The sequence below is a fragment of the Streptomyces sp. NPDC031474 genome, assembly GCF_055581185.1.
This window is the reverse complement of record NZ_JBVIJX010000006.1, coordinates 227,832-455,268: the sequence shown is the minus strand read 5'-3', so window position 1 is coordinate 455,268 and position 227,437 is coordinate 227,832. Positions and strand designations below refer to the sequence as shown.

Annotated in this window: 204 protein-coding genes, 2 tRNA genes, 4 pseudogenes and 1 CRISPR repeat array (2 of these 211 only partly in view); of the genes and pseudogenes, 114 read left to right on the top strand and 96 right to left on the bottom strand. The window is 70.8% G+C overall.

Annotation, left to right across the window (positions count from 1 at the left end):
* The 4 genes from ACZ5SK_RS15115 to ACZ5SK_RS15100 all read right to left on the bottom strand — a co-directional run.
* On the bottom strand, positions 1-281 hold the 5' portion of the coding sequence (locus ACZ5SK_RS15115) for a hypothetical protein (RefSeq protein ID WP_361704902.1). It extends 25 nt beyond the left edge of the window; only the first 281 of its 306 coding nucleotides appear in the window; its start codon is at positions 279-281; its stop codon lies beyond the left edge, outside the window.
* 346 nt (positions 282-627) lie between these two features.
* Positions 628-1,371 carry a hypothetical protein gene (locus ACZ5SK_RS15110; RefSeq protein WP_468576097.1) on the bottom strand — a complete coding sequence of 248 codons (744 nt, stop codon included), beginning with the start codon at positions 1,369-1,371 and terminating at the stop codon, positions 628-630.
* A gap of 251 nt (positions 1,372-1,622) precedes the next feature.
* Positions 1,623-2,675 carry a Yip1 family protein gene (locus ACZ5SK_RS15105; RefSeq protein WP_361704898.1) on the bottom strand — a complete coding sequence of 351 codons (1,053 nt, stop codon included), beginning with the start codon at positions 2,673-2,675 and terminating at the stop codon, positions 1,623-1,625.
* A gap of 287 nt (positions 2,676-2,962) precedes the next feature.
* A complete protein-coding gene (locus ACZ5SK_RS15100) occupies positions 2,963-5,254 on the bottom strand; it encodes a (Fe-S)-binding protein (RefSeq protein WP_468576096.1) in 2,292 nt (763 codons plus the stop codon).
* Positions 5,255-5,472: 218 nt separating this feature from the next.
* Between ACZ5SK_RS15100 and ACZ5SK_RS15095 the strand changes: the two genes are divergently transcribed.
* The 5 genes from ACZ5SK_RS15095 to ACZ5SK_RS15075 all read left to right on the top strand — a co-directional run bounded on the left by ACZ5SK_RS15095 (position 5,473) and on the right by ACZ5SK_RS15075 (position 11,157).
* Positions 5,473-6,852, top strand: coding sequence for an MraY family glycosyltransferase (locus tag ACZ5SK_RS15095; protein ID WP_468576094.1), 1,380 nt, complete (start codon positions 5,473-5,475; stop codon positions 6,850-6,852).
* Between the two features lie 95 nt (positions 6,853-6,947).
* Positions 6,948-8,789, top strand: a complete 1,842-nt coding sequence (dnaK, locus tag ACZ5SK_RS15090; RefSeq protein ID WP_334578425.1) for a molecular chaperone DnaK — start codon at positions 6,948-6,950, stop codon at positions 8,787-8,789.
* Positions 8,786-9,448: a nucleotide exchange factor GrpE gene (gene grpE / locus ACZ5SK_RS15085; protein WP_079660945.1), complete on the top strand. Its 663-nt coding sequence runs from the start codon at positions 8,786-8,788 to the stop codon at positions 9,446-9,448. The genes dnaK and grpE overlap by 4 nt, the downstream gene beginning before the upstream one ends.
* Positions 9,449-9,505: 57 nt before the next feature.
* A complete protein-coding gene (dnaJ, locus tag ACZ5SK_RS15080; protein ID WP_079660944.1) occupies positions 9,506-10,684 on the top strand; it encodes a molecular chaperone DnaJ in 1,179 nt (392 codons plus the stop codon).
* 5 nt (positions 10,685-10,689) lie between these two features.
* A complete protein-coding gene (locus ACZ5SK_RS15075; protein WP_079664907.1) occupies positions 10,690-11,157 on the top strand; it encodes a heat shock protein transcriptional repressor HspR in 468 nt (155 codons plus the stop codon).
* 91 nt (positions 11,158-11,248) lie between these two features.
* Here ACZ5SK_RS15075 and ACZ5SK_RS15070 read toward each other — a convergent pair whose 3' ends face one another.
* A complete protein-coding gene (locus ACZ5SK_RS15070; RefSeq protein ID WP_334578424.1) occupies positions 11,249-13,885 on the bottom strand; it encodes a hypothetical protein in 2,637 nt (878 codons plus the stop codon).
* Positions 13,886-13,946: 61 nt separating this feature from the next.
* Here ACZ5SK_RS15070 and ACZ5SK_RS15065 point away from each other — a divergent pair, with 61 nt between their 5' ends.
* Positions 13,947-14,495: a hypothetical protein gene (locus tag ACZ5SK_RS15065; RefSeq protein WP_334578423.1), complete on the top strand. Its 549-nt coding sequence runs from the start codon at positions 13,947-13,949 to the stop codon at positions 14,493-14,495.
* On the opposite strand, the gene ACZ5SK_RS15060 is transcribed toward ACZ5SK_RS15065, so the two are convergent.
* From ACZ5SK_RS15060 to ACZ5SK_RS14995, 14 genes are all read right to left on the bottom strand, one after another.
* Positions 14,482-14,676 carry a DUF397 domain-containing protein gene (locus tag ACZ5SK_RS15060; RefSeq protein WP_334578422.1) on the bottom strand — a complete coding sequence of 65 codons (195 nt, stop codon included), beginning with the start codon at positions 14,674-14,676 and terminating at the stop codon, positions 14,482-14,484. The genes ACZ5SK_RS15065 and ACZ5SK_RS15060 overlap by 14 nt on opposite strands.
* Positions 14,677-14,758: 82 nt before the next feature.
* A complete protein-coding gene (locus ACZ5SK_RS15055) occupies positions 14,759-15,022 on the bottom strand; it encodes a hypothetical protein (protein WP_334578421.1) in 264 nt (87 codons plus the stop codon).
* A 45-nt stretch (positions 15,023-15,067) separates the two neighbouring features.
* The gene (locus tag ACZ5SK_RS15050) at positions 15,068-16,621 is read right to left on the bottom strand and encodes a WhiB family transcriptional regulator (RefSeq protein ID WP_468416836.1); all 1,554 of its coding nucleotides are present in this window, start codon (positions 16,619-16,621) and stop codon (positions 15,068-15,070) included.
* 133 nt (positions 16,622-16,754) lie between these two features.
* Entirely contained in the window at positions 16,755-17,456 is a 702-nt protein-coding gene (locus tag ACZ5SK_RS15045; RefSeq protein ID WP_468576092.1) for a hypothetical protein, read from the bottom strand.
* Positions 17,453-18,517 carry a hypothetical protein gene (locus tag ACZ5SK_RS15040; protein WP_468416840.1) on the bottom strand — a complete coding sequence of 355 codons (1,065 nt, stop codon included), beginning with the start codon at positions 18,515-18,517 and terminating at the stop codon, positions 17,453-17,455. Before ACZ5SK_RS15040 ends, ACZ5SK_RS15045 begins: the two co-directional genes overlap by 4 nt.
* Entirely contained in the window at positions 18,514-19,137 is a 624-nt protein-coding gene (locus tag ACZ5SK_RS15035; protein ID WP_468416842.1) for a hypothetical protein, read from the bottom strand. Before ACZ5SK_RS15035 ends, ACZ5SK_RS15040 begins: the two co-directional genes overlap by 4 nt.
* Before the next feature lie 34 nt (positions 19,138-19,171).
* Positions 19,172-19,801, bottom strand: a complete 630-nt coding sequence (locus ACZ5SK_RS15030) for a hypothetical protein (RefSeq protein WP_079660932.1) — start codon at positions 19,799-19,801, stop codon at positions 19,172-19,174.
* A gap of 40 nt (positions 19,802-19,841) precedes the next feature.
* Complete coding sequence (locus tag ACZ5SK_RS15025; RefSeq protein WP_468576090.1) at positions 19,842-22,076, bottom strand: hypothetical protein; 2,235 nt, start codon at positions 22,074-22,076, stop codon at positions 19,842-19,844.
* A gap of 52 nt (positions 22,077-22,128) precedes the next feature.
* Positions 22,129-22,722, bottom strand: a complete 594-nt coding sequence (locus tag ACZ5SK_RS15020; RefSeq protein ID WP_334578414.1) for a hypothetical protein — start codon at positions 22,720-22,722, stop codon at positions 22,129-22,131.
* 6 nt (positions 22,723-22,728) lie between these two features.
* Positions 22,729-23,427 (bottom strand): hypothetical protein, encoded by a 699-nt coding sequence (locus tag ACZ5SK_RS15015; protein ID WP_468576088.1) that lies wholly within the window; start codon positions 23,425-23,427, stop codon positions 22,729-22,731.
* A 41-nt stretch (positions 23,428-23,468) separates the two neighbouring features.
* Entirely contained in the window at positions 23,469-26,462 is a 2,994-nt protein-coding gene (locus ACZ5SK_RS15010; protein WP_334578412.1) for an ATP-binding protein, read from the bottom strand.
* 74 nt (positions 26,463-26,536) lie between these two features.
* A complete protein-coding gene (locus tag ACZ5SK_RS15005; protein WP_079660928.1) occupies positions 26,537-27,022 on the bottom strand; it encodes a hypothetical protein in 486 nt (161 codons plus the stop codon).
* 64 nt (positions 27,023-27,086) lie between these two features.
* On the bottom strand, positions 27,087-27,350 hold the full coding sequence (locus ACZ5SK_RS15000; protein WP_079660927.1) for a hypothetical protein: 264 nt from the start codon (positions 27,348-27,350) through the stop codon (positions 27,087-27,089).
* Positions 27,351-27,416: 66 nt separating this feature from the next.
* Positions 27,417-29,123: a conjugal transfer protein gene (locus tag ACZ5SK_RS14995; RefSeq protein WP_334578411.1), complete on the bottom strand. Its 1,707-nt coding sequence runs from the start codon at positions 29,121-29,123 to the stop codon at positions 27,417-27,419.
* Between the two features lie 329 nt (positions 29,124-29,452).
* Between ACZ5SK_RS14995 and ACZ5SK_RS14990 the strand changes: the two genes are divergently transcribed.
* From ACZ5SK_RS14990 to ACZ5SK_RS14970, 5 genes are all read left to right on the top strand, one after another.
* Positions 29,453-29,977 (top strand): hypothetical protein, encoded by a 525-nt coding sequence (locus ACZ5SK_RS14990; RefSeq protein WP_334578410.1) that lies wholly within the window; start codon positions 29,453-29,455, stop codon positions 29,975-29,977.
* Positions 29,978-30,029: 52 nt separating this feature from the next.
* Positions 30,030-30,401 (top strand): DUF4913 domain-containing protein, encoded by a 372-nt coding sequence (locus ACZ5SK_RS14985; protein WP_334578409.1) that lies wholly within the window; start codon positions 30,030-30,032, stop codon positions 30,399-30,401.
* A gap of 259 nt (positions 30,402-30,660) precedes the next feature.
* The gene (locus tag ACZ5SK_RS14980; protein ID WP_334578408.1) at positions 30,661-31,338 is read left to right on the top strand and encodes a hypothetical protein; all 678 of its coding nucleotides are present in this window, start codon (positions 30,661-30,663) and stop codon (positions 31,336-31,338) included.
* A 7-nt stretch (positions 31,339-31,345) separates the two neighbouring features.
* Positions 31,346-33,454 carry a peptidoglycan DD-metalloendopeptidase family protein gene (locus ACZ5SK_RS14975; protein WP_361704863.1) on the top strand — a complete coding sequence of 703 codons (2,109 nt, stop codon included), beginning with the start codon at positions 31,346-31,348 and terminating at the stop codon, positions 33,452-33,454.
* A 47-nt stretch (positions 33,455-33,501) separates the two neighbouring features.
* The gene (locus ACZ5SK_RS14970; RefSeq protein ID WP_334578406.1) at positions 33,502-35,232 is read left to right on the top strand and encodes a type IV secretory system conjugative DNA transfer family protein; all 1,731 of its coding nucleotides are present in this window, start codon (positions 33,502-33,504) and stop codon (positions 35,230-35,232) included.
* 479 nt (positions 35,233-35,711) lie between these two features.
* Here the strand turns inward: ACZ5SK_RS14970 and ACZ5SK_RS14965 are convergent, their stop codons facing one another.
* The gene (locus ACZ5SK_RS14965; RefSeq protein WP_334578405.1) at positions 35,712-35,846 is read right to left on the bottom strand and encodes a hypothetical protein; all 135 of its coding nucleotides are present in this window, start codon (positions 35,844-35,846) and stop codon (positions 35,712-35,714) included.
* Positions 35,847-36,332: 486 nt separating this feature from the next.
* On the opposite strand from ACZ5SK_RS14965, the gene ACZ5SK_RS14960 reads away from it, so the two are divergent.
* Positions 36,333-37,442: a sugar ABC transporter substrate-binding protein gene (locus tag ACZ5SK_RS14960; RefSeq protein ID WP_334578404.1), complete on the top strand. Its 1,110-nt coding sequence runs from the start codon at positions 36,333-36,335 to the stop codon at positions 37,440-37,442.
* Positions 37,443-37,505: 63 nt separating this feature from the next.
* On the opposite strand, the gene ACZ5SK_RS14955 is transcribed toward ACZ5SK_RS14960, so the two are convergent.
* The 4 genes from ACZ5SK_RS14955 to ACZ5SK_RS14940 are packed head-to-tail and all read right to left on the bottom strand — an operon-like array spanning position 37,506 to position 41,452.
* Positions 37,506-38,063, bottom strand: a complete 558-nt coding sequence (locus tag ACZ5SK_RS14955; protein WP_334578403.1) for a hypothetical protein — start codon at positions 38,061-38,063, stop codon at positions 37,506-37,508.
* Between the two features lie 55 nt (positions 38,064-38,118).
* Positions 38,119-38,973, bottom strand: a complete 855-nt coding sequence (locus tag ACZ5SK_RS14950; RefSeq protein WP_334578402.1) for a transglutaminase family protein — start codon at positions 38,971-38,973, stop codon at positions 38,119-38,121.
* 2 nt (positions 38,974-38,975) lie between these two features.
* Positions 38,976-39,908, bottom strand: a complete 933-nt coding sequence (locus ACZ5SK_RS14945) for an alpha-E domain-containing protein (RefSeq protein WP_334578401.1) — start codon at positions 39,906-39,908, stop codon at positions 38,976-38,978.
* Positions 39,905-41,452, bottom strand: a complete 1,548-nt coding sequence (locus ACZ5SK_RS14940; RefSeq protein ID WP_334578400.1) for a circularly permuted type 2 ATP-grasp protein — start codon at positions 41,450-41,452, stop codon at positions 39,905-39,907. The genes ACZ5SK_RS14945 and ACZ5SK_RS14940 overlap by 4 nt, the downstream gene beginning before the upstream one ends.
* 386 nt (positions 41,453-41,838) lie before the next feature.
* Between ACZ5SK_RS14940 and ACZ5SK_RS14935 the strand changes: the two genes are divergently transcribed.
* Positions 41,839-42,945 (top strand): helix-turn-helix transcriptional regulator, encoded by a 1,107-nt coding sequence (locus ACZ5SK_RS14935; RefSeq protein ID WP_334578399.1) that lies wholly within the window; start codon positions 41,839-41,841, stop codon positions 42,943-42,945.
* Here the strand turns inward: ACZ5SK_RS14935 and ACZ5SK_RS14930 are convergent.
* Together ACZ5SK_RS14930 and ACZ5SK_RS14925 are read right to left on the bottom strand one after the other, a co-directional pair.
* Positions 42,914-43,900: pseudogene (locus tag ACZ5SK_RS14930) on the bottom strand (helix-turn-helix transcriptional regulator); the annotation flags it as partial. The gene ACZ5SK_RS14935 and the pseudogene ACZ5SK_RS14930 overlap by 32 nt on opposite strands.
* A gap of 51 nt (positions 43,901-43,951) precedes the next feature.
* Complete coding sequence (locus ACZ5SK_RS14925; RefSeq protein WP_334578398.1) at positions 43,952-44,935, bottom strand: helix-turn-helix transcriptional regulator; 984 nt, start codon at positions 44,933-44,935, stop codon at positions 43,952-43,954.
* Between the two features lie 142 nt (positions 44,936-45,077).
* Between ACZ5SK_RS14925 and ACZ5SK_RS14920 the strand changes: the two genes are divergently transcribed.
* Together ACZ5SK_RS14920 and ACZ5SK_RS14915 are read left to right on the top strand one after the other, a co-directional pair.
* Positions 45,078-45,353, top strand: coding sequence for a hypothetical protein (locus ACZ5SK_RS14920; protein WP_334578397.1), 276 nt, complete (start codon positions 45,078-45,080; stop codon positions 45,351-45,353).
* On the top strand, positions 45,350-45,685 hold the full coding sequence (locus ACZ5SK_RS14915) for a hypothetical protein (protein ID WP_334578396.1): 336 nt from the start codon (positions 45,350-45,352) through the stop codon (positions 45,683-45,685). The genes ACZ5SK_RS14920 and ACZ5SK_RS14915 overlap by 4 nt, the downstream gene beginning before the upstream one ends.
* 198 nt (positions 45,686-45,883) lie before the next feature.
* Here the strand turns inward: ACZ5SK_RS14915 and ACZ5SK_RS14910 are convergent, their stop codons facing one another.
* Entirely contained in the window at positions 45,884-46,297 is a 414-nt protein-coding gene (locus ACZ5SK_RS14910) for a pyridoxamine 5'-phosphate oxidase family protein (protein WP_468576084.1), read from the bottom strand.
* Positions 46,298-46,452: 155 nt separating this feature from the next.
* Here ACZ5SK_RS14910 and clpB point away from each other — a divergent pair, with 155 nt between their 5' ends.
* Positions 46,453-49,050: an ATP-dependent chaperone ClpB gene (gene clpB, locus ACZ5SK_RS14905; RefSeq protein WP_334578394.1), complete on the top strand. Its 2,598-nt coding sequence runs from the start codon at positions 46,453-46,455 to the stop codon at positions 49,048-49,050.
* A gap of 21 nt (positions 49,051-49,071) precedes the next feature.
* On the opposite strand, the gene ACZ5SK_RS14900 is transcribed toward clpB, so the two are convergent.
* Complete coding sequence (locus tag ACZ5SK_RS14900; protein WP_334578393.1) at positions 49,072-49,563, bottom strand: hypothetical protein; 492 nt, start codon at positions 49,561-49,563, stop codon at positions 49,072-49,074.
* A 139-nt stretch (positions 49,564-49,702) separates the two neighbouring features.
* Between ACZ5SK_RS14900 and ACZ5SK_RS14895 the strand changes: the two genes are divergently transcribed.
* The 5 genes from ACZ5SK_RS14895 to ACZ5SK_RS14875 all read left to right on the top strand — a co-directional run bounded on the left by ACZ5SK_RS14895 (position 49,703) and on the right by ACZ5SK_RS14875 (position 52,689).
* Positions 49,703-50,257 carry a type III secretion system chaperone family protein gene (locus tag ACZ5SK_RS14895; protein WP_334578392.1) on the top strand — a complete coding sequence of 185 codons (555 nt, stop codon included), beginning with the start codon at positions 49,703-49,705 and terminating at the stop codon, positions 50,255-50,257.
* A gap of 477 nt (positions 50,258-50,734) precedes the next feature.
* A complete protein-coding gene (locus tag ACZ5SK_RS14890) occupies positions 50,735-51,688 on the top strand; it encodes a hypothetical protein (RefSeq protein ID WP_468576082.1) in 954 nt (317 codons plus the stop codon).
* A gap of 85 nt (positions 51,689-51,773) precedes the next feature.
* On the top strand, positions 51,774-51,959 hold the full coding sequence (locus ACZ5SK_RS14885; protein WP_468576081.1) for a hypothetical protein: 186 nt from the start codon (positions 51,774-51,776) through the stop codon (positions 51,957-51,959).
* A 159-nt stretch (positions 51,960-52,118) separates the two neighbouring features.
* Complete coding sequence (locus ACZ5SK_RS14880) at positions 52,119-52,391, top strand: DUF433 domain-containing protein (protein WP_468576080.1); 273 nt, start codon at positions 52,119-52,121, stop codon at positions 52,389-52,391.
* Positions 52,381-52,689 carry a PIN-like domain-containing protein gene (locus ACZ5SK_RS14875; protein ID WP_334578389.1) on the top strand — a complete coding sequence of 103 codons (309 nt, stop codon included), beginning with the start codon at positions 52,381-52,383 and terminating at the stop codon, positions 52,687-52,689. The genes ACZ5SK_RS14880 and ACZ5SK_RS14875 overlap by 11 nt, the downstream gene beginning before the upstream one ends.
* A gap of 185 nt (positions 52,690-52,874) precedes the next feature.
* Here ACZ5SK_RS14875 and ACZ5SK_RS14870 read toward each other — a convergent pair.
* Both ACZ5SK_RS14870 and ACZ5SK_RS14865 read right to left on the bottom strand, forming a co-directional pair.
* A pseudogene (locus ACZ5SK_RS14870) lies at positions 52,875-53,313 on the bottom strand (aminotransferase class I/II-fold pyridoxal phosphate-dependent enzyme); the annotation flags it as partial.
* Positions 53,314-53,427: 114 nt separating this feature from the next.
* Entirely contained in the window at positions 53,428-54,378 is a 951-nt protein-coding gene (locus ACZ5SK_RS14865) for an NADP-dependent oxidoreductase (protein ID WP_334578388.1), read from the bottom strand.
* A gap of 114 nt (positions 54,379-54,492) precedes the next feature.
* Here ACZ5SK_RS14865 and ACZ5SK_RS14860 point away from each other — a divergent pair, with 114 nt between their 5' ends.
* Complete coding sequence (locus ACZ5SK_RS14860; protein ID WP_334578387.1) at positions 54,493-55,365, top strand: helix-turn-helix transcriptional regulator; 873 nt, start codon at positions 54,493-54,495, stop codon at positions 55,363-55,365.
* A 268-nt stretch (positions 55,366-55,633) separates the two neighbouring features.
* On the opposite strand, the gene ACZ5SK_RS14855 is transcribed toward ACZ5SK_RS14860, so the two are convergent.
* The 3 genes and pseudogenes from ACZ5SK_RS14855 to ACZ5SK_RS14845 all read right to left on the bottom strand — a co-directional run.
* Positions 55,634-55,894, bottom strand: coding sequence for a Txe/YoeB family addiction module toxin (locus ACZ5SK_RS14855; RefSeq protein WP_334578385.1), 261 nt, complete (start codon positions 55,892-55,894; stop codon positions 55,634-55,636).
* A gap of 9 nt (positions 55,895-55,903) precedes the next feature.
* Complete coding sequence (locus ACZ5SK_RS14850; protein WP_334578384.1) at positions 55,904-56,131, bottom strand: type II toxin-antitoxin system Phd/YefM family antitoxin; 228 nt, start codon at positions 56,129-56,131, stop codon at positions 55,904-55,906.
* Between the two features lie 30 nt (positions 56,132-56,161).
* Positions 56,162-56,617 (bottom strand): annotated as a pseudogene (locus ACZ5SK_RS14845) (aminotransferase class I/II-fold pyridoxal phosphate-dependent enzyme); the annotation flags it as partial.
* Between the two features lie 383 nt (positions 56,618-57,000).
* Between ACZ5SK_RS14845 and ACZ5SK_RS14840 the strand changes: the two are divergent.
* The 3 genes from ACZ5SK_RS14840 (at position 57,001) to ACZ5SK_RS14830 (ending at position 59,853) form a co-directional block, all read left to right on the top strand.
* The gene (locus ACZ5SK_RS14840; protein WP_457495118.1) at positions 57,001-57,468 is read left to right on the top strand and encodes a hypothetical protein; all 468 of its coding nucleotides are present in this window, start codon (positions 57,001-57,003) and stop codon (positions 57,466-57,468) included.
* Positions 57,469-57,475: 7 nt separating this feature from the next.
* Complete coding sequence (locus tag ACZ5SK_RS14835) at positions 57,476-59,299, top strand: alpha/beta hydrolase (protein ID WP_457495119.1); 1,824 nt, start codon at positions 57,476-57,478, stop codon at positions 59,297-59,299.
* A 98-nt stretch (positions 59,300-59,397) separates the two neighbouring features.
* Complete coding sequence (locus ACZ5SK_RS14830) at positions 59,398-59,853, top strand: hypothetical protein (protein ID WP_457495120.1); 456 nt, start codon at positions 59,398-59,400, stop codon at positions 59,851-59,853.
* A 76-nt stretch (positions 59,854-59,929) separates the two neighbouring features.
* Here the strand turns inward: ACZ5SK_RS14830 and ACZ5SK_RS14825 are convergent, their stop codons facing one another.
* Positions 59,930-61,126, bottom strand: a complete 1,197-nt coding sequence (locus tag ACZ5SK_RS14825; RefSeq protein ID WP_468576077.1) for a pyridoxal phosphate-dependent aminotransferase — start codon at positions 61,124-61,126, stop codon at positions 59,930-59,932.
* Between the two features lie 140 nt (positions 61,127-61,266).
* Between ACZ5SK_RS14825 and ACZ5SK_RS14820 the strand changes: the two genes are divergently transcribed.
* The 14 genes from ACZ5SK_RS14820 (at position 61,267) to ACZ5SK_RS14755 (ending at position 75,576) form a co-directional block, all read left to right on the top strand.
* Complete coding sequence (locus ACZ5SK_RS14820) at positions 61,267-61,551, top strand: hypothetical protein (protein ID WP_468157698.1); 285 nt, start codon at positions 61,267-61,269, stop codon at positions 61,549-61,551.
* Positions 61,552-61,959: 408 nt separating this feature from the next.
* Positions 61,960-62,520 (top strand): DUF2617 family protein, encoded by a 561-nt coding sequence (locus ACZ5SK_RS14815; protein ID WP_334578344.1) that lies wholly within the window; start codon positions 61,960-61,962, stop codon positions 62,518-62,520.
* Positions 62,521-62,600: 80 nt separating this feature from the next.
* A complete protein-coding gene (locus ACZ5SK_RS14810) occupies positions 62,601-64,286 on the top strand; it encodes a polyamine aminopropyltransferase (protein WP_468576075.1) in 1,686 nt (561 codons plus the stop codon).
* A gap of 114 nt (positions 64,287-64,400) precedes the next feature.
* Positions 64,401-65,204: an SRPBCC domain-containing protein gene (locus tag ACZ5SK_RS14805; RefSeq protein WP_334578342.1), complete on the top strand. Its 804-nt coding sequence runs from the start codon at positions 64,401-64,403 to the stop codon at positions 65,202-65,204.
* A 49-nt stretch (positions 65,205-65,253) separates the two neighbouring features.
* Complete coding sequence (locus ACZ5SK_RS14800; RefSeq protein WP_468576073.1) at positions 65,254-66,078, top strand: aldose epimerase family protein; 825 nt, start codon at positions 65,254-65,256, stop codon at positions 66,076-66,078.
* 10 nt (positions 66,079-66,088) lie between these two features.
* A complete protein-coding gene (gene pyrE, locus ACZ5SK_RS14795) occupies positions 66,089-66,643 on the top strand; it encodes an orotate phosphoribosyltransferase (RefSeq protein ID WP_079660894.1) in 555 nt (184 codons plus the stop codon).
* 117 nt (positions 66,644-66,760) lie between these two features.
* Positions 66,761-67,792 (top strand): class II fructose-bisphosphate aldolase, encoded by a 1,032-nt coding sequence (gene fbaA / locus ACZ5SK_RS14790; protein ID WP_457495123.1) that lies wholly within the window; start codon positions 66,761-66,763, stop codon positions 67,790-67,792.
* A 62-nt stretch (positions 67,793-67,854) separates the two neighbouring features.
* Positions 67,855-69,324, top strand: a complete 1,470-nt coding sequence (locus tag ACZ5SK_RS14785) for an MFS transporter (RefSeq protein WP_334578339.1) — start codon at positions 67,855-67,857, stop codon at positions 69,322-69,324.
* Positions 69,325-69,467: 143 nt separating this feature from the next.
* The gene (locus ACZ5SK_RS14780; protein WP_334578338.1) at positions 69,468-69,881 is read left to right on the top strand and encodes a DUF3151 domain-containing protein; all 414 of its coding nucleotides are present in this window, start codon (positions 69,468-69,470) and stop codon (positions 69,879-69,881) included.
* Between the two features lie 175 nt (positions 69,882-70,056).
* Positions 70,057-70,902, top strand: a complete 846-nt coding sequence (locus ACZ5SK_RS14775; RefSeq protein ID WP_361704824.1) for a tryptophan 2,3-dioxygenase family protein — start codon at positions 70,057-70,059, stop codon at positions 70,900-70,902.
* Positions 70,895-72,175 (top strand): kynureninase, encoded by a 1,281-nt coding sequence (kynU, locus tag ACZ5SK_RS14770; RefSeq protein ID WP_468576071.1) that lies wholly within the window; start codon positions 70,895-70,897, stop codon positions 72,173-72,175. The genes ACZ5SK_RS14775 and kynU overlap by 8 nt, the downstream gene beginning before the upstream one ends.
* Before the next feature lie 331 nt (positions 72,176-72,506).
* Complete coding sequence (locus ACZ5SK_RS14765; RefSeq protein WP_361704818.1) at positions 72,507-73,391, top strand: alpha/beta hydrolase; 885 nt, start codon at positions 72,507-72,509, stop codon at positions 73,389-73,391.
* A gap of 119 nt (positions 73,392-73,510) precedes the next feature.
* Complete coding sequence (locus ACZ5SK_RS14760) at positions 73,511-74,914, top strand: sensor histidine kinase (RefSeq protein ID WP_468576069.1); 1,404 nt, start codon at positions 73,511-73,513, stop codon at positions 74,912-74,914.
* Positions 74,911-75,576, top strand: a complete 666-nt coding sequence (locus tag ACZ5SK_RS14755) for a response regulator transcription factor (RefSeq protein WP_334578333.1) — start codon at positions 74,911-74,913, stop codon at positions 75,574-75,576. The genes ACZ5SK_RS14760 and ACZ5SK_RS14755 overlap by 4 nt, the downstream gene beginning before the upstream one ends.
* Positions 75,577-75,621: 45 nt before the next feature.
* On the opposite strand, the gene ACZ5SK_RS14750 is transcribed toward ACZ5SK_RS14755, so the two are convergent.
* Positions 75,622-76,020 carry a VOC family protein gene (locus ACZ5SK_RS14750; RefSeq protein WP_334578332.1) on the bottom strand — a complete coding sequence of 133 codons (399 nt, stop codon included), beginning with the start codon at positions 76,018-76,020 and terminating at the stop codon, positions 75,622-75,624.
* A gap of 101 nt (positions 76,021-76,121) precedes the next feature.
* Here ACZ5SK_RS14750 and ACZ5SK_RS14745 point away from each other — a divergent pair, with 101 nt between their 5' ends.
* Positions 76,122-77,111 carry a helix-turn-helix transcriptional regulator gene (locus ACZ5SK_RS14745; protein WP_361704809.1) on the top strand — a complete coding sequence of 330 codons (990 nt, stop codon included), beginning with the start codon at positions 76,122-76,124 and terminating at the stop codon, positions 77,109-77,111.
* Between the two features lie 86 nt (positions 77,112-77,197).
* On the opposite strand, the gene ACZ5SK_RS14740 is transcribed toward ACZ5SK_RS14745, so the two are convergent.
* Positions 77,198-77,725, bottom strand: coding sequence for a DUF1062 domain-containing protein (locus ACZ5SK_RS14740; protein WP_334578330.1), 528 nt, complete (start codon positions 77,723-77,725; stop codon positions 77,198-77,200).
* Between the two features lie 462 nt (positions 77,726-78,187).
* Between ACZ5SK_RS14740 and ACZ5SK_RS14735 the strand changes: the two genes are divergently transcribed.
* On the top strand, positions 78,188-79,405 hold the full coding sequence (locus ACZ5SK_RS14735) for a cytochrome P450 (RefSeq protein ID WP_334578329.1): 1,218 nt from the start codon (positions 78,188-78,190) through the stop codon (positions 79,403-79,405).
* On the opposite strand, the gene ACZ5SK_RS14730 is transcribed toward ACZ5SK_RS14735, so the two are convergent.
* The 5 genes from ACZ5SK_RS14730 to ACZ5SK_RS14710 all read right to left on the bottom strand — a co-directional run bounded on the left by ACZ5SK_RS14730 (position 79,389) and on the right by ACZ5SK_RS14710 (position 83,502).
* Complete coding sequence (locus ACZ5SK_RS14730; protein ID WP_334578328.1) at positions 79,389-79,625, bottom strand: hypothetical protein; 237 nt, start codon at positions 79,623-79,625, stop codon at positions 79,389-79,391. The genes ACZ5SK_RS14735 and ACZ5SK_RS14730 overlap by 17 nt on opposite strands.
* A gap of 201 nt (positions 79,626-79,826) precedes the next feature.
* A complete protein-coding gene (locus tag ACZ5SK_RS14725) occupies positions 79,827-80,381 on the bottom strand; it encodes a TetR/AcrR family transcriptional regulator (RefSeq protein ID WP_334578327.1) in 555 nt (184 codons plus the stop codon).
* 25 nt (positions 80,382-80,406) lie between these two features.
* Complete coding sequence (locus ACZ5SK_RS14720) at positions 80,407-80,880, bottom strand: nuclear transport factor 2 family protein (protein ID WP_334578326.1); 474 nt, start codon at positions 80,878-80,880, stop codon at positions 80,407-80,409.
* Between the two features lie 79 nt (positions 80,881-80,959).
* Positions 80,960-82,558, bottom strand: coding sequence for an ABC transporter permease (locus ACZ5SK_RS14715; protein WP_468576067.1), 1,599 nt, complete (start codon positions 82,556-82,558; stop codon positions 80,960-80,962).
* Positions 82,555-83,502 carry an ABC transporter ATP-binding protein gene (locus ACZ5SK_RS14710; RefSeq protein WP_334578324.1) on the bottom strand — a complete coding sequence of 316 codons (948 nt, stop codon included), beginning with the start codon at positions 83,500-83,502 and terminating at the stop codon, positions 82,555-82,557. Before ACZ5SK_RS14710 ends, ACZ5SK_RS14715 begins: the two co-directional genes overlap by 4 nt.
* Before the next feature lie 74 nt (positions 83,503-83,576).
* On the opposite strand from ACZ5SK_RS14710, the gene ACZ5SK_RS14705 reads away from it, so the two are divergent.
* Positions 83,577-84,074 carry a GbsR/MarR family transcriptional regulator gene (locus tag ACZ5SK_RS14705; RefSeq protein WP_334578323.1) on the top strand — a complete coding sequence of 166 codons (498 nt, stop codon included), beginning with the start codon at positions 83,577-83,579 and terminating at the stop codon, positions 84,072-84,074.
* Here ACZ5SK_RS14705 and ACZ5SK_RS14700 read toward each other — a convergent pair whose 3' ends face one another.
* The 3 genes from ACZ5SK_RS14700 to ACZ5SK_RS14690 all read right to left on the bottom strand — a co-directional run bounded on the left by ACZ5SK_RS14700 (position 84,075) and on the right by ACZ5SK_RS14690 (position 87,306).
* Positions 84,075-85,583, bottom strand: coding sequence for an APC family permease (locus ACZ5SK_RS14700; RefSeq protein WP_334578322.1), 1,509 nt, complete (start codon positions 85,581-85,583; stop codon positions 84,075-84,077). It abuts the gene before it with no gap.
* A 175-nt stretch (positions 85,584-85,758) separates the two neighbouring features.
* Entirely contained in the window at positions 85,759-86,175 is a 417-nt protein-coding gene (locus ACZ5SK_RS14695; protein ID WP_334578321.1) for a DUF6086 family protein, read from the bottom strand.
* A 138-nt stretch (positions 86,176-86,313) separates the two neighbouring features.
* Positions 86,314-87,306, bottom strand: coding sequence for a diacylglycerol kinase (locus tag ACZ5SK_RS14690; protein ID WP_468576066.1), 993 nt, complete (start codon positions 87,304-87,306; stop codon positions 86,314-86,316).
* A 197-nt stretch (positions 87,307-87,503) separates the two neighbouring features.
* Between ACZ5SK_RS14690 and ACZ5SK_RS14685 the strand changes: the two genes are divergently transcribed.
* Positions 87,504-88,787: an adenylosuccinate synthase gene (locus tag ACZ5SK_RS14685; RefSeq protein ID WP_334578319.1), complete on the top strand. Its 1,284-nt coding sequence runs from the start codon at positions 87,504-87,506 to the stop codon at positions 88,785-88,787.
* A gap of 51 nt (positions 88,788-88,838) precedes the next feature.
* On the opposite strand, the gene ACZ5SK_RS14680 is transcribed toward ACZ5SK_RS14685, so the two are convergent.
* Positions 88,839-89,441: a Uma2 family endonuclease gene (locus tag ACZ5SK_RS14680; protein ID WP_334581241.1), complete on the bottom strand. Its 603-nt coding sequence runs from the start codon at positions 89,439-89,441 to the stop codon at positions 88,839-88,841.
* A gap of 202 nt (positions 89,442-89,643) precedes the next feature.
* On the opposite strand from ACZ5SK_RS14680, the gene ACZ5SK_RS14675 reads away from it, so the two are divergent.
* Positions 89,644-91,449: a bifunctional metallophosphatase/5'-nucleotidase gene (locus tag ACZ5SK_RS14675; RefSeq protein ID WP_334578318.1), complete on the top strand. Its 1,806-nt coding sequence runs from the start codon at positions 89,644-89,646 to the stop codon at positions 91,447-91,449.
* A gap of 7 nt (positions 91,450-91,456) precedes the next feature.
* Here ACZ5SK_RS14675 and ACZ5SK_RS14670 read toward each other — a convergent pair whose 3' ends face one another.
* Complete coding sequence (locus ACZ5SK_RS14670) at positions 91,457-92,323, bottom strand: SDR family oxidoreductase (protein WP_468576065.1); 867 nt, start codon at positions 92,321-92,323, stop codon at positions 91,457-91,459.
* Positions 92,324-92,423: 100 nt separating this feature from the next.
* Between ACZ5SK_RS14670 and ACZ5SK_RS14665 the strand changes: the two genes are divergently transcribed.
* Positions 92,424-93,029 carry a TetR/AcrR family transcriptional regulator gene (locus ACZ5SK_RS14665; RefSeq protein ID WP_443041255.1) on the top strand — a complete coding sequence of 202 codons (606 nt, stop codon included), beginning with the start codon at positions 92,424-92,426 and terminating at the stop codon, positions 93,027-93,029.
* A 52-nt stretch (positions 93,030-93,081) separates the two neighbouring features.
* Here ACZ5SK_RS14665 and ACZ5SK_RS14660 read toward each other — a convergent pair whose 3' ends face one another.
* From ACZ5SK_RS14660 to ACZ5SK_RS14645, 4 genes are all read right to left on the bottom strand, one after another.
* Positions 93,082-93,732: a hypothetical protein gene (locus ACZ5SK_RS14660; protein WP_079660870.1), complete on the bottom strand. Its 651-nt coding sequence runs from the start codon at positions 93,730-93,732 to the stop codon at positions 93,082-93,084.
* Positions 93,733-93,858: 126 nt separating this feature from the next.
* A complete protein-coding gene (locus ACZ5SK_RS14655; protein ID WP_361704797.1) occupies positions 93,859-96,330 on the bottom strand; it encodes a dolichyl-phosphate beta-glucosyltransferase in 2,472 nt (823 codons plus the stop codon).
* Positions 96,327-97,028, bottom strand: a complete 702-nt coding sequence (locus ACZ5SK_RS14650) for a GntR family transcriptional regulator (RefSeq protein ID WP_334578315.1) — start codon at positions 97,026-97,028, stop codon at positions 96,327-96,329. The genes ACZ5SK_RS14655 and ACZ5SK_RS14650 overlap by 4 nt, the downstream gene beginning before the upstream one ends.
* A gap of 136 nt (positions 97,029-97,164) precedes the next feature.
* Positions 97,165-98,520 carry an aspartate aminotransferase family protein gene (locus ACZ5SK_RS14645; RefSeq protein ID WP_334578314.1) on the bottom strand — a complete coding sequence of 452 codons (1,356 nt, stop codon included), beginning with the start codon at positions 98,518-98,520 and terminating at the stop codon, positions 97,165-97,167.
* Positions 98,521-98,685: 165 nt separating this feature from the next.
* Between ACZ5SK_RS14645 and ACZ5SK_RS14640 the strand changes: the two genes are divergently transcribed.
* From ACZ5SK_RS14640 to ACZ5SK_RS14625, 4 genes are all read left to right on the top strand, one after another.
* Positions 98,686-99,342, top strand: a complete 657-nt coding sequence (locus ACZ5SK_RS14640; protein ID WP_334578313.1) for a DJ-1/PfpI family protein — start codon at positions 98,686-98,688, stop codon at positions 99,340-99,342.
* Positions 99,339-99,845 (top strand): MarR family winged helix-turn-helix transcriptional regulator, encoded by a 507-nt coding sequence (locus tag ACZ5SK_RS14635; protein ID WP_334578312.1) that lies wholly within the window; start codon positions 99,339-99,341, stop codon positions 99,843-99,845. The genes ACZ5SK_RS14640 and ACZ5SK_RS14635 overlap by 4 nt, the downstream gene beginning before the upstream one ends.
* 89 nt (positions 99,846-99,934) lie before the next feature.
* Positions 99,935-101,794, top strand: a complete 1,860-nt coding sequence (locus tag ACZ5SK_RS14630) for a serine/threonine-protein kinase (protein WP_334581239.1) — start codon at positions 99,935-99,937, stop codon at positions 101,792-101,794.
* A 98-nt stretch (positions 101,795-101,892) separates the two neighbouring features.
* Positions 101,893-103,464 carry a substrate-binding domain-containing protein gene (locus ACZ5SK_RS14625; RefSeq protein ID WP_468157717.1) on the top strand — a complete coding sequence of 524 codons (1,572 nt, stop codon included), beginning with the start codon at positions 101,893-101,895 and terminating at the stop codon, positions 103,462-103,464.
* A 100-nt stretch (positions 103,465-103,564) separates the two neighbouring features.
* Here the strand turns inward: ACZ5SK_RS14625 and ACZ5SK_RS14620 are convergent, their stop codons facing one another.
* Positions 103,565-104,314, bottom strand: coding sequence for an SLATT domain-containing protein (locus ACZ5SK_RS14620; RefSeq protein ID WP_334578310.1), 750 nt, complete (start codon positions 104,312-104,314; stop codon positions 103,565-103,567).
* 235 nt (positions 104,315-104,549) lie between these two features.
* Between ACZ5SK_RS14620 and ACZ5SK_RS14615 the strand changes: the two genes are divergently transcribed.
* From ACZ5SK_RS14615 to ACZ5SK_RS14600, 4 genes are read left to right on the top strand one after another with little or no spacing between them, the layout of a single operon-like run.
* Positions 104,550-104,894, top strand: coding sequence for a YbaB/EbfC family nucleoid-associated protein (locus ACZ5SK_RS14615; RefSeq protein WP_079660861.1), 345 nt, complete (start codon positions 104,550-104,552; stop codon positions 104,892-104,894).
* Positions 104,895-104,953: 59 nt separating this feature from the next.
* Entirely contained in the window at positions 104,954-105,553 is a 600-nt protein-coding gene (gene recR, locus ACZ5SK_RS14610) for a recombination mediator RecR (protein ID WP_079660860.1), read from the top strand.
* Entirely contained in the window at positions 105,546-106,208 is a 663-nt protein-coding gene (locus ACZ5SK_RS14605; RefSeq protein WP_334578309.1) for a DUF5063 domain-containing protein, read from the top strand. Before recR ends, ACZ5SK_RS14605 begins: the two co-directional genes overlap by 8 nt.
* 60 nt (positions 106,209-106,268) lie before the next feature.
* A complete protein-coding gene (locus tag ACZ5SK_RS14600; protein WP_457495129.1) occupies positions 106,269-106,802 on the top strand; it encodes a RidA family protein in 534 nt (177 codons plus the stop codon).
* Between the two features lie 15 nt (positions 106,803-106,817).
* Here ACZ5SK_RS14600 and ACZ5SK_RS14595 read toward each other — a convergent pair whose 3' ends face one another.
* The 5 genes from ACZ5SK_RS14595 to ACZ5SK_RS14575 all read right to left on the bottom strand — a co-directional run bounded on the left by ACZ5SK_RS14595 (position 106,818) and on the right by ACZ5SK_RS14575 (position 112,714).
* Positions 106,818-107,654, bottom strand: coding sequence for a PhzF family phenazine biosynthesis protein (locus ACZ5SK_RS14595; RefSeq protein WP_334578307.1), 837 nt, complete (start codon positions 107,652-107,654; stop codon positions 106,818-106,820).
* A gap of 29 nt (positions 107,655-107,683) precedes the next feature.
* A complete protein-coding gene (locus ACZ5SK_RS14590; RefSeq protein WP_334578306.1) occupies positions 107,684-108,511 on the bottom strand; it encodes a 2OG-Fe(II)-dependent halogenase WelO5 family protein in 828 nt (275 codons plus the stop codon).
* Between the two features lie 47 nt (positions 108,512-108,558).
* On the bottom strand, positions 108,559-108,783 hold the full coding sequence (locus ACZ5SK_RS14585) for a hypothetical protein (RefSeq protein ID WP_334578305.1): 225 nt from the start codon (positions 108,781-108,783) through the stop codon (positions 108,559-108,561).
* A gap of 186 nt (positions 108,784-108,969) precedes the next feature.
* Positions 108,970-111,837 (bottom strand): alpha/beta hydrolase, encoded by a 2,868-nt coding sequence (locus tag ACZ5SK_RS14580; protein WP_334578304.1) that lies wholly within the window; start codon positions 111,835-111,837, stop codon positions 108,970-108,972.
* Between the two features lie 136 nt (positions 111,838-111,973).
* A complete protein-coding gene (locus tag ACZ5SK_RS14575; RefSeq protein ID WP_468576059.1) occupies positions 111,974-112,714 on the bottom strand; it encodes a TSUP family transporter in 741 nt (246 codons plus the stop codon).
* A gap of 133 nt (positions 112,715-112,847) precedes the next feature.
* Between ACZ5SK_RS14575 and ACZ5SK_RS14570 the strand changes: the two genes are divergently transcribed.
* Both ACZ5SK_RS14570 and ACZ5SK_RS14565 read left to right on the top strand, forming a co-directional pair.
* A complete protein-coding gene (locus ACZ5SK_RS14570; protein ID WP_334578302.1) occupies positions 112,848-113,036 on the top strand; it encodes a hypothetical protein in 189 nt (62 codons plus the stop codon).
* A 118-nt stretch (positions 113,037-113,154) separates the two neighbouring features.
* Positions 113,155-113,652 carry an SgcJ/EcaC family oxidoreductase gene (locus ACZ5SK_RS14565; protein WP_334578301.1) on the top strand — a complete coding sequence of 166 codons (498 nt, stop codon included), beginning with the start codon at positions 113,155-113,157 and terminating at the stop codon, positions 113,650-113,652.
* 11 nt (positions 113,653-113,663) lie between these two features.
* Here ACZ5SK_RS14565 and ACZ5SK_RS14560 read toward each other — a convergent pair whose 3' ends face one another.
* Both ACZ5SK_RS14560 and ACZ5SK_RS14555 read right to left on the bottom strand, forming a co-directional pair.
* Positions 113,664-115,016, bottom strand: coding sequence for a HAMP domain-containing sensor histidine kinase (locus ACZ5SK_RS14560; protein WP_334578300.1), 1,353 nt, complete (start codon positions 115,014-115,016; stop codon positions 113,664-113,666).
* Complete coding sequence (locus ACZ5SK_RS14555; protein WP_334578299.1) at positions 115,013-115,774, bottom strand: response regulator transcription factor; 762 nt, start codon at positions 115,772-115,774, stop codon at positions 115,013-115,015. The genes ACZ5SK_RS14560 and ACZ5SK_RS14555 overlap by 4 nt, the downstream gene beginning before the upstream one ends.
* Positions 115,775-115,979: 205 nt before the next feature.
* On the opposite strand from ACZ5SK_RS14555, the gene ACZ5SK_RS14550 reads away from it, so the two are divergent.
* The 4 genes from ACZ5SK_RS14550 to ACZ5SK_RS14535 all read left to right on the top strand — a co-directional run bounded on the left by ACZ5SK_RS14550 (position 115,980) and on the right by ACZ5SK_RS14535 (position 120,538).
* Entirely contained in the window at positions 115,980-117,257 is a 1,278-nt protein-coding gene (locus ACZ5SK_RS14550) for an aspartate kinase (RefSeq protein ID WP_079660855.1), read from the top strand.
* Positions 117,258-117,274: 17 nt separating this feature from the next.
* Positions 117,275-118,333 carry an aspartate-semialdehyde dehydrogenase gene (locus ACZ5SK_RS14545; RefSeq protein WP_334581238.1) on the top strand — a complete coding sequence of 353 codons (1,059 nt, stop codon included), beginning with the start codon at positions 117,275-117,277 and terminating at the stop codon, positions 118,331-118,333.
* Between the two features lie 412 nt (positions 118,334-118,745).
* Positions 118,746-119,321, top strand: a complete 576-nt coding sequence (locus tag ACZ5SK_RS14540) for a SigE family RNA polymerase sigma factor (RefSeq protein ID WP_334581237.1) — start codon at positions 118,746-118,748, stop codon at positions 119,319-119,321.
* Positions 119,322-119,500: 179 nt separating this feature from the next.
* Positions 119,501-120,538 (top strand): hypothetical protein, encoded by a 1,038-nt coding sequence (locus ACZ5SK_RS14535; RefSeq protein ID WP_334578298.1) that lies wholly within the window; start codon positions 119,501-119,503, stop codon positions 120,536-120,538.
* On the opposite strand, the gene ACZ5SK_RS14530 is transcribed toward ACZ5SK_RS14535, so the two are convergent.
* Positions 120,508-121,389: an SURF1 family protein gene (locus ACZ5SK_RS14530; protein WP_334578297.1), complete on the bottom strand. Its 882-nt coding sequence runs from the start codon at positions 121,387-121,389 to the stop codon at positions 120,508-120,510. The two genes, ACZ5SK_RS14535 and ACZ5SK_RS14530, sit on opposite strands and share 31 nt — an antisense overlap.
* 158 nt (positions 121,390-121,547) lie before the next feature.
* Between ACZ5SK_RS14530 and ACZ5SK_RS14525 the strand changes: the two genes are divergently transcribed.
* The gene (locus tag ACZ5SK_RS14525) at positions 121,548-123,374 is read left to right on the top strand and encodes a S9 family peptidase (RefSeq protein ID WP_468576056.1); all 1,827 of its coding nucleotides are present in this window, start codon (positions 121,548-121,550) and stop codon (positions 123,372-123,374) included.
* A 100-nt stretch (positions 123,375-123,474) separates the two neighbouring features.
* Here the strand turns inward: ACZ5SK_RS14525 and ACZ5SK_RS14520 are convergent, their stop codons facing one another.
* The 4 genes from ACZ5SK_RS14520 to ACZ5SK_RS14505 form a co-directional block, all read right to left on the bottom strand.
* The gene (locus ACZ5SK_RS14520; protein ID WP_334578295.1) at positions 123,475-123,648 is read right to left on the bottom strand and encodes a hypothetical protein; all 174 of its coding nucleotides are present in this window, start codon (positions 123,646-123,648) and stop codon (positions 123,475-123,477) included.
* Positions 123,645-124,022, bottom strand: a complete 378-nt coding sequence (locus tag ACZ5SK_RS14515) for a DUF6415 family natural product biosynthesis protein (RefSeq protein ID WP_334578294.1) — start codon at positions 124,020-124,022, stop codon at positions 123,645-123,647. Before ACZ5SK_RS14515 ends, ACZ5SK_RS14520 begins: the two co-directional genes overlap by 4 nt.
* On the bottom strand, positions 124,019-124,381 hold the full coding sequence (locus ACZ5SK_RS14510; protein ID WP_334578293.1) for a hypothetical protein: 363 nt from the start codon (positions 124,379-124,381) through the stop codon (positions 124,019-124,021). Before ACZ5SK_RS14510 ends, ACZ5SK_RS14515 begins: the two co-directional genes overlap by 4 nt.
* Before the next feature lie 95 nt (positions 124,382-124,476).
* Positions 124,477-125,664 carry a helix-turn-helix domain-containing protein gene (locus ACZ5SK_RS14505; RefSeq protein ID WP_334581235.1) on the bottom strand — a complete coding sequence of 396 codons (1,188 nt, stop codon included), beginning with the start codon at positions 125,662-125,664 and terminating at the stop codon, positions 124,477-124,479.
* Positions 125,665-125,829: 165 nt separating this feature from the next.
* Here ACZ5SK_RS14505 and ACZ5SK_RS14500 point away from each other — a divergent pair, with 165 nt between their 5' ends.
* From ACZ5SK_RS14500 to ACZ5SK_RS14490, 3 genes are all read left to right on the top strand, one after another.
* A complete protein-coding gene (locus tag ACZ5SK_RS14500; RefSeq protein WP_334578292.1) occupies positions 125,830-126,510 on the top strand; it encodes an HAD family hydrolase in 681 nt (226 codons plus the stop codon).
* Positions 126,511-126,560: 50 nt separating this feature from the next.
* Positions 126,561-127,424 carry an ROK family protein gene (locus ACZ5SK_RS14495; protein ID WP_334578291.1) on the top strand — a complete coding sequence of 288 codons (864 nt, stop codon included), beginning with the start codon at positions 126,561-126,563 and terminating at the stop codon, positions 127,422-127,424.
* Between the two features lie 231 nt (positions 127,425-127,655).
* The gene (locus ACZ5SK_RS14490) at positions 127,656-128,213 is read left to right on the top strand and encodes a hypothetical protein (protein WP_334578290.1); all 558 of its coding nucleotides are present in this window, start codon (positions 127,656-127,658) and stop codon (positions 128,211-128,213) included.
* A 181-nt stretch (positions 128,214-128,394) separates the two neighbouring features.
* On the opposite strand, the gene ACZ5SK_RS14485 is transcribed toward ACZ5SK_RS14490, so the two are convergent.
* Complete coding sequence (locus ACZ5SK_RS14485) at positions 128,395-130,293, bottom strand: NAD-binding protein (protein ID WP_361704917.1); 1,899 nt, start codon at positions 130,291-130,293, stop codon at positions 128,395-128,397.
* A gap of 210 nt (positions 130,294-130,503) precedes the next feature.
* On the opposite strand from ACZ5SK_RS14485, the gene ACZ5SK_RS14480 reads away from it, so the two are divergent.
* The 3 genes from ACZ5SK_RS14480 (at position 130,504) to ACZ5SK_RS14470 (ending at position 132,821) form a co-directional block, all read left to right on the top strand.
* On the top strand, positions 130,504-131,532 hold the full coding sequence (locus tag ACZ5SK_RS14480) for a permease (RefSeq protein ID WP_443041335.1): 1,029 nt from the start codon (positions 130,504-130,506) through the stop codon (positions 131,530-131,532).
* Positions 131,529-132,329, top strand: coding sequence for a TIGR03943 family putative permease subunit (locus ACZ5SK_RS14475; protein ID WP_468576053.1), 801 nt, complete (start codon positions 131,529-131,531; stop codon positions 132,327-132,329). The genes ACZ5SK_RS14480 and ACZ5SK_RS14475 overlap by 4 nt, the downstream gene beginning before the upstream one ends.
* A gap of 96 nt (positions 132,330-132,425) precedes the next feature.
* A complete protein-coding gene (locus ACZ5SK_RS14470; RefSeq protein WP_334578287.1) occupies positions 132,426-132,821 on the top strand; it encodes a luciferase domain-containing protein in 396 nt (131 codons plus the stop codon).
* 185 nt (positions 132,822-133,006) lie between these two features.
* On the opposite strand, the gene ACZ5SK_RS14465 is transcribed toward ACZ5SK_RS14470, so the two are convergent.
* Positions 133,007-133,681: an SDR family NAD(P)-dependent oxidoreductase gene (locus ACZ5SK_RS14465; protein WP_361704766.1), complete on the bottom strand. Its 675-nt coding sequence runs from the start codon at positions 133,679-133,681 to the stop codon at positions 133,007-133,009.
* A gap of 129 nt (positions 133,682-133,810) precedes the next feature.
* Between ACZ5SK_RS14465 and ACZ5SK_RS14460 the strand changes: the two genes are divergently transcribed.
* From ACZ5SK_RS14460 to ACZ5SK_RS14450, 3 genes are all read left to right on the top strand, one after another.
* On the top strand, positions 133,811-134,524 hold the full coding sequence (locus ACZ5SK_RS14460) for a TetR/AcrR family transcriptional regulator (protein ID WP_468576052.1): 714 nt from the start codon (positions 133,811-133,813) through the stop codon (positions 134,522-134,524).
* Between the two features lie 11 nt (positions 134,525-134,535).
* Positions 134,536-134,715, top strand: a complete 180-nt coding sequence (locus ACZ5SK_RS14455) for a hypothetical protein (protein ID WP_457495134.1) — start codon at positions 134,536-134,538, stop codon at positions 134,713-134,715.
* A gap of 103 nt (positions 134,716-134,818) precedes the next feature.
* The gene (locus tag ACZ5SK_RS14450; protein WP_468157726.1) at positions 134,819-135,340 is read left to right on the top strand and encodes a hypothetical protein; all 522 of its coding nucleotides are present in this window, start codon (positions 134,819-134,821) and stop codon (positions 135,338-135,340) included.
* Between the two features lie 7 nt (positions 135,341-135,347).
* Here the strand turns inward: ACZ5SK_RS14450 and ACZ5SK_RS14445 are convergent, their stop codons facing one another.
* The 3 genes and pseudogenes from ACZ5SK_RS14445 to ACZ5SK_RS14435 form a co-directional block, all read right to left on the bottom strand.
* The gene (locus ACZ5SK_RS14445) at positions 135,348-136,130 is read right to left on the bottom strand and encodes a glycosyltransferase family 2 protein (protein ID WP_457495136.1); all 783 of its coding nucleotides are present in this window, start codon (positions 136,128-136,130) and stop codon (positions 135,348-135,350) included.
* Positions 136,131-136,138: 8 nt separating this feature from the next.
* Positions 136,139-136,717: pseudogene (locus ACZ5SK_RS14440) on the bottom strand (UTRA domain-containing protein); the annotation flags it as partial.
* Between the two features lie 313 nt (positions 136,718-137,030).
* On the bottom strand, positions 137,031-141,137 hold the full coding sequence (locus ACZ5SK_RS14435) for an nSTAND1 domain-containing NTPase (protein WP_457495137.1): 4,107 nt from the start codon (positions 141,135-141,137) through the stop codon (positions 137,031-137,033).
* Between the two features lie 477 nt (positions 141,138-141,614).
* On the opposite strand from ACZ5SK_RS14435, the gene ACZ5SK_RS14430 reads away from it, so the two are divergent.
* The 5 genes from ACZ5SK_RS14430 to ACZ5SK_RS14410 all read left to right on the top strand — a co-directional run bounded on the left by ACZ5SK_RS14430 (position 141,615) and on the right by ACZ5SK_RS14410 (position 151,485).
* Positions 141,615-143,420 carry a TIGR02677 family protein gene (locus ACZ5SK_RS14430; protein WP_468576114.1) on the top strand — a complete coding sequence of 602 codons (1,806 nt, stop codon included), beginning with the start codon at positions 141,615-141,617 and terminating at the stop codon, positions 143,418-143,420.
* Positions 143,417-144,808, top strand: coding sequence for a TIGR02678 family protein (locus ACZ5SK_RS14425; protein ID WP_361704759.1), 1,392 nt, complete (start codon positions 143,417-143,419; stop codon positions 144,806-144,808). Before ACZ5SK_RS14430 ends, ACZ5SK_RS14425 begins: the two co-directional genes overlap by 4 nt.
* Positions 144,805-148,983: a TIGR02680 family protein gene (locus tag ACZ5SK_RS14420; RefSeq protein ID WP_468576050.1), complete on the top strand. Its 4,179-nt coding sequence runs from the start codon at positions 144,805-144,807 to the stop codon at positions 148,981-148,983. The genes ACZ5SK_RS14425 and ACZ5SK_RS14420 overlap by 4 nt, the downstream gene beginning before the upstream one ends.
* Complete coding sequence (locus ACZ5SK_RS14415) at positions 148,980-150,218, top strand: TIGR02679 family protein (protein WP_361704754.1); 1,239 nt, start codon at positions 148,980-148,982, stop codon at positions 150,216-150,218. The genes ACZ5SK_RS14420 and ACZ5SK_RS14415 overlap by 4 nt, the downstream gene beginning before the upstream one ends.
* Positions 150,219-150,285: 67 nt before the next feature.
* The gene (locus ACZ5SK_RS14410) at positions 150,286-151,485 is read left to right on the top strand and encodes a hypothetical protein (protein ID WP_361704751.1); all 1,200 of its coding nucleotides are present in this window, start codon (positions 150,286-150,288) and stop codon (positions 151,483-151,485) included.
* A 2-nt stretch (positions 151,486-151,487) separates the two neighbouring features.
* On the opposite strand, the gene ACZ5SK_RS14405 is transcribed toward ACZ5SK_RS14410, so the two are convergent.
* The 7 genes from ACZ5SK_RS14405 to ACZ5SK_RS14375 all read right to left on the bottom strand — a co-directional run bounded on the left by ACZ5SK_RS14405 (position 151,488) and on the right by ACZ5SK_RS14375 (position 156,547).
* Positions 151,488-152,189, bottom strand: a complete 702-nt coding sequence (locus tag ACZ5SK_RS14405; protein ID WP_334578276.1) for a 2-phosphosulfolactate phosphatase — start codon at positions 152,187-152,189, stop codon at positions 151,488-151,490.
* 251 nt (positions 152,190-152,440) lie between these two features.
* A complete protein-coding gene (locus ACZ5SK_RS14400) occupies positions 152,441-152,713 on the bottom strand; it encodes a hypothetical protein (protein WP_334578275.1) in 273 nt (90 codons plus the stop codon).
* Between the two features lie 269 nt (positions 152,714-152,982).
* Positions 152,983-153,189 (bottom strand): hypothetical protein, encoded by a 207-nt coding sequence (locus ACZ5SK_RS14395; protein WP_334578274.1) that lies wholly within the window; start codon positions 153,187-153,189, stop codon positions 152,983-152,985.
* A 568-nt stretch (positions 153,190-153,757) separates the two neighbouring features.
* Complete coding sequence (locus tag ACZ5SK_RS14390) at positions 153,758-153,961, bottom strand: hypothetical protein (RefSeq protein WP_334578273.1); 204 nt, start codon at positions 153,959-153,961, stop codon at positions 153,758-153,760.
* Positions 153,962-154,396: 435 nt separating this feature from the next.
* Positions 154,397-154,470: transfer RNA gene (locus tag ACZ5SK_RS14385), tRNA-Pro, on the bottom strand.
* Positions 154,471-154,512: 42 nt separating this feature from the next.
* Positions 154,513-155,298, bottom strand: coding sequence for a Pr6Pr family membrane protein (locus tag ACZ5SK_RS14380; protein ID WP_334578272.1), 786 nt, complete (start codon positions 155,296-155,298; stop codon positions 154,513-154,515).
* Positions 155,299-155,620: 322 nt separating this feature from the next.
* Entirely contained in the window at positions 155,621-156,547 is a 927-nt protein-coding gene (locus ACZ5SK_RS14375) for a metallophosphoesterase (protein ID WP_334578271.1), read from the bottom strand.
* Between the two features lie 161 nt (positions 156,548-156,708).
* Here ACZ5SK_RS14375 and ACZ5SK_RS14370 point away from each other — a divergent pair, with 161 nt between their 5' ends.
* Positions 156,709-157,173, top strand: coding sequence for a GatB/YqeY domain-containing protein (locus ACZ5SK_RS14370; RefSeq protein WP_334578270.1), 465 nt, complete (start codon positions 156,709-156,711; stop codon positions 157,171-157,173).
* A gap of 338 nt (positions 157,174-157,511) precedes the next feature.
* Here the strand turns inward: ACZ5SK_RS14370 and ACZ5SK_RS14365 are convergent, their stop codons facing one another.
* Positions 157,512-159,794, bottom strand: coding sequence for a transglycosylase domain-containing protein (locus tag ACZ5SK_RS14365; protein WP_468157731.1), 2,283 nt, complete (start codon positions 159,792-159,794; stop codon positions 157,512-157,514).
* 407 nt (positions 159,795-160,201) lie between these two features.
* Here ACZ5SK_RS14365 and wblA point away from each other — a divergent pair, with 407 nt between their 5' ends.
* Positions 160,202-160,540 (top strand): transcriptional regulator WblA, encoded by a 339-nt coding sequence (gene wblA / locus ACZ5SK_RS14360; protein ID WP_173877846.1) that lies wholly within the window; start codon positions 160,202-160,204, stop codon positions 160,538-160,540.
* A gap of 14 nt (positions 160,541-160,554) precedes the next feature.
* On the opposite strand, the gene bagB is transcribed toward wblA, so the two are convergent.
* Positions 160,555-161,934 (bottom strand): ATPase BagB, encoded by a 1,380-nt coding sequence (bagB, locus tag ACZ5SK_RS14355; protein ID WP_468157732.1) that lies wholly within the window; start codon positions 161,932-161,934, stop codon positions 160,555-160,557.
* Positions 161,931-162,908 carry an ATPase BagA gene (gene bagA, locus ACZ5SK_RS14350; protein WP_334578267.1) on the bottom strand — a complete coding sequence of 326 codons (978 nt, stop codon included), beginning with the start codon at positions 162,906-162,908 and terminating at the stop codon, positions 161,931-161,933. The genes bagB and bagA overlap by 4 nt, the downstream gene beginning before the upstream one ends.
* Before the next feature lie 120 nt (positions 162,909-163,028).
* Between bagA and ACZ5SK_RS14345 the strand changes: the two genes are divergently transcribed.
* The 4 genes from ACZ5SK_RS14345 (at position 163,029) to ACZ5SK_RS14330 (ending at position 165,530) form a co-directional block, all read left to right on the top strand.
* Positions 163,029-163,187, top strand: coding sequence for a DUF4177 domain-containing protein (locus ACZ5SK_RS14345; protein WP_020129281.1), 159 nt, complete (start codon positions 163,029-163,031; stop codon positions 163,185-163,187).
* A complete protein-coding gene (locus ACZ5SK_RS14340; RefSeq protein WP_079660795.1) occupies positions 163,184-163,648 on the top strand; it encodes a RidA family protein in 465 nt (154 codons plus the stop codon). The genes ACZ5SK_RS14345 and ACZ5SK_RS14340 overlap by 4 nt, the downstream gene beginning before the upstream one ends.
* 93 nt (positions 163,649-163,741) lie before the next feature.
* Complete coding sequence (locus tag ACZ5SK_RS14335; RefSeq protein WP_334578266.1) at positions 163,742-164,623, top strand: NUDIX hydrolase; 882 nt, start codon at positions 163,742-163,744, stop codon at positions 164,621-164,623.
* Positions 164,624-164,699: 76 nt separating this feature from the next.
* Positions 164,700-165,530, top strand: a complete 831-nt coding sequence (locus ACZ5SK_RS14330) for an MBL fold metallo-hydrolase (protein ID WP_334578265.1) — start codon at positions 164,700-164,702, stop codon at positions 165,528-165,530.
* A gap of 60 nt (positions 165,531-165,590) precedes the next feature.
* Here the strand turns inward: ACZ5SK_RS14330 and ACZ5SK_RS14325 are convergent, their stop codons facing one another.
* On the bottom strand, positions 165,591-166,409 hold the full coding sequence (locus ACZ5SK_RS14325) for a nucleotidyltransferase domain-containing protein (RefSeq protein ID WP_468576048.1): 819 nt from the start codon (positions 166,407-166,409) through the stop codon (positions 165,591-165,593).
* A gap of 213 nt (positions 166,410-166,622) precedes the next feature.
* The gene (locus ACZ5SK_RS14320; RefSeq protein WP_020129286.1) at positions 166,623-167,297 is read right to left on the bottom strand and encodes a Crp/Fnr family transcriptional regulator; all 675 of its coding nucleotides are present in this window, start codon (positions 167,295-167,297) and stop codon (positions 166,623-166,625) included.
* Between the two features lie 329 nt (positions 167,298-167,626).
* On the opposite strand from ACZ5SK_RS14320, the gene nth reads away from it, so the two are divergent.
* The 3 genes from nth to ACZ5SK_RS14305 all read left to right on the top strand — a co-directional run bounded on the left by nth (position 167,627) and on the right by ACZ5SK_RS14305 (position 170,648).
* Complete coding sequence (gene nth / locus ACZ5SK_RS14315; RefSeq protein ID WP_334578263.1) at positions 167,627-168,511, top strand: endonuclease III; 885 nt, start codon at positions 167,627-167,629, stop codon at positions 168,509-168,511.
* A gap of 121 nt (positions 168,512-168,632) precedes the next feature.
* Entirely contained in the window at positions 168,633-169,328 is a 696-nt protein-coding gene (locus tag ACZ5SK_RS14310) for an NUDIX hydrolase (protein WP_334578262.1), read from the top strand.
* A 120-nt stretch (positions 169,329-169,448) separates the two neighbouring features.
* Complete coding sequence (locus tag ACZ5SK_RS14305) at positions 169,449-170,648, top strand: MarP family serine protease (protein ID WP_334578261.1); 1,200 nt, start codon at positions 169,449-169,451, stop codon at positions 170,646-170,648.
* Positions 170,649-170,734: 86 nt separating this feature from the next.
* Here the strand turns inward: ACZ5SK_RS14305 and ACZ5SK_RS14300 are convergent, their stop codons facing one another.
* From ACZ5SK_RS14300 to ACZ5SK_RS14275, 6 genes are all read right to left on the bottom strand, one after another.
* Entirely contained in the window at positions 170,735-170,917 is a 183-nt protein-coding gene (locus ACZ5SK_RS14300; RefSeq protein WP_078890568.1) for a hypothetical protein, read from the bottom strand.
* A gap of 127 nt (positions 170,918-171,044) precedes the next feature.
* Entirely contained in the window at positions 171,045-171,995 is a 951-nt protein-coding gene (locus ACZ5SK_RS14295) for an alpha/beta fold hydrolase (protein ID WP_319674912.1), read from the bottom strand.
* Positions 171,992-172,480 (bottom strand): phage holin family protein, encoded by a 489-nt coding sequence (locus ACZ5SK_RS14290; protein ID WP_079660787.1) that lies wholly within the window; start codon positions 172,478-172,480, stop codon positions 171,992-171,994. The genes ACZ5SK_RS14295 and ACZ5SK_RS14290 overlap by 4 nt, the downstream gene beginning before the upstream one ends.
* A 76-nt stretch (positions 172,481-172,556) precedes the next feature.
* On the bottom strand, positions 172,557-174,017 hold the full coding sequence (gene nhaA / locus ACZ5SK_RS14285; RefSeq protein ID WP_334578260.1) for a Na+/H+ antiporter NhaA: 1,461 nt from the start codon (positions 174,015-174,017) through the stop codon (positions 172,557-172,559).
* A 194-nt stretch (positions 174,018-174,211) separates the two neighbouring features.
* Positions 174,212-176,170 carry an acetate--CoA ligase gene (acs, locus tag ACZ5SK_RS14280; protein ID WP_334578259.1) on the bottom strand — a complete coding sequence of 653 codons (1,959 nt, stop codon included), beginning with the start codon at positions 176,168-176,170 and terminating at the stop codon, positions 174,212-174,214.
* 376 nt (positions 176,171-176,546) lie between these two features.
* The gene (locus tag ACZ5SK_RS14275) at positions 176,547-179,303 is read right to left on the bottom strand and encodes a bifunctional SulP family inorganic anion transporter/carbonic anhydrase (RefSeq protein ID WP_468576045.1); all 2,757 of its coding nucleotides are present in this window, start codon (positions 179,301-179,303) and stop codon (positions 176,547-176,549) included.
* Between the two features lie 336 nt (positions 179,304-179,639).
* Between ACZ5SK_RS14275 and ACZ5SK_RS14270 the strand changes: the two genes are divergently transcribed.
* Positions 179,640-180,920 carry a polysaccharide deacetylase family protein gene (locus tag ACZ5SK_RS14270; protein ID WP_334578257.1) on the top strand — a complete coding sequence of 427 codons (1,281 nt, stop codon included), beginning with the start codon at positions 179,640-179,642 and terminating at the stop codon, positions 180,918-180,920.
* Here ACZ5SK_RS14270 and ACZ5SK_RS14265 read toward each other — a convergent pair.
* Positions 180,910-181,914: an ATP-binding protein gene (locus ACZ5SK_RS14265; protein WP_468576043.1), complete on the bottom strand. Its 1,005-nt coding sequence runs from the start codon at positions 181,912-181,914 to the stop codon at positions 180,910-180,912. The genes ACZ5SK_RS14270 and ACZ5SK_RS14265 overlap by 11 nt on opposite strands.
* A 101-nt stretch (positions 181,915-182,015) precedes the next feature.
* Between ACZ5SK_RS14265 and ACZ5SK_RS14260 the strand changes: the two genes are divergently transcribed.
* The gene (locus tag ACZ5SK_RS14260; RefSeq protein ID WP_361704730.1) at positions 182,016-182,840 is read left to right on the top strand and encodes a Fic family protein; all 825 of its coding nucleotides are present in this window, start codon (positions 182,016-182,018) and stop codon (positions 182,838-182,840) included.
* A gap of 386 nt (positions 182,841-183,226) precedes the next feature.
* Here the strand turns inward: ACZ5SK_RS14260 and ACZ5SK_RS14255 are convergent, their stop codons facing one another.
* Positions 183,227-184,066, bottom strand: coding sequence for an HAD family hydrolase (locus tag ACZ5SK_RS14255; RefSeq protein WP_319672377.1), 840 nt, complete (start codon positions 184,064-184,066; stop codon positions 183,227-183,229).
* 571 nt (positions 184,067-184,637) lie between these two features.
* Between ACZ5SK_RS14255 and ssd the strand changes: the two genes are divergently transcribed.
* The 7 genes from ssd (at position 184,638) to ACZ5SK_RS14220 (ending at position 189,975) form a co-directional block, all read left to right on the top strand.
* Positions 184,638-185,750, top strand: coding sequence for a septum site-determining protein Ssd (gene ssd, locus ACZ5SK_RS14250; RefSeq protein ID WP_334578254.1), 1,113 nt, complete (start codon positions 184,638-184,640; stop codon positions 185,748-185,750).
* Positions 185,747-186,955 (top strand): TadA family conjugal transfer-associated ATPase, encoded by a 1,209-nt coding sequence (locus ACZ5SK_RS14245; RefSeq protein WP_334578253.1) that lies wholly within the window; start codon positions 185,747-185,749, stop codon positions 186,953-186,955. Before ssd ends, ACZ5SK_RS14245 begins: the two co-directional genes overlap by 4 nt.
* On the top strand, positions 186,948-187,808 hold the full coding sequence (locus ACZ5SK_RS14240; protein ID WP_334578252.1) for a type II secretion system F family protein: 861 nt from the start codon (positions 186,948-186,950) through the stop codon (positions 187,806-187,808). Before ACZ5SK_RS14245 ends, ACZ5SK_RS14240 begins: the two co-directional genes overlap by 8 nt.
* Positions 187,809-187,865: 57 nt before the next feature.
* Positions 187,866-188,651: a type II secretion system F family protein gene (locus ACZ5SK_RS14235; protein WP_334578251.1), complete on the top strand. Its 786-nt coding sequence runs from the start codon at positions 187,866-187,868 to the stop codon at positions 188,649-188,651.
* Between the two features lie 190 nt (positions 188,652-188,841).
* Entirely contained in the window at positions 188,842-189,051 is a 210-nt protein-coding gene (locus ACZ5SK_RS14230; protein WP_334578250.1) for a DUF4244 domain-containing protein, read from the top strand.
* Positions 189,052-189,109: 58 nt separating this feature from the next.
* Positions 189,110-189,460, top strand: a complete 351-nt coding sequence (locus ACZ5SK_RS14225; protein WP_334578249.1) for a TadE family type IV pilus minor pilin — start codon at positions 189,110-189,112, stop codon at positions 189,458-189,460.
* Positions 189,457-189,975 carry an Rv3654c family TadE-like protein gene (locus ACZ5SK_RS14220; protein ID WP_334578248.1) on the top strand — a complete coding sequence of 173 codons (519 nt, stop codon included), beginning with the start codon at positions 189,457-189,459 and terminating at the stop codon, positions 189,973-189,975. The genes ACZ5SK_RS14225 and ACZ5SK_RS14220 overlap by 4 nt, the downstream gene beginning before the upstream one ends.
* On the opposite strand, the gene ACZ5SK_RS14215 is transcribed toward ACZ5SK_RS14220, so the two are convergent.
* Positions 189,887-192,394 (bottom strand): DEAD/DEAH box helicase, encoded by a 2,508-nt coding sequence (locus ACZ5SK_RS14215; RefSeq protein ID WP_334578247.1) that lies wholly within the window; start codon positions 192,392-192,394, stop codon positions 189,887-189,889. The two genes, ACZ5SK_RS14220 and ACZ5SK_RS14215, sit on opposite strands and share 89 nt — an antisense overlap.
* Positions 192,395-192,475: 81 nt before the next feature.
* On the opposite strand from ACZ5SK_RS14215, the gene bldG reads away from it, so the two are divergent.
* The 11 genes from bldG to ACZ5SK_RS14160 all read left to right on the top strand — a co-directional run bounded on the left by bldG (position 192,476) and on the right by ACZ5SK_RS14160 (position 208,838).
* Entirely contained in the window at positions 192,476-192,817 is a 342-nt protein-coding gene (gene bldG, locus ACZ5SK_RS14210; protein ID WP_009189842.1) for an anti-sigma factor antagonist BldG, read from the top strand.
* A gap of 116 nt (positions 192,818-192,933) precedes the next feature.
* Complete coding sequence (locus ACZ5SK_RS14205) at positions 192,934-193,368, top strand: ATP-binding protein (RefSeq protein ID WP_361704719.1); 435 nt, start codon at positions 192,934-192,936, stop codon at positions 193,366-193,368.
* A gap of 354 nt (positions 193,369-193,722) precedes the next feature.
* Positions 193,723-196,128 carry a sodium-translocating pyrophosphatase gene (locus tag ACZ5SK_RS14200; RefSeq protein WP_468576041.1) on the top strand — a complete coding sequence of 802 codons (2,406 nt, stop codon included), beginning with the start codon at positions 193,723-193,725 and terminating at the stop codon, positions 196,126-196,128.
* A gap of 194 nt (positions 196,129-196,322) precedes the next feature.
* Positions 196,323-196,922 (top strand): small secreted protein, encoded by a 600-nt coding sequence (locus tag ACZ5SK_RS14195; protein WP_334578244.1) that lies wholly within the window; start codon positions 196,323-196,325, stop codon positions 196,920-196,922.
* A 111-nt stretch (positions 196,923-197,033) separates the two neighbouring features.
* Positions 197,034-198,563, top strand: coding sequence for a DUF7059 domain-containing protein (locus ACZ5SK_RS14190; protein WP_468576040.1), 1,530 nt, complete (start codon positions 197,034-197,036; stop codon positions 198,561-198,563).
* Between the two features lie 257 nt (positions 198,564-198,820).
* Positions 198,821-199,018, top strand: a complete 198-nt coding sequence (locus ACZ5SK_RS14185) for a hypothetical protein (RefSeq protein WP_334578242.1) — start codon at positions 198,821-198,823, stop codon at positions 199,016-199,018.
* Positions 199,019-199,355: 337 nt separating this feature from the next.
* A complete protein-coding gene (topA, locus tag ACZ5SK_RS14180) occupies positions 199,356-202,199 on the top strand; it encodes a type I DNA topoisomerase (protein WP_457495149.1) in 2,844 nt (947 codons plus the stop codon).
* 220 nt (positions 202,200-202,419) lie between these two features.
* The gene (gene tmk, locus ACZ5SK_RS14175; RefSeq protein ID WP_334578240.1) at positions 202,420-205,650 is read left to right on the top strand and encodes a dTMP kinase; all 3,231 of its coding nucleotides are present in this window, start codon (positions 202,420-202,422) and stop codon (positions 205,648-205,650) included.
* An 88-nt stretch (positions 205,651-205,738) separates the two neighbouring features.
* Complete coding sequence (locus tag ACZ5SK_RS14170) at positions 205,739-206,944, top strand: DNA polymerase III subunit delta' (RefSeq protein ID WP_319672393.1); 1,206 nt, start codon at positions 205,739-205,741, stop codon at positions 206,942-206,944.
* 131 nt (positions 206,945-207,075) lie between these two features.
* Complete coding sequence (locus tag ACZ5SK_RS14165; protein ID WP_334578239.1) at positions 207,076-208,653, top strand: alpha/beta hydrolase; 1,578 nt, start codon at positions 207,076-207,078, stop codon at positions 208,651-208,653.
* Positions 208,654-208,761: 108 nt separating this feature from the next.
* A tRNA-Thr gene (locus ACZ5SK_RS14160) sits at positions 208,762-208,838 on the top strand.
* A 151-nt stretch (positions 208,839-208,989) separates the two neighbouring features.
* Here the strand turns inward: ACZ5SK_RS14160 and ACZ5SK_RS14155 are convergent.
* Entirely contained in the window at positions 208,990-210,510 is a 1,521-nt protein-coding gene (locus ACZ5SK_RS14155; RefSeq protein ID WP_361704411.1) for a tyrosine-type recombinase/integrase, read from the bottom strand.
* A 208-nt stretch (positions 210,511-210,718) separates the two neighbouring features.
* Here ACZ5SK_RS14155 and ACZ5SK_RS14150 point away from each other — a divergent pair, with 208 nt between their 5' ends.
* Both ACZ5SK_RS14150 and ACZ5SK_RS14145 read left to right on the top strand, forming a co-directional pair.
* Positions 210,719-210,943: a DNA-binding protein gene (locus ACZ5SK_RS14150; RefSeq protein ID WP_334578215.1), complete on the top strand. Its 225-nt coding sequence runs from the start codon at positions 210,719-210,721 to the stop codon at positions 210,941-210,943.
* Positions 210,944-210,955: 12 nt separating this feature from the next.
* Positions 210,956-211,918, top strand: a complete 963-nt coding sequence (locus ACZ5SK_RS14145) for a recombinase zinc beta ribbon domain-containing protein (protein WP_468576037.1) — start codon at positions 210,956-210,958, stop codon at positions 211,916-211,918.
* A gap of 18 nt (positions 211,919-211,936) precedes the next feature.
* Here the strand turns inward: ACZ5SK_RS14145 and ACZ5SK_RS14140 are convergent, their stop codons facing one another.
* Positions 211,937-212,977, bottom strand: coding sequence for a hypothetical protein (locus ACZ5SK_RS14140; RefSeq protein WP_334578213.1), 1,041 nt, complete (start codon positions 212,975-212,977; stop codon positions 211,937-211,939).
* 459 nt (positions 212,978-213,436) lie between these two features.
* Between ACZ5SK_RS14140 and ACZ5SK_RS14135 the strand changes: the two genes are divergently transcribed.
* The 4 genes from ACZ5SK_RS14135 to ACZ5SK_RS14120 all read left to right on the top strand — a co-directional run bounded on the left by ACZ5SK_RS14135 (position 213,437) and on the right by ACZ5SK_RS14120 (position 215,917).
* Positions 213,437-213,613, top strand: a complete 177-nt coding sequence (locus tag ACZ5SK_RS14135; RefSeq protein WP_334578212.1) for a hypothetical protein — start codon at positions 213,437-213,439, stop codon at positions 213,611-213,613.
* A gap of 170 nt (positions 213,614-213,783) precedes the next feature.
* Positions 213,784-214,890 carry a ParB/RepB/Spo0J family partition protein gene (locus tag ACZ5SK_RS14130; protein ID WP_334578211.1) on the top strand — a complete coding sequence of 369 codons (1,107 nt, stop codon included), beginning with the start codon at positions 213,784-213,786 and terminating at the stop codon, positions 214,888-214,890.
* Positions 214,891-214,949: 59 nt separating this feature from the next.
* The gene (locus ACZ5SK_RS14125) at positions 214,950-215,321 is read left to right on the top strand and encodes a hypothetical protein (RefSeq protein WP_334578210.1); all 372 of its coding nucleotides are present in this window, start codon (positions 214,950-214,952) and stop codon (positions 215,319-215,321) included.
* Positions 215,322-215,581: 260 nt separating this feature from the next.
* Positions 215,582-215,917, top strand: coding sequence for a hypothetical protein (locus tag ACZ5SK_RS14120; protein ID WP_334578209.1), 336 nt, complete (start codon positions 215,582-215,584; stop codon positions 215,915-215,917).
* 150 nt (positions 215,918-216,067) lie between these two features.
* On the opposite strand, the gene ACZ5SK_RS14115 is transcribed toward ACZ5SK_RS14120, so the two are convergent.
* Positions 216,068-217,294 carry a hypothetical protein gene (locus ACZ5SK_RS14115; RefSeq protein ID WP_468576036.1) on the bottom strand — a complete coding sequence of 409 codons (1,227 nt, stop codon included), beginning with the start codon at positions 217,292-217,294 and terminating at the stop codon, positions 216,068-216,070.
* Positions 217,295-217,744: 450 nt separating this feature from the next.
* On the opposite strand from ACZ5SK_RS14115, the gene ACZ5SK_RS14110 reads away from it, so the two are divergent.
* From ACZ5SK_RS14110 to ACZ5SK_RS14090, 5 genes are all read left to right on the top strand, one after another.
* Positions 217,745-218,524 carry a ParB/RepB/Spo0J family partition protein gene (locus tag ACZ5SK_RS14110; protein ID WP_468576035.1) on the top strand — a complete coding sequence of 260 codons (780 nt, stop codon included), beginning with the start codon at positions 217,745-217,747 and terminating at the stop codon, positions 218,522-218,524.
* A complete protein-coding gene (locus tag ACZ5SK_RS14105; RefSeq protein WP_468576034.1) occupies positions 218,521-219,957 on the top strand; it encodes a ParB N-terminal domain-containing protein in 1,437 nt (478 codons plus the stop codon). Before ACZ5SK_RS14110 ends, ACZ5SK_RS14105 begins: the two co-directional genes overlap by 4 nt.
* Positions 219,958-219,984: 27 nt before the next feature.
* A complete protein-coding gene (locus tag ACZ5SK_RS14100) occupies positions 219,985-220,503 on the top strand; it encodes a hypothetical protein (RefSeq protein ID WP_468576032.1) in 519 nt (172 codons plus the stop codon).
* A 93-nt stretch (positions 220,504-220,596) separates the two neighbouring features.
* A complete protein-coding gene (locus ACZ5SK_RS14095) occupies positions 220,597-221,142 on the top strand; it encodes a hypothetical protein (protein WP_468576031.1) in 546 nt (181 codons plus the stop codon).
* Positions 221,126-222,679, top strand: coding sequence for a terminase large subunit domain-containing protein (locus ACZ5SK_RS14090; protein WP_468576030.1), 1,554 nt, complete (start codon positions 221,126-221,128; stop codon positions 222,677-222,679). Before ACZ5SK_RS14095 ends, ACZ5SK_RS14090 begins: the two co-directional genes overlap by 17 nt.
* Positions 222,680-222,852: 173 nt before the next feature.
* A CRISPR array of direct repeats spans positions 222,853-224,960; the repeat unit is 29 nt; unit sequence GGGAACATCCCCGCGGGCGCGGGGAGCAG.
* Between the two features lie 92 nt (positions 224,961-225,052).
* On the opposite strand, the gene cas2e is transcribed toward ACZ5SK_RS14090, so the two are convergent.
* The 4 genes in view from cas2e to cas5e are tightly spaced (each overlapping or abutting the next) and all read right to left on the bottom strand, a layout consistent with a single transcriptional unit that may run on beyond the window.
* Positions 225,053-225,415, bottom strand: coding sequence for a type I-E CRISPR-associated endoribonuclease Cas2e (gene cas2e / locus ACZ5SK_RS14085; RefSeq protein WP_334578202.1), 363 nt, complete (start codon positions 225,413-225,415; stop codon positions 225,053-225,055).
* On the bottom strand, positions 225,412-226,377 hold the full coding sequence (gene cas1e / locus ACZ5SK_RS14080; RefSeq protein WP_334578201.1) for a type I-E CRISPR-associated endonuclease Cas1e: 966 nt from the start codon (positions 226,375-226,377) through the stop codon (positions 225,412-225,414). The genes cas2e and cas1e overlap by 4 nt, the downstream gene beginning before the upstream one ends.
* The gene (cas6e, locus tag ACZ5SK_RS14075; RefSeq protein WP_334578200.1) at positions 226,374-227,171 is read right to left on the bottom strand and encodes a type I-E CRISPR-associated protein Cas6/Cse3/CasE; all 798 of its coding nucleotides are present in this window, start codon (positions 227,169-227,171) and stop codon (positions 226,374-226,376) included. The genes cas1e and cas6e overlap by 4 nt, the downstream gene beginning before the upstream one ends.
* Positions 227,171-227,437, bottom strand: the end of a protein-coding gene (gene cas5e, locus ACZ5SK_RS14070; protein WP_334578199.1) for a type I-E CRISPR-associated protein Cas5/CasD. The gene runs 459 nt beyond the window's last position; only the last 267 of its 726 coding nucleotides appear in the window; its start codon lies off the right edge, out of view; its stop codon occupies positions 227,171-227,173. Before cas5e ends, cas6e begins: the two co-directional genes overlap by 1 nt.

The window sequence follows — 227,437 nt, the reverse complement described above, 5'->3', positions numbered from 1 at the left end:
GCCCAACGCGCCGCCTGTACGACCATGCCCACCACCGCCGTAAACGCCAGCACACCGTTCACCGAGTCAGCAATCATGACAACGGCGAAGGGCGCGCCCATCATTTTCGGCACCTTGCCGACGATCAGGCCAAGGCCCAAGAGCAAGGGGAGCCATCGCGAGTGGAAGGGCGCGCCCTGGCGGGGGCTCGTTCCTTTGCGCATCTTCGCCTGATCCCACCGGCGGAAGCCGAGACCGAGAAGAACCAGCAGGCAGCCCATCACCACCACGGACCAGTCCATGAACCTGAGCATCGGTACCCCTCGTCGGCACGGATCTGCCGTACGTGTCCTTGTGCGTGCTACCCACTGGTGCTTGGGCGCTCAGCCCAGGCCATGAGGCAAGGCGCCGGTGGCGACCAGGCAGGTAGCCGTGGTCACGGCAGCGCAGGAACGCCCATCCACCGGCACCCCATCCACCGGCACTTCACCGAGCTCGTTCCCGCAGCGCGCAGAGTCTGTCAGGCCAGGCATACGGCGGGAACAGATCAATAAGGTTCTTACCGCGATCTTTACCCCCTGACAGAAGCTGAGGGGTGTCCCGTTCGTTCGGCCGTCGCCCGGTCGGTCTCGACGTTGCCGCGCGGCGTCATGGCACTTTGCGCGCCGTGACGCCGCTGCGCTCGAAGTCGTAGACGTGGTCGTTGAGGCGGAGGCCGTCGACCGCGCCGATCCACATGAAGTCGCGGCCCTTGCCCACGGCGACCGTCAGGACGGTCGGCTTGGCGTTCGCGGTCCTGAACGCGGCCCTCAGCGCGGTGAAGGTGCACGGGGTGGCGAAAGCGCAGCCTGTCACGGTGGCCGCGTTGCCCGTGAGGGCCCAGCCGCCGGTCGTCGTGGCGTCGAGGAACGGGCTCCAGCTGTTCACGTTCGGAGACGCGGGCGGCAGCCACACCAGCGTGGAGTAGTCGGAGAGGGTGTTCAGGTTCGGGTCGATCTCGAACTTGATGTTCGGCATGTTCGTCGGGCCGCCGTAGTTGACGTTCTCCTGTGTCTGGAACACGTGGAAACCGACTCGGCGCAGCCCCAGCAGCGACTTCCCGAAGAAGTCCACCTCGTTGCCGAAGTCGACCTTCTCGCTAGGCGGAGTCAGCGTGGTGGATCTGTCCGCCACCTCGATGCCAAGGCTTCCCCGCCCGTACGGCGGCCTCGCGGCGGTGCCGGTCACGCCGAACGAGCCGTACGGCCCGTTGCGGAGTTCCGCGACGGGAGAGCCGATCGTGTTGCGGGTGATGATGCCCCAGTGGTCCGGGTGGTCTCGGTTGTCGTCCGTGCCGGCGGAGGCCGATCCCGGAAGGAACGCGGCGATGACGGCGACCAGCAGGGCGGTCACGAGCACCGTTCCCCGTCTCACGCCAAGGCGAGCTTTCACGCGTACTCCTCAGTACTCCTGAAGGGGGAGGTCGAAGGTGAGTCACATTATCTGACGCTCTGTAGTCAGCAAGGTCCGACATGCGGCATATGTGATGCATGACTTGGCATGACTCGTCACTTCGGGTGACTGGACGCGAAAGGACCCCCGGCGATCCGCCGAGGGTCCTTGGGCCTGTTCCAGTGCCCCTGCGTGTGGCCGCCGGGTGCGTGCTAGAACGTCCCCAGCTTCACGATCGACAGCAGGGCGATCAGCTGGATCGAGGACGCGCCGAGCGCCTTCGGCCACGGGAGGTCGTGCGAGCGGGCGACCATCATCGTCAGGAGGGCGCCGCCCGCCACCCATGTCGCCCAGCCCAGCAGCTGGACGAACGACGCGTTGCCGCCGAAGAACATCGCGACGACCAGGCGTGGGGCGTCCGTGAGCGACATGATCAGCATGGAGAGGCCGACCGTCGGCTGCCATGCGCCGTCGCCGCCGAGCTGACGGGCCAGCGTGTGGGTGACGACGCCCAGCACGAAGGAGCTCAGCACCATCGCCACGGCCGTGGTCAGGACGATCGGGATCGCGTTGGAGAGCGTCGCGTTGATCGCGTCCGTGCGCGCGCTGTCGAAGCCGAAGACCGCGAGCAGGCCGTAGAGGAAGGTGACGACGAGGGCGGGGCCCCACATCGTGTAGTCCCGCATCTGCAGGAAGGTCTGCTGGGGGGCGAGGACGACGCCCTTCAGCAGTTCCTTCCAGTGCAGGCGCGGACCGATGGGGCCGGCGGGAGCCGAGCCCGCGTGGTACGTACCACCCTGGTTGTACTGGTCGTACTGGTTGTGGTCGTCGACCGAGAAGGCCTGGGTGTGACCCGGGTTGTTCGCCGCGTACGGGTCGTACGGGGCGCCCGCCGGACGACCGGCGTTACCGGCGCCACCACCGGCAGGGCCGCCCGGACCGCCCGGCGCGCCGTACGGGGCGTCGCCGCCGAAGTACTCCGGCTCGTCGCCGCTCTGGCCGCCGTAGCCGCCGCCGTTCGCCTGCGGCCACTGGCCGCCGCCCGCGCCCTGGCCGCCGTACTGCGGCCGCTGCTGCGGGTACGGCTGCTGGGCCGACGGGTAGCCGTACGACGGCCCCGAGGGTCCCGCGGGTCCCGAGGGCGTCGACGGGCCCGAGGGCCGCGAGGGTCCCTGGGGCGCCTGCTGCCCGTACGGAGGGTGTTGCGGTCGCGCTTGCGGGGCCCGGTTGTCCCGGCCGCCGCGTCCGATCCTGAATCCAGCCACGCCTTCGAACGTACCTGGTCCCGCAGAGTGGCGTGCCCGGCCCACCGTTCGCACACGGCTTTGCTGCTGAGCTGTGACATCCCCTAAGGGGAGCAACGGGGTTGGGATCAGGGGTTCTTCAGGGCGCGGTTCTTCAGGGCGGCTCTTCAGGGCGGTTCTGCTTTCGTCGGGGGAGCGCGACGCCCCCGCGTCCGGGTGGGACACGGGGGCGTCGATACGGCCGTCGGGGTTGCCCCCGACCGGCTACGTCAACCGCTGCGCGGGTTGCTTCGCCGGCTGCGCGGGCGCTACTTCACCGGCTGCGGCTCGGGCTCGCTCTCGGCGTCGGTCTCGCCGGCCGGGGGCTCGTCGTCGACCGGGGTCTTGACCGACTCCAGGAGGAGCTGGGAGACGTCCACGACCTGGATGGACTCCTTGGCCTTGCCCTCGTTCTTCTTGCCGTTGACCGAGTCGGTCAGCATGACGAGGCAGAACGGGCAGGCGGTGGAGACGATGTCCGGGTTCAGCGAGAGAGCTTCGTCGACGCGCTCGTTGTTGATGCGCTTGCCGATCCGCTCCTCCATCCACATCCGCGCGCCGCCCGCGCCGCAGCAGAAGCCGCGCTCCTTGTGGCGGTGCATCTCCTCGTTCCGCAGGCCCGGGACGTTGGCGATGATCTCGCGCGGAGGCGAGTAGATCTTGTTGTGGCGGCCCAGGTAGCAGGGGTCGTGGTAGGTGATGATGCCCTCGACCGGGGTGACCGGGATCAGCTTGCCCTCGTCCACCAGGTGCTGGAGCAGTTGGGTGTGGTGGATGACCTCGTAGTCGCCGCCGAGCTGCGGGTATTCGTTGCCGATGGTGTTGAGGCAGTGCGGGCAGGTCGCGACGATCTTCTTTGCCGACTTCGGCTTCTTCGACTCGGGCGTGACGTTGCCCTCGTCGTCCGTCTCCTCGCCGAAGGCCATGTTCAGCGCGGCGACGTTCTCCATGCCGAGTTCCTGGAACAGCGGCTCGTTGCCGAGGCGGCGGGCGGAGTCACCCGTGCACTTCTCGTCGCCGCCCATGATCGCGAACTTGACGCCCGCGATGTGCAACAGCTCGGCGAACGCCTTTGTCGTTTTCTTCGCGCGGTCTTCCAGCGCGCCCGCGCAGCCGACCCAGTACAGGTACTCGACCTCGGTGAGGTCCTCGATGTCCTTGCCGACGACCGGGACCTCGAACTCGACCTCCTTGAGCCACTCCAGGCGCTGCTTCTTGGCCAGGCCCCAGGGGTTGCCCTTCTTCTCCAGGTTCTTGAGCATCGTGCCCGCCTCGGAGGGGAACGCGCTCTCGATCATCACCTGGTAGCGGCGCATGTCGACGATGTGGTCGACGTGCTCGATGTCCACCGGGCACTGCTCGACGCAGGCGCCGCAGGTGGTGCAGGACCACAGGACGTCCGGGTCGATGACGCCGTTCTCCTCGGCGGTGCCGATGAGGGGCCGTTCGGCCTCCGCGAGAGCGGACGCGGGCACACCGGCCAGCTGCTCCTCGGACGCCTTCTCCTCGCCCTCCGCCGTCTTGCCGCCGCCGGCCAGCAGGTAGGGGGCCTTGGCGTGGGCGTGGTCCCGCAGGGACATGATCAGCAGCTTGGGGGAGAGGGGCTTGCCGGTGTTCCAGGCCGGGCACTGCGACTGGCAGCGGCCGCACTCGGTGCACGTGGAGAAGTCCAGCAGGCCCTTCCAGGAGAACTGCTCGACCTGGGAGACGCCGAAGACGTCGTCGTCACCGGGGTCGGTGAAGTCGATCGGCTTGCCGCCGGACGTCATCGGCTGGAGGCCGCCCAGGGCGGTGGCGCCGTCCGCGTTGCGCTTGAACCAGATGTTCGGGAACGCCAGGAAACGGTGCCAGGCCACGCCCATGTTCGTGTTGAGCGAGACGACGATCATCCAGACGAACGAGGTGCCGATCTTGATCGTCGCGACCAGGTAGACCAGGTTCTGCAGCGCCGCGACGCTCAGCCCCTTGAAGGCCAGGACCAGCGGGTACGAGGCGAAGTACGCGGCCTCGTAGTGGTCCACGTGGTGCAGTGCGCCCTCCAGGCCCCGCAGTGTGTAGATCGCGAGGCCGATGGTGAGGATGACGTACTCGACGAAGTAGGCCTGGCCGGCCTTGGAGCCGGCGAAGCGGGACTTGCGGCCGGCCCGCGAGGGCAGGCTCAGCAGGCGGATCACCATGAGGACGGCGATGCCCAGGGTCGTCATCACGCCGATGAACTCGACGTAGAGCTCGAACGGCAGGAAGTCGCCGATGACCGGCAGCGTCCAGTCGGCCTTGAAGAGCTGGCCGAAGGCCTGGGCGAGGGTCGGCGGCAGCGTCAGGAAGCCGACCGCCACGAACCAGTGGGCGAAGCCCACGATGCCCCAGCGGTTCATCCGCGTGTGGCCGAGGAACTCCCGTACCAGCGTCACACTGCGCGCGTAGGGGTTGTCTGTCCGGGCTCCGGCCGGGACCGGCTGGCCCAGCTTGAAGTACCGGACGAACTGACCGATGGCGCGTGCGAGGAGCGCGACGCCGACCACGGTCAGGACCAGCGACACGATGATCGCGGCGAGTTGCATTTCGGGGCTCCTCGGGCCTGCGAGGGGACTTCGGTGGAGATTACTAAGCGGTAACTTATGCAGTCCGTCTGAGAGTACCCCTTATTGTGCGTCGCACTGTAGCGGGGTGCGGAGTGATCTGAGTCGCTGAGGGTTGCCTCAGGGGCGGGTCTGGATTCGGCCGTAAACCGGCCGTGTTATTCGTACCAAATTGGTACATTTATGACTAATTTATATCCGTGCTCTACGGGATCGTCGCTGCCGCCACCGCCCTGCTCCTCTCCGCCGTCCTCGCCGCGCTGCTGCGCGTGCCCGCTCTGCGCCTCGGGCTGCTCGACCGGCGGCAGCGGCAGCGACGGGTTCCGCTGTTCGGGGGCGCCGCCGTCGTGCTCGCCACCTGTCTCGTCGCGGTCGCCGGGGACTGGACGGGCATCGCGCCGCTCGGGGACGGCATCGAGGTGCTGCTCGTCGCCGGGGGCGCCGTCGCCGCGCTCGGGCTGATCGCCGACGTGTGGCGGCTCAAGGTGCCCTTCCTCGTCCTCGGGACGGCGGTCGCGGCGGCCTTCGTGGTGCCGTACGGCGACACCGGTGTGGTCTCCGGGATGGTGGGCGTCGGCTGGATCACCTTCGGCGCGCTGGCCTTCAGGGCGCTCGACCACGCCGACGGGGTGGCCGGGACCGTCGGGGTCGTCACCGCCTTCGGAGTCGCCGCGTGCGTCGCCGTCGAGGTGATGGACGGGCTTGTGGTGCTGCTGAGCGTGCTCGCCGCCGCGCTGACCGGGTTCCTCATGCACAACTGGCCTCCCGCGCGCGTGGCGCTCGGCGCGTGCGGGTCGCTCTTCACGGGGTTCCTGCTCGCCGCGGCGGCCGTCGTCGCCCGCGCGGGGCACGATCCGCTCGTCGGCACGGGGGTGCTGTTCGCGCTCACCGCGGTCGCCGGGGCCGACGTCGTCCTGGTGGCGGCGTCGCGACGGCTGGCCGGACGGCCCCTGCTGCGCGGCGCGCCCGACCATCTCGCCCACCGGCTGCGGCGGCTCGGGCTCACCGCCCAGGGGGTGACCGTGCTGCTCGGCCTCGCGGCCTTCTCGGCCGTGCTCGTCGGGGTGCTGGTGCACGCGGGGTGGGCGGACGTGCGGGCGGTGTGGTGGGTGGCGGGCGTGGCGCTCGTCGTCGTGATCGGGCTGCTGCGGGTCTCGGTGTACGGGCCGCCACGCGCGCGTGGCACTCGCCGACCCCGGCCCGGCTCCAGATCCGCTTCCCGGTCCGCTTCCCCGTCCGCATCCCGGCCCGGGTTCCGATCCGCCTCCTCGTCCGGCTCCCCGTCCGGTCCCGCGTCCGCCACCTCCGCCACCCGGGCCGGCGCCGGCATCCGTTCTTCCGTCCGCCTTTCCGCCCGGTCGGCCGCGCGGTCGGTCGCCCGGTCCGCGGGCCGGGCGACCGACCGGTCCGTCGCTCCTCCCAGCCCCTCCAGCGATCGCTTCGATGCCCGGCGGGCTCCGGTGTATGCGCCTCGGCGTCAACCCGAGTCCGATGACCGTCCCCCTCGGGCCGAGATTCGGCGGACCGGTGGTTCCGTGTCCTCGCAGGTCAACGCGGGATTGCGTGTAAGGAACGGATAAGAGTTGAGTGGGTACGACTCAGGTCTGTTGACCCAGTGGCGAGCCTCGTGCACACTTGAGTCCGTTCCACTCAAGTCAGCTGGAGGAAGATCACCATGGCACGTGCGGTCGGCATCGACCTGGGCACAACCAACTCCGTCGTCAGCGTTCTGGAGGGCGGCGAGCCCACCGTCATCACCAACGCCGAGGGTGCCAGGACCACGCCGTCCGTCGTCGCCTTCGCGAAGAACGGTGAGGTGCTCGTCGGCGAGGTCGCCAAGCGCCAGGCGGTGACCAACGTGGACCGGACCATCCGTTCCGTGAAGCGTCACATGGGCACCGACTGGAAGATCGAGCTCGACGGGAAGCCCTTCAACCCGCAGCAGATCTCCGCGTTCATCCTGCAGAAGCTCAAGCGGGATGCCGAGGCCTACCTGGGCGAGAAGGTGACCGACGCGGTCATCACCGTCCCGGCCTACTTCAACGACTCCGAGCGTCAGGCGACGAAGGAAGCCGGCGAGATCGCCGGTCTCAACGTCCTGCGCATCGTCAACGAGCCCACCGCCGCCGCCCTCGCGTACGGCCTCGACAAGGACGACCAGACGATCCTCGTCTTCGACCTCGGCGGCGGCACCTTCGACGTGTCCCTCCTGGAGATCGGTGACGGCGTCGTCGAGGTGAAGGCCACCAACGGCGACAACCACCTCGGTGGTGACGACTGGGACCAGCGTGTCGTCGACTACCTGGTGCAGCAGTTCAAGGCCGGCCACGGCGTGGACCTCGCCAAGGACAAGATGGCGCTGCAGCGTCTGCGCGAGGCCGCCGAGAAGGCGAAGATCGAGCTGTCCTCGTCCACCGAGACCTCGATCAACCTCCCCTACATCACGGCGTCCGCCGAGGGCCCGCTGCACCTGGACGAGAAGCTCACCCGCGCCCAGTTCCAGCAGCTGACGGCCGACCTGCTGGAGCGCTGCAAGACGCCGTTCCACAACGTCATCAAGGACGCCGGCATCAACCTCTCCGAGATCGACCACGTCGTTCTCGTCGGCGGTTCGACCCGGATGCCCGCCGTCGCCGAGCTCGTCAAGGAGCTGACCGGCGGTCAGGACGCCAACAAGGGCGTCAACCCGGACGAGGTCGTCGCCATCGGCGCGGCGCTCCAGGCCGGTGTCCTCAAGGGCGAGGTCAAGGACGTCCTGCTCCTCGACGTGACCCCGCTGTCCCTCGGCATCGAGACCAAGGGCGGCATCATGACCAAGCTGATCGAGCGCAACACGACGATCCCGACGAAGCGTTCGGAGATCTTCACGACGGCCGAGGACAACCAGCCGTCCGTTCAGATCCAGGTCTACCAGGGTGAGCGCGAGATCGCGGCCTACAACAAGAAGCTCGGCATGTTCGAGCTGACCGGTCTGCCGCCGGCCCCGCGTGGCGTCCCGCAGATCGAGGTCGCCTTCGACATCGACGCCAACGGCATCATGCACGTGACCGCGAAGGACCTGGGCACGGGCAAGGAGCAGAAGATGACCGTCACCGGCGGCTCCTCGCTGCCGAAGGACGAGGTCGACCGCATGCGCCAGGAGGCCGAGCAGTACGCGGACGAGGACCACCGCCGCCGCGAGGCCGCCGAGGCCCGCAACCAGGGCGAGCAGCTCGTCTACCAGACGGAGAAGTTCCTCAAGGACAACGAGGACAAGGTCCCCGGCGAGGTCAAGACCGAGGTCGAGGCCGCCGTCGAGGAGCTGAAGGCCGCGCTCAAGGGCGAGGACACCGCGGAGATCCGCACGGCCACCGAGAAGGTCGCCGCGGTCTCCCAGAAGGTCGGCCAGGCCATGTACGCCGACGCGGGCGCCCAGGCCGCCGGTGGCGCGTCCGCCGGCGCCGAGGCCCCCAAGGCCGACGACGACGTCGTGGACGCCGAGATCGTGGACGACGAGCGCAAGGACGGTGCCGCGTGACGGAGGAGACCCCGGGCTTCGAGGAGAAGCCCGACGTCCCCTCCGGCGCCACCCCTGAAGACGCCGAGCCGAAGGCCGCCCCCTCCTCCGCCTCGGCGGAGGGGGCGGCCCCGGCCGGGGACGCGAACCAGACAGCCGGTCTGGTGGCCCAGCTGGACCAGGTGCGCACCGCGCTCGGCGAGCGCACCGCGGACCTCCAGCGCCTCCAGGCCGAGTACCAGAACTACCGCCGTCGGGTCGAGCGCGACCGGATCGCGGTCAAGGAGATCGCCATCGCGAACCTCCTGACCGAGCTCCTGCCCGTGCTCGACGACATCGGCCGCGCGCGCGAACACGGCGAACTCCTCGGCGGCTTCAAGTCCGTCGCGGAATCGCTGGAGACCGTGGCCGCCAAGATGGGCCTGCAGCAGTTCGGCAAGGAGGGCGAGCCCTTCGACCCGACGATCCACGAGGCCCTGATGCACTCGTACGCGCCCGACGTCACCGAGACGACGTGCGTGGCGATTCTGCAGCCTGGGTATCGAATCGGCGAGCGAACCATCCGCCCCGCGCGGGTGGCCGTGGCCGAACCGCAGCCCGGCGCGCAGCCCACGAAGGCCGACGAGGCCGAGACGGCGGCGGCGGACGACAAGGAGAGCGGTGGCCCGGACGAGGGCTGAGCTTGACGCGATCGTTGCGGCGATCGTCGTGACTACACGAGAGGAGGGACGTCGAGGGTGAGCACCAAGGACTTCATTGAGAAGGACTTCTACAAGGTCCTCGGCGTCCCCAAGGACGCCACCGAGGCCGAGATCAAGAAGGCGTACCGGAAACTCGCCCGCGAGTACCACCCGGACGCCAACAAGGGCAACGCCAAGGCGGAGGAGCGCTTCAAGGAGATCTCCGAGGCGAACGACATCCTCGGTGACCCCAAGAAGCGCAAGGAGTACGACGAGGCACGCGCCCTCTTCGGCAACGGCGGCTTCCGCCCGGGCCCCGGAGCGGGCGGCGGCTCCTTCAACTTCGACCTGGGCGACCTCTTCGGAGGCGGCGCCCAGACCGGCGGGGCCTCCGGCGGCTTCGGCGGCGGCATCGGGGACGTCTTCGGCGGCCTGTTCAACCGCGGCGGCCCGGGCACGACCCGTACCCAGCCCCGGCGCGGCCAGGACATCGACACCGAGGTCACCCTCACCTTCACGGAAGCCATCGAGGGTGCGACGGTCCCGCTGCGCATGTCCTCGCAGGCCCCCTGCAAGGCGTGCTCCGGCACGGGCGACAAGAACGGCACGCCGCGGGTGTGCCCGACATGTGTCGGCACCGGCCAGGTCGCGCGGGGCTCCGGCGGCGGCTTCTCCCTCACCGACCCCTGCCCCGACTGCAAGGGCCGCGGCCTCATCGCCGAGCATCCCTGCCTGGACTGCAAGGGCAGCGGGCGCGCCAAGTCCTCCAGGACCATGCAGGTCCGCATCCCGGCCGGGGTGACGGACGGGCAGCGCATCCGCCTGCGTGGCAAGGGCGCACCCGGCGAGCGGGGCGGCCCGTCCGGCGACCTCTACGTCGTCGTACACGTCGACCCCCACCCGGTGTTCGGCCGCAAGGACGACAACCTGACGGTGACCGTGCCGGTGACGTTCACGGAGGCGGCCCTCGGCGGCGAGGTCAAGGTGCCGACGCTCGGTGGACCGTCCCTGACCCTGAAACTGCCGCCCGGCACGCCCAACGGCCGTACCATGCGGGCGCGGGGCAAGGGCGCGGTCCGCAAGGACGGCACCCGCGGCGACCTGCTGGTCACCGTGGAGGTGAGTGTCCCGAAGGACCTGTCGGGGAAGGCTCGTGACGCGCTGGAGGCGTATCGCGAGGCGACCGCGGGCGAGGACCCGCGGGAGGAGCTGTTCGAGGCCGCGAAGGGAGCCTGAGAGTGATGGACGGCCGTCGGCGCAGTGACAGTTTTCGTGGGCCGTATGAACTGACCGAGGAGACCCCGGTCTACGTCATCTCGGTGGCGGCCCAGCTCTCCGGCCTGCACCCGCAGACGCTGCGCCAGTACGACCGCCTGGGCCTCGTCTCCCCCGACCGCACCGCCGGCCGGGGCCGACGTTACTCGGCCCGCGACATCGAACTGCTCCGCACGGTGCAGGCGCTGTCCCAGGACGAGGGCATCAACCTGGCCGGCATCAAGCGGATCATCGAACTGGAGAACCAGGTGGCCGCCCTGCAGTCCCGGGTGGCCGAGATGGAGGCCGCGCTGGACGGCGCGGCCGCGGCGATGCAGCAGCGCGAGGCGGCGGTGCACGCGTCGTACCGACGGGACCTGGTGCCGTACCAGGAGGTACAGCAGACCAGCGCGTTGGTGGTGTGGCGGCCGAAGCGGCAGCAGTCGTCGGACTGATGCGCACCGACTGAGGTGTACCGACTGAGGTGTATATGGGAAGGGGCCCGGAGTTTCGACTCCGGGCCCCTTCGCTGTTGTTCACGGCCGGTCAGTCGCCCATGCCGACGGTCGGGGTCGGGGTCGGGGGTTCGTGGGCGGGCGGCTGTTGCTGCGGTTGCCGGGCGGGGGCCGCCGGTCGGGTCGTAGCGCCTTGGGGCATGCCCAGCTGCCAGAGGTGGGAGCCGGGGACGGAGGGGGTGGGGACCGGGGCGGTCGCTGTCTCCTTGACTTGGCTCTGTTCTGGGCGACGCCAGCGTTCAGGGACGGTCGAGGTCCGTCGTACGGCGCTCTCGTCGCCGGCCGCTGCCGCCGCGACGGCGCGGGCGCGCAGGGCGCTCTGGCGGGCGATCGGAGAGAAGCCGGGGGCCGCGTTGCCGGTCTCGGACGGCAGACCGCGCACGCCCATCCGGTTCAGCTCGCCCTGGATTCCCGTCTCCGGGGCGAATACCTCGCGCGGGAGCTGCCAGGAGGCCGCGCCGTCCACGTCGACGCGGTGTTCGTGGCCGTCCACGGCGAAGGTGAGGCCGTAGCCGATGTACTGGTCGTCCCTGTCGAACAGCAGGTCCCCGGAGATCTCGCCGCCCCGGTCGCGCACCTCGTTCGCGAGGTCCTGGAGGGCGGGCGGGAGCGGGTTGGTGCGGCCGAGGCTGGTGACGTAGCCGTCGCCGCGGGCCACGTGCCGCTCCTTGGTGTCCTGGTCGGCGTAGGGGACCTGGAAGCGGGTGACGCCCTGGTCGTCCTGGTAGGTTTCGATCGCGCCGACGCGGGCCTCGACGAAGGACAGCCGCTTCTCGCCGTTCTCGCCGTGCCCGTACTTCTCCTGCATCGCCGGGAACTGGACCTGGTGCTGGAGTGCCGGTGGCGGCTTCGAGCCGATGATCGTGACGTGGGCCTCGCGGTTCTGGATCAGGATGATCTCCGCGTTGGCGACGGCGGTTCCGCCCGAACCCACGACGATCCACTCCTTGGCGGCGTGGGCGTCGAAACGGCTCTCGGCGACCTCGTCGCCCAGCAGCGCCCGCCCCGGCGCGGCCTCACGTGCCGACTCCCATTTCCGGGTCGAGTCGAGGGCGGTGAAGCAGTTGCCCATGCGGGTGGCGGCGTCGGGCTCCAGACCGGCCGTGAGGGCGTCCCTGAGTGCCGAGGACGCGGGGGAGTTCAGGGCGTCGAGCACGGTACGGGTGTCCGCGCCGCCCCGCTCGGCCTGCGTCAGCCAGGCGCGCATCGCGCCCGCACCGGCCGTCCCCTGCCCCTCCAGCTCCCGGAGCCGGTCGCCGATCAGCCGTACGGCTTCGGCGCGGCTCTCCACGGCGAAGTCGCCGCGCGGCATGCCCGGTACGACCTCCGGGGTCAGACCGGTGGCGATGCTGGGCGTGCCGTCGCAGGCCACCCAGAGGGGAGTCGCGCTCTCCTTGCCATCCTCGCCCAACGGACGTACTTCGGCGAGGAGTTCGCCGTTCCGGCCGAGGCGCAGCCGGGCGTGGCCGTTCACCAGGTCGCCCTGGGTGGCGAGTTGGTCCTCCCAGACGCGGACGGCGTGGATGGAGATGCGGTGTCTGGGATCCTCGACCGCCGCGTACGGGTCGACGCCCATCCACTGGGCGAGATCGCGGTCCTGGTCGGCGGACTGGACGATGCCGGCACCGGGGTCCAGGTGCCACCGGCCGACGCCGTCGATGAGCAGCGCGTCCGGACTGCGTCCGGTGAGGCTTGCTCCGCCGCCGATGACTACTTGGCGCAACGGGAACCGCCCGGCCGCGAGCTGCCCCGCCAGCGACTGCACGGTGCGCTGACTGACCTGGGCGCGGTACTCCGCCCACTGCGCGGCGGCGGGTGCCAACTGGTCGCGGGGGAGGGGGAGACCGTTCTGGTCGTAGCCGGGGAGGGGCATGGTGACGTCACGCCGGCCGATGAACGCCTCGACCTGCCGTTGGGCACGGAGGGCCGCGTCGCGGGATGCCTGGAGGGCGGTGGCGTCGGCCGGGGGGAGTTGTTCTATGGGGCGGGCGAGGGCGTCGACGAGGCTGTCGGCGTCGTAGGAGAGGAATTCCGCGGATGCGAAGAGTCGTATCTGAGCTGCCCTGAATTCAGCGTTGTAGGTGTCCGGCTCCGTGATGGCGGCCGTTGGACGCATACCGCATTGGTCCAGTAGCGCGGAGAGTTCGGCACGGGACTCGGCCCTTTGCTGCTCCGGGAATTCCAGATCGGAGGCTCGGGCGGCAAGCCAGTTGAGTTCGCCGATGACACCGTGGTCCTGGCTCGACAGCTCACGTCGGTCACCGATTTCGGCCCCTTGGTCCAACAGACTCTCGCGCACCGGTGCCAATCCCTGGCCGGAGCGGTCGCGTACGGCGATGAGTTCCCCGATCTCATGGGCGAGGACCCGAGTCAGCTGCTCGACCGGGAGACGGTCGGATATCTGGACGATGTAGTGGTCCGACGTCGTGTTCGCCGCCGTGCCGGCGATCACGCCCGTCTCCATGGGAATGGCATCCACCAGGAAGTTCGCTGAACTGCCCTGTGCGTCCACCAGGACGAAGCGCAGGTCCTCCGTCTCGAGCCGGTCGAACGAACCGAACCGCTCTCCCAGGACGACGGACGCCACGGCGCTCAGTTCACGTTCGGCCGTTGCGATCAACCGTGACTGCTGAGCCTGCATCTGTGCGTCGGTGACCGCCCCGTCCACGTGATGTTCCTCCCCCGTGCCTTCACCTGTGAAATCGTCGAACAGCCCTTAGGATCATGTCATGTTGACAGCACGCTCATCGTCCGAAGCGCATCTGTACATGGACCTTCACGCCTGTGAGTGCGGATCCGGCGACTTCGAGCGCCGACACCGCCTGGAACAGCACGGTGATGACATCGTGGCGGTGTACGAGGGCGATTGTCGGCAGTGCGGAACGACCCGGCGATTCACCTTTCGCATGGCGGAGGAGACCCCGCCTCCTCCGCCCGCGTTCGGCGGTGCGGAACCGTCGAAGATCATCGATCCGGGGGAATTCGCCGATGTCGCCTTCCGGATCTCCGAGTCTGCGGGTGTGGAGCTCCTCAACACGCCCGAGTCGGAGCACCACAAGCTGCGCAAAGCCGTCGCCTATGCCGTTGCGGCGTTCGAAGAGATTCCCAAGTTCATTCCGCCCGGCGAGGACGCTGTTCCGGCCACCGCTTTCACCTCCGAAGCGGGTAAGGCCCGCTATGCGCGTGAACCGCGCAAATTCGAGCGCAAGATTATCGAGATGAACATCAAGAGGGCTCGTGCGGTTCTGGCCGACATCGACGAGGTCAGCGCGCCCTGAGGTGGCGCAGGAGGTCGGCGAGGGTTTCCTGGGTGGTGGACAGGATGACGTCCGGGGTGTCGCTCTCGCGGAGGCGGATCGTTCCGTCGGGGGTGGGGGCGAGGTAGAGGCACTCGCCCTCCGGGCCTCTGCTGAAGGTCGACTTCTGCCAGGCGAGCTCCCGTCCCCAAGGCCCCGCCAAGGGATTCGTCGTCGGTGAGGCGATCACCGGGCCCAAGCGGGGCTGAATCCGAAGCGGAAGTCCAGGCGGAAGTCGAAGCCGTTCAGCCCAGTTGTTCTGTTGTGCCGTCCGGGTGGATCAGGAGGCGGATCGCGCCGCCGTAGCGGTTGTCGGTGATCGTGGCCGGGGTGGGGGCTCCGAGTTGTTGGGCTCGCTGCTGGAGGATCGACAGGACCACGTCCTGGATGTCGCCGTAGGGCGGGGCGGTGACCGGGACGCCGTCGATCAGGCCGGCGTTGGGGGAGAAGACGTGCACCTGGGCGTCCGCCGTGGCGGGAGGCGAAGGCGGCGGCGTCGGTTCGGTCATCGGGGGTCTCGGTTCCTTCTCGCTCGGGTCCGGCACGGGTCCGGCTCAGGCGCTCTTCGCCTCGTCCTGATCGGGGACGTCCGCGGTGACGTCCATGGCGACGTCCACGGTGCGAGCGTACGTGCCGCGGGCGAGGCGTTGCAGGCGGCCCGACTTGACCAGCGCGGACAGGACGTTACTGATCGTTTTCGACGGGTCGCCGTAGATGCCGGGCGGGAGTGCGCGCAGGACGTCGCGGGCGGAGAAAGGGCCGGGAAACGTTGACACGGCTGTTTCCACGGCAGCTCGGATGCTGGGGGCGGCCGCGTGAGCCGGGAGGGGGGTGGACTGGCGGGCGGTGCCTGCGGTCGTTCCCCCGGAAGGGGTAGTCGGGTGCGGGAGGCGTGCCCGGATGCCCTGGAGCGCGGCGCGGATCGGCTCCAGGAGGACCTCGTCGCCGTCCGAGGTCGCGGCCAGCATGGTCGCCACCTTCTCGATGTTGGCGAGGGAGGAGGCCAGTTCGCGCAGCAGCGGTTCCAGGAAGTCGCGGCGCAGGGCCGCCACCGGGTCGGTGGTGGCGAGTTCGACGGAGACCGAGCCCGTCAGGGCGCGGAAGGGGCTGCCGGTGCCGGTGGCGGGGGCGGTGGCGGTGGTGGGTGCGGTGGGACCGGAGGAGCGCCGGCCGGCGTCCTCGGGGGGCGGGGCCAGTGCCTCCACCGCCTTGCGTACGGCGCGGAGGTTCTCCGGCAGCTCCGGGGCGATGTCGCCGCCGGGCACGCTCGCCAGCATCGTGACCAGCTGCTCGAGGCTGTCGAGCGTGGGCAGGGCGGAGCGGACCAGGGGGGCCAGCAGAGCCTGTCGTACGGCCTGGGCGGGATCCTCGTACGAGAAGGCGATCCGCTGCCCGGACTCGGCCGCTGCCATGTCCTCGCTCCTGCTTTCCGGGTGTGCGTGCGGGTGGGGATGTCTGTCGCTGTGGGGTGACTGTGCGGCGGTGTGCTCGTGCAACTGCCTCGGTATCGCGGGCAACTGCCGCTGGTAGGAGGCTAGTTGATCCTGACGGGCGTCGAACGCGTCGAGGACCTGCTCCAGTTCGGGCAGGCCTCGCTCGGCGGCGTGCCGGGCGGCGGCGTCGGTGGTGCGGGAGCGCAGCCGGAGCAGTCGGCGGGAGGTGTCGCCCGAGCCGGTGCCGGAGCTCGTGCCGGTGCCGGTGCCGGTTGCGGAGGCGGGGCCGTCCGTGGGGTGGGTGGGCAAATTGCCGTTCGGGTCGCCGATGGCGAGGGCGCGGCGGATCCAGCGGCGGTCTTCCAGCGTGGTCGCGGCCGCGTAGCCGTAGGGCTCGGCGTGGGCGACGGCGTCCTGGAGGCATTCCGCCCACAACGGGCAGGAAGCGCACAGGTCGCGGGCGGTGCGCAGCAGGACCAGGTGCTGGTGGCGCTGTTCGGGTGAGGTGTGGGGAGAGCTGTCCGGGATGTCCGTCGACGCCTCCAGCAGCGGGTGCTGGAAGACGTCCGGTCGGCGCTGGCAGGGCAGGGCGGCGTCGGGTATGTGGGCACCCGCCGTCGACCCTCGTACCGGCCCGCGCGCAGGGCGCGCGTGCAGCACCGTATGGCTGGCCATACGCATGTGTGTTGTCCCCCGTGGTGATCCGTGATCGGAGGGGACTCTAGAACGACCCGTCAACCAGGTGCAACGCATCTGCAAAGCATGTGCCGATCTGGCACAGTGACGAGACGAAAAGTTCACACGAGCCTCAACTGTCCGTCGGGTCAGTGGCTTTGCGCGGCCGCAGGCGGCCCAGTGCCCGGCGGGAACGGGCCACAACCGCTTTCGCGGTGCTTCCGCGCAGCGCCAGGACCGCGATCACAGCGAGGAAACCGACCGGTACGCCTGCTTCTGGCAGGAACATCCCGACGACGGACGCGATGACGAGGATCACATCCGCGAGGAGCACAGTGACGCCGCGTCGGCCCGGATGATCCTTCACCATCCACGCGCCGAGGAGTGCCATGCCGGCGAGGGCCCAGTAGCCGAAGGCGGCCTGGCCGGTGACGGTCGCACTGGTGGACGCGCGGACGGAGTCCCCCACCGCGGAGAAGTAGCCGGTGAACGCGGCGGAGAGGATGGTCGAGCCGAGGCCCAGGAGGAGCTGCGCGCGCCGGCGGAGCAGCCAGACCACCGCGCCGACGAGGATCAGGGCGCAGACCGTGACGAAGCCGGAGCCGCTCTCGGAGGCTATGGCGAAGAGGGTGTAGGCGGCGGCGAGGCCGAAGACGATCCGCGGAAGGAGCTTGACCGCCCAGGGGTCGTTCTCGTCCTGGTGGAGGAGACGGCGGAGGCCGGGTAGCGGGGCGGTGGGGCGCTGTGCTCCGGGGGTGCTCTGTTGGGGCTTTTGGGCCGTCTTCGGCTTCGGCCGAGGCTTGGGGATCTGCTTCTTGCTCGCCTTCGCGCTCATCCCAGTCCCGGTCCTGTTGTCTGTTTCTGGAGGTCGGGCGTCGGCGGTGCCGTCGAGGCGGCGCCCGGGCCCGACGATCCGGTTTCGATGAGGACCGGCTTGGGAGTGAAACCGACCTGCCACAACGGGACGGCGGCAGAGGGTGCGGGTGCGTCCTGCTCTGCCTGTTCCGCCTTCCCCTCCTGTTGCGTCTGTTCTGCCTCGGCCGCCTTACCGGTCGTCTGCTCTGCCTTCTTCTCGGCCGCGCGTTCGCTGCGTTCGGCCGTCACCGAAGCGAACTCCGACTCCAGGGCGGCCTTGCGGGCCGTGGGGTCCTGGTCCGGGTACGTCTTGGGGTCGACGTAGTGCGCTTTGGTCGGATCGTTGTACTGAAGCTGCGCACGCGCGGCGTCGGTGCCGACCTCGGCCCGCGTCTCCTTCGGCCACGGCTGCGGAGCCTCGTAGGCGAAGTGGATGTTGTCCAGACCGACGTTCTCGTTGGGGTGGAGGGTGGGGAGCTCGCGGTTGTAGAGGATCGAGCGGGTGTCGGCGTACTGGGCGAAGACGACGACGGGGCCCTTCGCTGCGGCGGCATAGGTCTCGGAGAGGTCGCCCCAGCACTGACGCGTCCAGTCCGTGGTGAAGCCCTCCTGGCTGCCGCCGAGTGCATCGAGCACCTCCGTCTCCCAGAGGTGCATTTCGTTCAGTCTGCGCCCTGCCGCCGAGGTTTCGAGCGTCTGGGCCGAGCCCGGCTGCTGCACGTTCTGCAGCTTGGCCCAAGCTTCTGCGATGTACCGGTTGTCCAGCCAGCCCTTCGGCGCGCGTTCGTCCTCGATGCCGAACGACCAGAAGGCGCTCGTGGGGCTGGTGCCTTCCGGGGGCTGCACGCCCTGTGCGTCCTTGGTCAGGGTCTCGATGTACTCCTTGACGTGCAGGCCCTGTGCCGCGGCTTCGTCACGCAAGCGGTCGGCGATCGCTTCGGCGCCCTCCAGCGTTCTCGCCTCTGCGGTGCGGATTGCCTCCTCCTGCGCCAGACGGATAGCGAGCAGCTCGACGTCCTGGGGTATGTGTGGTGCGCTCACAGCTCTCCGATCTCAACAGGTTGCGGATAGAACTTCACGGTCATGTTCGCCGCACCTGCATAGCGTCCTTGGGCGGTTCCCGAGGCCAGAGCGATCACCATGACGGCCAGCGGACCAGCGCCTTCTCGAGGCATCCAATAGGCCAGCCGGTAGGGGTTCTTCCGCGTGAGCCGGAATTCGCGTGAGCCCAGGGGGTGCGTGCCGAGCGACTCGGGAAAGTCGTCAGCCTCCCAGGTCCCTTCCCAGCTCGGCTCCCCCAGCGCGGAGCAGGCGGCCGTCAGGTACACGGGCCAGGCACGATCCGCCGCCTCCAGAACGGCGGGGTTGTCCGCGGCGGTCTCCGCGCCGGCTCCCCAGACCCAGTGACTGACGCTGTCCACAGGAGCCCAGCTGCCGCCGGAGGCGTTGAGGACGAACTCTCCCCCTGTGTCGGTCCGTACCTGAAGCACCCGTTCGAAGCTCAGCGGAGTCCATCCGAACTGGGCGCACCACATGTCCAGGCCCTGGCCCGGGAGGGGCGGGCCGGACCAGATGGTCGGCCAGTCCACGTCGGTCAGTCCGCGTAGCTCGGTGACCAGCTCCTGCGGGGTGCGGTCCTGAGGTCCAGAAGTGAGGCCCATGATCAGTCTCTCGTCTCGGTCGTCGGCACAGTCGTCACAACAGCCAGCCGGGGCCGTCGTCCTCGGCGTCGGCCGGCCCGTGGCAGGCGAGGGAGATCGTCGCACTGCCCGGGCCCCAGCCCGCTGCCGTACCCGCCGCCAGGTTCGCCTTGAGCACGAACAGCGGTGCTCCCGGCGTACGGAAGGACCACACCGCCAGCCGGTAGGGGTCGCGGTGGACCCCTCGCCACTCCGCGTCCCGCCAGTACCCGCGTCCGGGTGAGTCGGGGAAGCCTGCCGTGTCCCAGTCGCCGGACCAGGTGGGCACGCTCAGCACCGCCTGGACGGCGGTGACGTACGCGGGCCACTTGGCGGCGGCGAGCGCCATCAGGGACTCGTTCTCCGCCGCCGCGCCCGCCCGGACCGACCACAGGGCGTGCTCGACGCGGGTCACCGGGCGGGCGGGAGCCACCGAGGCGAGGTGGAGGCGGGCGCCCTGGGCCGTACGGACCCACTGGCCCGCCTCGAACCACAGCGGTCGCCAGCCGAACCCCGCGCACCAGTGCGAGCGCTTCTCCTCGTCGTCCGGCACCCCCGCCCACACCGTGGGCCAGTCCACCTCGACGAGCCGCTCCAGTTCCGCGACCAACTGGTCGGGGGTGCGGTCGGCGGTCAGGACGGGCATGGGTGGCTCCTCTGGTGCTGCTTACGGGCAGGGGGCGGGGTCAGACGCGGCCGCTGGGGCCACGCGGGTCCCGGGGCGGCGGGGGCGCCGGGGCCACGGGGGGCGTCTGCTGCCGCGGCGCCGGCGGCGCCTCGGCCGGGGCGGGCCGAGGGCGTGGTGCCGACGGCTGCGACTGCGGCGCGGGAGCCGGGCGGGACTCGGCCGGCGGCGTGGACTGCTGCGGGGCCTGCTTGGCGCCCGAGTCGCTGACCCGGCGGCCGCGCCTGGGGGTGGGAGGCGACTGGGCCTCCTGCTCCTCCGGCGGGCGGTTTCTCGCCTCCTGGGCCTCACGTGCCCCCTCCGCCGACCGGTACGCGGTCTGCCGCTGCTCCTGCTTGGACTGGCCGAGCCAGCCTCGCTTCTGCAGTGCGGCGCGGCCCCGGCCCTTGTTGGCGAACTTGTCCACCGCCCAGGCGCCGCCGCGCAGCGTGCTGCCGGCCGCGCGGCCCGTGCCCTTGGCGGTGGTGCCCGCGACGCGGCCGCTGGCGCGGGCCGAGCCGATGGCGAGGCCCGGGGCCATGACGGCGGCCTTGTCGAAGGTGGCGTTCGCGCCGTCCCGGATGCCGAGGGTGTCCTCGCCGCCCGCGACCTGCGGGGTGAAGTTCCCGGCGAGAAGCTTCTTCAGCATCATCACGACGGCGACGGTGACCAGCAGCAGCATGAGCAGCTGGGTGCCGAGGGCGATCTGCGCGGGCAGGATCATCTGGTAGAGGACGAGCAGGACGGTCAGGATCACGCCGAAGCCGGCGCGCAGCACGAAGCTGTGGATGAACGTCTCCAGCCAGCTCTTCAGCAGCTTCTGCTGGGAGGGGTGGATGCCGAGCGTGGCGACCAGCGGCAACAGCATGATCAGGATCAGTGTGACCGCGTGCCACAGGAGGGTGAGCGCGCTGAGCGCGAGGACCATCACGCCGACGATGAAGGCGGCCACGAGGGAGTAGAAGGCGATGCCCACCCGGTCGGTGGCGTTCTTGCCGGCCCAGTCGTTGAAGGCGACCGGGTAGAGCTTCTTGTCCGGCACATCCTCGCCGCCGGCGATTTCGATGCGGATCTTCTCCCAGTCGCTGAACTTGTCCCCGTCCGGCCTGTCGTCCCCGCGTTGGTCATCGACGTTGGTCCAGGACTGGGCGACCGCTTGGCGCACGCGGAGGTCCCCGCAGCGGGGCGTGCCTTTCTCGCCCCAGTAGCAGACGTATTTGGTGTCGCTGCTGAAAGTGCAGGTCCCGTCCGTGCCGGAGACTTTTCCGTTGCTGTCTTTCCTGAAGATGCAGTTCGCGCCCACATCGCCGAACTGGCCCATGGCCCAGGGGCGGAAGGCGAGGGTGTCGTACATGGCGCAGCTCGACAACCGGAGGCCTACCTCTCCGGGCAGGTCCTTGCCGTTGTTGGGCAGATCGCAGGGGCTCTGCATCTTGCCCGACACGCCCGCGAGTACGGTCGAGCTGAGTGCGGAGTTGGCGCTGGCGATCCATTCGTCCGAGCTCTGTACGACCTTGTCGTAGTTGTTGCCGGTGAGGAATGCCATGACGGCGATCACGGTCAGGGCGGTCCAGGAGACTCCCGCCCACACCTCACGCATGTCTCCCTTCCGCCACTTGGTGAACACCCAGAGGCCGACCAGCAGGATCATGACCGTGAGGGCGGGCTTCAGGACGTTGTCGCGGAGGGTCGTCACCACGTTGTCGCGGCCGGTGTAGAGGCCTGAGAAGGGGCTCGGGTTGGAGGCCATCTCCTTGATGGAGATGGAGAACCGGGTGAGCACCTTGGTGCCGTAGAAGACGGCGTCAGCTATGCCGTTGTTGACATAGGCCATGACCTTGCAGGAATCGGCTCCGCTGCCCCACGTGCCGTTGTCCTCGGAGGCGTCGCCCTTGCCCTTGAAGGTCATGGACCAGTTCAGGCCCCGCATGCCGTTCAGTTCGTACAGGGTGTAGCGCTGGGCTTGGTCCGGCTCCACCTTGAAGGCGCCCCTGACCGTGCCCTTCTCGTCGCCGAGGTTCTCGGAGCCGCCGCCGTCCTTCCACTGCACGACAGCGGGCATGATGCCCTCGCCGTTACTGCCCGGCGAGTCCATGTGGTAGCTCTCGTCGCCGGTGAAGCTGCAGGAGAAGTCCGCGTACGCCGAACTCGGCGCGGCCAGGGTGAGGGCGATCAGCGCCAGCACCACGAAGAGGCCGGCACGGGCGGCCACACCGGCTTTCCGTATTCGACGGCTCAGTGCGTTGCGCGGATGCATCTGTCTTCCTTCGGGGTACGCGTGGGCAGGGGCAGGAGCTCGATGTGCGGGGTCAGCCGTCGAAGTAGTCGCTCAGCACACAGCCGTCGACGAGGCCTGGAGACTTCTGGAAACCGCTCGGCGCCGAGAAGTTCGGATCGCAGGTCAGGAACAGGAGCTCGGACTTCCGCAGTTCCTGGATCGCCTGGCTCCCGACCGGAATGACCGCGAAGTCCTGGCCGACCAGGAATTTCTCGTTGTGCGCTTTGGCCGCGGTCTGGAACTTCTTCATGTCTGCCACGGACAGGAGGGCGACGGGGTCATTGGATCCGTCGTTGCACACGCCCCGTTCCTTGATGCCCCAGGACGGGGCCGCCGCCTCGTCGGCGCCCCACGCGGTCTTGTCGCCGTCGTGGTTGGCGTCGTAGTCGGCTCCTGTCTTGAGGTCCAGGCAGGGGGTGTGCTTGTTCACGTAGTACGCGATGGACGCCAGGTCCGCCGCCTTGGGCAGGCCGCCGCCCGCGCCCTGCCCGGTGCTGCCGGAGGAACTGGCGGCTGGGCTTTCGCTCCCGCTGTTCTTGCTCTTGGCGTCGTTGCTTCCGCACCCCGCGACCGCCGTGAACGCGGCGAGTGTGACACCGATGGTGAGTGCTTTCCCGAGTTTCATGTCTACCTACTGGTTTAGAGGATCGACGAGGTAGTTGGTCAGCACGCAGCCGCTCGCCTGCGCGTCCTTCGTGACGTATCCCTCGGGAACCTTGAACTTGGGGTCGCAGTTCTCCACCAACATCCCGGCTTCGAGTAGGGTCTTGCTCGCCTGCACGTTCGTTGGGTCGATGATGAAGTCAGCGCCGACGAAGAACCGCCCGTATGCCAACGAGCCCGTCCAACCCTGCTCTTTTGCCAACTCCTGAGCCTGCTTGCGGTAGTTCTCCTGGAACGCCTTCATGTCGCCCAGCAGGTAAATGACCCAGCCGCCGATGTCGGACCGGGTTTCTCCGCAGAAGCCGGACTTCCTGATCCCCCAGGCATCCTTCTCGGCTGCTTCAGCCTTGGTGTCGTGCTCGTCCGAGGGGCCGAGAAATCCCTCCACGGGTGTGCCGTTCGCGCTCTCGTCGTCCGTGAGGTTGTCGCAAGGGAGCCCCGCGCCGGAGATGAACGTCTGGACTTCTCTCAGCGTCTTGGCGCTGGGCAGGCGCGGGGAGCCGGAATCGGAACCGGAACCAGAGCCGGAACTGGAGGCGGAGGCCGAGGCGGTCGAGCCGTCGCCGTCCGCGCCGGAGTCGGACCCGCACCCGGTCAACGCGGTGAGCAGGGCCAGGGAGACGATGCCCGTGGTCAGGGGCTTGGTCAGGGGCTTGGGCAGGGACATGGGGGGACGGGCCTCCGGGGACGAGGTGGGGTCGGGCGGGGTCATACGGCGGCCGATTCCTGCGTGGCGGGCTGGGAGGCCGCCGGGTCCTCCTCCGCCTCCTGCAGGAACGTCCAGTCCCAGACACTCAGCGGGGGGTTGATGCCCTGGCGGGCCGGGCGGGTGGTGCCGTTGGTGTCGGTGGCGGCGAGGATCTCCTTGAAGACCAGGTCGACGGCGACCGTGCCGACCCGTTTGTCGGCGTCGCGCTGGAGGCAGACGCCCGTGCGGAGTTCCTGCAGGGCGGCGATGACCTTCGGGTCGTTCTCCGGGCGGCCCAGGAGCGGGGCCACCAGGGAGGCCTCCTGCGCCGACTTCTGCTTGAAGGCGAAGACGGTGTGGATCTGGTTGGCGCCGCCGCTGCGGGCCTCGGAGTCCTCGATCTGGACGAGGTCGATGGCCTGCTGGGTGATCAGGACGGTGACGGCGAGGTAGGAGCGGCCCTGCTTCAGCGCGCGGCGCATCAGGTCGCGGCCGGACTCGGTCGCCGTGACGACGTACGCCTCGTCGACGAAGAGCGCCTTGGGGCGCAGGCCGATCTCGCCGGTCACCGGGTTCTTCTCGTAGCCGACGTCGAGCATCTGGCTGCCGAGCTCCACGACCGCCATCAGGGCCGTCGCCGCGAGGCGTTCCGCCGGGTTCCAGTTGCGCGGGTCGGAGGCCGCCGGCGACTGGAAGCCGCGCAGGGTGATGACGGTGCGGCGCTTGCGCATGCTGGAGAGGGGCTGCGGGTGCTCGGCGAAGGAGAGCCGGGCGTAGGGGAGGGTGCGCAGCTCCGTGAGGAGCATCTGCGCGAGCTTCAGGTCCTTGATCGCCTCCCGGTCGCCGCTGGCCACCGCGTGGTCGTACGCCGCGACGACCTCGTCGACGACCTGCCACAACGTGGGGCGGGGGACGGCGAGTTCGGCGTCGCGGGCGGTGTAGCCCTGCTCGACGGCCTGGCGGATCGCGGAGTTGTAGCGGCCGATGACGGTCGCCATGCCCTCGATGACGGGGAGGCGGACGCGCTGGTAGTCCTCGTCGCCGAGGAAGCCGCGGAGCATGGACTCGGCGAGGAGGCGGCCGGCGGGGACGTCGCGGGCGATGACCCACGGGTCGAGGACGCCCGCCTGGCCCTTCAGGAGGTCGACGACCTCCGTCTCCGCCCAGAACTCCGGGTTCACGGGCTGGAACCGGCTCTGCGGGGTGCCGAGGAGGCCCTGTTCCGCGTCGCTCGCGAAGGCCGGGTCGTTCACCTGGGCGCCGAAGGCCAGGTAGTAGCACAGCTGGGCGAAGTCGGTCTTCGGGTCGATGACCAGGCAGCGGACGCCCGACTCCGACTCCTCGTAGAACTTCTGCAGGGCCAGCGACGACTTGCCGCCGCCGGATGCGCCGACGATGGCGAGGCCACCGCCGTCGTTGCGGGCCGGGCCGACGTGGAGCGAGTAGTGGACCGGCATCTTGCCCGCCCAGCCGACGAGGTTGCCGACCCAGCCGAGCCGCTTGCCGGACCGCTGCTCGGGGTTGTCGCCCAGCTCCGTTCCGGCCGTGGGGAGTCCGGCGCCGAGCTGCTCCACCTCCTGGAGACGGAGATACGGCGCGATGGGCAACTTGGGTGCGTCGCCAGGCAGTTGGGACTGGAGCAGCCGCCACTGCTGGCGGGTCGGGCGCAGCAGCGTGACCTTCAGGTCCTGCTTGAACTGCATCTCCAGGACGCGGCGCCGGCGCTCCAGCTCCTTCACGTCGTGAGCCGAGATCGTGAAGCGGATCTGCGCCTCCATGCCCGGCATCTTGTGCTCTTCGATGTCGTCGACGAGTTCCTGGGCGCGGGTGACCTGGGTGGCCAGCTTGGTGTCGGGGCTGCGGCCGGAGTTGGCCATGTCGTTCATCTCGTCGACGAGGTTGCCGCGGATCTTGTCGGCGCGGTCCTTGAACTTCAGGTACGGGATGAGCGTGAACCGCATGTCGATCTCGACGGGGAAGTCCACGTGCTGGGCGGCGTACCGCGCCCAGGCCGTGGACTGGCGGAAGCGGGTCTCCGCGGGCCAGTTGGCGGCCACGAGCGTCGTGGTGTAGCTGGTCTGCTGCTCGCCCGTCACCTCGTCGTACTGGTGCAGGACGATGTGCGTCTTGCGGTTCTCGCCGGAGAAGTCGACGACCAGGTCGAACTGGTTGGGACCCCAGGCGCGCGAGCCGAGCACCGGCTCCGGCGGGACCGGCAGGTCGCCGTGGAGCGGCTTGCGGATCAGCCAGACGAGCTCCTCGCGGCTGAGCGGGGTGCCCTTGAGGCCCTCCAGGCTCTCGTGGACCTCGACGGCCGTCTGCGTCCACTCGGCGAGGACGTGCGGGGAGAGGTACTCGTCCGTGACGCCGGTCGCGGTGGCGGCGGCCTGGTCGGCGGCGCCGCGCACGCCCTGGAGGAGGCCGGGCTCGTCGTACGGCTCGTCGTCCTGGGCCAGGACACCGGTGCCGCCGCTGGTCCGCTTCAGTGAACCCAGCTTCACCAGCAGGATGTTGCGCTCCCGCTTGGCGCCGATGCGCTCCTGGTACTCGGCCTTGCGCAGGTTGTACGCCTTGTAGTTCTCGGTGGGCTCCCAGGCGATCGCGTTCAGCTCTTCCGCCCAGGTCAGCGCGGTGATCGGCTGGTAGACCTTGCGGTAGTGGCACTCGACGTTGCGGTCGCCGCGGGCCAGGTTGAGCAGACCGCGGGCCGGGCCCTCGGCCATCGCCTGGAGCTCGCCGGCGTTCAGGTACTCGTCGATGGCGTTGGGCAGGACCATGCCCGTCCACACCGAGTCGCCGTGCACGAAGATCATGTCGTCGGCGTAGCGGTAGGGCAGACGGAGGTCCTCGCGGCGGGCGGACGCCGACGAGCCGGACTGCCTGGAGCGGGAGGAGGACGACTGCCTCGAACCGCCCTGGCCGCCCTGACCGTTCTTCTTGCTCGACGAGGCGGCCATGATCATGGCGACCACGAAGAAGGCGGCCGCCCCGCCCAGAAGGATCAGCATGAACATGGAGGAGTCACCTGCGGTAGTCGACGTGAAGGACGTGAAGGACGTGAGGGAGGAGAGGTGAGGGGGGGTAGGGGTCAGCGGTAGGTGGAGAAGGCGCTGCCGCGTGCGGCGGCGGTCCGGCGTGCGGCGTCGTAGCGGGCCTGCCAGCGCGGCGAGCCGGGGGTGAAGAGGATGACCTGCCAGTGCAGCTCTTCGGGCTCCTGGTCGGCGGCGAGGCCCTGAAGGCGCTTGGGCTGGAACCACCAGTCGGTCCACACCACGAGCTGCTGGCTCAGCGTGAGCGCCGAGGGCAGCGGCCGTCCCCAGACGAAGTAGACGGCGAACGGCGGCCCGAAGTAGAGGATCGACGTCCACATCGACATCCCGAGGAACGGCAGGAACGCCGACATCGTGAACAGCGCGATGAGCCAGATCAGCCCGAAGCCGAAGGCCGCGCCCAGTGCGGGCAGCAGCAGGCCCGGCAGCGGGATGTTGCCCCAGTTCCAGATCCGCTTGGGGCGGTTGACCAGATCGGTGTGGTCGTACGCGACCAGCGGCTCCGGCGGTGCCTCCTGGCTCATGCTTGCGAACTCCCCTGGTAAGGACGGCTACTGACCGATCGTCGGGCGAGGCCCGGACGGTGGGTCAGTTGCCGCCGCCGATCTGGCTGCCGAGGCCGATCAGTACGCCGGCGAGACCGCCGGCGCCACCGATGATCAGGGCGGCGAGCGCGATCATGCCGAAGCCCTGGAAGGCCTCGCGCATGCCGTCTCCGCGCTTCATCGACATCAGCATGCGGATGCCGAGGATGAGCAGGGCGATGACGGCGACCATGGTGCCCGCGTTGCGGAGGATGGTCTCGATCTGCCCGAACATCTCGTCCAGTGTCGTACCGGCTGCCAGGTACATGGTGATTCCTCTCGGGTGGTGGAGCGGTGGTAAGTGGCGCGGGGGGTGAGGGCGGTGCGGTGCCGGTCAGGACTTGCCGGGCTGCTTGCTCTTGGGCGCCTGGGGGGTCGTCGAGCGGGAGGTGGACGGGGAGGCCGGGGTGGACGGGGCGGAGGGGGAGGCGCTCCCCGTCGCGGCGTCGCTGTCGGTCTCGTCGCTGTCGGCCCGGCCGCCCTGCTCGTCGAGGACGCCGCCCCGGATGTCCTTGACGAACCAGCCCTGGGCCGTGTTCACGATCGTCATCCGGTACGCGCGGCTGACGGCGACGCCCTTCGCGTCGCTCCAGTCGACGACCACGCGCACCTGGACCGCCTGTCCGGCGCTGTAGGCGTACGGGTCGGTGCCCTGGACGCTCGCCGGGACGAGCGCGACGACCGTGCCGACCTGCGGCTTCGTCATGCGCCCGGCAAGACCGGTCGTGGCTGTCAGGGTCGCGTCGGGTGTGATGAAGCGGGACATCGCGGTCGCGTCGGAGGCGCCCCAGGCCTCGAAGTAGCCCGGCAGCACCTTCTGCTGGAGCTGAGTGGAGAGCGTGTCGTCGACGACCTCGTCGCGCTGATCGAGCTCCGGCACGTCCGCACGCGCGGGCAACGGCATCTGGCCGACGTCGCCGGCGACGCGCATGCCCTCGCCCGTCTTGAGGTTCTGCACGTACACCGGGACGGTGAGCGTGGTGAGCGTGCCGTCGTCCGTCCGGACCTGAACGCCGATGTACCGGCCGTGGTCACCGAACTCGGGAAGCTTCTCCGCAGTTCCGTCCCAGGTGGCCGAGACGGCCTTGCTGGTGCCCTCGCCGCTCCAGCCGCACTCGGGGTCGACGCCGGCGGAGGCGTAGCGGGCGAGGTCGGTCCGGCGGGTGGACGAGGTGTCCGGGGAGAACGTCATGCAGAGCTGCGCGTACTGCTCCGCGAAGGCCGCCGCCTGCTCGGTTGGGAACTCGGTGAGGCGATAGCGGGTGGCGTCCGCCTCGTCCAGTCCGGCGGTGGTGGCACCGGAGGACTTGCCGACCACGAGTCCCATCACACCGCAGGAGCCCAGCGCGAACACGCACGTGGTGATCAGCAGGGTGGCGCGGAGTGCGACGTGGGTACGGCGTCCGCCGGTGGGGATCCGGCCACCGGGCTTCGGGACGACGAAGTCACGGTCGGGGCCGGGCTTCGGGGCGGTGTGCGCGAGGGCGGTGGTGTGGGCGGGAGCGCCTGCCGTGGGCCTGAGCGAAAGCGTCGGGGCACCGGCGACGGGGGCCTGGGGTGCCGGCGCGGTGGCGGCCGGGGCGGTGTGCTGGGCAGCCGCGGTCGGCGCGACGGGCGCGGGCGCCGCGGCCGTCGCCGTACCGCCCCGCTTGCGCTGCTCCTTCTCCGCCTTCTTCTGCTCGTACGCGGCCTTGCGCGCCGCCCGCTCCCGCTCGCGCTTCTCCTTCTTCGACTCGCCCTGGGGGCGGGTCTCCCGCGGCGGCAGCGACGGTACGGCTGCCTGGCCGGCCCGGGGCGTGTTGCGCACCCAGGCGGCGGCGACCTGTGCGCGGGCCGCGTCGGAGGGGAGCTGCTGCGGCTGGGGCTGCGGCTGGGGCTGGGGCTGGGAGGCCTGCGGGGCGGCGGGCTGCGGGGCAGGGGCCTGCTGCCCTTGTCCCTGCCACGCCTGTTGCGGTGGCTGCTGGGAAGGACCGAAGGACCCGGGCTGCCCGGAAGGCTGGCCTCCGCCGACCGCGCCAGCAGGGCTGTTGTGGTCTGTCATCGAGTCGGTTACTCCAGCGAGTCGGTTCCCCGTCCGCCTGGGCGGGTTCACGACCGCACCGCACGACGGGCCCTGGCCCAGCCAGGTGCGCTGGCAGTGTGACAAAGACGCGTCACGGGACCGGTGTCGTTTTCCTCGCCGGGAGACGGTGAATTCCCGGCGGGGTCCCTTGGGGAAACCCGTCGGGAAAAGTGTCAGGGACACGGCGGGAAGACTCCGTGCCGCGCCGACCCGCGCCGGCCCCACAATGCGCTGGGCATGTCTGCCCGACGTGCCCGGCACCGCCCCCGGCACCCCCTGGACCCGACGGACCCGGCGAAGGACGAGAGTTGACCGACCACAACGGGAACCCGCAGCAGCCGCAGCAGCCCGACCCGCGAACCTGGGAGATCCCTCAGCAGACCCCGCCGGTCCAGCAGGCCCCTGCCCCCGTCGCCGCGGCGGCCTTCCAGGCACCGCAGGTGTTCCAGGCCGAACGTGCCTGGGTCGACGGTTACGAACCCGGCGACCCCTGGCAGGCCCGCCTGTGCGTGGAGACGCCGTACGGCACCTTCGCCTATCCCCTGACCCCGAACACGATTCCCGAACTCCTCGAACAGATGGTTCTCGTGGCCCAGGAGCAGCAGGGCCTGCCGGTCGGGTTCGACGAGGATCCCGAGCCGCAGTCGGCGGACGACGAGGTCGTCGACGAGGAGCAGCAGGGCCTGACCGCCCGACTGCAGGGAGGCCGTGCGGCGCGGATGAGCGGCTGGAGCGTCGTCCACGACCTTTGGGAACGCGAGGATCCGACGGCGCGCATCGTCATGGGCGCGATCGTGGCAGTGGTGTTGCTGCTCGGTATCTTCCTGACCTGAATCTTCCTGACCTGATCCCGCGACCACCGCAGACCGACCGACAGGGGCAAGGATGACCGGCACCGAAGAGCCCGCCAGGGAACCGGAGTTCTACTTCGCGGACGTCTTCGTCTTCGTCTCCGACTACCTCGCCCAGTTGATCCGCCGCCGCATCAACGGTTCCTCGGCCACCTGGTGCCCGAAATGGTGGGAGCACCCCGAGGCCGGCGCCCGCCTCTCCGCCCTCTGGCTGGCCTGGGAACACCTGCGCCAGGACCCGGCGCTCGGCATGTCCACCTGGTGGCTGCACCATGCGGATCCCCACCTGCGGGTCCTGATGGACGCCGACTCGGGCCCGTTCGCCGCCTGTTCGCCGAAGGACGGTCACACGGCCTACCCCTTCGATCCGCTGCCGGTGGATCCGCGGCCGGAGGAATCGCGGTGAGCGGAGGAGGAATCGCGGTGAGCGGAGTTCGAAGCCGACCCTGCTCTCCCCATGGCCACCTGGGGCATTGCTGTGCGCTGGGCTGGGACGCAGTGACCGCTGTGGCTTGACGGCGGACCGCTTTCCCGCTCTTTCCCGAGGGGCGCCCGCTCCTTTCCCCGTCGGGAAAACCCCGGGCCTCACGTTGTTGCCGCCACCTACCGTGTCCCGGTCACCCGTCGACCGCCGTACCGGCTGAGCACAAGGAAGGCGCGGGAACGTGGAGTTGCCTGCCGAGAACAAGCGCACGGCACTGCTGCCTCTGGTCGTGCTCGGCGCTTTGCTGATTCTCGTGCTGACGGTGTTCACCGTCTTCGACGGAGACGACGGCGGCGATGACGGCACGGACGCGGCGCCGGCCGCCACCTCCGGCGGCCGCAACGGCGCCGCCGCGGACCCGGGGTCTTCGGGGTCCTCGGGTTCCGATGCGCCCAGTGGCGGTGCCACCCCCATCGTCGAGCCCTCCGAAGTGGCCGAGGCCCACGCCGTCATGGCCAGGTACATGGCCGGGCTCACCACCTACGACCACACCAGCAAGGCGGCGGCCTGGAGCACCCCGTTGCTCGGACTCACCACCGGCGACACACAGATGAAGCAGGCGACCGTACTGCCGTCCGGCAAGGAGTGGGCCACCTGCCAGGCGCAGGAGTGCTCGTCCAAGGGCGCGGCGGTCGTGGAGCGCGACGCGGTGATAGCCGACGACGTGGTGCGCGGCAGCGGCAGGACGATATCCAGCCTGGTGAAGGTCACCACCACGCACACCTCCGGCGGGCAGTCCTCGACCGAGGAGAACGAGTGGCTGGTGACCGTCAAGGAGGACGGCACCCGGTGGGAGGTCTCCGGCTTCGACGTCTTCGGACTCGGCAACGTCGGCTCCTCCGAAGACTCGGGGGAGTGAACCGGCCGTGGTGGCACCCGCTGTACTCGCGGCCGCGGCGAAGGCCGCGAAGGTCGCCAAGTCAGCCAAGAAGGCGGGCAAGCTCGCGGCCGGCTCCGGGGGAGGCCAGAACGGCGACGGCGGCAAGAAGAAGGACAAGAGCTTCAAGTGGTGGATGATCATCGGCGGTGGTGGCGGGCTGGCCGCCGCGTCCGTGGTCTTCCTGGTTCTGCTGCTCATCGGCAGCATGGTCGGCGGCGTCGGCAACGGCGCGACGAACGCGGCCTGCGGCGACTACGCGAACAACGCCAACGCGGGTAACACCGGTGACGCCGCGGCCACCAACCCGATCATGCCGGCCGGCAAGATGTACATGCCGAGCGAGACCGCCCGCGCCGAGATACCGCCGAAGATGATCCTCGCCGCGATGCGTGCCGCCGCCAACTACGACGGCCTCGACTGGACGCTCATCGCCGGGCAGATGTACCAGGAGACCAAGTTCGGCCAGGACAAGTCGGCCGCACCCGGTGGCAAGAACTCCCTCGGCTACATGGGCATCCTGCAGTTCGGCCCCCCGGCCTGGACGGACTACGGTTCCGACGGCAACGACGACGGCAAGAAGGACCTCTACAACATCGACGACGCGGCCTGGGCGGCCGCCAAGTTCCTGCACGCCAAGAAGGCCGAGACCGAGCCCTTCAAGGCGCTGCAGAACTACTCCGGTTCCACGGCCTCCAACACGATCTACCCGCGGGTCGTCCTCACCCAGGCCGCCCGCTATCGCGGGGTGCTCACCGGTGACAAGGACCTCATCGAGCGCTGGTACGCCCATCTGAAGGAGACGGTCGAGAAGAACCCCGACTTCCCGACCCTCGGACAGCAGTCGGACATCCCGGAGCCGGTGGGCAACGACGCCCAGCCCGCCAAGGCCCTCAGCATCCCCTCGTCCCCGGCCCGTTCGTGGTCCACGCCCCCCATGGACGACGACGGCGAGACCACCACCGCCATGGCGCCGGCCGCGTACACCATGGGACCGGCGAGCACCGCGAGCGTGACGACCGTCGCCTTCCCCGAGGCCAGGCAGCCCACCGCGGTAGGGGGCAAGGACTGGCAGTGGCCCATGAAGGAGGGCACCTACTCGCTGGGCACGCCGTACCACCAGAACGGCAGCATGTGGAGCCTCGGCTACCACACCGGCCTGGACCTCGTGGCGACGTCCGGCACCCCGATCTACGCCCCGGCCGACGGCAAGGTGGTCCACGCGGGCCCCGGCGGCTCGTACGGCAACGAGACGGAGATCCAGCACGCGGACGGCGTCATCACGCTCTACGCACACCAGACCTCGATCAAGGTGTCCGTCGGGCAGACCGTCAAGCGTGGCCAGCAGATCGGCACGGTCGGCGCGACCGGTAACGTCACCGGACCTCACCTGCACTGGGAGGTCCGGATCCCTGGCGTCGACAACCCCTTCGTCGCCGGCCAGGACCAGGGCCCCGGCATGGTCGACCCGAAGGCCTGGATGGACGGCCGGGTCACCGCCAACCCCGACTACGGCACGGTCCCCGGTTCAGCGGAGCAGAGCAGGGACGACCAGTACGCCCAGTGCGCCCAGGGCAACGGCGGTGCGGCCGTCGCGCCCGACGGAGCCGGCGCCTCCGGCGTCATCCCCGACTCCGACGACCCGGTGATCCGCGCCGTCCTCGGCTGGGCTCAGCGCGGCATCGGCACCCCGTACGTGTATGGCGCGCCGCGCCTGCAGGGGCAGAACCCCACCAGCTTCGACTGTTCGAGCTTCACGCAGTGGGCGTACTACATGGCCAGCGACGGAAAGATCGACATCGGCAGTACGACGTATTCGCAACAGCCCTACCTGAGCAAGTACAAGGTGGATCTGTCGGATGCCCAGCCCGGTGACGTGATCTTCTTCGGGCCGGAAGGCGGAGGCAGGTCGAGCCATGTGGGCCTGGTCTGGGACGCCAAGGGCCACAAGATCATCCACGCTCCGCGTCCCGGCAAGTCGGTCGAGTTCAGCACCTGGGACTACCAGGCCGAGATCACCGGCGTCTACCGCGTCCCGATACCGCAGGGCACGAACGCGGTCGAGGGCGACGGCACGAGCAGTGCGACGGGCGCCTGACCACCCCCTCAGACAGCCCCACAAGTCCAGAAAGGACGGACCCGCGGGTGACCGCAGAACAGAAGAAGAAGCCCCGCGCCGAGGACGACTGGACCTTTGAGATCGTCATCGCCGTCGTGGTCGTGCTCGTCGTCGCCGCCGGCGCCTGGCTGGCGGCGAAGATCGGGGCCGGGTACGCCGACGCGCCCGCGCCCGCCTCCAATCCGCTGACGTTCCTCGTCGAGGTGATCAAGGGCGACTACAGCTGGCCGGGTTCGCCCGCCAGTGCCGTCGCGGCCGGGGAGGCCGTGGTCGTCGGGATTCTCGCGCTGGCCGGGTACCGGGTGCGCGAGCGCTTCCGGAACAAGCCCGAGGTGGACGGCGCCGCCAAGCATCTCGCGCAGGGCGAGGAGCTCGGCAAGCTGACCATGAAGGGCGCCGCCGCCACCGCCGAGCGCCTCGGCGTGCGATCGTCCACGCCCGGCGTGTTCATCGGACGGTCCGTCAAGGGACGGCAGCCGCTGTACGGGTCGTACGAGGACATGCACGTCGACATCTGGGGGCCGCGCACCGGTAAGACGACCCGGCGTGCCATCCCCGCCATCCTCGACGGGCCCGGCGCCGTCCTCGTCACCTCCAACAAGCGGGACATCGTGGACGCCACCCGGGGCCCGCGCACCGCGCGCGGACCGGTGTGGGTGTTCGACCCGCAGCAGGTCGCGCAGGAGGAGCCGAGCTGGTGGTGGAACCCGCTGTCGTACGTCACCGACGTCGCCAAGGCCCGCAAGATGGCCGACCACTTCGCGAGCGGCTCGCGTGACGCGAACGCCGCCACCGACGCCTTCTTCGACCCGGCCGGCCAGGACCTCCTCGCCAACCTGCTGCTCGCCGCCGCCTGCGCCAAGGCGCCGATCACGCAGATCTACACCTGGCTGTCCAACCCCAAGGACGACGCCCCGGAGCGGATCCTGCGCGGCGCCGGACACGCCATGCCCGCCGACGGACTGGCCGGCGTCCTCAACGCCCCCGACAAGCAGCGCAGCGGCATCTACGGCGTCGCCCAGCAGATGGCGTCCTGTCTGGTCAATCCCGAGGTCAACCGGTGGGTGACACCGCCCGCCGACGAGTACGCGGGGCAGTTCGACCCGCACGCGTTCGTCCGCGGCGGCGGCACCCTGTACTCGCTCAGCCGGGAGGGCCGCGACTCCGCGGGGCCGCTCGTGACCGCGCTGACCGTCGCCGTCGTCGAGGCGGCCGAGGAGTACGCCACCACCCAGCGCGGCGGCCGTCTCCCGCTGCCCCTCGTCGGCGTCCTCGACGAGGCCGCCAACGTCTGCCGCTGGCGTTCCCTGCCCGACCTGTACTCCCACTACGGCTCGCGCGGCATCATCCTGATGACGATCCTGCAGTCCTGGGCGCAGGGCATCGAGGTGTGGGGCGAGCGCGGCATGGAGAAGCTGTGGTCCGCCGCGAACGTCCGCGTGTACGGCGGCGGCGTCTCCGACACCCGCTTCCTGGGCGACCTGAGCGAACTGGCCGGCGAGTACGAGCTGCGCGAGTACCAGACCAGCCGGGAGTCGGAGTTCGGCGGCTGGTCCGGTGCCCGCGCGATCAGCGAGTCCACGCGCCGCGAGCGTGTCCTTCAGGTCTCCGACCTCGGCGCCATGCCCCCCGGCCGGGCCCTCGTCCTCGCCTCCGGCACCAAGCCGGTGCTGGTCGAGACGGTCCCGTGGTGGGAGGGCGCGTACGCGGCCGAGGTCCAGGCCTCGCTGAAGAAGTACGACCCGGGGGCGCGCTGAGCCGCCGCCGACCTGGCCGCGACCGCGCCGGTCACCCCGGAGTCACGGCCTCCGCGACGTTCGAGAACGCCGACGACGACGAACCGCCGCGCCGGGCCGTTCGCCGGTGTCCGGAGCACGGTCTGCGAGTTCGCCGCGTCGACGATGCCGAGGTACCGGGGCTCGTCGTACCGCGTCGGCTGCTCGTAGAGCCAGTACTCCTTCAGGTCGGCCACCGGGCTCGGGTCCCAGTCGAGCCTGATGCCGTACTCCGGGGGCTGGGCGGTCTGGTTCGTGCGGCAGTCGATGGCCGTCCATGTCCGGGCGCCGTCCGCCGGGGCGGGTGAGCGCACAACCGTGTACGCGGTAGTCGTAGGACCGTCCGTACACCGCGCGGGCGTCCCTCCAGCCCCTGTCGGGGGTCTCCGGGTACTCGGTCCACTCCGTCCCCGAGGTCTCCTTGCGGAAGACCGAGAAGGCGACGACGTCCGCAGGCGCCGTCAACACGAACGACGGGCGCAGGTCGTCGCGGCCGAGGCGGTCGGCGCGATGACGACGGCGGTGGCGACGAGACCGTCGGTCGTGGCGAGCGCGACGGCCGTGGCGAGTCCGGCGGGGCTCTTGGCGGGGCGCATGGGTCCTCTGGTCGAACGAAGCCTGGAGTGCTGAGGCGGGGTTGTGCTGAGGCGGGGCTGTGATGCAGACGGGGCTGCGATGCGGACGGGGCGTGATGAACCCTTCGTCATCACGACCCGCGAGGAACGGCGTTGGTTGTACGGCTCCTTGGACCGTTTCCCGCCCGATCTCCGCGACGGCCGCACGGCGGTTTCCGCGACGACCCGACGGCGGTTTCCGCGACGGTTGCACAGCGGTTTGCGCGGTGGCTCCGCGGGGGTTTGCGCGGCGGATTCCGCGACCGGTCTTCGACAGGTCTTCGCAAGGTCTTTGCATCGTCTCCATGCGTCTGCGTCCGATAAGCGGAGTGTGATGTTGCTCCTTCGTTAGCAGGTTCTGCTTGACTCCGGCGGTCGCCGCCGCGTTGTCTTTTGAGACACCTGGGTCACCATGTCGCACCCACGTGTGCCCGGAATCGCACCGAACGCACCTGAAGTGAGCCCTGAATGCGTCGTATCGCCATAGCCGTGGTCGCCTCCACGATGTCCCTCTCGCTCGCCGGGTGCGGGATGCTGGGAGCCTCGGAGAGCAGCGGCAGCGCGACACCGACCCGGAGCAACGACATCACGGTGGGCGTGCTGATGCCGGAGGACACGAACACCCGGTACGCGGAGTTCGACTACCCCATCATCAAGAAGACGGTCGCCGAGCTCACGCAGAACAAGGGCACGACCGAGTACGCGAACGCGGCCGGGGAAACCAAGACGCAGAACACCCAGATGCAGAAGATGATCGACGACAAGGTCGACATCATCCTCCTCGACGCCGTCGACGCGAAGCTGATCGCGCCCATGGTGCAGAAGGCCAAGGACGCGAAGATCCCCGTCATCGCCTACGACCGCCTCGCCCAGGGCCCGATCGACGCGTACGTCTCCTTCGACAACGAGCTCGTCGGCGAGGTGCAGGGCCGTAGCCTCGCGGAGGCCATCAGCAACCCCAGCACCGCGGACAAGATCGTCATGGTGAACGGCTCGCCCACCGACCCGAACGCAGGCCAGTTCAAGGCGGGCGCGCTCAGCGAGCTCAACGGCCGGGTCACGATCGCGAAGTCGTACGACACCGACAAGTGGAGCCCGAAGCTCGCCCAGGCCGAGATGACGAAGGCGATCGAGGCGCTCGGCAAGAACAACATCGCCGGTGTCTACTCCGCCAACGACGCCATGGCCGGCGGCATCGTCAAGGCCTTCGAGGCGGCGGGCATGAGCGACGGCGACCTGCCCCCGATCACCGGTCAGGACGCGGAGCTGCCGGCCGTGCAGCGGATCATCTCCGGCGAGCAGTACATGAGCGTCTACAAGCCGTACCCGGCGATGGCCGCGGCCGCCGCACAGGCCGCCGTCGCCAAGGTCCAGGGCCGTGAGCTGCAGTTCGAAGCCCTCACCCGCGACAAGGTCGACAGCCCGACCACCAAGGGCATTCCGGCCAAGCTGCAGACCGTGGTCGCGCTGACGAAGAGCAACATCAAGACGACCGTCATCGCCGACGGCATCTACACGGTCGCCCAGATCTGCACCACCAAGTACAAGGCCGCCTGCGACGCCCTCAAGCTGAGCTGAGGTCAGCCGACTGCCGGCGGGAGACGGCTGCCGGCCGGGAGGTGGCTGCCGGCCCGGGGGCGGCTACCAGCCCATCAGCGGTTTCATCGCGATGAGGACCCCGCCCGGCGTGAACGGCGCCGGGCTGGGGTTCATGTAGCCGACCGGATCGCGGTCGCCCGAGACGCGCAGACCGCTCACCTTGGCGTCGCGCGGGACGTCGTACCAGAGCTCGACCTCGATCAGGTCGTGCCCGCCGATCTTCACGCTGTCGTGCTGGCGCCGTACGGCCATGGCGAAGGTGTCGGGCTGCCCCGGACGGCCGGGGACGCCCGCCAGCCGCTGGCTCTTCGCCACGTACGTGTGGAACTCCGGGTCGTGGTTGTCCACCCGCAGTCGCGCCCAGCAGAACCGCCCGTCGGGCTGTCCCTCGCTGTGCGACCCGGATACCGCGTTCAGCCCGCAGCGCAGGAACAGCAGGGTGAAGGTGAGATGCCCGTCCTTGTAGGGGCGGGAGGCCGCCTGCGTGGCCGTGGCGGAGGGGGCGGCGGAGGGTTCGCCGTCGCCCCCGCCCCCTCCGCAGCCCGCCGCCGCGCACAGCACCGCCACCGCGGTCAGGGCCCGTACCCGCGTCGTCGCCATACCGGGATTGTCCGGCCGCCGCCCCGGAAAGGGGAGGCCTCGTCACGCGCCCCGTTCACGCCACCCGCGTGAACTCCACCGTCACCTCCGGCGGTCCGCCGGCGACGCCCCGGTAGATGCCCTTGTGCGGGGTGACGTCGTCGTAGTCGCGGCCCCGGCCGACCACGACGTGGGACTCGTCGGCCCGGGTCCGGTTGGTGGGGTCGTAGCCGTGCCAGTCGCCCGCCCAGTACTCGACCCAGGCGTGGCTCTGTCCGGCCACCGGGCGGTGCAGTTCCGCCTCCCGCTCGGGGTGGAGATAGCCGGAGACGTACCGTGTCGGCAGCCCGAGGCCCCGCAGCAGCGCGATCGTGACGTGCGCGATGTCCTGGCAGACGCCCGCGCCCTGCTCCCAGGCCTCGGCGGCCGAGGTGTTCACGCCGGTGACGCCGGGGAGGTAGGTCACCCGGTCGGCGACCAGCGAGGACACGGCCACGACCGTCTCGTGCGGGTCCAGGCCCGCGGCCGCCTTCCGCGCCTTCTTCACCAGCTTCGGCGGGACCGTCGTACGGACCGTGGGGCCCGCGAACTCCAGCAGCCGGGAGGTGGCGGTGCGTTCGGTGATCTCCGACCAGGCGGGGGAGGGCGGCAGGCCGGCCGGCGGGGACGTCTCCACCAGGCTCGAGGCCGTGATGGTGAGGTCCGCGTGCGGGTCCATCAGCTCGAAGGCGGTGACCTGGGTGCCCCAGTAGTCCCAGTACGACCAGGTCGTGGCCGCCGGGCTGATGGTCACCCGGGCATCAAGGGTGGTCTGTCCGGGCAGCGTGAGCGGGGTCATCCGGACCTCGTTGTGGGAGGAGACCGCCGCCTGCGCGTAGGAGACCTGGGTGGTGTGGCGGATACGGAGCCTGCGGGTGCCGTTGGCGCTCATGCTCACGCTCCTTCCTGGGCCCATACGACGGGCCCCTGGTACGGGAAGAACCGCTCGGCGACCGCTTCCGCCGAGGCCATGCAGGCGGTCTGCAAGTCCCGTAGCAGCAGCGGCAGTTGTTCTTCCAGGGCGTGGGTGTCGAGGTATTCGAGGCGGGTGCGCAGCCGGCCGATGGGACGGCGGGCCGGGTCCTGGCGGGGGCGTGCGAGGGCCGAAAGGCACTCCTCCGCCGTCGTCAGCGCGTGCAGCGCCGAGCGCGGGAAGTCCCGGTCCAGGAGCAGGAATTCGGCCACTCTCGGGGTGTCGCCGAAACCGCCGTACACGCGCGCGTACGCCTCGTCGGCGCCGGACGCGCTCAGCAGCGTCGGCCAGTCGGGCGCGTGGGCGGCGTCCAGGACGCGCACCGACAGCAGCCTTACCGTCATGTCCACGCGCTCCAGGCTGCGGCCGAGGACCACGAACCGCCAGCTGTCGTCGCGGCTCATCGTCGAGTCGGCGAGCCCGAAGAAGAGGGCCGCGCGGCTGCGGACGAGCTCCAGATATCCGTAGGGGCCGGTGCGGCGGGCCGCGCGGCGCTGGTCGGCGAGGGCGTGCCAGGTGGCGTTCAGGCACTCCCACATCGCCGAGGAGACGGCCTCGCGGGCGCTCCTCGCGTTCAGCCGGGCGGCGCCCAGCGCGCCCTCGATGGCGCAGGTGGAGCGGGAGTCGAAGGCCAGCTGGTCGAGGACCTGCTGCATGTCGACGGGTTCGGGGCCCGCGTCGACGCCGAGGATCGCGTACAGCGACCGGCAGGCCGCGTCCTCGTCGCGCCAGGGGTCCTCCAGCATGCGGTGCAGGTAGGCGTCGAGGATGCGCGCGGTGGCGTCGGCCCGTTCGACATAGCGGCCGGTCCACGTCAGCGCCTCCGCTATGCGGGAGAGGATCACGTCGTTCACTGCTGCTGTGCTCCTTCCTGTACGCCGGCGGGGATACCGTCGGGGCCGAGCTGGCGGGGTGCGACGGCCGGCGGGACGTCGTCGGCCGGCAGGCCGGCCGGCCCGTCCGCCGGGCCCTCGGCAAGGACCCAGGTGTCCTTGGAGCCGCCGCCCTGGCTGGAGTTGACGATCAGGTTGCCCTCCTGGAGCGCCACCCGTGTCAGCCCGCCGGGCAGCACCCAGACGCCGGTGCCGTCGTTGACGGCGAACGGCCGCAGGTCTATGTGGCGCGGCGCCATGCGCTCACCCGCGAGGGTGGGGGAGGTGGACAGGGCGACGGGCCGCTGGGCGATGAAGCCGCGCGGGTCGGCGGCGACGGCCTTGCGCGTCTTCTCCAGGGTCTTCGCGTCGGCCTTCGGGCCGATGACGATGCCCTGCCCGCCCGCGCCGTCGACCGGCTTGACGACCAGCCGGTCGATCTGGTCGAGGACGGCGTCGAGCTGTCCGGGCTCGTCCGGGCGGTACGACTCCACGTTGGGGAGAATCGGTTCCTCGCCGAGGTAGTACCGGATCAGGTCCGGGACGTACGTGTACAGCAGCTTGTCGTCGGCGATGCCGTTGCCGACGGCGTTGGCGAGGGTGACCCTTCCGGCCACGGCCGCCGTCATGATGCCCGGGCAGCCGATCACCGAGTCGGGGCGGAAGTGGAGCGGGTCGAGGAAGTCGTCGTCGAGCCGCCGGTAGACGACGTGGACCGGGACCTCGCCCTTCGTGGTGCGCATCCACACCCGGTTGTTGCGGCACACCAGGTCGTGCCCCTCGACCAGTTGCACGCCCATCAGCCGGGCCAGCAGGGCGTGTTCGAAGTAGGCGGCGTTGCTGGGCCCGGGGGTGAGGACGACGACCCGGGGGTCCGCGGTCCCCGCGGGCGCGGCGGCGCGCAGCGCGGCGAGCAGCCGTGCCGGATAGCCGTCCACCGGCACGACGTGCTGCCCGTCGAAGAGGGAGGGGAACACCCGGGTCATGGCCCGCCGGTTCTCGATGACGTACGACACCCCGCTGGGCACCCGGACGTTGTCCTCGAGGACCCGGAAGTCCCCGGCCTCGTCCCGGACGAGGTCGATGCCGGCGACGTGGATGCGCACCCCGCCGGGCGGTTCGACCCCGTGGGCCGCGCGGTGGAAGTGCGGGGAGCCCAGCAGCAGCCGCCAGGGCACGACACCGTCCTCGAAGGCGCGGCAGGGCCCGTAGGCGTCGGCGAGATAGGCCTCCAGGGCCCTGACCCGCTGACTCACGCCCCGTTGTATGAAATCCCATTCCAGTGCGTCGAGGATTCTGGGCACCAGGTCCAGCGGCCAGGGCCGCTCCTCGCCCGCGAAGGCGTAGGTCACGCCACGGTCGGTGAAGGCGCGGGCCATCTGGTCGGCCCGGAAGCGCAGTTCACCTGGTTCGATCGGCTCAAGCGCCGCCAGCACCGGCTCATAGGCGGCCCTGACCTCACCCGGCCGCTCGAACATCTCGTCCCACGCGTCGGCCAGCGCGTACGCGTCAAATATGTCCGCCATGGGCCGACGTTAAGTGCGGGACGTAACGCGACGATCACTCGGGTATTTCCGGGAGCGCACGGGTGCCCCGGTGCGCATGGGCCGCGGGGGTGCGGGGGCATGCGGGTGTGACCCGGAGCCCGGCCGGACTCCCCCGTGGTCCGGCCGGGTTGGCTCCGCTTCCCCCGAGTGGGGAGCACCCGGGGGAACGCGGAAGTCAACGATGCACCGTCGCAAAGCCCCGGCACCACCGTCAGCTTGTTGCAGTGCGAGGGGAGGAGGCCGGGAGAAACTCACGCAGACGGGTGGTTTTCCTCGGCCTCGGCCGGACAAGCCGTGTTGCGGACCCGGTCCGGGCCGCGCATAGTTGCGCTCCGGAAGCGGCGTGGGCGGGGGTGGGATGGGCGATGGCCGGGTGCGGGACGGAGGAACATCCACACGGCGTCGACCGGCTGTGCGACGCCGGGGATCGCGTGTACTCCCGGGCAGTACGGCGCGGTCGGGTGGCCCGGACCGACGCCGAGCCGGTCCCGTGCCTCCTCGACCTGGCCCTCCTGCACCCCGACCCCGACGACATGGACTGGCTGGTGCCGACCTCCCCGCAGGAGGTCATGACCCGGCTGCTGCACGGACTTTACGACGAGGTCAGCGCGAGCGGGCGGCGCATGGGCGCGGCCGTCGCCGCCTTCGAGTGGTACGCGGGCCTCGGCGGTCCGGCGCGGGGCGCGACGGCCGGGGAGGGCGCGGCGATCCGGGTCCTGGACGGCTCCTCCCGGATCCAGGCCGCCCTGGACGCGGCGACCGAGGCGTGTACGACGGAGGTCCTCACCGTGCAGCCCGGCGGCATCCGGCGTGAGCACGAACTGTCGGAGGGCCTGCACCGGGCGCTGGAACTGCGCGGCCGCGGCGTGCGCATGCGCGACCTGTACAACCACGTCGCCCGGCACGGCCAGGGCCTGCTCACCTACCTGGAGCTGATGGGCGACGCGGTGGAGGCCCGCACGCTGGACGAGGTCATCGACCGGCTGATCCTCTTCGACCGCACGGTCGCCTTCATCCCCGCGAACACCGACCGCACGATGGCGCTGGAGCTGCGCCACCCGGCCCTGATCTCCTACCTGGTGACGGTCTTCGAGCGGCTGTGGCGGCTGGCGATCCCGCTCACCGCCCCGCTCCCCGACACCCGCATCGAGGGCATCTCCCACCGAGAGCAGTCCATCGCCGCGCTGCTGGCCGAGGGCCACCAGGATGCCGTCATCGCCGAGCGCCTGGGCATCAGCGTCCGCACCTGCCGCGCCCACATCGCCCGCCTCTCCGAGACCCTGGGCGCCGCCAGCCGCACCCAACTCGGGGTCCGCATAGCCCAGGTCGGCCTGGACCGCCCGTCGGGCGTCAGCGTCCCGGCTCCTGCTCCTGCCTCGGCTCCTGCTCCTGCCTCGGCTCCTGCTCCTGCCTCGGCTCCCGCCCCCGGTGCTGTTCCCGGTCCCGGTCAAGGATCCCCGACCGGCCGATGAGGTAGCCGAGTTGGGCGCGGCTCTCGCTGCCGAGGGTGGCGGCGAGCTTGGCGATGTGGACGCGGGCGGTGCGGATGTTCATGCCGAGGCGGTCGGCGATGACGGCGTCCGTGTGGCCCTCGACCAGAAGCGCGGCGATGGCCTGCTGGCGGGGCGTCACACCGTCCAGGGACGGGCGTCGGACCGCCTGGGGGTACATGGGGACGGCGAGCCGCCAGAGGCGGTCGAAGGTGGTGGTGAAGTACCTGAGAAGGGCGGGGTGGCGGACCTCCAGGGCCAGCAGCCCGTCCTCGCCCGCGGGGATGAAGGCGACCGTGCCGTCGATGACGATGAGCCGGTCGGTGACCTCGTCCAGCGTGCGGGCCTCCGCGGCGCCGCGGAGCTGCTCGTAGCGGGACAGGACGAGCGGCTGGTGGCGCTGGGTGTGCTGGTAGAGGGTGCGGATACGGCAGCCCCGGTCCAGCAGGGCCTGGTCGCGGGCCATGGCGACGGCCTGGGCCGTCTCGCCGCGCGGCCCGCTGTAGTGCACGTGGGGCTGGATGCAGAGCACCTCGTCGGTCGCCTCGGCCATCGCCTCGGTGATGGCCGCGTTGATCCGTTCCGTGCCGCTGAGGACGCGCAGGGAGACGGGGTCCGTGGGGGGAGTGCGGCTGCCGGCGACGCGCATGAGGGGCTCGAAGAGCGCCGCCAGTTGTTCCTCGCGGCGCCGTTCCTCGGCGATGCGGGTGCCGGAGGCGCGCAGCAGCCGGTGCAGGGCGAGGGCGGGGGGCACGGGTTCGAGCTGGGCGAGGTCGTCGACGACGGGCTGCAGCAGGCCGAAGGACAGCAGGCACGGGGCCGCCGTCTCGGCCGCCTCGGTCTTGACGCGTCCGTCGCGCAGGGCCTGCTCGTAGAGCTTCTCGCCCGCGGCGCACAGGTTCTCCACGCCGTGGTGGGGGTGCGGCGGCGCGCTCACTGCGGTCTGCCTCCTGTCCGTGAGTCCGTGAGTCCGTGAGTCCGTCGGGTGTCAGGGTTCCTGTCTGAGGATGCCCGACTGGGCGATGAGGAAGCCGAGTTGGGCACGGCTGCCGCTGCCCAGGGCGGTGGCGAGTTTGGCGATATGGGCACGACAGGTGCGGACGTTCATGCCGAGCCGGCGGGCTATCGCCTCGTCGACGTGCCCCTCGACGAGGAGCTTGGCGATGGAGTGCTGGATGTCCGTGATGCCGTCGGGCGCGGTCTCGTACGGGGCGCCGGTGGCCAGGGGTACGGCGCGGCCCCACATGAACTCGAAGACCTTGATCAGGTAGCGGACGAGCCCCGGGTGCCGGAGTTCGAGGGCGACCTGACCGTCGTCGCGGGTCGGGATGAAGGCCACCGTCTCGTCGCAGATGATCAGCCGCTCGACGAGTTCGTCGATGGTGCGGTACTCGACCTTGCCGTCGGTGAACTGGGAGACGTAGGCCAGAGTCTCGGGGCTGTAGCGGGCCGTGTGCTGGTAGAGGGTCCGGATGCGGCAGCCGCGTTCGATCAGCGGTCTGTCGCGCTCTAGGCCTTGGACCAGGGTGTGCTCCAGACGGCGGCGGCTCGGCTGGACGGTGAGCATCTCGGTCTGGCACTGGGAGGTGGCCAGATCGAGTGCCGCGTTGATGCGGTCGATGCCCTCCAGCACCGTGATCGAGTGCGTGGTCGGCGTCGGCTGGGCGCTGAGGGTCATGAACGGCTCGAAAGCGTCGGCGAGTTCGACCGACAGCCGTCTGCGCTGGGTGATCTCGCGTTCGATCGGGTTGAGCAGCTGGGACAGGGCGATCGACGGGGGCACCGGGCGCAGCCAGTTCGCGTCGTCGGGATCGGCATGAAGCAGGGCGAACTCCATCAAACACGGAGCGGGCTCCACGTCCGCACGGGCTATGCGGCCCGTCCGAAGTGCGTTCCCATAGAGACGGCGACCTTCCTCGCACAGCTCAGTCGACGCATGAGGATGTGTCTCGTTTGTCTCATTTTTCGTCAAATCTCCACCCCCCAGGGTCCTGAACGTGCAGGAACATGATGCATCGATTGTGTGGCCATGACGTGCCCGAATGGGCCATCGTCGTAGTCGACGGGGGAGAGGTGACCTTCAAATGAGGACGAAGCCGACTATGCATAAGAGAATGCTTCGCTCGGCGCTTGCCGCCGCCTTCTCCGCCGCCCTGGCCTTCGGAGCGCTGAGCGGCCTTGCGGGGACGACGGGCGACACGGCGCGCGACAGTACGTGGAGCCCGGGTGCCGGCACCGCCGTCGTGGCCGGCGACAGCACGTGGGTCGCTCCGCGCGACAGCACGTGGGTCGTGACCGCGGCGGACGTGCCGCGTGACAGCACCTGGGTCGCTCCTGGCGACAGCACCTGGGTCGCTCCCAGCGACAGCACGTGGGTCGCCGAGTCATGACCACTCCACCCGACGACCGCTCCTTCCGCCGCGAAATGGCCACCGCCTACCGCTCCGGCTGGCACTTCATCGACCTGGTCACCGCCATCCCCCACAGTGGTGACTCGTTGATGGTGACGGTCTTCGGTGAGCCGGTCGTCGTGACGCGCGACGAGGACGAGGACGTACGGGCCTACCGGTGCCTGCGCAAGCCCCGGGGAGCACCGCAGCCCGTGCGGTGTGCCATTCGATACGGAATGATCTTTGTGAACCTGGACCAGCGGGACCACCGGCTCGTCGACACCGAGGCCCCGCCCCTGAAGACCACCTCAGCCACCCCCCGCAGTGCCTGACGCGATTCCCCCGTCGTAAAAAGATCGCTCAGGCGCTTCCCCCCGCAGCGGCGTCACCGTGACCTGAACACGGTGACGCCGCTGCAGTTTGCGGGGATATTTCGGGTTATGCACCTGCTTGAGCGTTGGCCGGAAATCGACGCCGGAACACCAGGGGGCGGAACCGGAATCCGGTCAGCCGCGTCGCCGGTCGCGCCGTCAGCCCTGCCCCATCGCCCGGGTCAGCTCGATCTCGATCACCACGCGCGCCGGGTTCGGGCTCGGCGTGCGTCCGTACCGCTGCGCGTACCGCCGCTCCGCCTCCGCCACCCGTTCCGGCTCGGCATGCACCTGGGCGCGCCCCTCCAGCGTGGCCCAGCGCCGTCCGTCCACCTGGCACACCGCCACCCGGGCGCCGGCCGGGCCCGCCGCCAGAACGTTGCCCACCTTCGTGCTGGTCTTGTTCGCGATGACCCGGGCAAGGCCGGCCTCGGGGTCGTAGGTCACTCCGACCGGAACCACGTGCGGACTGCCGTCCGGGCGTGGTGTGGTCAGCGTGCACAGATGCCGTTCGCGCCAGAAGGCGAAATACGGCGCGTCGGGGGCGCCCGGGTCCTGGGGGTATGCGGCCATGACCCGAAACTACTGCCTCCCGGGCCGTCTCCCTGACCGCAATCCGCTCGTCATCCCACTCTGTTCCCCCACACCTTGAGCGGAATAGACTCAACTTTGTGTACGCTGACTGAGTCAGTAACGGGTAGCGCTGACGCAAGGAGGAGACAGCGAACGTGGACGCCGAGCTGACCAACCGGAGCCGGGACGCGATCAACGCGGCCGGCAGCAGGGCCGTGTCCCAGGGACACGCCGACCTCACCCCCGCCCACCTGCTGCTCGCGCTGCTCCAGGGGCAGGACAACGAGAACATCGTCGACCTTCTGGCGGCCGTCGACGCCGACCAGGCCGCCGTGCGCGCCGGGGCCGAGAAGGCGCTCGGCTCGCTGCCCAGCGTGACCGGGTCCACCGTCGCGCCCCCGCAGCCCAACCGCGAACTGCTCGCCGTCATCGCCGACGCGCAGACCCGGGCCCGCGATCTCGGCGACGAGTACCTGTCCACCGAGCACCTGCTCATCGGCATCGCCGCCAAGGGCGGCCAGGCCGGTGACGTGCTCACCCAGCAGGGCGCGACCGCGAAGAAGCTGCAGGAGGCCTTCCGGCAGGCCCGCGGCGGACGCCGGGTGACCAGCGCCGACCCCGAGGGCCAGTACAAGGCCCTGGAGAAGTTCGGCACGGACTTCACCGCCGCCGCCCGCGAGGGCAAGCTCGACCCGGTCATCGGGCGGGACCAGGAGATCCGGCGGGTCGTGCAGGTCCTCTCCCGCCGTACGAAGAACAACCCCGTCCTCATCGGCGAGCCCGGCGTCGGCAAGACCGCCGTCGTCGAGGGGCTGGCCCAGCGGATCGTGAAGGGCGACGTCCCGGAGTCGCTGAAGAACAAGCGGCTCGTGGCGCTCGACCTGGGCGCGATGGTCGCCGGCGCCAAGTACCGGGGCGAGTTCGAGGAGCGGCTGAAGACCGTCCTGGCCGAGATCAAGGACTCCGACGGCCAGATCATCACCTTCATCGACGAACTGCACACGGTCGTCGGCGCGGGCGCCGGCGGCGACTCCGCGATGGACGCCGGCAACATGCTCAAGCCGATGCTCGCGCGCGGTGAGCTGCGCATGGTCGGCGCGACGACGCTCGACGAGTACCGCGAGCGGATCGAGAAGGACCCGGCGCTGGAGCGCCGCTTCCAGCAGGTGCTGGTGGCGGAGCCGACCGTCGAGGACACCATCGCGATCCTGCGCGGTCTCAAGGGCCGCTACGAGGCCCACCACAAGGTCCAGATCGCCGACAGCGCCCTGGTGGCCGCCGCGACGCTCTCCGACCGCTACATCACCTCCCGTTTCCTCCCCGACAAGGCCATCGACCTGGTCGACGAGGCGGCCTCCCGCCTGCGCATGGAGATCGACTCGTCCCCCGTCGAGATCGACGAGCTCCAGCGGTCCGTGGACCGGCTGAAAATGGAGGAGCTGGCGCTCGTCAAGGAGACCGACGCCGCCTCCCGCGAGCGCCTGGAGAAGCTGCGCCGCGACCTCGCCGACAAGGAGGAGGAGCTGCGCGGCCTCACCGCCAAGTGGGAGAAGGAGAAGCAGTCCCTCAACCGGGTCGGCGAGCTGAAGGAGAAGCTCGACGACCTGCGCGGCCAGGCCGAGCGCGCCCAGCGCGACGGCGACTTCGACACCGCCAGCAAGCTGCTGTACGGCGAGATCCCGACCCTGGAGCGCGACCTGGAGGCCGCGTCCGAGGCCGAGGAGGAGGCCGCGAAGGACACCATGGTCAAGGAGGAGGTCGGCTCGGACGACATCGCCGACGTCGTCGCCTCCTGGACCGGCATCCCGGCCGGCCGCCTCCTGGAGGGCGAGACGCAGAAGCTGCTGCGCATGGAGGAGGAGCTGGGCCGCCGCCTCATCGGCCAGACGGAGGCCGTCCAGGCCGTCTCGGACGCCGTACGCCGCTCCCGCGCGGGCATCTCCGACCCGGACCGCCCCACCGGCTCGTTCCTCTTCCTCGGCCCGACCGGCGTCGGCAAGACCGAGCTCGCGAAGGCCCTCGCCGACTTCCTCTTCGACGACGAGCGGGCCATGATCCGCATCGACATGTCGGAGTACGGCGAGAAGCACAGCGTCGCCCGTCTCGTCGGCGCGCCCCCCGGCTACGTGGGCTACGAGGAGGGCGGCCAGCTCACGGAGGCGGTCCGCAGACGCCCGTACAGCGTGGTCCTGCTGGACGAGGTGGAGAAGGCGCACCCGGAGGTCTTCGACGTCCTGCTCCAGGTCCTGGACGACGGCCGGCTCACCGACGGCCAGGGCCGCACCGTCGACTTCCGCAACACGATCCTGGTGCTGACGTCGAACCTGGGCAGCCATTACCTGGTCGACCCCGTCACGACGGAGGCGGAGAAGAAGGAGCAGGTCCTGGAGGTGGTCCGGGTGTCCTTCAAGCCGGAGTTCCTCAACCGGCTCGACGACCTGGTCGTCTTCTCGGCGCTGAACAAGGAGGAGCTCGGCCGGATCGCCCGCCTCCAGATCGACCGCCTCGCGAAGCGGCTGGCGGAGCGCCGCCTCACCCTGGAGATCACCGACGCGGCCCTGGCCTGGCTCGCCGACGAGGGCATGGACCCGGCCTACGGCGCCCGCCCCCTGCGCCGCCTGGTCCAGACGGCCATCGGCGACCGCCTCGCCAAGGAGATCCTGGCCGGCGAGGTCAAGGACGGCGACACGGTCCGCGTCGACGCGTTCGGAGAGGGCCTGATCGTCGGCCCGACGACGGGCAAGACGCTGTAGTCCGCCCTGTCCGCCGACCGCTCACGTCGTGAACGCCGAGTACCGCACCCGCGCGGTCTCGGCGTTCTCGTACGTCACGTTCACGTCGACGTAGTAGGCGTTGACGCCGGGATGCTCGGTGACGTCTGCCTGGAAGCAGTAGTCCGAGCCGTGGAGGCAGGTTCCGGCGGCTGGGCCGCCCGGCGCGGGCGCCTCGGGATAGGTGTCCGTCAGCCAGGCGCCCACACCGTCGCGCGGCATGCGGAACTCGGCCAGGTAGCGGACGTCCTGCCACCCCTGCACCGAGCACTCCGTGTCGTACGCCCCCTGCGGCAGCTTCGCCCCGCCGAACGCCAGCGCCTCGGCGCACGACGCCTTTTCCGGCCCTCCGCCGAACAGGTAGTCCGAGGTCGCCGCCTTCACGACGAACACGACCAGCCAGACAAGGACCAGCGCCGGCAGCACGGCGACCGCCGCGAACAGGCTCCACCGGGTCCTTCCCCGCCCAGCCGTACCGCCTCGTAGCCGTGCCATGGCGTCCCCCACCCGTCCACCCGTCCGTCACCGACCGGCCAGATCATGTCAGCCGACGGCTGACAGGCCCCGGCGGGGCTTGCCACCCCCCTCCCCGCATGGGGGAGGATGGCGGGATCCGTACGAAGGGAAAAACACGGTGAGCATCGACCCGTCCTCGATTCCGAACTTCGGGGGCCAGCCCGAGCCGCAGCCCCAGGGTGGACCGGCGGGCCCCGTCGTCCCGGATCAGGATCTCGTGAAGCAGCTCCTCGACCAGATGGAGCTGAAGTACGTCGTCGACGACGAGGGTGACCTCGCGGCGCCGTGGGAGGAGTTCCGCACGTACTTCATGTTCCGCGGCGAGGACGACCAGCAGGTCTACTCGGTGCGGACGTTCTACGACCGGCCCCACAAGATCGACGACAAGGTGCAGCTGCTGGAGTCGATCGACGACTGGAACCGGCGCACCCTGTGGCCCAAGGTGTACACCCACACCCACGACGACGGCACCGTCCGCCTCATCGGCGAGGCGCAGCTGCTGATCGGCTCCGGCGTGAACATCGAGCTGTTCGTCTCCTCGACGGTGAGCTGGGTGCGCGCGGCGATCGAGTTCGACAAGTGGCTCGTGGAGCAGCTGGGCCTGGAGTCGGAGATCAACGCCGCCGACGACAAGCCCGATGAGGGCACCGAGAAGACCGAGGACGACGAGTAGGTCCGCGGCCTGCCCCTACGTCGAGCGGGTGCCCGTCCACAACCTGTGGACGGGCACCCGCTCCCGTTCGCCCCGTCCCGGTCCGGCCCGGCCGTACCGCGACCGTGCTGCCGTGCAGGCCCCCGCGTCAGTGGCCAAGCAGTCGCCGAGCCGTCCTCATACGCCGGTCAAGGCCGGGGGCATCACCGTCCCTGAGGCGGCCGGGCCTCGGCCGGCGGCCGCCTTCCGGGATCACCGGGCCCTTGTCCGCGAGGGTCCGGCGGGCCACTGACCTCCCCAAAGAACCGGGGGAAAGAACTACCCGCCCACCCACCCTCCCCGGCCAGGAAGGCCGCATCACCCGTCCGAGTGACCGGCTTGCAGGCGCGGGATGCGGGCGGTTACGTTCGCCGCGACAACCGCAAACAGATACGGCCCCCGGCCGGGACTGCAATCCCGAACGAGGGCCTGACCGATCAGGAAGAGCTCCACTTCCCGATGGCTGAATCGCAGTCTAACGCGCGCCTGCGCGCCGACGCCGGAGCTCCGACCTCCGGCGTGATCCATGTACGCACCCGGCTCACGGCCGACTTCACCGTGATCTCGAACGCCCTTGCGCAGCGACGCGGCAGTGCGGTCACGATCGGCGTCGCGGCGTACATCCTCTCCCTCCCCGACGGCTCCCCCATCAGCATCGCCGCCCTGTGCGACCACTTCACCGAGGGCGAGATCCTGATCTCGCGGGCGCTCAGAGAGCTCGAAGCCGCCGGGTACCTGGAGCGCCGCCGCGAGCGCCTGCCCGCCGGGCAGATCCGCACCCGGACGTACTTCTACGACGTCCCCGGCGGCGACCCCGACGACGGCCCGCCCGAGCCGCCGAAGCCGCCCCGGCCGCGGAAGCGGTCGGACACCGCGCTGGCCGCGCCCCCTTCCGCGGCCGTGCGGGAAGCAACGCCCGCACCCGCTCGGACAGAACCCGTTCAGACGGATCAGACGGATCAGACGGATCAGACGGATCAGATGGATCAGACAGAGCGAACACAGGCTGAGGAACCAGCACCAGCGTCACTCGACGACGCCGACCCGCAGGCAGTCGCCGTACTGACCGCGCTACGCCGGGTCGACCCGCGCCTCATCCTGTCCGCGCAGGAGGCCGCTCGGCTGGCCCCGGCCGTGACCCAGTGGCTGGCAGCGGGGGTAGCGGCACCCGAGATCACCGAATTGCTCACCGCACGACTCCCCAACCGTTTCAAGACCCGTCCGGCAGGCATCCTCGCCTTCCGGCTCAAGGAGACACCCCTGCCCGCACCGGCCAGAAGCGCTGAACCGCCGGTACGTCCGGCAGTCGTGCGCATGCGGAACTGTGACGGCTGCGACCGAGGGTTCCGCGCAGCGGAACCCGGCCGTTGCCGGGACTGCCGGTCCCTGGACCGACTCTTCGCGGCCGGTTGAGCCGGTGACCGGGCGTGCGGTCCACCCGCAGATGGGAGGCTTGGTGTGGCACGATGCGAAACCCGGTGGCAAGAGGAGGTGGGGCATGGTCGACAGGTTCGAGGACGGGCTCCTGACGTCCACAGAAACAGCCTCCTACCTGCAGATTCCACAGTCGACGCTCACCTCGTGGTTGAAGGGCAGGGCCGCCGGAGCGTCTCTGGTCCACCAGGTGGAGCCGCTGCGCAAGGGGCAGCCCTCCGCTCCCTGCGTTCCCTGGGCCTCCGCATGAGTGAGATCAAGGAAGCCGCCGCGGCCGTACGGGATGCCTTCGACACCCCTTACGGCCTTGTGTCGAAACGCATCGCGACGGACGGTGTGGACATCTTCGTCGAACACGGTCTCGGAGATCTCCGCAGGGCCCGGGGACGGCCAGGCTCCCCTCCAGGAGGTGGTCTCCAGCTATCTCCGTTACCTGAACTGGGACGCCGGTGACGACTTTCCGTCCAGCCTCAGGCTGAGGCAGTACGGGGAGGTCCCCGTCGTGATCGACCCAAGGTTCGGCCATGGTCTTCCCGTCGTGGCGGCCAACCGTGTCTCGGTCAAGGCGATCACCGACCTGTGGGAGGCCGGGGAGAGCGTCGAGGACATCGCCTACGACTACGCCATGACGCCTGAGCAGGTGGACGCGCTCTGCCAAGCAGTGGTGCACCTTGCCGCCTGAGTTCTTGCTCGACCGGAATCTCGGTCGCCGCGTCGCCGAAGGACTGAGGGCTCACGGTCTCGACCGGTCGTGGGTCCCGCTCTCGAAGGACGGGCGGATCAAGACGCGGGACCTGGAGATCCAGCCTGTCCTGGAGCGTGAGGCAGTGCTTTTCTATCTCGACAACCAGCAGCTTCGCGCCGCCGAGATGATCGAACGTCTCGTGGCGCGCCGTGAGGTGATCCACCTGGCTGTAGAGAAGGGCGGGCCGGCTCCCTACGCGGTGAGGAGCGACCGCATCGAGCGCACATGGCCGTGACGGGCGGGCACCCCTGAAGCCGCCCGTCCGTCCAGCACTCGGCGGACAACGCGGCGGCTACGGGTCCGAAGCCCGGCCCGGACGGGCTCGGCGGAGAGCCAGTCGACTACGACGCCCCTCAATCGCTCGACGTGATGACCACGGCCGACGCCGAACGTGGCGCCCCCGCCTACCGGTCGGTGCCGTCAGCCCGTCAGTGCCTTCAGGCGGGTCGCCGCCTCCTCCAGCACGCTTGCCCTCTTGCAGAACGCGAAGCGTACGAACGGGGCGCCCGCCTCGCGGTGGTCGTAGAAGACCGCGTTGGGGATGGCGACCACGCCCGCGCGCGCAGGGCAGGGCGCGGCAGAAGGCGAAGCCGTCGCTCTCGCCGAGGGGGCGGATGTCGGTGGTGATGAAGTAGGTGCCGGCCGGGCGGAAGACCGCGAAACCGGCGTCCGCGAGCCCTGCCGCCAGCAGGTCCCGCTTGGCGCGCATGTCCACGCGGAAGTCGTCGAAGTAGCTGTCGGGGAGGGCGAGGGCTTCCGCGACCGCGTACTGGAAGGGACCCGAGGACACGTACGTCAGGAACTGCTTGGCCGAGCGCACCGCCGTGACCAGGCCGGGCGCGGCCGTCACCCAGCCGACGCCGTTTTCGCACACCCATAGCTGCTTGCCGAGGGATTCACGCTCCGTTGATCAGCGAACCGGCCGACGCCCCGACGCTGCTCGACGCCCTGTGCGACTGCGACCAGCATGGCCTCAGCCGGAGACGGCGACCACATGCTTGCCCATGACACCGCCCCGCTCGAAAGCCCGGTGCGCCGAAGCGACGTCCGCGAGCGGATACACGCCCTCCACCACGGGTCGCAGCGCGCCGGAGGAGACGTGGTCGGCCAGCGCGCGCAGCACATCGGCCTCGGGATTGGCGCTGAAGGTGCGGATGCGGCGGGCGCCGTGCACGCTGGACGCCGCGATCGCGGCGATGGCGCCACCCGACAGTGCGACGGTGACCATCCGGCCGCCCTTGGTCAGCCGGCTCCGGAAGCAGTTCAGCTCGGAGCCGACCGTGTCGATGACGACGTCGTACGATCCGGTCTCCTCCGGGGTGGTGTCGACGTAGTCGATGACCTTGTCCGCGCCCAGTTCCTGAAGGGCCTTGGCGTGGCGGTGCCGGGCCAGCGCGGTGACGTGGCCGCCCATCGCGCACGCCAGTTGTACGGCGGCCGTGCCGACCCCGCCCGCCGCGCCGCGCACCAGGACCCGTTCGCCCTTCTCCAGCCGTACGGAGTCCCGCAGTGCGATCAGCGCCGTAGCGCCCCCGACGACCAGGGAGGCCGCGTCCACCGACGAGATGCCCTCCGGGGCGGGGGAGACGCGGTCGGCGGGGACCACGACGTACTCGGCCGCCCCGGCCGTCGCGTGCTTCTCCCGGGGATGCACCATGCCCCACACATGGTCCCCGGCCCGGTAGTCCGGTACGCCGGCACCGGTCTCGACGACGACGCCGGCGAAGTCCAGCCCCACACCGATGGGGAACCTGCGTCCCGACACCATGCGCAACCCACCGGCGCGCACCATCACATCGTGTCCGTTCACGCTGGACGCCTCGACGGACACCAGTACCTCACCCGGGCCGGGAGCCGGCCTCTCGATGTCGTTGATGTGCAGGACGTCCGGTGTACCGAAGCTGGTGATCTGAGCGGCCTTCATGGGGTGCCCCTTCCACGGCGGGTGTCGTGGAACTGATCCTGGGACCTGTTCGCGACCTCTTGGTAGGTCTGCCGGACCCACCCTCGCGGGGCCGTGCCCGGCCATACTGTTGCGATGGCAGACGATCCCCGACGTGAACTGGCCGACTTCCTGCGTACCCGCCGAACCCGCCTGCGCCCACAGGACGTCGGCCTGGAACCAGGCCCGCGCAGGCGCATAGCCGGACTACGACGTGAGGAACTGGCCCTGCTGGCCGGGGTGAGTACGGACTACTACCAGCGCATGGAGCAGGGGCGCGACGTGCGGCCCTCCGAACAGGTCCTCGACGCCATAGCCCGTGCGCTGAACTTCTCCGCCGAGGAGTCCCGGCACCTGCACAGTCTCGCCGCCGCCGCGCGCACTCCCGCCCGGCCGCCGCGACGGTACGAGCCGGAGGAAGTCCCGCCCAGCACGCTGCGGATGATGCGCGGGATGACCGCGCCCGCGATGGTCGTCGGCCGCTTTCTCGACGTACTGGCATGGAACCCGCTGGCAGGGCTGCTGCTGGGCGAGTTCACCGGACTACCCCCGGCCGAGCGGAATTTGCTCGGTCTGCTGCTGCACCCCGAGGCCGACCAGGTGTGCCCGGAACGGGCGGCCACCGTCGCCGAACTCACCGGGATGCTGCGTACCCAGATCGCCGCCGATCCGGGCCACCCGCGCGGCGTGGAACTCGTCGGCGAACTCGCCGTCCGCAGTGACGAGTTCGCGACGTTGTGGGCCCGCCATGACGTCGAAGAAACCACGCGCGGCCGGATGCGGGTCAACCACCCGCTGGTCGGGGAGCTGAACCTGGACTGGGACGCCTACCCGATGCCCGGCGCCCCCGGCCCGGTGCTCATCGCCTACACCGCCGAGGAGGGCGGCCCTGACGCCGAACGGCTCCAACTGCTCGCGGGCCTGCTCACCGCACCCCGCCCGGCATCGGAGTCCGCCCGGCAGCGCTGACGCCTGCCGGGCCGGGGAGCAGGTCGTTCGGGCTGTAGTTGTTCCACGACTCCGGCGATAGCCGTGGCAGAACGGGCTCAGGCCCTGGTGCTCATGGAGTTGCGCGCCAGCTACGACTCGGACAAAGATCAGCGCTCTGCTCAACGCACGCGAATCCACGGCTGCATCGCGCACAAAGGCAAGAAGGCACCGATCCAGGCCGGCATATGGGTGCCACCAGTGGACCTGTCTGCGGGACCTCTGGGTCTCGACTTCCGTTTGAGTCCCGTCAGCTCGCGTAGTGGTAGCGGCACTGCGCGATCAGGACGTCGTCCTCGGTTGCCTTGTAGATCAGTCGGTGCTCGTCGTTGATGCGGCGCGACCAGTAGCCCTGGAAACCGTGCTTGAGCGGTTCCGGTTTGCCGATCCCCTCGTTGCCGTTCCAGGCGATGTCCGCGATGAGCGTGTTGATGCGCTTCAGGATCTTCCGGTCCTGAAGCTGCCACCACAGGTAGTCCTCCCAAGCTCGGGAGAAGAAGGTGATCTTCATCCGCGGCCCTCATTCGCCGGTCGCCAGCTCGCGCACGGTGCCGCCGCCGTTCTCCAGCTCGTCGATGGACGCGAGCAGACGCCGGGCGTTCGCCGGGCTCCGCAGCAGGTACGCCGTCTCCTTCAGGGACTCGTAGTCCTCAAGGGAGACGATGACGACCGGCTCGTGTCCGGCCCGCGTGATGACGACCTCTTCGCGGTCGTCGGTGACGGAGTTCGAACCTCCTTGGACGTACAAGAAACTGTGGTGTGGGCAAGCGTCGCTACGTCAGTGTGTGAATGCCTTGCGGAGCCGTTCCGCCGCTTCCTCCAATACCGATGTCTGCTTGCAGAACGCGAACCGTACGAAGGGGGCGCCCTCCTCGCGGTGGTCGTAGAAGACCGCGTTCGGGATCGCGACCACGCCGGCCCGTTCCGGCAGGGCGCGGCAGAAGGCGAAGCCGTCGCCGCCTTCGGACAGCACAGCGCCGAGGGGGCGGATGTCGGTGGTGACGAAGTACGTGCCCAAGGGGGTGAAGACCTCGAAGCCCGCAGCTTTCAGCCCCGCCGACAGCAGGTCCCTCCTCGTCCTCATGTCCTCGCGGAACGCCTCGAAGTAGGTGTCCGGGAGCGTCAGTGCTTCCGCGACCGCGTACTGGAAGGGACCCGAGGACACGTACGTCAGGAACTGCTTGGCCGAGCGCACCGCCGTGACCAGGCCGGGCGCGGCCGTCACCCAGGCCACTCCGTGTTCACACACCCATTTGTGCGGGGTCCGACCGGGCGCAGCCGTACGGCCGCGGCACACACGCACAAGTACGGCACGGGCAAGCTCCCCATCCCCCTGGCCGACGACCGCACCTTCACCCTCAACCTCGACGAGCTCCCGCGCCCGGACAACGGGTTGCACGTCCCCTTCGCGCACGCTGCAAGGTGCATCCGACAACGTCACTCCGTCCGATCGGGGACGGGCCTCCGCCTGAGTAGAACTACTCAGGCGCCGTGGTGGCCGATACGGATACTGCGCGTTATGCAGGGGAGTTATGGTACGGCTCGGTCACCGCAGCGTTGCTGTGGCAGGTTCACGTCCGCTCGTCGGGTACGACAGGACACGGGGAGGAACCACGCATGGCGTGGGATGAGTGGGAGCAGCTCAAGGCCGCAGCGGTCGAGCGGCACACCACGCAGATGCAGCTCAACCATGTGCTGGCCGATCAGGGAGGCGGCGGCACGAGTAACGCCGGCGCTTCTTCTGGCAAGTTGAGGTCGGACAAGGCGGCATGGACCAAGGCGGGGGAGGACGTCGGGTCCTTGCGTGAGGACCTTGGCAAGGCGTGGGTGAAGATGGAGTCGGGCCAGAGGGGGCTCGGGAAGGGAACCGGGTGCCTGACCGCAGCGGCCCAACAGGATGTCTACGAGTCCTGGAAGCGCTACATCAAGGACGTGGGCGAGGTGTGCGACGGGCTTGCCGGCGTGCTGGAGAAGGCGGGCAACGACCAGCTGCGGACGGATCAGGCCATCGAAGCCGAGATCGTCAAGCTGAAGACCGAGTACTACGAGGACACGCACCCCGGCAGCCAGGCCAAGGGGCGGTGACCCGGACATGGACCACCTGACGCTCAAGGCGCTCACGCCGTCCGAGTACACGGAGGCGGCTGACGGATACCGCGCGATCAGCGGCTCGGCCGACGCGGCCATGGACCGCATTGACAAGCAGATCACCGCGGCCATGCGGAAGGCCAACGAGGGTGAGGCCGCGGACGCGGCACTCAAGCAGCTGCGGAAGCTGTCGGAGAATTTCCACTACACCCAAGTCGAGTGCGGCCTGATCACTGGAGCTCTCGACGGCTTCTCGTCCGAGATCACCGCACCCAAACGGCGGCTGACTGAGGCACTGGACGATGCGGCAGCGCTGGCATACACCGTCAACGAGGACGGCACCGTCACGTATCCCGCCGACGGTAAGAACGAGCTCACCGGTGAGTCGATCCCCGGCGGGAAAGTCATGGGCAACAACGGCTTGATCACCGGCAACGACACAGGATTTCAAGCACCGGGGCTGATGCCGAACAATCCTCAGTTCAAGAACCCGAACCCGCACCATGCCAAAGCCGTGGACATCGCCGACCGCATCGCCCACGCCGTACGGGAAGCACAGGAGATCGACGATCGGTACAGCAAGGCGCTGAACAAGCTCAAGGCGGCACCGGGGCTGAACGTCGACACCAAAACATGGGCGGACGTGGCATCGGATGTCGATGCTGTGAGTTCAGCGGCCAGTAAATACCTCCAGGATCATATCCCGTTGGCCAAGTCGCCGGCCGACCGCAAAGAGTGGTGGGACAGCCTCAGTAACGAGGAGCGGGAGGAGTACAAGGCGGCCTTCCCGGAAATCATCGGCAACTTGGACGGGATCCCGTCCACGGTCCGGGATGAGGCCAACCGGGAGAACATCCACCTGCTCATCGCGCAGTTGGAGGGCCAGCCCGGAGAGGCGTCCAAAGAGAAGCTCGAAGGACTGAAGGGCATACAGGCCAAGCTCAATGCGGGAAGCCAGCCGCCTATGTTCCTTCTGGGCATCGGTCTCGAAGGGAACGGGAGGGCGATCGTCGCGTACGGGAACCCTGACACCTCGAAGAACGTGTCGGCCTATGTGCCTGGCCTGGGAACCAAGCTCGACTCGGGATTCGCCGATGGCACGGTGAAGCGTGCCTTCTACACCGCGCAGGGCGCCCAGAAGTTCGACCCCTCCTCATCCGCGATCGTATGGCTCGGCTACGACGCGCCTCAATCACTCGACGTGATGACGACGGCCGATGCCGAGCGAGGCGCCCCCGCCTACAACAGTTTCATGAGTGGAATTTCGGCCACCAACGAGAACGCGGATCCTCACGTCACCGCCATCGGGCATTCCTACGGTTCTCGACTGGTGGGCGCTGCCACACAGGAGGCGGGCGGGATCGCGGGCGCCGATGACATCGTCCTCGTAGGAAGTCCCGGTGTCGGCGTCGACAGGGCGGAGGACCTCGGGGTGGGCAAGGAGCACGTCTGGGTGGGCGCGGCTGAGAATGACATCGTTACCAAGCTGCCTTCCTCGAAGGAGGCCACCGCAGGGACCATGGGGTTCTTCGGGGGCGGTCCGCTCGGCGCGTACCTCGCTGGCGACCTGGCCGACCAGGGTGATGACGACGTCTGGTTCGGCAAGGATCCTGCGAGCAAAGCGTTCGGGGCCAACAGGTTCCAGACCCTGCCCGGACCGGAGCTGGCGCAGCCTTCTTTCCCCGAGGTGTGGAACTCGACCCTGGATATCGAGGCGCACAGCAACTACTTCTCCCCGGAGGAAGGGAAGGACAAGGTTTCTGCGCGGAACATCGCTGCCATCGTCGCAGGGCAGCCGGGATACGTCGTGAGGGAGACGCCACGATGATGAGGGCGAGGGTTGCAGCGGCTGCCGCGCTGGTGCTGGTTCTTTCCGGATGCGGCGCGGCAGGCAGCGCGTCAACGAGCAAGGAAAGTCGGTCGAAGATGAACCTGCAGGAGGCTGCCGACAGGGCTGACGCGATTCTGGACGAGGCGTTCGAGGCCATCAAGCCCCCGGTTCAGTGGACGCACCTGTACTCCATGCCGGGTGACTGCTACGTGGACCGTGACCGTTCCGTCATGACGGTCATCTCCGCCGAACGGCGCGGCAGCTTCCTCGGCGTCCTGGAACGCCACTGGAAGAGCAGGGGTTACCAGCTCGTCGCCACGAGTCCGAACGGCCTGGCAGCCAATTTCGAGACTCGGGACGGGTTCCAGCTGGAGGTTCTGATCGGGCCGAACGGCCAGGCCCATCTGAGCGTCACCACCCCGTGCGTGGAGAAGTCCGAGGTCGCTCAGCCGACGAGCAAGCCGAACGGCCCCGACTACTCGAGGCAGACGCTGCCGGAGCCGAACGTGCGGTCCGCGTTCTGGTCGAGTACGACGCCCCTGCCCAACTGACGGGAGACGACGTCCGCAGGTCGGAACTGCCGGGAAACGCCCGCCCTCCTTTCGTGGACGGTACCGGGGCGTGTCGTCAGCCCGCCAGCGCCTTCAGACGTCCCACCGCCTCCTCCAGCACCCCCGTCCGCTTGCAGAACGCGAAGCGGACGAACGGGGCGCCCGCGTCGCGGTGGTCGTAGAAGACCGCGTTGGGGATGGCGACGACGCCCGCGCGTTCGGGGAGGGAGCGGCAGAAGGCGATGCCGTCGCTCTCGCCGAGGGGCCGGATGTCGGTGGTGATGAAGTACGTGCCCTGTGGCCGGTGGACGCGGAACCCGGCTGCGCGCAGGCCGTCGCCGAGCAGGTCCCGCTTGGCCCGCATGTCTTCGCGGAAGCCGTCGAAGTACGCGTCCGGCAGGCGCAGGGCCTCGGCGACCGCGTACTGGAAGGGCCCGGAGGCGACGTACGTCAGGTACTGCTTGGCCGAGCGGACCGCGGCGACGAGATCGGGGGCGCCGGTAGCCCAGCCGACCTTCCAGCCGGTGAACGAGAACGTCTTGCCGCTCGACCCGATGGTGACCGTGCGCTCCCGCATCCCGGGGAGGGTCGCCAGCGGCACGTGTTCGGCCCCGTCGAAGACCAGGTGCTCGTACACCTCGTCCGTGACGACCAGCAGGTTCCGCTCCACCGCCAGTTCGGCGATCGCGGTCAGCTCCTCGCGGGTGAGGACCGTGCCGGTCGGGTTGTGCGGGGTGTTGATCAGCAGCAGCCGGGTGCGGTCCGTCACCGCGTCGCGCAGCTCGTCCAGGTCGAGGCGGAACCGGGCCTGCCCGGGGTCCGGGCGCAGGGTGACGGGCACGCGCGCGGCGCCCGCCATGGCGATGCAGGCCGCGTAGGAGTCGTAGTACGGCTCCAGGGCCACCACCTCGTCGCCGGGCTCCAGGAGGGCCAGCAGGGTGGCGGCGATGGCCTCCGTGGCGCCAGCGGTGACCAGGACCTCGGTGTCCGGGTCGAAGGACAGGCCGTAGCGGCGGAGCTGGTGGTCGGCGATCGCCGTGCGCAGCTCGGGGACGCCCGGCCCCGGCGGGTACTGGTTGCCGCGCCCGTCCCGCAGCGCCCGCACGGCCGCCTCGCGGACCTCCTCGGGGCCGTCCGTGTCCGGGAAGCCCTGGCCCAGGTTGATCGAGCCCGTCGCGAGAGCCAAAGCGGACATCTCGGCGAAGATCGTCGTCCCGAACTCGGCGAGGCGACGGTTGAGGAAAGGGCGCTCGGTGGAGGTCATGCCCGTCATCCTGCGCCGAAGCTCTGGAGTTCCTCAACTCTGCTTTGGCGGCCGGGACGGCCGGGCATCCCCCGTTCACGCAACGCTCACGCGGCGCGCGAGGCGCCCACGGGGGGTCGCTTCGGGGGAGAGGGAAGGAGGGTGGCGCCATGGTCTTCGGCATCATCCTGGCGGTGATCGGAATCGTGTTCGTGGCGGCCCTGGTGGCCAATGCGCGCAAGAGCAACGCCGCGAGGTCGTACCGCGGCGGTCGGTCCCATGGACACAGCAGCAGCGGCAGCGCAGCCGCCGGCGGCAGCTGGTGGGCCGGCGGGGGCGACGGCGGCGGCCACCACGGCGGTGGTCACGGCGGCCACTCGTGCGGCGGCGGGTCGTCCTGCGGGGGCGGGTCGTCCTGCGGCGGAGGCGGCGGCGGATGCGGCGGAGGCAGCTGACACGGGGCAGCTGAGCTCCCGGGGGGAGCCGCATCCGGACCGCGGGGCCCGGCCGACCACGGGCTCCGCGGTCACGCCACGTCGCCGGCGGCCGCAGCGTGTACCCGCGGTCGCGCCGTTCATGTGGGGCGCGCGGATGCATCTCCCACCGCCTGGCGTACGCCACAGTTGAACAGTTGAGCTGTGGAGCCCCCCGAGGGATGGAAACCCCACGAAGTTGGGTAAAAACGCTGTGGCGGCACCACAGTTCATGATTCCCTCTAAAACACCAACGCAGCCCCTCGGACCCCTTCGGACGTCCCGAGCGGACGACCTTCCCAGACCGGGCTGACCGGGGCCGTTCTCCCGGTGTCGACCGGGGTGCGCCGGACCGAACCTCTCTTCTTTGCGTCTCCGCGGAGTCGACCCATGCTCACGACCCTGAACACCTCCTACACCGACACGCGCGCGGCCGATCTCGCCTGGGCCCTGGGGCGCGAGCCGCTGCCCGCCCTCGCCACCCTCGACCTCGAACTGGGCGGGGCGAAACTCCAGTTGAGACTGCTCGGCGCCTCGCACCAGGTGCTGCTGGACGAGGACCAGGGCTCTTGCTCGGAGACAGTGGCCTGCCTCCCCGGCAGCAGCACCCCCCTCCCGCTGGGCGTCGCCAAGCGGGTGGGCGACTGGGAGTACGAGTTCGCGGCACGCGTCGAGGTGCTCTCGCCCGGCCAGTTCGCGGGCCGCGCCCAGGAACTCCTGGCCCTCGTCTCCGAGCATCCGCACGGCCTCGCCGGCGTCTTCCCCGGCAGCCCGCACGCCTTCACCGCCCTGCTCGCCCACCGCCACGAGGGCCAGGTCCACTGGCGCACCTGGCACGCCTACCCGCAGGACGGGCAGTTGGTGGCGACGCGGACGAGAGTCGGGATCCGCGTACCGGCGAGCCTCGACGACCCGTCCCCGACCGGCACCCCCCAGCGGACGGCGACTTAAACGCCCGGCGCCTCCACAGTCCCGAGTTCCACACGTGTGGGTGACGAAGGGCACCCACACAGTGACGTAACGTCGCAGTCGTGATCGAACCGCACGCGCCGGCCCCACCCGGTGCCCCGCCGCCCTGGCGCGGACCCGCGAGGATCCCCGTCCGGCCGGACACCGGGCGGCTGCTGGTCCTCGCGTGCGTCTTCGTCTGCGCGGCCTGCGGACTCGTCTACGAACTCGAACTCGTCGCCCTCGCCTCCTACTTGATGGGCGACTCCGTCACCCAGGCCTCCGTCGTGCTGTCCGTCATGGTCTTCGCGATGGGCATCGGCTCCCTCGCCGCCAAACGGCTGCGCCGCTTCGCCGCGGCCGGCTTCGGCGCCCTGGAGGCCAGCCTCGCCCTGGTCGGCGGCTGCAGCGCCATGGCTCTGTACGCGGTGTTCGCCTGGACGGGCGACTGGGGCGGCCTGTGGGCCGACGGTCCCCGCATCCTCCTCGTCGCGTTCTCCCTCGCCATCGGTCTGCTCATCGGCGCCGAGGTGCCCCTCCTCATGGAGCTCATCCAGCGCATCCGCCGCCAGGACGCGGGCGTCGCCGTCGCCGACCTCTTCGCCGCCGACTACGTGGGCGCGCTCGTCGGCGGCCTCGCCTTCCCCTTCCTGCTGCTGCCCTTCCTGGGCCAGCTGACGAGCTCGCTGCTGACCGGCGGGGTCAATGTGATCGCCGGCGCCGCCCTGGTCCTGGGCCTCTTCCGGCGCGACCTCAGCTGCCGCGCCCGCTGCTTCCTGCTCGTCGCGAACATCGTCGTCCTCGGCGTCCTCGCCTCCGCCGCCGTCCTCGTCGACGACTTCGAACAGGCGGCACGGCAGGCCGTGTACGGCGACGACGTGCGGGTGGCGGTGCGCACCGGCGTCCAGGAGATCGTCCTCACCGGCGGCGTCGAGGGCCGGCCCCTCGACCTCTACCTCGACGGCCGGCTCCGCGTCGGCGGCCGCGACGAACGCCGCTACCACGAGGCCCTGGTCCACCCCGCGATGAACGGCCCGCACGCGCGCGTGCTGATCCTCGGCGGCGGCGACGGCCTGGCCGCCCGCGAGGCCCTCACCCACCCCGGCGTGCGCCGCGTCGACGTCGTCGACCTCGACCCCGGACTGGTCCGGCTCGCCCGCACCGACCCCGCCCTGTCCCGCCTCAACGATCACGCCTACCGCGATCCGCGCGTCCACGTCGCCACCGGCGACGTCTTCCAGTGGCTGCGCGGAGCGCCCCCGGCGACGTACGACGTGATCGTCACCGATCTGCCCGACCCCGGGATCACGGCCAGCACGAAGCTCTACTCCCAGGAGTTCTACGGCCTCGCCCGTCGCGCGCTCGCCCCCGGCGGCCGCCTCGCCGTGCACGCCGGCCCGGTCGCGACCCGGCGCCGCGTGTTCTGGACGGTCGAGGCGACGATGCGCGCGGCGGGCCTGCACACCGCCCCCTACCGCGTCGACAGCCGCGACAGCGGCTTCACCGCCGGCCCCGACCGCACCGCCGGCCCCGACCGCACCGCCGGCCCCGACCGCACCGCCGGCACCTCCCGCGCCCTCCGCGACTGGGGCTTCGTCCTGGCCACCGCCGCCCCCGGCCCGGCCCCCGGCCCGCCCCTGCGCCTCGACCGCGCCGAGCTCCCCCTGCACACCCTGACCCAGGCGGATCTGACCGCGGACGGCCGGGCCGTCCAGGACACCCGGGTGCCGGGCGTCCGGGCGTCCACGCTGATCCATCCACGGTACTGACGCCGTAGTGACCTTGCTCCGGGTGCGGTCGCGTACCACCGGTCGGAGCTCGGCGGGGCCGAATCCCGGTTTCGCCAGGTGCTTTCCGGTGACCGCTGGGTAGGCTCCCCACTCATGGAGCAAGAGGTGTTGGTTCCGGTTCCGGCCGAGCGGCTGCGGGCGGCCCTCGCCGATCCCGCGCAGGTGGCGCGGGCCGTTCCCGGCCTCCAGCAGGACGCCGGCACCGAGCCCGTCGCCGGGCGGCTGAAGGTGCGCATCGGCGGCCACACCATCACCTACCGGGGCGCCGTACGCGTCACGCCGCGCGAGGACGGTACGTACGCCGTGGAGGGCGACGCGACCGAGGCCCGCGGCAGCGGCACGGTGAAGCTCGCCCTCACCCTGCGGCTGCGGGAGACCGACGGCGGCACGACGCTCCGCTTCGAGGGGACGGCGTCGGCCGACGGCCGGGTCACGGAACTGCCGCCGGAGACGGTGGACTCGGCGATCTCCCGCCTGCTGAACCGCTTCGCGGCAAACCTGGGAGCGGGCGCGGCCGAGGAGACGGCCGAGGCCGAAGAGGGGGCTGACGGCGGCGACGACGTCGAGGTCATCGACGTCATCGACGTCCAGAACCTCGACGACCTCGACGACGAGGACGACGAGGACGACGTGGAAGAGCCCCTGCCCCCCACCCCCGTCTTCGAGGACCTCACCGCCCCCGGGGAGCCGCCCGCCGAGGCGGCGCACGCGCGTCGGACGATGATCGGGCGCAGCGCCGAGGAGGTCGACCACGCTCCGCCGCGCGGACGCTACGCCCCCGTCCCGGCCCCGCAGACCGTCGTACCCAACAGCACCCTGCGCTGGGCCGCCCCCGCTGCCGCACTCGTGGTGGCGTCGGCGATCGTGGTCGGCCGGGCACTGCGCCGGCGCGGTTGACGCCGCTCTCCGGCCGAGACCCCCTTGATCGCCCCACTAGGCTCGTCCCGTGAGTAACGAAGACATCACGCTGACCGCGGGCGACGCGGAGGTGACCGTGCAGCCGGGCAACGGCGGCCGGGTCGGTGGGCTGCGCGTCGGCGGCCTCGAACTGCTGCGTCAGGGGATGGGGGTCCCCCCGGGCGAGCGAAGCCGAGCCTGGGGGAGGTTCGGGTGCTTCCCGATGGTTCCCTGGTGCGGCCGGATCCGGGACGGCCGGTTCCGCGACGGCGGCACCGTCCACCAGATGCCGTTGAACGCCGCGCCGAACGCCATCCACGGGACCGTCCGCGACGGCGTCTGGAAGGTCGCGCGGCGGACGGCGGACGAGGTCGTGCTGACATACGACCTGGTGAAGCCCTGGCCGTACGCGGGCCGCGTCACCCAGGTGGTCACGCTCGCCGAGGACGCCCTGACGCTCGCGATGGCCGTGGAGACGTACGACTCGTCGTTCCCGGCGCAGATCGGCTGGCACCCGTGGTTCAACCGGAACCTCGGGGGCGAGGACGTACGGGTCGCCTTCGAGCCCGCCTGGCAGGAGGAACGCGGCGAGGACCATCTGCCCACCGGCAACCGCATCGAGCCCAAGCCCGGCCCCTGGGACGACTGCTTCGGCATGCCCGGCGGCGTCGACGTCACCCTCACCTGGCCCGGACAGCTCGCGGTGCAGGTGACCAGCCCCGAGGAATGGGTCGTCGTCTACGACGAGCAGGAGGCGGCCGTGTGCGTGGAGCCGCAGACCGGCCCGCCCGACGGCCTGAACACCCTCCCGCGCCTGGTCACGCCCCTGGAGCCGCTGGAGGCCCACACCGCCTGGCGCTGGACCCGCCTCTAAGCTGAGGGGCATGACGGACGTGGATGTACGCGGCGCGCTGCTGCAGCAGATCAAGGACAAGGCCGTGGTGCACGGCAAAGTGACCCTGTCGTCGGGTCTGGAGGCCGACTACTACGTCGACCTGCGACGCGTCACCCTCGACGGGGAGGCCGCGCCGCTGGTCGGGCAGGTGCTGCTCGACCTGACCGCCGAGCTCGACTTCGACGCGGTGGGCGGTCTGACGATGGGCGCCGACCCGGTGGCCGGCGCCATGCTGCACGCGGCCGCCGCGCGGGGCCGCAGGCTGGACGCCTTCGTCGTGCGCAAGGCGGCGAAGGCGCACGGGCTGCAACGGCGCGTCGAGGGCCCGGACATCGCGGGCCGGCGCGTGCTGGTGGTGGAGGACACCTCCACCACCGGCGGTTCGCCGCTCGCCGCCGTGGAGGCCGTGCGCGAGGCGGGCGCCGAGGTGGTGGCCGTCGCGACCATCGTGGACCGGGCGACCGGCGCCGACGAGAAGATCCGCGAGGGCGCGGGGGTGCCCTACCTGTTCGCGTTCTCCAAGGACGACCTGGGCCTCGACTGACCTGCCCCGGCATGTCTGGAAAGATGGGGACGACGATGACGTCGCACCCCAGGTCTAGGTCAGGGCCGTAAGCACCCAGTTCACAGCACGCAACCCGCACACCCAAGGAGCGGACGAATGCCCATCGCAACCCCCGAGGTCTACAACGAGATGCTCGACCGGGCGAAGGCAGGCAAGTTCGCCTACCCGGCCATCAACGTGACCTCGTCCCAGACCCTGCACGCGGCGCTGCGCGGCTTCGCCGAGGCGGAGAGCGACGGCATCATCCAGATCACGACGGGTGGCGCCGAGTTCGCGGGCGGCCAGTACAGCAAGGACATGGCGACGGGCGCCCTGGCCCTCGCCGAGTTCGCGCACATCGTCGCCGAGAAGTACCCGGTCACCGTCGCGCTGCACACGGACCACTGCCCGAAGGACAAGCTCGACGGGTTCGTGCGGCCGCTGCTCGCGATCTCCGAGGAGCGCGTCAAGGCCGGCCGCAACCCGCTGTTCCAGTCGCACATGTGGGACGGCTCGGCGGAGACCCTCGCCGACAACCTCTCCGTCGCGCAGGAGCTGCTGGCCCGCACCGCCGCCGCGAAGATCATCCTCGAGGTGGAGATCACCCCGACCGGCGGTGAGGAGGACGGCGTCTCGCACGAGATCAACGACTCCCTGTACACGACGGTCGACGACGCCGTGCGCACCGTGGAGGCGCTCGGCCTGGGCGACAAGGGCCGCTACCTGCTCGCCGCGTCCTTCGGCAACGTGCACGGCGTGTACAAGCCGGGCAACGTCGTGCTCCGCCCCGACCTGCTCAAGGAGCTGAACGAGGGCATCGCCGCGAAGTACGGCAAGCCGGCCGGCTCCCAGCCGTTCGACTTCGTCTTCCACGGCGGTTCCGGCTCCACCCCGGAGGAGATCGCGACCGCGCTGGAGAACGGCGTCGTCAAGATGAACATCGACACGGACACGCAGTACGCCTTCACGCGTCCCGTCGCCGACCACATGTTCCGCAACTACGACGGCGTCCTGAAGGTCGACGGCGAGGTCGGCTCCAAGAAGACCTACGACCCGCGGACCTGGGGCAAGCTGGCCGAGGCGGGCATGGCCGCGCGCGTCCTGGAGGCCACGCACAACCTGCGCTCGGCGGGCCAGAAGATCAAGTAAGTCCTGCTGTACAAGGAGCCCGGGTCTGCCCACGACGCCGGGCTCCCTGTATACCTGAGGGCATGCCCGATGTCCGTCTGGCCTCCTCCCAGGGCAAGTGGATCCTGTTCACCACCGTGCTCGGCTCCAGCATGGCCCTGCTGGACTCGACCGTCGTCAACGTCGCCCTGCCGCGCATCGGCCGCGACCTGGACGCCGACCTCGCCGCCCTGCAGTGGACGGTCAACGCCTATCTGCTGACGCTGGCCGGGCTGATCCTGCTCGGCGGTTCCCTGGGGGACCGGTACGGGCGGCGGAAGGTCTTCGTGATCGGGGTGGTGTGGTTCGCCGCCGCCTCGCTGTTGTGCGGCATCGCCCCGAACGCCGGGGTGCTGGTCGCCGCCCGTGCCCTGCAAGGCGTCGGCGGCGCGCTCCTCACGCCGGGCTCCCTCGCGCTCATCCAGGCCTCCTTCCACCGCGACGACCGTGGGCGGGCCGTCGGCCTGTGGTCCGGGTTCGGGGGCATAGGGGCGGCCGTCGGGCCGTTCCTGGGCGGCTGGCTGGTGGACGGCCCGGGCTGGCGGTGGGTGTTCCTGCTGAACGTGCCGCTGGCGCTGGTGTGCGTGCCGGTGGCGCTGCGGCACGTGCCCGAGTCCGGGGACGGCCGTAAACACGGCCGCTTCGACGTTCTGGGCGCGGTCCTGGGCGCGCTGGCGCTGGCCCTCGTCACCTACGCCCTGATCGAGGCCGGGAGCGGACCCCTGGGGGTGGTCGTGGCGGCGGCGGTCGCGGGAGTGGCGACCGGGGCCGCCTTCGTGGCGGTGGAGCGGCGCCGCCCGGACCCGATGCTTCCGCCCGGCATCTTCGCGTCCCGCCAGTTCACGGCCGTCAACCTGGTCACCCTGTGTGTGTACGCGGCGTTCGGCGGGTTCTTCTTCCTCTCCGCGGTCCAGTTGCAGGTGGTGGCCGGCTGGTCGGCCCTCGGCGCGGGCACGGCACTGCTGCCGACGACGGTGCTGATGCTGCTGCTGTCCGCCCGCTCCGGCGAACTGGCCGACCGCATCGGACCGCGCATCCCGCTCACCGTCGGCCCGCTGCTGTGCGCGGCGGGGATGCTGCTGATGCTGCGGGTGGGACCGGACGCCTCCTATGTCCCCGACGTCCTGCCGGCCGTCCTGGTCCTCGGCCTCGGCATGGTGTCCCTGGTGGCGCCGCTGACGGCGACCGTCCTGGCCTCCGTGGACGTCGCCCGGGCGGGCCTGGCCAGCGGCATCAACAACGCGGCGGCGCGGGCGGCGGGCCTGATCGCGGTGGCGGCGCTGCCGCTGCTCACCGGGATGGGACAGGAGGCGTACCGCTCGGCGGACGCCTTCGACGACGCGTTCCGCCGGGCGATGATGCTGTGCGCGGGCGTGCTGGTGTTGGGCGCGGCGGTCGCCTTCGCGACCGTACGACGGCTGCCGCCGGACTGCCGCAGGCCCGAGTGCAGGACGCACGGCAGCGTGCTGGCGCCGCCGCTGGAGGGGGAGCGGGCGAAACCGAGGCTCGGCTGACGCGGGTGCTGCCGCGGGCAGCGGTGACACAGGCAGCGGTCACGCGGTGGTGACGCGGGTGGTGACGCCGGTGGTACGGCGGTGTGTCTCGTGAGCGCCGGTTCGGGTTCGGTCCGTCCGGCGGCTCGGGGCACACTGGACGCATGTCCATTCACGAGAACCTCCTCGGGGGCCCGCCCCCGACCCACCTCCCCGACGACCCGGAGCCGCGCGAGCTCCTCGCGAACGGCACGGCGCCCGCCGACGTCGCCGCGAAGTACCCGACGTCCTCGCTGGCCTGGGCCCAGCTCGCCGACGACGCGTTCGAGCGGGGCAGCGTGGTGGAGTCGTACGCGTACGCCCGTACGGGGTACCACCGCGGCCTGGACAGCCTGCGGCGGAGCGGCTGGAAGGGCCACGGACCGGTGCCCTGGGAGCACGAGCCGAACCGTGGCTTCCTGCGCGCACTGCACGCCCTCGCCCGCGCCGCGCAGTCGATCGGCGAGCAGGAGGAGTACGAGCGCTGCACCCAGTTCCTGAAGGACTCCTCGCAGACGGCGGCCCAGACGCTGGGCTAGCCCGTAGGGGTGCGGCTAGCCCGTAAGGGTACGGGTGGCTCGTCCGGTCCTGGTGTGACCGGACGGGCCTTGCGTTTTCGGGCCGGTATTGCGCAGGATGCGGGTGGGGACCGGGGCCCCCTGTCGACGACGGCAGGGGCGGACCGCTACCCGGAGTACACAACAGGAGACAGCGATGTCCCTCCAGGCTCAGCCCCACGAGGCTTCGGAGCCCGAGACCCCGCATCTCGACTTCGCAGGCACGACGCCGTACGAGGACTACGTCAAGGCGGACGTGCTCACCCACCTCCAGCACACCCTCTCCGACGATCCCGGAGAGATGGTCTTCCTGGTCACGACCCAGGTCATGGAGCTGTGGTTCACGGTCATCGTCCATGAGTGGGAGACGGCGGCCCGCGCCCTGCGCTCGGACGACGTGCCGACGGCGATCGCCGCGCTGAAGCGTTCCGTCCGCGAGCTGGAGGCGCTGAACGCCTCCTGGAAGCCGCTCGCGCAGCTGACCCCGGCCCAGTTCAACGCGTACCGCTCCGCGCTCGGCGAGGGCTCCGGCTTCCAGTCGGCGATGTACCGCCGCATGGAGTTCCTGCTCGGCGAGAAGTCCGCGTCCATGCTGGTCCCGCACCGCGGCGCACCGCGCGTCCACGCGGAGCTGGAGAAGGCGCTGCACGAGCCGGGCCTGTACGACGAGGTGCTGCGGCTGCTGGCCCGCCGCGGCCGTGCGATCCCCTCCTCCGTCCTGGAGCGGGACGTCTCGCAGCGCTACGAGCCCTCCCCGGACGTCGAGGCGGTGTGGACGACCGTCTACTCGGGCGACGAGAGCGACGAGGTCGCCCGCCTCGGCGAGGCGTTGACGGACGTCGCCGAGCTGGTGTGGCGCTGGCGCAACGACCACCTCGTCGCCACCCGCCGCGCGATGGGCGCGAAGGCGGGCACCGGCGGCTCGGCCGGCGTGGCCTGGCTGGAGAAGCGCACCCAGAAGAACGTGTTCCCCGAGCTGTGGACGGCGAGGTCCCATGTCTGACCGACTCGCCGTCGAGGCAAAGGAGTTGGACGCGGGCGACGAACTCGCGGACCTGCGCGCACGGTTCGTCCTCGACACCGCGTCCGATCGCGCCGACGGCGTCGCGGGCGTCTACCTGGACGGCAACTCGCTGGGCGCGCTGCCCGCCGCCGTCCCCGGCCGCGTCGAGGACGTCGTCCGCCGCCAGTGGGGCGAGCTGCGCATCCGCTCCTGGGACGAGAGCGGCTGGTGGACGGCGCCCGAGCGGGTCGGCGACCGGATCGCCCCGCTGGTGGGCGCGGCGACCGGGCAGATCGTGGTCGGCGACTCGACAAGTGTCAACGTCTTCAAGGCACTTGTGGGCGCGGTACGCCTCGCGGACGACGCCGGGGACGCCCGGCGCGGCGACCGGGGTGTCCGGGGTGTCCGGGGTGTCCGGGGTGTCCGGGACGAGATCCTCGTCGACGCGACGACCTTCCCCACCGACGGCTACATCGCCGAGTCCGCGGCCCGTCTGACCGGCCGCACGCTGATCCCGGTGACACCGGGCGACGTGCCGGCCGCGCTGTCGGAGCGCACGGCCGCCGTCCTGCTCAACCACGTCGACTACCGCACCGGACGCCTGCACGACCTGCCGTCGCTCACCGCCGCCGTGCACGCGGCGGGCGCGATCGCCGTCTGGGACCTGTGCCACAGCGCGGGCGCCCTGCCGGTGGGCCTCGACGAGCACGGCGTGGACCTCGCGGTGGGCTGCACCTACAAGTACCTGAACGGCGGCCCGGGTTCGCCGGCCTACCTGTACGTCCGGCGCGAACTCCAGGACCGCTTCGACTCGCCGCTGCCCGGCTGGAACTCGCACGCCGAACCCTTCGGCATGCGGGAGACGTACGAGCCTGCCCGGGGCGCGCTGCGCGGGCGCGTCGGCACCCCGGACATCCTGTCGATGCTCGCGCTGGAGGCGGCCCTCGACGTCTGGGAGGGCGTGTCGATCGAGACGGTGCGCGCGAAGTCGTTGGCCCTTACGGACTTCTTCCTGGAATGCGTCGCCGCGTACGTCCCCGAGGGGCAGGTCGAGTCGCTGACTCCGGTGCGTCACGAGGAGCGGGGCAGCCAGGTGGCGCTGCGCTGCGACCACGCAGGCGACGTCATGCGGCGGCTCATGGCGCGCGGGGTCGTCGGCGACTTCCGCCGCCCGGACGTCCTCCGCTTCGGCTTCACCCCGCTGTACGTCGGCTTCGCGGACGTGGAGCGGGCGGCGCGGATCCTGGGCGAGGAACTGCGCCGGTCCGGCTGATGAAGCTGATGAAGCTGATGAAGAAGCTGGCTGGTCCGCCGAATCCGGCTGGTCGTGGATCCCGCTGATCGTGGATCCGACCGATCACCGATACGGCTGATTGAGCCGACCGGCTCTCCTGGGCGTACTTGGGGGTACGCCCAGGAGATCGGCATCCCTGGCGGGCAGCCCACAGGGGTGACACCAGCAGAACCGTTTACCTCTCACCGAGCGTGACATCCGCGTGTCCGCGCACGTCACGGGCCTGATACCGTCCCGGCCAGCGGCCGAATTCTCCCCTGGTCCACTATCCGTCCCGTCCAAATCCGTTTCGTCGTTGAGAGGTTGGAGCATGCCGGACGACGTTGTCGCAGCCCGGGCCGCCGCTGAGGAGGAGTCGGCCTTCGCGCATCCGCCCGTCGACCCCGACGTCACCAGGTCGTACGGCGACCACCCCGACCAGGTGATCGACTTCTACGCCCCGCGCGTGGAGAGCGGTCCGGGCGGATCCGTCCCGCTCGTCGTCGTACTGCACGGCGGGGCCTGGCGCGCACCGTACGACCGGCGGCACGTCACCCCGTTCGCGGACTTCCTGGCCCGACGCGGGTTCGCCGTGGCCAACGTGGAGTACCGGCGCGGCGCCGAGAGCCCGGCCCCGCAGGGGACATCCCCGATCGCGGGGCGCTGGCCCGACACCCTCGACGACATCGCCGCCGCCCTCGACGCGCTCCCCGCCCTCGTCGGGGAGGCCCTGCCGCAGGCCGACGCCCGCCGCACCGTGCTCACCGGCCACTCGGCGGGCGGCCACCTCGCCCTGTGGGCGGCGGCCCGGCATGTGCTGCCCGCCGACGCCCCCTGGCGCACCGGCGGCCCCGCTCCGCTGCGGGGCGTCGTCGCACTCGCCCCGATCGCCGACTTCACGGTCGCCGAGAAACTGGACGTCTGCGGCGGCGCCGTCCGCCAACTCCTCGGCGGCGAGGAGCAGTTCGACGAGCGCCGACCGTACGCCGACCCCGCCCTCCTGCTGCCGACCGGCATCGCGACGACGCTGGTCCAGGGCCGCACCGACCTGGTCGTGCCGCAGGCGGTCGCCGAGGCGTACGCGGACGCGGCGGCGAAGGCGGGCGAGGTGGTGGGCCTGACGCTCCTGGAGGACGTCGGCCACTTCCCGCTCATCGACCCGGCGGCGGACGCGTGCGCGGTGGTGGCAGAGGAGATCGCGCAACTGGCTTGGTGAGGCCGGGAAGGAGACGGGAGGGGAGGGGAGGGGAGCACCCGTAGTACTTGAGACGGAGCCGCTGGAACCCCTCTCACTGGTGACGACGTGGACCCCGGGCTGCGCCTACCGTTTTGGATGTGACCGAGACGACGCAGACGCACACCACGCACCCGGACGACCCGGCCGACCCGTTCGAGTCCTACCGGCCGCGCAGTCCGGAGTTCCGGGCGGCCGTGGACGCCCTGCGCGGCATGCGCCAGGACCTGTTCCACGACGCCTTCGCCTACCGCCCGCTGCCCCGCCGCGAGCCCACCGGCGTCCTCGCACGCATCGCGAAGGGCCGCAGGCGGGAGTACGCGGCCTGGTCCCGGCACGGGATCGTCGGCGCGGGCGGCGTGCTGGCGATGCTGATCGGCTACACCGACGAAGGCGGGGGCCTGTTCGGCGCCGTGATCGGCCTGCTCGTCCTGGCGCCGGTGCTGATGACGCTGGTGCGGCCGGTCGGCGCGTTCTGGCTGTCCCTCGCGTCGACGACGGCGGTGGCCCTGCTCGGCACGACCTACGGCAACTGGCCGTGGCTGCCCGGCAGTTTCCTCTCCCATCTGCTGGTCCTGACGGTCGTGGCGATACGCACCCGCCCGCGCACGGCGGCGTGGATGTGGTTGCTGACGGGGGTGTACGGCTTCGTCGCCGAGACCGCTTTCGGCTGGGGCCACTACGAAACGAACATCGCGCCGATGCTGGTGTTCTCCGCGATCGTCCTGCTCGCCGTCACCGTCTGGCACATCCGCAGGCAGGCCGAGCAGGAGGTGACGGCCCAGCAGACGGTGACCGCGCACGAGCGTTCCCGGCGCACGCTGCTGGAGGAGCGCACCACGATCGCCCGCGAGCTGCACGACGTGGTCGCGCACCACATGTCGGTGGTCGCGATTCAGGCGGAGGCCGCGCCCTACCGGGTGGAGAATCCGCCGCCGGAGCTGGAGAAGGCGTTCTCGACCATCCGGGAGAACGCGGTGGCGGCGCTCACGGAGCTGCGCCGGGTGCTGGGCGTGGTCCGCGCCGAGGACTACGAGGTCCCCGACGCCCCGCAGCCCACCCTCGCCGAGCTGGACGCGCTGCTGGGCAACGTGCGGGAGGCCGGTCTGGACGTGGAGAAGGCAGTCACGGGCGCGGTGCGCGAACTGCCGCAGGGCGTGGAGCTGTCGGCGTACCGCATCGTGCAGGAGGCGCTGAGCAACACGCTGCGCCACGCGCCCGGGGCGAGCGCCCGCGTGGAGGTGGGGTACGTCCTGGGCGGCCTGGGCCTGCGCGTGGTGAACGGCCGTCCGCCCAACCCGTCCCTGATCAAGCCGTCTCCCGGAGCGGGCCACGGCATCACGGGCATGCGCGAGCGGGTCACGATGCTGAACGGCGAGATGACGGCGGAACCGACACCGGAGGGCGGCTACGAGGTGACGGTGTTCCTGCCGGTCCCGATGGCGTCTGCTTCTTCCGTTTCTTCCGAATCTTCCGATTCTTCTCCGGGCGAGGGTGGAGCATGACGATCCGCGTACTGATAGCGGACGACCAGATGATGGTGCGCGAGGGCTTCTCGGTCCTGCTGAACGCGATGCCGGACATCGAGGTGGTCGGTGAGGCGGTCAACGGCCGGGAGGCGGTGGAGCGGGTCCGCGAACTGACTCCCGACGTGGTCCTGATGGACATCCGTATGCCCGAGCTGAACGGCATCGAGGCGACGCGCGAGATCGTGGCGGCGGACGGATCGGCGAAGGTCCTGGTCCTGACGACCTTCGACCTGGACGAGTACGTCTACCAGGCGCTCCGCGCAGGGGCGTCGGGCTTCCTCCTGAAGGACGCCTCGGCCCGCCAACTGGCGGACGGGGTACGGGTGGTGGCGGCCGGTGAAGCCCTCCTGGCGCCTTCCGTGACCAGGCGGCTGATCACGGAGTTCTCGATGCTCTCCGACTCCCCGCGGCTGTCGCCGACCGCCCAGGCGGCGTACGGCGACCTGACCGAGCGGGAGACGGAGGTGCTGGTCCTGATCGCCCAGGGTCTGTCGAACCTGGAGATAGCCGGCCGGCTGGTCGTCGCGGAGTCGACCATCAAGACCCATGTGAGCAGGATCCTGGTGAAACTGGGCCTGCGGGATCGCACCCAGGCAGCGGTGTTCGCGTACGAGGCGCGGCTGGTGACGCCGGGTTAGCTCATCGGGAGCCCTGGGCTGCCGCGTGAGCTGCTGTGCGTGGCGTCAGCGGGCGAACTTTGCGATGGCCTCCGGGGTGACGGGGGTGAAGAAGTTGACGAGGTTGCCGTCGGGGTCGCGGAACAACAGCGACCGGTTGCCCCAGGGCATCGTGGTGGGCTCGCTGACGAAGTCGGTGACGAAGCCGGTCAGGTTCTGGTGCACGCGGTCCACGTCGTCGACGAGGAACTCGATGATCACGCTGTGGTTGTCCGCGGGGCGGGCAGAGCCCGGGGCGAACAGCGGGACGGTGCGGGTGCCGGCGATCGCCAGGGTTGCGCCCGCGGTCCTGAGTTCGGCGAAGTCCTCGGTGGCCCGTATCGCCTGCATTCCCGTGGCTCGCTCGTAGAACTCGACGAGGCGTGCGACGTCGCTGGTGATGATGCGGATCGAGACGAAGTCCATGGGAATCTCCTTGGCTGTGCCGCTGTGCTGGAGGCGTGCACGTCGCAGGCTAGGAGAAATAGTGGACAGAATCGGTCCTGTATCCGCGTTAGGCTGCGAACATGCCACGACCCACCGGCCGCGTGCTGACACTCCTGGAGCTGCTGCAGTCGGGCGGCACCCGGACTGTGGCCGAGCTCGCCGACCGTCTCGGCGTCGAAGGGCGCACCGTGCGGCGGTATGTGGACCAGCTGATCGACCTGGACGTGCCCGTGGAGTCGGTGCGCGGCCGCTACGGCGGCTACCGGCTCGCCCCCGGGTACCGCCTGCCCCCGCTCATGCTCAGCGACGACGAGGCGCTGGCCGTGCTGCTCGGCCTGGTCGCCGGCCGCCGGGCAGGGCTGACGACCACGGAGCGCACGGCGAACGAGACGGCGTCGGCGAAGATCCGGCGGGTGCTGCCCAAGCACATCGCCCGCCGGCTCGACTCCCTCCTGGAAGCTCTCGCCTTCACGGATCAGCCCGGCGAGCCGGATCACCCGGACGCCGGGCATCTGCTCACCATCGCCGATGCGGTGCGCCACCGTCGGCCGGTCTCGATCCGCTACACCGACCGCGACGGACGGCGCAGCGAACGCACACTGCACGCGTACGGGATCGTCGCCCATGCGGGCCGGTGGTACGTCACGGGCAAGGACGCCCAGGTCGACGAGGACCGAACCTTCCGGCTCGATCGCATCGCAGACGCGCGGACCCTGCCCGGTTCATTCGAGGCGCCCGTGGGTCCCGCTCCGGCACAGCGCGTGTTGTCAGGGTTCGCCACGGCCGAGTACCGGCATGAGGTGACCTTGCGGATCCACGGGACGGTTGAGCAGATCCGCGCGCACCTTCCGGCCGGCGTCGCGCGCCTGGAGGAGTACGAGCCCGCGGCCGGCCAGGACCCGGCGGCCGAGCGCTGGATGCGCGTCGAGCTGCGGGCGGAGCGGCTCGACTGGTTGCCTCGGACACTCGCCTCACTCGACCGGCCGTTCGTCATCGAGCGCCCCGCTGAACTGCGCGACCTCGTCATCGCGCTCGCCGAGCGCCTCACGTCCCACGCCCGCCAGGCCTGACAGTGAGGTGCGGGCCACAACGCGCCCCGCCCTGAGGGGCCTGTCCGGCGGACACTGCCGGACAGGCCCCTGGTCCCGAGGAGGGCTCAGCGCTTGAGCGTGAAGGTGAAGTCGCCGGAGAGCCTGCCGCTCAGCGGGACTGCCGAGACGACACTCCCCTCCGTGATCAGCCGCTCGACCTCCGCCCGCGAAAGACCGCAGCCCTCAGCGATCAGCCGCACCGGCCGAACAGGGATCCGCGCCGCGAAACGGACCGAGACGTCGATCACCTCGCGGTCCAGGTGATCCGATCCGCCGGTGTCGAGACGCCAGGCGCCCGCCCAGTCCAGCGCGATGCGATTACGACGCCGCAGGACCGGATCCTGGAGCAGTTCCGCTGCCAGGCCGGGGTCGTTGTCGTGCATCCGGTCCAGCAGCCCCGGTCGTACGGAGCGCACGTTCACCCGCTCCAGGACGCTGAGCTTCGCCGTGTCCCCGCAGTCGGTGCAGAGCACGAGGAGCCAGGCGTCGAGGAGCTTGTGGTTGGCGTTGACGCGAAATTTTCCGTTCGCCCGGAAGCGCTCGGACGCGCACGCGTGGCAGCGGCGCAGAACGGTCGGCAGGCAGGTGGGCATGACCACCCAGTCATTGAGCACAGAAATACACCGATTTCAGTGAGAAGTCCGCAGCAAGAAGCAGCGCGGCGCACATGCGCGACGCGCGACAGATCAGCTCTCGGGGGGTCTCACACGGTGTACAACGGCACGTCCCTACCCAGACGACTTGGTCGGCAGCACGCTAAGGCAGCACAGAGCCCCTGCTCCACTGGTTTTCGAGCATCCGGTCGGGCTTTCGAGCATCCGTTGCCTGATGCGGTCAAAATGGTGTGCCAACACGCACCACGACACGCGACGCGAGCGGCCCGGACAGCGATGCGATGACGACGACGTCTCCGGGCCTCAGGGCACGAGGACGAAGCAGCTGAGGCAGTCCCGAACCGATCATCGACGCGTTTCGCGCTGCCGCTCGAACGGTTCGACGGCGCGGTCCCGAGTCCCCCCTGGTCAGCACCCCGGGTGTCGGGCTAGCGTCCGGTCATGGCTGTAGGTGAGGACCTTTCCTTCGATCCGTGGGATCCGGCGTTCGTGGCGGATCCGTATCCGGCGTATGCCGAGCTTCGGGGGCGGGGGCGGGTGATCTACTACGAGCCGACGGACCAGTGGCTGGTGCCGCGGCATGCGGATGTGTCGGCGTTGTTGCGGGAGCGGCGGCTGGGGCGGACGTATCAGCACCGGTTCACGCACGAGGACTTCGGGCGGACCGCGCCGCCCCCCGAGCAGGAGCCGTTCCACACGCTCAACGACCACGGGATGCTCGACCTGGAGCCGCCGGACCACACGCGGATCCGGCGGCTGGTGTCGAAGGCGTTCACGCCGCGCACCGTTGAGCAGTTGAAGCCGTATGTGCGGCGGCTGGCCGGGGAGCTGGTGGACCGGCTGGTGGAGGCGGGCGGGGGCGATCTGCTGAGCGAGGTCGCCGAGCCGCTGCCCGTCGCCGTGATCGCGGAGATGCTGGGGATTCCGGAGGCGGACCGGGGGCCGCTGCGGCCCTGGTCGGCCGACATCTGCGGGATGTACGAGCTTCAGCCGTCGCAGGAGACCGCGGCGCGGGCGGTGCGCGCCTCCGTCGAGTTCTCCGAGTATCTGCGGGAGCTGATCGCCGCCCGGCGCAAGGAGCCCGGCGACGATCTGATCTCCGGGCTCATCGCCGCCCACGACGAGGGCGACCGGCTCACCGAGCAGGAGATGATCTCGACCGCCGTGCTGCTGCTGAACGCCGGGCACGAGGCGACCGTCAACGCCACCGTGAACGGGTGGTGGGCGCTCTTGCGGAACCCGGAGCAGCTGGCCGCGCTGCGTGCCGATCACTCGCTGGTGCCGTCCGCCGTCGAGGAGTTGATGCGGTACGACACCCCGCTGCAGCTCTTCGAGCGGTGGGTGCTGGACGACATCGAGATCGACGGGACCGTCGTGCCCCGGGGGGCCGAGATCGCCATGCTGTTCGGGTCCGCCAACCACGACCCGGCCGTGTTCGCCGACCCGGAGCGGCTCGATCTGACCCGCGCGGACAATCCGCACATCTCCTTCAGCGCGGGCATCCACTACTGCATCGGCGCACCGCTGGCCCGCATCGAGTTGGCCGCGTCGATGACGGCACTGCTGGAGCGCGCTCCGACCCTGTCCCTCGCCGCCGAGCCGCAGCGCAAGCCGAACTTCGTGATCCGGGGGCTGGAGGGGCTCAGCGTGACCCTCTGACGTGGCCGAGCAGACGGCTGAGCACGGCCCACAGAGCCAGGCCGGCGGCCGTCCCGCCCAGCAGCGCCAGCGGCAGTTCGGCGTAGAGGACCTTCCAGTCGGGGGCCTGCTCGAACCGCCAGAAGCGGGCGCGGACGTCCACGGCCCACACCGCCAGCCCCGCGCCCCACCCGAGCGCCATGGCGAGGCACCCGGCGGCGGACTCCGTACGTTGTCCCATGCCCTGGACGGACGCACGCGGGCCACCACAGGGTTCCGTTGCTTTGAGTGCGCATGCGAGGGGCAGCTTGGCTTTCACCACACCACACCACACCACACCGCAGCGGGAACAGGTCTCCGGGAGGGTATCCAGCGGTCGGCGACGATCAGACGCCCACCGTGGCGCCGGTTGCACATCGGCGCGGGCGCCCCCGGTGGCGGGTCATCGAGCGGTGAGGACGCGCGCCCACGGCTCGTCGATGTCGGCCAGACCCAGCACGGCGGCCACGTTGTCGAGCATTCCGGCGCCGAACCAGCGCCGCACGGCGTCGTCGTCGCCCAGCAGCTGCCGCACGGTGTCGACCTGCTTGGCGTAGCACCGGCGCACGGCCTGCGCCACCAGCGGCTCGCCGACGGCGCAGTTCGCGTGCATGAGGAAACGCAGGATGCTCTTGTCCGCGACGAGCGCGGCGTAGGCGCCGCGTGCGGCATCCAACGCCGCCTCGGGAGCCAACCCCGCCCCACCCGACGCCGACGAGTGCGAGTGCGCGACCAGCGTTTCGGTCATAACGACGGACACGTGGTCGACCGCCGCCGCGAACAGCGCTTCCTTGTTCGGGTACAGGCGGTAGAGATACGGCTGAGAGATACCGACCCACTCTGCGATCTCGTGCGTCGTCGTACCGTAGAAGCCCTTTTGCGCGAAGCAGTCGACCGCGGCGGCCATGATGGCCCGACGGCGTTCGTCACTCTTCGTGCTGGTACCGGCGGCAGGCATGGGCGTCAGTCAAACACGGCTTCCCTCAGCCTCCAAAAGTCACGCTGAGGTCGGAGTCGGACGGCACGTCGTCGGGCGTGAGCGCCTCGATCGCCACCAGCGGGTTCCAGTAGTCCAGGTAGTGGGTGATGAGCCCGTCGTCATCGGTCCGCACGACGGAGATGCACGTCTGCTCGTACGGCTTGCCGGTCGGCAGCGCCGTGCCCTTCGACCGGAATTCGGCGATCACCAGACTCGGATCGACCGTGTCGTGGAACACCAGGTCGACGAACTCCACGTCGAAGGTCTCGGGAAAGTTGCTCATGTGCGCGACCAGCGCGTCTCGCCCGGTCACCCGCTGGGGCACGCCGGCCGGCGCGTACGGGAACTCGAGCACCGCGTCCGGGGCGAACAGCTCCACCCAATCGTCGACGCGTCCTGCGGCGGTAAGGCGCAGGTGCTCGGCCAGGGCGTGCTGGGCAGCGGCGCGGCGGTTGGCGTCGTCGTCCTTGACCGTCATCTTCTCTCCTAGTTAGTGGTCGACCTATAACCTACCACCTAGAGGACGGCGTCCAGGAAACGCCCCGGCCCCGGCTCCGTCACGTCGTCATGTCCCGGTGGCGCAGTCCCGCCAGGCCCGCGGCCGTCAGCAGCGCCGCCCCGCCCAGGAGGACCGCCACCGGCGTCCACTCCATCGCTCCGCCCGGCAGCTTCGGCAGGTGGCCGAAGGGGGACAGGTCCAGCACCGTCCGGGGGGCGTCCAGCGCCGGGCCGATCCAGCCGATGAGAAGGATCGCGCCCGCCACGGCCCACGCCGCCGGGGCCAGCCGCGGGGCCGTGCCGTACAGCAGGACCGCCAGGCCTCCCACCAGCCAGATCGCCGGGAGTTGGATCAGGCAGGCGGCCAGGATCGGGAGGGCCTCCTTGCCGTAGCCCGCCGCGAAGCCCAGGCCCGCCAGGAGCATGATCAGGGCCGCGCCGCCGAAGGCGACCAGCAGGTGGCCGGCCGCCCAGCGCAGCCGGCCCACCGCGTTCGCCAGGATCGGCTCCGCGCGGCCCGAGGTCTCCTCGCCGTGCAGCCGGAGGACGGACGCCACGATGTAGAGCGCCGCGATCAGGCCGAGCATGCCGATCATCGAGGCGAGGAAGGCGTCCGTCAGACCCGTCTGCCCGCCCATCCGCTCGAAGATCTCGCGGGCCTTGTCGTTGTCGCCGACCAGGTCGGCCGCGCCCTCCGTCAGGCCGCCGTACACCACCCCCGTGAGGAAGAAGCCGACGCTCCAGCCCAGCACACCGCCCCGTTGCAGCCGCCAGGCCAGCGCGGCAGCCGTGCCCAGGCGTCCGGTCGGCGGGCCCGGGCGGGTCGGCAGGAAGCTCATGCCCAGGTCGCGGCGGCCGGCCAGTCCGTACGCCAGCGCGGCCTGTGCCGCGATCGCCGCCGCGAAGAGCGGCAGCACCCACCACCGTTCGTCCGCGAACGCCCGCAGGTTCTCCAGCCAGCCGAGCGGGGACAGCCAGGTCAGGGGCGAGGAACCGTCGGTCGTCGACGCGTCGCCCGCCGCCCGCAGGACGAACGCCGCGCCCAGCACCGCCGCCGTGAGACCCCGCGCCAGTCGCGCGCTCTCCGTGAGCTGCGCGACGATCGCCGCCGTCGTCGCGAAGACCATGCCGACGGCCGCGAGACCGAGGCCGAAGGACACGGCACCGGACGCCCCCTGGCTCGCCAGTCCGGCCGCAACCAGCAGCGCCAGTACGGCATTCGCGGCCCCCGCCGCCAGCAGGGCCGCCGTCAGGGAGGCCCTGCGGCCCACCATCCCGGACGCCACCAGTTCGTGCCGCCCGCTCTCCTCCTCGTCCCGGGTGTGCCGTACGACGATCATCAGGCTCATCGCGGCGGCGAGCGCACCCGCGTACACACCGACGCGCCAGGCCGTCAGCGCGCCGGTGGAGGTGTCGAAGACGGGGCCGATCAGTGCGCGGAAGGAGGCGTTGGTCGTCACCTGGTGGATCAGGTCGGCGCGTTCGGCGGGGGTGCCGTAGAGGTTCTCGAGGGTGTTCGGCATGGTGAGGACCATCAGTGCGTTCACGCCGACCCAGACCGGGATCATCAGCCGGTCGCGGCGGAGCGCGAAGCGCAACAGGGTTGCCGTACCGGCGAGTTGGCGGCTCGACCTCGGTGCCGCGGCGAGCGTGGTCATCGGGCCGCCACCTCGTCCTGGTAGTGGCGGAGGAACAGCTCCTCCAGCGTGGGCGGGGTCGAGGTCAGCGACCGTACGCCGGACTCGCTCAACTGCCGCAGTACGGCGTCGAGTCCGTCCGTGTCGACCTGAAGCCGCACCCGCCTCCCCTGTACGTCGAGGTCGTGGACGCCGGGCAGGTGCGCCAACCCGTTGGGCGGACCGGCGAGTTCGGCCGTCACGCTCGTCCGCGTCAGATGGCGCAGGTCGGCCAGCGAACCGCTCTCCACCGTCCGGCCCCTGCGGATGATGCTCACGCGGTCGCAGAGCTCCTCGACCTCGCTGAGGATGTGCGACGAGAGCAGGATCGTCCGGCCGCGGTCCCGCTCCTCCTCCACGCAAGCCTGGAAGACCTCCTCCATCAGCGGGTCCAGACCCGACGTCGGCTCGTCCAGGATCAGCAGGTCGACGTCGGATGCGAAGGCGGCCACCAGGGCGACCTTCTGCCGGTTGCCCTTCGAGTACGTGCGGCCCTTCTTGGTGGGGTCCAGCTCGAAGCGCTCGATCAGCTCGGCCCGGCGCCCGGCGTCGAGGCCGCCCGCCCGTCGCCCACCACCACCCTGCCTGACGCGCTTCGCGCGGCCCCCATCATGCAGACGGCCGTACAGGTCGATGACCTCGCCGCCGGACAGGTTCCGCCACAGGGTCACGTCCCCGGGGACGTACGCGATCCGGCGGTGCACCTCCACCGCGTCCCGCCACGGGTCGCGGCCCAGCACCTGCGCGGCACCGGAGTCGGCGCGCAGCAGGCCGAGCAGGACGCGGATGGCGGTGGACTTGCCGGCGCCGTTCGGGCCGAGGAAGCCGTGGACCTCGCCGGACTCCACCTCCAGGTCGAGGCCGTCCAGGGCGGGGGTGCGGCCGAACGACTTGTGGAGGCCGGAGACGCTGATTGCCTTGGTCATGCTTCAGAACGTACGCTTCCTTCAGAAATTTGTGAAGATAAGGAAGTCGGTGAAGCCCGGTTAGGGTGGTGACCATGACGGAGTCGAACGCGGTGGGGCGGGACCCGGAGGCGGTCTCCAGGTTCGTCGAGAGTTTCGCGGCGCAGCTGGTCGAGGCCGGGATGCAGCGGATGCCCGCCCGTGTCTTCGCCGCCCTGCTCTCCTCCGACGAGGGCTCGATGACCTCCGCCGAGCTGGGTGAACAGCTGCAGATCAGCCCCGCCGCCGTCTCCGGCGCGGTGCGCTACCTGACCATGACGCACATGGTCTCGCGGGAGCGGGAGCCCGGTTCGCGCCGCGAGCGCTACCGGGTCCACGGCGATCAGTGGTACGAGGCCCTCACCAACCGCGAGGCCATCATCAAGCGGTGGGAGGGGGCCCTGAGGGACGGTGTCAGCAGCCTGGGCGCCGAGACCCCGGCCGGACGCCGCATGGCCGAGACGCTCGCCTTCTTCGAGTTCCTCGAGGGCGAGGTCGCGGCCATGATGGAGCGGTGGCGGGTGCACCGCCGAGAGGTGTTCGGGGGCGGGTAGTCACCGCTCCTTGGTCTCCTCAAGCACCGTCCGCCCCAGCAGCAGGTACTTCTCGGGGGAGCGCCTCTTGAGGTACTGGGCGCAGCCCACGCCCGCCACCGCGATCAGCGCGACGAGCCACGGCGTCGCCTTGAGCACCAGCGAGCCCGACTCCGGGCCGGCCGCCACGCCCATGTTGGACACCAGCAGCACGACCACGGCGAGCATCGCGACGCCGCCGAGGAGCGGGGCGGTGAAGGTGCGGAACCAGTGCCGGCTCTCGGGGTGGTGCGAGCGGAAGTAGACCAGCACGGCGAACGAGCACACCGCCTGCACGACGAGGATCGCCATGGTGCCGAGGATCGCTAGCAGGACGTACGTTCCGGTGTACGGGTCCTTGCCCGCCGCCCAGAACGCGCCGATCAGGACGGCCGAGACGGCCGTCTGGACCAGGCCCGCGATGTGCGGGGAGCCGTGCCGGGCGTGGGTGCGGCCGACGGTGTTCTTCAGGGACGGCAGGACGCCCTCGCGGCCGAGCGCGTACATGTAGCGGGCGGCGCAGTTGTGGAAGGCCATGCCGCAGGCCAGCGAGCCGGTGATCATCAGCCACTGCATGACGTCGACCGCCCAGTGGCCGACGTAGCGCTCGGTGGGGTTGAAGAAGAGGGCGAGCGGGTCGGCGGTGGCGACCTTCACGGCGTCCGCCTGGCCGGTGCCCGTGATGGCCATCCAGGAGACGAACACATAGAAGACGCCGACGCCCAGCACCGAGATCATCGTGGCCTTGGGGATGATCTTCTTCGGGTTGCGGGACTCCTCGCCGTACATCGCCGTCGACTCGAAGCCGACCCACGACCAGAAGGCGAAGAAGAGGCCGAGCCCGGCGCTGGTCCCCTTGAAGGCGTTGACCGGGTTCACGGGGTCGAGGCTGAAGCCGTCCGGGCCGCCGCCGTGGAAGGCGACCGACACCGCCATCGCCGCGAGGATCGTCACCTCGGTCCCGAGCAGGACGACGAGCAGCTTCTCGGCGACGGACACGCCGAACCAGGTGCCCGTCGCGTTGATCGCGAGCATCAGCAGCGCGAACGCCCACCACGGGATGTGCAGCCCCGTCTGGTCCTTCAGGGTCGTGGTGGCGAAGGACGAGAAGATGCCGATCAGCGCCGGTTCGAACACGACGTACGCGAAGGTCGCGAGCAGCCCCGAGGCGAGGCCGACCGAGCGGCCGAGGCCGTAGGAGATGAAGCCGTAGAAGGCACCCGTCGAGGTGATGTGCTTCGCCATCGAGGTGAAGCCGACGGAAAAGATTGCCAGGACGACCATTGCGACGAGGTAGCTCGCCGGCGCCCCGACGCCGTTGCCCGACGACACCATGAAGGGCACGTTGCCGGTCATCGCGGTGATCGGCGCCGCCGTCGCGACGGCCATGAAGACCACGCCGAGCAGGCCGATGGCGTTGGGTTTGAGCCGGTGAACGGTCTCGTCGCCGCCTGTCGTCTCCTCGGGGGCGACGCCCTCCTGCACTGCCATCGGGTGGCCCCTTCCGTTGCCGGCCGGTGCGCCGGATCGACGCCCTGATGGAGCAGGATGGTGCAGTCCCAATGAGTCGTTCAAGGGGCAGGACCGGTTAAATATTTGTCACCAGACCTTTAGACCGGCCGACTGCGGTCGGTGGCGGTCGGTGGCAGTCGATCGGCGGGCGGGCTCAGCGGGGCATGGCCCGCTGGAGTTCCAGGACCTGGGCGCGCAGTCGGGCCGGGCGGTCGGGGTCCGTGGAGAGCGGCACCTGTACGGCCATGAACCCATCGAGCGTGGCGGGCGGCTCCGGCAGGCGGATGTCCAGGCCGATCCGCGCGGCGAGCGCCAGCACGGTGGCGAGGAACCCGTCGGACAGGGCGTTGATGATCGCGTGGCTGGTCCGGTTGTGCCGGTCGAGCACGGCGTTCACGAACGCCTCGAAGACCGGCACGTCGATCTGACACTCGTCGTTCCACATCGGCCCGAACCCCGACGGCACGCCGACCCACTCCTCGTAGACGCGCACATGCGCCAGGAACAGTTCGGAGGCCTTCGTCGCCGGGTTCCACACCGACTCGCCGTCCACCTCGTAGTACTGGCTCATCACGGCCCCATTCGCCTGCGCGTACACGTCCACGGCCTTCGCAGTGCGTGCGCGTTCATGTCAACGGAGGCGCAGCGTAACCAGGCCCGTCGGCCGGACGCCCCGGATTTAACCGGTCACCGCCCGGTCACCGCCCGGTCACCGGCCCGGCAGCATCAGCCCCAGCGCGCCCTCCCGCACGGTCCACGTCCGCCGCCGTACCGGCCCCGCGACGGCCGTGTCCGCCCGGTAGCGGAAGTCCGCGCCCGAGACGGTCACCGTGCGTCCCCTGGCCTCCAGGGGAGCCGCCTCCGCGCCCAGGGACAGGGGCCGTACCGTCACGACGGCCGTGCCCGCGGGACCCGGGGTCACCGAGACGGCCGCCACCGGCTGGTCGAGGTCGACCAGCGTCACGCCGTCGACCTCGATGCGCAGCCGGGCCGGTCCGGGCGGGGCGGGGGCGGGGGAGAGGCGGGAGGGCCGCGACGGCACCAGGGTGCGGACGAGCGACTGGTACGTGCGCAACCAGTGCCGCCCGCCGTGCACGAGCCCGTCCGCCCCTTCCGCGCCCTCCGCCCGGCCGATCCGGGCCGCCCCATCGGTCCCGTAAGGCCTGTGAACCCCGTCAGTCCCGTCAGACACCTCCAGCTCGTCCCGGATGTCCCCGGCGTCCCGCGAGTCCCGTGAGTCCCGTGAGTCGTGTGGGGCGAGTGGTATCGGTGGGATCCTGAGCGCGCCCAGCACCACCCCGTCGCTGTCGTCCACGAGCACGTCCAGCCGCCGTTCGGTGCCGTCCAGGGCGGCCCGGGCCGCCGCCACGGCCCCCGTGGGCACCCCCAGGGCGTGCGCGACGCTCAGCGAGGCGCCCACCGGCACCACCGACAGCACACATTCGGCCAGCGCCCGCTGCCGGTGCAGCAGGGCCACCGCGCGGTTCAGCGCACGGTCGTCGCCGATGACCACCGGCCGCCGCGAGCCCCGCCGGGACAGCACCCGGGCGAATTCCTCCGGATCCTCGGGCAGGCACACCTTCGTACTCGCCGCACCCGCGCTGAGCACGTCTTTCGCGATTCGGACGGACTCCCCGTCCATGCTTCGGGCGACCGGATCGATGATCACCAGCAGCTGATCGGACGTCGGAGAAGTCGCCACCTCGGTCCTGCCTCGCTTCCTCGGGTAGCATCTTTGTGCAAGAGCCCCTTGCGCTATTGCGCCAGGGGCTTCGTCTATTCCGGGGCATCCGGGTCCGACAACTGGCGACCGAAGACGGTCGCGGTGCACGCGGTGGCACGAACTGCCGCGTACGCCCCTGACCTTGGACATGCCCCACCCGGAAGGGGTGTACGCGCGTGCCCGCACTTGTGCTGCTCGGTGCTCAGTGGGGTGACGAAGGCAAGGGAAAGGCCACCGACCTGCTCGGTGGCTCGGTGGACTATGTAGTGCGCTACCAGGGTGGCAACAACGCCGGCCACACGGTCGTCGTGGGCGATCAGAAGTACGCACTCCACCTGCTCCCTTCCGGAATCCTGTCTCCCGGCTGCACGCCGGTCATCGGTAACGGTGTCGTCGTCGACCCCTCGGTACTGCTCTCCGAGCTGAGCGGTCTGAACGAGCGCGGCGTCGACACGTCGAAGCTGCTGATCAGCGGCAACGCGCACATCATCACGCCCTACAACGTGACTGTCGACAAGGTGACGGAACGCTTCCTCGGAAAGCGCAAGATCGGCACCACCGGGCGCGGCATCGGCCCGACATATGCGGACAAGATCAACCGGGTCGGCATCCGCGTCCAGGACCTCTACGACGAGTCGATCCTCACCCAGAAGGTGGAGGCAGCGCTCGACGCCAAGAACCAGCTGCTCACCAAGCTGTACAACCGGCGCGCGATCGCCGTCGACCAGGTGGTGGAGGAACTGCTCGGCTATGCCGGGAAGTTGGCCCCCTACGTCACCGACACGGTGCTGGTCCTGAACCAGGCGCTGGAGGAGAACAAGGTCGTCCTCTTCGAGGGCGGCCAGGGCACGCTCCTCGACATCGACCACGGCACGTACCCCTTCGTCACCTCGTCGAACCCGACCGCGGGCGGCGCCTGCACGGGCTCCGGCGTGGGTCCGACGAAGATCAGCCGGGTCATCGGCATCCTGAAGGCGTACACGACCCGCGTCGGCTCGGGCCCGTTCCCGACGGAGCTGCTCGACGAGGACGGCGAGGCGCTGCGCCGCATCGGCGGCGAGCGGGGCGTGACGACCGGCCGTGACCGGCGCTGCGGCTGGTTCGACGCGGTCATCGCGCGGTACGCGACCCGCGTCAACGGCCTGACGGACTTCTTCCTGACGAAGCTCGACGTCCTCACCGGCTGGGAGCAGATCCCGGTCTGCGTGGCGTACGAGATCGACGGCAAGCGGGTCGAGGAACTCCCGTACTCACAGAGCGACTTCCACCACGCGAAGCCGGTCTACGAGACCCTGCCCGGCTGGTCCGAGGACATCACGAAGGCGAAGTCGTTCTCCGACCTCCCGAAGAACGCCCAGGCGTACGTGAAGGCGCTGGAGGAGATGTCCGGCGCCCCGATCTCCGCGATCGGCGTGGGCCCGGGCCGCGACGAGACGATCGAGATCAACTCGTTCCTGTAGGGCGGTAGTTCATGCACTGGCCCCACGCGCACCCGCGCGTGGGGTCACTGCTCAGGCGGCGCCCGGGGCCTGGAAGCCGGTGGTGTCGAGGGTGCAGCCGAACGGCAGGGGAATGTCGATCTTCTCGCCGAAGGGCTTGGTGAAGCGAACCTCGTATCCCTTTGCCGACGGCGACCCGTAGACGATGGCCTGTTCCTTCTGCATGTCGAGGATCAGGTAGACCGGCACACCCGCCTTGGCGTAGACCTCGACCTTGTTGGCGAGGTCGTCGTTCCGGGTCGAGGGAGAGGTCAACTCGGCGACGAACGACAGTGCCTTGCCGTCCAGGCGGTTGCTCTCCGTGTCGAACACCCGCTCGTGTGCTGCGTGAATGTCCGGACCGTATGCACACTCGCTCCCGGGGAAGACGTACAGCAGCGGAGACCGGTCGATCACGTGCTCTTCCGGAAGGTGCGGCTCCAACTGCTGGCACACCAAACGCATTACGCGTTGGTAGTACCCCTTCGACCACGGCGACACGACGATGTTCCCCCTGACGATCTCGGCCTTGTAGCCGTCCGGCACGTTCAGCTCGTCGAGCAGGTCCAGCAACACTTCGAAGCTGTCGGGTCCAGTGCCGCTTATCGTGATCGGTCGCTCTGTCATCAATGTCATGATGCGCCCTTCCTTTGAGGCAGGCCAGTAGCGACTCAGAGTAGCCGCAGGCATACTTTCCGTCAGGCTTTCGATCATTTCCGTTTGTTGACCCGCTCATGGCCTGCCTCTGGTTCTCGACGGAGCCGTCCGCAACCACCATCTACGCGTGTAGTGGTCCCGCACGGCCCCCCTCCCCACAGACCTCCTCAGGAGACCCGCCATGCCCGTTCCTCCCCTGAACCGCCGTGAGTTCGTGCAGAAGTCGGCTGTGACCGGGGCGGCCGTCGCCGTCGCGGGGACCGTGGGGGCGGGCACCGCCCAGGCGGCCGGCCGTAAGCCTGCCAAGCCGCCCCGCACCTGGACGTTCTCCATCCTCGGCACCACCGACCTGCACAGTCATGTCTTCGACTGGGACTACTACAAGGACGCCGCCTACTCCGACGCCAAGGGCAACTCCGTCGGCGTCGCCCGGGTCGCGACGCTCGTCAAGCAGCAGCGGGAGGCGAAGGGCGAGGAGCACGTCCTGCTCGTCGACGCCGGCGACATCATCCAGGGCACCTCCCTCGCCTACTACTTCGCGCGCGTGGAGCCCATCACCGGCAAGGGCGTCAAGCACCCGATGGCCGTCGCCATGAACCACATGCGCTACGACGCCGCCGCCCTCGGCAACCACGAGTTCAACTACGGCATCGAGGTGCTGCGCAAGTTCGAGCAGCAGTGTCACTTCCCGCTGCTCGGCGCGAACGCCCTCGACGCGAAGACGCTGCGCCCCGCGTTCCCGCCGTACACCGTGAAGCGGATCTGTGTCCCGGGCGCCCCGGACATCAAGGTCGGCATCCTGGGCCTGACCAACCCCGGCATCGCGATCTGGGACAAGGACAACGTCAGCGGGAAGATGGTCTTCCCGGGCCTGGTCGAGCAGGCGAAGAAGTACGTCCCCCGGCTCCGCGCCCTCGGCTGTGACGTCGTCTTCCTCACCGACCACTCCGGCCTCGACGGCTCCTCCTCCTACGGCGACGCCCTCCCGTACGTCGAGAACGCCTCCAACCTCGTCGCCGAGCAGGTCCCCGGCATCGACGCGATCCTCGTCGGCCACACGCATGTGGAAGTGCCGTCGTACACCGTCAAGAACGCCGAGTCCGGAGAGGAAGTGCTTCTCTCCGAGCCGTACTGCTGGGGATACCGCCTCAGCGTCTTCGACTTCGAGGTCGAGCTGGAGCACGGCCGCTGGAAGGTCGTCGGCAAGTCCGCGCAGACCCTCAACCCCAACACCGTGGACGAGGACCCGGAGATCAAGAAGCTCCTGGAGGCCGACCACGAACTCGTCGTGAAGTACGTCAACACGGCCGTCGGCACCTGCACGGCCGACCTCTCGGCGGCGGAGTCCTGCTGGAAGGACGTCCCCATCATGGACTTCATCCACGAGGTCCAGATGCAGACGGTCAAGGCGGGCCTGTCGGCGTCCGACGCGGCGCTGCCCCTCATCTCCGTCGCCGCGCCCTTCTCCCGCACGGCCGACATCCCGGCGGGCAGCATCACCATCAAGGACATCGCCGGGCTCTACATCTACGACAACACCCTGTACGGCAAGAAGCTCACCGGCGCGCAGCTCAAGGACTACCTGGAGTACGCGGCGAAGTACTACCACCAGGTCCCGGCGGGCACGAAGGTCGACACCGCGACCCTCACCAACGCCAACAACTTCTGGGACTACATGTACGACACCGCCGCGGGCGTCTCGTACGACATCGACATCGCGCAGGCGGAGGGGTCGAGGATCAAGAACCTCACCTACAACGGCGCCGCCGTCGCCGACGACCAGGTCTTCGTCGTCGCAGTCAACAACTACCGGGCCAACGGCGGCAGCGGCTACCCGCACATCGCCACCGCCGGCATCGCCTACAGCTCCACCAACGAGATCCGCCAGCTGATGATCGACTACGTGACGGCGAAGAAGACGCTCGACCCGGCGGACTTCGCCGCCGCCAACTGGAAGCTGACCCAGGCGGGTTCGCCGGTCTTCTGACGGCGCCTCAGCGGAAGGCGGGTGCGTTGCGCGCCGCCCACGCGGCGAAGGTGCCCGGGGTCCGGGCCAGGACGCGTTCGACGTCCGGGCTCGGACGCCGCTCGTCCTCGGTGGGCTCGCCCAGGATCGCGAGGGTGCCCTCGACCACGGGCAGTGGCATGAACCGCGCCATCAGCGCGTGGGCCTCCTCCCGGGTCTGCTCGGTGAAGCGCACCGGTTCGCCCAGCGCGGCGGCGATGGCCGCGGCCCGCTCACGCGGGGTGGTCGGCGCGGGGCCGGTCAGCGTGTAGACGGCGCCCAGGTGGCCGTCGCCGAGCAGGGCCGCGACGGCGACGGCGGCCACGTCGTCGGGGTCGACGAAGGGCAGGCCGACGTCACCGAACGGCGCCGCCGCCTCCCGTCGGGCGCGGATCGACTCGGCCCAGGCGAACGCGTTGGTCGCCATCCCGCCCGACCGCAGGACCGTCCAGTCGAGCCCCGACTCCCGTACGGCCTCCTCGAAGCGGCGCGGGTGCCCGTACGCCTGCGGGCGGGTCTGCGCGCCCTGCGAGGACAGCAGTACGACCCGGCGGATCCCGGCGGACTTCGCCTCGGCCAGGACGCCGTGCGGGTCCTCGCCCGCCACCAGCAGGAACAGCGCCCGTGCTCCCTCGAACGCGGCCCGCAGCCCGGCCGGTTCGGCCAGATCGGCGGGCACCGCCCGCACCCCGGCCGGCACGTCGGCGTCGGTGACGGCGCGGGCGACGGCCGTCACGGGCACCCGGGCCTCGGACAGCATCCGCACCAGCGCGCGTCCGACGTTCCCGGTCGCACCGGTCACCACGACCGTCTCGTTCGTCTTGTTCATCTCGTGCGTCTCGTGCGTCTCGTTCATTTCGGTCCCCGTCCCTCGTCGGTCGTTAGTTAGTTGGCTGACTAACTCGATGGATGTGACGCTAGCACGGTTCCACCGCCCGTTGTCTATAGTCAGTTGGGTGACTGACTCAGTGGAGAAGCGGGGTGCGGGGGCCGGCGCGGGCAAGAAGGGCGTCGGCAAGCGGCAGCGGCTCATGGCGGCCGCCGCCACGGTCCTGCACGAGCGGGGCGTGGAGCGGACGACCATCGCCGACATCGCCCGCGCCGCCGACGTCCCGGTCGGCAACGTGTACTACTACTTCAAGACCAAGGACGAGCTGGTCGAGGCGGCCCTGGACCGGCACGCCGAGTATCTCGACGACCTCACCGCCCGGCTCGACGAGCTCGCGGACCCGCGCGAACGCCTGAAGAGCCTCGTCGCCGGCTGGGTCGAGGCGCGGGACGTCGCGGCCCGGTACGGCTGCCCCACGGGCACCCTCGCCGTCGAGCTCGGCAAGCGCGACGAGGGCGGTCTCGACCTCGCCGCCGGGCTCGTCGTCCGCAGGCTGCTGGACTGGGTGGAGCGGCAGTACCGCGAGATCGGGGTCGACGAGCCCGACGGTCACGCGCTCGCGCTCGTCGGCGCGTACCAGGGCATGTCGCTGCTCTCCAGCGCCCTGCGCGACCCGGAGGTCATGACCCGCGAAGGGGCCCGGCTCGTCCGGGAGATCGACGCGCTGGCGTGACCCCGCTCATGGAGGACGTGCAGAAGGGTCTCTCGCTGGTCGGTCGCTGACCTCAGCTGAACACGATCATCGACCCCTGCGCCAGACTCCGCGTCGCCGCCGCGTGCAGCCCCAGCCAGACGTGCCGTTCACGCGCGAAGGGGCTGGGATCGTACGGCGCCGGAACGGCGGGTTCCTCCAACTCCGTGGGACCGGCGGGCGGTTGGGGAGCCGCCGGAGGATTGGCCGGATCGATGCCGATCGACGGCGCCACGAACTCCAGCTCGCGCAGCAGGGACTGGGAGGAGCCGAGCGGGCCGCCGCCGGCGAGGAGTTCGTCGCTGGACAGGGGGTGGGGGAAGTCGACGGGGACGTACGCGCCCGCGTGGTCGTAGTGCCAGACCAGGTGCGACTGCTGGGCCGTCGTCTCGAACATCTCCAGGAGCTGCTCGTAGTCGCCGCCGAGCTCGTCCACCGGCGTCACCGGCAGCCGGCACACCTGGAGCAGGTAGGCGCGGCGCAGGAAGTGCAGGGCGTCGTAGTCGAAGCCGGCCACCGGGGCGACCTCGCCGAACACACCGGGCATGTACTGGTACACCGGCACCGGCGGGAGTCCCGCCTCGGCCAGCACCTTGTTGTACTGGGCGAGTTCGTCGGCGAAGGGGTTGTCGGGGGTGTGACACAACACGTCGACGAGCGGCACCAGCCACAGGTCACAGGCCAAAGAGAGCTCCTCACTTCGCGCGTTGCACGGTCGATGCGGGCGTTGCCATCGCGGTTGCGGTTGCGGTTGCGGTTGCGGTCGCGGTTTCCGTTGCCGGTCAGGGCAGGGTAGTCGCTGCCGCGCACGTCAGCTCCCGTCCTGCGTCCCCTGGTGCAGGTCCCATACCCACACTCCGGCCACCCACCTACCCGGTCGGCCCACCAGCTTCTCCACCGTCTCACGCAGCCGGTCGGCGCGTGGCTGCGGGGCGAGCACCAGGGCGCCCGCCCGCCAGTACGCGAAGTCCTCGCGGGCCTCGGTCCGGGCGCGGGCGTCGATCGCCGGGACCACGCCCGTGTAGCGCACGTCGCGGAGCAGGCTCGCCGTGAACCGCAGCGGGACGCCGTAGACGCCGGTGCGGTCGCCGTCGCCGTAGGGGCCGTTGAAGTAGCCGCCGGGCATCCGGAAGCCGAGGCCGGCCGCCGTCTGCCAGTGCAGCGCCTCGGCGTCCTCGGGTTCGGCGAGCGGCACCGGGACGAGGGTCTCGCCGGAGCGGACGTACGTCTTCCAGGAGCCGTCGGTGAAGAAGGCGGGCGTGACGGCGCGCGGCTCGGACTTCAGCGGGGCCGGGACGAGGGGGAGCAGGGCGAGGCAGACGGCGAGCGCTCCGGCGTACTGGGTGCCCAGGCGGCGGGCCTGCGCCAGCCGGTCGATCGCCAGGGCGAGCAGCATGCCCAGTGCGGGGGCGCAGACCAGCGCGACCCGGCTCTCGATGACCGACTCGAAGAGGGGGAGACCGGCGAGCAGGCTCCAGGGGCCGGGGACGGTGGTGTCGGTGAGGGGGAGCGGGATGCGCGGGCCGAGGGACAGCACCGCCGCGCCGGCCGCCGTGCAGGCCAGCGCCTTGACCGCGGGCCGCCGCCACAGCCGTACCGTGATCGCGAACGCCAGCAGGGCCAGCGGCCAGCCGTAGAAGGCGTTCTGTTCGGTCGGGTTGAGGGAGAGGGCGTCGGCGCGGTCGGCGTCGCCCGCGATCAGGGAGCGCTCGGCGAACGACAGCAGCGCTCGGGCGGAGTTGGCGACGCCGGGCGCGCTGCCGTGGTGGATGCCGGAGTAGCTCTGCGGTCCGGAGAACTGCCAGGCCAGCGGGTAGACGACGAGCGGCAGACAGACGGCGGCGGCGATCGCCAGACCGTTCAGCAGCGGGCGGGCGGCCTTGCGCGCCACGCCGGGGCGTACGGCCGCGTAGGCGAGCGCGAACAGGACCATGCCCAGCGCGGCGAGCAGCAGGGGCTCCTCGCCGAGGAAGAACTGGTAGCCCGCCATCAGGCCGAGGACGACCGCGTCCCGGGTGACGGGCGCACCGGTCGTCAGCCGCAGGGCGCGCTCGATGATCGGCGGGATCATGAACAGGACGACGAAGTTCGGGTGGGCGTTGGCGTGGCTGATCATCGGCGGTGCGAACGCGGCCAGCGCGGCCCCGGCGAAGGCGGCCGCCCGCTGCCGGACGAGCCGTCGCACGATGAGCCGGTACCAGGCGGCGGCGGTGGCGGCCAGGCCCAGCGTCATCACCAGGCTGAGGGTGACGGCCGGGCCGAGCAGCAGGGTGACGGGCGTGAGCGGGACGGACAGGCCCAGCATCGCCGTGTTGGCCATCAGGTTGACGCCGTCGGGGAAGCCCTGGAGGTCGGTGAAGAGGGGGTTGCGCAGGTGGGCCACGTTGTCGGCGGTCACCGCGAAGAACCACTCCCACTGGTTCTGGTCCTGGAGGGAGTCGGTGAGATAGCGGTGGGCGGGGTCCAGGACGCGGCCCGAGTAGAGGGCCACGGCCATCGCGAGGAACAGGACGACGGCCAGGACGTCCACGGGTCTCAGGGCGGGGATCCGCAGCCGGACCAGGTCGCGCGGGAACCGGAGGTAGTCCACGGGACGGACCTTCGAGCCGGGCTGGTGCGACCAGTGCACCGGCGTCTCGGCGACCGGCCAGCCGGCGCGCTGGAAGTACCGCAGCACCTCCACGTCGATGGCCCAGCCGTTGAGACGCGAGGCGGCGAAGGCGGCCCGCGCCTTGTCGCCGTCGAACAGCTTGAACCCGCACTGGGTGTCGCGTATCGCGCGCAGGGTCGTCCGGCGTATGAGCAGGTTGCCCGCCGTGCCGAGGAGTTCGCGGATCCGGTGCTGCCGGTCGCCCAGGGTCGCGCCGGGGACCGCCCGGGAGCCGATCGCCGCCGCGTGACCGTCGGCGAGCGCCTTCTCCAGCCGTCCCAACTCCTCGATGGGGGTGGCGAGATCGGCGTCCGTGACCAGGATGTGCCGGCCCCGGCTGGCGGCCACCCCGAGCCGCAGCGCGTGCCCCTTGCCCCGGTTGCCGGAGCCGGTACCGAGGACGAGCCGCACGCGGGGGTCGCGGCGCACGGTGACGAGCTCGCGGGTGGCGTCGGTGGACCCGTCGTCGGCGACCAGGATCTCCCAGCTGCCCCAGTGGCTCCCCGTCGCGTCGAGATGGCGGGTCACCGCGTCCAGGGTGGCGCCGAGCCGCCGCTCCTCGTTGTAGGCGGGGACGACGACGGAGAGTTCGACGGCCGTGGTGCGGGGCGCGGTGGCGTCCGCCCGGCTCATCCGGCCGCCAGTCGTTCGATCAGGCCGATGGAGTCGGCGTTGTACGCGGCGAGGATCACGCGGGCGGCGGCGGTGTCGCGGCCGTACAGGGCGTCGACGAGTTCGGTGTGCCCGGACCACAGGCAGCCGCGCAGATCGGTCAGCCGCCGCAGGTGCTGCACCGTGCACACCCAGGACTGCACGCGCAGCCGGTGCAGGAAGTCGGCGAGGTAGGGATTGCCGAACAGGGAGCTCAGCTCGCGCCAGAAACGCAGGTCGTAGCCGATGAGGACGGTGAGGTCACCGGCGGCGGCGGCCCGCTGCGCCTCCTCGCCGCGCCGGCGTATCCCCGCGATGGCGGCGGCGATCCGCGGTTCGTCCAGGTTCTGCTGGGGCTGGCGGCCCTCGTCGATGGCGACGAACATCGCCTCGATGATCAGGCTGCGCGCCTCGATCATGCCCCGGTAGTCCTCGACGGAGTACTCGTGGACCCGGAAGCCCCGATGCTGGTCGGCCTCCAGCAGGCCCTGGGCGGAGAGATCGACGAGGGCCTCGCGGACGGGGGTCGCGGAGACGCCGTACTGCTCGGCGATCTCCTTCACCGTGAACTCCTGCCCCGGCTGCAGCCGTCCGCCCAGCACCTCGTCGCGAAGCGCGTCGGCGATCTGCTGTCGCAGGGTGCTGCGCGTCACGGCGCCGTTGCCGCTGCTGCCGGACATGGTCAGGGCGTCTCCATCGTCGGGTGCGAAATGCTCGGACACTGCAAAAGGTGGCGTGCTCGTCGGTATGTACGAGCACGCCACCTTACGCGTTCGAAGATTTCAAGCCCTTACACGCGTCAGGACCGTTCTGCTCCTACTGCGTGTACTCGTCGGCCACCGAGAGGGCGGTGTCCAGGGCCGCGAGCCCTTCCTTGACCTCCGACTCGGAGACGTTGAGCGGCGGCACGAAGTGTGTCCGGTTCATGTTCACGAACGGCCACGCCCCGGCCTTCTTCGCGGCGGCGCCGAAGGCGACCATGGCCGCGTTCGCCTCACCGGCGGCGTTGTACGGCACCAGCGGCTCGCGGGTCTCCCGGTTCTTCACCAGCTCGACCGCCCAGAACATGCCGGCACCGCGCACCTCGCCGACGCTCGGGTGCCGCTCGGCCAGCTCCTTCAGCCCCGGCCCGACGAGGGACGCGCCCAGGTTCTTCGCGTTGTCGACGATGCCCTCCTCCGCCATGACGTTGATCGTCGCGACGGCGGCGGCGCAGGCCAGCGGGTGCCCGGAGTACGTCAGCCCGCCGGGGTACGGCCGCTTCCCGAAGGTGTCCGCGATCGCGCCCGAGACGGCGACACCGCCGAGCGGCACATATCCGCTGTTCACGCCCTTGGCGAAGGTCATCAGGTCGGGGGTGACGTCGTAGAGGTCGGCCGCGAACCACTCGCCGGTGCGGCCGAATCCGGCCATGACCTCGTCCAGGATGAAGACGATCCCGTACTTGTCGCAGATCTCCCGCACTCCCGCGAGGTAGCCGGGCGGCGGGAGCATGATCCCGGCGGTGCCCGGAATCGTCTCCAGGATGATCGCGGCGACCGTACCCGGCCCCTCGAAGGCGATCGTCGTCTCCAGGTGCTCCAGCGCCCGCGCGCACTCCTGCTCCTCCGTCTCGGCGTAGAAGCGGGAGCGGTACAGGAACGGCGCCCAGAAGTGCACGACCCCGGCGGAGGCGCTGTCGGAGGCCCAGCGCCGGGGGTCGCCGGTGATGTTCACGGCCTGCTGCGTGCCGCCGTGGTACGAGCGGTAGGCGGAGAGCACCTTGGCCCGGCCGGTGTGCAGCCGGGCCATGCGCACGGCGTGCTCGACGGCGTCCGCGCCGCCGTTGGTGAAGAAGATCTTGTCGAGGTCGCCGGGGGTGCGCTCGGCGATCAGCCGGGCCGCCTCCGAGCGGGCCTCGACGGCGAAGGCGGGCGCGAACGTGGTCAGGCGGGCGGCCTGCTCCTGGATCGCGGCGACGACCTTCGGATGCTGGTAGCCGATGTTGGTGAAGACGAGGCCGCTGGTGAGGTCGAGGTACCGCTTGCCGTCGTAGTCCCAGAAGTACGACCCCTCCGCGCCGGCCACGGCGAGCGGGTCGATGAGCTCCTGGGCGGACCAGGAGTGGAAGACATGCGCGCGGTCCGCGGCCTTCACGGCCGCGCCGGCCTGGGGGTCGATCTGAGGGGTCATGCCAGTGAGCGTAAATGTCCGCGATGCGGAAGGGATATCGGCGTCCTGTTCCGTGGACGGGGGGAATCCGCGACAGGTTGTCGGGCGTGCCCGGCGGCGGCGCCGTCATTGACAGCATACTGCGTAAATGACAGCATGTTGTCATAGCTCGGTTGAGGAGGAGTCATGAGCCGCAAGCCTGTGCATCTCGCCGTGTACGACACGCTCGCCGACTGGGAGACGGGCCACGCGACCGCGTATCTCGCGCGGGGCGGGTACGAGATCCGGACGGTCGGCGCGTCGGGCGCGTCGGGCGTGTCGGGGCCGTCCCGCTCTTCCGGCGCGTCCCGCGCCGAGCCGGTCGTCAGCATCGGCGGCCTGCGCGTGCAGCCGGACCTGGCCCTGGCCGGCGTACGCCCCGAGGGCAGCGCGCTGCTGATCCTCCCGGGCGCCGACCTGTGGGACACGTCCGACGACCTCGCGCCCTTCGCCCGCAAGGCCCGGGAGTTCCTCGACGCGGGGACGCCCGTCGCCGCGATCTGCGGCGCCACCGCAGGGCTCGCCCGTGAGGGCCTGCTCGACGACCGGGACCACACCAGCGCCGTCTCGTTCTACCTGGCCGCGACGGGGTACGGCGGCGCGGAGCGGTACGTCGAGGCGGACGCCGTCACCGACCGCGGGCTGATCACCGCCGGTCCGACCGAACCGGTCGCCTTCGCGCGCGAGATCCTCGGGCTCCTCGGCGTGTACGAGGGTGAGGTGCTGGAGGCCTGGTACCGGCTGTTCCACGACTCGGACGCGCAGGCGCACGCCGTGCTGGAGAAGGCGAGGACGCGGGCGTGAGCCGTGAGCGTCAGGAGTTGCTCAGCCGCAGCGCGCTCGGCGTCTTCCGGCTGAACGGCCAGTTCCTCGCCGTCGCCGAGGAACTGGCCCGGCCCGCCGGGCTCACCGCCGCCTGGTGGCAGGTGCTCGGCGCGGTACTGCGCGAGCCGCTGCCCGTGTCCGGGATCGCCCGAGAGATGGGCATCACGAGGCAGAGCGTCCAGCGCATCGCCGACCTGCTGGTGGACAAGGGGCTGGCCGAATACCGGCCGAACCCGGCCCACCGGCGCGCCAAGCTGCTGGCGCCCACCCAGGAGGGCCGGGCCGCGATCGCCCGCATCCACCCCGGTCACGCGGCCTTCGCCGACCGGCTGGCCGCCGCATACGGCGAGGCGGAACTCGCCGAGGCCGTGCAGGCGATGGAACGCCTGTCCAAGCTGCTGGACGCCCTGGAGCTCCCGCCCCCGTCCGCTCCGCCCCTGCCGACTCCCTCTCCGCCGCCTCCGCCTGTTACGGAACCGTAGACATCGCGCCACGCGGCGGCCCGAACGGCCGGTTTATTCTCGGCACACACATGTCTCGATCACACATGTGGGGGAAGGGCGGCGCTGCCATGGAGGAACTGGGGCCCGGGGACCCGCAGCGCATCGGCGGCTACCGGCTGCTCGCGCGGCTGGGAGCGGGCGGGATGGGGCAGGTCTACCTCGCCCGTTCGGACCGTGGGCGGACGGTCGCCGTGAAGCTGGTGCGGCGGGAGCTGGCGGCGCGCGAGGAGTTCCGGGCGCGTTTCCGCCAGGAGGTGCGCAACGCCCAGCGGGTCGGCGGGTTCTGGACCGCGCCCGTCCTGGACGCCGACACCGAGGCCGAGGTGCCCTGGGTCGCCACCGGCTATGTCGCGGGCCCGAGCCTCCAGCAGGTCGTCGGCCACGACCACGGGCCGCTGCCCGAGCGGTCGGTGCGCATCCTCGCCGCCGGGCTCGCGCACGCGCTCACCAACATCCACGCGGCCGGGATCGTCCACCGCGACCTCAAGCCGTCCAACGTGATGGTCACCATCGAAGGCCCCCGCGTCATCGACTTCGGTGTCGCACGGGCGCTGGAGAGCGTCACCGGCGAGAGCCGGCTCACCCGGGCCGGCGCGGTGGTCGGCTCGCCCGGCTTCCTGGCCCCCGAGCAGGTGCGCGGCGACGCAGTCACCCCGGCGAGCGACGTCTTCTGCCTCGGCTCCGTCCTCGCCTACGCCGCCACCGGCACCCTCCCCTTCGGATCCGCCGACAGCGCGGCGCACGCCCTGATGTTCCGCATCGTCGAGGACGAACCCGACCTGACCGGCGTCCCCGAGGGCATCGCCGACCTGGTCCGCGCCTGTCTGCGCAAGGACCCGGCCGCCCGCCCCACCCCGGACCGCGTCCTGGAGCTCACGGGCGCCGACGACACCGTCTCCGACGGCCGCTCCCGCGACCCCTGGCTGCCCGGCGCCCTCGTCGCCCAACTCGGCCGTCACGCAGTGCGGTTGCTGGAGGCGGAGGACCCCGAGGGCACGGACGGCGCCGGCCTCTCCCACCCCGCCTCCCCGGCCTTCCCCGAGCACCCGGCGACCGCCCGCGAAGCCACCCCGGAACACTCCGGCCCACGCGGCGACGCGTTCTCCCCGGCCCACCGCCCCACCCTGCTCGCGGGCCCCGACGGCATCCCGCCGCAGTCACCCCCGCCCGGCGCGGAAACCGCCCCGGCCCACCCGGCGTACGGCCACCCCCAGCAACACCCGGCCGCCGCCCCCGCCTACGGCTACCCGCCCCAGCCGTCGGGCGCCTGGTCCCCGGCGCCGGGCGCCCCGGCCCCGTACAACCCGTACGCGGACGGCGGCGGCGCCCCCTACGGGCAGACCGGCGCCGACCCGCAGGAACCCCCGCGCCGCAACCGCCGTACGACCGCGCTGCTGGTCCTGGTCGCCCTGGTGGTCGCGATCGCCGCCGGCGGCTCGGTGTACGCGTTCCTGAACGGCGACGGCGACGCCACCGCGCAGCCGACGCCCGGCCCGGGAGCCTCGAACTCCCCGCCCCCGAAGGCCTCGACACCGACGACCCCCGCACAGTCCGCGTCCCCCTCTCCCTCCCCGTCGTCGTCGGCCGGTGTGGTCCCGGCGGCCTACCTCGGCACCTGGACCACCACGATCGAGAACGCGAGCGGCACGAACAAGCGCCGGCTCACCATCCGCCAGGGCACGGTGGGCGACCCGGTGCTCGCCCTCGTCGCCGACGGCGACACCTACCACTGCGAGTTCAGCGCCGACCTCACCGAACGGCCCCGCGGCGACGGCCCGTTGGCGATCGGCCCCTCCAAGGTCACCGCCGGCGAACCCCTCACCTCGTGCAGCCCCGGCGCCGCCTCCGAGGTCACCCTGCTCGCCGACGGCACGCTGCAACGCGTCAACACCGGCACCGGGGAGAAGCTCACCTACACCAAGGGGTGAACGTCGGGCGAACGTCGGCCGACGGGCCCCGCCGACGCCTTCGGACAGCCGTACGGTGAACTCACGAACGACTGCCGGGAGTTGCGGGGGCACCCACAGTGCAGTGGCTGAACGCGGAGAACGTGGTGGCCATCGGTACGGCCGCCGTCGGCATCGTCGCCTCCGGGATCATGGTCTGGTACGAGCGCCGGACTCCGCGCCGTAAGCGCATCGGGTATCGCGTGCAGATGGACAACCCGATCGGCGACGACGTCAGATCCGGCCGCGCCAACCGCCGGCTCGGCCTCTTCGACGAGGCCCCGGCCATGGTCGACGCCACGCTCGTCCTCCTGCGCATCGAGAACGACGGCTCGCAGGGCATCGCCCGGGACGACTACACCGGTCCCGAACGCCACGGGCTGACCGCCGTCTTCACCGACCGCACCATCCGCGGGGTGTCGGTCACCCAGCCGACCGACACCGACCACCTCATGGACCACTTCACCGCGGACCGCGGCTTCGGCTACGACGGCAACACCCTGCGCATACCGCGCGTCCCGCTCAACCCCCGCGAGCACTTCAAGCTGCTGGTGCTGCTGTCCGGCGGCGACGTCGGCCGCGGCATCCGGCTGTACGGCGGGCTGCGCGACGGCGAGGTCCACCCCAACCGCAGCGCCACCCCGGACGACACCCCGCCCCTGTTCAGCCGCGCCTCCCGGCTGATCTCCATCCTCCTCACCGTCTGCGTCGTCACCCTCGCGACGATCGTCGTCGTACGGGACGACTCGCGGCCCCCGATCGGCTGCGAGCGCGGCACGCTCACCGTCACCGGCTCGACGGCGTTCGCCCCGGTGATCCGGGAGGTGGCGGCCACCTACGAACGCGACTGCGAGGGCGCGCACCTCACCGTGGACCCGCACGGCTCGACGGCCGGGATCCGTGAACTGGCCGCCGCCGGCGCCGCCCGCAAGAAGGGCTCCCCGCCGGTCGTCGCCCTCTCCGACGGCCCCAAGCCGGCCGGGCTCGACGAACTGCGCGAGAACCGCGTCGCCGTGTCGGTGTTCGCGCTGGTCGTCCACGACGACGTACGCCTGAAGAACCTCGCCGCGGCGGACGTGCGGCGGCTGTACCGCGGGGAGATCGCCAACTGGGACGAGGTCGGCGGCCCGAACCTGCCGGTGGTCCTGGTCAGCCGGGACGCCAACTCCGGTACCCGGCAGGTGTTCCAGCGGCGCGTACTGGGCCGCGGTGAGATCGCGAACTCCTCCGTCGACTGCGTCCACAAGGACGACCCGACGGCCCCCGTCATCCGCTGCGAACTCGACTCCACCGACCAGGTGCTGGCGACGGTCGCGGCCACCCCGGGCGCGATCGGCTACAGCGAGCTCAACCTGGCCGACCGCGTGAAGGGCCTGCACCCGCTCGACCTGGACGGCGCCCCGCCCTCCGTCGACGCCATCGAACACGGCACGAGCGACTACCCCTACCGAGAGATCGAATACGCCTACACCTACGGCCGCCCCCCAGCCGACTCCCTGGCCTCGAGCTTCCTCACCTACCTCACCCGAGGCAACGGTCAGGACGTCATCCGCACCCACGGCCACGTACCGTGCTGGACACCGGAGGGCCTGCGGCTGTGCAGCTCCAGCACACCCAGCCCGTCCGGCACACCCAGCCCGTCCGGCGTTTGAGGACGAGGCCCTTCAAGGGCCGACAGGGGGTCTGGGGGCGAAGCCCCCAGGGATGCCCAGGGAGGGGAACGGGTAGGGGCGGCGGGGGCGAAAAACAGTCCTACCGCGGCTCCGGCGGCCGCTGCCGAGGCATGTTCGGCCGAGCGTTCACCCCGGGCGGCGAAGGAAACCGCCCGGACCCGCCACCGACGTCCACCCGCCCGCCGGAGGCGACCGCCGACTGGATCCCCATAGGAGTCGGCCCGCTGCGGAACTCCACCATCCAGTCCGCCGTCTCCGTACGCACCAGATCCGTCACGTCCTCCGAGAACCGCCGCAACACCCCCAGACACCGCTCCGCGGCCTCACTCGCCGTCCCCTCCGCAGGCCCCAGCACCTCCCGCACGCTCTCCGAGGCCCAGTCGAACTGCAACACCTGCAACCGCCGCTGCACGGCCTGCGCGGTCGCCACGTCCCTTATCCAGCCGGACGTCACCCCGAAGAACCGGTCCACCGCCACGCACGCCACCGCCAGCAGCAGCGCCAGATACCCCCAGGGGGCGACCCCGCCCATCACCCGGGTCAGATCCAGCAACGGCAGCGCGGCCCCGCACACCGCCCCCGCCGCCGCCCCGACCCGCAGCGCCCGTGCGCCCCGCCGCTTCCACACCCGGTCGGCGAGGTACCAGGCGGCGGTCTCCAGCGCCCCGCGCTCCACCCACCGGTACAGCTCCTCCAGCCGCTCGGCGGGCTCGCCCCAGTCGCCGAGCGGGAGCGCCCGCCCGGTCAGGTCGCCCGGCCGCAGCCCGGCCGCGCCCTCGCCCCGCTCGTCCTGAGGCGGACCCTCGGGCTGCATCTCCGGCTGACCCACCCGGCACTCCCTTATGACTCAGTGACTCCGCGTAACGCCTGATGCTGAATGTGCCGACCCTTCCTACCTCCCAATGGGTGGCGAAGGGCACGCTTTCGTCGCTTTTCCGCCCGGAAGGAGGTCTTGATCAGGTATAGGCCACCGAGGTATCTCACTCGAAAGAGTGGCGGGGCGACGCACTCATGGAGCACGTAGGCTCAGTGGCAGACAGGAACAAGGAAGACAGGAGCCGATCGTGATTCCCGGTGGTGGCCAGCCCAACATGCAGCAGCTGCTCCAGCAGGCCCAGAAAATGCAGCAGGACCTGGCCCGTGCCCAGGAGGAGCTGGCGAACACGGAGGTGGACGGGCAGGCGGGCGGCGGCCTGGTGAGGGCCACTGTGACCGGCTCCGGCGAGCTGCGGGCCCTGCAGATCGACCCGAAGGCGGTGGACCCGGAGGACACCGAGACCCTCGCCGACCTGATCGTCGCGGCCGTCCACGCGGCCAACGAGAACGCGCAGACGCTCCAGCAGCAGAAGCTCGGCCCGCTGGCCCAGGGCCTGGGCGGCGGCAGCGGTATCCCGGGCCTGCCTTTCTAAGACCGGCCCCGGCCAACTACCGTACGTACTGCAAGGAAACCCAGGAAGGACGGCAGTCCGTGTACGAAGGCGTGGTCCAGGACCTCATCGACGAGCTGGGGCGGCTGCCCGGCGTCGGTCCCAAGAGCGCGCAGCGGATCGCCTTCCACATCCTCCAGGCGGAACCGACGGACGTACGGCGGCTCGCGCAGTGCCTCATGGAGGTCAAGGCGAAGGTCCGCTTCTGCGCGACCTGCGGCAACGTGGCGCAGGAGGAGCTGTGCGGCATCTGCCGTGACGCCCGCCGCGACCCGACGGTCATCTGTGTCGTCGAGGAGCCGAAGGACGTCGTGGCGATCGAGCGCACCCGCGAGTTCCGCGGCAAGTACCACGTCCTCGGCGGCGCGATCAGCCCCATCGAGGGTGTCGGTCCCGACGACCTGCGTATACGAGAACTTCTCGCGCGGTTGGCCGACGGGACGGTCACGGAACTGATCCTGGCCACGGATCCGAACCTGGAAGGCGAGGCCACGGCCACGTACCTCGCCCGCATGATCAAGCCCATGGGCCTGAAGGTCACCCGCCTGGCCAGCGGCCTCCCGGTGGGCGGAGACCTGGAATACGCGGACGAGGTCACGCTCGGCCGCGCCTTCGAGGGGAGACGACTCCTAGATGTCTGACGCCACGCTGCACGCGACCGACCGGAATCCGGACGACTTCGCGGTCCAGATCGCGGATCAGGTCGAGAGCTTCCTGGTAGCCGTCACGGAGGTGGCGAAGGGCGACGAGCCTGGCTCGGCGGTCCCCTTCCTCCTCCTGGAGGTGTCCCAGCTGCTCCTGGCCGGCGGCCGGCTCGGCGCGCACGAGGACATCGTCCCCGACGAGCGCTACGAGCCCGACCCGGGCTTCGAGCCGGACGCGGACGAACTCCGCGAGAACCTGGCCAGACTGCTGGACCCGGTGGACGTTTACTCGGAGGTCTTCGACCCCTACGAGCCCCGCAAGGCGCCCGTCCCGGCCCGGATCTCCGACGACCTCGCCGACGTCATCGCCGACCTGCGCCACGGCATGGCCCACTACCGCGCGGGCCGCACCACCGAGGCGCTGTGGTGGTGGCAGTTCTCCTACTTCTCCAACTGGGGCTCCACGGCCTCGGCGACCCTGCGCGCCCTGCACTCGGTGCTCGCGCACGTCCGGCTGGACGCGCCCCTGGAGGAACTGGACGGCCTCGACACCGACCAGAGCCCGCTGGGCGACGAGACGCTGGAGTTCGAGGCGGGCCGCGTGATGGCGGAGGAGATCGGCGACCACCTGGGCGCCCGCCCGGCGAAGTAACCGCGCGCGAACGCGGCGCGGGGACACCGGACGACGGGACGGACGGGGGAGCGGGAAGCGATGGCCGAAGACCACCCTGCCGATGCACCTGCCCCGGCCTCTGCCCCTGCCCCGGCCCCCGTCTCTGCCCGCGCGGCTCTGCTCGCGCGTCTTGCCGAGCTGGGTCTCGCGCTGCCGCACGTCAGCCCGCCCAAGGGCGTGTACGTCCCGGCGGTGCGCAGCGGTCGGCAGGTGGCGGTATCCGGGCAGGTGCCCCTCGTGGACGGCGCTCTCGTGGCCACCGGCCGGGTCGGGGACACGGTGACGGCCGAGGAGGCGTACGAGCTCAGCCGGCGGTGCGCGCTCGCCGCGCTGGCCGCCGCGGACTCCGTGGCGGGCGGGGCGGCGCCGGCGGGCGTGGTGAAGGTGGTCGGGTACGTGGCGTGCGCCGACGGTTTCCGCGGGCAGACCGGTGTCGTCGACGGCGCGAGCGACCTCTTCCTCGCGCTGTTCGGCGACGCGGGGCGTCATGCCCGCAGCACGGTGGGCGTCGCCCGGCTGCCCTTGGACTCGCCGGTCGAGATCGAGGTCGTCTTCGCGCTGGACGCCGGCTGACCGCTCCCGCGTCGGTCAGATGGGCACGGCCGTGCCCGTGACGCCGATGCCGCTGTCCCGTTCGGCGGGCACGGACACCGTGATGGTGCTCGGGCGGCCCATGTCCTCGCCTTGATGGATCGTCAAGGTGGCCGGTGTCGGGGTGAGTCGGAGTTCCCTCAGGTAGCCGCCGAAGGCGGCGGCGGCCGCGCCGGTGGCGGGGTCCTCGACGACCCCGCCGGGCGGGAAGGGGTTGCGGGCGTGGAACACGGTGGGCGACTCCCGCCAGACCAGGTCGACGGTGGTCCAGTCCCGGCGGGCCATGAGGGCGCTGAGCGCGGGCATGTCGTAGTCGAGGTCGGCCAGGCGGCTGCGGTCGGCCGCGGCGATGACCGGGTGCCGGGCGCCGGCGTAGGCCGTGCGGGGCGGCAGCGCCGGGTCGAGCTCGTCGGCGGACCAGCGCAGCGCGGACAGCAGCTCGGCCAGGTCGGGCGGGGCGAGGGGCTCCGTGTGCGGGGCGACGCTCACCAGGGTCGCCGTCGTCGTCCCGTCGTCGGCCACGGCGGTGGTGACGGGGACGGGGCCGACGCTGGTGCGCAGGCTCAACGGTCCGGTGCCGTGGCGGTCGGCGTGGGCGACGGCCATGGCGATCGTGGCGTGGCCGCAGAACGGCACCTCGGCGAGCGGGCTGAAGTAGCGGACGGTCAGGGTGCCGTCGTCGGACGGCACCACGAACGCCGTTTCCGAGTAGCCGACTTCGGCCGCGGTCGCCAGCATGGTCACGTCGTCGATTCCGGTGGCGTCGAGCACCACACCGGCGGGGTTGCCCCCGGCCGGATCGGCGCCGAAGGCCACGTAGCGCAAAACCTCCATCGGGCGACCGTAGCGCAGTCGGGGGGCCGTCATCCCCAGGCCAGCAGTTCGCCCGTCATGCTCAGCCCCATCGAGAAGCCCAGCGCGATCCGGCGGGCCCCGCTGCTGGGGCGTACGGCGTGGAAGTTGCGGGGGTCGAGGAGGAGGGCCTCGCCGACGGTCGGGCTGATCTCGACCGACTCGGCGCCCGCCACCACCGTCTCCGCGTATCCGTAGGACCCCGGCAGCCGGTGCGCCTCGTCGGCCGGATGCCAGCGGTGCCGCCACAGGACCGTCTCCCCGCCCGAGTCGGGGACGCTGAGGTACAGGTTGAAGGCGAACTGGGCGACCAGCGGGACGTCCAGCAGGTCCTCCCGGAACTCGCGCAGCGCCTCGTCGAAGTGGACCTGGAAGCCGTTGTTGGGCTCGCGGGCGACGCCCGGCGCCAGCTCCCGGCCGTTCCTGCGGCCGACCGACACCCCGCCGGGCCAGTCGGCGCCCAGTGCCTCCCGGCACAGTGCGAACGGGTCGTAGGGCAGGCCGAGCCGGTCCCAGGCAGCCCGGCTCGCCTCCACGGCCGGCCAGTAGCTTCTCGCGATGGCACCGCTCTCCCGGTGGTCGCTGACCCCGACGCCGAACCGCATCACGGGCGGCTGGACGCGCTGTCGGCCGTAGGCCTCGAAGGGGGAGGACTCCAGGGCGCGCAGGATCTCGGCGCAGGAGGCGGCGGGCAGGACGTCGGGCACCCTCAGGGCCGCACAGCGGCCGGCCGCGAGATCGGCGAGGCGCTCCCGGGTGAACGCGGGAGCGGTGACGACGCGGAAGTGCGGATCGTGAGGCAGGGCTGTTGAACGAGCTGACAAGTCGGCGAGCTGCATGACGACGTCCCGTCTCTCGTGATCCCGCTCTGAGGCCGGTGCTTCACTCACGCCGGTCGGGCACAGCTGAAGTCCCGGAAGGCCGTGGCCGCGCTGATCTCCAGCACATGGCGGTCGGCTCGCAGGGCTTCGAGAGCGATCTGTCGCGCGATCTCACGTCGGGACGATTCGCGCGGGCTGGCCGTGTCGTCCGCGTCGAGCGTCCCGGGTTCGGGTCCGTCGGATAAGGACGTGTCGACCTCGGGTGTGTCACTCGCGTCGTAGGAGTTCACTCGGGCCCCCCTGAAGCTTCCTGGTTCATCGTGCGTGGCGGTGCGGTCACGGTCAGCACTCAGAGAGTGCGGGCTGACGATGCTAGGGCGCAAGTCCCCTACCGGGCAGTGTTTTTGCCAACCTCACGCAGTAACGCATGCCTGGCAGCGGCTGGTCGGGGCCGGCCGGGCAGGGGGTGTGGGGCGTCAGAGGTCCTTGCGGATGCGGTCGAGCAGGGTCTGCGTCAGGCGTACCTCGGGATGCGACTCGCCGAGGACCCGGCGCTGGTCGGCGAGGAGCGACGTCAGCAGGGCGCCGGCCTCGTCGACCCGACCCTGGAGCAGCAGGGCGTAGGCGGCGCAGTAGCGCAGCCGCATCACCGGGTGGGAGTCGTCGGGCTGCCTGGCGTCCCGCCGTGCCGCGTCGATGACGGTGACCGCCTCGTCGACCTTCTCCTGTTCCAGCAGGCTGCGCGCCAGGGTCTCGCGCGCGTGCAGGGTCTCGGGCGTGCCGGGCTCCCATTTGCGCAGCCGGATGGCGAGGATCTCCCGCAGGTGCGTCTCCGCCTCCGCGGCCCGTCCCTGGGCGAGCAGGGCGCGTCCGAGGGTGTGCCGGACGACCATGGTGTCGGCGTGCTCCTCGCCCCGTACGCTGCGCTCGTCGTGGACGACCTTGCGCAGGATCTCCTCTGCCTCGGGAGCGCCGTTCTCCTGCTCCAGGATGGCCCGGGCCAGTTTGTGCAGGCTGGCCAGCGTGTCGGGGTTCAGGTCGCCGAAGATCTCCTTGCGGCGGGCCGCGACCGCCCGCAACTCGGCCTCGGCCGAGGGAAGTTCGCCGGCCTCCAGGAAGATGCGGCCCTTCTCGTGGCGCAGTCCGAGGATCTCCCGGTCGTCGGGGTGACTGCCGAAGGCGTCGCAGTCGCCGATGATCGGCGACACCAGTTCGCGGGCCAGGCCGAGGTGTCCCGCGACCAGGAGGTAGCGGCTGGTGAGCCGGGCCAGTTCCAGGGCCCCGTCGAGCACGCCGCGGGCGTCGGTGGGGCCGTCGGCGCGCAGCACGGAGCGCGTGACCTCGATGGCGTGGGGCATGACCGGTTCCCAGACCGGCCAGGACTCGGGGTAGTCGGGGTCCTGTTCGTGCACCGCGTCGAGGAGCATCCGCACGGCGAGGTCGTAGTAGTCGGCGCTGCGCCGGTGGACGTCCGGGTCGTCGCGCAGGATCGCGTGGACGACCGGGTGCAGCGAGAGGAAGCCGGCCCGGAGGCGGTCCGGTTCGATCAGGCCGAGGTCCTGCAGCCCGGTGATCACCTCGTCCCGCTGGGCGACGGTGAACTCCGCCCACAGCGGGGACTGCACGGTCGCGGTTCCGCCGAGCAGTCTGCGGTACGGGATCGGGGCGATGTTCATGCAGGCGAAGGCCCGCAGCAGGGGGCCGGCCTGGGGCAGGGTGCGTTCGAGCAGCCGCAGGGAGATGCCGCACACCTCGTCGACGATCTTCTCCAGGCCGAGCAGGGTGCCGCCGTCGCCCCGGATGCCCGCGGGAGAGGCGAAGTTGCGGGCCCAGGCCCTGCCGTAGCTCTGGAAGTCGCGGATGTCCGTGGAGCCGAGGGAGACTTTGTTCTCGCGGACGGACTGGATGTACTTCGCCGCCGTGCGCAGGGCCAGCGGGAGACCGCCGAGCTGGCTCGACAGATGGCGGGCCTGTTCGCGGGTGCCGGCCTCGGCGCCGGCGCACTCGATGAGGAGGGCGGCGCCGTCGCGCTCGTCGAGTCTGGGCACCTCGCGGACCTGGCTCCAGGTGCCCCACACGTCCTGGTTGAGGACCCGGCTGGTCACCACGACCAGGCCGTTCGAGCCGCGTGGGGGCCGCAGCCAGCCCGTTCCGTCCTTGACGGCGCCTCCGCCGGGGCCGAGGCGCTGCGGCTCGTCGGCGTTGTCGAAGACGATCAGCCACGGCTGCGGGGACTCGTTGAGGAAACGCCAGACGAGGTCCGCCTGGCTGCGCCGCTTCCAGGCGACGTCGGCCTGGCTGTCGGGGATGCCGAGCTCCCTGGCCACGGCCCGCATACAGGCACTGAGCTGGTTGACGCGCACCCACCAGACCCGGCGTCCCCGGTCCGCCGCCTGGGTGGCTATCTCCAGCGCCAGCCGGCTCTTGCCGCTGCCGCCCGCGCCGGCCAGCACATGCACCCCGGGTGCGGAGGAGACGACCGAGGAGATGATCCGCCGGCGTTCCTCGCCGTGCAGCTTGCCGTCCATGAGAGGCAGCGTGATGGAGAGGGGCGGCTCGGGCTCGGGATCGGATTCGGGCTCCGGCTCGGGCTCGGGTTCCGGCTCGGGGGCGGAGGCGGCGGGGCTTTCCGCGGCGATCTCCCAAAGCACCGACCGCAGGACGGAGTACGACTCGGCGTTCTTGTCCTGCGGCTGGACTATCGAGAAGTGGTCGCCCTCGATGACTCCGCCGTCCGGGAAGGGAGTTGTCGCTGTGACGGCCGGTACGACATTGTCGGTCTGCCCGCCATAGGCGGATATGGGAATCGAGCATTCCGTATCGGATTTCCCGGTGGGCCGTACGACCTTTTCCAGCACCGTTCGCTGGGATTCCAGCAACGCGCGGTTGCTGAGCGGTCGCAGTGCGCGTTCCTGCGGGTGATTCCAGAACATCAGCATTTTCCGCAGGTACAGGAAGAATCCCGAACCGTTGTGCGGACATGCGTACATCACGATGTGCTGGATGTGCGCGAGTTCGTGCCCGCGGCCCCGCCACAGGGTGCGCGCCAGGAGTCGCTGCACGATGAGTCCGCCCTGGCTGTGGGTGACCAGCACGACCGGTGCGCCGTCGGAGCAGTTGCCGCGCAGCCAGGTGCCCAGTCGGTCGGCGATGTCGTCGATATCGGCGATACGCCGGTCGGGCCGTAATCGCAGGCGCGGGGAATTGTAGGGGAAGGGCCGGACGTCGATGCGGTCCCGCAATTCCTCGTCCGCGGCGAGCAGTTCGGTGAACGACTTCCACACGCCCGCCGACGAGAAAAGACCGTGTACGAAGATCACGTGGATGCGGTCGGGCGTGACCATCGTCAACCTCCGCGGCCGGGCGGCCGGTCGTCACCGCGTGGAACGGCTCCTCGAATGAAGGCCGGGTCAATGATGCACGAGCAGTGACACCTAGGCCAAGGACATGTCCGACGCACATGTCAAACCGGTTGGACGGTCAGGAAATGCCGAAGAGTCCTTTCCCCACGGCCGTCACTCCACCTGCCAACGCAAGCCCCAGCACCAGGAGTCGGGCCCGCCGCTCCGGCAGTCGCCCCGCGAGCGCCCTGCCGATCGACGCGCCCACCGTCATCGCGACGGCGACCGCGGCCCATTGGGGAGCGGCCAGCTTCGGCACCCCGTTCGCCGCCACCGAGAAGGCGTTCACGACGACGCCGTAGAACTGCGCGTTCGGCACGAACTCCCGTACCGTCCAGCCCGCGTTGACGGCGTACAGGGAGACCGGGGGGCCGCCGACGCCCGCCGCCGAGTTCATGAAGCCGCCCGCCGCGCCGGCCAGGACCGCGCCCCGGGCGCCGCGCAGGGCGGGTATCCGCGCGCCCCGCATGACGAGCACGACGGCCACCGTCACCAGCGCGCCCATCACCAGCAGCAGGACGGGCTCCGGGAGCCGGCGGGTCAGCCAGGAGCCCGCCGGAACCGTGCAGGCGGCGGCCACGCACAACGGGACCATCGCCGCCGGACGCACCCGGCGCCAGCCGCCCGCCAGACCCACCACGCTGATCGCGCCCGCCGCGCAGTTCGCCAGGACCACCCCCTGGGCCGGGCCCAGCAGCAGCACCAGCGCGGGGACGGCCACCAGCGCGAAGCCCATCCCGGTCAGCCACTGCACGCCCGACCCCAGCAGCACGATCCCGGCGAGCAGCGCCTCGCCCGTCCCCCACGTCCCGTTCGTCACGGTGTACCTGCCTACACCATCGGTTCGGGAGTGCGCTCCCTCGTTCCAGCAGATCGGGGACGGGATCGTTGATCTCGCAAGCGGACGGTCCCCCTGGATCTCCCCGGACACCTGTCACGAAGGAAGCCCTGTCATGAAGGCCCTGCTGTCCTCCCGCCCCGTCCTGTGGTTCCTCTTCCTCTTCAACCTCGTCCTCGCCGCGGTCGCACCGTTCGCGGTCGACGGATCGCAGGGTGTGCTGACCGCCGTCGGCATGGGCGTCGTCTCCCTCGGGGCAGGTGCCGGCCTGGTCCGCGACCGCGGCAAGCCCGCCCGCTCCTGACGGTCGGCGAACGTTGGAGAGGTCTTAAACGTCCCCTGTACGACGGCTGCACGGGCGCTAACCGGCCGCACGCGAATCTTGAGTCATCCCAACAAGCACCAGCCGCACAGGAGTTGCGATGACCCGCAAGACCCGTATACGCGCCGCCCTCGTCACCGCCACCGCCCTCGCCACCGCCGCCACGGTGACGGCCGGGGTCAGTGCGGCCGGCGACAACAAGCCCGCCAAGCCCACCAAGAAGCAGATCGCCGCCCTCTTCGACGGCTGGAACGCCGCGCTGAAGACCGGCGATCCCGAGATCGTGGCCGACCGCTACGCCAAGGACGCGGTCCTGCTGCCCACCCTGTCCAACAAGGTCCGCACGGACCGCGCCGGCATCGTCGACTACATGGAGCACTTCCTCCAGAACAAGCCGGTCGGCAAGAAGATCGAGACGCACGTCAACGTCCTCGACAGCAACTCCGCCCTCGACTCCGGCGTGTACCAGTTCACGCTCACCGACAAGGCCACCGGCAAGAAGAAGGTCGTCGAGGCCCGCTACACCTACGAGTACGAGAAGCGCGGCGGCCAGTGGAAGATCGTCAACCACCACTCGTCCGCGATGCCCGAGGGCTGATCAGCCCACGCTCACCCGGCGCGCTGTGCGGCCCGCAGCGTGATCCGCACGCACAGCCCGCCCCCGGGAGCGTCCACCAGGGTCACCGTCCCGCCGTCGTCGGTCACCAGTTGTTTGACGACGGCGAGGCCGAGACCGGAGCCGGAGCGCCCGGTGAGGCCCTGACCGCGCCAGAAGCGGTCGAAGGCGCGGGACTTCTCCGCGTCCGACATGCCCGGACCCTCGTCGAGGACCGACAGCACCACCTTGTCGCCCTTCGACTCCGCCCGGACGGTGATCGTCCCGCCGTCCGGTGACACCTCCAGGGCGTTCGAGAGCACGTTGTCCAGCACCTGGTCCAGATGGCCGGGGCTGGCCAGCACAGACGGCCGGTCGTCGACACCACTCCCCCTGAGCGCGATGGTGACTCCGCGCTCGTCGGCGGCCGGCCTCCACACCGACAGCCGTTCGGCCACGATGTCCGTCAGCGACAGCGGTTCGGCGGCCGTCACCTTGGCCTCGGCCCGCGCCAGCACCAGCAGCCCGTTGACCAGGCGGCTCATCCGCACCACCTCGGCGGTCGCCTGCTCCACGTCCTCCCGTACGAACTCGTCGTCGACGCCGTCGGCGATGTTGTCCAGGGAGAGACGGAGCGCCGTCAGCGGGGTCCGCAGCTGGTGCGAGGCGTCCGCGACGAAGATCCGCTGCGAGGCGATCAGCGTGTCGAGGCGTTCGCCCGCCTGGTTGAGGGTGATCGCCAGGGTCTGCGTCTCCGGCGGGCCCGCCACGGGGGAGCGGGCCGTCAGATCGCCGTCGCTGAACCTGCTCGCCATGGAGTTGAGCGCGCGCAGCGGGGCGGTGATCCGGCGGGCGGCGATCGCGCCGATCGCGGCGGCCGCCGCCAGGACGAGCACGGCGAGCCCGGCCCTGAAGCCCCAGATCTGCCAGAGTCGCCTGGTCATGTCCGAGGTCGAGTAGACGATCCGTACGGCCGCGTCGCCCTGGGCGGGCACGGTGATCGTCAGGTGCTTGCCCCAGATGAAGTCCGAGCCCCAGTCGGTCGTCGCATCGTTCTTCTGCACGGCCCGGGTCAGCGCCGCGTCCGCGGTGGGCCGCGGCAGGTCCGGGGCGCAGCTGCCGGTGGGGGTGACCTGGACGTCGCCGGGGGTCTTGCGGCCGTACGCGTTCGCCACCTCGGTCAGCGCCTCGCACGAGATGCGGTCGCCGTTGCCCAGCAGCAGCGCCATCGTGTTGGCCTCGCGCATGACGGACAGCTCGGTGTCGTCCCGCAGCTGCTTGGTGAGGGTGAAGGCCACCGGCACCGTGAACAGCAGGATCGCGACCGCGACGAGCAGGATGTAGCTGCGGATGAGCTGGCGGTTCATGAGGACTCGGGACCCTTCACGGTCTCCGGGTCCTTGACGCTTCCTGGGCCTTTGACGCCTCCCGGGCCTTTGACGGTCTCCGGGTCCTTGACGATCTCCAGGCGGAAGCCGACGCCCCGCACCGCCTCGATGGCGACGACCCCGGCGAACTTCCGCCGCAGGGCCGCCACATGCACGTCCAGCGTCTTCGTCGGCCCGAACCAGTTCGCGTCCCAGACGGCTTCCATGATCTGCTCGCGCGACATCAGCGCGCCCGGCTCCTCGGTGAGGAAGGAGAGCAGGTCGTACTCCTTGGGCGCGAGGGAGACCTCCTCGCCGTCCACATGGACGCGGGCCGCCTTGCGGTCGATGGTCAGGCGGGCGCCGTAGCGGTCGGCGCCGCTCTCGGGGGCGGCGGCCGTACGCGGCTGGACGCGCCGCATCACCGCCCGTATCCGCGCGATGACCTCCCGCACCCCGAACGGCTTGGACACGTAGTCGTCGGCGCCCAGCTCCAGGCCGACCACGCGGTCCGTCTCGTCGCTGCGGGCGCTGATCACGATGATCGGCACGTTGCCGCGCTCGCGCAGCGCCTTGCAGACGTCGAGGCCGTCGGTGTCGGGCAGTCCGAGGTCCAGCAGTACGACGTCGTAGGGGCCGGAGTGGGCGAGGGCGGCGGCGCCCGTGGTGACCCAGTCGACCTCGAAGCCGTAGCGCTTCAGTCCGCGCCGCAGCGACTCGGCGACCGGCTCGTCGTCTTCCACCAGGAGTACGTGCACAGCCGCACGATAGTGCGTGCGAAGTGCTTGAAACTTAATCCACAGCTATCACTTCGGCCTCAGTGGGAAGGGACTCCCCGGAGCGGGCGTCCGGACATCTCACGATGCGGTACTCGGGAGGTGAATTTCGGGCGCTCGTTAGACTGAGCCGACCGCAGTACAAGGGCGTATGTGCGGAAACGAACGAACTGAGCGAGGAGCGCACGTGGGCCTTGTCGTGCAGAAGTACGGAGGCTCCTCCGTAGCCGATGCCGAGGGCATCAAGCGCGTCGCCAAGCGGATTGTGGAAGCGAAGAAGAACGGCCACCAGGTGGTCGTCGTCGTTTCCGCGATGGGCGACACGACGGACGAGCTGATCGATCTCGCCGAGCAGGTGTCACCGATGCCCAGCGGACGAGAGTTCGACATGCTGCTGACCGCCGGAGAGCGGATCTCCATGGCCCTGCTGGCGATGGCGATCAAAAACCTGGGCCACAGCGCCCAGAGCTTCACCGGCAGCCAGGCAGGCGTCATCACCGACTCGGTCCACAACAAAGCCCGGATCATCGACGTCACGCCGGGCCGCATCCGGACCGCGCTGGACGAGGGCAACATCGCCATCGTCGCCGGGTTCCAGGGTGTCAGCCAGGACAAGAAGGACATCACCACACTGGGGCGCGGCGGGTCCGACACCACGGCCGTCGCCCTCGCCGCCGCGCTGGACGCCGAGGTCTGCGAGATCTACACCGACGTGGACGGCGTCTTCACCGCCGACCCGCGCGTGGTGAAGAAGGCGCGGAAGATCGACTGGATCGCCTTCGAGGACATGCTGGAGCTCGCGGCCTCCGGCTCCAAGGTGCTGCTCCACCGCTGTGTGGAGTACGCCCGCCGCTACAACATCCCGATCCACGTCCGCTCGTCCTTCAGCGGACTGCAGGGCACGTGGGTCAGCAGTGCACCGATCGAGCAAGGGGACAAGCCGGTGGAGCAGGCCATCATCTCCGGTGTCGCGCACGACACCTCCGAGGCCAAGGTCACGGTCGTCGGCGTGCCGGACAAGCCGGGCGAGGCCGCCGCGATCTTCCGCACGATCTCCGACGCCGAGATCAACATCGACATGATCGTGCAGAACGTGTCCGCGGCCTCCACCGGCCTGACGGACATCTCCTTCACGCTCCCCAAGGCCGAGGGCCGCAAGGCCATCGACGCCCTGGAGAAGAACCGCTCCGGCATCGGCTTCGACTCGCTGCGCTACGACGACCAGATCGGCAAGATCTCGCTGGTCGGCGCGGGCATGAAGACGAACCCCGGTGTCACGGCCGACTTCTTCAAGGCCCTGGCCGACGCGGGCGTCAACATCGAGCTCATCTCGACCTCCGAGATCCGCATCTCGGTCGTGACGCGCGCCGACGACGTCAACGAGGCCGTGCGCGCCGTGCACAGCGCCTTCGGCCTCGACTCCGACAGCGACGAAGCCGTCGTCTACGGAGGCACCGGCCGCTGATGGCCGTACAGCCTGGGATGTCCGCCCGCAGGCGGCCGACGCTCGCGCTCGTCGGGGCGACCGGAGTCGTCGGCACCGTCATGCGCCAGATCCTGTCCCAGCGGGCGGATGTCTGGGGCGAGATCAGACTCGTCGCCTCGCCGCGCTCGGCCGGCCGCAAGCTGGCCGTGCGCGGCGCCGAGGTCGAGGTGCTGGCCCTGTCGGAGGAGGTCTTCGACGGGGTCGACGTCGCCATGTTCGACGTCCCCGACGAGGTCGCCGCGCACTGGGCGCCGATCGCCGCCGCCAAGGGCGTGGTCGTGGTGGACAACTCCGGCGCCTTCCGGATGGACCCGGACGTGCCGCTGGTCGTCCCCGAGGTCAACGCGCACACGGTGCGCAACCGGCCGCGCGGCATCGTCGCCAACCCCAACTGCACGACCCTGTCGATGATCGTCGCCCTGGGCGCGCTGCACGCCGAGTACGGGCTGCGCGAGCTGGTGGTCTCCTCCTACCAGGCGGTGAGCGGGGCCGGGCGGGCCGGGGTGGAGACGCTGCGGCAGCAGATGACGCTGGTCGCCGGCACCGAGCTGGGGACCAGCCCCGGGGACGTGCGGCGGGCCGTCGGCGACAACACCGGGCCGTTCCCGGAGCCGGTCGCGCTGAACGTCGTCCCGTGGGCGGGCTCGCTGCGCGAGGACGGCTGGTCGTCGGAGGAGATGAAGGTGCGGGACGAGTCCCGCAAGATCCTCGGACTGCCGAAGCTGCCGGTGGCCGTGACCTGCGTGCGCGTCCCCGTCGTCACCACGCACTCCCTCACCGTCCACGCCCGCTTCCAGGACGAGGTCACCGTCGACGGCGCCCGCGAGATCATCGCGACGGCCCCCGGCGTCGTCCTCTTCGACAACCCGGCCGCGGGCGAGTTCCCCACACCCGCCGACGTCGTCGGCACCGACCCGACCTGGGTGGGCCGGGTGCGGCGGGCTCTCGACGACCCGACGGCGCTCGAACTGTTCGTGTGCGGGGACAACCTGCGCAAGGGGGCCGCCCTGAACACCGCGCAGATCGCGGAGCTGGTGGCGGCGGAGCTGGGCTGACTCGCGAGTCAGGAACTGTTCCGGATCTGTCGACAAAAGCCCTGGCCAGAGCCTTGGGAAAGTGTGAGCCGGTCGATGGTTCGGAACCCTTGTATCGGACAGCGTTGTCGTTTGAAGATTGCCCCAAGACTTCCTCCCCGTTCTGTGCAACCGCGCGCAGGGCGGGGAGCGTCTTTGCGGTCCCGGCGTGGGGACGCCGTGATCCGGGCGTGGGGACGCCCGTTCATATGGGATACAAGGGAAGAGCGGGACACATGAGACGGGTAGACGTGGCCTCGTCCGACGTAAAAGTGACGCCCGGCACGTACAACCTCCGTGGGGGGACGTGTGTCCAACTGGCGTGGCTGAGGTACTCGAACTCCCGATGGCTCGCGCCGTCCTGCGACCCCGCATGCCCGGCGCGCCCGGCGGCATGCCGGTGATCGCGCCCATGCCAGCAGCGCGGCCCGCCCGCATACCCAGTCAGCGTGACGACGTCGAAGAGGCCGTGGCGGCCGGAACCACCGTCGATCACCTCACCGAGACCTACCGGGCGCACTACCGCTCGCTGCTCGGTCTCGCCGCCCTCCTCCTCGACGACACCGCCTCCTGCGAGGACGTCGTCCAGGAGGCCTTCATCCGCGTCCACTCCGCGCGCAAACGCGTCCGCGACCCCCAGAAGACCCTCGCCTACCTCCGCCAGACCGTCGTCAACCTCTCGCGCTCCGCGCTGCGCCGCCGCATCCTCGGCCTGAAGCTGCTCTCCAAGCCGATGCCGGACATGGCCAGCGCGGAGGAGGGCGCCTACGACCAGCTGGAGCGCGACTCGCTCATCAAGGCGATGAAGGGCCTCCAGCGCCGCCAGCGCGAGGTCCTCGTGCTGCGCTACTTCGCGGACATGACCGAGGCCCAGGTCGCCGAGACCCTCGGCATCTCCCTCGGCTCGGTCAAGGCGTACGGCTCGCGCGGCATCGCCGCCCTGCGGATAGCCATGGAGGCTCCGGCGTGAGCGGAGAAGCCGAAGGGCGGGACCCCCACGAGAGCCACGACAGTCACGCGCGCCACGACAGTCACGCGCGCCACGAGCCGTTCGCGTGGCACGAGCCGACGGCCGCGTCGAACTCGCCGCGTTCGACAGGCTCGTCGGGCAAGCAAGAGCCGAAGCAATCGCACGCTGGGAACTCAACCGTGAACCACCACCTCGACGACCAGGGCCTCGAAGGGCTCGACTCGGACGAGCTGGCGCTGCGCCGGATGCTGCACGACGCCGTCCAGGAGATGGAGCCGCGCGACGGCACCCTGGACCACCTGCGGCGGGCCGTCCCCGTCCGCCGGGCCCGCAAGCGGCAGGCGGCCGTCGGCATGGCGGCCGCGGCGCTCTTCCTCGGCACCGCCGTCCCGGCCGTGCTGCACGTCTCGAACGCGGGCAGCTCCGATGCCAACCCTTCCATCGCCGGCCAGGCCTCACAGGCGCAGGGAGGCGTGGGTCAGGGCAAGAACCCCGACGGCGGCTCCTCGGGCAAGGTCGGCGACTCCTCCGGCGCGACCGGTGAGCAGGACAAGGGCGGCGCCACCGACCCCGGCCAGGGCAAGGAGTCCGCGGGCGGCACCGCCTCCAGCGGCGCCGACCCGACCGCCGGGGCGCAGATGAGCGTGGCCGTCTGCGGACCGTCCCAGCTCGCCGCCGGCGCCCCCGTCGTCGACGTCCCCGACTCGGGCGGCATCGTCTACGGCACCTTCCGCGTCACGAACTCCTCAGCCACCGCCTGCACCGTCGGCGGCAAGGTCTCCATGACGTTCGACGCGCAGGGCGCCGCCGACGCCACGAAGATCACCGTGGTCGAGCACACCTCCGGGGACGCGGCGGCCGGCCTTCCCGACCCCTCCCTCTACGTCACCGAGCACGACCTCGCGCCCGGTTCCGCCTACGAGGTGAAGTTCGCCTGGGTGCCCGCCGCGACCTGCCCGACCACGGGCGGCAACGGCGGCGGCGACAGCGGCGGCGGTACGGCGTCCCCGTCGCCGACCCCGAGCGAGCCGGCCGGCACGACCGGCGACACCACGTCCGGCACCTCGGCCCAGCTGCTTCCCGAGGACGGCGCCACGGCCGACGGCAGCGTCACCGTGTCGTACACGGCGGAGGGCGGCTCGCCCACCGCCAAGGCGACGGTGACGAAGGCGTGTACGGGGACGATCTACCGCACGGGCGTGCTGGCGTCCTCGTGAACCGCTGACCCGGCGGGCTTCTCGTGAACCGCTGACCCGGCGGGTTCCGCGGGCTCCTCGGGTTCCGCGGGCTCCTCGGGTCCCGCGGGCTCCTCGGGCACGATCCCGAGCTCCGCGTCCCGGGCGAACTCCACCTCGCGGCGCAGCAGCCGGAACCACATGAACACCACGAACCCCGCGAAGACGAACCACTCGCCGGTGTAGCCCAGGTTCTGGAACGCCTTCAGGTCGAGCCCGGTGTCGGCGGCCGCCTTCGCGGGCACCGCCGTCATCCCCGGATCGGCGGTGGCGAGGGTGATCCAGGCGTCGTAGAGGTCGTACGGCACGAGATTGACCAGCGAAGCCGCACTGATGGCGGCGGTCTGCCCGGCCGGCAGCCCGCCGCGGGCGCTCACGCCGTCGTCGCCGGGCTGCTCGGACGCCTGCAGCGCGCCGGTGACGGTGACCTCGCCGGCCGGCGGCGCCGGCGCCTTCGCGGAGTCGGCGGTACCGGGCAGCCAGCCGCGCACGACGGGCAGCGCCTTGCCCCCGTCGGTCCGCAGCAGGGTCAGCACGTAGTAGCCGCTCTTGCCGTCCAGCTCCCGGTCGGGCACCAGCAACTGCGTGCTGTAGCGCCCGGTGGCGGTGGCCTGCTTGCCGGACGTCGCCTTGTCCACGGGCAGCAGCTCGGCGAGGGGCCGCGCGGCGTCGGTCTCGGCGGAGCGGGCCTGCGCCTTCGCGTCACGGTGATCGTCCACCCGTGCCTCGAACCGGCTCAGCTGCCAGGACCCCATGAACACACAGAAGGGGATGGCCAGCAGCACGAAGACGTTGATCCCCCACCACCGGGGAGTCACCAGAAACCGGTACACGCCCTCCACGGTACGGGGCGGCTGCGGGGGACCGGCTGGCGGGGTGAGGCACGCGAGGCGGCCCGTAGGTGCGAAGCAGGTGCGAAGACGGTGGGAAGTTGTCCACAGGCTGGGGGCCGGGGAGGCCGATTGTCGTCGCGGACCGGCAGTATGGGGTCATGACTGAGAGCAACGTGTCCGCCGCACCGGAGCGGGACGAAGAGATGCCGCAGACGCCGAACTGGGAGAAGCGCTTCCGGGCGCCCCGGGTGTCGCTGCCCGACTGGGCGGAGGACGCGCCGCACCGCTCCCTGTTCGTGTCGAACGCGACGGGGACGTACGAGTTGTACGCCTGGGACCGTTCCACGGGCGAGCAGCGCCAGGTGACGAACCGGCCCAACGGCACGACGGACGGAGTGCTCTCCCCGGACGGCGCGTGGATCTGGTGGTTCGACGACAAGGACGGCGACGAGTTCGGCGTCTGGCGCCGTCAGCCGTTCGCGGGCGGCGAGGACGAACCGGCGACGCCCGGCCTGGACCCCTCCTACCCGGCCGGCCTGGCCCTGGGCAGGGACGGCCGTACGGCGGTCGTCGGCCGCTCGACGGACGAGGAGGGGACCACGATCCACGTGGCGCGGGCCGGCGAGCCCCCCTTCGAGCTGTACCGCCACCGGGAGTCGGCGGGCGTGGGCGACCTGTCCCACGACGGCAGCCTGATCGCGATCGAGCACACCGAGCACGGCGACGCGATGCACTCCGCGCTGCGGGTGCTGCGCCCGGACGGCACGCCGGTCGCCGAGCTGGACGACACCCGGGGCGGCGCCGAGGAGCTGGGCCTGGAGGTGCTGGGCTTCGCCCCGGTCGACGGCGACACCCGGCTGTTGATCGGGCACCAGCGCAGGGGCCGCTGGGAACCGCTGGTCTGGGACGTGGCGACGGGCTCGGAGACGGACCTGGCCCTGGACCTGCCGGGCGACGTCAGCGCCGAGTGGTACCCGGACGGCTCGGGCCTGCTCATCGTGCACAGCTTCGAGGCCCGCAGCGAACTGTTCCGCTACGACTTCGCCGACGGCGAGCTCGTGAAGGTGGCGACCCCCGCGGGCACGGTGTCCGGGGCGACGGCCCGCCCGGACGGCAGCGTGGAGTACCTGTGGTCGTCCGCGGCCCAGCCGCCGGCGGTCCGCTCGACGACCGGCGGGGTCGTCCTGGACCCGCCCGGCATGAAGTCCCCCGGCTCGGTCCCGGTGGAGGACGTGTGGGTGGAGGGCCCGGGAGGCCGTATCCACGCCCTGGTGCAACGACCGCAAGGCGCGGGCACGGGCCCCCTCCCCACCGTCTTCGACATCCACGGCGGCCCGACCTGGCACGACAGCGACGCCTTCGCGGCGGCCCCGGCGGCCTGGGTGGACCACGGCTACGCGGTGGTCCGCGTCAACTACCGCGGCTCCACGGGCTACGGCCGCGCCTGGACGGACGCGCTGAAGCACCGGGTCGGCCTCATCGAGCTGGAGGACATCGAGGCCGTCCGCGAATGGGCCGTCTCGTCCGGCCTGTCCGACCCCGCCCGCCTGATCCTCACCGGCGGCTCCTGGGGCGGCTATCTCACCCTCCTCGGCCTCGGCGTCCAGCCCGACGCCTGGACCCTGGGCATCGCCGCCGTCCCCGTCGCCGACTACGTCACGGCCTACCACGACGAGATGGAGGCCCTGAAGGCGATGGACCGCACCCTGCTGGGCGGCACCCCCGAGGAGGTCCCCGACCGCTTCGAGACCTCCTCCCCCCTGACCTACGTCGACAAGGTCCGGGCCCCCGTCTACATCTCGGCCGGCGTGAACGACCCCCGCTGCCCCATCCGCCAGATCGACAACTACGTCAAACGCCTGGAGGCCAGAGGAGCCACCCACGAGGTCTACCGCTACGACGCGGGCCACGGCTCCCTGGTGGTCGACGAACGCATCAAGCAGGTGAGACTGGAACTGGAGTTCGCGGCGAGGCACTTGGGATAGGCGGTTTGCTTGGCGTTCGTGGTGCGGCCCTGCCCCGGCGCGGCCGCCACGTACACCAACAGGCCGGTGGTGGCTCTCACGCGGGGTTCCTCGGCGGCTGCTACCGGTGGCACGAGCAGCGGCATCGGTGGACGAGCAGTACCTTCGTCGAGTGCGGCAGGGGTACGTCCTTGAGCTGGCGGCACCGGGCGTGTAGGTCCTCGTAGCCGGGCCTGCGGGCGAGCGTGCACTCGGCGGACAGGGTCTCGGCGGTGCCGTCGGCCGTCGTCCTCACGCGTGCTCGCCGCCGATCGTCTCGTAGTGGTCGCACAGGGCGTTCAGGACGCGGGCCAGGCGCTGGACGTGTTCGAGCACTCCGCCGGGTCTGTGGCTTGCTCCGGTGCGGAGCTTCCCGCGGGCCTCCCCGACGCAGGCGAGCGCGCAGCAGCGGGGGATGCTCTCCTCGTTCAGCTTCCTGGCCGCCCGTTCGACCTCGGGGATGAGAAGTTCCAGGTGTCGGCGTACCGTCTCGGCGACCGTGGCCAACTCCTCGCCGGACACGGCCTGTACGAGCGCGCCGCTCTCCGGGGCCAGGAGAAGGTTCACTGTCTCGCGCATCGCCGAGAGGCGCATGGGTGAGCCGTCGCTGGTGTTCACGACCGTCTTCACCGGACCGCCTCCAGTGCCTGGCGCAGGATCGCGGTCCTGGTCAGCCCGTGTCGCTGCGCGAGGAGCCAGTACGGGCCGGGCGGTGCCTCCTTGTGACTCGGCGGGAGTACCACGTGGGCGTTGCGCCCGAGGGCCGTGGTCTCGGGGACGTCCCAGTCGGCGGCGCTGCCCGGCGGAACGAAGAAGTACAGCATCGGCTCGGACGGAGCCGGGTCCACGGCGACGGCCCCCGGTGTCGCGATCTGCTCGATGGCGCGGACGGCCAGGTGCCGACCGACCTTCACGGCGTCCCACTCGACACCGGCGGGTGCGAGCCGCATGCCGGCCGCGCTCAGCAGCTGTGCCGCATCGTTGATCATCTGTCGTCCGTCCTTCGTTGCGGTGTGCAGCGAAGGTATGGCGAAACCAACGGCGCGACCCGAACCCGGAGTTCGGGTGAACCAGGAGTTCGGGGTCAGCGGAGCTGGAGGCGTTCGGCAAGGCCGTCGACCTGGCGGCGGAAGGTGGGACGGACGCGCCTTTGGAGGCCGAGGATCATGTCCCGGGCGAGAGGGCTGCGCGCCAGGTCCTCGGGTGCCGTCTCTTCCAGGTCCAGCAGGTGCACGAGGACCGCCGCGTCTTCCCTGCGCAGGTCGTAGCACCTGGCAAGTTCCAGGCCGAAGGTGAACTGGCGCTCGAGGCTGGGCAGTACGCGCGTATCGATTGTGTCGGCCAGGCGCAGCCCCTCGGATGCCTCGCCCGCCAGCATCTCGATGCTCATGGCATGCAGGTGAACGTTCGTCGGCCCGAAGACGGTCCATTGGACGTTGCCGCCCTCGCCAACCCTGCGGCCGAGAGGCGCCGCCCGCTGCTCAAGTCGCTGACGGGCATCCCACCAGCGGCGGCGGCGCGCGTCGGACACCACCGCCACCAGTTCAAGGGCCCCTTCGACGGCCTTGGCTTCCTCAGTCGCCTGTGCCCGGCCGAGCTGCTCGATCGCCTGCACGGCGACCTCCTTGGCCTCTTCGACGGCGGCGGACTCCCCGTGTGAGAGCAGGACGTGACCGAGATTCCACTGGGCCGCCGCGATGCGTAGCGGGTCGTCCGCGTCCTCGGCGGCTCTGATCGCGCGATCGGCGACCATGAGCGAGAGGTCCAGCCTTGCTGCGCGGCGGCAATACGACCTGAGCAGCCCGTACAGGTCAGCGGCAACGCGCAGGACTTCGCGCCGCGACTCGACGTCGTCTCCCCTGCGGTGTGCGCGGACCGCATGCTCGACGTCCCTGATCAGCTCCGGGAGGACACGCGCCGCTTCCGTGAACCGATCCTTCGACGACTGCCATGACCTCCAGGCCCGCTCTACCCGTTCCCGGAGCTGTACCGGACTTGCCGGAGCCGAACTGACCGGTAAGCCGTAGCCCATCAGCGCGCTGACGACTCCCGGGGCAGCCGTGACGGGAGGGACCGAATCCTCCACGGGGCCGCTGGTGAGCAGCGCGGCCAGTGGCACGCCGAGTTCAGACGCGAGGCGGGCGAGCACGTCTGCGGAGGGTACTTTCTGTCCGGCCTCGATCTGTTGCAGATAGCGTTCTGTGATCCCGCACAGTCCGGCGACGGCCGCTTGCGTCCGGCCTCCGCTCTTGCGCCGGTAGTACCTGACCATCTGGCCAACAGGCAGCCTCGGTGAGGTCATCGTTGCGCCCCCCTTCCCCCGCCCGGGTCTCGTACCGTCAGCGTAGGACCGAGCACGTTGCCGCGTGCCGGTCCGCACACGTTCGAGTGACCCGTCGTAACACCCGATTGCAGAGCGGCAAGTTGAGGAGACGTCATGGCGCGACTGGTCCTGTGGGACATCGACCACACCCTGATCGATACGCGCGGTGTGGGCCGTGAGCTCTCGGCCGCGGCGTTCCAACGGACGCTGGGCGCGGCCATGCGCCGACAGGCAAAGATCGACGGCATCACCGAGCCCGTCATCTTCCGGGAGACCGCGAAACTTCACGGCTTGACCACCGATCGCAGTGACTTCGACCGGTTCGCTGCCGCCCTGACGGAAGAGCATCTGGCGCAAGCAGCGGATCTCCGCGAGCGAGGCCACGCTCTGCCCGGCGCAGCCGCCGCCCTGGACCTTCTCGCTGCCTATGGCATCCAGCAGACCGTGGTGTCAGGGAACGTTCGCCCCGTTGCCGAGATCAAGCTCCAGGTCTTCGGTCTCGACCGGCACATCTTGTGGGATCTCGGTGCCTACGGCGAGGACAACGACCTGCGCGCAGAACTCGTGAGGATGTCCCTCCAGCGAGCCGACGCCTCACCCGTTGACGCCGTGCTGATCGGCGATACCCCGGCCGACGTGGAGGGCGCGCACGCGAACGGTGTACGCGTCATCGCCGTGGCGTCGGGACGCAGCGACGAGGCCGCGCTTCGTGAAGCCGGCGCGGAAACCGTGCTGCCGGATCTCCTGGACTCGGAGCTGCTGGTGAAGCTCGTACGCGGTACCGGTGTCCGCTAGCGTTCTTAATCCGTCTCTGTTCGGGATCACGGCGTGAGGTGGAAGTGGCGATGAGGCACGCGGCAGTAGGCGTCGACATCGGTGGTACCAAGCTGCTCATGCTCGCGGAAGGGCAGGAGCTTGAAGCGCCGATCGCTCGACGCCTGGCCACGGGGCCGTCGGCCGAGCCCGCAGAGATCGAGGCCGCTGTCCGGGCCTTCCTCGCCGACAACTCCCTGCAACCGACGGCATTGGGGATCGCCGTGCCCGGTCTGGTCGAGAAGGGTCAGGTCAAGATCTCCGACGTGCTGCCTCAACTCGCAGGCTGGGAGGGCCTCCACATCGACGGCACCCCGCCGCTGCTCGTCAACGACATCCGGGGCGCTCTCGCACAGGAGTCTTCCGGCCTCTCCAGCTCCTCCTCCGCTGCGGTGATCGTCTGTGGGACAGCAGTGGGCTCGGCCTACCTGTGCGAGGGGCGGGTCGTCCGCGGCTCGCGAGGATGGGCCGGTGAGATCGGCAGCATGCCCGTGCCGACGCCTCAGGGCGTCAAACGGCTCGACGACCTCGCCGGCGGCGCTGCGATCGTGCGCGCGGCCGGCGAACAGCCGGAACGGATCCATGCCGCGCTTGCCGCTGGTGATCCTCGAACGCGGCGCATCGTCAACGCTGCGGGCGAGGCGTTCGGCCTCGCCATCGCCTCGCTGGTCAACATCCTCAACCCGGACGTGGTCCGGATCGCCGGCGGCACCCTCGGCTACGCGGGCTACTGGGACACCGCCGTGACCACGGCGCGCACCCACGCCCTGCCGGAGTTGTGGGAGGTCTGTAGCGTCGACCGAATCCACGCCACGGAACTGGTCGTTGCCCGAGGTGCCATGCGTCTCGCCACCGCAGCGGCCGATGGCCGGGCATGGGTCGAGCAGTACGTCTGACCGGAACCGGAACCAGAGCCGGAACCGCTGGATTTCCAGTCGTCACTGCCGGTGGCGGGGCGGCGCTGTTCCACTGGTTTTCGCGCGGCGACGATGGCGGTGCCGTTGCCGTTGCCGTTGGTGGCAGACTGCCTGGACTGCGAGTGACGGGGGGCACAGGTGAGTAAGAAGCATGCGCGGAAAATGCTGCGGAAGATGGCGGGCGGGGAGCCCGTTCAGATCATCATCTCCATGACGACGATGAAGGGACTCAGCCGACTCGCCTTCATCGCCGAGCAGTTCGGGTACGAGTACGCGGACCTGCAGCAGACCGGCGACAACAGGTTCGCGCTGCTCATCGTGCCCGACCCCAGCCCGCAGGCCCAGGAGCGTGCCGCGCGGAACCGGGCGCGGTACCCGGACGCGAGTGACGGGGTCTCGCTGCCGCCCGTCGTGCCCGACGCGATCGAGCTCCTCAAGGCCCGCATGGTGGTCGACCTCGGCAGCCAGTTCACCGACAGGCTGCGGATGGCGATCGCGGTTTTCGTCCTTACCGTGTTCGCCGGGGCCATCGGCTTCAAGCTCCGTGCGTACACCTCCGCCGTCGTCATCGTCGGCATCGTCTGGGCCGCGCTCATGGCCCTGCTGCCGGTCATGCTCGCCTACAGCCGACGTTACAGAGCCAAGTACGCGGCCCGGCTGCAGGCCGCCGGGTTCACGCCGGTGACCGACCGGAACGGGCGGCTGCGGTATGTGCCGCCGGGCGGACGGCTTCCCGGCCACGGCAATCCGTTCGCCGGAGGCGCGTAGCGCCTCGGGCCACCGCAGGAGAACGGGGCGCGCCGACAGGCGGCGGCAGGCGGCGGTACTCGGCGGCACTCCGGCGGTACTCGTCGCGGTATTCGTCGCGGAATTCGTCAAAAGGGCGGCAGGGGCGATGAACCGCCGCCCGGCCTTACGCCCCCGCCCGGCCCTACGCCCCCGCCCGGCCCTACGCCCCCGTGACCCGCCGTCCCCGCCGCCGCAACAACTCGGCCAATCCCCGGCGAGTGGCCGCCAGCACCACGCGGTCCTCGCTCTTCAGGATGCGAGTGTCGGCAAGGTCCCACACCAGGCCGGAGCCGCCCTGGCCTTCGCGGCCGGTGTCCAGGGCCAGGACGCGCCAGTAGCCCGGCCGGAAGGCCTGGCCGACCGTCTTGCCCTCCAGTTGGGCGTGGCCGCCGACCTCCAGGGCGGCGAAGAGCAGTACCCGGCGTTCGACGGGGATCGCGCCCAGGATCTGGCGGCCCATCATCGCCCCGGCGAACGACGGCGCCGACAGGTGGGAGACGCTGCGGCTGCGGGTCAGGGCCTGGGGGTGCGCGGCGCGCAGGGTGCGGTAGACGGCGGTCGCGAAGTCGTCGTCGTACAGGCGGAGTACGACCCGCAGGTCGGGGCGGAGCGAGCGGGCGTACAGGGCCGCTTCGAGGTTCGTGGTGTCGGAGCTGGTCACCGCGAGCAGGGCGTGGGCGCGGTGGATCTTCGCGGCCTCCAGGACGCCCTCCTGGGTGACGTCGCCGAGAACGACCGGCACCCGTAGACGGCGGGCCACCGCGAGTCCGCGCGCCTCGGGTCCCGCCTCGACGCACACCACGGGGATGTTCAGCTCACGCAGCCGGATCAGAACGCGGGTGCCGATCTTGCCGAGGCCGAGGAGTACGACGTGGCCGCCGAGGCCCCGGGGCGGTCGGCGCAGCGCTCCCGCACCGCGGAACGTGCCGAGCGCCTCCAGCACCGCCGCCAGCAGCACCGGCAGCAGCAGCAACCCGACCAGTCCGGAAAGGAGTTGGAGGACCTGCCGTTCGGTGGTCGAGCCGATCGCCGGGTCGTTGATGGAGAAGAGGTCCAGCAGCGTCAGGTACAGCGCCCCCAGCGGATGGATCCCGGTCGCCAGCCACAGTGCCACCGCCAGCGCGAACACACACCCGACCAGGCCCGCCAGCGACCATCTGAGCCGCCGCGAGAACAGCGAGGCGAACGACGCCACCACCCCGACTCCCCGCCCGGACTGCACGGCGGGCCCGGCGGAGTACGCGACCTGCTCCAGGACGACCGACCCGCGCCGGCCGGCCGCGGCCGCCTCCCGCACCGTCGCCGCGTCGGGCAGCAGCAGCGGCCCCTGCTCGCCGCTGGCGTCGGAACCGTCCGCGAAGGCCGGGTCGTTGCTGTTCGCGGAGAGCAGCGCGAGCGTGGGCAGGCCCGGCGGGTCGGCCTCCCCGGGCCCGGTCGGCAGCCGTTCCACGGCCCGCAGCAGGAGCCCGTTCGTCTGGACGACCTTGGTGGTGCCGGCGACGGCGGTCGCGGCGAGTGCGGGCGCGGCGGTGTCGGCGTCGGACAGCACGGTCGTCGAGGCGTCGCTCGCCGAGCCGTCCCCCGGTACGCCCCCGGTGGCCAACGCGGCTGCCTGGTCGAGGAGTTCCTCGATGTGCTGGCCCAACCGCCGGTTGTACAGCCGTAGGACGAGCCGCAGTCTCGGGTTGAGCCGGCGGGCGGTGAGGGCGGCGCGGATGTTGGTCTCGTCGTCGTCGTACACGAGCGCCAGCGCGGCGGCCCGCTCCACGCCCGCCTCGGCGAGCACGGCCTCGGTCGCCTCGACGGCCTCCAACGTGCGCTGGCCGTCAGCAGGTTCACCCGGGGCGGCGGCGAGCGTGCCGTTGCCAGCGGCCCGGTTGACGGCCGCGCTCACCACCCGGTCGAGCAGCGCCGCCGACACCGCCCGGGCCCGCCCGACGACCGGCGGCCGTGCCGTCCGTTCGGCGGGCGGCACGACGAGCGTGACCTGTTCCTCGTACACGCCCCGCAGCTCGGCGGCGAGCCGGTGTGCGAGACCGTCGTCGCCGCACACCACCATGTGCGCGCCGGCGGAGCCCGGCGACGGCTGACCCTGATTCGGAACGCTGCCCACGAGGGAGAAGACTGCCTCACCGGGACGGGAGGTTCCACGACGGACGTGAACACACGTGAACAACCGGCGCGGAACTCCCGTATGAAAGGGGAGGGAATGCAGGAAACCGACAGCGACAACAGCAGGACGAACACGGAAGCCGGAGGTGCGCGACCCGTGGCCATCACCAAGGCGGCTCCACGTGAGGAGGGCACGCGCCACGACCGACGGGAGACACCTCCCGCGCCGGACGAGCCCAGGCGGCTGACCTCCCCCCTCGTCCTGACCATGCTGCTGCTCCTGATGGTGCTGCTGCAGAGCCCCATCCGCCGCGCGCTGTCCGCACCGGTGATGCAGAGCTGGACGACCGTGTTCGTGGCCGTCGTGGTCCAGGCGCTGCCGTTCCTGGTGCTGGGGGTGCTGCTGTCGGCGGCGATCGCCGTCTACGTGCCCCCCTCCTTCTTCGCCCGCGCCCTCCCCTCCCGGCCCGCGCTCGCCGTACCGGTCGCCGGGATCGCGGGCGCGGTGCTGCCCGGCTGCGAGTGCGCGTCGGTGCCGGTGGCCGGTGCGCTGGTCCGCCGGGGGGTGACCCCGGCCGCGGCCCTCGCCTTCCTCCTCTCCGCCCCGGCGATCAACCCGATCGTGCTGACGGCGACAGCCGTGGCGTTCCCCCGCAACCCCGAGATGGTGCTGGCCCGGTTCGTGGGCAGCCTGCTCGTGGCGTGCGTGATGGGCTGGCTGTGGCAGCGGCTGGGCCGCACGGACTGGCTGCGCCTGCCGACCCACGCGCCGCACGAGGGGGAGACGAAGGGCGCGGCGTTCTGGGACTCGGTCCGCCACGACGTGATGCATGCGGGCGGCTTCCTGGTCGTGGGCGCGATGGCGGCGGCGACCCTGAAGGCCGTCGCCCCGCAGGAATGGCTGCGCACGGCGGCGGACAACCCGCTGCTGGCGGTTCTGACGCTCGCCGTCCTCGCGGTGGTCCTCTCGATCTGCTCGGAGGCGGACGCGTTCGTCGCCGCGTCCCTGACGCAGTTCTCCCTCACGGCCAAACTGGCCTTCCTGGTGGTCGGCCCGATGATCGACCTCAAGCTGTTCGCCATGCAGGCGGGCACGTTCGGCCGGGGCTTCGCCCTGCGCTTCGCCCCGGCGACGTTCGTGCTGGCCATCGCGTCGGCGGTCCTGACGGGATGGATCCTGCTGTGAACCGACAGTCCCAGGCGGCCGTCCTCTTCCTCCTCGGCGCGGCCCTCCTGCACGCCGGCACCACCGACCTCTACCTGCGCTACGTCAAGGCGGGCCTGCAACCGCTCCTGCTGGCGTCCGGCGTGGTCCTGATCGTGACGGCACTGGCGACGGCCTGGTACGAACGCCGCAGGACGAAGCACCAGCAGGCGAAGCACCAGCAGGTGCAGCGCCAGCAGAAGGAGGCCGGCGAAGTCGAGGGCGTCGAGGGCGACGAGGGTGACGAGGGTGGGGAGGTCGCCCACACCCACCCCGAACCCCGCGTCTCCTGGCTGCTGATCCTCCCCCTCCTGGCGCTGATCCTCGTCGCCCCGCCGGCCCTGGGCTCGTACAGCGCGACCCGCACCGGCACAGCCTTGCAGGAACCCCTCGCCTATCCGGCGCTCCCCGCGACGAACCCGCTCCCGCTCAGCGTCGTCGACTACGCGGGCCGAGCCGTCTACGACCACGGCCGCACCCTCACCGGACGCGAGGTCCAGCTCACCGGCTTCGTCGCCCTGGACCATGCCGGTACCCCCTACCTGGTGCGCATGGCCCTCAACTGCTGCGCCGCCGACGCCCAGCCGGTCAAGGTCGGCCTGACCGGCGACATCCCCCCGGTCCTCCAGCCGGACACCTGGCTGACCGTCACCGGCGCCTACACCCCGCGCACCACCCACGACCCGGTCAACAACGGCCCGATCCCCTTCTTCAAGGTGACCGCCGCCAAGCCGACCGCGACCCCACGGGACCCCTACGACGAGTCGTGGAACAACTGACCGGACACCGCACGGGACGAACCACCCTGCGCTACATCCCGGTTACGCCCCCCTCAACCCCTGGTGGCCGGGCGGTGATCGCCTCATGATGGGGGCATGACGGCGGCCTCGCGTGCCCTGACACGACTGGCGACCTGGCCGGACCTCGCAGAGGACCGGCCCAGCTGCGGCACCGGTCGGGCGTTGCGCTCGGGCGGTGTCGAGATCGCGCACTTCCATTCCGACATGAGCGTCGACCTGCACCTCACCGCCAGGGCGATCCGGCGGTTCGAGCGGGACCTGAGACATTCCACGGCCATCCGGCTGCTGCCGGGCTCGCCCTGGGTGACCGTCCATCTGGAGTGCGAGACGGACATCGACCTGCTGATGACGCTGGTCAGCGCCGCGCTCCAGGCCCACCAGAGGCACCCGGCGGCCGACGACGCGGCCCTCCCACGCTGCAACGACCACCGGGAAGCGGCACTCACCCGCGACGGCGCCAACGGCGTCTGAAACCTTCCGCTCCCTTCCGCGCTTCTGGGCACCCTTCCTTGCTGTGTTCGGGAAGCGGGGGCTTGGCGGGGCAGCTGTGGAAGACGGCCCCGACCCAGGTGTTGATGGCGAAGTGCGCGGCGTGGATACCAGGAGGCCGGAGGTCGGGTGGTCGGGTGGTCGGGTGGTCGGGTGGCTGATGGGCGTCAGAGACTGAAGACGAGTTCGGCCTGGTCGCGCCTGGTGGTGTGCAGGTCCCAGTAGACGGGGGAGATCTCCTCGGGCTGGGCGGTCGGGAATCCTGGGACCGCCGGCGTGCCGATCGACACGTTGATGGCGACGTGCGCGGCCTGGACACCGGTGCCGTCCAGCTCCTTGTGCAGGTTGATCACCCAGTTGCGCAGCGCCGCGGCGGCGGCGTTGACGTTGGCGATCTGCGGCACGGGGTCGACGGAGCCGGCGCCGGTGGTGAACAGCAGGGTGCCCGCGCCGGCCTCACGCATGGCGGGCAGCACCGCGCGGGTGGCGGCGATGGCTCCGTAGAGCTGGAAGTCCATCTCGTGCTGCACGTCGGCCGGTTCGGTCGCGGCCGGGGTGGTCATGACGGTCTGGAGGCCGCCGACCGGGGAGTACTCCAGGACGTCGATGCCGCCGAAGTGCGCGGTCGCGTCCTTGAGTGCCTGGGTGAGCGCGGTGCGGTCGAGGACGTCGGCGGGGAACGCGGCGGCGCTGATGCCCTCGGCGGCCAGCTCACCGGCCAGGACTTCGAGCTTGGCCTGGTTGCGGGCGATCAGTGCGACGTCGTAGCCGTGAGTGCCGTAGGTGCGGGCGATGGCGAGGCCGAGCTGGGGGCCGGCGCCGACGATGGCGATGGTGGGCATGAGAGAGCCTTTCACTGAAGGGGAGGTGGATAGGGCTATCCGTTTCTTTTCCGGAAAGCCCTATCCGTTTCGATGCCCACCGTAACACGAGAACCGGACAAGGCATTCCGGTTTGCTAGTCTGATCGTCATGAGCCCCCGAGACCCGCACCCCGAAGCCAGCGCCGGCGCGACCGTTTCCGCAGGTCAGTCCAAGCGCAGCGACGCGGAGCGCAACCGGGGGCGGATCATCGCCGCCGCGCGCACGGTCTTCGGGCGCGACGGGCTGAACGCCTCGATGGCCTCGGTCGCACGGGAGACCGGGGTCGGGATCGCCACCCTCTTCCGCCACTTCCCCCGCAAGGAGGATCTGCTCGCCGCGGTCTTCGCCGACCGCATGAAGGCGTACGCGCAGGCCACCACCGAGGCCCTGGCCGACCCGGACCCGTGGCACGGCTTCACCGGCTACATCGAGACGGTCTGCGCGATGCAGGCCGCCGACCGCGGCTTTGCCGACATCCTGACCATGAACTTCCCGGGTGTCCCGGAGCTGGAGAAGTACCACGCCCGGGCATACGAGGGCTTCCTCGAACTCATCGGCCGCGCCAAGGACAGCGGGCAGCTGCGCGAGGACTTCACCAGCCGCGATCTCGTGCTGCTGCTGATGGCCAACGCCGGCGTCCTCGGCGCCACGGCCGATGCCGCCCCGGACGCCTGGCGCCGCCTGGTCGCCTGGATGATCCAGTCCTTCCAGGCCCCGGCCCGCGGCCCGCTGCCGGACCCGCCGGAAGACGCTGCGCTGTACGAGGCCATGCGCCGCGCCAGCCGGGACGTCACCGCCCCCGAGCCCGGAAAGCGACGCTGAACCAGCGCCCGGTGGGACAGGGCGACCATGAGCCGGTTGTCTTCGAGGAGCCGGTCGTCTTCGAGGAGGAGGCCGGCACTTCCGGCCGCCTCCACCCCCTGCGGCCGGACGCGCCCGAGCAGCTGCACGGCGTGCTGCGGGAGAGTTCCGTCCGGGTGCGGGCCAGGGCGGCCGTCGCGGCGGACGAGTAGGTCACCGGCCGGACCTCGGCGTCTTCGGATCTGGTGAGCTGACGGTCCGTCAGATACCGTCTGCTGTGTCGTCGCACGTGCCGACGCAGAAGGGGTGAGCGCCATGGAGACCGACCCGGACCGTTCGACCCGTCCCTCCCACAGCCCGCACCCGACGGGGGATCCCCGTTGGGTGGCGATGTTCTACGACCCGTCCTCGGCGTCCTGGCGGCAGGCCGCCGAGTCCCCCGACCGCACGCCCGTGCTGTACGCGATCGGTGAGATGACCCAGGTCAAGCGGGCCCGGGGCGACGAGGTGACCGTCGCCCTGTGGGGTCCGAAGGACGGTGAGTGGCAGCGTTTCGACTCGTCTCCAGCGGCTGCCCCGGCGGAATCGGAGTCCCCGGCGGAGGCTTTCTCCCCGGTGCCGGCCGACGGCGCTGCCCGCCCCGGCCATGCCAAGCTCGCGGAACGCATGGAGGACCGCCGGCATCAGGTGCTCATGGCGGGCCTGAGCAAGGCGGGCCTCTACGACCTCACCCCGGACGACGTGACGGCCGTCCGGACCCTGGTCGACCGGGTCGACGAGAGCACGCTGCGGCGGGTCGCCCACTGGATGGCGGTGGCCGGCGCGCCGGTCGACTGAGCGACCGTCAGCCCCCGGCGGCGGGCGAGGCCGACGCCGTCGGATAGCTCCACCGGAACGACCCCAGCGCCCGGGCCCTCGCCTCCACGACCGTCATGCGCGCCGCCCGTTCGACGGGGTCGACGTGCGAGGCCTGGCCCGTGGCCTGGCCGTCCCACTTCCGGTAGTACAGGCCGACCTCCGCCGTGAACCAGCCGCGGCTCACCGAGTTGAGCGCCAGCAGCAGCCCGGTGTCCTCGGAGGCGGGCAGGGCCATCCAGCCGCCGAGCGCGGTCAGCAGGTCCCGGCGGGCGAAGAGGCTGGCGGGGTGTACCTGTGCGCGGAAGTCGTGCGCCGTCCAGTGGTCGAGGACGGCCCCCCGCTCGATCGGCCCCTCGGCCGGGTCCCCGGGGAAGCCGGCCGTGGAGCCGTCAGGGAACAGGTCGAGGACGCGCGAGGTCGCCCAGCCGAGGCCCGGGTCGCCCTCCAGCGCGGCCAGGTCGCGGGCGAGCGCGCCGGACGCCAGCCGGTCGTCGGCGTCGAGGACCTTCACGTACTCGCCCTCCGCGTGCGCGAGCGCGAGCGTGCGGGCGACTCCGGGGCCGCCGGCGCGTCCCTGACGAAAGGTCACGCGCGCGTCGGCGACGGGCACATGGCGCGCGACCTGGTTCGTCGTGCCGTCCTCGCGGATCACCCATTGCCACGTCCACCCCGCGGGCAACTCCTGTGCGCGCAGCGACTCGTAGGCCTCGGGCAGATAGCGGGCCGACGGGGCGTGGACAGCGGTGACGATGACGATGCGCCGGCTCACGGCGGCACTCACCACCTTTCCAGACGGGTGGTGAACAGCAGTTCGGTGCGGTCGGCGGGCAGTGTGACGTCGGAGACGTTCACCACGCGGCCGTCGACGGCGTACGACGTCTTGCGGAGCAGGATCACCGGCGCCCCCGGCGGCAGGTCCAGGTCCCGGGCCTCCTGCGGAGTCGGCGGGCGGGCGGTGACGCGCTCCTCGACGCGGTCCACCTCGATGCCGACGGTGTGCAGTTGGCTCTGCGTGCCGCCGGGCCACGGCTCCCTGGTCTCGTCCAGGAGTTCGGGGTTCACGGCGACCATGGCGTGCACGAGGTAGGAGGTGACGAGGCTGAGCGGGGCGTGTTCGGTGGCGCAGCGCGTGCGGTAGGAGCGCTCCAGGAGCGGGGTGCCCGGCGGGACGCCGAACGCGTCCGCGAGTGGTTCGGGCGCCTCGATCCGCCGGTACGCGGCGTGGAAGACCAGTTCCTCGGAGGGGAGGCCGGTGTCGCGTTCCGTCACTCCGGTCGTGGCGCGGGTGCTTTCCGGGCAGCGGGCCCGGTCCTTCTCCCACTGGTGCCTGCCGTTGTCACGGACGGCGATCACTCGGTAGGCCTTGGGCACGGCACCACAGTAAGGGTCCCGGCCCGTTCGGCCCGTGATCCCAGGTCGCCGGGCGTCGCCGGGCAGTCGGCGGGCGCGAAAAGGCCCGGTCGCTGGCGACGGGGGATGCACCAGCGACCGGGCTATGGCCAAGGCTAACAAGGCAGCCGGTCGGACGGGAGTCGACTTCTCAGTCGCCTTGCCGTTGTGATCGGGATCACTGTCACATCGCGGCCTTTGCTTAACCGTCGCTTATCCCTCACGTATCCGCCCGATCGCGACCCGTCCATCCCCCAAGCGCGACCCGCCCATCCCCCGATCACTCCTCGCACGGAGGGTCGTACGACAGCCTGGGCAGGTACTCGTGCCATGTGCCGGCCGTCAGCACGCCCCGCGTGGTCGCGCAGATACGGCTGATCGCCGCGTCGACGTCCAGGTTCCACAGCCGTACGGTGTCGGCGCCGCTGGAGACGCCGAGCAGGTGGCTGCCCGGGCTGAACGACAGGAAGTTGCCGGTCTTGGCGTTGGGGCTCATGGACTGCCCGATGGGGGAGGCCCCGTCCGGGTCGGACACGTTCCACAGCCGGACCGTGTTGTCGTTGCCGCCGCTCGCCAGGGTGCGGCCGTCCTGGCTGAACGTGAGCGACACGACCGCCTCGGTGTGACCGGTCAGGGGCCTGCTCGACTCGCTCGCGTCGAGGGGGTCGGAGACGTCCCACAGCCGGACCATGTCGTCGTCGCCGCCGCTGGCCAGCGTATGGCCGTCCGGGCTGTAGGCGAGGACGTTGACGGGTCCGCCGTGCCCCTTGAGCGGTGCCCCGAGGGGGGTGACATGGCGGGGGTCGGTGACGTTCCAGAGCCGGATGGCGGCGTCCGCGCTGCCGCTCGCGAGGGTCCGGCTGTCCGGGCTGAAGACCAGGCTGTTGATGTAGCCCTTGTGGCCGGTGAGCGGTGCGCCGAGCTTGACGGCGTGGGACGGGTCGGAGACGTCCCACAGCTGGATGGTGCGGTCGTCGTACGGCGTCGCCAGTGTGCGCCCGTCCGGGCTGTACGTCAGCGTGTCGGAGCCCGTGAAGCGGGTCCGCAGGGCGAGGGGCTCGCCGTAGGAGACGGGGTGGGCCGGGTCGGTCACGTTCCACAGGTACAGCCGCCGGTTTCCGTTCAGCACGGCGAGCGTGCGGCCGTCGGGCGAGAACGTCAGCATGCGCTGGTCGCCGTCCCCCGGCATGAACGGTTCCCCCATTGCCACGGGCCGGCCGGGAACCCGCACGTTCCACAGCCGGATCCGCCCGTCGCGCGCGGCGGTGGCCAGCACCTGCCCGTCCGGGCGGAACGCACCGCTGCGGCCGACCATGTCCGACGTCGGCACCGACCACAGCCGCACCTTGCTGTCGCCGCTGCCCGTGGCGAGGGTCCTGCCGTCGGGACTGAAACCCACGGCGTACATCTCGCCGCTGCCTCCCGCGAGCGGCTCGCCGACCTGCGACGGGTAGGCGGGGTCGCTGACGTTCCACAGGCTGGCCGTGCTGTCCGCGCTGCCGGCGGCGAGGGTCCTGCCGTCGGGGCTGAAGGCCACCGACCAGACGGGACCGGTGTGGCCGGTGAGCGGCGAGGCGAGTTGGGTCGTACGGCGCGGGTCGGCGACGTTCCACAGCCGGATCGTGTCGTCCGCGCTGCCGCTGGCGAGGGTGTGGCCGTCAGGGCTGAAGGCGAGTGAGTGGACGGTGTCGGTGTGCCCGGTGAGGACCTCGCCGATCGGCTCGGGCCGACGCGGATCGGCCGTGTCCCACAGCCGGATCGTGTTGTCGTCGCCGCCCGCCGCGAGGAGCCGGCCGTCGGGGCTGAACGCCACGGAACGCACCGCCGCCGTGTGCCCGGTCAGCGGTGCGCCGAGCAGCCGGACCCGGTCCCGGTCGGTCAGGTCCCACAGCCGCACGGTGTGATCCTCGTCGGCCGAGGCCAGCGTCCGCCCGTCCGGGCTGAACGCGAGCAGATAGATCGTGCCGGTGCGGCCGGTCAGGGGCGCCCCGAGCGCGCGCGGGCGCGCGGGGTCACGGACGTCCCACAGGCGGACGGTGCCGTCGTCCCCGGCGCTGGCGAGGGTGCGGCCGTCGGGGCTGAAGACCGCGCTGCTCACCCAACTCGTGTGCCCGGTGAGCGGCTTGCCCAGCGGCTTGGGGTGCGAGCGGTCGCTCACGTCCCACAGCCGGACCGTCCGGTCGTAGCCGGCGGTGGCCAGGACCTTGCCGTCCGGGCTGAACGAGGTGAGATAGACGGCGCCGGTGTGGCCGAGAAGCGGCGTGGCCAGCGGCGCGTTCACGATCGAGATCAGGCGGTTCCTCGTGCCCTCGTCGTCCGGCCGCAGGCCGTGCGCCACCAGGTCGAGCTGCGCGGACAGCGACGGATCCGTGTACTGGACCCGGTCGGCCTCCGCGACCACCTGCTCGAACACGGCGTCGTTGCGCTGCTGCCACGCGACGAAGGCCGCGCCGACGGCGAGGATCGCCAGCACCACCAGCGCCGCCACCGCGCTCCGGAGGATCCACACCGTGCGCCGGCGCAGCCGGACCGACGCCGCCAGGAACTCCACCGCGCCGCGGGTCAGGAACGTGTTGCCGGCCGACTTCGCCCAACTGCGGGCCTGCTCAAGCCGGGAACCCCGGTAGAGCAGCGCCGAGTCACGGTTGGAGCCCTCCCAGGCCCGGCCGTCCTCCTCCAGCCGCTGCCGCAGCAGATGGTCGCTGCGGTCCTCGTCGATCCAGTCACGCAGCCGGGGCCAGGCGTGCAGCAGGGCCTCGTGGGTGATCTCGACGGTCTCCGCGTCCAGCGTCACCAGACGGGCCCGCACCAGAGCTTCGAGCGACTCCTCCGTCTTGCCGGGATCGGTCGACTCCGCCGCCAACTGGCGGCGCGTGCCCCGCCGCCGGGTGGCCTGGGTGTCCTCGCCGAGCCGCACCAGCCGCAGCAGGAGCAGCCGCGCCGCGGCGCGCGCGGCGGGGTCGAGCCCGGACCAGGCGCGTTCGGCGGTCGCCGCCACCGCGCCCTGGATCCCGCCCGCCGCGCGATAGCCGGCCAGCGTCAGCCGACCCGCCTTGCGGCGCTGCCAGGTGGCGAGCAGGGCGTGCGAGAGCAGGGGGAGCACGCCGGCGTGCGCGCCGCGCGGACCGTCGACGGTCACCTCACGGATGATCAGCTCCGCCAGCCCCGGTTCGAGCTCCAGCCCCACCGCCCTGGCCGGCCCGACCACCGCCTCCCGCAACTCCGGAGTGCTCAACGGCCCGAGCACCATGTGCCGGTGCTGCAACGCGTCGGAGAGCTCGGGGTGACTGAGGCACTGCTCATAGAAGTCGGCGCGAATCCCGAGGACGACGAGGACGGGGGGCGGATCGGCGGCTTCCTCCGCCTTGCCGCTGTCGGCGGGGGTGCAGGCCGCGTGCAGGAGCTGGATGAAGAGCCGGCGAACAGAGTCGTCGGAACAGAGGGTGAAAGCTTCCTCGAACTGGTCGACGATGATGACGGGGCGGGTGGGTGAGGCGGAGGGGGAGGGAGAGGGGGACGGTGGGGCCGGGGACGAGGGAGAGGCCGGGGACGGCGCCAGGGGCGACGGGGTGTCGTCGGCGGCCCACGCGGTGACGGCCTTCCGTACTGCGCGGGCGAAACGCGGGCTGTCGGGGGCGGGCTCCCCGGCGACGACGGAGGCGAGTTCGGGGATGTGGCGGACCAGCTCGGCGAGGGGGTCCGCGCCGGGCACGAGCTGAAGGACCTTCGCCCCGCCGCTCTGCCCGCCCGGCGCATCGCCCATCGCGCCGTCCTGCAGCGCGGGCACGAGGCCGGCGCTGAGCAGCGAGGACTTTCCCGCCCCGGAGGCGCCGACCAGCATGACCAGGCCACCCGTCCGCTCGACCGAGCGAAGCTGGGCGACGAGGGCGTCCGTGCTCCGCTCCCGGCCGAAGAACCAGCGGGCGTCCTCCTCACGGTACGAAGCAAGCCCCCGGTACGGGCACACGCCGCCGGGGACGCCGGGCCCTTCGGACGGAGGCCGTTCCTCCTCCTTCGGCACAGAGGCGACGGGGACCTCGCCGACGACCGGATCGGCCACCGCCCGCTCCCACAGCCGCTGCCACTGGGCGAGGTCGTACAGACCGGGGGACACCGGCGTGGGCCGCGAGCGGCGCGCCTCGGGTATCAGGACGTGCAGCACCGCGGCGAGGGCGGCGAACTGCGCGGGAACGTTCCTGGCCCGTCGCCAGTCGCTGATCCGCTGGGCGGACACCCGTACGGGCCGCCCCCGTTCATCTACCCGCCGCAGCCGGACGACCGCCTCGGACACGCGCTTGAGGGGAGGGTTGCCGGCCTCCTTGTACAGCAGCGCGAGTCGTTCCGCGAAGGCTGTACGCGCCCCCGAGTCGGAACTCAAGGCCTCCACCCCATGCTTCCCCCGCACCTGGAAATCCGGACCGGAAAACCCAGTTTATATGGCTGACCTGCGAAGAAGGGGTTGACCGGACACCGGATCCTCCTCGGATCGGGCCTCAGCTGGCACGATCCCGAAGAAGAAGCGCATCTACCGGGCGCGGTCGACAGCCCCTCCACGGGGCGCGGTCGACGCCGTCCGCACCGTTCGGCAGCGGTCCGCACGAGGGGAGGGACCGGTGCCGAACGGTGCGGCGTGTGCACCGCCTCGGATGCCGTCGTCCAGTAGTCCCGCGGGGACGTGACGAAGATTCCGCCCGGACGTGACGAACGTCCCGCCCGGACGTGACGAACGTCCCGCCCGGACGTGACGATGGTGGTTCTCCCCACCTTTCTGCCCTGGTTGTCGGTGGCGGCCCTTACCGTTGTGTGAGCTGGTGATGGCTCGCTGTCGGGGAGGGGGAGGCACGTGCGCAGGGTTCCGCCGGAGATGTTCCGGTTCACCATGGGGGATCGTGCCGATCTCTACGGGGCGGTGCTGCGGGCGTTCGGCGCGGCCAACGAGCGGCTGGAGACGGCCCTCGGGCTCGACGAGGTCCGGGCGCGGCTGCGGACGGTCGGCTGGCTGGACGCCATCACGGACGAGCAACTGCACGACGCACTCGGCAAGCTCAGGGAGTGGAACCTGCTGGACGTCGTCCAGAACCACACCGAGAACTACCGCACCGCGGAGGAGTACGAGCGCCGCAACCTCCAGTACTCCCTGACCCGGCAGGGCGAGGCCGCCATCGCGGGCGTGGAACACGCGCTGACCGTGCTCGCGGCGACGGGGGCGCTCCAGACCGCCGTACTGGAGGCGATCACCGACCGGCTCGACGAGCTGTACGTCCTGCTGGAGCAGCCTTCCTCGGCGGACCGCCGGATCTTCAGCACCCTCCAGGAACTGGAGGGGCACCTCGAAGCGCTGCTGGACAACACCAAGGCGTTCAACGGGGAGTTGCAGCGGCTGCTGCGCGCCGAAGGAGCCGATCCCGGGGTCTTCCGGGAGGTGAAGGCGGCGACGGTGGCGTATCTGCGGGAGTTCCTCGTCAACCTGGACCGGCGGGGCGCCGGGGTCACCGTGGCGGTGGCCCGCGTGGAGGAGCGCGGGGTCGGACTGCTGCACGAGCGCGCGCTACGGGGCGCGGAACTGCCCCCGGCGGCCGGAGCGGACCCGGCGGCCGCGTGGCTGGAGCGGCGCAGAGCGCGCTGGGCGGGGCTGCGCGCATGGTTCCTGCCGGCCGACGGGTCGCCGCCCCGGGTCGAGCAGTTGCACGACGTGGCCCGGCGGGCGATCGTCTCGCTGCTGCAAGTGCTCGACCGGATCACGGAGTCACGGCGGCGCTCGTCCAGCGCCGTCCAGGACTTCCGGGAGCTCGCCCGCTGGTTCGCCGCCGCGCCGGGGGAGGAGGACCTGCACCGGCTGTGGTCGCTGGCCTTCGGACTGGGATCCGCGCGCCACGCCCACCTCGCGCATCCCGACCCCGAACTGGTCCCGGCGTCCCGGACCTGGGCCGCCGCACCACCGGTGGAGGTGTCCGCGCTGCTGCGCACCAGCGGCCGCACGGAGCGCTTCACCCGCACCGGCAGGGTGCGCGACATCTCCGCGACGAGAGCCGCGCGAGCCGAGCGCGCGCGTCGGGAACGCGCCGAACTACAGGCGGCCTGGCAGGTGCTGACCACCGACGGGCGGCCGGTACGGCTCTCCGCCTTCGGCGAACTCGACCCGGCGGCGTTCGAGCGGCTGCTCGACCTGCTCGGCAGAGCACTGTCGTCCCGCCCCGACAGCACAGGAGTGCGCCGAGCCGTCAGCGCGGACGGCGGAGTCGAGATCCTCCTGGAGGGCGGGGCCGCGGCCGACGACAGGACCGCTCGGCTGCACACCGCGAACGGCGTGATGAGCGGACCGGATTACGTCGTTCGGATCAGCGGCGTGGACACGGCCGCCGGTCGGGAGCCGGCAGGACGGGAGCCGGCAGGACGGGAGCCGGCAGGACGGGAGCCGACAGGACGGGCGGCCGCAGGTCGGGCGGCCGTAGATCAGGCGGCCGTAGGACCGGGGGCCGCGAGGCAGGTGGCCGCCGGGCACGAGAAGGCCTCGTCGGCGGGGCGCGAGAGGGCTGCGTCGGCCGGGCATGAGAAGGCCTCGTCGGCGGGGCGCGAGAGGGCTGCGTCGGCCGGGCATGAGAAGGCCTCGTCGGCCGAGGCCGAGTACGACCAAGTCCCGTCGGCCGGGCGCGAGGAGGCCGTGGGATGAGCACGCTCGCCAACCAGCTGGTGGTGGTCGAACGGGAAGAGGTGGCGCGGGGAATCCGTCTGCTGCTCGCCCAGCCGTTGATCACCGAGCGCGGTGACCCCGCGGCTTTCGAGGTGGTCCGGCGCCGCAAGGAGCCGCTGGCCAAGTGGTTCGACTACACCTGCGGCTGGAGCCTGGTGGTGGAGCCGCGGCGCGGCTACGCCCGGCTGGTCAAGGTCCGCCCGGACGCCGACGCCTCCCGGCCCGCCCTGCGTCCCCGAGCGGGCCGGGCGCCCTTCGACCGCCGCAGGTACGTGCTGTTCTGCGTCACCGCGGCGGAGCTGACGTCCGTTCCGATGACGACCATCGGGCTGCTCGCCGACCGTGTCGTACAGGCCATGGCCGCCGACCCGGCGCTGGAGTCGTTCGACACCACCAGCCGCCGGGAGCGGACGGCCTTCGTGGACGTCCTGAAGCTGCTGGAGTCCTACGGCGTCCTGGCCGTCGTCGACGGGCTGACGGAGGCCTTCGTGGACACGGCGGAGGCGAAGGTCCTCTACCGGGTGGACGTCACGCTGCTGATGAGGCTGCCCGCCGCGCCGGTGGGGCCGTCCCGGCTGGCGCTGCCCGCGCAGGAGGTGCCGGGCCGCTTCGAGGAACTGCTCGCCGAGCTGATGCGGGAGCGACGCTACGGCCCCCCGCCCGCGACGCAGCCCATGCTCACGGGTACGGGCACGGGCACTGGCACCGGCACCGGTACGGGTATGGGCACCAGTACGGGCACGGGCGACGAGGCGTTCGTGGTCTCCGGGACCCGGCGGAACCTGTGGCTACGGCACTCCGTACTGCGCCGCCTCTTCGACGACCCGGTCCTCTACCGGGAGGACCTGACCGACGACGAGCTGGCCTACCTCGCGTCCCCCACGGGGCGTCAGATCCTGCGGCGCGCGGCGGAGCAGGCCGGACTCGTCCTGGAGGAACGCGCGGAGGGCTATCTCCTCGTCGACCCCGACGCCGTCGCCACCGACTCCAGGTTCCCGGACGACTCCTCGACCGCCCGGGTCGCGGCGCTGCTCCTTCTCGAACGCATCGCCGACACGCCCGAGGGCGCGACCCCCGAACAGCTCGCGGCGGCGGCGTCCGAGCTGCTGCACCGCTTCCCCCGCTGGGCGAAGGCCTACCAGGCCGCCGAAGGGGCCCGCCGGCTGGCCGACGACGCCGTGGCGGTGCTGCGCGACTTCGGCCTGGTGCGCGGCACCGGCGACCGGGTCGTGGCCCGCGCGGCCGCCCACCGCTACCGCGTCGCGCACACCACCACCACGACCGCCACCACAGCCGTCACCACGACCGCCAACACAACCACCACCGCGACGTTCGCCACCATGGACGAGGAAGGAGGCTCGTGGTGAGCGTGACCGAACTGCCGGTACGCGGCACGGACCGGCCGACGGACGGCATCGCTCCCACCAGGGCCCGCTGGCAGCCCGTCCGCGCCGGCATCCTCAACGTCTGGCGGTACTACGACGAGACGTTCACGTTCCACGAGGGGCGCCTGCTGCTGCGCGGGCCGAACGGCACGGGCAAGTCGAAGGCGCTGGAGCTGCTGCTGCCGTTCCTCTTCGACGCGAACCTGCGGCCCCACCGGCTGTCCACCTTCGGCGGCTCCGAGCGCACCATGCACTGGAACCTCATGGGCGAAGGCGCCACCGGCAAGACCCGCGTGGGATACGTGTGGATGGAGTTCGGCCGGGCCGACGGCGCCTGGTTCTCCTGCGGAGCCCGGCTGCAGGCCAGCGTCCACACGAGCGGCGTCCAGACCGACTACTTCACCACCGCCCGGCGCCTCGGCGACCGCCCCGACGGCATCTCCCTCCTCAACGAGGCGGGCCAGCCCCTCACCCGGGCCGCGCTCGCGGACGCGCTGGAGGGCCACGGCGAGATCCACGCCACGGCCGCCGACTACCGGTCCACGATCCGCCGCACCCTGTTCGCCGGCCTCGGCGAGCAGCGCTACGAGGCGCTGATCACCGCCCTGCTCCAGCTCAGGCAGCCGAAACTCTCCGAGCGGCTCGACCCGTCCCTGCTGTCCACCCTGCTGTCCAAGGCCCTGCCGCCGCTCGGCGAGACGGAGATCGGGGAGCTCGCCGAGGGGTTCGAGCGGCTCGACCGGCAGCGCGAGGACCTGAAGCGGCTCGACGAGGAGGTCGGCGCCGCGGCCGCCATCGCCGGCCGGCAACGCGGCTACGCCCAGCGGGTGCTGCGCGCCGCCGCCGCACAGCTGATCTCCGCGACGACGGACCTGGACAACCGCACCCGGATCGCCCGGGAGAGCGCGGAGCAGCACCGACAGGCCCTGCACGCCCAGGAGGTCACCGGGCGGCGCAGGGCGGAGCTGAGCGAGCGGGTCGAGGAACTCGAAGCGGCCGTCCAGGGCCTGGTCGACAGCGACCTCTACCAGCAGGGCAAGGAGCTGGACCAACTCCGCCGCCGCGTCCAGGACACGGCGCAGACCGCCCACCGGCTGCGCGCCACCGCCGACGACCGGCAGCGCCGGTTCCACGCGGACGACGAGCAGGCGGGCGCCGCCGTGAGACAGGCCGAGGAATACGCCCACCACGCCCGGGACACCGCCGAGGACGTCGAGCGCACGGCCCGCACCGTGGGCATGGAGTCGGTGCACGCGGAGCTGCGCACCGCCCTCGCCGACGCTCCCGCCACCGACGATCCCGCGCGGGAGGCCGACCGGGTCCGTCAGGTCCGCCATCTGCTGCGCGGGGCCGTCAAGGGCCGGCGCGACCAGATGGCGGCGGTCCGCGAGGCCGTCGAACGCCATGAGCGGGCCGTGGGCGACCGCACCGCCGCCGAGACCGCCCTGGACGGCGCCCGGGACGGCCTGGCCGAGGCCGTGACCCGTCGCGACGAAGCGGCCCGGGAGTGCGCGCAGGCCTTGCAGGCACAGGCGGAGCTGCTCCGGGAGTGGGCCGCCGGATGTGTGGAACTGCGGATCGACGACGTCGAGGAACTGGCCGCGCGAGCCGCCGTCGAAGCGGATGTGCTGGCCGTCGTGGAGCGTGCCGTACGCGCCCAGGACCAGGCGATCACCCAGTCCGAGACCCGGTTCCGGACGGCGCGGGAGACCGCGCTGGAGCACCGCGAGCGGACCGTCCGGGCCGTCGAGGCGCTCACGGCACAGACCGACCTCCCGCCGCCCGCCCCGCCGTTTCGCACCACGGACCGCGCCACGATGGAGGGCGCGCCCCTGTGGCGGCTGGTGGCCTTCCGCGACGGCGTCCCCGAGGACGTCCAGGCCGGCGTCGAGGCGGCACTGGAGGCATCGGGACTGCTCGACGCATGGGTGAGCCCCGAGGACACCATCGAGCTGGCCGGCCACGACACCTTCGCGGCGCCCGCCTGGGCGACACCCGCGCCGGGCCCGTCCCTGCTCGAAGTCCTGCGCCCCGAAGAGGACAGCCCGGTGTCCGCCGACCGGGTGGCCCGGCTCCTCGCGGGCATCGCCTACGGAGACCAGCTCCCCCACTGGCACACCGCCGCCGTCGCCGCGGACGGCAGCTGGCGGCTGGTCGCGGCCATCGGCACCTGGAGCAAGGAGGCCCCCGCCCACATCGGCTCCCTCGCCCGGGAACAGGCCAGAGCGCGGCGCATCGCCGAACTCACCGCCCGCCTCACCGAACTGAACACGCACCTCGCGTCGCTCGACGCGCGGCTGCGCGCGCTGCGCGAGAGCCGCTCCCGGCTCGACGCCGACCTCGCGGCCCGCCCCCGGCACCGGGAGCTCGACGAGAGACGGCGCCGCTGGGACCGCGCGGAGGAGGCGGTCGGAGTGCGTGACGACGCCGTCCGGGTCGCGGTCAAGGTGCTCGACGGGCGGGAAGCCGACGTGAGCCGTTGCCTGCGCACGCTGGGCAGGCTCTCCTCGGAACACGCCCTGCCCACCGAGCGGGGCCGCCTGAACGAACTGTCCGCCGCCGTCGACACGTTCGCCGACACGGCCGACGCATGGGCCGACGCACACCTGCACTGGGCCACCGCCCTCGGCCGGGCCGCCGCGGCGCGCAGCCAGGCCGAACGCTCCCTGGAGGCCGCCCAGGAGAGCCAGGCGGAGGCCGACCGGGCCGAGACCGAGGCACGGGCGCTCGCCGCCACCCTCCAGGCCGTCGACAGCTCGGTCGGCGAGGACTTCCGCCAGATAGCGGCCCGCATCGGCGAGTTGCGGCAGGACGCCCGCCGCAGCCGCGAGGAGATCACCGCGAGCGACGGCGAACTGAGCCGCCTTCAGCACCGTATCGGCGCGCTGGAGGCGACCATGGCCGAGGACGTCCGGCGACGCGACGACGCCACCGCCACGAGAGACGCCTCGGCGCTCCGCTTCCGCCACCTGTGCCTGCTCGGCCTGCCGCAGGACGCGGGCGCTCCACCGGAACGGGCCGCTCTGCACCTGACCGCACAGGACGGCGCCCGCGCCACGCTGTACGCGGCCCGCGAGATCGCCGCCGAGTGGCCGAACCTCCCCCACGAACCGCGCAACCTGGGGGACGCCGTGCAGCGCCTGTCGGAGGCGGTCCACCAGGCCCGTCAGGTCCTCGGCCGCCGCGCCGACCTCGACCTGGAAGCCGACGAGGACGTCCAGATCTTCACCGCCACCATGGACGGCTCCCGGACCGGGGCGACGGGACTGCTCCACACCCTCACCGCCGAACGGGACGGCAGCCGGGACGACATCACCGGCGCCGAGCGTCGCCTCTTCGACCAGACCCTCACCGGGGACACCCGGCGCCACCTGGCCGCCCGGATCCGTCAGGCGGGCGAACTCGTCGACCGCATGAACGGTCACCTGCAGCGGGTCCGCACGGCGTCGAACGTCTCCGTCCAACTGGTGTGGCGCATCCACCCCGACCTCCCGGCCGGCACCCAGACCGCCCGCACGCTCCTGCTCAAGGAGCCCAAGAACGTCACCGACGCCGACCGCGAGGCGCTGCACGCCTTCTTCCGGGCCCGCATCGAAGAGGCGAAGGCCAGAAACACGGCGGCCACCTGGGAGGAACAGCTCGCCGAGGTGCTCGACTACACCGCCTGGCATCAGTTCGTGGTCCGGCTCGACCGCGCGAACGGCGCCGGATGGCAGGTGCTCACGAAGAAACTCCACGGCGCCCTGTCCGGCGGCGAGAAGGCCATCGCCCTGCACCTGCCGCTCTTCGCAGCCGTCGCCGCGCACTACGAGGCCGTACCCGAAGCGCCTCGGCTGATCCTCCTCGACGAGGTTTTCGTCGGCGTCGACGCCGCCAACCGCGGCCAGATCTTCGCCCTGCTCGCCGCACTCGACCTCGACCTGATGCTCACCTCGGACCACGAGTGGTGCCACTACCGCGAACTCTCCGGCATCGCCGTCCACCAACTGATCACGGGAACGGACGGCGACGACGCGGTGACCAGCGCCCGCTTCGTGTGGACGGGCGCGGACATGCAGCCGGACGAAGGCAGCGGAGCCGAAGAAGGCACAGGAAGCACAGGAACCACAGGCAGCGGAGCCGACGAAGGCAGAGGTACACGGGACCCCGGGACATGAGCACGCCCCCCGTCCCCCCTTACCTCGCCGAGCCTCGCCTGCGCCCTCTCTGGCAGGCGGTGCACGACCGTCTGTCCTCCGGCCGCCCCGTCAGCGGGGTGCGCGTGGGCCCGCTCGACGACGACGAACGGGAGGCCCTGGCCGACCTCCTGGGCATGGACCGGCTGCCCGACCAGCGGCCGACCGTGCGCCTCGCCCGGCTGGAGGACGCCGTGGCCGAGGCCGGCGCCGGCACCGTACGGGACCTGGTCGCGCAGGTCATCGGCCCGCTCGGCGACCGTGAGTCCGAACGCCGGCGCCACGAGGACGAACGGAGCGCACTGTGGGCCTGGCTGGCGGACCACGACACCGTCCGGGCCCAGCCCGCGCTGACCGAGTGGACCGCGTACTGCCGTGCCCAGGGGCTGGTGGACGGCTCCGTCACACGCACCCGCGACCTGCTGACCGCCGCCCTCACCGTGCTCGCCGCGCTGCCCGCCGAGGGCGAACCCCTGCCGGTGTTCGCGGCCCGCACACGGCACGGCGACCCGCACGCCCTGGACGACGGCACCCGCCTCGCCACCCTCGTGCTGCGGGCCCTGTCCACGCTCTACGGCACCCCCGTGCCCGACGGCTCCCAGGCGCGGCGCGCACTCTGGTCCCGGGCCGGCGTCGCCGACGACGAGCTGTCCACGACGGTCCTCGCCGCCGGACTCCGCCCGTCCGGCGAGGGCATCCTGAGCCGGCTGAGCCGCATCTGCTCCGAGTCCGGCCACGCCGTCTCGCTCACCCTGGCCCAGCTGAGGTCACCGGGTGACGTCCGCTTCCCCGCCCGACCCGTCCACATCACGGAGAACCCGAGCGTCCTCGCCCTGGCACTGCGCCGCTTCGGCGCGCACTGCCCGCCGCTGGTCTGCACCTCGGGCTGGCCCAACAGCGCCGTCATCCGCCTCCTGCACCTCCTCGCCGCGCAGGGCGCACCACTGCGCTACCACGGAGACTTCGACGGCGAGGGCGTCCGCATCGCGGCCCACGTCATGCACAAGACCTCTGCCGTCCCCTGGCGCATGTCCACCCACGACTACCTCACCGGCCTCACCCACACCCCGCACGGCCCCGCCCCGGGCCGCCTCACCGAGGCCCCCTGGGACCCCGCCCTCACCCCGGCCATGGCGCGACGGGGAACGGCCCTGATGGAGGAAACGGTGGCGGCCCCCCTCCTCGACGACCTCTCCCGAGAACCAACCCACCCTTGAGCACCTGCGGATTTGTTAAGACAGCACCCCTCGCGCGAGACGGTTCCTTCCTGACAGGCTCGGGGGCGTGACGTACGTAGTGAGCGTGGACACCTGCATCCCGCAGGGCACTCCGGAGATGGACCCGCTGCAGCGCGCCGGCGCCGTGGCGCTCATCGAGGACGCCTTCAACTCGGTCAGGTCCGTCGAAGGCCCCGACGGCGTGGAGGTCGACCTCGTCGACACCATCGTGGCCGTCCATCCCGAAGGCGCCTTCCTCAAGGTCATCGTCGACGCTCCGGCGCTGGAGTTCGCCGAGGACTCCGTACAGGCACTGGTGGACGAACTGCTGGAGCGCACAGAACTGCTGGCCGACTGGACGATCGAGCGATGCGAGGTCGAGCTGCACCAGGACCTGGCCAAGCAGAGCCTCGACGCCGCCGACGGCCCCGACGCCCCGCCCGACGACCCCGCCGCCCGCAAGGCCCGCCACACCGAGACCCCGGCACCGCCAGGCACCGACGAGACCCCCGCCGGCGAGGCGAAAGCCGCGGCCGTACGAACCCGAATGCTGAAGTCGGCCGACGAACTACGCGCGTTCCCGCTGTCGACGTTCGGCGCACTCGACAGCGACGCGGACGGCGAACGCAACGACGAGGACGGAGGGAAAGGGAATGGAGGGAAAGGGGACGGAGGAAAAGGGGATGGCGGGAAAGGGGAGACAGTGATCCCCGCGGAGAGCGCCAGACTCGCCGCCGGCGCCCTGGTCTACGCGACCGACATCCTGGTGGACGAGCTGTTCGAAGACGTGCAGGTCCTGACGCAGGAGGACGCGACCGTCGCGGAATGCGAAGGCCCCCTGTGGCACCTGGAGCGCCTTCCCGACCGCTACGCCCTCCAGTACGACGCCCGCTTCGCCCGCCGCTTCCTCGTCACCACGATCGCCATGACCACCCGTTTCACCGACGGCAGCTTCCAACGGCTCAGCTGCGTGGCCGAGGAACTCGCCCTGCGTTTCCTGCTGAGCGAGACGACCACGACCCTGGAACTGCACGGACTCCTGGACGACGACGTCTCGGCCGCTCTGGACGCGTTCGCCGCCCACGTCTACGAGGACAAGGACCACGAGTGGCTCTACGACGACTCGCTGGACGCATTCGACGAAGCCCCGGCGGGCGCCGCTTCGGGAACCGCGCCCAAGTCGTTCAGATCGTGGTTCACCCCGTTCAACGAGGGCAGACACATCCATCCATCGGCAGCGGACGAACCCGAAGGAGCTGCGCAGTAGGGTCAGCTCGGCGCGCCCTCGCCCGGCGAAGGCGCGGCGCACGGACGCACGACCATGAGCGCGTCTTCCAAGGCCGCCACCATGGCAAAGGAAAACCGGTCGAGCTCAAGACAGAGGGCGATGTCATCAGGGTGGACTCCCTGCCGCACACCCTGCGCCAGCTCGGCGGCGGCACGTGAGTCGGCGGCGCGACGGAGGAACTCGGCGGCATCCGTCCCGCCCTCGGTGGCTCGCCGGGCGATGTATTGAGCGCACGCGAGATCTTCGTCCGCTCGCCCACCCTCGCCGGTGACCACGAACGTGACACTGTCAGGCGCGCGTGTCCGCAACAGCCGCGCCGTTGCCTCCGCCACGACAAAGCCGGCGCACAGCACCAGCGACGCCTCCTTGACCGCGAGGGCGCCGACCGTCCCCGCCGTGGTCTTCTGCACAACGGTCCGTCCGCCGAGGCCAACGGCCCGCAGCCGGCCGGGCGAGTTGACGGCGTCGAACCCGGGCGCGGGCGGACCGTCTTTGAGCGCCACCCAATCCGGATGACGAGCCTTGAGCGCCAGGGCTTCGTCCAGCGACTCAGCAAGAACGATCTTTTCCGCCCCTCGCGCAAAGGCCCAGGCGGCCACGGTGAAAGCACGCATGACGTCAACCACGACCGCCACCTGCGGGGCGTCGACCAGCTCATCGATGCCAAGGAAACGAGCGTCCATTCAGATCATGATCGCGCACACCCCTACTGGCGGCAACGGAGCCCAAGCCCCGCAGCATGGGGGACTCGTGGCCGACGTCGCCGCTCCGCCGAGCGGGCTGGAGATCGACCCGGCGGAGGTAGCCGGGGCCCCGTGTGAGAAGGAAACCGAGACGGAAGCGCGTCCCCAGCTTCACGGTCTGAGCTGCTTCTGCTGAGGGTCGAAGCAGGTGTCGACGTAGCCTCGTAGAGGTCTGTGAACGCAGTTGGGGCTCAGGCAGGGGGCCTGGCCGCCAGTCGGCAGGCACCGTTCGCGGCGCCGCCCGGCACGCCGGCCTCGGTCAGGCCCTGCACACAGCCTTGTAGGTCATTGTGAACACCTTGGGTGCACGCCGTTCTGACGGCATCCGAGACTTCGACGCCCGCCCCCTGGACCAGGTTCGTGCAAGCCGGGATGTCCGCATGGGCGGCGGGGGCGGCGAAGACCACGCCGAGGGCGAGGGCTAGGCCGGTGAGGAGACCGGCTGCGCGGGACGATGTGCGCATGGGACCCACCTACTCTTCGGGGTTGGTCGGAACTCGCAGATTCAAGGCGCCGAGCAGCGGACATGGCGGTGCGCGATCGACATCCCGGCCGGGCGACCCTTGGCTCGGCCGTATCTCCTCGTGTCGTGCTCCGGGCAACGGTCAAGGCCGTTTCAGCGCGCGGACGTTGCCATCAGAGATAGCTGTCACCGCAGCCTGTAGAGGTCATTTGTGCGTGGCGATTCTGCATGATGACAGGGCCGCCATCCCGCCCGTCTGGCCCGGCGTGCTCAGGTAATGCTTTCCGAGTGCCCGTCGGGGAAGCTGCACGTGGGGCCGCGGTAGGGGAGTTGGTTGACCGTTCCGCCCTGGGCCGTGCACTGTTCCGCCGAGATGGCCGGATACGTCGTTGCCTGAGCGGCGGCGGCGCCGACGGCGCTCACACCGGCCAGGGTTGCTGTGGCGAGTGCGAGCGCCAGCAGTCGTCGTATACGCATGCTCTTCTCCTCTCGCGTGCCCCTGTTTCGGTGCTTCGGGATGACCGGGCTTATGCCAGGGACGGCCCACTACTCAGGATGGGTGACGCTGAGCAGACACGCGAGTCGTGGTGTGCGGGCGCCGCAGACCCCTTGGCCGCTGGACGGGGCGAAGAGAAAAGACGACGGTCCCCGTGGCCTTCCCGACCGAACTCCTGCCGGATGTAAAGGCATACCTCGACCGCTTCGCCTGGCTGACCCAGGGAGGAAATCCCTCCTGAGCCGGGCCCTTCACGAGAGGGGCACGGTCCTTCGACTACTCGTACGCTCCCCGCGCATGCCATCACGTGGCCGCGGTCGGCGACGGTGCCCCCTCCATCCCGGTGCCGGCCGATCCCCCGCCGGAGGCGGACTACCTCGCACCTCGCCGCGCTCGCGCGCGACGGCGTTCGGGAGCTCCCGTCCGCGCGCTTCCGGGCCGACTCGGACCTAGCGTGCCCGACGGCTCGGCACAGTCCCTGCGACCCTCCCGGCTACGCTCGCCGCATGAGCGCCCCGCAGCGCGTGGCTGCGGGGCACCTTGTAGCGTTTAGTCGATCTTCTCCCCGTTGTGCGTACCGCCCTTGCAGAGGTTGTCCGTCAGATCGGCCGTTCCTCCGCCCTGCCTGCACTCAGAAGGGGTGACGTAGGATGGGGCACCCTGTGCGGCGGTGGCGGTGGCCGCGCCTGTGAGGCCGAGTCCGGCGAGGGCCGCCGTGGCGATGACGGCAGCGAGGATTCGTCGAATGCGCATTTGGTTTCCCTTTCGCGGATTGCCTCGGTTGGGGCACTAATCAGCTTGATCTTCACCCATGTGGGTGGCACGTCATGTTGGGCCATTCGGGTGACACTGCTGTCGGGTGCGGGGTCGGTGACGCGACCCGTCGGACAAGCCTTGGAACGAAGAGACCACCCAGGCCGGCTGGGTGGTCTCTTCGTGGTTGCACCTGCCGGGGCGACTCGCTCCGGCACTCCGGTACAGCCGTCACAGAGGAGGTCTACCGGAAGCAGATCCGGCCCGTGATCCAGACCGGTGACGTGGTCATGGACGGCGTCTTCGGCACTGACCCGCAGCGGCCGTAGTCACGCGGGAATCACTCAGGAACCGATGGCCGCGCAGTTGGACACGCAGCCCAAACAGGTGGGGCACCTAGTAAATTTACTAGGTGCCCCACCTGCTGTTTCTCTGTCGGGGTGGCGGGATTTGAACCCACGACCTCTTCGTCCCGAACGAAGCGCGCTGCCAAGCTGCGCTACACCCCGATATCGCTGCTTGTCCTGCTTGTCGCGGCGACGTCGTTTACTTTAGCCCACTGGTGGCTGGAGACGAAATCCGGTTTTGCCGCGGTGGCCGATCGGGTTGGGGCGGGCGTGGTCGAGGGCCACGAGGAGGACTGCGAGGGCGTAGAAGGAGAGGCCGAGCAGGAGGGCGTTGGCGAGGGCATGCCTGTAGCCGTGGGCCTCGACGTCGAGGAAGGGGTAGAGGTAGCGGCCCGGTGTGCCGGCGTGGATCAGTTGGGCGCGGGCGAGGGAGAACACCAGGTAGGCCAGGGGGTAGAGCATCCACGTAGCGGCTCGGCGCAGGCGCATTCGGCCCGGGGCGGTCAGCAGCAGCCAGTCCAGGACGGCGGCCAGCGGTGTCACCGTGTGGAGCAGGTGCCCGACGATCATGTGCCAGCCGGTGAGGGGAGCCGTCGTGCCGGTCAGGGAGAAGGGGACGGCGGCGTCCGCCAGGAGCAGGTGGTAGACCAGGCCGGTGATCACGACGTAGAGCAGCGCGGCGCCGGTCACGGCGGAGGGGAGGGGGCGGCGGGCCGTCCACGCCCGACGGGCGGACAGCAGCATGACCAGGGTCAGCAGGATGTTGCTCTGGATCGCGAAGTGACTCAGGACCCGCAGTGGGCTGCCGAGCAGGAAGGCGAGTGTCACACCCGCTGCCGCCGTGCCGGCCAGCAGCAGGCGGAGGACGGCGGCCAGTCGGCGGCGTACCGGGGGCACCACCGCCGAGGCGGGGACGGAGGAGAGCAGGAGCGCGTGGGTCCGCGGAATCGCGGGCAGATCCGGGAGGTCCCTGGGTATCGGCGCGGTCATGCCCTCACGCTAGGCAAGGGGGACAAAGGGGGCGATGCGGGTGGTCCATCCGGGGGACGCCAGGCCCCAGGACCTCTGGGTCTTGAGCCCCAAGCTCCAGGCGCCCCTGGCCCTCCGGGCTCCCGGCTCCGGGGCTCCCGGTCCCCGGCCCCCGGCTCCGGGGCTCCCGGTCCCCGGCCCCCGGCTCGGGGCCTCCCGGCTCCGGACCCTCCGCCTCCCGGCTCCGGACCCTCCGCCTCCCGGCTCCGGACCCTCCGCCTCCCGGCTCCGGGCCTCCCGGCTCCGCGCCCCCAGCTCCCGGGCTCGCCCCGGCCCCCTCCCCCTACTCCTTCTCGACCAGTGTCAGCAACGTCACCTCCGGCGGGCATGCGAACCTCACCGGGGTGTAGCGGTTGGTGCCGCAGCCTGCCGAGACGTGGAGGTAGGACGTTCGGCCGTCCGCCGTGTGCGTCGACAGGCCCTTCACGCGGTCCGTGTCCAGGTCGCAGTTGGTGACCAGGGCGCCGTAGAAGGGGATGCAGAGCTGGCCGCCGTGGGTGTGGCCGGCCAGGATCAGGGGGTAGCCGTCCGCCGTGTAGGAGTCCAGGACCCGCAGGTAGGGCGCGTGCACCACGCCCATCGAGAAGTCGGAGGACGCCGACGGGCCGCCGGCCACCTGTGCGTAGCGGTCGCGCTTGATGTGCGGGTCGTCCAGGCCCGTCAGCTCCACCGACGCGCCCTCGACCTTCAGCACGCCCCGGGTGTTCGTCAGGTTGAGCCAGCCCGCCGCGTCGAAGCCGTCGCGCAGGTCCTCCCACGGGTTGTGGATCACGCCGACGGCGGGCGCGTTGCCGTTCAGGCCGTGGCGGCCCTGGACCTTCTCGAGGAGATAGCGGGCGGGATTGCGCGGTGTCGGGCCGTAGTAGTCGTTCGAGCCGAAGACGTACGCGCCCGGGAACTCCATCAGGGGGCCGAGGGCGTCCAGGACCTCGGGGATGCTGTCCGGGTCGGACAGGTTGTCGCCCGTGTTGATCACGAAGTCGGGGCGCAGACCGGCCAGCGAGCGCAGCCAGCGCTGCTTCTTGCGCTGGCCGCCGACCATGTGGATGTCGGAGACCTGCAACACGCGCAGGGGTTGCATTCCGGCGGGCAGGACGGGGACCGTGACCCGTCGGAGGCGGAAGGAGCGGGCTTCGAAACCCGCCGCGTACACCAGGCCGGCGGCGCCGGCCGCCGCAATGGACAGAGGTACTCCGTATCGCGCGCGCATACGTCCATCGTGTCAGACGCCGCCGACGCTTCTTTCCGCAGCGCCCCCTTGACTGCGTTGGCCCGCAAGTGCCCTTCCCGCGCGGTGGTTCCGGCTTCCTTGCCGCACCGCCCGCCAAATGAACGGGCGCCCGGCTGTCCACACCTGCGACAATCACACCCATGACCACGCTCAAGTCGAAGCTGCAGGAAGACCTCAACGCCGCGATCAAGGGGCGCGACGAGCTCCGCTCCTCGACGCTCCGGCTGACCCTCGCCGCGATCACCAAGGAGGAGGTCGCGGGCAAGACGAAGCGCGAGCTCTCCGATGACGAGGTTCTCAAGGTGATCAACAAGGAGGCGAAGAAGCGCCGGGAGGCGGCCGACGCCTTCGCGCAGGGTGGTCGGGCCGAGAGCGCCGAGCGGGAGAAGGCGGAGGGCGAGATTCTCGCCACGTACCTGCCCAAGCAGCTCAGCGACGAGGAGTTGGACGCCATCGTCGCCCAGGCCGTCGAGGAGGCGAAGGCGGCCGGTGCGGAGGGGCCGCGGGCCATGGGCGCCGTCATGAAGATCGTGAACCCGAAGGTGGCCGGCCTGGCCGAGGGCGGCCGCGTAGCCGCCGTCGTCAAAAAGCTCCTCGCGGGCTGACCCGCCCCACCCCCACGCCGCGGGCCCCCGCCGGAGGCCCCCCACGCCGGAGCCGTTCCGCCCGACGGACGGTTCCGCCTGGGGCTGTCGGCCCGGCGTGCGCCGGTCGCGGCGCGCCGGTCGGCTCTCCGCCACCGATCGGCTCTCCGAAACCGATCGGCTCTCCGCCACCCGGCCCCGCGCCAACGCTGGAAGCCCTCCCGCTGGAAGCCCTCACGCCGGAGGCCCCCGCATCGGGCCGCCCCCGCAACTGGAACGGCCCCCGCTTCTCCGGGCGAGAAGCGGGGGCCGTTCGCTGTGTGCTTACTCGGCGCTGACGGCCTTCGGTGGCGGTGGGATCAGTTGCGCCTGCCGCCGCCGCCGTTTGCGTTGCCGTTGGTCTGGCCCTGGAAGTAGGTGCCGACGCCGCCGTTCGCCGTGCCGGCGTTGGTGGTGCCGTTGGTGAGCAGGCCGCCGAGGAAGCCGTCGTTGTTGCCACCGTCGCCGCCGGTGCCGCCGTTGTTGCCCCCGCCGTTGTTGTTCTTCCCGTTGCCCTTGTTCTTGTCCGGGGGGTCCGGGATGTTGACGAGGTTGAAGGACGGCGCATCCTTGCCCTCGAGGGCGCTGGTCATGGCGTCCCGCCAGATCGGGCCGGGAGTGTCGCCGCCGTAGACCTGTGCGTGGTAGACGCCGCCGATGGTGATGTCGGTCATCTCGACCTTCTGGGTGGCGCTGCCGACCCAGACGGCGCCCGCGAGGTTCGGGGTGTAGCCGACGAACCAGGCGTTCTTGCGGGAGTCCGTCGTACCGGTCTTACCGGCGTTGGCGCGGCCGGAGAGGCCGGCCTGCTTGCCGGTACCGGAGTCGGTCACACCGCTCAGCAGCGTGTTGATGGTGTCCGCGGTCTTCTCGTCCATCGCGCGCGAGCAGGTCGACTTCGGCACCTCCAGCGACTTCTTCGCGCCGCCCACGGTCTGGGTGATCGACTCGATGGCGATCGGGGTGCAGTACATGCCCCGGCTGGCGAAGGCGGCGTACGCGCTCGCCATGGTGAGGGGGGAGAGGCCGGTCGAGCCGAGGGTCATGGACGAGGGGACCTCGGGGACCTTGTCGCCGTTGCCCTGGACGACGCCCAGCTTGTCGGTCATCTTCACCACGGGGCACATGCCGATGTCGGCGAGCATCTGCACGAAGTAGGTGTTGACCGACAGCTCCATGGCCTTCTTCAGCTGGTACGGCCCCTTCTCCGACTCGCTCTCGTTCTCCACCGTGTCGTTGTCCTTGTTGGTCCAGGGCTTGCTGCTGCACGTCTGGACCGTCTCCGGGTACGGCATCTGGTACGGCGCCGGATACGACTGGTTCGGCGGGCGGCCCTCCTCCAGCGCCGCTGCGGCGAGGAACGGCTTGAACGTCGAACCGGTCGGGAAGCCGTAGTTCGAGCCGCCCATGGAGGAGTTGACGGAGTAGTTGTACTCGGTCTCGTTCTTGCCGTAGCCGTACGGCTTCGACTGGCCCATGCCGAGGATCTTGCCGGTGCCGGGCTCGACGAGGGTGGCGGCCGCGGCGACCTTGTCCGACTGGTAGACGTGCTCCTTGAGCGAGTCCTGGACGGCCTTCTGGGACTGCGGTTCGAGCGTCGTCCGGATCGTCAGACCGCCCTGGTTCCAGACCTTCGCCCGGTCCTCCTTGGTCTTGCCGAAGACCGGGTCGCTGAGGAAGACGCGCTCCACGTACTTGCAGAAGAAGCTGGCGCCCTGGACGGCGGTGATGCAGCCGTTCTTCGGCTGCTTGACCTTCAGGCCCAGCGGGGCCCGCTGCGCCTTGGCGGCCTCGCCCTCGGTGATGTCACCGACCTCGGCCATGCGCTTCAGCACGACGTTGCGGCGGTTGGTGGCGGTGACGTCGTCCTTGACCGGGTCGTAGACGGTCGGCTGCTGGACGAGGCCGGCCAGCATGGCCGCCTGGGGGAGGGTGAGGTCCTTGGCGTGCGTGGAGAAGTAGCGCTGGGAGGCGGCTTCGACGCCGTAGGCCTGCTCGCCGAAGAACGTGATGTTCAGGTAGTTCTCGAGGATCTTCTTCTTGCCGAGCTCTTCCTCGAGCTGGATCGCGTACTTCAGTTCCTTGATCTTGCGGCCGATGGTCTGCTGCGTGGCCTGTGCGACCTTCGTCGGGTCGTCGCCGGCCTCTTCGATGGCGACGTTCTTCACGAGCTGCTGCGTGAGCGTCGAGGCGCCCTGGGAGACCCCGCTGTTCTGCACGTTCTTGTTGAGCGCGCGCAGGACGCCCTTCAGGTCGATCGCGCCGTGCTCGTAGAAGCGCGAGTCCTCGATCGCGACGATCGCCTTCTGCATGTACGGCGAGACGTTCTTCAGGTCGACGACCGTGCGGTCACGGGAGTAGACCGTGGCGATCTGGCCGCCCTCGGCGTCGAGGATCGTGGTGCGCTGGCTCAGCGGCGGCGTCTTCAGGTTGGCCGGGAGTTCGTCGAACGACTCCACCGACCCCTTGGCGGCCAGGCCCAGCGCGCCGAACGCGGGCAGGGCGATACCGGCCAGCACCGCTCCCGCGAGCACACTGACACCGAGGAACTTGACGGCCTGCTGCGTTGGCGACAGACCACCGCCCGAGCGCTTTTTTGGCATGGGGGCAGCCTACGTTCTCATTCGCCGGACACACGTCAATGCCTTGGCCTAAGCTGCTCTCAACTGTCACAGCAGCAGGGCTACGTATCAATACGTCCGGCGACCCCGAATCGTTCCGGAGGTTCCCCAACTTTTTTGTTGGGGGCGTGTCCGAATCCGCCTTGAGTGTCACCCGGCGTCCGTTGTGACCCAACTGAACTGTCCCGTTTATCGGGAAAGTGATGTATGTCGCAGGCTCACTCCCCCGGGTGATCTGCCGCTTACCCATAGTCCGTTCGGGCCATTCAAGATTGGGCCCGAAGGGGGTGTTGCGCTGTGCCCACCTTCCGTAACGTCCTCAACTGGCGGCGGTGAATATGCCGCTGCCGCCGTGGGGGAGCCTCGATTCGGGAGAGGACGGCGCCGGTATGGGCTGGGTAACCGACTGGAGTGCGCAGGCTGCCTGCCGCACTACCGATCCGGATGAACTGTTCGTTCAGGGAGCAGCGCAGAACAGGGCCAAGGCGGTGTGCACCGGATGCCCGGTACGCACCGAATGTCTGGCCGACGCGCTCGACAACCGCGTCGAGTTCGGCGTGTGGGGAGGCATGACGGAGCGCGAGCGCCGCGCACTGCTGCGCAGGCGGCCGACGGTGACCTCCTGGCGCCGGCTCCTGGAGACGGCGCGTTCGGAGTACGAGCGTGGGGTGGGCATCCTGCCGCTCGACGACGACCAGATGTACGAGAACTACGCGGCGGTGAGCTGAGGAGAACCCTCGGCTCAGGCGTCGGCAGTCTCGGGCAGCTCCGGCCGGTTGGCCGCGAGCCGGTTCCCGATGTCCCGCAGCCCCGTGAGGTCGTGCACGTCGCCGGGCAGCGCGGCCACTTCGGCTACCGCCACCTCGGGGTGGAGCGCGGTGAAGCGGTCACGCGTGCGCTGCTCTCGGGAGAGCAGGTGCATGCGTTCCGCGTGCAGCCTCAACAGGCCCGCGGTGAGATCGTCCACGGTCCGGTCCGCGTCTGTGGGGGTGTCGCGCTCCGGATCGGGTGCTGGAGACTCGGGTGCTGGAGATTCTGAACTGCCGTACGTGTCGGGAGAGTTACGAAGTCCAGCTTTCCCGCCGTCCTGATCGACAATGCCGGGCTCTTCAAGATTTTCCGCAGCGGCGAGCGCCCGCTCGGCGGACAGCTGGGCGGCGCCGCTGCCGTGGACGCGGTTGAGCACCAGACCGGCCAGCGGCATGTCCTCGGCGGCCAGTCGCTCCACGAAGTACGCGGCCTCCCGCAGCGCGTCCCGCTCGGGAGCCGCCACCACCAGGAACGCCGTACCGGGCGCCTGGAGGAGCTTGTACGTGGCGTCCGCGCGCGTGCGGAAGCCGCCGAACATCGAGTCCATCGCCGCCACGAACGTCTGCACGTCCTTCAGCAGTTGCCCGCCCAGCAGCTTGCCGAGCGCGCCGGTCATCATCGACATCCCGACGTTCAGGAACTTCATCCCCGCGCGCCCGCCGACCTTGGCGGGCGCCAGCAGGACGCGGATCAGCTTGCCGTCCAGGAACGACCCCAGCCGCTTCGGCGCGTCCAGGAAGTCCAGCGCCGAACGCGAGGGCGGGGTGTCGACGACGATCAGATCCCACTCGTCCCGCGCGCGGAGCTGGCCCAGCTTCTCCATCGCCATGTACTCCTGCGTGCCCGCGAAGCCCGCCGACAGCGACTGGTAGAACGGGTTGCCCAGGATCGCGGCGGCCCGCTCCGGATCCGCGTGCGCCTCGACGATCTCGTCGAAGGTGCGCTTCATGTCGAGCATCATCGCGTGCAGTTCGCCGTCCCCCTCGACGCCCTTGACGCGGCGCGGGGTGTTGTCGAGCGAGTCGATGCCCATGGACTGCGCGAGCCGGCGCGCCGGGTCGATGGTGAGGACCACCACCTTGCGGCCGCGCTCGGCCGCCCTGAGCCCCAGCGCCGCCGCCGTGGTCGTCTTGCCGACGCCGCCCGAGCCGCAGCAGACCACGATGCGGGTCGCCGGATCGTCGAGCAGCGGATCGAGGTCGAGCAGGGGCGCGGGGGAGAGGCGGCGCCGGGCGCCTCCCGTGTCGTGGGCCTTGGCGTCGGCCCTGCCCCGGGCCTTGCCGTCCTGGGCGTGAGCCTGGTCCGGACTCATGCGATCCCCTGCTTCCGCAGTTCGGTGGCGAGCTGGTACAGGCCCGCGAGGTCCAGGCCCTCGGCGAGCAACGGCAGTTCATGCAGCGGCAGGTCCAGCTCGCCCAGGACAGCGCGCTGCTCGTGCTCCAGCGCGTACCGCTCGGCGTACTCCCCGGCCTGCTTCAGGAGCGGATCCACCAGCCGCTCGGCGTGCCCGCCGCGCCGCGCCCCGCCGAGCCCGGCGGCGGACAACGAGCGGGCAACAGAAGAACGCGTCACGGTCCGGACGAGTTCCAGCCCGTCCTCGTCCAGCACCTCGGGCCGCACCATGTTGACGATGACCCGCCCCACCGGCAGCTTCGCCGCCCGCAGCTCGGAGATGCCGTCCGCGGTCTCCTGGACCGGCATCTCCTCGAGCAGCGTCACCAGGTGCACGGCCGTCTCCGACGACTTCAGCACCCGCATCACGGCCTGCGCCTGATTGTGTATCGGGCCGATCCTGGCCAGCCCGGCGACCTCGTCGTTGACGTTCAGGAAGCGCGTGACGCGGCCCGTGGGCGGGGCGTCCATGACGACGTAGTCGTACACGAACCGCCCGATCCTGTCCTTGCGCCGTACCGCCTCGCACGCCTTGCCGGTGAGGAGCACGTCCCTCAGGCCGGGTGCGACGGTGGTGGCGAAGTCGATCGCGCCGAGCTTCTTCAGGGCCCGGCCGGCGCCCCCCAGTTTGTAGAACATCTGGAGGTAGTCCAGTAGGGCCAGTTCGGGGTCGATGGCGAGGGCGTACACCTCACCGCCCCCCGGGGCGACGGCGATCTTGCGTTCCTCATAGGGCAACGCCTCCGTCTCGAAGAGCTGCGCGATGCCCTGCCGGCCCTCCACCTCGACGAGAAGCGTGCGCTTCCCTGCCGTGGCGAGGGCCAGCGCAAGGGCCGCGGCGACCGTCGTCTTACCGGTCCCGCCCTTACCGCTGACGACCTGGAGCCTGCTCACGTCTTCGAGCGTAACCAGTCGGCGCCCGAGGCAACCGGGAGGCTGTGGACAACGCAGTCGGCAATCGGCCACATGGCCTGTGGAACAGCCCCTCGGGCAACAGCCGATACAGTCGGCCCCATGACCAAGTGGGAATACGCAACCGTGCCGCTGCTCGTCCATGCCACGAAGCAGATTCTGGACACCTGGGGCGAGGACGGCTGGGAACTCGTCCAGGTCGTGCCCGGCCCGAACAACCCGGAGCAGCTCGTCGCCTACCTGAAGCGGGCGAAGGCGTGAGCGCGGTCGAGGCGAGGCTCGCCGAGCTGGGGCTGACCCTGCCCGCGGTCGTGCCGCCCCTCGCGGCCTACCAGCCCGCCGTGCAGTCCGGTCCGTACGTGTACACGGCCGGCCAGCTGCCCATGGTGGAGGGCAAGCTGCCGGTCACCGGCAAGGTCGGCGCCGAGGTCACCCCCGAGGAGGCCAAGGAGCTGGCCCGCACCTGCGCGCTGAACGCCCTGGCCGCCGTCAAGTCGGTCGCGGGCGACCTGGACCGCATCGCGCGCGTGGTGAAGGTCGTCGGCTTCGTGGCGTCGGCCACCGACTTCACCGGCCAGCCCGCCGTACTCAACGGCGCGAGCGAGCTGCTGGGCGAGGTCCTCGGCGACAAGGGCGTGCACGCGCGCAGCGCGGTGGGCGTCGCGGTGCTGCCGCTGGACGCGCCGGTGGAGGTCGAGATCCAGGTCGAGCTCGTCCCCTAGGCGCGCTCCGCACGCCCTGCCGGGGTCCCTCAGGCATGCTCTGACCTCGGGGACCTCTCGAACATTCGCTCACCACGGGATAGCCTCGCGCCCATGGCGAATGGGCAGTGGTTTCCCCAGGACTGGCCGGAACGCATCCGCGCGCTCGCGGACGGCGCCCTCACTCCGGTCGTCCCGAAGCGCGCGGCCACCGTCATGCTCCTGAAGGACACCGACAGCGGCGGCCCCGTCGTCCACATGCTGCGCAGACGCGCCTCCATGGCCTTCGCCGGAGGCGCGTACGCCTATCCCGGCGGCGGCGTCGACCCACGCGACGACGACCTGCACGTCCGCTGGGCGGGCCCCACGCGCGCGTGGTGGGCCGAGCGGCTCGGCGTCGACGAGACCGCGGCCCAGGCGATCGTCTGCGCGGCGGTGCGCGAGACCTACGAGGAGGCCGGTGTCCTGCTCGCGGGGCCGACCCCCGACTCCGTCGTCGGCGACACCACGGGCGCCGACTGGGAGGCCGACCGGGCCGCGGTGGCCGCTCGCGACGTGTCCTTCGCCGAGTTCCTCGACCGCCGCGGCCTGGTCCTGCGCTCCGACCTCCTCGGCGCCTGGACGCGCTGGATCACCCCGGAGTTCGAGCCCCGCCGCTACGACACCTGGTTCTTCGTGGCCGCGCTCCCCGCGGGCCAGCGCACCCGCAACGCCTCCACGGAGGCCGACCGCACGGTGTGGATCCGCCCGTCCGACGCGGCCGCCTCGTACGACAAGGGCGAGCTGCTGATGATGCCGCCCACCATCGCGACCCTGCGCCGGCTCGCCCCCTACGCCACGGCCGACGAGGCGCTCGCCGCGGCCCCCGACCGCGACCTGACCCCCGTCCTGGCGCAGGCCCGCCTGGAGGACGGCGAGGTCGTGCTGTCCTGGCCGGGGCACGACGAGTTCACCAGGCACATCCCTGTCGACACGACGGGCGGCGGATCCGCGTGACAGACGTGACAGACGTGACAGAGGCGACAGACGTGACGGGCACCCGACAGCCCCGCCCGACGGAAGGCTCCCTCGTATGACCGACGCAGCCGCCCTCCCCGGCCAGCCGCGAGGCGGGGTCCTCTCGGGGCCCGCCACCCCGCGCGCGGTCAACGTTCTGGCGCCGAACGCCTCCGCGATGACCCTGGACGGCACGAACACCTGGATCGTCTCCGAGCCCGTCTCCGAGCTGGCGGTCGTGATCGACCCGGGCCCCCTGGACGACGGCCACCTGCGCGCGGTCGTCGACACCGCCGAGCAGGCAGGCAAACGCGTCGCCCTGACCCTGCTGACCCACGGCCACCCCGACCACGCCGACGGCGCCGTCCGCTTCGCCGAGCTGACCGGCACGAAGGTACGGGCCCTGGACCCGGCGCTGCGGCTGGGCGAGGAGGGCCTGGGCGCGGGGGTCGTGGTCACCGTCGGCGGCCTGGAGCTGCGGGTCGTCGCGACGCCCGGCCACACCGCCGACTCGCTCTGCTTCCACCTCCCGGCCGACCGGGCCGTCCTGACCGGCGACACGATTTTGGGCCGCGGCACGACCGTCGTGGCGCACCCCGACGGCCGCCTGGGCGACTATCTGGACTCCCTTCGACGGCTGAGGTCCCTCACGGTCGACGACGGCGTCCACACGGTCCTCCCGGGCCACGGACCCGTCCTGGAGGACGCCCAGGGCGCCGTCGAGTTCTACCTCGCCCACCGTGCCCACCGCCTCGCCCAGGTCGAGACGGCCGTCGAGAACGGCTTCCGCACCCCCGCCGAGGTCGTCGCCCATGTGTACGCCGACGTCGACCGCTCCCTGTGGCCGGCGGCGGAGCTGTCGGTACGGGCCCAGCTGGAGTACCTGACCGAGCACGGCCTCATCTAGCGCGTGTTTCCACAGGTGGTCGACCAGTTCCCACAGGTGGTCGACACGCCTGGGTCGTCCCTACGGGCGCGGGGTTTTGACGCCGTGCACGCGCGCGTACTCCTGCACGAGCCAGGGGCCGAGGTCGTCGACGTACGACTCCAGGACGCCCGGGTCCCCCGTCGGGTCGTAGCCGCGGACGGCCGCCGCCCGCACCTGCTCCGCGCGCGCGGGGTAGTACGCGCCGAACGCCGCCGCCATCTCGTGCAGGTCGCTCGTCCAGCCGTTCCAGCGGGGCATGACGAGGGTGAACGCGGTGCGCACGAGGTGCCGGGACATGAACCGGACGAGAGGCCGCCGGGCCTCCTCGGAGTCGTCCGCCGAGGAGATACGGGCACGCCAGCGCGGCAGGACCAGCGCGAGGTCGCCGTTGGTCTCGCGCGCGAGCAGCGAGTCGGGACGGTAGCGGGGGAGGTACTCGGCGAGGTCCTCGCCGAGCAGGGGCGTGCACAGGCAGGCCACGAACCACCCCAGGTCGTGCCGCTCCAGCTCGCTCAGCACGCACCCGTGGCCGACGAGAAGCGTCGCGCCGCCGTCGATCTGCGGGAACTCCTCGTCGAGGGACTCGTCGAGCGCCCGGCCGTCGGTCCGGTCCGCGTCGGTGGGCTCTTCGCGCAGGACGACCAGGAGGTCCAGGTCGCTGCGGCCCACGCGCGCGGTGCCGCGAGGGATCGACCCGTAGAGGTACGCGCTGTGCAGCCGGCCCCCGAAGACGTCCGGGATCCGGTCCCGAGCCGCCGCGACGACGGGTCCGAACGCATGCGGCACGCGCGCGAGGGAGCCTTCGCGGGCGATGTAGCCCTGGGAGTCGAGCCCCCGCAGGGGAACCGTTTCGCTCATGGGCCCACTGTGCATGGCTGGGCAGTGGCGGGCAGCGCATTTTCGGCGCCGGTCACGGTGAATCAGCCCGTCCGGCGTTTGAGGACGAGGCCCTTTGAGGGCCGAAGCGGGGGCCTGGGGGCCTGAAAGGGAGGCGGCAGTGAGGGCCTGGGGGCGGCCGCCCCCAGTGACGGTCACACCGACCTGCCTCACCGCTCAGCCGGCGGCCGGCGCCTAGCGCGACCGCTTGGCCAGCCGCTCCACGTCCAGCAGGATGACCGCCCGCGCCTCCAGGCGGAGCCACCCGCGCTGGGCGAAGTCCGCCAGCGCTTTGTTCACGGTCTCGCGCGAGGCGCCGACGAGCTGCGCCAGCTCCTCCTGCGTCAGGTCGTGGACGACGTGGATGCCCTCCTCGGACTGCACGCCGAAGCGGCGCGAGAGGTCCAGCAGGGCGCGGGCCACGCGGCCGGGGACGTCCGAGAAGACCAGGTCGGACATGGCGTCGTTGGTCTTGCGCAGGCGCCGGGCGACGGCGCGCAGCAGCGCGGTGGCCACCTCGGGGCGGGCGTTCAGCCAGGGCTGGAGGTCGCCGTGGCCGAGGCCGAGGAGCTTGACCTCGGTGAGGGCGGTGGCCGTCGCCGTGCGCGGGCCCGGGTCGAAGAGCGACAGCTCGCCGATCAGCTCGCTGGGGCCCACCACGGCCAGCATGTTCTCCCGGCCGTCCGGGGAGGTGCGGTGGAGCTTGACCTTGCCCTCGGTGACGACGTAGAGCCGGTCGCCCGGGTCGCCCTCGTGGAACAGGGAGTCGCCACGGGCCAGGGTCACCTCGCTCATGGAGGCGCGCAGTTCTGCGGCCTGCTCGTCGTCGAGAGCCGCGAAGAGCGGGTTGCGCCGCAGGACGTCGTCCACGAGTTCTCTCCTTGTCGACCTGCTCAGGGGATCTTGCTCCCCCGCTTACCAGGGGACCGTGTTCCCCATTTTGCCGGACGGTCCAAACAGTGTGATCTGTCACAAGGATGCCGCACACGTGTCCCGAGGTAAGCGGCAGGGGTCCAATTGGGGGCTGATCTTCAGGGTCCGGGGCGGATGTCGGTGCCGGGCTTTAGGCTGGCCGGGTGTCCAAATCGCCGGTGAGAGCACAGGCCAAGGGGGCTGGACGGGTGGTTGTACGTCGCGTTTCCGCTGTGGGCGAACAGGACTCCGGCGGTGGTGACAAAACGGCAAAGGTGACAAAAGAGATGCCTGCGAAAAAAGCGGCCGGCACTGGGAAGACGGCCGGAACGGAGAAGACGGCGGGCAGCGAGAAAGAGGCCGCCGCCGCCGTCGTCAGGAGGACGGCGGCCAGGAAGCCCGAGTCCCGTACCGCCCTCGTGCGCCGTGCCCGCCGCATCAACCGCGAGCTCGCCGAGGTCTATCCGTACGCCCACCCCGAGCTGGACTTCGAGAACCCGTTCCAGCTGGTGATCGCCACCGTCCTGTCCGCCCAGACCACCGACCTCCGGGTGAACCAGACGACCCCCGCCCTTTTCGCCAAGTACCCCACCCCCGAGGACCTGGCCGCCGCCGACCCGGAGGAGGTCGAGGAGATCCTCCGCCCCACGGGATTCTTCCGGGCCAAGACGAAGTCGGTGATAGGCCTCTCCAAGGCCCTCGTGGAGGAGTTCGCAGGCGAGGTCCCCGGCCGGCTGGAGGACCTTGTCAAGCTCCCCGGCGTCGGCCGCAAGACGGCTTTCGTGGTCCTGGGGAACGCGTTCGGCCGCCCCGGCATCACCGTGGACACGCACTTCCAGCGGCTCGTACGGCGCTGGAAGTGGACCGAGCAGACCGAGCCCGACAAGATCGAGGCCGCCGTCGGCGCGCTCTTCCCCAAGAGCGAGTGGACGATGCTCTCGCACCATGTGATCTTCCACGGCCGCCGCATCTGTCACGCCCGCAAGCCCGCCTGCGGAGCCTGCCCCATCGCCCCGCTCTGCCCGGCGTACGGCGAGGGCGAGACGGACCCGGAGAAGGCGCGGAAGCTCCTGAAGTACGAGAAGGGCGGCTTCCCCGGCCAGCGCCTGAACCCGCCCCAGTCCTACCTGGACGCGGGCGGCAGGCCGGCCCCGCCGCTGGGGGCCGGATGACGGGAGGGCCGACGGCGGCGGGGCAGCCCGTCGTCCGTGCACGAACGACCGTGAGGCGGTCCCCGGAACGATCTGTCGGTGCTCGGGCGTTGGACCGGGCAGAACGGGGGGTGGTGTGGCGATGACGCGTGCGAGCAATACCCAGGGCGGTCCGGTGACGCTCAGCAAGAAGGGCCTGCCGGGCTGGCTCGATCCGGTGGTGCACGCGGCGGAGACGGTCCAGCCGCTCCAGCTCAGCCGCTTCCTGCCCCCGGCGGACGGCGCGGGGCGCCAGTCCGCCGTCCTCATCCTGTTCGGCGACGGCGAGCGCGGCCCCGAGCTGCTGCTCATGGAGCGCGCGAGCTCCCTGCGCTCCCACGCGGGCCAGCCCTCGTTCCCGGGCGGCGCCCTCGACCCGGAGGACGGCGACCCGCACGGTGACGGGCCGCTGCGCGCCGCGCTGCGTGAGGCCGAGGAGGAGACCGGCCTCGATCCGTCCGGCGTCCAGCTCTTCGGTGTGCTGCCCAAGCTGTACATCCCGGTCAGCAGCTTCGTCGTCACCCCGGTGCTGGGCTGGTGGCGCGAGCCGAGCCCGGTGGGCGTCGTCGACCCCGGCGAGACGGCCCGCGTCTTCACGGTGCCCGTGGCGGATCTCACGAATCCGGACAACCGGGCCACGACCGTGCACCCCAGCGGCCATCGCGGCCCGGCATTCCTGGTGGAATCCGCCCTTGTGTGGGGGTTCACGGCCGGCGTCATCGACCGTCTGCTGCACTTCGCGGGCTGGGAGCACCCTTGGGACCGCGAGAAGCAGGTCCCGCTCGACTGGCGGTCATGACAGGGTGTCCACCGTGCTGTGTCTGCCTGGGGGATGCTGTGTCCCGTTGCCGCTTCGCGGCGGGCCAGATCCCCGGCCGACCTGTGGTGACCGTGAATTGATGAGGCGAGGCGCGAAGCGGTGAACGTGCTGGACATCCTGTTGTTGGTCGCGGCCGTATGGTTTGCGGTCGTCGGCTACCGCCAGGGTTTCGTCGTCGGCATCCTGTCGGTGATCGGCTTCCTGGGCGGTGGCCTGGTCGCCGTCTACCTGCTGCCTGTGATCTGGGACGCCCTGACCGACAACTCCGAGGTGAGCACCACGGCCGCCGTCGTCGCGGTCATCGTCGTGATCGTCTGCGCCTCGGTCGGCCAGGCCCTCACCACGCACCTCGGCAACAAGCTGCGCCGCTACATCACCTGGTCCCCGGCCCGCGCGCTGGACGCCACGGGCGGCGCGCTGGTCAACGTGGTGGCGATGCTGCTGGTGGCGTGGCTGATCGGTTCCGCGCTCGCCGGCACCACCCTGCCCACGCTGGGCAAGGAGGTCCGTAGCTCCAAGGTGCTGCACGGGGTGTCCCAGGCGCTGCCCGACCAGGCCGACACATGGTTCGCCGACTTCTCCTCCGTCCTCGCGCAGAACGGATTCCCGCAGGTCTTCAGCCCGTTCTCCAACGAGCCGATCACCGACGTCCAGCCGCCCGACCCGGCCCTGGCGAACAGCCCGGTGGCCAGGCGCGCGCAGCGCTCCATCGTCAAGGTCATGGGCACCGCGGAGAGCTGCGGCAAGGTCCTGGAGGGCACCGGCTTCGTCTTCGGCGAGCGCCGCGTCATGACCAACGCGCACGTCGTGGGCGGCGTCGACGAGCCCACCGTCCAGATAGGCGGCGAGGGCCGCAAGTACGACGCCACGATCGTGCTGTACGACTGGAAGCGCGACATCGCGGTCCTTGACGTACCGGATCTCGACGCGCCCGTGCTGCAGTTCACCACGAAGGACGCGACGAGCAGCGACGACGCGATCGTCGCCGGGTTCCCGGAGAACGGGTCGTACGACGTCCGTGCCGCGCGCGTACGCGGTCGCATCACGGCCAACGGACCGGACATCTACCACCGCACCACCGTGCGCCGTGACGTGTACTCGCTGTTCGCGACCGTCCGTCAGGGCAACTCCGGCGGCCCGCTGCTCACCACCGACGGCAAGGTGTACGGCGTGGTCTTCGCGAAGTCCCTCGACGACGCCGACACCGGCTACGCCCTCACCGCGGACGAGATCCAGCAGGACGTCGACGCGGGACGTACCGCGGGCCAAGAAGTGGACAGCGACAGCTGCGCCCTCTGAGCGAAGGCTGCTCTCTCTGCGGCGAAGATTGCGCTCGCGGAGCGCCTGTTGCGTCCTCCAACGGGTCCCGCAAGCCCTTGGGCGGGTCAGCCTCGCGGGTGACGCAGGCGGACCGACACCCAGCGGGCCCGGCGGCGCAGGATGCGCGGAATGCCCACCCGGAGGTCGGAACCCGGCAGTTGCGGGTCGGCACCTCGTTGGTGGGGGCTCAGGCCACTGGCCGAGCGGCGGTTGCGTGCTGCGTCACTGTAGTCGTGCGTCCAGCCCATACCCCGACGTCTGCCCCTGCCCCAAGGTCGATAACCGCCCTCAGGCCCGCCAATTGGCCTATGCGCCAGGCATTTGGCTGTTCGTAGTACAGCTGTTCAGGTCCGGATACCGGGCGCGATGGCCTGGTCACCGATCGGGTTCGGGATCCTTCAGCCAATTGACCAGTTCCGTGGAGAAAGCGACCGGATCCTCCTCGTGCGGGAAGTGGCCCAGACCGTCGAACAGCCGCCAGCGGTACGGCGCTTCGACGTACTCGCCGGAGCCGGCCGCACTGCGGGTGCGCATCACCGGATCGAGGGAGCCGTGCAAGTGGAGCGTGGGCACGCGCACGGGCCGCTTCATGCGCCGGTAGAACTGGACGCCGTCCGGGCGGGCCATCGAGCGCACCAGCCAGCGGTACGGCTCCACCGCGCAGTGCGCCGTGGACGGGATGCACATCGCACGCCGGTACGTCTCCACCGTCTCGTCCTCCGGCAGTCGCGGCCCGGACCACTCCCGGATCAGCCGGCCCACCAGTTCGCCGTCGTCGGCGGTGAGCTGCCGCTCGGGGATCCAAGGCCGCTGGAACCCCCAGATGTGGGAGCTCGCGGTCGTCTGCCGGACGTCGGCGAGCATCGCCGAGCGCCAGCGCCGGGGATGCGGCATCGAGGCGACGGCGAGCCGCCGCACGAGCTTGGGGCGCATCACGGCCGCCGTCCACGCCAGATAGCCGCCCAGGTCATGGCCGACCAGTGCGGCGTCCGGCTCGCCCAGGGAGCGGATCACGCCGGTGATGTCGAGGGCGAGGTTGGCCGGGTCGTAGCCGCGGGGCGTACGGTCGCTGCCGCCCACGCCCCGCAGGTCCATCGCGACGGCCCTGAAGCCCGCGTCGGCCAGCGCGACCAGCTGGTGCCGCCATGTCCACCAGAACTGCGGGAAACCGTGGACGAGCATGACCAGCGGACCGTCGCCCAGCTCCGCGATGTGGAACCGCGCGCCGTTCGCGGCGACCTCGCGGTGGGTGACCTGGACGCCGAAGACCGTGTCCGGCCGTACGACCGAAGCGGGCTGGGCCGAGGGAGTGGCGGGGTCCGTCATGACGACGAGCGTCCCACAGCCTCGATGGCCGCCGGGACCCGATCCTGCGGGAGCTCGGGCCGCGGGTGCGGCTTGGCGTTCTGCAGGACGCCCGCGGTCTCCTTCATGGACGCCGCGACCTTCTGCGGGCCCTTGCCCTTCTGCGCCTTCTTCGCGAAGAGCACGCCGATCAGCACCAGGACGAGCGCGACGAGTACGTTCGCCGCGAACGACAGCAGGAAGCAGACCGCGAGGTTCCAGTCGCTCCAGGTCCGGATGCCGTACGCCAGCGCGAAGTTCAGCATCGGCAGGGAGAACACCAGTACCGCGCCTGCCACCGAGAACGCCCCGCCGCTCATCGCGCCGCGCTTGACGTCCTGCTTCAGCTGCGCCTTCGCCAGCGCGATCTCGTCGTGCACCAGCGCCGACAACTCGGTCGTCGCCGAGGCGAACAGCTGGCCGATGCTGCGTTCGGCGCCGACCGGGCTGCCGTCGGGTGCGCTCATCGCGTTCTCCCTTTTCTGCTGCTACGTGTATCCGCTGCTGCACTCGTTCTGGATTCTTTTGTACCGTCCCGTCAGATCATGCCGGACGGTCGCCCTCCTCGCCCGCCCCGCCCGCCACTTCGGCAAGCCCGTGGCGCGCTTCGGCCTCCTCCTGGGCGCTCCGCCGGGCGATCTCCGCGGCGATCCGGCGGTGCTCGGCGGCCTTGCGGTCGAGGATCTCCGCCATCCGCAGGTGGTACGCCGGGTCGTCCTGCTCGTAGACGTCCGGGATGCCGTCGAGGTCGTCGTCGCGCTCCTCCGCCTCCCACATCCGCCGGTACTTGGCGTTGCGCAGCTTCAGCAGGACCGTCGCCAGGGTCGCCGCGATCAGCGAGCCCAGCAGGACGGAGGCCTTGACCTCGTCGGTGAGCGCGGCGTCGCCCTCGAAGGCGAGCTCCCCGATCAGCAGCGAGACGGTGAAGCCTATGCCCGCGAGGGACGCGACGGCGAAGACGTCAGCCCAGGCGACGTCCTCACTGAGCGAGGCCCGGGTGAAACGGACGGTCAGCCAGGTCCCGCCGAAGATGCCGATCGTCTTGCCGACGACGAGACCGAGGACCACACCCAGCGTCTCCGGCCGGGTGAACACATCCGCGAGCGCGCCGCCCGAGACCGCCACACCCGCGCTGAACAGGGCGAACAGCGGCACCGCGAGACCGGCGGAGAGCGGCCGGACGAGATGCTCGATCCGCTCGCCGGGGGAGTGCTCCTCGCCTTCGCGCGTGGTGCAGCGCAACATCAGGCCCATCGCGACACCGGCGATCGTGGCGTGGACGCCGCTGTTGTACATCAGCGCCCAGATCACCAGCGCGAGCGGTACATAGACGTACCAGCCGCGCACGCCCTTGCGCAGCAGCAGCCAGAAGACGACGAGCCCGAGGACCGCGCCGCCCAGCGCTGCGAAGTCGATGGTGTTCGTGAAGAACACCGCGATGATCAGGATGGCGAACAGGTCGTCGACGACGGCGAGGGTGAGCAGGAAGGCGCGCAGCGCGCTCGGCAGGAAGGTGCCGATGACGGCGAGCACGGCGAGCGCGAACGCGATGTCGGTGGCGGTGGGCACCGCCCAACCGCCCAGGGAGCCGCCGCCGGTGAGGTTGGTGAGTGTGTAGACGAGCGCCGGTACGGCCATCCCGCACAGCGCGGCCACCACGGGCAGCGCGGCGGCCTTCGGATCCTTGAGGTCACCGGCCACCAGTTCGCGCTTGAGCTCGATGCCGGCGACGAAGAAGAAGACCGCGAGGAGGCCGTCGGCGGCCCAGTGTGCGACGGAGAGGTTCAGCCCGAGGGCATGGGGGCCGAGGTGGAAGTGGCTGACGCTCTCGTAGCTGTCGTGCAGCGCGGGGACGTTCGCCCAGATCAGCGCGGTGACGGCGGCTACGAGCAGCAGCACACCGCCGACCGTCTCGGCGCGCAACGCCTCCGCGACGAAGTTCCGTTCGGGGAGGGACAGCCGTCCCAGGACCTTGCGGGGACTCGGGGTGCGGGGCGCGGGCACGGTGGGGACCTCCGGTCGGTGGGCAGGACTGAGCACATGCCGACCAGACTTCCCGGCGCACCTATTTTGTTTAGTCTACCTAAAGTGCGCTGGGAGGAATCCGGCGATTCCTACGTTAGGTGCGAAAAGGCACCCGGCGCGCACCTGTCACCGGGTGCCCTGCAAGGACGTACTCAGTCCTCGCTCGGCCCTTGTCAGTCCTCGCTCGGCGCTGCCGGGAGCTTCGACTGGATGAGGTCCATGACCGTGGAGTCGGTCAGTGTGGTGACGTCACCGAGCTGGCGGTTCTCCGCGACGTCCCGCAGCAGCCGACGCATGATCTTGCCGGAGCGGGTCTTCGGCAGCTCCGCGACCGGCAGGACCCGCTTCGGCTTGGCGATGGGGCCGAGCGTGGCGCCGACGTGGTTGCGCAGATCGGCGACGAGGCTCTCGTCCTCCGCGTTCGCCGTGCCGCGCAGGATGACGAAGGCGACGATGGCCTGCCCGGTCGTCTCGTCGGCGGCGCCCACCACGGCCGCCTCGGCGACGGACGGGTGGGAGACGAGGGCCGACTCGACCTCCGTGGTGGAGATGTTGTGCCCGGAGACGAGCATGACGTCATCGACGCGCCCGAGGAGCCAGATGTCCCCGTCGTCGTCCCTCTTCGCGCCGTCCCCGGCGAAGTACTTGCCCTCGAAGCGGGACCAGTAGGTGTCGAGGAACCGCTGGTCGTCGCCCCAGATGGTGCGCAGCATCGACGGCCACGGCTCGGTGAGGACCAGGTAACCGCCTCCGCCGTTCGGCACCTCGTTCGCCTCGTCGTCGACGACGGTCGCGGAGATGCCGGGCAGCGGAGTCTGCGCGGAACCGGGCTTGGTCTCGGTGACGCCGGGCAGCGGCGAGATCATCATCGCGCCCGTCTCGGTCTGCCACCAGGTGTCGACGATGGGGGTCCGGTCGGCGCCGATGTGCTTGCGGTACCAGATCCAGGCCTCGGGGTTGATCGGTTCACCGACCGAGCCGAGGACGCGGAGGGAGGAGAGATCGAACTTCGCGGGGATGTCGTCGCCCCACTTCATGAACGTACGGATGGCCGTCGGCGCCGTGTACAGGATCGTCACCCCGTACTTCTGCACGATCTCCCAGAAGCGGCCCTGGTGCGGGGTGTCGGGCGTGCCCTCGTACATGACCTGCGTCGCGCCGTTGGCCAGCGGGCCGTACACGATGTACGAGTGCCCGGTCACCCAGCCGACGTCGGCGGTGCACCAGTAGACGTCGGTCTCCGGCTTGAGGTCGAAGACGGCGTGGTGCGTGTACGCGGTCTGCGTGAGGTAGCCGCCGGAGGTGTGCAGGATGCCCTTCGGCTTCCCCGTGGTGCCGGAGGTGTAGAGGATGAACAGCGGGTGCTCGGCCTCGAACGCCTCGGGCGTGTGCTCGGTGGACTGCCGCTCCACGATCTCGTGCCACCAGACGTCACGGCTGTCGTCCCAGGCGACCTCCTGGCCGGTACGCCGGACCACCAGCACATGCTCGACGTTGTCCACGCGCGCGACCGCGTCGTCGACGGCCGGCTTCAGCGCGGACGGCTTGCCGCGCCGGTAGCCGCCGTCGGACGTGATGACGACCTTGGCGTCCGCGTCCTGGATCCGGGTGGCCAGCGCGTCCGCCGAGAAGCCGCCGAAGACGACGGAGTGCGCGGCGCCGATCCGGGCGCACGCCAGCATCGCGATCGCCGTCTCCGGGATCATCGGCATGTAGACCGCGACCCGGTCGCCCTTCCGAACTCCCAGCTCCAGCAGGGCGCCTGCGGCCTTCGACACCTCGTCCTTGAGCTCGGCGTAGGTGATGGCGCGGCTGTCGCCGGGCTCGCCCTCGAAGTGGATGGCGACCCGGCCCCCGTGCCCGGCCTCCACATGCCGGTCGACGCAGTTGTAGGCGACGTTGAGCTCGCCGTCCTTGAACCACTTGGCGAACGGCGGGTTCGACCAGTCCAGCGTCTCCGTCGGCTCCTTGGCCCAGGTCAGCCGGCGGGCCTGCTCGGCCCAGAAGCCGAGCCTGTCAGCCTTGGCCTGTTCGTACGCCTCCGCCGTGACGTTGGCGTCGGCCGCCAGCTCGGCGGGCGGCGCGAACCTGCGCTCTTCCTTCAGCAGGTTGGCCAGGCTTTCGTTGCTCACGACATCTCCCTCTCGAAGGGTGTCCGTGTCCGTTGTGTCCCAGGCCACAGCTCATCAGACCCAAGGGCCCGGTGACAAGGGCCGACGAAAAATTGGTTTAGACCTATTGGGGCGTGTCCCGGGCAGTGGTAACCGGTAACCGGTAACCGGTACCCGGGGCCATTGGTACCCACGGACGGCGGCCGATCGGAGTTCAGCTGGTGTAACGCCTTTCACACCCGTTCCTCGGTGCGGGTGCGGGTGCGGGTGCGGGTGCGGGTGGGCGTGGGCGTCGGCGCGGGTGTGTGGGTGTGTGGGCGTGGGTGGGGGCGGGGTTGGGCTTGGGCGGCGCCGGCCGAGGAGAGGGGCTCGGCGGACGCCGCCCTTCGTCACGTCGTCACGCCGTCAGGTCCGTCACTCCCACATGGTCGAACAGCTCGCCGCCGTTCTCTTCGGTGAGCAGGTACGTCTGTGCCTCGCCCACGTGGAAGTACAGCCCGTGCAGCTCCAACGCCCCGGCCCGCAGGGCTCGGGCCACCGACTCATGGGCCCGCAGGTGCTCCAACTGCTGGACCACGTTGGTCAGGCAGAGCTGCTCGACCGAGTCCGCCGGCGCCCGCCCGGCCAGCCGGGCCCAGGGGCGGCTGTCGTCGCCCATCCGCTCCAGGCTGGGCAACCCGTGCCGCAGCCACCGCTTCAGCGGGGTCCGGGGGCCGCCGGGTTCGGAGGCGAGCAGCGCCTGCATGGCCCCGCACCCGGAGTGCCCGCACACCGTGATGGACCGCACCTCCAGCACGTCCACCGCGTACTCGATGGCCGCCCCCACCGAGTCGTCTCCGCTCTCCTCACCGGGCGGCGGCACGAGGTTGCCCACGTTGCGGACCACGAACAGATCGCCGGGACCACTGGAAGTGATCATCGAGGTGACCAGCCGTGAGTCGGCGCAGGTGAGGAAGAGCTGGGTGGGCTGCTGCCCCTCCCGCGCCAGCCGCGCCAGCTCGCCCCGCACCAGCGGCGCGGTGTTGCGCTGGAACGCGCTGATGCCACGCACCAGTTGATGTCCACTCGGCCCGGCGTGCCCGGCGTGCCCGGCGTGCCCGGCGTGCCCGGCGTGCCCGGTGTGGCCGGCGTGCCCGGCATGCTTGGGGTTCTCGGTGTGCCCGGCATGACCGGCAAGCTCGGCGTTCTTGGTGTGCTCGGCGTGCCGCGCGTTCTCGGCGTGCGTGGCCTGACCGGCATGTCCGGGGAGCTCTGCTGCTTCCTCGGGCTCGGTCCTCTCCTTTCTCTTCCTCTGGGCTGTGTCCGGCGGCTCTGTCGAGCTCGGCGTGTCCGTGGAGTCCGCCGTCCTGGGCGGCCGGGGCGCCGCTGTCGTCGCCGTTTCCCGTGGCATCTCGCACTGGTGGTTCCGCCACGGTGTCCAGGGGCGGCAGCGGCAGTCGGCGATGGCGGTGTCTATGGTGGGAGCCGGGCCGAGACCTCGGGGAGCGGCCGACTCGCTCTCCTCGGCTCTGGAGTCGTCACCCCTGCCCCTGCCCCTGTCCCTGCCGGTGCCGGTATCGGTATCGACGTGTGTCTCGAGTACGGCTCCGGTGCCGAGCGCTGTGCCGGTGCGGCGGCCGGTCAGCTCCACGGAGCCACCGTGCGCGGTGTGCGCCTTCTGCCAGTCCTGCAGGGACTCGTACGCCGCGTGATCCATGAAGGAGCCGTCCAACTCGACCACGACCTGGGTGCCTTGGGGCACGAGGTGCAGCATGCGGCTGAGCCGCGGCACGGCGAGGAACGTCAACTGGCCTCGTACGTGTACGTGATGGACTCCTTCCTTCTCGTAGTGCGTGATGCGGGTGCGGGTGAGGCGGTGCAGGGCGACGGCTACGGCCACGGCGATGCCGAGCATGACGCCCTCGAGGACGCCGAGGAGCACCACGCCGAGGGTGGTGACGGCGTACACCAGCACCTCTCGGTGGCGCGTCACCGTGCGAATGTGGTGCAGGGACACCATCTGGATGCCGACGGCCATCACCAGGGCGGCGAGTGAGGCGAGCGGGATGAGATCCAGGATCGGGACCATCAGCAGCGCGGCGACTACTACGAGAACGCCGTGCAGCATCGTGGAGTTCCGGCTCACGGCACCGGCTTGGACATTCGCCGAACTGCGCACGGCCACACCTGCCACCGGCAATCCGCCGAGTGCGCCGGACACGATGTTGGCCGCCCCCTGACCGAGCAGCTCGCGGTCCAGGTCCGAGCGGCCGACGCGGGTGCAGCGGGAGCCGAGCAGACCGGGGCGCGAGGCGATCAGCTTGTCCACGGCGATCGCGCCGAGCAGTGACTGCACGCTGCACACCAGGGTGGTGGTGAGGACGGCGGCGGCGATCCCGAGCACCGGCCCGTCGGGCAGCCCGGCCAAGGCGTGACTGCTCCAGGAGGGCAGGTCGACCTTGGGCAGGGTGAGGCCGGTGAGCGCGGCGGTCGCGGTGGCGCCCGTGACGGCGACGAGCGCGGCCGGTACGTGGTGCAGCAGACGGCCCACCCGGCCGGGAATGCGCGGCCAGAGCAGCAGCAGGGTCAGGGTCAGCGCGCTCACGGCAACGGCCGCGGGCTGCAGTCGGGCCAACTGGGCGGGCAGGGCACGGAGGTTGTCGAGGACGGAGCTCTGGGGGCTGCCGCCGAGGACGATGTGCACTTGGGCGACGGCGATGGTGACGCCGATGCCGGCGAGCATCCCGTGCACGATGGCGGGGCTGACGGCGAGGGCGGTGCGCGCCACGCGCAGACAGCCGAGGCCCAGTTGGGCGAGTCCGGCGAGGACGGTGATGCCGCATGTCGTCCGCCAGCCGTAGCGCTGGATGAGATCGGCGGTGACGACGGTCAGGCCCGCTGCCGGGCCGCTGACCTGGAGTGGTGAACCGCCGACCCGGCCGGCCACGATCCCTCCGATGGCAGCGGCGACAAGGCCGGCCTGGAGAGGCGCGCCGGTGGCGAGGGCGATGCCGAGGGACAGGGGCAGGGCGATCAGGAAGACCGCGATCGAGGCGGACAGGTCGGCGCCCGCGATGCGGAAGCGGCCGTGCGGGGCCGGTGGGGGGCTGTGGGGTGGGCGGGTGCGCTCGTTGCGCGTCGAGTGGGCAGTGCGGGTGGGGGCGCAGGCGGACATGTTTCCCGTCTCCTCCGGGGCAGCGCGGTCGCGGAACTGGTGGTCCCCCGGCTGTGGCGGGGGCGGTCGCGGCCGTGGGTCACGGCGTGCAGCGGCGGGATGAAAATCAACGCTCGGTAAACTAATCGTAATGCAGAGTAAAGGTCAAGCATGGATTTTTGTGTCAAATAGGGCAGTTAATCACTCGCAAGAGTGAAGCGGTCTTTTTGTCGGCTTGTCGTACTAATTCCTTCTCGGCCTCGTGCGACCTTGACGACGCCGCCGGCTCGTTCCGGCGCGTCATCAGAGAACGCCCTCGTCGGCGTTGGCCGAGAGAAGGAAGAAGGTGGGCGCCGGATGGCCGCCACCCAGAGGATCGCCGCGGGCGCAGTGGTCGCCGCGGCTGTCGCCGCATCGCTCGCCGGTTGCGCGACGGGAACCGATGGTTCCCATGGTTCCAAGCCAGGGGTGCCGGGCCCGCAGCAGGCGAAGCCCGCCCCGGCGCCCAAGAGCGCGGTCCGCCTGATCGGCGACGGCTCCACCGCCTACACCGGGGCACAGCCCCACCTGCCGCGGCCGGAGCGTTTGAAGCCGGGCGAGAAGCCGCCGCAGTTCGTGGTCTTCTCCTGGGACGGCGCGGGCGAGGACAGCCAGCGGCTGTTCTCCCACTTCCGCAAGGTGTCCAAGGCCAACCACGCGACGATGACGTACTTCCTCAGCGGCGTGTACATGCTGCCGGAGGAGAAGGCCGACCTGTACAAGCCGCCGCAGCACTCGCCGGGCCGCTCCGACATCGGTTTCAACGACGAGCAGGGCATCGCCGACACCGTGAAGCAGTTGCGCCTGGCGTGGCTGGAGGGCAACGAGATCGGCACCCACTTCAACGGCCACTTCTGCGGGAAGAACGGCGGCGTCGGCGAGTGGTCGGTCGAGGAGTGGAAGGACGAGATCGCCCAGGCCAAGCAGTTCGTGAAGACCTGGAAGACCAACACCGGCATGAAGAACGCGGCTCCGCTGCCCTTCGACTACGACAAGGAACTCGTCGGCGCCCGCACCCCCTGTCTGGAAGGCCAGAGGAACTTCATGAGGGCCGCCCACGAGCTGGGCTTCCGCTACGACACCAGCGGCGTCGACAACCAGGTCTGGCCCGGCAAGAAGGAGGGCCTGTGGGACCTGTCGATGCAGCTCGTGCCCTTCCCCGGCCACACCTACGAGCAGCTCACCATGGACTACAACTTCATGGTCAACCAGTCCGGCACCGCCACCCAGGGCGATCCCGACAAGTACGGGTTCTGGGGCGACCAGATGCGGGACGGCCTGCTCAAGGGCTTCGACCGGGCCTATGACGGCAACCGCGCCCCGCTGATCATCGGCAACCACTTCGAGTCCTGGAACGGCGGCACGTACATGCGCGCCATCGAGGAGGTCGTCGAGAAGGTCTGCAACAAGCCGGACGTGCGCTGCGTTTCCTTCCGCCAGCTGGCCGACTGGCTGGACGCCCAGGACCCGCAGACCCTGGCCAGGCTGCGCACGCTGGAGGTCGGAGAGGCCCCGAAGCAGGGCTGGGCGTCCTTCCTGCCCGGCGGCCCCGCCCCGGCCCCGAAGGGCGCGCCGGGGGCGCCGGCGGTCAGGCGGTAGCCGTCACGCAGCCGTCATGCGAGGCCGTGACCGCTTCGGTGAGGACGAACCCGGGGTCGACCTGCGCCGCCAGGTCGGCCCCGGTGCGTTCGTTGCCCCAGGACTCGGCGTTCTTCAGATGGAAGTGCACCATCTGCCGTGTGTAGCGCTTCCAGTCGCGCCGCTCGTACGCCGAGTCGACGGTCGTCCGCAACAGGCGCAGGGCGTGGCGGTTGGTGTCCTCCAGGAGCTCGAACCGGGGCGGTCGGCCCTTCTCCATGGCGCGTACCCAGTCGGAGTGCCCGACCGTCACGAGCAGGTCGGCCCCGACCTCGGCGCGGAGGAAGTCGATGTCGTCCTGGCCCTGCACCTTGTTGCCGACGACCTTCAGCTCGACGCCGAAGTCGCGGGCGTACTCCTTGTACTGGAGATAGACGGAGACCCCCTTCCGGGTCGGCTCGGCGACGAGGAACGTGACGTCGAAGCGGGTGAACATGCCGGAGGCGAAGGAGTCCGAGCCCGCCGTCATGTCGACCACGACGTACTCGTCACGCCCGTCCACCAGGTGGTTCAGGCACAGCTCCACCGCTCCCGTCTTGGAGTGGTAGCAGGAGACCCCCAGATCGGCGTCCGTGAAGGGGCCCGTGACCATCAAACGGACGGCGCCGCCGTCGAGTTCCACCGGCCGGGCCAAGGCGTCGTACACCGGGTTGTCCTCGCGCACCCGCAGCAGCCGGGAGCCCTCGCCGGGCGGTGTCGTCTTGATCATCGTCTCGGCGGAGGTGACGCGGGGGTTGGAGCCGCGCAGGTAGTTCTTGATGAGTGACAGCCGGTCGCCCATCGCGGGCAGTGCCGCGGCCGTCGCCTCGTCCAGGCCGAGGGCGGGCCCCAGATGCTGGTTGATGTCCGCGTCGACCGCGATCACGGGGGCGCCGGTGGCGGCGAGGTGGCGGATGAACAGGGAGGACAGGGTGGTCTTGCCGCTGCCGCCCTTCCCGGCGAAAGCAATTTTCATGTTCACCAAAGGTAGTGGGGTGATAGCTGTATGTGGCAGGCGTGCGTGAAGAAGACCACTCCTTCGTGGGGCACGCGCCCGGGGTGCGTAATGTCGTACTCATGAGTACGACAGGCGCGTCCGCCGATCCGCTTGCGGCCCTGGGCTCGTTGCCCGGTGTGGCCGAGTCCGTGGAGTCCGTGCGCAAGGCCGTGGACCGGGTCTACGGGCACCGGGTCATGCGCCGCCGCAGCACCGAGATCACCTCCGAGGCGGCCCTGCGCGGCGCCCGCGGGTCGGCGGCGCTCTCCGGGGCGGACTGGGCGCTGGAAGAGGTGCGCCGGCGCACCGACTTCGGCGTCGACGACGAGGCGCGGGTCATGGGCGCCGCTCTGCGGCTGACCGCCGAGGCGGGTCAGCTGCTGTCCATCTGGAGGCAGTCGCCGCTGCGCGTGCTGGCGCGGCTGCACCTGGTGGCCGCGGCGAGCAACGATGACGAGGTCGGACGTCCACGGCAGTCCGGCGAGGCGGTCGACGAGCCGCTGATCGAGCTTTCGTTGCCCAGCGCTGCCGAGCTGGCCGGACGCCTGGAAGGGCTGTCCGAGCTGATCATCACGGGAGGGTCCGCTCCCGCCCTGGTGACAGCCGCCGTCGTGCACGGCGAGCTGCTGGCCCTGCGCCCCTTCACGTCCCACAACGGCCTGGTCGCGCGGGCCGCCGAGCGCATCGTGCTCATCGGCAGCGGCCTCGACCCCAAGTCGGTCTGCCCAGCCGAGGTAGGGCACGCGGAGCTGGGGCGGGCGGCCTATCTGGCCGCACTCGACGGTTATGTCTCCGGCACCCCGGACGGCATGGCGGCCTGGATCACGCACTGCGGGAGGGCGGTCGAGCTGGGCGCCCGCGAGTCGACGGCGGTCTGCGAGGCACTGCAGCGCGGGGCGGCGTAAGACTCCACGCGCGCGTGGAGCGCGGTCACGGAAAATCCACTGCAAGGCCACGAGAAAGGCCCCCACGCGGGGGGCCTCGCAAAGGGTTGCGGCGGTACGAGTCCTCGTACCGCCGCTGGCATGCTCACCCGGTTACCAAGCGTCCTCGATATGTTGCCCATCAGGCCGGGAACTTCGCCCGTGACCTGGTGCGGCTGGCCCGTAATCGACGGGTCGACGTCGCGTGGGTGCCCAGTGGTCATGCGCGGTCCGTGGGGCCAAATGCGTTATTAAGGTGATCCTCTCGGATGTCCTTGGTCTCGCGGGCCGTTAACTCCTTTGTACTCCAGGACCCGGACAAGCGGAAGTGGTGGCACCAGTTCTTTGCTTTTGCGTCCAAACGGGTTTTAAACGGGCAGCGTCGCTGCTCGACGACGGCTGGCGTACCAGACGAGACCCGCGGTGGCCGCCGCCGCGCCTATGGCCGCGGCCGCGACGAGCGCTGGGCGGGGCGGTACCGAGAACCGGGGGATGCGCTGCTTGAGGCGCACCGGCCGGTGGAAGTCGAGAATCGGCCAGCCGCGCGCGACGGCCTCGCGGCGCAGGGCCCGGTCCGGGTTCACCGCGTGCGGGTGTCCCACGGCCTGCAGCATGGGCAGGTCCGTTGCCGAGTCGCTGTACGCGTAGCAGCGCGAGAGGTCGTATCCCTCGGACTCCGCCAGCTCCTTGACCGCCTCCGCCTTTGTCGGCCCGTAGGCGTAGTACTCCACCTCGCCGGTGAAACAGCCGTCCTCGCCCACGACCATCCGGGTGGCGACCACGCGGTCCGCGCCGAGCAGTTCGCCGATCGGCTCGACCACCTCGGCGCCGGACGTGGACACGATGACGACGTCACGGCCGGCGGTGTGATGCTCCTCGATCAGGGAGGCCGCCTCGTCGTAGATGAGCGGGTCGATCAGGTCGTGAAGGGTCTCGGCGACGATTTCCTTCACCTGCTGGACGTTCCAGCCGCGCACGAGGGCGGACAAGTACTCGCGGGTCCGCTCCATCTGGTCATGGTCCATACCGCCCACGAGGAAGACGAACTGGGCATATGCGGTCCGCAAGGCGGCCCTGCGGTTGATCAGGCCGCCTTGGTAGAACGACTTGCTGAAGGTGAGCGTGCTCGACTTCGCAATGACCGTCTTGTCCAGGTCAAAGAAGGCAGCTGTGCGAGGCAAGGAGTGGTTTTCCACAAGCAAGAGCATAGGGGCAGCCCATTCGGCGTAAGGTGGGCGCGTGGGTTTGCCTGAGAGGGCTCTCGGGTACACCATGGAAGTCACGGATCGTTCGCGACCGTGCTAACCCGGTCCGGCTCCTCCCCCCCCGAGTCGGCCGTGGAGACGACCCCCGCTCTCCCCCCCGGCGGGGGTCGTCGCATGTCCGGGTGGGTTTTCTCCTTCTATGCGCGGCCGTGGCGCCGCACCGAGGCGGCTCCGGCCGCCTCTTTCGCATGCCCACCTCTCCTCACTGTGCGTAGTCGTCGGACTGCTCTGTGGGAGTCGTGCACAGGCTGATGCAGGGCTCACCGGTGTGGGTGATGGCGATATTCACAACAGCCCACTCATCCACAGTTTTCCACCAAGATCCACACGATTTCCGGGTTCGCTGCACCGTGATTCCGACACGTCCGCTCGTGCCGACTTCACATGACCGGTTCCGTTTGCCGGACGTGTGCGGTCGGTTTCTGCCGGCCGTTCATATGGAGACCGGATGCGGTTCTTCACACGTTTGGGAATCGCGGGGCCGCAGGGACTGCGCGACCCGCAGCGAAGGGGGATGGAAATCGTGACCGGAGCCGTCACACACGACCCGCCGCCCACCGCCGGAGGCCGGCCGGGCAAGCCACTGATCGTCACGGAGGACGCGGAACTCCTCGACGACCTGCTGCGCCTGTGCGCCGCGGCCGGCGCCACGCCCGAGGTGCACCCCTCGGTGCCGCACCAGCGGGGCGGTTGGGAGTCCGCGCCGCTCATCCTCGTCGGCGACGACGCGGCACGCCGGGTGCGCGGGGCCGCCCGCAGACGAGGAGTGGTCCTCGTCGGACGCGACCAGGACGACTCCGGGGTGTGGCAGCGCGCCGTGGAGATCGGCGCCGACCACGTCCTGATGCTCCCCGACGGCGAACAATGGCTGGTCGACCGCATCGCCGATGTCGCCGAAGGAGTCGGCAGGCCCGCGCTCACCGTCGGCGTCATCGGCGGCCGCGGCGGCGCCGGAGCGTCCACGCTCGCGTGTGCCCTCGCCGTCACCTCCGCGCGCGAGGGGCTGCGCAGCCTCCTGGTGGACGCCGATCCGCTGGGCGGCGGACTCGACGTACTCCTGGGCGGCGAAAGCGCGGAAGGCCTGCGCTGGCCCGCGTTCGCGGCCTCGCGCGGCCGGGTCGGCGGCGGCGCTCTGGAGGAGTCCCTGCCGAGCCTGCACTCGCTGCGGGTGCTGAGCTGGGACCGGGGCGACTGTGTCGCCATCGCGCCCCAGGCCGTGCGCGCGGTGCTCGCGGCGGCCCGGCGCCGGGGCGGCACCGTCGTCGTCGACCTGCCGCGCCGCATCGACGACGCAGTCGCCGAGGTCCTGGCCCAACTCGACCTCGGGCTCCTGGTGGTCCCCGCCGAGCTGCGCGCTGTCGCGGCGGCCGGACGCGTGGCCTCCGCCGTCGGCATGGTCCTGCGCGACCTGCGGGTGGCGGTGCGCGGCCCCTACGCGCCCGGCCTCGACGACAGCGAGGTGGCCCGGCTGCTCGGACTGCCACTGGCCGGTGAGGTGCCCGTCGAGTCGGCACTGCTGCGCCCGGACGGCGGCAAGGCACCGCCGGGCGCGAGCGCACGCGGGCCCCTCGCCCGCTTCTGCAAGGAGTTCTGGGAGCGCGCGCTGACCGAGGCGGGTGGCTCATGAACACCCCGCTCGGGCTTGAACGCATGCGGGCCTCCGGGACCCTGCTCGACGGCGTACGGCAGTGGCTCGCCGAGAGCGGGGCAGAGCCGACACCCGCGCGCGTGGCCCAGGCGCTGCGCGAACAGGGGCGGGTCCTCGGCGACGCGGAAGTCCTCGGAGCGGCCGAGCAACTGCGCTCCGAACTGATCGGCAGCGGGCCCCTCGAGCCGCTGCTCACCGACCCCCGGGTGACGGACGTGCTGGTGTCGGCCCCGGACCGGGTCTGGGTCGACCGGGGCGGCGGCCTGGAACTGACCGGCGTCTCCTTCCCCGACGCCGCGGCCGTACGACGCCTCGCACAGCGCCTGGCCGCCGTGGCCGGACGGCGCCTGGACGACGCCCGGCCCTGGGCCGACGCCAGGCTGCCCGACGGGACACGACTGCACGCCGTGCTGCCCCCGGTCGCCGTCGGCTGCACCTGCCTGGCACTGCGCGTCGTACGGCCGCGCGCGTTCACGCTCGACGAACTGGTGGCCGCGGGCACCGTTCCGCCGGGCGGGGACCGGGTGTTGCGGGCCCTGGTGCGGGCACGGCTGTCCTTCCTGGTCAGCGGCGGCACCGGCAGCGGCAAGACAACCCTGCTGAGCGCGCTGCTCGGCCTGGTCGGGCCGGGGGAGCGGATCGTGCTCGCGGAGGACTCGGCGGAGCTGCGCCCGGATCATCCGCACGTCGTCCGCTTGGAGACCAGACCCGCCAACCAGGAGGGAGCGGGGCTCGTCACGCTCGAGGACCTGGTGCGGCAGGCCCTGCGGATGCGGCCCGATCGGCTCGTCGTGGGCGAGGTACGCGGGCCGGAGGTCGTCCACCTGCTGGCCGCGCTCAACACGGGCCACGAGGGCGGCTGCGGCACGGTCCACGCCAACGCCGCCGCGGACGTCCCCGCCCGGCTGGAGGCGCTCGGCACGGCGGCCGGACTCGACCGGGCCGCGCTGCACAGCCAGTTGGCGGCTGCCCTGTCGGTGGTCCTGCACCTCGTACGCGACCTGGCCGGGCGGCGACGGATCGCCGAGGTGCACGTGCTGGAACGGGACCCGTCAGGGCTCGTGCGGACCGTGCCGGCCCTGCGGTGGCGGGCGGACGCCTTCGCCCGCGAACGGGGCTGGGAGCGGCTGCGGGAGCTGCTGAGCGACGAGAACGACGGAGGCACGGGTGAGTGGGATGAGTGAGGTGCCGATGGCTGCGGCGGTGGCCTGTGCCGGGGCGGCGGCCTGGCTGCTGGGCGGACCCTACTCGGGGGCCGGGCGGGCGCAGCTGCTGCTGGCCGGAGGCGGGGTGGTCGGCAGCGGTCCCCCGTCGTGGCGGTGCCTGACCGGCGAGCTGCACAGGCTCCGGGGACGGTGGCGGCCCGAGTGGTGGGCGCCGGCGGCCGGACTGGTCCTTGCGGTGCTGGGCGGCTCGGTGCTGCCGGTCCTCGCGGGGGCGGCCGGGGTCCCGCTGCTGCGCCGGGCGCGGCGGACCGCCCAGGAACGGCGGGCGGGAGAGAGCCGAGGGGACGCGGTGATCGCGCTGTGTGCGGCACTGGCCGGGGAAGTGCTCGCCGGCCGGCAGCCCGGGGAGGCGCTGCAGCGGGCCGCGCGGGACTCCGGAGGGCTGGGCGCGGCGCAGGCGCCGGTGCTGGCGGCGGCGCGGTTCGGCGGGGACGTACCCAAGGCTCTCTCCGTCGCTGCCCGGCAACCGGGGGCCGACGGGCTGTTGGGGCTCGCCGCCTGCTGGCGGGTGGCCGTGGACCAGGGCGCGGGCCTGGCGGCCGGACTCGACCGTCTCGAAGAGGCGTTGCGTGCGGAACGCGATCAACGGGCCGATCTACGCGCCCAGTTGGCGGGCCCGCGGGCCACGGTTGTGATGCTCGCCGGCCTGCCGGTCCTGGGCCTCCTGCTGGGGGCCGCCCTCGGCGCCGACCCGCTGCGGGTCCTGCTGCACACCGGAGCGGGGCTGGGCTGCCTGCTCGTCGGCGGTGTGCTGGAGGGCGCGGGGATGTGGTGGGCGCTGCGGATCGTGCGCACCGCGGAGGCGACGTGACGGGGCGGACGGCGTGGACGGCGGCGATGACGGATGGGTGACATGGACGGAGGTGGCATGAGTGCGGAAGTTGTCCACAGGCTGGGGGCGGCTGTGGGGATCGCGGCGGTTCTCTGGTGGCTGGGGCGGTGGCTGGAGACCGTGCGACGCGAACGCAGGGCACGGCGGCGCCTGGCCGGGCTGCTGGCCACGGAGACGGCGGCGGACGTCCGGACCTCGTCCCTGCGGGAGGCCGTACGGCGATGGCTTCCCGAGGTGTCGGTGGTGGGCGCCGGATGGGTGGTGGTCGGCGGTGTCGCCGGTCTTCTGCTCGGGCTGATCGGCGCGGTGGGGCTCGGACGCTGGCGTCGTCGGCAACAGGCGGCGGGTGCGGTGAGCGAGGCCGACGCCAGGCTCGCCGCGCGGCAACTCCCGCTCGCCGCCGACCTGCTGGCCGCATGCATCGCGGCCGGCGCCGGTCCGGTCATCGCGGCGCAGGCCGTGGGTGAGGCCCTGGGCGGTCCCGTAGGGGAGGGACTGGCGAAGGGTGCCGCAGAGGTACGGCTGGGCGGTGAACCGGGCACGGCGTGGCGGCGACTGGCCTTGCTGCCGGGCGCGGCGGCCCTGGCCCGGTTGCTGGAGCGGGCCGATGTGTCGGGGCTGCCGGCTGCCGGACCCGTCGCGCGACTCGCCGCCGACACCCGTGCCGAGTGGGCGCGCGCCGCGACGGCTCGGGCGCGGCGGGCGGCCGTCATGGTCACCGCACCGGTGGGCCTGTGCTTTCTGCCCGCCTTCATCACGATCGGCGTGCTGCCCATCGTGATCGGGCTCGCGGGCGGGGTTCTGGAAGGGGGTGGGCGATGACGGCGCGATACCGGCGAACGCCGAACCGGGAGTAACGCGAGAACAGCAGTGACGCCAGAACAGAGCAGTGACGCCAGAACAGAGCAGTGACGCCGGAACAGCAGCGGCGCGAGACGGCAGATCAACGCAACGGATCGACACGACAGGTCGACACGACAGATCAACACGACTGAACCTCACGGGGGTTGAGATGTACAAGACAATGCGGGCGCGGCTGTGCGCCCTGGTGTGCAGGGCGCGTGCGACGCGCAAGGACGCGGGGATGGTGACGTCCGAGTACGCGATGGGGATCGTGGCGGCCGTGGGATTCGCGGTGCTCCTCTACCAGGTGGTGACGAGCGATGCGGTCGACGCCCAGCTCCAGGACATCGTGAAACGGGCGCTCAGTGCGGGCGCGTGAGCCTCGACGGGAGCCCCGGCGCGCGGGCCGACGGGCGTTCGTCGGGGACCGGGGGTTCGTGACGGCGGAGTCGGCCGTCGCGCTGCCGGTGCTGGCGGCGTTCGCGCTGGCGCTGGTGTGGGGGTTGCTCGCGATGGCCGTTCAGATCCAGTGCGTGGACGCGGCCAGGACCGGCGCTCGGGCGGCGGCCCGGCAGGACCCCGCCGACGCGGTTCTGAAGGTGACCCGTGAGACGGCGCCGCGCGGGGCTCAGGTGACGGTCGGCCGGGAGGGCGACCAGGTCCGCGTGGTGGTCGTGGCGAAGCCGCCGGTGCTGCGGGGGATGCTGCCCTTCGAAGTGCGGGAAGAGGCCGTGGCGGCGGCGGAGGAGGCCGTGGGAGCGGCGCCGGGCGCGGAGGCGGGGTCATGAAGGTCCGTGGCCGTGGCGGGCGCCGTGGGCGTGGGGACCGTGGCTCCGCCAGCGTGTGGAGCGTCGGTGCGATCGCCGTGCTGTGCGTGGTGTTCGGGGCCGTGCTCGCCCTCGGCCAGGCCGTGGTGGCCCGGCACCGGGCCGCGGGCGGCGCCGACCTCGCGGCGCTCGCGGCAGCCGACCACTGGCCGGACGGCGTCGAGCAGGCCTGTGCCCGGGCGGACCGGGTGGCCCGGGCACAGAGCGCGCGACTGGTGCGGTGCGCCGTCGTCGGCGAGATCTCGGACGTGACGGCGGCATCGGGGCGGGGACTGTTCGCGGCCGAGGTCAGGGCGCGGGCGGGCCCGGCGGACGCCGTCCCGCCGGTGCCGCCGGGCCCGGCGGACGCCGTCCCGCCGGTGCCGCCGGGCCCGTCCCCTGTGCCCCCTACGGCTCCCGGGTCCCCTGTGACCCTTCCGCCTCATGTTCCCCCGTCTCGGCCTTCTCCTCGGGAGCCTCCCGCAGCAGTTCCGTGAGCAGGCGTACGGCGCCCTTCTTGTGCAGCGGGTCGTTGCCGTTGCCGCACTTGGGGGACTGGATGCAGGACGGGCAGCCGGCGTCGCACTCGCAGGAGGCGATGGCCTGGCGGGTGGCGGTCAGCCAGGCGCGGGCGGTGTGGAAGGCGCGCTCCGCGAAGCCCGCGCCGCCGGGATGGCCGTCGTAGACGAAGACCGTCGGCAGCAGCGTGTCGGGGTGAAGCGGGACCGACACGCCGCCGATGTCCCAGCGGTCGCAGGTCGCGAACAGGGGCAGCATGCCGATCGAGGCGTGTTCGGCGGCGTGCAGGGCCCCGCCGAGGATCTCGGGGTTGATCCGGGCGGCGTCCAACTGGTCCTCGGTGACCGTCCACCACACCGCGCGGGTGCGCAACGTACGAGGAGGGAGGTCGAGCTTCGACTCGCCCAGGACTTCACCGGTGATGACACGTCGACGCAGGAAGGAGACGACCTGGTTGGTGACTTCGACCGAGCCGTAGCACAACCGGCCCTGGCCCCAGGGGATTTCGAGGTCCGTCTCCAGGACGGAGATCGACGTCGTGTCGCGGGCGACCGTCGAGTACGACGGGCTGGCCTCCTCGACCAGGGCGACGGAGTCCTCCAGGTCCAAAGAACGCACGAGATACGTGCGGCCCTGGTGGAGGTGGACCGCGCCCTCGTGGACGGTCGTGTGGGAGGCGCCCGCGTCGACCGTGCCGAGCAGTCGGCCCGTACCGGACTCGACGACCTGGACCGGCCGGCCGCCCTCGCCGCGGATGTCCGCGAGGTCGGCCGCCCGTTCCCGGCGCGTCCAGTGCCAGGCCCTGGTGCGGCGGCGCAGCAGCTTCGCGGCCTCCAGCTGCGGCAGCAGAGCCTCGGTCTCGGGGCCGAACAGGGGCAGGTCCTCGTCGGTCAGCGGGAGTTCCGCGGCCGCCGCGCACAGGTGCGGGGCGAGGACGTAAGGGTTGTCGGGGTCGAGGACCGTCGACTCCACGGGGCGGTCGAACAGCGCCTCCGGGTGGTGGACCAGGAAGGTGTCCAGGGGGTCGTCCCGGGCGATCAGCACCGCCAGCGCCCCCTGCCCGGAGCGGCCGGCCCGCCCCGCCTGCTGCCACAGGGACGCGCGCGTGCCCGGGTAGCCGGCGATGAGGACGGCGTCCAGACCGGAGACGTCGATGCCGAGTTCCAGGGCGGTCGTGGCGGCCAGGCCGAGGAGTTCGCCCGAGTGCAGGGCCTGCTCCAGGGCGCGCCGCTCCTCGGGGAGGTAGCCGCCGCGGTACGCCGCGACACGCCGGGCGAGTGAGCGGTCGACCTCGGCTAGGCGCTCCTGGGCGATCACCGAGATCAGCTCGGCGCCGCGCCGGGAGCGAACGAAGGCGACGGTGCGCACGCCCTGGACGGCGAGGTCGGTCAGCAGGTCGGCGGTCTCGGCGGTGGCGGTACGCCGGACGGGCGCGCCCTTCTCGCCCAGCATCTCGGTGAGTGGAGGCTCCCAGAGGGCGAACACCAGTTCACCACGGGGTGAGGCGTCGTCGGCGACCTCGACCACCGGGAGGCCGGTGAGGCGGCCGGCGGCCACCGCGGGCTCGGCGGCCGTGGCGGAGGCCAGCAGGAAGACCGGGGAGGCGCCGTAGCGGGCGCACAGTCGGCGCAGTCGGCGCAGCACCTGGGCGACGTGCGAGCCGAACACACCGCGGTAGGTGTGGCACTCGTCGATGACGACGTACTTCAGCGACTTCAGGAAGGAGGACCAGCGAGGGTGGGACGGCAGGATGCCCCGGTGCAGCATGTCCGGATTGGTCAGGACGTAGTTGGCGTACTGGCGGATCCACTCGCGTTCCTCGAACGGAGTGTCGCCGTCGTACACGGCCGGCCGTACGGCATTGCCGAGAGGTTGTGAAAGTTCCTTCACAGAGCGGCACTGATCGGCCGCCAGGGCCTTCGTGGGGGCCAGGTAGAGCGTGGTGGCCCCGCGGCCGTTCGGGGCCTCGGAGCCGTCCAGGAGGGCCGAGAGGACCGGCATGAGGTAGGCCAGGGACTTGCCTGACGCGGTGCCCGTGGCGACGACCACGGAGTCACCGTCCAGGGCGTGCTCGGCGGCGCGGGCCTGGTGGGCCCAGGGGTGTTCGATGCCGCAGGCCTGCACGGCCGCGATGACCTCCGAACGAATCCGGTCGGGCCAGACGGCATGGCGGCCCGCGCGCGGGGGCAAGTGCTCCGTATGAGTGATGCGCGATGCCCGGTTCGGCCCCGGGGCGAGCCGGTCCAGGATCGCGCCCGGAGACAGGCGCGGCGCGGCCTCGGGCGAGGTTCGATCGGATCGGTGATTCTTGGCCATCGGCACCGAGTGTGTCACTGGCGTGACGGACAATGGAGCCAAGGCGTCGTGCACGCCTGCCGGTAAGTGATTGAATGCCATCGCGGCTGGCGTACCGTCCCGGGGGCTCCTGCCCAGGTGTCCCGAGGGGCGACCGCTCGATAGCAAGGTGCTGGAGGATCCGTGGACCTGTCCCTGTCGACCCGTACCGTCGGCGATCGTACGGTCGTCGAGGTCGGTGGCGAAATCGACGTATATACCGCGCCCAAGTTGCGCGAGCAGCTGGTCGAGCTGGTGAACGACGGCAATTTCCACCTTGTCGTCGACATGGAGGGCGTGGACTTCCTCGACTCCACCGGGCTCGGCGTGCTGGTCGGCGGACTGAAGCGGGTGCGTGCCCATGAGGGCTCGCTCCGGCTGGTCTGCAACCAGGAGCGTATTTTGAAGATCTTCCGCATCACTGGTCTGACCAAGGTGTTCCCGATTCACACCTCGGTCGACGAAGCGGTCGCTGCCACCGACTGACCACCCCGTCCCGGGCCGCCGAGCGCGGCCCGGGCACGGCTGGTCGAACAACATGGGGGGCCGGGCTTCGGTGGTCCGGCCCCCCGACAGCACGCCCGTAGTTCCGAGGGGGACGCATGGCCACCGTTGAACTCCGCTTCAGCGCGCTGCCCGAGCACGTCAGGACCGCCCGACTGGTGGCGGCAGCGGTGGCGCGCAGGGCCGGAGTGGACGAGGCCGTTCTCGACGAGGTCAGGCTCGCCGTCGGCGAGGCCTGCACCCGTGCCGTCGGACTGCACCAGAGCGGCGGCATCACCGCGCCCGTGAAGGTGCTGCTGATCGAGGAGGAGAAGCAGTTCTCCATCGAGGTCGGCGACGAGGCGCCGCGTTCGGCTCCCGGCGACCGGGTGCCCGGCTCCGGCGGGGAGGCCGACGCGGAGACCGAGGAGGACGAGATGGGCCTCGCGGTCATCAGCGGCCTCGTCGACGACGTCGAGGTCACCGCCGGGGAACACGGCGGACTCATCCGCATGACCTGGCCGAGCGCGTCGGCGACCGCGACGCTGGCCTGACTCCGCCCGACCGAGTCGCGCGCAACACTTCACCCGAAGGGCCCTACCTCGTAGGGCCCTTCGGCATGTGCGGACCTCGAAGACCGCGTTTACAGTGGTGCCGTGAAGTTAATCTTGGAATCTCGGTGAGTGAAGTGCGTGAATCTTGGCGGAGTGAATCTTGACGAGTGAATCTTCGCCACGAATATCGTGAACCAATTCACGAACGACAATGCCTTGAAGGCATTACCGCACGCGATCGTGCGGGTTTTGCGTGCGACGACGAATTCCGTTTACCGCGCACTGTTTTGATCAGGTTGCGGTACCTACAATCCGTCCACATCTTGAGCTCAGCCCAAGCGTCAAGGAGGACGAATGGCGGGGCTTTCTACCCCTCAGCGGTTGGACCACCCCACAACCCTCGCAGCCGCCGTGCTGACCGACGGCAACCGCCTGCTCGTGGTGGTCATCGCGGTCGTGGCGCTGGCTGCGCTCGTGGTCGCGGGCGTGCTAGTGCGTCAAGTGCTCGCGGCCGGCGAGGGCACCGACAGCATGAAGAAGATCGCGGCGGCGGTCCAGGAAGGCGCCAACGCCTATCTGGCCAGGCAGTTGCGCACACTCGGCGTATTCGCCGTCGTCGTGTTCTTCCTGCTCATGCTGCTGCCCGCGGACGACTGGAAACAGCGCGCCGGACGATCGATCTTCTTCCTGATCGGCGCGGCGTTCTCAGCGGCCACCGGTTATATCGGCATGTGGCTCGCCGTGCGCAGTAATGTGCGCGTCGCCGCGGCGGCCCGAGAAGCGACGCCGGCAGAAGGAGAACCCGAAAAGGATCTCACCACCGTCTCGCACCAGGCAATGAAGATCGCATTCCGTACGGGCGGCGTCGTCGGCATGTTCACGGTGGGGCTCGGTCTGCTCGGCGCCGCCTGCGTGGTGCTGGTGTACGCGGCCGACGCGCCGAAGGTGCTGGAGGGCTTCGGACTCGGTGCGGCCCTCATCGCCATGTTCATGAGGGTCGGCGGCGGCATCTTCACCAAGGCCGCCGACGTCGGCGCCGACCTGGTCGGCAAGGTCGAGCAGGGCATTCCGGAGGACGATCCGCGCAATGCCGCGACCATCGCCGACAACGTGGGCGACAACGTCGGCGACTGCGCGGGCATGGCCGCCGACCTCTTCGAGTCGTACGCCGTGACCCTGGTCGCCGCGCTGATTCTCGGCAAGGCGGCCTTCGGGGACGCCGGGCTCGCCTTCCCGCTGCTCGTGCCCGCGATCGGCGTGCTCACCGCCATGGTCGGCATCTTCGCGGTCGCCCCGCGTCGCGCCGACCGCAGCGGCATGTCCGCGATCAACCGGGGCTTCTTCATCTCCGCGGTGATCTCGCTGGTGCTGGTGGCCGTCGCGGTCTTCGTCTACCTGCCCGGCAAGTACGCCGACCTCGACGGTGTCACCGACGCCGCGATCCAGGGCAAGAGCGGCGACCCGCGCGTCCTCGCCCTCGTCGCGGTCGCGATCGGCATCCTGCTGGCCGCCGTCATCCAGCAGTTGACCGGCTACTTCACCGAGACCACCCGCCGCCCGGTGCGCGACATCGGCAAGTCGTCGCTGACCGGCCCCGCCACCGTCGTCCTCGCCGGGATCTCCGTCGGGCTCGAATCGGCCGTCTACACCGCCCTGTTGATCGGCCTGGGCGTGTACGGGGCGTTCCTGCTCGGCGGTACGTCGATCATGCTCGCGCTGTTCGCGGTGGCGCTGGCCGGCACCGGTCTGCTCACCACGGTCGGTGTGATCGTCGCGATGGACACCTTCGGACCGGTCTCCGACAACGCACAGGGCATCGCCGAGATGTCCGGCGACGTCGAAGGCGCGGGCGCGCAGGTGCTCACCAACCTCGACGCCGTCGGCAACACCACCAAGGCCATCACCAAGGGCATCGCCATCGCCACCGCCGTACTGGCGGCGTCGGCGCTCTTCGGGTCGTACCGGGACGCGATCACGACCGGCGCGCAGGACGTCGGCGAGAAGCTCTCCGGGGCCGGCGCGCCGATGAGCCTGATGATGGACATCTCGCAGCCCAACAACCTCGTCGGCCTCATCGCGGGCGCGGCGGTCGTCTTCCTCTTCTCGGGACTGGCGATCAACGCGGTGTCGCGGTCGGCGGGTTCCGTGGTCTACGAGGTGCGGCGGCAGTTCCGCGAGCACCCCGGGATCATGGACTACAGCGAGGAGCCGGAGTACGGCAAGGTCGTCGACATCTGTACCCGGGACGCCCTGCGCGAACTCGCCACCCCCGGACTCCTCGCCGTCATGGCGCCGATCTTCATCGGGTTCACGCTCGGTGTCGGCGCGCTCGGCTCGTTCCTGGCGGGCGCGATCGGCTCGGGCACGCTGATGGCGGTGTTCCTCGCGAACTCCGGCGGCGCGTGGGACAACGCCAAGAAACTCGTCGAGGACGGTCACCATGGAGGCAAGGGCAGCGAGGCCCATGCGGCCACGGTGATCGGGGACACGGTCGGCGACCCGTTCAAGGACACCGCCGGTCCCGCGATCAACCCGCTGCTGAAGGTCATGAACCTGGTGGCGCTGCTGATCGCGCCCGCGGTGATCAAGTTCAGCTACGGCGACGACAAGAGCGTCGGCGTACGGATCGTGATCGCGGTCCTCGCGCTCGCCGTCATCGTGGTCGCGGTGTACGTGTCCAAGCGGCGCGGCATCGCCGTAGGTGACGAAGACAACGCAGGAACGGCGTCCAAGTCGCCCGATCCGGCGGTGGTTTCGTAGATCTGCTCACCCCTTCCCAGTTCAAACGGCGGGCGGACGGCGCGTGTTGACGCGTCGTCCGCCTGCTGTGTCGCTCGTGTGCCCGTGTCGTGAGCCTTCTCTCTCTTGGTGCAAATGGCTTCAAAAGGCTGCATAGAGAACATTCGCCCTGGGGGTGTCGTGTGGTTGGCGTGTATGTTCCGGGGCCGAGAGCCATGGAAGGGACCAATCCGGTGAACAAGAAGCTCGCGGCCGCACTGTCCGGCGGTGCGGTACTGGTACTGGCGCTGTCCGGATGCAGCAGTGATGACGGAAACAAGGAGCTCGACGCCTGGGCCAAGCAGGTCTGCGACGCGCTCCCCGCGCAGGACGCGAAGGTCGACGCGGCCAACGCCGCGATCAAGCAGGCCGCCACGGACAACAACGCCCCGGCGAACGTCCAGAAGACCGACTCGCAGGCATTCCAGGACATGTCCGACGCCTACAGCGCGCTCGCCCAGGCCGTCCAGAAGGCCGGGTCGCCGCCCGGCGTCGACGAGGGCGAGAAGAAGCAGAAGGACGCCGTCTCGGCGCTCACCACCCTCTCGACCTCCTACGCCGCCCTGAAGAAGCAGGTCGACGCGCTGGACACGAAGGACCAGGGGAAGTTCGCCGACGGCCTGCAGGACATCGCCACCGACCTCGGCAAGCTCAGCAAGAGCGGAAACACCGCGCTGAAGAACCTCGAGCAGGGCGACGTCAAGGACGCCATGGCCAAGCAGGACAGCTGCAAGAAGGTAGCCACCTCCGCCTCGGCCCGCGCCACGACAAGCTGACACGCAACGAGAAGCTGAGACGCCACGACGATCTGAGACGCCACGACGATCTGAGGCCGCGCCTCTACGACAGGGGCTGTCGTCCGGACGGGTGAGGGGGGACGGGAGACAATGGGGGGCGTGAGTAACGCCACCCAGTCTTCCCTGCCCTCCGTCGACCGCCCCGACGTCGCCCTGCGGCTGCGCGAGGCCCTGCTCGCGGCCTCCTTCACCGCGGACGGTCTCCTCGAACTGCTCGGCGCCCCCGCCTACGCGGCCCTGGCCCGCAGCGAGACCGTGCCCGCGCTGCGCGCGACCCGCGGGGACACTCCGCTGGAGACACTCGTCCGACTCTTCCTGCTCCAGCAGCCCGTGCCGCACGCGCGCGTGGAGGCGTTCCTGCCCGTACGCGCGTGCGTGGAGAGCGGCTGGCTCCTCCCCACGGGGGAGGACGAGGTGGCCGCGACCGTGGACGTGCGGCCGTACGGCGGGCCGGCCGGCGAGGACTGGTTCATCGTCTCCGACCTGGGATGCGCGGTCGGCGGCGCCGGCGGCATCGGCACCAAGGACGAGGGCGTCGTCCTTGGTGTGGGCGGCGCGTCGACGACCCTCGCCGGCATCACCGTCCGCACGCCCGTCTCCGCTGCCCTCGACCTCGGCGCCGGTTCAGGCATCCAGGCGCTGCACGCCGCGCAGCACGCCACGCGCGTGACGGCGACCGATGTCAACCCACGCGCCCTGCACATCACGGCGCTCACGCTCGCGCTCTCCGCAGCCCCGGCCGCGGATCTGCGCGAGGGCTCGCTGTTCGAGCCGGTCCGGGACGACGAGACGTACGACCTGATCGTGTCGAACCCGCCCTTCGTGATCTCGCCCGGCGCCCGCCTGACCTACCGGGACGGCGGGATGGGCGGGGACGATCTGTGCCGCTCGCTCGTTCAAGGGGCGGGGGAACGGCTGAACGACGGCGGGTTCGCACAGTTCCTCGCCAACTGGCAGCACGTGGAAGGGGAGGACTGGCAGGACAGGCTCAGGTCATGGGTGCCGCGCGGGTGCGACGCATGGATCGTGCAGCGCGAGGTGCAGGACATCACGCAGTACGCCGAGCTCTGGCTCAGGGACGCCGGCGACCACCGGGGCGACGAGGCCGCGTACCAGGCGCACTACGACGCATGGCTGGACGAGTTCGAGGCGCGCAAGGTGAAGGCCGTCGGCTTCGGCTGGATCACGCTGCGCAGGACGACGGCCGCGGAGCCCGTGATCACGGTGGAGGAGTGGCCGCATCCGGTCGAACAGCCGCTCGGCGACACGGTCGTGGCGCACTTCGAACGGCTCGACTACCTGCGCGCGCACGACGACGCGGCCCTGCTCGCCGGCCGCTTCCGGCTGGTCACGGAGGTCGTCCAGGAGCAGGTCGGGCTGCCCGGCGCCGAGGACCCGGAGCACGTCGTGCTGCGCCAGCACCGGGGCATGCGCCGGGCCACCAAGGTGGACACGGTCGGCGCCGGCTTCGCGGGCGTGTGCGACGGTTCGCTGACCGCCGGCCGGATTCTCGACGCCATCGCCCAACTGGTGGGGGAGGACCCGGTGCTGCTGCGGGACCGCACTCCGGCCCAGATCCGCCTGCTGGTGGAGCAGGGGTTCCTCGAACCGGCGGAGTGACCGGCCGGATTCCGGCGGGTCCGGCGGAGCCGGATGATTCCGGACCCGGCCCACAGAACCAGAGAACCACGGAGCCAGAGAACCAGCGAACCACGCAGCCAGAGCACCAGGGAGCCCCCGACCAACCCCCGACCCTCAACCCCGGACCCCGCCCGTAGTCCCCGCGTTCACCTCGGGTTCGCCGGGGCGCCGCCCGCGCGTGACAGCCTCCCGGGGCTGGGGCATGCGCGGGTGGGAGAGAAGGGGCGCGGACGATCATGGAGAGTGGGCCGGCGGTCTTCGCGGGAACGGTGTTCGTGCTGTTCGGGGGCGCGCTGCTGATGTGGACCGCGGTTCGGGTGCGGCACCGCGAACCCGTGGCCCACGGTGTGAGCCCCGTCGCATCGGCGACCTTCGCGACGGTGGCCGCGATCGTCGCGCTGGCCGTCGGAACCTGGTGCTTCACCCGCCTCTGAATCCACCTCCGGGACCACGTCCCGAGCGTCTTCGGGGCCGTCTCCGAGACCGACTTCGCGCCGGACTGCGAGGATCGCGCCGGACCCCGTGCGGACCGAGTGAGCGTGGTCACGCCGGTAAAGGAGAGGACGCGTTCCGGTCGTACGGAAAAGGGCCGGTCGGTACTCCGGGCGGCAGGAATGGCGGTAGTCGGGTTACCGTTCGAGTGGCCGTTGCGGGCTTTTCCCGTTTGACACGGGGGCGGGATGTACCGTCACACTCCGCAGCGTCACCATGACCCGACCCCGGGAGCAAGGCCTGGGGAGGCCCCAGCGTCGACCGGAGAGAAGAGCGAAGTTGTCCCCGACCAGCGAGACCGCGAAGGGCGGCCGCCGACTCGTGATCGTCGAGTCGCCTGCCAAGGCGAAGACGATCAAGGGTTACCTCGGCCCCGGCTACATCGTCGAGGCCAGCGTCGGGCACATCCGCGACCTCCCCAACGGCGCCGCGGAGGTGCCGGACCAGTACACGGGCGAGGTCCGCCGCCTCGGTGTGGACGTCGAACACGACTTCCAGCCGATCTATGTGGTCAACGCAGACAAGCGGGCCCAGGTCAAGAAGCTCAAGGACCTGCTCAAGGAGTCCGACGAGCTCTTCCTCGCCACCGATGAGGACCGGGAGGGCGAGGCGATCGCCTGGCACCTCCAGGAGGTCCTCAAGCCCAAGATCCCCGTCAAGCGGATGGTCTTCCACGAGATCACCAAGGATGCGATCCGGGCCGCCGTCGCCAACCCGCGCCAGCTCAACCAGAAGCTCGTCGACGCCCAGGAGACCCGCCGCATCCTCGACCGTCTCTACGGCTACGAGGTCTCGCCGGTTCTGTGGAAGAAGGTCATGCCGCGCCTGTCGGCCGGCCGCGTCCAGTCCGTCGCGACGCGACTCGTCGTCGAGCGGGAACGCGAGCGCATCGCGTTTCGTTCTGCTGAGTACTGGGACCTGACGGGCACCTTCGCGACCGGCCGCACAGGAGACTCGTCGGACCCGTCGTCGCTGGTCGCCCGCCTGCAGACTGTCGACGGCAGGCGGGTCGCGCAGGGCCGCGACTTCGACTCCCTGGGACAACTCAAGAGCGCGAACATCCTCCACCTCGACGAGGCGAACGCCCGCGCCCTGGCCGCCGCCCTGGAGAACACGAACTTCTCCGTCCGGTCCGTCGAGTCCAAGCCATACCGCCGCTCGCCGTACGCCCCGTTCCGTACGACGACGCTGCAGCAGGAGGCCAGCCGCAAGCTCGGCTTCGGCGCGAAGGCCACCATGCAGGTCGCGCAGAAGCTGTACGAGAACGGCTACATCACGTACATGCGTACGGACTCCACGACGCTGAGCGAGACGGCGATCTCCGCCGCCCGCGCCCAGGTCACGCAGCTGTACGGCGCCGACTACCTGCCGGCCCAGCCGCGTACGTACGCCGGGAAGGTCAAGAACGCGCAGGAGGCGCACGAGGCGATCCGCCCCTCGGGTGATCGTTTCCGCACGCCTGCGGAGACGGGCCTGACCGGCGACCAGTTCAAGCTCTACGAGCTGATCTGGAAGCGGACGGTCGCCTCCCAGATGAAGGACGCGGTCGGCAACAGCGTCACGGTGAAGATCGGCGGCACGGCGGCCGACGGCCGGGACGTCGAGTTCAGCGCCTCCGGCAAGACGATCACCTTCCACGGCTTCCTGAAGGCGTACGTCGAGGGCGCCGACGACCCGAACGCCGAGTTGGACGACCGCGAGCGCCGCCTGCCCCAGGTCGGCGAGGGCGACGCGCTGTCCGCCGAGGAGATCACGGTCGACGGGCACGCCACCAAGCCCCCGGCCCGCTACACCGAGGCGTCGCTGGTCAAGGAGCTCGAAGAGCGCGAGATCGGCCGCCCGTCGACGTACGCGTCGATCATCGGCACGATCCTCGACCGCGGTTATGTGTTCAAGAAGGGCACGGCACTCGTCCCGTCCTTCCTGTCCTTCGCCGTGGTCAACCTCCTGGAGAAGCACTTCGGGCGGCTCGTCGACTACGACTTCACCGCCAGGATGGAGGACGACCTCGACCGCATCGCCCGCGGTGAGGCGCAGTCCGTGCCGTGGCTGAAGCGGTTCTACTTCGGTGAGGGCACGGGTACGGGCCACGGCGGCGCCGCCGACGCCGGCAACGGCGACGGGGACCACCTCGGCGGCCTCAAGGAACTCGTGACCGACCTGGGTGCGATCGACGCGCGCGAGGTGTCGTCGTTCCCGGTCGGCAGCGGCATCGTGCTGCGGGTCGGGCGGTACGGCCCGTACATCGAGCGCGGCGAGAAGGACTCCGAGGGCCACCAGCGCGCGGACATCCCCGAGGACCTCGCGCCCGACGAGCTGTCCGTCGAGCTCGCCGAGGAACTGCTCGCCAAACCGAGCGGCGACTTCGAGCTGGGCACCGACCCGGAGTCCGGCCACCAGATCATCGCCAGGGACGGCCGCTACGGCCCGTACGTCACCGAGGTGCTCCCGGAGGGCACCCCGAAGACCGGCAAGAACGCCGTGAAGCCGCGTACGGCCTCGCTGTTCAAGTCGATGTCCCTGGACACGGTGACGCTGGCGGACGCCCTCAAGCTGATGTCGCTGCCGCGGGTCGTCGGCACCGACGCCGAGGGCGTGGAGATCACCGCGCAGAACGGCCGCTACGGGCCCTATCTGAAGAAGGGCACGGACTCGCGGTCGCTGCAGACCGAGGACCAGCTCTTCACGATCACCCTCGAAGAGGCGCTGGAGATCTACTCCCAGCCCAAGCAGCGTGGCCGGGCCGCCGCCAAGCCGCCGCTGAAGGAGCTGGGCGCGGACCCGGTCAGCGGAAATCCGGTCGTCGTCAAGGACGGTCGTTTCGGGCCGTACGTCACCGACGGGGAGACCAACGCGACCCTGCGCTCCGGCGACAGCGTCGAGGAGATCACCCCGGAGCGCGGTTTCGAACTGCTCGCCGAGAAGCGTGCCAAGGCGCCGGCCAAGAAGACGGCCAAGAAGGCTCCCGCGAAGAAGGCGACGGCGAAGAAGGCGGCCCCGGCCAAGAAGACCGCTGCCAAGAAGACGGCCGCGAAGACGACCACCGCGAAGAAGACGACGGCAGCGGCGAAGAAGACGGTCGCGAAGACGGCGACGGCTTCCCCGTCACCCTCGGAGGACTGACCGCTCGTCGAAGGACCGACCGCTCGTCGCAGGGCTGGGCGCTCGTCGGACGACTGGCGCTCGATCGCTCCGTCGGAGACCGATCGCACGGCTGAGCCGCGCCACGGTTCCTTCACAGCGGGTTCGCGAAACGAACGCCCCGGCATCACTTTGGTGTCGGGGCGGTCGTACGCGTGGACGCGGGCCCCGGACTGTCAGTCGCGGCCGATAGGCTGAATGCATGACGCGAGCCGAGCAGCCAACGGCCCACCACCCGGCCCCGGACAACGCCCTGGTGGCGGACTCCCGAGAGCGCGCCGTGCGCGCCCTGTTGCGCGAGCCGCAGCTCAAACGGCTCTGGAGCGCGCAGTTGGTGGGCGGTGTGGGAGACGCCCTCGCCCTCCTGGTGTTCGTCCTCCTCGTCCTCCAGACAGCCATCGCCGAGGGCTCCTTCGGAGGCGGCTACCGGGGCGTGGCGTTCGCAGTGGCGATCGTCTTCGGGGTGCGCATTCTGGCCACGGTGCTCTTCGGCGCCGTCCTTCTGGGCCCACTGACGTCACTGACCTCACCGGACGGCCCGCTCGACCGCCGGTGGACCATGGTCGGCGCCGACGGCCTGCGCGCCGCGCTGCTGATCGTCGCGCCCCTGTGGATCGACTGGACGCCGGACGACGCGCTGGCCCTGCTGCTCGTCACGGTGTTCGTGACCGGGGTCGCCGAGCGGTTCTGGACCGTCGCCCGCGAGAGCGCGGCCCCGGCACTGCTGCCCGCCCCGCCCTTGGAGGGCGCGACCGTACGCCCCTTGCCGGACCACATGGACGCCCTGCGCCGCCTCTCGCTGCGCACGGGCTTCGTGACCATCCCGCTGGGTGCGGCCACCCTGGTCGTCGCGGCATTGTTCAACAATCTTCTGGGCACCGGGATCGACTGGTTCGGCCAGCACCAGGCGGCCCTCGCCTCCTACGTCGCCGGGGGACTGTTCGCCGGCTCCCTGTCCATCGTGACGTTCCTCGAACTGCCCTCGGTGCGCACCCCGCGCGCGCGGTCGCCGCTCGAAGGACTGCGCCGACCCCGGGCGGCCTCCGGAGTCGACGCGGGCCGCACTGGCGCGATCCCGCTGCTGGTCCTCGCCTGCGCCGCCGTCGCCGGGACGATCTCCGCCGCCGTCGCCGTGGCCGTGCTGCACGCCAAGGACCTGGGCGGCGGTCCGGTGTTGTTCGGGCTGCTCGTGCTCGGGCTGACCGGCGGCGTCGGCGTCGGCGTGCGTACGGCGCCGAAAGTGCTGGTGGCGCTGTCCCGGCGCCGGCTGCTCGCGCTGGCCATCGCCTTCACCGGCGTGGCGCTGCTGGCCGCCGGGCTCGTCCCGGACGTCACCAGCGTGCTGCTGATCTCGGCCCTGGCCGGCGTCGGCGCGGGCGTCGCCGCCAATACCGGGCACACGCTGCTCGACCAGGAGACGGAGGAACACCGCCGGACGCGGACGACGGAACACCTGCACGCGGTCGTGCGGGTCGTCGTGGCGCTGGGCGCGGTGATCGCCCCGCTGGTGGCGGCTCTCATCGGGCCGCACCGGCTGGACAACGGCAAGTTCGTGTTCGCGCACGGCGGCGCCGCGTTCACCCTGATGCTCGTCGGCGCGCTGCTCCTGCCGGTGGCCGCCCTGGTGCTGGCCAAGGTCGACGACCGCTCCGGCGTCCCCCTGCGACAGGACCTGCGGGACGCGCTGCTGGGCGGCGACGACCCGGTGCAGACCCCGGCCGCGGGCGGTTTCTTCATCGCCCTGGAAGGCGGTGACGGCGCCGGCAAGTCCACCCAGGCCGAGGCGCTCGCCGAGTGGATCAGGGCCAAGGGCCACGAGGTCGTCCTCACGCGTGAGCCGGGGGCCACGCCCGTGGGCAAGCGACTGCGCTCGATCCTGCTGGACGTCTCCAGCGCCGGGCTCTCGAACCGCGCGGAGGCCCTGCTGTACGCGGCGGACCGCGCGGAGCACGTCGACACGGTCGTCCGGCCCGCCCTGGAGCGCGGTGCGGTGGTGATCACCGACCGGTACATCGACTCGTCCGTGGCGTACCAGGGCGCGGGCCGCGACCTGTCCCCGACCGAGATCGCACGGATCTCGCGCTGGGCGACGAACGGCCTGGTGCCGCATCTGACGGTTCTGCTGGATGTGTCCCCGGAGGCCGCCCGCGAGCGCTTCACGGAGGCCCCGGACCGGCTGGAGTCGGAGCCGGCCGAGTTCCACGCGCGCGTGCGCTCCGGTTTCCTCACGCTGGCCGCCAGTGACCCGGGCCGCTACCTGGTGGTCGACGCGGCTCAGGAGCCGGAGGCCGTCACGGCCGTCGTCCGGCACCGCCTCGACCAGTTGCTGCCCCTGTCCGAGGCCGAGATCAAGGCCCAGGAGGAGGCGCGCAAGAAGGCCGAGGAGGAGGCCCGCCGCAAGGCCGAGGAAGAGGCCGCCCGCAAGGCCGAGGAGGAGCGCCTGGAGCGCGAGCGCCAGGAGCAGCTCGCCAAGCTGCGCGCCGAGGAGGAGGAGCGCAAGCGGCGCGAGCTGGAGGAGGCGCAGCGGCGCGAGGCCGAACGGCAGGCCGAGGAGGCCCGGCTGCGCGCCGAGGAGGCACGCAGGCGTGCCGAGGAGGAGCGGGTCCGGCTCCTCGCGGAGGAGAAGGCCCGCGCCGAGGAGGAGGCCCGCCGCAGGGCGGAGGAGGAGCGCCGCCGCAAGCAGGCCGAGGAGGAGGCGCGGCTGCGCGCCGAGGCCGAGGCGCTGCGTCTGGAGAAGCAGCGCAAGGCCGAGGAGGCGCTGCTGCGGGCCGAGGCGGCACGGCGAGCGGCGGAGCAGGCCGCGGCGGCGGCGCAGGTCGGCCCGAAGCCGCCGCGTCCCACCACGACCGTGAATCCCGCGACCCCGGCGGTCCCGCCGGAGGCGACGACCATGCCGACGCCGGTGGTGACGCCGACGAACGCGTCGGGCGGGCCGGTGGACGAGACCGCGGTGCTCCCGCCGGTCCGGATGGACAAGGAACCCGAGCAGACGCAGCCCTCCCGGCCGTCCGCGGGCACCGACGCCGAGGTCACGGCCGAGCTGCCGCAGCCCTCGGTGCCGCCGGGAGCTGCGGACGAGACGGCGGTGCTGCCTCCGGTGCGCGGTCAGGGCTCCGAAGACGAGACGGCCGTACTGCCTCCGGTGCGCGACGACAGCCCTTCGGACCGGGTGCCGCCGGGGTACTTCCGCGACGAGCGGAGTGGGCCGCGGCCGGACGGCGGCGACGACCGTACACGCGAGCTGCCGCAGATCGACGAGAGTGGCACGCCCCGGCAGCGGCCCCGGCGGGACTGGGCCGAGGAGACCCCGCTGGACGACCTGCCCTCGCTGGCGGACGAACTGCTCGGCCCACACCGGGACGACGACGGCCACGACCACGGCCACGACGGGGGCCGAGGCGGCCGGGGCGGGGGCCGGGGACGTCGGCGCTGAGCGTTGCGCGGCTCGCCGCTCGATTGTCAGTGGGTCCCCGCACAATGGAACCCGCAACGCGAAACGTGACGAAAGGGCGGCGTGACGCATGACCGTGTGGGACGACCTCGTCGGGCAGGAGAAGGTGAGTGAGCAGCTGGCCGCTGCCGCTCGGGACGCCGACGCGCTCGTCACCGCGGCCACCTCCGCCATGCCGCCACCCGAGGCGTCGAAGATGACGCACGCCTGGTTGTTCACGGGCCCGCCCGGCGCCGGCCGCGCCCAGGTGGCCAGGGCGTTCGCCGCCGCACTGCAGTGCGTGAGCCCGGACCGGGCCCTCGGCGGCGCCCCCGGCTGCGGATTCTGCGACGGCTGTCATACGGCGCTCATCGGCACCCATGCCGACGTCAGCACCGTCGCCGCCGTCGGCTCGCAGATCCTCGCCGAGGACATGCGCGACACCGTCCGCAAGTCGTACACCTCGCCCGCCACGGGCCGCTGGCAGGTCATCCTCGTCGAGGACGCCGAGCGGCTGAACGAGAAGTCCGCCAACGCCGTCCTGAAGGCGGTCGAGGAGCCCGCCCCGCGCACGGTCTGGCTGCTCTGCGCCCCCTCCCTGGAGGACGTGCTGCCCACCATCCGCTCCCGCTGCCGGCACCTGAACCTGCGCACGCCCTCCGTCGACGCCGTCGCCGACATGCTCGTACGGCGCGAAGGCATCGAGCCGGCCGTGGCCGCGGCCGCCGCCCGGGCGACACAGGGGCATGTCGACCGGGCTCGGCGCCTGGCCACCGACCCCGCCGCCCGCGAGCGCCGCGCGGCCGTGCTGAAGCTGCCCCTGCGCATCGGGGACATCGGTGGCTGCCTCAAGGCGGCCCAGGAGTTGGTCGACGCGGCCACCGAGGACGCCAAGCAGCTCGCGGAGGAGATGGACGGCAAGGAGACCGAGGAGCTGAAGGCCGCCCTGGGCGCGGCCCAGGGCGGCCGTATGCCGCGCGGCACGGCCGGCGTGATGAAGGACCTGGAGGACAAACAGAAGCGTCGCAGGACACGTACCCAGCGCGACAGCCTCGACCTCGCACTCACCGACCTGACCGCCTTCTACCGCGACGTCCTCGCCCTCCAGCTCGGCTCCCGTGTCGCGATCGCCAACGCGGACGCCGAGGACGCGTTGGAGCGGCTCGCCCGCGACAGCAGACCGGAGACCACCCTGCGCCGCATCGAGGCCATCGCCGCCTGCAGAGACGCCCTCGATCGCAACGTGGCTCCGCTGCTGGCGGTGGAGGCGATGACGATGGCACTCAGAGCCGGGTGACGTCGCCCGAGGGATCGATCATGGGGCGACGGGGGAGGGTGATGGTCGACGGCGGGTTGACGGGGTAGCTCGTCCGTGGCGGTTCCCGTACGTACGGCATTCGGCGCGTCGCGCAGAGTTACGCTCGCTGGATGTACTTCAGGCGCTCCCCCCGCAGGCTCCGTACCGGCGTCACCCTGCTCTCGCTCGCCGCGTTGTTCGTCTCCGGCTGCTCCGCCGGAGGGTCGACGAGTTCCGCCGGTTCGACGGCCGTCGCGGCGCTCGCCGCGCTGCCGCGGGCCACGCCGTCGGCGCTCTCGCCGTACTACGGGCAGAAGCTGAGCTGGCACGGCTGCGGCGTCCCCGGCTTCGAGTGCGCCACGATGAAGGCGCCCCTCGACTACGCCGAGCCGCGCGCGGGCGACGTCCGGCTGGCGGTCGCCCGCAAGAAGGCGACGGGGCGGGGCAAGCGGCTCGGCTCGCTGCTGGTGAACCCGGGCGGACCGGGCGGTTCGGCGGTCGGCTACCTCCAGCAGTACGCCGGCATCGGCTACCCCGCCGAGGTCCGCGCCCGCTACGACATGGTCGCCGTCGACCCGCGGGGCGTGGCCCGCAGCGAGCCCGTGGAGTGCCTCGACGGGCGGGCGATGGACGCGTACACGCAGACGGACACCACCCCCGACGACCAGCGGGAGGCCGGCGAACTCGTCGACGCGTACAAGGAGTTCGCGCAAGGCTGCGGCGCCCACTCGCCGCGGCTGCTGCGGCACGTCTCCACCGTGGAGGCGGCCCGCGACATGGACATCCTGCGGGCGATCCTCGGCGACCGGAAGCTGACGTACGTGGGGGCGTCGTACGGGACGTTCCTCGGGGCGACGTACGCGGGCCTGTTCCCGGACCGGGTGGGCCGGCTCGTCCTGGACGGCGCGATGGACCCGTCGCTGCCCGCCCTGCGGCTGAACCTGGACCAGACGGCGGGCTTCGAGACGGCGTTCCAGTCGTTCGCGAAGGACTGCGCACGTCGGCCCGACTGCCCGCTCGGCCGGAGGGGCACCGCTCCCGCCAAGGTCGGCGAGAACCTCACGGCCTTCTTCCGCAAGCTCGACGCGCACCCGATCCCCACCGGCGACCCGGACGGCCGCCGGCTCGGCGAGGCCCTCGCCACCACCGGCGTGATCGCGGCGATGTACGACGAGAGCACCTGGGCGCAGTTGCGCGAGGCGCTGACCACGGCGATGAAGGAGAACGACGGCGCGGGCCTGCTCGCCCTGTCCGACAGCTACTACGAACGGGACCCCGACGGCCGCTACGCCAATCTGATGTCGGCCAACGCGGCCGTGAACTGCCTCGACCTCCCCGGCGCCTTCGCCACCCCCGAGCAGGTGGAAAAGGCGCTCCCGTCCTTCGAGAAGGCGTCCCCGGTCTTCGGCGAGGGCCTCGCCTGGGCCGCCCTGAACTGCGCGTACTGGCCGGTGAAGCCCACGGGTGAGCCGCATCGCATCGAGGCGAAGGGCGCCGACCCGATCGTCGTCGTCGGAACCACCCGCGACCCGGCGACCCCGTACCGCTGGGCCCGGTCCCTCGCCCACCAGCTCGCCTCGGCCCGCCTCCTCACCTACGAGGGCGACGGCCACACTGCCTATGGCCGCGGCAGCGCCTGCATCGACTCCGCGATCGACACCTACCTGCTGCACGGAACGCCTCCCACGCAGGGCAAACGCTGCAAGTAGCTGCCGCCGTCCACCCCGGAAGCGGGGCTTCCGGGGTGTGTTCGGAGCACCCCCGGAAACTGTGTAGACTTACCGACGTTGCTGATCGCACCATGGTGCGGACAGCGCGCCGCCTTAGCTCAGATGGCCAGAGCAACGCACTCGTAATGCGTAGGTCTCGGGTTCGAATCCCGAAGGCGGCTCCATTGGAAAGGGCCAGGTCATAGCTTCTGACCTGGCTCTTTGTGCTTTCCTTGATCGCCTTATGGTCTAAACCACTGCCTTAGTCGATCTTGAAATAGGGTCGATGGGGCCAAGCTGGGGCCCGTGCGGGGGCGAGGCTGGCCCCAGGCTCTGTCAGGCCGCTTCATCGGCCTGTCCCTTGGTCTTCTTCTTCGCCTTCTTCTTGGCCTTCTTCGCGGACTTCTTCTCCTTCGCCCGGTACGCGGTGAGAAGGTCCAGGGACGCCGAGGCCGTGGCGGCGTGCATCTCGGGCAACACCGTCTGGTAGGTGTCAGTCGTCATCCGCATCGACGCGTGCCCGAGCATCGCCTGCACCGCCTTCGGAGCGACGCCGGCGGCCAGCGCCAGACTCGCCGCCTCGTGGCGGCCGTCGTGGAGCCGGATCGGCGGCAGCCCGGACAGCTCCACCAGCCGGTCCCAGCGGTCGGTGAAGAACTGCGGGTGGTACGCCGAGCCGTCTTCCTTGGTGAAGACCCGGTTGCCGGATTCGGCGGGCACGCCGGCCTTCGCCCACTTCTTGCGCTCGGCGGTCTGCTTCTTGCGCCACGCCTTCAGCAGCATCACCGAGTCCCGGTTGAGCTTGATGTCACGGACGCTGTCGGCTTTCGGGTCGTCCTCATGGACTTCGTACGAGATCGACACCAGCTGTTCGCTGATGTGGATGACCTCCTCGGCCAGGTCCACCTCGTCCCAGGCGAGCGCGGCCAGCTCGCCGCGGCGCAGGCCGTGGAAGAGGACCAGGTGCCAGGCGGGGAAGTGCCGGTCGGCGACGATGAAGTCCAGGAACTCGGCGGTCTGCTGCAGCGTCCACACCATGACCGGGGACGGCTTCTCCCCGGTGCGCTTCCAGCGGGCGACGCGCGGGGCGGTCCAGGCGAGCGCGCGAGGCCTGGTCACCTTGGGGAGGGTCAGGAGCGCCGCGTAGTTCTTGGCGATCAGCTCTTCCTTCACCGCGTCGCTGAGCGCGGACGACAGGGTGGCCTTGATGCTGACCATGGTGGCCGGGCCGGTGGTCCGCTGCAGCTTCTTGCGCTGGGCCAGGTACTCGTCGCGGGCTGCCGTCCACACCGCCCGCAGGCGGGCCCTCTCCTTCTTCTCGTCCGGCGTGCCGGTCGCCGCCTCACGCCAGGCGGCGGACGCCTTGTCGGCCGCCTCCTTGAGTTCGGCGACCTTGGCCCGGCGCTCCACTCGGCGCTCGTTGTCGGAGACGATCCAGTCGAATATGCCCTGGGCGTGGCGGGCGCGTAAGTTGCGCATCTTCAGTGCCCCGAGGTGCGGCGCCAGGTACAGCTGGATGTCGCGTTCGTACTCGTGGGCGGTGGTTCGCTTCAGCTCTGTTTTCTTCTTCTTGAGCCACCGGGCCAGAAACTCGGCGACCGTCTCGTCCGACAGGACGTTCACTCCGGCCTTGGAGGCCCGCCAGACCTCCTCGGCCTTGGCTGCGGCCTCGGCCTGGGTGGCAAAGCCGCCCTCTCGGGCGCGCTTGCGTTTGCCGGTGCCGTCGCGCTCCAGTTCGATCTGGTAGTACCACGAGCCGTGGCTGCGTTCCTTCAGCCGGGGGCAGGCGCGCTCCAGGTGGCCGATCTTCTGCTTGCTGTCTGCGTCGAGGACAGGCGTTCCATCCTCGTCCGTCAACGGCCCCTTGCAGGCACACCTTTTGAACGTCTTGTCCTCGAACACCTGACCACCCCCACGCTCACTTATCACTTTCGGCACTCATTGTTACCGATGTTGCCGGGCACGGCCCGGCGCTGCCCGTGTATCGTGTGCGCAGGTTGGCGCGGGGGAGAACGCGACAACGAATATGGCGACGATTAGCACTCCGGCTACCGACCACCGCGGGATGAGCCTGGAAGAAGTTCTGGCACTGCCCGCAACGGTCAACGTCGTGACCGCAGCCCGCGCGTTGGGGATAGGTCACAACAAGGCGTATGACCTGATCAAGCTGGGGCAGTTTCCAGTGCGGACGCTGATGATGGGTAGCACCATCCGCATACCGACGGCTGCCTTGTGGGAGGCGTTGGGGATTGGCTCGCTGCGGCGCGAACGGCCGCAGCCCGCTGAGTGATGGGGAACTGGCATGCCGCGCTTGTACGGCTTCGACAACCAGGCACGGACGCGTGTCCGCGTCGACGAGCGGCAAGTCGTACGTGAGGCTGTCAGCCGTATCCGCGTTGGCCAGTCGCAGGCCGATGTCGCGGCCTGGATGACGGCTGAGGGCCACCGCGGCACGATGGGCGGCGCGTGGAATTCCATGACGCTCGGCCGCCTGCTGGACAATCCGGCGATCGCCGGACTGGAGCGCGATCCTAACTCTGGCGAGCTGCGCGAGACCGGCCTGGAGAGGCTGATCGAACCAAAAGAGTTCCTATGGCTACAGGAGAATCGTCCCAGTCGGCTTGGTAGCGTCCGCAGTGGTCAGCGCCGGGAGGACGACTACGAGTACCTGCTGACGGGCGGGCTCGGTGAATGTGGTCAGTGCGCGCAGCAGTTGACCGGTGGTCGCACCAGCGCGGGCACGCCGTCCTACCGGTGTCCGACCAACTTCGAGGGGCGCGGCGGATGCGGCAAGGTCCGCATCACCGCGTCGCTGCTTGAGGAATACGTCGCCGAGCGCGTTCTCGGTGAACTGGCGCGCCCGGGTGCGCGCGCCGCGCTGGAGTCGGCCCGCGCGAACATGGCCGCCGAGGCCGACCAGGTGCGCGGCCAGATCAACGACCTGGAGAAGTCGCGGGCCGAGCTTGCCGAGCCGTACGAAAAGGGCGCTCTGTCGCGGGCCGCATTCGTCGCAGCGGACCGGCGGATCGGGGACAGCCTGAAGAAGTGCCGGGCGCGGCTGCGGTACCTGGAGCAGGCCGTGGATGTGCCGATCGGCGGCGTCCAGGACCTGGCGCGCTGGTGGGAGCACGCACCGCACCGATCCAAGCGGTCCCTGGTCGTGCTGATGCTGGAGAAGGTGCAGGTCTACCCCGCGCGGGCGCGCGGGGTACGTGATGTGGATGACCGGGTCACTCTGACCTGGCACAGCGAACTCGCCGCGTAGACGGGCGGGCCGGCAAGGTCAGTCCTGCACTGCGTGGTCGGGTGAGGTCGCCCACCAATAGATGGCCTCGTTCAGCGTCTCCACACCGAGCTTCGCGCGGAGTTGGCCCAGCTGCTCGTTGACCCAGGATGGGCCGATCCCGAGGTTCTTTGCAGCCTGCGCCTGTGTGCGGCCTAGACATAGCTCGCGCAGAATCGCCCGCTGGGTGGCCGTCGTCGTCACGCCCATGTCCTCGCCGCGGCTTCCGCCGAACCACGGTTCGGCGCGCTCCCAGAACAGCTCGAAAGAATAGGCGATCCGCGCGACCACCAGCGGATCGGAGATCATGACCGCCTCTTCGGCGGGAGGTTCGTCCTCGCCGGTGTGCACGGGAACGAACGCCACACGGCGGTCGAAGATGATGCTGCGGGGGAAGCGGCCGTTGAACGTGCGGATCTCTCCACCGGCCGCAGCTATGGCCTTCGCCCAGTCGCCGACTGTGGGTACGCGGCGTACTGAGCTGTGGTAAAGCGTGCGCATGGACAAGCCCTGCTCAAGGGCGCTGCGATCGCGGTCATAGGAGTACTCCAAATCCGCACGCGTGCGTTGGCCAGGTTGTGCGGTGAGGATCTCGGCGCGGATAGCCTTGTGCTCGTGGTCGATGCGCTCGTTGATCACGTCACGACCCTTGAGGTGCTGGATCGCGTCGTGCGGCGGTCTGGCCGCCTCGAATTGGTCCTGGAGCGAGGCAAGCAAACCCGGCAGAGCGCCCGTGTACGTCGAAACGGCAGCTATTTGGGCATGAATCTGCCGTGTCACTTGCAGGGCGGCATACCTCGGCTCGATGGCGTTGTAGGTGTCCTGGCCTGCGAGGCGATTCACTGCCACCAGGCCGCCGGCCAGTAGTTCAGTCAATCCGGGCGTCCCGGGCGGCACTGACTCGCCGTGCAGTATGCGCTGGTAGATGGCCGCCATGTCATCGGACAGGTCCGGCAGGTCAGGAACTTGTGGCACCTTTCCAACCCCTGATTTGTAGGTCTGGTGAAAGTGCGGTGACGTCGCGCCTTGCACTTCCTTCACACCCGTTACAGGGTGTCATATGACGGCCGCATGGCGCGAACATGGCAACTGGTCGGCCGGACCGGCCAGTTATCGCTGCCCTCCCGTGCTGCCCGGTCAGCTAAGGCCATCAAACCTCAGGGGAACAAGTGCTTATCAATCGCGTGCTCCGCACTGCTTCGATCGTCGTCCTTTCCGCGCTGACTGCGCTCGTTGGCGTGGGGCTCGGGCGCGCCGAATCGAGTCGGATCCAAGCTCAGGACACCACCTGGTCCGTGCAGGCCGGTGATAGCTACAGCAGCGGTGCCCAGGACACGACCTGGGCCGCTTCGGTTGGCGACAGCGGTACCGCCAGCACCGCTGAGGTCCAGCCAGCCGACACCACCTGGTAGTACGTCGCCGGTGCCCGGCGGGGGAGCCTTGGGGGCGGGGTTGGTGGCTGAGATCGAAGGCGGGGGACCGTCATAGGGGAGGGATGCAGTGGCGATCGATCCGGCTCGCATTCGGAGACGCGCGATGGAGGCCGAGCAGTCCGGCCGCCGAACTCTGAATGCCAGTGAGGCCGCGGTAGCGTTGCGCGCGCTTGCCGTGGTGGTCGACGGGGGGCCGCGGGACGATCCTTGTAGCGACGTGGTGGCGCTGGAGCAGGTCGGCTGAACACCCTCCGCATGTGACGGGGCGGGCATCCTTCGATGTCCGCCCCGACGCATGTCCTGACCTGCGAAAATCGCCCGAAAAAATCTGACCCAAGATCATCATTGCAGCTAAAATAAGAGGAGTGAGAGGGGGAAGCGCCCCCACCCGACCAGGCCTCTTGGAGTGAAGCCGTGACGATCCAGTCCCTCGCGATCAGCGAGATCCACCGTAACGAGCGCCAGCCCCGCGAGTTCTTCGAGCCCAACGCCCTGCAAGAACTCGCCGAGTCCATCAAGCGGTTCGGCCTGATGCAACCGATCGAGGTCCGCCGCGACGCCGACGGCTACGAGATCGTCGCGGGTGAGCGCCGTTGGCGCGCTCACGAGCTCGCCGAGCTGACCCACGTCAAGTGCATCGTCACCGACGACGACATGAGTGTTCTGGAGCGTTTCAAGCGGTCGGTCGCCGAGAACATCAACCGCGCCGACATGACGCCGATGGAGGAGGCCAAGGCGTTCCGCCGGATCCTCGACGAGGAGGGGGACGCCGAAGTGGGCGCCGTCGCAAAGGAGTTCGGCAAGTCCACGCATTACGTGAACCTGCGCCTGGCCCTGCTTGACCTGACCGAGGAAGTACAGCAGCACGTCAACTCGGGCGCGATCGGTACCCAGGCCGCCGTGCAGATCGCGGCCCTCACCCCTGGCAACCAGGCCGCGGTCATGAAGAAGTGGGCCAAGGGCGCCTTCGCCGGCGACAACGAGCTGGTCCACTTCGCGTTCGCGCTGCGCCAGCAGCAGGGGCAGACGGTCACCATGATTGTGGAGGACATGGCCCCCGAGGAGCGCGAGGAGCGGCAGCGCGAGCGCGCCACCACGCGCAAGAACATCGACCGGATCGAGCAGGTGCTCGGCCTGCTGGAGGACCTGGGCAAGGCCGACCCGATGAAGCTGGCCCTGGCCCTGGAGGGCGAGGTCGGTAAGCGGATGGAGCAGATGGGCCGTGTGGCCGACGCGGTGCAGAAGGCCCGCTGGAACCTGCGGCAGGCCAAGGCGCACGCCGAAGCTCGCGAGATCGTCCTGAACCCCGACGCCGAGCACAAGAGCCTCGCCGCCCCCGCCAAGCCCCAGGTCCCCGCTGAGCCCGCCGCCCAGGCCGAGCATCAGGCCCCGGCCAAGCCCGTTGCGCCGAAGCCGCAGACTCCGGCCAAGCGCGTCGTTGCGTCGAAGTCGCGGACCCCTAAGCCGCAGGCCCCTGCCAAGAAGGCGGCGGCCAAGCCGGCCGCGCCCGCCGCGGTCTGACCCGGCACGGTCCGCCTCGCCGGGGGCCGTGCCGTACCCATCCATCGAAGGGAAGCCCCGTGAGCGACAGCACCCCCGGCCCCGACTGGCGGCGCATGAAGCCTGCCGACTTCGGCGCCCGCGCCAAGATCAATCAGGACGCACTATTCCTCGTCGACGAGCCCGACGCCTGCGGCACCGACGCCCTGGACGGCTACGGCTTCGGCGCCGTCCTGTGGGTCGGCCAGGCCGATGCGCCTGCGGCCGACGCCGAGGCCCGCGCCGAGTACCCGCGTCGCGCAGTCGAGCCCGACGGCACTGTCCACGCGGCCCGGTATGCCGGTGACCGCGAGCACTTCACCACGGCATGTGCCGCCTACCCGGCCCCGACCGTCGACCGGCTGGAGCACAGCAGCGACCGCAAGGTCACCTGTCTCGATTGCACCCGATAGATGTGCCACAACACTCGACCGTGATACGTTCTGCTGGCTGATCGGGAACGGCTGCAGCCGCGGAACCGGGCCGTCAGTAATGCCGTGGCATGCGGCATCCCCCAACGGTGTCTGGCGGGTGGCAAACCCCCCGCGCCCTACCCGCCAGACACCGGCACCGCCCATGCGGCGCCACACGGGGACGCCGCTCCACGCACCCGCGAATGGACCCGCCCAAGCCGCCAGGCCGGGCGGGTCCCCGCGTACTCAGGAGAAGACACGTGACCACTAGCTACCGCTCCGATCACGCCGCCGACCCCGAGCTGTTCGAACGGCTGATGAGGGAACGCTACGGGCCGCTGGACAAGGTCATGGCCGAACGCGACCGACCCAGTCCAACCGCCCCTGTCCGGAGACCCAAGATGGCCCCCGCCCACCAGTCCGCCCCTGACTCTCACACGGCCGAGCACGTCGCCAGGCTCGAAGATTCTGTCGCCCAAGCCGACAGCCGGTCGCGTGCCGGCCAGCGCACCCCGCCGTACCCAGGGGCCGTCTGGTGCTACGCGTGCGAGAGCTGGTGTACCCCGCAGGGCATCTGCGGCTGCAACAACCGGTAGGCGATGAAGCGTTGCGCTACTTCCATGGTGGTGTCCCCGGGCTCAAGCCCGGGGATCTCGTCTCCCCACGCTACGCCCACAGCTGCGCCCATGCGGCCAGCGGCCCTCTTCGGGCAGTGCCGCCCCGGAGCCCCGGCGGACGGTGGGCCGTCAAGTCCCGGCAGCCCGCCGCAGCACGGCCACCGGCTGGTCGACGCTGTGATCTAAGGTCTTCATCCCGTACGGTTCTTGCTCGTCCTCACTGAGCACTTCCCGCCCGTCGGGATGCCGGGAAATATGCACCTGCATGAACGGGATTGCGTCGTTTCCCTTTGGGATTACCCACCACATCGAGGCCCAGTCCGGCGCCTGCGTCATCCGCATCACCTCACTGCTCCGATAGATCCTCGACTGGTAGCGGAAGTAGTCGTCACCTTTCGCGGTCAGCCACGCAGGAGCATTCCGCACGTGCTCCTGCCTCGGCGAATCTGCATTCCACGAACGCTCGATCGATCCCTCGTAGCTGTTGGCGAGCTTGCACCGGTCGGCTCGGATGAACGAAACCGACGCGGACAGCTCTACCCGCCCCTGCCCGGCTTCCAGCGGCACCTCGACGACGGCTTCCTTGGAGAAGTCGTCACCCGGGTCGAGCCGGGAGCCCGCGTTGGAGATCTGCCCCGCCGCCAGCAGGCGGGGATCGGCGTTGAACTCCTCCTGCCGGTTGGTGTCCCAGCCCTCGCCCAGCTCCCACCGCCACTCATTGCGTTCCGTCCCCTGCGCACGGAACGCGGACCGCCACAGTTGCGCCGACCACAGCGTCCCGATCACGAAGATGCTCACCGACCCCTCATTGCGGAACGTGAAGTGGGCTGGCACGTATAACCGCTTCCTGTCCGGATTCAGCACCGGCTTCCCGAAGGACACCATGAACGGCACCTTGGGCGGCGCCACGTACGGTACGTACATCGCCGAATACGTCACGCTCGCGGAACCGATCAGCGCAGAAAGCGCCACCCCGGTGGCGAAACTCCGCGGATGCGGCACCCCCCGCCAGACCTTCTCCCGGGCCACCACCCACACGGCCCAGACCGCCCATGCCACCAGGCCCGTCCACAGCCAGAACCACCCCGCCAGGTATCCCCCCTCCCACTGGAGCACCAACAGCACCAAGCTCGTCATCGTCACAATGCTCACACCCAGCAGGACCGCCTGCCCCGCGTACCGCATCACCCGCCGGCCCCAGAAGTCGAAGACAGCCCCGGCCGCGGCCAACTCCACCACCGCACTCGCCAGGAACACCGCCCCCATGACGCGGCCGTCAAACGTCAGCGCCCGCAGCGCATCCGACAGCCCCAGCCGGAAGAGCACAACCGCCGACACCAGCAATCCGAGCACCATGCAGCAGCCCGTGGCGCGACGCCGCCACCCGGGCCGCCCCCCACTGTCACGAACCTCAGCGTCGTCCTGCGGCCCACCGATCCTCATGCCCCCAGCATCGACGCCCCGCGATCGCCTCGCAGCCACCGTAGGCATGCGGGTGACACCCGCCCCGCACTGTGATGGGGATCGTTGAAACTGAAACTCCGCACCCCCTGCTCAGGGTGACCCCACACCTGCTCGCCGGATCTCCCCACTCATATGGAATGTGCCCCTCTCGGCAGGGCTGGCCACCAGCTGGCGACGTATGGGTCGTGGACTCCACCCGACCCGCCTTTCACGCAGCCCCGAGGCTCACATCGGCGTCGGACCCTTCTGCGACGCGGGACCGCACGCCTGCTGAGCGCCTGATCCTCTATCGTGGGCGGGCGTAGGGCGCGGGGGCACGCTCCTACACGAAGGGCTCCTGCTGTGAGTGCTGCGCCCGCCCGTATCCCCGAGTCGCTGCTGCCGCTCGCGGTGCCGATCGACGACCTGACCGGCTACTACCGCAACCCGCGCACCGGTGACGTCGGCGCCATCACCGAATCGCTGCGCGTCAACGGCCAGTACAAGGCCATTGTCGTCAACCGCGGCACCCACACCGGCCGTCCCAACGAGATTCTGGCGGGCAACCACACCTGGGCCGCCGCCAAGGAGCTGGGCTGGGATCAGATCGCGGCGACGTTCGTCGACGTCTCCGACGAGGACGCGGCCCGCATCGTCGTCGTCGACAACCGCACATCCGACCTCGCCGGGTATGACAGCGAGCTGTTGGCCGACATCCTTGAGGAACTGCCCGACCTCGACGGCACCGGCTACGACCAGAACGCCCTGGACAAGCTCCTGGACAGCCGGGCCCTGCCAGACACGATCGATCTGCCCTCCGACGGTGCGGGTACAGGCTCCATGGCCAAGCTGGAGTACCTCCAGTGGGGCTACCTACAGTGGTCCACCATCCGCGTGCAGATCACCGCAGCCGAGGTGGAAACCCTCAACGCCATCTACGAGCGGTACGTCTCCGAGTCCCGCTCCGACCTCGGCTTCGGCTGGCACCTCCTGCAGGAGGCCCACACCGAGACCGCCGAGGCCCCCGCCGTCGCCGTCGAGCCCGCCCCCGTCCAGGCCGAGCCCGCCGACGCCGCCGCCGCCGCCGACGCCGACGCCGACGCCGACGAGGACGGCGAAGACGAGGAGGACGAGGACGCATGAGCGCCCCCACGACCACCTTCTACGAGGCGTACCCGCTCAAGGACCTGCGCCCCGCCGACTACAACCCGCGCCACCTCTCTGAGGAAGCCTTCGAGCGTCTGAAGGTGTCCATCGGGCGGCACGGCATCGTCAAGCCCGTCATCCTCAACGCCGACGGGACTCTGGTCGCAGGCCACCAGAGAACCAAGGGCATGGCCGCGCTCGGCATGACGCACACGCCGGCGGTGATGCTCGGCACCAAGGTCCGCCTGTCCGACGAAATCCAGTTCAACCTCCTGCACAACAGGGTCGAGACCGAGGCGAGCGTCGTGTACGCGCAGCCCGGCCCCATCGGCGAGTGGTCGTGGATCCCGTGGCAGACCATCGATGTCGCCGAGTCCCGCAACAAGCCGTTCCAGCAGGCCATCAGCTTCATGACCGGCGGGCACGGCGCATGGGGCAGCGTCGTCATCGACGACCAGGGCCGCATCGCTCTCAACGCCGAGTACGCGGTCGTCGCCGCGAAGAACCACTTCGACGTTCTCGCCTGGACCTGCCCGTCCCTGGACGCGGCGCAGCTGGTCGCCGACCTCACCGGCGAGTACGGCGTGTACGACTGGACCGGCCTGGAGGACCAAGCGCCGGTCTACAACCAGCACATCGTGCAGCCCAAGCGGCTGCGCCAGTACACCTCGCTCCGCAAGAAGGGGAAGTTGGCCTACAAGTCGGAGGTGTGGGAGAAGCTGGCGCTGCCCCGGCTGCGGAAGCGGCCCGACCTGCGGGTGGTCGACTTCGGCGCCGGCCACGGCGACTACGCGAAGAAGCTGCGCCCCGAGGGCTACCTGATCGACGACTACGAGCCCTACCGCACCACCCCCGGCAAATACGCCGTCGACATCAAGTGCGTCGTGGGGATGATCCGCACGATCGAGAAGCGGCTCGCCCAGCACGGCCTGTACGACATGGTGGTCCTCGACTCCGTCATCAACGCCACTACGTCGCTGGACTACCAGCATTGGGTGCTGACGACCGTGAATGCGCTGTGCGCCGCCGATGGAACGGTGTGCATCGGCACCCGGAACCTGTTGGCCGAGCAGGCGTTCGAGAACTCGCAGCATTCCACCAGTCGCGAATCCTCACGCCTGACGTTCCTCGACGGCGAGAACGTCGACATGCGGTTCATGCAGGGCAAGTGGATGCGGATCCGCTTCCACACCCCCGAGTCGCTGGCCGAACTGCTGGAGGCGTACTTCGGGGAGGTGACCGTCGCCGGCCGCTCCAACGCGACGCTACGCGCCGTCTGCAAAAAGCCCCTCAGGCTTTCCGATCTCGATTACGATAAAGCTCTCGACGAGGAATTCGACATGCCGTACCCGAACGAATTCCGACACGGCCGCCATAAGCGGCTAACGGAAAATTTGATAAAATTGGTCAAAGAAAGAGAAAGCCCCTAGATACCCACCAAGAGGGGGAGTTAAGTAATGTCCCAGCCGCCCGCGAGGGTTGGTATCAATGCAGCCGCGCCATACCTGATCACGTGGCTGGCCGGGGTTCGCAACCTGAACCTCGACCGGCACTGCCTGGAAACGTTCGGCTGGTCTGACCGTCACCCGCTCAATCCGCGGGCACCCCGCCAAAGCGTCACCCTGCCTGCGGAGAACCCGCCACTGGCCTGGTACCTGTGCGCCCTCCCTCACCCCTGGGACTGGGCGAAGAACGCGCACCTGGCCTTCGAGTACGCCGAGGGCCATCAATGGGAAGGCCCCGCTCTCGTGCGCGGCTTACAAGTGACCCTAGACAACGCTCGCCCCATCACCGGATGGGGCGAGCACTCGATACCAGCCGATGCCCCCCGACGGGACCAGTGGAAGTTCCGGACCTGCCGCAACTGGCAGTTCGCATGGTGGCTGCGAACGAATCGCAATGCACCCGATGCTCCGCCCTCCAACTGGCGTCCACCAGACGATCCCGACGCGCCACAGCAGCTGACCTTCCTGTAGGTCAGACGGCCCGGTGACCAGGTCAGGTCGCCGGGCCGCAGTGCCATCATGGTCTCGGCGTGGGGGCGCGCAGCAGCGAGAGGAACCCTGCCGGTGGGACGCCCCGACAAGGCCGCGCGCGCCGCCATCACGCAGCGGCGAGCGGATGCCATCGACCTACACCTCGCCGGCGTGGACTGGCTCACGGTTGGCCGCAAACTCGCCGCCGACCCCGCCGTCAACTCCGACCGTATCGCCTACCCGCAGGGCTACGGCATCGAGCGGTACAACAAGGGCCTGGAACCCCCCGACGACAAGCAGCTCATCCACGCCGCGTGCAAGGACGTCCGCCTGGCCCTCAAGGAGCGCACCACCGAGCTGGCCGGGAAGGTCGAGGAGATGCGTGCGGTGGAGAACCTGCGTCTGGACCGCCTTTTCTTCGTCGCCTACCGGCAGGCCGTCAAGGACAACAACCTCAACGCCATCGACCGCGCGCTGCGGATCATGGAACGTCGCGCGCGCATGAACCGCCTCGACGAGACGGCCGAGTCCGGGATCGTTACGCCGCCCGCAGGCGGCGAGCTGACGGCCATCGCCCTCGACGAACTCGAAGCCCTCATCGGCATATCGGAGGAGGCCGCGCATGGCTCGGACGAGTAACAGCGACCGCGAAGCCAAGGTGCTGGCCGCCTACCGCACCAGGCCGCCGGCGCTGCGCCGCGCCATGGCTGTGAAGGCCTCCCCCGAGCTGCGCGCCCAACTGGCCCGCCTCGAACGCTCCATCGCCATGGACGCCTCGCCCGGCGCGCTCGCTGCGGTCCTCACCGAACGCCGCGAGATGCAGGCCCGCCACCTGCACCTGATCGACCAGGCGTGGATCGACATGGCTGAGGGCCGTGCTGACCGCGTCATGATCACGATGCCGCCGCGCCACGGCAAGTCGCGCCGGGCCTCCCGCTGGGCACCCCTGTGGTACCTGCGTCAGCACCCCGACCGCCGCATCATGATCGCCTCCTACTCCGGTGACCTCGCCGAGGAGCACTCCCGGTGGATCCGCGATGCCATCGAGACGTGGGGCGACGAGCTCGGCATCCACCTCAACCCGTCCAGCCGGGCGGCCATGCGCTTCGACATCGCAGGCCACCAGGGCGGCCTCGTCGCAGCCGGCATCGGCGGCAGCCTCACCGGCAAGGGCGCCACCATCGCCCTCGTCGACGACCCCGTACAAGACATGGCCTCCGCCGACTCGCCCAGCATGCGCCGCAAGACGTGGGAGTGGTGGCAATCCGTTCTGCAGACCCGCCTGGAGCCGGACGGCGCGATCTGCGTCATCCAGACCCGCTGGAACGAAGACGACCTCGCAGGGCGCATTCTCGCCGACGCGCAGGCCAACGAGTGGAAGATCATCGACTTGCCCGCGCTCGCCGACAGCGACACTGACCCGCTCGGCCGCAAGCTCGGCGAACCGCTGTGGCCCGAACGCTTCGACGCCGAGCACCACGCCACCACCCGCCGCCGCGTCGGCGAACGCGTCTGGGCCGCGCTCTACCAGCAGAAGCCGCGTCCGCCGGAGGGCGGCGTGTGGCAGAGGGCCTGGATCACCGACTACCGGCTCACCACCGTCGAGTTCGGCGGCCTCGACATGGCGCGCGTCATCGTCGCCGTCGACCCCGCTGGCGGAGAGTCAGCCATCGGCGACGAGACCGGCATCATCGGCGCCGCCCGAGGCTACGACGGGCACCTCTACGTGCTCGAGGATCACTCCGGGAGCATGGGAGCGAACGACTGGGGCCGCACGGCCTGCCTGCTCGCGCTCGCCCTCAAGGCCGACGCGATCGTGGTCGAGTCGAACTACGGCGGGGACATGGCCAGGCAGGTCCTCTCCCAGGCGTGGGAGCAATTGCGCCGCGAAGGATCCACCAACGGCGCGATCATGCCCCGCGTCCTCGAAGTCACGGCCAAGGTCGGGAAGCGCCTGAGGGCCGAGCCCATCGCGCAACTGTACGAGCAGGGCCTGGTTCACCACGTCGGCGCGCACGTAGCCCTGGAGGATCAGATGGTCACCTGGGTGGTCGGCATGGACAGCCCCGACCGCATGGACGCCGCGGTCCACGGCTTGACGGAACTCGCCGACCCCGACCAGCTCGCCGTCGTCGCCGGACACATCCACGACGACCGCCTCGGCGGACGCCGATGACCTCGCGGAAACGGCCCCATAAAGGCCAACGGCCCAGCCGGGCACCGAATTCGGCACCGGCTGATGGCCTTCCGGGCCATGTCGATCAGGGGGGAGGCTGCCGTCGTCGCATCACTTTTGATCTGCCGTCAGAGGGTCAGCGTTCTGCCGTGGTCGAGAGCCGCATTGTTCGGGTGAACGTCCCCGTGGGCGCGGGGAGCAGTTGGGCGGGCGTCCGGCGGCCTTGGCGCCGATGGGAACATCCCCGCGGGCTCGGGGAGCAGACGGGGGCTGGCCGTGCACGGGGTGCCGGATGGGGAACATCCCCGCAGGCGCGGGGAGCAGCACCACGGCCTCTACCTGCACGACTACGTCGAGGGAACATCCCCGCGGGCGCGGGGAGCAGGTGGGCCGTGTCGGCTTCGACGCGGAGCTGACGGGAACATCCCCGCGGGCGCGGGGAGCAGGCCACCCGGCCGGCGTCCGACGCCGGCAGCGAGGGAACATCCCCGCGGGCGCGGGGAGCAGAGGTGGACGCGGACGTGTGAGCCGTAGCTGGCGGGAACATCCCCGCGGGCGCGGGGAGCAGTACGACGACGGGACCCCGGAGTGAAGTCGTTCAGGAACATCCCCGCGGGCGCGGGGAGCAGGCCTCGGCCTCGGCCGTGAGGTGCAGGCGCAGGGGAACATCCCCGCGGGCGCGGGGAGCAGACCGTGCCGGCCTGGGCACCAGAGGTGCCGGGGGGAACATCCCCGCGGGCGCGGGGAGCAGGGTCCATGGGGTCGCTCACTTCGACAGGGCCGGGGGAACATCCCCGCGGGCGCGGGGAGCAGCACGGGCAACACGAACACCAACCCCCAGCTGCGGGGAACATCCCCGCGGGCGCGGGGAGCAGCCGCACGACGACAAGATGGAGCGCACCGCCACGGGAACATCCCCGCGGGCGCGGGGAGCAGTCCTGGATCCACACGTACCCGGACGCGTTGACGGGAACATCCCCGCGGGCGCGGGGAGCAGTCCTGTGCGGCCGTCCAGGCCTTCCCGTCCTGGGGAACATCCCCGCGGGCGCGGGGAGCAGGGTCGCAACGGGCCACCGGAAGCGCTGAATTCGGGAACATCCCCGCGGGCGCGGGGAGCAGAGTCGCTGTGGCAGGTCGTCAGCGGCGAGGCCGGGAACATCCCCGCGGGCGCGGGGAGCAGGAGCGCATGCAAGCGGGGCTCACACAAACCGAGGGAACATCCCCGCGGGCGCGGGGAGCAGTGGCCGTCGGCATGGCGACCGTCCTGGCTACCGGGAACATCCCCGCGGGCGCGGGGAGCAGCCGAACACGGGGTGGCGCCAGCCGCCCGCCCGGGGAACATCCCCGCGGGCGCGGGGAGCAGAGCGCCGGAGAGCACTCCCAAAACCACAGCGGGGGAACATCCCCGCGGGCGCGGGGAGCAGCACGGAGCTCTTCGAGAAGGTCAACCAGGGCGAGGGAACATCCCCGCGGGCGCGGGGAGCAGGACTGATGAACAGCCAGGAATTCGTCTACCTCGGGAACATCCCCGCGGGCGCGGGGAGCAGTTCCTGGACGTTTTGGGCGCGATGTGGCGCGGAGGAACATCCCCGCGGGCGCGGGGAGCAGGGTCCTCGGGGCGTCGCTATGTCGACGGTTCCGGGAACATCCCCGCGGGCGCGGGGAGCAGGACCTGGAGTACGCCCTGGCCGGCTGGGACCGGGGAACATCCCCGCGGGCGCGGGGAGCAGGACTGGCGCATGGCCTGGGTGAGGCCGTCGATGGGAACATCCCCGCGGGCGCGGGGAGCAGGCGGCGATCAGCTCGGGGCCGAGGGTTTCGACGGGAACATCCCCGCGGGCGCGGGGAGCAGTGCCGGGCCCACGGGATGTGGTGGAGGACGCCGGGAACATCCCCGCGGGCGCGGGGAGCAGGAACACCACCGCGTACTGCTGGAGGAATTCGCGGGGAACATCCCCGCGGGCGCGGGGAGCAGCTGTCCTCGTCCTCCGAGCCGCTCGGCGCCATGGGAACATCCCCGCGGGCGCGGGGAGCAGCGCTCGCCGTTGTAGATGCACCACCACCCACCAGGGAACATCCCCGCGGGCGCGGGGAGCAGACTTGGTTGTCGAATCTTCGGCGGCCGGGTGCGGGAACATCCCCGCGGGCGCGGGGAGCAGAACCTCGCACAGGCCAAAGCGGCCGTGGGCGCGGGAACATCCCCGCGGGCGCGGGGAGCAGAAGTTCGTCGTCGAACTGCATGTCTATCCCCCGGGAACATCCCCGCGGGCGCGGGGAGCAGACTGGTTGACCTGGTCTTTCAGTGCGGAGGTGACGGGTTTCTGAGCACTTCCTCGGAATCCGGCAATACGCCTGTAATCACCCCAATGCCCTTCAGGCTCGTCCGAAGCGTCGGCGTTTGGCCGCCTTGCTCCATCCGGGTGGAGCGGTGGTCGGTGGGGTGGCCTCCGGGGACGAGGGCTTTGTGTAGGGGCGGTGGATGAGGGTGACGCCGTCGTAGTCGACGGGGTGCCAGGCGTGGTCGTGGGTACGGAAGGTAAAGCCCTGTTCGTTGTTGGTGGTGTGGGTCAGCAGAGCGCGTCCCTGGCCGGCGTATTGCTGGACCTCGTGCCAGAGTGCGTCGCGGATGCGGGCCGATGGGTTGCCCACGAACACGCCTGCGGAGACTTCCAGCATCCAGCGGGTCAGGAAACCGCGGAGTCCGGCGGGGCAGTTGGTGAGGACGATGACGGTCACCAGTCCACCTGTTCGTAGTCGCCGTTTGTGTCGTGGTTGAAGCCGGAGGGGACTTCGCGGCCTCCGTCGCTCTGCAGGGTGACCACGTCGCGGTCGTCGCCGGAGGCGACTGGGCCGGCTCCTGCCAGCAGCAGGTGTTTGATGTCGTTGACGCATCGTTCCAGCAGGGACGTTTCGTTGATGCGGTCCCGCAGGGCGCGGCGGGTGCGGGGGCCGACGTCCTCCTCGTCCTGCGCGGCGACGTCGAAGGCGAGAGGGATGCCGATCTCGGTTTTGTAGAGGTCGGCGATGTCGAGGACGAAGGACAGTTCGTGTCCGGAGTGAACGAAGCCGAGGGCTGGGCTGCAGCCCAGCGAGGTGACGACGGCGTGGGCGATGCCGTACATGCACTGGGCTGCTGCGGTGATGCCCTGGTTGACAGGGTCTCCGGCGGTGAAGTTGCCGGGGGTGTACTGGCGGCCTCTCCAGGGGATGCCGGTGCGGGCGGCCTGGGTGCGGTAGCAGTCTTTGACGCGGCGTCCTTCCCGGCCCAGGAGTTCGTGGCGGGTCAGGCCGGCGGGGTCTTCGTCGGGGAAACGCAGCCGGTACATGGCGCGGGCGACGGCGAGTCGGCTGCGTGGGTTGGCCCACTGCCGGGCCTGGGCTTCCATGAGGGCTGAGGAGCGGCTGAGGGCGCGTCCGGCGGCGTAGTAGCGCACACCGCGCTCTCCGACCCAGCAGACGGCTGCGCCGGTTTCTCCGAGGACGCTCATCGCCTGGTGGGTGATGCGGGTGCCTGGGCCGAGGAGGAGGGTGCCGATGGTCGCCGACGGGATGTGGGTGGTGCCTTCGGCGTCCTGGGCGGTGATGGCGTTGGCGTCCCGGTGGACGGTGCACCGCTCGAGGTAGATGAAGGAGGTGCGTTCAGCGGTGCGGGTGAGTTGTCGTGGGGTGAGTGCAGTGCGCTGGGAGATCGTGGTCATGGCGTCTGCCGGGCGGGCGGGGCGGGCGGGGCGAGGGGGGCCAGGGTGATCAGGCCGCAGCCGTAGGCTTTGGCGCGGCCGATGCCCTGGGTGAGGGTGCGGCGCAGGGCTTCGGGGTCGGTGACTTCGAGGCGGCCGTCGAAGGTGACGGCGACCAGAGTGACGGGTCTGCTCTTCTTGCCGTCGTCCGTGCGCCGCTTGTCGAAGGAGCGGTTGTTGTGGTCGCGGACGGACAACTCGTAGCGGTCGCCGTGGTGCTCGCGTTTGCCCTGGTGCGTGGTCCCGCCGGGCAGCAGGCGTTTGTCGTCGGCTTTCTCCAGGATGCGGAAGCCGCTTCGCTCCTGGCGCTCGATCAGCCAGGCCATCTGGTGAACGGGCGTGAGGTGGGCGGTGATCTTGCGGGGCTCGTCGGGGTTGCGGCGGATGGTGTGGACCGGGTTGGCGGTCAGCCGGAAGGCCCAGCGGTCGCCGGCGGAGAGTTTGTCGAGGAACGGGCCGTAGGGGCTGCTCTGCCAGCCGGGTGTCGCCGGATCGGCCGCTGCCGCGGGCCAGCCGACCTGCTCGACCAGGTGGGTCAGGTCCGGGCGGTCGGGGCTGACGATGTACAGCATCACCTCGGCGGGGGCCGTGTGGTCCAGGCGCCACAGCACCCGCGGCGCGTCCGGGACGGGGGCGTCGGTGGGCAGCAGGCCGGGGAACGAGGACATCACAGCGGCGTGCAGGACCTGCGGCGAGGACAGCAGGCGGCGTGCGCCGGGACGGGCGGTGTTCACGCGGAAGCGGGAGAGGAACATCAGCTGCTCTCATCCTCCAGAGCATCGAACGGGTCGTGCCGCGGGACGCCGACGGGGGCATGCGGCATGGGCACCGTGGCGGTGACGACGGTGCGCAGGGCGTGGCGGCGGTGTGCGGCGGCGAAGCTGAGCGGCTGGTCGCGCAGGGTGTCGGCGCCGCCGTGCTCGTCGCCGGCCGCCGCCTCCACCAGCACGGGCAGTGTGCCCGGGGGGCGGGAGCGGTGCCGTCTGCGGTACCAGACGGACGCCTGCCACGGCACGTCCCG

Coding starts and splice junctions, on each gene's coding strand:
- ACZ5SK_RS15100 (WP_468576096.1), bottom strand. CDS start 5,254: ATGCAACTCGCCGCGATCATCGTGTCGCTGGTCCTGACCGTGGTCGGC.
- dnaK (WP_334578425.1), top strand. CDS start 6,948: ATGGCACGTGCGGTCGGCATCGACCTGGGCACAACCAACTCCGTCGTC.
- ACZ5SK_RS15075 (WP_079664907.1), top strand. CDS start 10,690: ATGGACGGCCGTCGGCGCAGTGACAGTTTTCGTGGGCCGTATGAACTG.
- ACZ5SK_RS15065 (WP_334578423.1), top strand. CDS start 13,947: ATGTTGACAGCACGCTCATCGTCCGAAGCGCATCTGTACATGGACCTT.
- ACZ5SK_RS15055 (WP_334578421.1), bottom strand. CDS start 15,022: ATGACCGAACCGACGCCGCCGCCTTCGCCTCCCGCCACGGCGGACGCC.
- ACZ5SK_RS15050 (WP_468416836.1), bottom strand. CDS start 16,621: ATGGCCAGCCATACGGTGCTGCACGCGCGCCCTGCGCGCGGGCCGGTA.
- ACZ5SK_RS15045 (WP_468576092.1), bottom strand. CDS start 17,456: ATGAGCGCGAAGGCGAGCAAGAAGCAGATCCCCAAGCCTCGGCCGAAG.
- ACZ5SK_RS15035 (WP_468416842.1), bottom strand. CDS start 19,137: ATGGGCCTCACTTCTGGACCTCAGGACCGCACCCCGCAGGAGCTGGTC.
- ACZ5SK_RS15030 (WP_079660932.1), bottom strand. CDS start 19,801: ATGCCCGTCCTGACCGCCGACCGCACCCCCGACCAGTTGGTCGCGGAA.
- ACZ5SK_RS15025 (WP_468576090.1), bottom strand. CDS start 22,076: ATGCATCCGCGCAACGCACTGAGCCGTCGAATACGGAAAGCCGGTGTG.
- ACZ5SK_RS15020 (WP_334578414.1), bottom strand. CDS start 22,722: ATGAAACTCGGGAAAGCACTCACCATCGGTGTCACACTCGCCGCGTTC.
- ACZ5SK_RS15015 (WP_468576088.1), bottom strand. CDS start 23,427: ATGTCCCTGCCCAAGCCCCTGACCAAGCCCCTGACCACGGGCATCGTC.
- ACZ5SK_RS15010 (WP_334578412.1), bottom strand. CDS start 26,462: ATGTTCATGCTGATCCTTCTGGGCGGGGCGGCCGCCTTCTTCGTGGTC.
- ACZ5SK_RS15005 (WP_079660928.1), bottom strand. CDS start 27,022: ATGAGCCAGGAGGCACCGCCGGAGCCGCTGGTCGCGTACGACCACACC.
- ACZ5SK_RS15000 (WP_079660927.1), bottom strand. CDS start 27,350: ATGTACCTGGCAGCCGGTACGACACTGGACGAGATGTTCGGGCAGATC.
- ACZ5SK_RS14995 (WP_334578411.1), bottom strand. CDS start 29,123: ATGACAGACCACAACAGCCCTGCTGGCGCGGTCGGCGGAGGCCAGCCT.
- ACZ5SK_RS14985 (WP_334578409.1), top strand. CDS start 30,030: ATGACCGGCACCGAAGAGCCCGCCAGGGAACCGGAGTTCTACTTCGCG.
- ACZ5SK_RS14965 (WP_334578405.1), bottom strand. CDS start 35,846: ATGCGCCCCGCCAAGAGCCCCGCCGGACTCGCCACGGCCGTCGCGCTC.
- ACZ5SK_RS14960 (WP_334578404.1), top strand. CDS start 36,333: ATGCGTCGTATCGCCATAGCCGTGGTCGCCTCCACGATGTCCCTCTCG.
- ACZ5SK_RS14955 (WP_334578403.1), bottom strand. CDS start 38,063: ATGGCGACGACGCGGGTACGGGCCCTGACCGCGGTGGCGGTGCTGTGC.
- ACZ5SK_RS14950 (WP_334578402.1), bottom strand. CDS start 38,973: ATGAGCGCCAACGGCACCCGCAGGCTCCGTATCCGCCACACCACCCAG.
- ACZ5SK_RS14940 (WP_334578400.1), bottom strand. CDS start 41,452: ATGGCGGACATATTTGACGCGTACGCGCTGGCCGACGCGTGGGACGAG.
- ACZ5SK_RS14935 (WP_334578399.1), top strand. CDS start 41,839: ATGGCCGGGTGCGGGACGGAGGAACATCCACACGGCGTCGACCGGCTG.
- ACZ5SK_RS14920 (WP_334578397.1), top strand. CDS start 45,078: ATGCTTCGCTCGGCGCTTGCCGCCGCCTTCTCCGCCGCCCTGGCCTTC.
- ACZ5SK_RS14915 (WP_334578396.1), top strand. CDS start 45,350: ATGACCACTCCACCCGACGACCGCTCCTTCCGCCGCGAAATGGCCACC.
- ACZ5SK_RS14910 (WP_468576084.1), bottom strand. CDS start 46,297: ATGGCCGCATACCCCCAGGACCCGGGCGCCCCCGACGCGCCGTATTTC.
- ACZ5SK_RS14900 (WP_334578393.1), bottom strand. CDS start 49,563: ATGGCACGGCTACGAGGCGGTACGGCTGGGCGGGGAAGGACCCGGTGG.
- ACZ5SK_RS14890 (WP_468576082.1), top strand. CDS start 50,735: ATGGCTGAATCGCAGTCTAACGCGCGCCTGCGCGCCGACGCCGGAGCT.
- ACZ5SK_RS14885 (WP_468576081.1), top strand. CDS start 51,774: ATGGTCGACAGGTTCGAGGACGGGCTCCTGACGTCCACAGAAACAGCC.
- ACZ5SK_RS14865 (WP_334578388.1), bottom strand. CDS start 54,378: ATGAAGGCCGCTCAGATCACCAGCTTCGGTACACCGGACGTCCTGCAC.
- ACZ5SK_RS14860 (WP_334578387.1), top strand. CDS start 54,493: ATGGCAGACGATCCCCGACGTGAACTGGCCGACTTCCTGCGTACCCGC.
- ACZ5SK_RS14855 (WP_334578385.1), bottom strand. CDS start 55,894: ATGAAGATCACCTTCTTCTCCCGAGCTTGGGAGGACTACCTGTGGTGG.
- ACZ5SK_RS14840 (WP_457495118.1), top strand. CDS start 57,001: ATGGCGTGGGATGAGTGGGAGCAGCTCAAGGCCGCAGCGGTCGAGCGG.
- ACZ5SK_RS14835 (WP_457495119.1), top strand. CDS start 57,476: ATGGACCACCTGACGCTCAAGGCGCTCACGCCGTCCGAGTACACGGAG.
- ACZ5SK_RS14830 (WP_457495120.1), top strand. CDS start 59,398: ATGAACCTGCAGGAGGCTGCCGACAGGGCTGACGCGATTCTGGACGAG.
- ACZ5SK_RS14825 (WP_468576077.1), bottom strand. CDS start 61,126: ATGACGGGCATGACCTCCACCGAGCGCCCTTTCCTCAACCGTCGCCTC.
- ACZ5SK_RS14820 (WP_468157698.1), top strand. CDS start 61,267: ATGGTCTTCGGCATCATCCTGGCGGTGATCGGAATCGTGTTCGTGGCG.
- ACZ5SK_RS14815 (WP_334578344.1), top strand. CDS start 61,960: ATGCTCACGACCCTGAACACCTCCTACACCGACACGCGCGCGGCCGAT.
- ACZ5SK_RS14805 (WP_334578342.1), top strand. CDS start 64,401: ATGGAGCAAGAGGTGTTGGTTCCGGTTCCGGCCGAGCGGCTGCGGGCG.
- pyrE (WP_079660894.1), top strand. CDS start 66,089: ATGACGGACGTGGATGTACGCGGCGCGCTGCTGCAGCAGATCAAGGAC.
- fbaA (WP_457495123.1), top strand. CDS start 66,761: ATGCCCATCGCAACCCCCGAGGTCTACAACGAGATGCTCGACCGGGCG.
- ACZ5SK_RS14785 (WP_334578339.1), top strand. CDS start 67,855: ATGCCCGATGTCCGTCTGGCCTCCTCCCAGGGCAAGTGGATCCTGTTC.
- ACZ5SK_RS14780 (WP_334578338.1), top strand. CDS start 69,468: ATGTCCATTCACGAGAACCTCCTCGGGGGCCCGCCCCCGACCCACCTC.
- ACZ5SK_RS14775 (WP_361704824.1), top strand. CDS start 70,057: ATGTCCCTCCAGGCTCAGCCCCACGAGGCTTCGGAGCCCGAGACCCCG.
- kynU (WP_468576071.1), top strand. CDS start 70,895: ATGTCTGACCGACTCGCCGTCGAGGCAAAGGAGTTGGACGCGGGCGAC.
- ACZ5SK_RS14765 (WP_361704818.1), top strand. CDS start 72,507: ATGCCGGACGACGTTGTCGCAGCCCGGGCCGCCGCTGAGGAGGAGTCG.
- ACZ5SK_RS14755 (WP_334578333.1), top strand. CDS start 74,911: ATGACGATCCGCGTACTGATAGCGGACGACCAGATGATGGTGCGCGAG.
- ACZ5SK_RS14750 (WP_334578332.1), bottom strand. CDS start 76,020: ATGGACTTCGTCTCGATCCGCATCATCACCAGCGACGTCGCACGCCTC.
- ACZ5SK_RS14745 (WP_361704809.1), top strand. CDS start 76,122: ATGCCACGACCCACCGGCCGCGTGCTGACACTCCTGGAGCTGCTGCAG.
- ACZ5SK_RS14740 (WP_334578330.1), bottom strand. CDS start 77,725: ATGCCCACCTGCCTGCCGACCGTTCTGCGCCGCTGCCACGCGTGCGCG.
- ACZ5SK_RS14735 (WP_334578329.1), top strand. CDS start 78,188: ATGGCTGTAGGTGAGGACCTTTCCTTCGATCCGTGGGATCCGGCGTTC.
- ACZ5SK_RS14730 (WP_334578328.1), bottom strand. CDS start 79,625: ATGGGACAACGTACGGAGTCCGCCGCCGGGTGCCTCGCCATGGCGCTC.
- ACZ5SK_RS14725 (WP_334578327.1), bottom strand. CDS start 80,381: ATGCCTGCCGCCGGTACCAGCACGAAGAGTGACGAACGCCGTCGGGCC.
- ACZ5SK_RS14720 (WP_334578326.1), bottom strand. CDS start 80,880: ATGACGGTCAAGGACGACGACGCCAACCGCCGCGCCGCTGCCCAGCAC.
- ACZ5SK_RS14715 (WP_468576067.1), bottom strand. CDS start 82,558: ATGACCACGCTCGCCGCGGCACCGAGGTCGAGCCGCCAACTCGCCGGT.
- ACZ5SK_RS14710 (WP_334578324.1), bottom strand. CDS start 83,502: ATGACCAAGGCAATCAGCGTCTCCGGCCTCCACAAGTCGTTCGGCCGC.
- ACZ5SK_RS14705 (WP_334578323.1), top strand. CDS start 83,577: ATGACGGAGTCGAACGCGGTGGGGCGGGACCCGGAGGCGGTCTCCAGG.
- ACZ5SK_RS14700 (WP_334578322.1), bottom strand. CDS start 85,583: ATGGCAGTGCAGGAGGGCGTCGCCCCCGAGGAGACGACAGGCGGCGAC.
- ACZ5SK_RS14695 (WP_334578321.1), bottom strand. CDS start 86,175: ATGAGCCAGTACTACGAGGTGGACGGCGAGTCGGTGTGGAACCCGGCG.
- ACZ5SK_RS14680 (WP_334581241.1), bottom strand. CDS start 89,441: ATGACATTGATGACAGAGCGACCGATCACGATAAGCGGCACTGGACCC.
- ACZ5SK_RS14675 (WP_334578318.1), top strand. CDS start 89,644: ATGCCCGTTCCTCCCCTGAACCGCCGTGAGTTCGTGCAGAAGTCGGCT.
- ACZ5SK_RS14670 (WP_468576065.1), bottom strand. CDS start 92,323: ATGAACGAGACGCACGAGACGCACGAGATGAACAAGACGAACGAGACG.
- ACZ5SK_RS14655 (WP_361704797.1), bottom strand. CDS start 96,330: ATGAGCCGGGCGGACGCCACCGCGCCCCGCACCACGGCCGTCGAACTC.
- ACZ5SK_RS14650 (WP_334578315.1), bottom strand. CDS start 97,028: ATGTCCGGCAGCAGCGGCAACGGCGCCGTGACGCGCAGCACCCTGCGA.
- ACZ5SK_RS14645 (WP_334578314.1), bottom strand. CDS start 98,520: ATGACCCCTCAGATCGACCCCCAGGCCGGCGCGGCCGTGAAGGCCGCG.
- ACZ5SK_RS14640 (WP_334578313.1), top strand. CDS start 98,686: ATGAGCCGCAAGCCTGTGCATCTCGCCGTGTACGACACGCTCGCCGAC.
- ACZ5SK_RS14630 (WP_334581239.1), top strand. CDS start 99,935: ATGGAGGAACTGGGGCCCGGGGACCCGCAGCGCATCGGCGGCTACCGG.
- ACZ5SK_RS14605 (WP_334578309.1), top strand. CDS start 105,546: ATGTCTGACGCCACGCTGCACGCGACCGACCGGAATCCGGACGACTTC.
- ACZ5SK_RS14600 (WP_457495129.1), top strand. CDS start 106,269: ATGGCCGAAGACCACCCTGCCGATGCACCTGCCCCGGCCTCTGCCCCT.
- ACZ5SK_RS14595 (WP_334578307.1), bottom strand. CDS start 107,654: ATGGAGGTTTTGCGCTACGTGGCCTTCGGCGCCGATCCGGCCGGGGGC.
- ACZ5SK_RS14590 (WP_334578306.1), bottom strand. CDS start 108,511: ATGCAGCTCGCCGACTTGTCAGCTCGTTCAACAGCCCTGCCTCACGAT.
- ACZ5SK_RS14580 (WP_334578304.1), bottom strand. CDS start 111,837: ATGGTCACGCCCGACCGCATCCACGTGATCTTCGTACACGGTCTTTTC.
- ACZ5SK_RS14570 (WP_334578302.1), top strand. CDS start 112,848: ATGAAGGCCCTGCTGTCCTCCCGCCCCGTCCTGTGGTTCCTCTTCCTC.
- ACZ5SK_RS14565 (WP_334578301.1), top strand. CDS start 113,155: ATGACCCGCAAGACCCGTATACGCGCCGCCCTCGTCACCGCCACCGCC.
- ACZ5SK_RS14560 (WP_334578300.1), bottom strand. CDS start 115,016: ATGAACCGCCAGCTCATCCGCAGCTACATCCTGCTCGTCGCGGTCGCG.
- ACZ5SK_RS14545 (WP_334581238.1), top strand. CDS start 117,275: ATGTCCGCCCGCAGGCGGCCGACGCTCGCGCTCGTCGGGGCGACCGGA.
- ACZ5SK_RS14540 (WP_334581237.1), top strand. CDS start 118,746: ATGCCGGTGATCGCGCCCATGCCAGCAGCGCGGCCCGCCCGCATACCC.
- ACZ5SK_RS14525 (WP_468576056.1), top strand. CDS start 121,548: ATGACTGAGAGCAACGTGTCCGCCGCACCGGAGCGGGACGAAGAGATG.
- ACZ5SK_RS14510 (WP_334578293.1), bottom strand. CDS start 124,381: ATGATCAACGATGCGGCACAGCTGCTGAGCGCGGCCGGCATGCGGCTC.
- ACZ5SK_RS14505 (WP_334581235.1), bottom strand. CDS start 125,664: ATGGTCAGGTACTACCGGCGCAAGAGCGGAGGCCGGACGCAAGCGGCC.
- ACZ5SK_RS14500 (WP_334578292.1), top strand. CDS start 125,830: ATGGCGCGACTGGTCCTGTGGGACATCGACCACACCCTGATCGATACG.
- ACZ5SK_RS14495 (WP_334578291.1), top strand. CDS start 126,561: ATGAGGCACGCGGCAGTAGGCGTCGACATCGGTGGTACCAAGCTGCTC.
- ACZ5SK_RS14490 (WP_334578290.1), top strand. CDS start 127,656: ATGACGACGATGAAGGGACTCAGCCGACTCGCCTTCATCGCCGAGCAG.
- ACZ5SK_RS14485 (WP_361704917.1), bottom strand. CDS start 130,293: ATGGTGGTGTGCGGCGACGACGGTCTCGCACACCGGCTCGCCGCCGAG.
- ACZ5SK_RS14470 (WP_334578287.1), top strand. CDS start 132,426: ATGACGGCGGCCTCGCGTGCCCTGACACGACTGGCGACCTGGCCGGAC.
- ACZ5SK_RS14465 (WP_361704766.1), bottom strand. CDS start 133,681: ATGCCCACCATCGCCATCGTCGGCGCCGGCCCCCAGCTCGGCCTCGCC.
- ACZ5SK_RS14460 (WP_468576052.1), top strand. CDS start 133,811: ATGAGCCCCCGAGACCCGCACCCCGAAGCCAGCGCCGGCGCGACCGTT.
- ACZ5SK_RS14450 (WP_468157726.1), top strand. CDS start 134,819: ATGGAGACCGACCCGGACCGTTCGACCCGTCCCTCCCACAGCCCGCAC.
- ACZ5SK_RS14430 (WP_468576114.1), top strand. CDS start 141,615: ATGTTCCGGTTCACCATGGGGGATCGTGCCGATCTCTACGGGGCGGTG.
- ACZ5SK_RS14425 (WP_361704759.1), top strand. CDS start 143,417: ATGAGCACGCTCGCCAACCAGCTGGTGGTGGTCGAACGGGAAGAGGTG.
- ACZ5SK_RS14415 (WP_361704754.1), top strand. CDS start 148,980: ATGAGCACGCCCCCCGTCCCCCCTTACCTCGCCGAGCCTCGCCTGCGC.
- ACZ5SK_RS14405 (WP_334578276.1), bottom strand. CDS start 152,189: ATGGACGCTCGTTTCCTTGGCATCGATGAGCTGGTCGACGCCCCGCAG.
- ACZ5SK_RS14400 (WP_334578275.1), bottom strand. CDS start 152,713: ATGCGCACATCGTCCCGCGCAGCCGGTCTCCTCACCGGCCTAGCCCTC.
- ACZ5SK_RS14395 (WP_334578274.1), bottom strand. CDS start 153,189: ATGCGTATACGACGACTGCTGGCGCTCGCACTCGCCACAGCAACCCTG.
- ACZ5SK_RS14390 (WP_334578273.1), bottom strand. CDS start 153,961: ATGCGCATTCGACGAATCCTCGCTGCCGTCATCGCCACGGCGGCCCTC.
- ACZ5SK_RS14380 (WP_334578272.1), bottom strand. CDS start 155,298: ATGACCGCGCCGATACCCAGGGACCTCCCGGATCTGCCCGCGATTCCG.
- ACZ5SK_RS14375 (WP_334578271.1), bottom strand. CDS start 156,547: ATGCGCGCGCGATACGGAGTACCTCTGTCCATTGCGGCGGCCGGCGCC.
- ACZ5SK_RS14370 (WP_334578270.1), top strand. CDS start 156,709: ATGACCACGCTCAAGTCGAAGCTGCAGGAAGACCTCAACGCCGCGATC.
- ACZ5SK_RS14365 (WP_468157731.1), bottom strand. CDS start 159,794: ATGCCAAAAAAGCGCTCGGGCGGTGGTCTGTCGCCAACGCAGCAGGCC.
- wblA (WP_173877846.1), top strand. CDS start 160,202: ATGGGCTGGGTAACCGACTGGAGTGCGCAGGCTGCCTGCCGCACTACC.
- bagB (WP_468157732.1), bottom strand. CDS start 161,934: ATGAGTCCGGACCAGGCTCACGCCCAGGACGGCAAGGCCCGGGGCAGG.
- ACZ5SK_RS14345 (WP_020129281.1), top strand. CDS start 163,029: ATGACCAAGTGGGAATACGCAACCGTGCCGCTGCTCGTCCATGCCACG.
- ACZ5SK_RS14335 (WP_334578266.1), top strand. CDS start 163,742: ATGGCGAATGGGCAGTGGTTTCCCCAGGACTGGCCGGAACGCATCCGC.
- ACZ5SK_RS14330 (WP_334578265.1), top strand. CDS start 164,700: ATGACCGACGCAGCCGCCCTCCCCGGCCAGCCGCGAGGCGGGGTCCTC.
- ACZ5SK_RS14325 (WP_468576048.1), bottom strand. CDS start 166,409: ATGAGCGAAACGGTTCCCCTGCGGGGGCTCGACTCCCAGGGCTACATC.
- nth (WP_334578263.1), top strand. CDS start 167,627: ATGCCTGCGAAAAAAGCGGCCGGCACTGGGAAGACGGCCGGAACGGAG.
- ACZ5SK_RS14310 (WP_334578262.1), top strand. CDS start 168,633: ATGACGCGTGCGAGCAATACCCAGGGCGGTCCGGTGACGCTCAGCAAG.
- ACZ5SK_RS14300 (WP_078890568.1), bottom strand. CDS start 170,917: ATGGGCTGGACGCACGACTACAGTGACGCAGCACGCAACCGCCGCTCG.
- ACZ5SK_RS14295 (WP_319674912.1), bottom strand. CDS start 171,995: ATGACGGACCCCGCCACTCCCTCGGCCCAGCCCGCTTCGGTCGTACGG.
- ACZ5SK_RS14290 (WP_079660787.1), bottom strand. CDS start 172,480: ATGAGCGCACCCGACGGCAGCCCGGTCGGCGCCGAACGCAGCATCGGC.
- ACZ5SK_RS14275 (WP_468576045.1), bottom strand. CDS start 179,303: ATGTCCGCCTGCGCCCCCACCCGCACTGCCCACTCGACGCGCAACGAG.
- ACZ5SK_RS14270 (WP_334578257.1), top strand. CDS start 179,640: ATGGCCGCCACCCAGAGGATCGCCGCGGGCGCAGTGGTCGCCGCGGCT.
- ACZ5SK_RS14265 (WP_468576043.1), bottom strand. CDS start 181,914: ATGAAAATTGCTTTCGCCGGGAAGGGCGGCAGCGGCAAGACCACCCTG.
- ACZ5SK_RS14260 (WP_361704730.1), top strand. CDS start 182,016: ATGAGTACGACAGGCGCGTCCGCCGATCCGCTTGCGGCCCTGGGCTCG.
- ACZ5SK_RS14255 (WP_319672377.1), bottom strand. CDS start 184,066: ATGCTCTTGCTTGTGGAAAACCACTCCTTGCCTCGCACAGCTGCCTTC.
- ssd (WP_334578254.1), top strand. CDS start 184,638: ATGGAAATCGTGACCGGAGCCGTCACACACGACCCGCCGCCCACCGCC.
- ACZ5SK_RS14245 (WP_334578253.1), top strand. CDS start 185,747: ATGAACACCCCGCTCGGGCTTGAACGCATGCGGGCCTCCGGGACCCTG.
- ACZ5SK_RS14240 (WP_334578252.1), top strand. CDS start 186,948: ATGAGTGAGGTGCCGATGGCTGCGGCGGTGGCCTGTGCCGGGGCGGCG.
- ACZ5SK_RS14235 (WP_334578251.1), top strand. CDS start 187,866: ATGAGTGCGGAAGTTGTCCACAGGCTGGGGGCGGCTGTGGGGATCGCG.
- ACZ5SK_RS14230 (WP_334578250.1), top strand. CDS start 188,842: ATGTACAAGACAATGCGGGCGCGGCTGTGCGCCCTGGTGTGCAGGGCG.
- ACZ5SK_RS14220 (WP_334578248.1), top strand. CDS start 189,457: ATGAAGGTCCGTGGCCGTGGCGGGCGCCGTGGGCGTGGGGACCGTGGC.
- ACZ5SK_RS14215 (WP_334578247.1), bottom strand. CDS start 192,394: ATGGCATTCAATCACTTACCGGCAGGCGTGCACGACGCCTTGGCTCCA.
- ACZ5SK_RS14205 (WP_361704719.1), top strand. CDS start 192,934: ATGGCCACCGTTGAACTCCGCTTCAGCGCGCTGCCCGAGCACGTCAGG.
- ACZ5SK_RS14200 (WP_468576041.1), top strand. CDS start 193,723: ATGGCGGGGCTTTCTACCCCTCAGCGGTTGGACCACCCCACAACCCTC.
- ACZ5SK_RS14195 (WP_334578244.1), top strand. CDS start 196,323: ATGGAAGGGACCAATCCGGTGAACAAGAAGCTCGCGGCCGCACTGTCC.
- ACZ5SK_RS14190 (WP_468576040.1), top strand. CDS start 197,034: ATGGGGGGCGTGAGTAACGCCACCCAGTCTTCCCTGCCCTCCGTCGAC.
- ACZ5SK_RS14185 (WP_334578242.1), top strand. CDS start 198,821: ATGGAGAGTGGGCCGGCGGTCTTCGCGGGAACGGTGTTCGTGCTGTTC.
- tmk (WP_334578240.1), top strand. CDS start 202,420: ATGACGCGAGCCGAGCAGCCAACGGCCCACCACCCGGCCCCGGACAAC.
- ACZ5SK_RS14170 (WP_319672393.1), top strand. CDS start 205,739: ATGACCGTGTGGGACGACCTCGTCGGGCAGGAGAAGGTGAGTGAGCAG.
- ACZ5SK_RS14165 (WP_334578239.1), top strand. CDS start 207,076: ATGTACTTCAGGCGCTCCCCCCGCAGGCTCCGTACCGGCGTCACCCTG.
- ACZ5SK_RS14150 (WP_334578215.1), top strand. CDS start 210,719: ATGAGCCTGGAAGAAGTTCTGGCACTGCCCGCAACGGTCAACGTCGTG.
- ACZ5SK_RS14145 (WP_468576037.1), top strand. CDS start 210,956: ATGCCGCGCTTGTACGGCTTCGACAACCAGGCACGGACGCGTGTCCGC.
- ACZ5SK_RS14115 (WP_468576036.1), bottom strand. CDS start 217,294: ATGGTGCTCGGATTGCTGGTGTCGGCGGTTGTGCTCTTCCGGCTGGGG.
- ACZ5SK_RS14105 (WP_468576034.1), top strand. CDS start 218,521: ATGAGCGCCCCCACGACCACCTTCTACGAGGCGTACCCGCTCAAGGAC.
- ACZ5SK_RS14100 (WP_468576032.1), top strand. CDS start 219,985: ATGTCCCAGCCGCCCGCGAGGGTTGGTATCAATGCAGCCGCGCCATAC.
- ACZ5SK_RS14090 (WP_468576030.1), top strand. CDS start 221,126: ATGGCTCGGACGAGTAACAGCGACCGCGAAGCCAAGGTGCTGGCCGCC.
- cas1e (WP_334578201.1), bottom strand. CDS start 226,377: ATGACCACGATCTCCCAGCGCACTGCACTCACCCCACGACAACTCACC.
- cas6e (WP_334578200.1), bottom strand. CDS start 227,171: ATGTTCCTCTCCCGCTTCCGCGTGAACACCGCCCGTCCCGGCGCACGC.